197 protein-coding genes, 3 tRNA genes and 1 riboswitch (2 of these 201 running past the window's edge) are annotated in these 230,686 nt (G+C 65.1%); of the genes, 74 read left to right on the top strand and 126 right to left on the bottom strand.

The features are described from left to right. Nucleotides 1-639 carry the final stretch of a glycosyltransferase family 39 protein gene (locus FBY36_RS01310; protein WP_142116983.1) on the top strand. The gene continues 894 nt to the left of window position 1, outside the view, so 639 of the gene's 1,533 nt are visible here — the last part of the coding sequence; its start codon lies beyond the left edge, outside the window; its stop codon occupies nucleotides 637-639. A gap of 750 nt (nucleotides 640-1,389) precedes the next feature. Then, nucleotides 1,390-3,891, top strand: a complete 2,502-nt coding sequence (locus tag FBY36_RS01315; RefSeq protein WP_142116984.1) for a GH25 family lysozyme — start codon at nucleotides 1,390-1,392, stop codon at nucleotides 3,889-3,891. A gap of 120 nt (nucleotides 3,892-4,011) precedes the next feature. Here the strand turns inward: FBY36_RS01315 and rfbA are convergent, their stop codons facing one another. Continuing rightward, the gene (gene rfbA, locus FBY36_RS01320; protein WP_142116985.1) at nucleotides 4,012-4,878 is read right to left on the bottom strand and encodes a glucose-1-phosphate thymidylyltransferase RfbA; all 867 of its coding nucleotides are present in this window, start codon (nucleotides 4,876-4,878) and stop codon (nucleotides 4,012-4,014) included. A 56-nt stretch (nucleotides 4,879-4,934) separates the two neighbouring features. Between rfbA and rfbB the strand changes: the two genes are divergently transcribed. From rfbB to FBY36_RS01340, 4 genes are read left to right on the top strand one after another with little or no spacing between them, the layout of a single operon-like run. Beyond that, nucleotides 4,935-5,933: a dTDP-glucose 4,6-dehydratase gene (rfbB, locus tag FBY36_RS01325; RefSeq protein WP_142116986.1), complete on the top strand. Its 999-nt coding sequence runs from the start codon at nucleotides 4,935-4,937 to the stop codon at nucleotides 5,931-5,933. Between the two features lie 3 nt (nucleotides 5,934-5,936). Next, nucleotides 5,937-7,361: a sugar nucleotide-binding protein gene (locus FBY36_RS01330; protein ID WP_142116987.1), complete on the top strand. Its 1,425-nt coding sequence runs from the start codon at nucleotides 5,937-5,939 to the stop codon at nucleotides 7,359-7,361. Beyond that, the gene (locus FBY36_RS01335; protein ID WP_142116988.1) at nucleotides 7,358-8,089 is read left to right on the top strand and encodes a glycosyltransferase family 2 protein; all 732 of its coding nucleotides are present in this window, start codon (nucleotides 7,358-7,360) and stop codon (nucleotides 8,087-8,089) included. The genes FBY36_RS01330 and FBY36_RS01335 overlap by 4 nt, the downstream gene beginning before the upstream one ends. Before the next feature lie 8 nt (nucleotides 8,090-8,097). Next, complete coding sequence (locus FBY36_RS01340; protein ID WP_142116989.1) at nucleotides 8,098-8,508, top strand: DUF2304 domain-containing protein; 411 nt, start codon at nucleotides 8,098-8,100, stop codon at nucleotides 8,506-8,508. A 55-nt stretch (nucleotides 8,509-8,563) separates the two neighbouring features. On the opposite strand, the gene FBY36_RS01345 is transcribed toward FBY36_RS01340, so the two are convergent. Both FBY36_RS01345 and FBY36_RS01350 read right to left on the bottom strand, forming a co-directional pair. Continuing rightward, complete coding sequence (locus FBY36_RS01345; protein WP_142116990.1) at nucleotides 8,564-9,445, bottom strand: glycosyltransferase family 2 protein; 882 nt, start codon at nucleotides 9,443-9,445, stop codon at nucleotides 8,564-8,566. 88 nt (nucleotides 9,446-9,533) lie between these two features. Then, entirely contained in the window at nucleotides 9,534-9,968 is a 435-nt protein-coding gene (locus FBY36_RS01350) for a GtrA family protein (protein ID WP_235008667.1), read from the bottom strand. A 491-nt stretch (nucleotides 9,969-10,459) separates the two neighbouring features. On the opposite strand from FBY36_RS01350, the gene FBY36_RS01355 reads away from it, so the two are divergent. Continuing rightward, nucleotides 10,460-12,415: a DUF7657 domain-containing protein gene (locus FBY36_RS01355; RefSeq protein ID WP_142116991.1), complete on the top strand. Its 1,956-nt coding sequence runs from the start codon at nucleotides 10,460-10,462 to the stop codon at nucleotides 12,413-12,415. 181 nt (nucleotides 12,416-12,596) lie between these two features. Here FBY36_RS01355 and FBY36_RS01360 read toward each other — a convergent pair whose 3' ends face one another. Then, a complete protein-coding gene (locus FBY36_RS01360) occupies nucleotides 12,597-13,532 on the bottom strand; it encodes a glycosyltransferase family 2 protein (RefSeq protein ID WP_142116992.1) in 936 nt (311 codons plus the stop codon). 334 nt (nucleotides 13,533-13,866) lie between these two features. On the opposite strand from FBY36_RS01360, the gene FBY36_RS01365 reads away from it, so the two are divergent. Then, entirely contained in the window at nucleotides 13,867-14,625 is a 759-nt protein-coding gene (locus FBY36_RS01365) for a glycosyltransferase (RefSeq protein WP_142116993.1), read from the top strand. A 46-nt stretch (nucleotides 14,626-14,671) separates the two neighbouring features. Beyond that, on the top strand, nucleotides 14,672-15,598 hold the full coding sequence (locus FBY36_RS01370; protein ID WP_142116994.1) for a glycosyltransferase: 927 nt from the start codon (nucleotides 14,672-14,674) through the stop codon (nucleotides 15,596-15,598). A gap of 41 nt (nucleotides 15,599-15,639) precedes the next feature. Here the strand turns inward: FBY36_RS01370 and FBY36_RS01375 are convergent, their stop codons facing one another. Next, complete coding sequence (locus tag FBY36_RS01375) at nucleotides 15,640-16,623, bottom strand: glycosyltransferase (RefSeq protein ID WP_142116995.1); 984 nt, start codon at nucleotides 16,621-16,623, stop codon at nucleotides 15,640-15,642. A 41-nt stretch (nucleotides 16,624-16,664) separates the two neighbouring features. Then, on the bottom strand, nucleotides 16,665-17,570 hold the full coding sequence (locus tag FBY36_RS01380; protein WP_142116996.1) for a glycosyltransferase: 906 nt from the start codon (nucleotides 17,568-17,570) through the stop codon (nucleotides 16,665-16,667). 688 nt (nucleotides 17,571-18,258) lie between these two features. Between FBY36_RS01380 and FBY36_RS01385 the strand changes: the two genes are divergently transcribed. Next, nucleotides 18,259-19,482: a lipopolysaccharide biosynthesis protein gene (locus FBY36_RS01385; protein WP_142116997.1), complete on the top strand. Its 1,224-nt coding sequence runs from the start codon at nucleotides 18,259-18,261 to the stop codon at nucleotides 19,480-19,482. A gap of 214 nt (nucleotides 19,483-19,696) precedes the next feature. Here FBY36_RS01385 and FBY36_RS01390 read toward each other — a convergent pair whose 3' ends face one another. The 5 genes from FBY36_RS01390 to glf all read right to left on the bottom strand — a co-directional run bounded on the left by FBY36_RS01390 (nucleotide 19,697) and on the right by glf (nucleotide 26,635). Further along, complete coding sequence (locus tag FBY36_RS01390; RefSeq protein ID WP_142116998.1) at nucleotides 19,697-21,712, bottom strand: DUF6541 family protein; 2,016 nt, start codon at nucleotides 21,710-21,712, stop codon at nucleotides 19,697-19,699. Between the two features lie 110 nt (nucleotides 21,713-21,822). Next, a complete protein-coding gene (locus FBY36_RS01395; protein ID WP_142116999.1) occupies nucleotides 21,823-22,548 on the bottom strand; it encodes an ABC transporter ATP-binding protein in 726 nt (241 codons plus the stop codon). Then, nucleotides 22,549-23,430: an ABC transporter permease gene (locus FBY36_RS01400; RefSeq protein ID WP_142117000.1), complete on the bottom strand. Its 882-nt coding sequence runs from the start codon at nucleotides 23,428-23,430 to the stop codon at nucleotides 22,549-22,551. Further along, nucleotides 23,427-25,415, bottom strand: a complete 1,989-nt coding sequence (locus FBY36_RS01405; protein ID WP_442858227.1) for a glycosyltransferase — start codon at nucleotides 25,413-25,415, stop codon at nucleotides 23,427-23,429. The genes FBY36_RS01400 and FBY36_RS01405 overlap by 4 nt, the downstream gene beginning before the upstream one ends. A 32-nt stretch (nucleotides 25,416-25,447) precedes the next feature. Then, on the bottom strand, nucleotides 25,448-26,635 hold the full coding sequence (glf, locus tag FBY36_RS01410) for a UDP-galactopyranose mutase (RefSeq protein WP_142117002.1): 1,188 nt from the start codon (nucleotides 26,633-26,635) through the stop codon (nucleotides 25,448-25,450). A 254-nt stretch (nucleotides 26,636-26,889) separates the two neighbouring features. On the opposite strand from glf, the gene FBY36_RS01415 reads away from it, so the two are divergent. After that, a complete protein-coding gene (locus FBY36_RS01415) occupies nucleotides 26,890-30,978 on the top strand; it encodes an FtsK/SpoIIIE domain-containing protein (protein WP_142117003.1) in 4,089 nt (1,362 codons plus the stop codon). 59 nt (nucleotides 30,979-31,037) lie between these two features. Here the strand turns inward: FBY36_RS01415 and FBY36_RS01420 are convergent, their stop codons facing one another. Beyond that, the gene (locus FBY36_RS01420) at nucleotides 31,038-31,529 is read right to left on the bottom strand and encodes a hypothetical protein (protein ID WP_442858228.1); all 492 of its coding nucleotides are present in this window, start codon (nucleotides 31,527-31,529) and stop codon (nucleotides 31,038-31,040) included. 229 nt (nucleotides 31,530-31,758) lie between these two features. On the opposite strand from FBY36_RS01420, the gene FBY36_RS01425 reads away from it, so the two are divergent. Further along, nucleotides 31,759-32,007, top strand: coding sequence for a WhiB family transcriptional regulator (locus tag FBY36_RS01425; protein ID WP_003804966.1), 249 nt, complete (start codon nucleotides 31,759-31,761; stop codon nucleotides 32,005-32,007). Between the two features lie 135 nt (nucleotides 32,008-32,142). Here FBY36_RS01425 and FBY36_RS01430 read toward each other — a convergent pair whose 3' ends face one another. Genes FBY36_RS01430 through FBY36_RS01445 form a run of 4 tightly spaced genes read right to left on the bottom strand, consistent with a single transcriptional unit; the run spans nucleotide 32,143 to nucleotide 40,488 of the window. Next, nucleotides 32,143-33,609 carry a sensor histidine kinase gene (locus FBY36_RS01430; RefSeq protein WP_142117004.1) on the bottom strand — a complete coding sequence of 489 codons (1,467 nt, stop codon included), beginning with the start codon at nucleotides 33,607-33,609 and terminating at the stop codon, nucleotides 32,143-32,145. A 27-nt stretch (nucleotides 33,610-33,636) separates the two neighbouring features. Further along, nucleotides 33,637-38,490: an NAD-glutamate dehydrogenase gene (locus FBY36_RS01435; protein ID WP_142117005.1), complete on the bottom strand. Its 4,854-nt coding sequence runs from the start codon at nucleotides 38,488-38,490 to the stop codon at nucleotides 33,637-33,639. A gap of 55 nt (nucleotides 38,491-38,545) precedes the next feature. Further along, nucleotides 38,546-39,850, bottom strand: a complete 1,305-nt coding sequence (locus FBY36_RS01440) for an AAA family ATPase (protein WP_142117006.1) — start codon at nucleotides 39,848-39,850, stop codon at nucleotides 38,546-38,548. Then, complete coding sequence (locus FBY36_RS01445; RefSeq protein WP_142117007.1) at nucleotides 39,847-40,488, bottom strand: hypothetical protein; 642 nt, start codon at nucleotides 40,486-40,488, stop codon at nucleotides 39,847-39,849. The genes FBY36_RS01440 and FBY36_RS01445 overlap by 4 nt, the downstream gene beginning before the upstream one ends. A 153-nt stretch (nucleotides 40,489-40,641) precedes the next feature. Here FBY36_RS01445 and FBY36_RS01450 point away from each other — a divergent pair, with 153 nt between their 5' ends. Continuing rightward, complete coding sequence (locus FBY36_RS01450; RefSeq protein ID WP_142117008.1) at nucleotides 40,642-40,857, top strand: helix-turn-helix domain-containing protein; 216 nt, start codon at nucleotides 40,642-40,644, stop codon at nucleotides 40,855-40,857. 5 nt (nucleotides 40,858-40,862) lie between these two features. Here the strand turns inward: FBY36_RS01450 and FBY36_RS01455 are convergent, their stop codons facing one another. Then, nucleotides 40,863-41,432 (bottom strand): hypothetical protein, encoded by a 570-nt coding sequence (locus FBY36_RS01455; RefSeq protein WP_142117009.1) that lies wholly within the window; start codon nucleotides 41,430-41,432, stop codon nucleotides 40,863-40,865. A 139-nt stretch (nucleotides 41,433-41,571) separates the two neighbouring features. Here FBY36_RS01455 and FBY36_RS01460 point away from each other — a divergent pair, with 139 nt between their 5' ends. Together FBY36_RS01460 and FBY36_RS20640 are read left to right on the top strand one after the other, a co-directional pair. Continuing rightward, nucleotides 41,572-42,480, top strand: coding sequence for a LysM peptidoglycan-binding domain-containing protein (locus tag FBY36_RS01460; RefSeq protein WP_142117010.1), 909 nt, complete (start codon nucleotides 41,572-41,574; stop codon nucleotides 42,478-42,480). 143 nt (nucleotides 42,481-42,623) lie between these two features. Beyond that, the gene (locus FBY36_RS20640) at nucleotides 42,624-43,127 is read left to right on the top strand and encodes an Rv3235 family protein (RefSeq protein ID WP_200830413.1); all 504 of its coding nucleotides are present in this window, start codon (nucleotides 42,624-42,626) and stop codon (nucleotides 43,125-43,127) included. 154 nt (nucleotides 43,128-43,281) lie between these two features. On the opposite strand, the gene secA is transcribed toward FBY36_RS20640, so the two are convergent. The 7 genes from secA to mtrA all read right to left on the bottom strand — a co-directional run bounded on the left by secA (nucleotide 43,282) and on the right by mtrA (nucleotide 53,603). Further along, entirely contained in the window at nucleotides 43,282-46,023 is a 2,742-nt protein-coding gene (gene secA, locus FBY36_RS01470) for a preprotein translocase subunit SecA (protein ID WP_142117011.1), read from the bottom strand. A 99-nt stretch (nucleotides 46,024-46,122) separates the two neighbouring features. Further along, a complete protein-coding gene (locus FBY36_RS01475) occupies nucleotides 46,123-47,334 on the bottom strand; it encodes a winged helix-turn-helix domain-containing protein (protein ID WP_142117012.1) in 1,212 nt (403 codons plus the stop codon). 32 nt (nucleotides 47,335-47,366) lie between these two features. Continuing rightward, nucleotides 47,367-48,092 (bottom strand): ribosome hibernation-promoting factor, HPF/YfiA family, encoded by a 726-nt coding sequence (gene hpf, locus FBY36_RS01480; RefSeq protein WP_142117013.1) that lies wholly within the window; start codon nucleotides 48,090-48,092, stop codon nucleotides 47,367-47,369. A gap of 266 nt (nucleotides 48,093-48,358) precedes the next feature. Then, nucleotides 48,359-49,201: a ComF family protein gene (locus FBY36_RS01485; RefSeq protein ID WP_327436684.1), complete on the bottom strand. Its 843-nt coding sequence runs from the start codon at nucleotides 49,199-49,201 to the stop codon at nucleotides 48,359-48,361. A 115-nt stretch (nucleotides 49,202-49,316) separates the two neighbouring features. Then, nucleotides 49,317-51,032, bottom strand: coding sequence for an LpqB family beta-propeller domain-containing protein (locus FBY36_RS01490; RefSeq protein WP_142117014.1), 1,716 nt, complete (start codon nucleotides 51,030-51,032; stop codon nucleotides 49,317-49,319). After that, the gene (gene mtrB, locus FBY36_RS01495) at nucleotides 51,029-52,954 is read right to left on the bottom strand and encodes an MtrAB system histidine kinase MtrB (RefSeq protein WP_442858256.1); all 1,926 of its coding nucleotides are present in this window, start codon (nucleotides 52,952-52,954) and stop codon (nucleotides 51,029-51,031) included. The genes FBY36_RS01490 and mtrB overlap by 4 nt, the downstream gene beginning before the upstream one ends. After that, nucleotides 52,929-53,603: an MtrAB system response regulator MtrA gene (gene mtrA / locus FBY36_RS01500; RefSeq protein ID WP_056334824.1), complete on the bottom strand. Its 675-nt coding sequence runs from the start codon at nucleotides 53,601-53,603 to the stop codon at nucleotides 52,929-52,931. The genes mtrB and mtrA overlap by 26 nt, the downstream gene beginning before the upstream one ends. Before the next feature lie 685 nt (nucleotides 53,604-54,288). Here mtrA and FBY36_RS01505 point away from each other — a divergent pair. From FBY36_RS01505 to FBY36_RS01530, 6 genes are read left to right on the top strand one after another with little or no spacing between them, the layout of a single operon-like run. Further along, nucleotides 54,289-55,296: a DUF7847 domain-containing protein gene (locus FBY36_RS01505; RefSeq protein ID WP_235008669.1), complete on the top strand. Its 1,008-nt coding sequence runs from the start codon at nucleotides 54,289-54,291 to the stop codon at nucleotides 55,294-55,296. Further along, nucleotides 55,286-55,915 (top strand): DUF4129 domain-containing protein, encoded by a 630-nt coding sequence (locus FBY36_RS01510; RefSeq protein WP_142117017.1) that lies wholly within the window; start codon nucleotides 55,286-55,288, stop codon nucleotides 55,913-55,915. Before FBY36_RS01505 ends, FBY36_RS01510 begins: the two co-directional genes overlap by 11 nt. Beyond that, nucleotides 55,912-57,138 carry a DUF4350 domain-containing protein gene (locus tag FBY36_RS01515; RefSeq protein ID WP_142117018.1) on the top strand — a complete coding sequence of 409 codons (1,227 nt, stop codon included), beginning with the start codon at nucleotides 55,912-55,914 and terminating at the stop codon, nucleotides 57,136-57,138. The genes FBY36_RS01510 and FBY36_RS01515 overlap by 4 nt, the downstream gene beginning before the upstream one ends. Beyond that, nucleotides 57,135-58,130, top strand: a complete 996-nt coding sequence (locus FBY36_RS01520; RefSeq protein WP_142117019.1) for an AAA family ATPase — start codon at nucleotides 57,135-57,137, stop codon at nucleotides 58,128-58,130. Before FBY36_RS01515 ends, FBY36_RS01520 begins: the two co-directional genes overlap by 4 nt. Next, the gene (locus FBY36_RS01525; protein WP_142117020.1) at nucleotides 58,130-59,404 is read left to right on the top strand and encodes a DUF58 domain-containing protein; all 1,275 of its coding nucleotides are present in this window, start codon (nucleotides 58,130-58,132) and stop codon (nucleotides 59,402-59,404) included. The genes FBY36_RS01520 and FBY36_RS01525 overlap by 1 nt, the downstream gene beginning before the upstream one ends. Nucleotides 59,405-59,447: 43 nt before the next feature. Beyond that, the gene (locus tag FBY36_RS01530) at nucleotides 59,448-60,161 is read left to right on the top strand and encodes a DUF4166 domain-containing protein (RefSeq protein WP_142117021.1); all 714 of its coding nucleotides are present in this window, start codon (nucleotides 59,448-59,450) and stop codon (nucleotides 60,159-60,161) included. A 2-nt stretch (nucleotides 60,162-60,163) separates the two neighbouring features. Here FBY36_RS01530 and FBY36_RS01535 read toward each other — a convergent pair whose 3' ends face one another. From FBY36_RS01535 to FBY36_RS01575, 9 genes are all read right to left on the bottom strand, one after another. Further along, nucleotides 60,164-61,204 carry a hypothetical protein gene (locus tag FBY36_RS01535; RefSeq protein ID WP_235008671.1) on the bottom strand — a complete coding sequence of 347 codons (1,041 nt, stop codon included), beginning with the start codon at nucleotides 61,202-61,204 and terminating at the stop codon, nucleotides 60,164-60,166. A gap of 41 nt (nucleotides 61,205-61,245) precedes the next feature. After that, nucleotides 61,246-61,653, bottom strand: coding sequence for a chorismate mutase (locus FBY36_RS01540; RefSeq protein WP_142117022.1), 408 nt, complete (start codon nucleotides 61,651-61,653; stop codon nucleotides 61,246-61,248). Between the two features lie 103 nt (nucleotides 61,654-61,756). Further along, the gene (locus FBY36_RS01545) at nucleotides 61,757-63,472 is read right to left on the bottom strand and encodes an ABC transporter ATP-binding protein (protein WP_142117023.1); all 1,716 of its coding nucleotides are present in this window, start codon (nucleotides 63,470-63,472) and stop codon (nucleotides 61,757-61,759) included. Then, nucleotides 63,469-64,485 carry an ABC transporter permease gene (locus FBY36_RS01550; protein ID WP_142117024.1) on the bottom strand — a complete coding sequence of 339 codons (1,017 nt, stop codon included), beginning with the start codon at nucleotides 64,483-64,485 and terminating at the stop codon, nucleotides 63,469-63,471. Before FBY36_RS01550 ends, FBY36_RS01545 begins: the two co-directional genes overlap by 4 nt. A gap of 1 nt (nucleotide 64,486) precedes the next feature. Continuing rightward, on the bottom strand, nucleotides 64,487-65,578 hold the full coding sequence (locus FBY36_RS01555) for an ABC transporter permease (RefSeq protein WP_142117025.1): 1,092 nt from the start codon (nucleotides 65,576-65,578) through the stop codon (nucleotides 64,487-64,489). A gap of 127 nt (nucleotides 65,579-65,705) precedes the next feature. After that, nucleotides 65,706-67,349, bottom strand: coding sequence for an ABC transporter substrate-binding protein (locus tag FBY36_RS01560; protein ID WP_142117026.1), 1,644 nt, complete (start codon nucleotides 67,347-67,349; stop codon nucleotides 65,706-65,708). A gap of 267 nt (nucleotides 67,350-67,616) precedes the next feature. Next, a complete protein-coding gene (mnmA, locus tag FBY36_RS01565; RefSeq protein ID WP_142117027.1) occupies nucleotides 67,617-68,750 on the bottom strand; it encodes a tRNA 2-thiouridine(34) synthase MnmA in 1,134 nt (377 codons plus the stop codon). Nucleotides 68,751-68,900: 150 nt separating this feature from the next. Continuing rightward, entirely contained in the window at nucleotides 68,901-70,130 is a 1,230-nt protein-coding gene (locus FBY36_RS01570) for a cysteine desulfurase family protein (RefSeq protein WP_142117028.1), read from the bottom strand. A gap of 45 nt (nucleotides 70,131-70,175) precedes the next feature. Next, nucleotides 70,176-70,841, bottom strand: a complete 666-nt coding sequence (locus FBY36_RS01575; RefSeq protein WP_142117029.1) for a helix-turn-helix transcriptional regulator — start codon at nucleotides 70,839-70,841, stop codon at nucleotides 70,176-70,178. A gap of 94 nt (nucleotides 70,842-70,935) precedes the next feature. Here FBY36_RS01575 and FBY36_RS01580 point away from each other — a divergent pair, with 94 nt between their 5' ends. Continuing rightward, entirely contained in the window at nucleotides 70,936-71,358 is a 423-nt protein-coding gene (locus tag FBY36_RS01580) for a hypothetical protein (protein WP_142117030.1), read from the top strand. Between the two features lie 112 nt (nucleotides 71,359-71,470). Here the strand turns inward: FBY36_RS01580 and FBY36_RS01585 are convergent, their stop codons facing one another. Then, a complete protein-coding gene (locus tag FBY36_RS01585; protein WP_327436685.1) occupies nucleotides 71,471-72,172 on the bottom strand; it encodes a hypothetical protein in 702 nt (233 codons plus the stop codon). 200 nt (nucleotides 72,173-72,372) lie between these two features. Here FBY36_RS01585 and FBY36_RS01590 point away from each other — a divergent pair, with 200 nt between their 5' ends. The 4 genes from FBY36_RS01590 (at nucleotide 72,373) to FBY36_RS01605 (ending at nucleotide 75,503) form a co-directional block, all read left to right on the top strand. Beyond that, entirely contained in the window at nucleotides 72,373-73,320 is a 948-nt protein-coding gene (locus FBY36_RS01590; protein ID WP_142117031.1) for a J domain-containing protein, read from the top strand. A gap of 23 nt (nucleotides 73,321-73,343) precedes the next feature. Further along, nucleotides 73,344-73,811 carry a tRNA (cytidine(34)-2'-O)-methyltransferase gene (locus tag FBY36_RS01595; RefSeq protein ID WP_142117032.1) on the top strand — a complete coding sequence of 156 codons (468 nt, stop codon included), beginning with the start codon at nucleotides 73,344-73,346 and terminating at the stop codon, nucleotides 73,809-73,811. Nucleotides 73,812-74,005: 194 nt separating this feature from the next. Continuing rightward, nucleotides 74,006-74,614 (top strand): sigma-70 family RNA polymerase sigma factor, encoded by a 609-nt coding sequence (locus tag FBY36_RS01600; protein WP_142117033.1) that lies wholly within the window; start codon nucleotides 74,006-74,008, stop codon nucleotides 74,612-74,614. A gap of 10 nt (nucleotides 74,615-74,624) precedes the next feature. Continuing rightward, on the top strand, nucleotides 74,625-75,503 hold the full coding sequence (locus FBY36_RS01605) for an anti-sigma factor (RefSeq protein ID WP_142122433.1): 879 nt from the start codon (nucleotides 74,625-74,627) through the stop codon (nucleotides 75,501-75,503). A gap of 92 nt (nucleotides 75,504-75,595) precedes the next feature. Here FBY36_RS01605 and FBY36_RS01610 read toward each other — a convergent pair whose 3' ends face one another. From FBY36_RS01610 to FBY36_RS01625, 4 genes are all read right to left on the bottom strand, one after another. Continuing rightward, nucleotides 75,596-76,375: a PIG-L deacetylase family protein gene (locus tag FBY36_RS01610; protein ID WP_142117034.1), complete on the bottom strand. Its 780-nt coding sequence runs from the start codon at nucleotides 76,373-76,375 to the stop codon at nucleotides 75,596-75,598. 4 nt (nucleotides 76,376-76,379) lie between these two features. Then, the gene (locus tag FBY36_RS01615) at nucleotides 76,380-77,327 is read right to left on the bottom strand and encodes an electron transfer flavoprotein subunit alpha/FixB family protein (RefSeq protein ID WP_142117035.1); all 948 of its coding nucleotides are present in this window, start codon (nucleotides 77,325-77,327) and stop codon (nucleotides 76,380-76,382) included. Between the two features lie 13 nt (nucleotides 77,328-77,340). Continuing rightward, entirely contained in the window at nucleotides 77,341-78,132 is a 792-nt protein-coding gene (locus tag FBY36_RS01620) for an electron transfer flavoprotein subunit beta/FixA family protein (RefSeq protein WP_142117036.1), read from the bottom strand. A 236-nt stretch (nucleotides 78,133-78,368) separates the two neighbouring features. Beyond that, complete coding sequence (locus FBY36_RS01625; protein WP_142117037.1) at nucleotides 78,369-79,967, bottom strand: trypsin-like peptidase domain-containing protein; 1,599 nt, start codon at nucleotides 79,965-79,967, stop codon at nucleotides 78,369-78,371. Between the two features lie 281 nt (nucleotides 79,968-80,248). Between FBY36_RS01625 and FBY36_RS01630 the strand changes: the two genes are divergently transcribed. The 3 genes from FBY36_RS01630 (at nucleotide 80,249) to FBY36_RS01640 (ending at nucleotide 84,706) form a co-directional block, all read left to right on the top strand. Further along, the gene (locus FBY36_RS01630) at nucleotides 80,249-82,297 is read left to right on the top strand and encodes a TPM domain-containing protein (protein WP_142117038.1); all 2,049 of its coding nucleotides are present in this window, start codon (nucleotides 80,249-80,251) and stop codon (nucleotides 82,295-82,297) included. A 108-nt stretch (nucleotides 82,298-82,405) separates the two neighbouring features. After that, nucleotides 82,406-83,194: a PspA/IM30 family protein gene (locus FBY36_RS01635; RefSeq protein WP_142117039.1), complete on the top strand. Its 789-nt coding sequence runs from the start codon at nucleotides 82,406-82,408 to the stop codon at nucleotides 83,192-83,194. Nucleotides 83,195-83,281: 87 nt separating this feature from the next. Beyond that, nucleotides 83,282-84,706 (top strand): cryptochrome/photolyase family protein, encoded by a 1,425-nt coding sequence (locus tag FBY36_RS01640; RefSeq protein WP_142117040.1) that lies wholly within the window; start codon nucleotides 83,282-83,284, stop codon nucleotides 84,704-84,706. Nucleotides 84,707-84,760: 54 nt separating this feature from the next. Here FBY36_RS01640 and FBY36_RS01645 read toward each other — a convergent pair whose 3' ends face one another. The 5 genes from FBY36_RS01645 to FBY36_RS01665 all read right to left on the bottom strand — a co-directional run bounded on the left by FBY36_RS01645 (nucleotide 84,761) and on the right by FBY36_RS01665 (nucleotide 90,609). Beyond that, nucleotides 84,761-85,693: a cytochrome b/b6 domain-containing protein gene (locus FBY36_RS01645; RefSeq protein ID WP_142117041.1), complete on the bottom strand. Its 933-nt coding sequence runs from the start codon at nucleotides 85,691-85,693 to the stop codon at nucleotides 84,761-84,763. A 137-nt stretch (nucleotides 85,694-85,830) separates the two neighbouring features. Continuing rightward, nucleotides 85,831-85,904, bottom strand: a tRNA-Met gene (locus FBY36_RS01650). Between the two features lie 155 nt (nucleotides 85,905-86,059). Continuing rightward, nucleotides 86,060-86,133, bottom strand: a tRNA-Met gene (locus FBY36_RS01655). A gap of 120 nt (nucleotides 86,134-86,253) precedes the next feature. Further along, on the bottom strand, nucleotides 86,254-89,232 hold the full coding sequence (locus tag FBY36_RS01660; protein WP_200830550.1) for a UPF0182 family membrane protein: 2,979 nt from the start codon (nucleotides 89,230-89,232) through the stop codon (nucleotides 86,254-86,256). Between the two features lie 162 nt (nucleotides 89,233-89,394). Beyond that, a complete protein-coding gene (locus tag FBY36_RS01665; protein WP_235008673.1) occupies nucleotides 89,395-90,609 on the bottom strand; it encodes a YlbL family protein in 1,215 nt (404 codons plus the stop codon). Nucleotides 90,610-90,745: 136 nt separating this feature from the next. Here FBY36_RS01665 and FBY36_RS01670 point away from each other — a divergent pair, with 136 nt between their 5' ends. After that, nucleotides 90,746-92,209, top strand: coding sequence for a zinc-dependent metalloprotease (locus tag FBY36_RS01670; protein WP_142117042.1), 1,464 nt, complete (start codon nucleotides 90,746-90,748; stop codon nucleotides 92,207-92,209). A gap of 103 nt (nucleotides 92,210-92,312) precedes the next feature. On the opposite strand, the gene FBY36_RS01675 is transcribed toward FBY36_RS01670, so the two are convergent. Genes FBY36_RS01675 through nudC form a run of 3 tightly spaced genes read right to left on the bottom strand, consistent with a single transcriptional unit; the run spans nucleotide 92,313 to nucleotide 96,116 of the window. Further along, nucleotides 92,313-92,906 (bottom strand): M48 family metallopeptidase, encoded by a 594-nt coding sequence (locus FBY36_RS01675; RefSeq protein WP_142117043.1) that lies wholly within the window; start codon nucleotides 92,904-92,906, stop codon nucleotides 92,313-92,315. Further along, entirely contained in the window at nucleotides 92,903-95,038 is a 2,136-nt protein-coding gene (locus FBY36_RS01680) for an ATP-dependent helicase (RefSeq protein ID WP_142117044.1), read from the bottom strand. The genes FBY36_RS01675 and FBY36_RS01680 overlap by 4 nt, the downstream gene beginning before the upstream one ends. A 55-nt stretch (nucleotides 95,039-95,093) precedes the next feature. After that, on the bottom strand, nucleotides 95,094-96,116 hold the full coding sequence (gene nudC / locus FBY36_RS01685; RefSeq protein ID WP_142117045.1) for an NAD(+) diphosphatase: 1,023 nt from the start codon (nucleotides 96,114-96,116) through the stop codon (nucleotides 95,094-95,096). Between the two features lie 143 nt (nucleotides 96,117-96,259). Between nudC and FBY36_RS01690 the strand changes: the two genes are divergently transcribed. After that, entirely contained in the window at nucleotides 96,260-97,597 is a 1,338-nt protein-coding gene (locus tag FBY36_RS01690) for a macrolide 2'-phosphotransferase (protein WP_142117046.1), read from the top strand. An 81-nt stretch (nucleotides 97,598-97,678) separates the two neighbouring features. Here the strand turns inward: FBY36_RS01690 and FBY36_RS01695 are convergent, their stop codons facing one another. The 3 genes from FBY36_RS01695 to FBY36_RS01705 all read right to left on the bottom strand — a co-directional run bounded on the left by FBY36_RS01695 (nucleotide 97,679) and on the right by FBY36_RS01705 (nucleotide 104,930). Then, a complete protein-coding gene (locus FBY36_RS01695; protein ID WP_142117047.1) occupies nucleotides 97,679-101,155 on the bottom strand; it encodes a UvrD-helicase domain-containing protein in 3,477 nt (1,158 codons plus the stop codon). Next, nucleotides 101,152-104,400: an ATP-dependent helicase gene (locus FBY36_RS01700; protein ID WP_142122436.1), complete on the bottom strand. Its 3,249-nt coding sequence runs from the start codon at nucleotides 104,398-104,400 to the stop codon at nucleotides 101,152-101,154. Before FBY36_RS01700 ends, FBY36_RS01695 begins: the two co-directional genes overlap by 4 nt. A 113-nt stretch (nucleotides 104,401-104,513) precedes the next feature. Further along, nucleotides 104,514-104,930, bottom strand: a complete 417-nt coding sequence (locus FBY36_RS01705) for an MGMT family protein (protein WP_142117048.1) — start codon at nucleotides 104,928-104,930, stop codon at nucleotides 104,514-104,516. A gap of 63 nt (nucleotides 104,931-104,993) precedes the next feature. Between FBY36_RS01705 and FBY36_RS01710 the strand changes: the two genes are divergently transcribed. The 4 genes from FBY36_RS01710 (at nucleotide 104,994) to FBY36_RS01725 (ending at nucleotide 108,517) form a co-directional block, all read left to right on the top strand. Next, entirely contained in the window at nucleotides 104,994-105,704 is a 711-nt protein-coding gene (locus FBY36_RS01710; RefSeq protein WP_142117049.1) for a 3'-5' exonuclease, read from the top strand. A gap of 348 nt (nucleotides 105,705-106,052) precedes the next feature. Continuing rightward, complete coding sequence (locus FBY36_RS01715; RefSeq protein WP_056334719.1) at nucleotides 106,053-107,006, top strand: ABC transporter substrate-binding protein; 954 nt, start codon at nucleotides 106,053-106,055, stop codon at nucleotides 107,004-107,006. A 12-nt stretch (nucleotides 107,007-107,018) separates the two neighbouring features. Next, complete coding sequence (locus FBY36_RS01720; RefSeq protein WP_056334717.1) at nucleotides 107,019-107,783, top strand: amino acid ABC transporter permease; 765 nt, start codon at nucleotides 107,019-107,021, stop codon at nucleotides 107,781-107,783. Beyond that, nucleotides 107,780-108,517, top strand: a complete 738-nt coding sequence (locus tag FBY36_RS01725) for an amino acid ABC transporter ATP-binding protein (protein WP_142117050.1) — start codon at nucleotides 107,780-107,782, stop codon at nucleotides 108,515-108,517. The genes FBY36_RS01720 and FBY36_RS01725 overlap by 4 nt, the downstream gene beginning before the upstream one ends. 133 nt (nucleotides 108,518-108,650) lie before the next feature. Here FBY36_RS01725 and hemL read toward each other — a convergent pair whose 3' ends face one another. The 10 genes from hemL to hemE form a co-directional block, all read right to left on the bottom strand. Then, nucleotides 108,651-109,982: a glutamate-1-semialdehyde 2,1-aminomutase gene (gene hemL, locus FBY36_RS01730; protein WP_142117051.1), complete on the bottom strand. Its 1,332-nt coding sequence runs from the start codon at nucleotides 109,980-109,982 to the stop codon at nucleotides 108,651-108,653. Nucleotides 109,983-110,031: 49 nt separating this feature from the next. Then, nucleotides 110,032-111,108, bottom strand: a complete 1,077-nt coding sequence (locus FBY36_RS01735) for an LLM class flavin-dependent oxidoreductase (RefSeq protein ID WP_142117052.1) — start codon at nucleotides 111,106-111,108, stop codon at nucleotides 110,032-110,034. Continuing rightward, on the bottom strand, nucleotides 111,105-112,088 hold the full coding sequence (gene hemB, locus FBY36_RS01740) for a porphobilinogen synthase (RefSeq protein WP_142117053.1): 984 nt from the start codon (nucleotides 112,086-112,088) through the stop codon (nucleotides 111,105-111,107). Before hemB ends, FBY36_RS01735 begins: the two co-directional genes overlap by 4 nt. 59 nt (nucleotides 112,089-112,147) lie before the next feature. Then, entirely contained in the window at nucleotides 112,148-113,029 is an 882-nt protein-coding gene (locus tag FBY36_RS01745) for a uroporphyrinogen-III synthase (RefSeq protein WP_142122437.1), read from the bottom strand. Between the two features lie 7 nt (nucleotides 113,030-113,036). Then, nucleotides 113,037-114,035, bottom strand: a complete 999-nt coding sequence (gene hemC / locus FBY36_RS01750) for a hydroxymethylbilane synthase (RefSeq protein ID WP_142117054.1) — start codon at nucleotides 114,033-114,035, stop codon at nucleotides 113,037-113,039. Beyond that, nucleotides 114,032-115,282, bottom strand: a complete 1,251-nt coding sequence (locus tag FBY36_RS01755) for a ferrochelatase (RefSeq protein ID WP_142117055.1) — start codon at nucleotides 115,280-115,282, stop codon at nucleotides 114,032-114,034. Before FBY36_RS01755 ends, hemC begins: the two co-directional genes overlap by 4 nt. Beyond that, nucleotides 115,279-115,980 (bottom strand): hydrogen peroxide-dependent heme synthase, encoded by a 702-nt coding sequence (hemQ, locus tag FBY36_RS01760; RefSeq protein WP_142117056.1) that lies wholly within the window; start codon nucleotides 115,978-115,980, stop codon nucleotides 115,279-115,281. Before hemQ ends, FBY36_RS01755 begins: the two co-directional genes overlap by 4 nt. Nucleotides 115,981-116,089: 109 nt before the next feature. After that, nucleotides 116,090-117,040, bottom strand: a complete 951-nt coding sequence (locus tag FBY36_RS01765) for a hypothetical protein (protein ID WP_142117057.1) — start codon at nucleotides 117,038-117,040, stop codon at nucleotides 116,090-116,092. A 105-nt stretch (nucleotides 117,041-117,145) separates the two neighbouring features. Next, on the bottom strand, nucleotides 117,146-118,633 hold the full coding sequence (hemG, locus tag FBY36_RS01770; RefSeq protein ID WP_142117058.1) for a protoporphyrinogen oxidase: 1,488 nt from the start codon (nucleotides 118,631-118,633) through the stop codon (nucleotides 117,146-117,148). Nucleotides 118,634-118,636: 3 nt separating this feature from the next. Continuing rightward, nucleotides 118,637-119,731 carry a uroporphyrinogen decarboxylase gene (gene hemE / locus FBY36_RS01775; RefSeq protein WP_142117059.1) on the bottom strand — a complete coding sequence of 365 codons (1,095 nt, stop codon included), beginning with the start codon at nucleotides 119,729-119,731 and terminating at the stop codon, nucleotides 118,637-118,639. Between the two features lie 158 nt (nucleotides 119,732-119,889). On the opposite strand from hemE, the gene FBY36_RS01780 reads away from it, so the two are divergent. Next, complete coding sequence (locus FBY36_RS01780) at nucleotides 119,890-121,215, top strand: glutamyl-tRNA reductase (RefSeq protein ID WP_142117060.1); 1,326 nt, start codon at nucleotides 119,890-119,892, stop codon at nucleotides 121,213-121,215. Nucleotides 121,216-121,293: 78 nt separating this feature from the next. Here FBY36_RS01780 and moeB read toward each other — a convergent pair whose 3' ends face one another. Continuing rightward, nucleotides 121,294-122,493: a molybdopterin-synthase adenylyltransferase MoeB gene (moeB, locus tag FBY36_RS01785; protein ID WP_142117061.1), complete on the bottom strand. Its 1,200-nt coding sequence runs from the start codon at nucleotides 122,491-122,493 to the stop codon at nucleotides 121,294-121,296. 85 nt (nucleotides 122,494-122,578) lie between these two features. Between moeB and FBY36_RS01790 the strand changes: the two genes are divergently transcribed. The 3 genes from FBY36_RS01790 (at nucleotide 122,579) to FBY36_RS01800 (ending at nucleotide 123,855) form a co-directional block, all read left to right on the top strand. Continuing rightward, entirely contained in the window at nucleotides 122,579-123,244 is a 666-nt protein-coding gene (locus tag FBY36_RS01790) for a TetR/AcrR family transcriptional regulator (RefSeq protein WP_056334683.1), read from the top strand. A gap of 62 nt (nucleotides 123,245-123,306) precedes the next feature. Then, nucleotides 123,307-123,531 (top strand): DUF3107 domain-containing protein, encoded by a 225-nt coding sequence (locus FBY36_RS01795; RefSeq protein ID WP_056334681.1) that lies wholly within the window; start codon nucleotides 123,307-123,309, stop codon nucleotides 123,529-123,531. Nucleotides 123,532-123,552: 21 nt separating this feature from the next. After that, nucleotides 123,553-123,855 (top strand): hypothetical protein, encoded by a 303-nt coding sequence (locus FBY36_RS01800; RefSeq protein ID WP_142117062.1) that lies wholly within the window; start codon nucleotides 123,553-123,555, stop codon nucleotides 123,853-123,855. Nucleotides 123,856-123,942: 87 nt separating this feature from the next. Here FBY36_RS01800 and FBY36_RS01805 read toward each other — a convergent pair whose 3' ends face one another. The 3 genes from FBY36_RS01805 to thiO all read right to left on the bottom strand — a co-directional run bounded on the left by FBY36_RS01805 (nucleotide 123,943) and on the right by thiO (nucleotide 126,294). Continuing rightward, complete coding sequence (locus tag FBY36_RS01805; protein ID WP_142117063.1) at nucleotides 123,943-124,758, bottom strand: thiazole synthase; 816 nt, start codon at nucleotides 124,756-124,758, stop codon at nucleotides 123,943-123,945. A gap of 4 nt (nucleotides 124,759-124,762) precedes the next feature. Continuing rightward, the gene (gene thiS / locus FBY36_RS01810) at nucleotides 124,763-124,999 is read right to left on the bottom strand and encodes a sulfur carrier protein ThiS (RefSeq protein WP_142117064.1); all 237 of its coding nucleotides are present in this window, start codon (nucleotides 124,997-124,999) and stop codon (nucleotides 124,763-124,765) included. Then, nucleotides 124,996-126,294 carry a glycine oxidase ThiO gene (gene thiO / locus FBY36_RS01815; protein ID WP_142117065.1) on the bottom strand — a complete coding sequence of 433 codons (1,299 nt, stop codon included), beginning with the start codon at nucleotides 126,292-126,294 and terminating at the stop codon, nucleotides 124,996-124,998. The genes thiS and thiO overlap by 4 nt, the downstream gene beginning before the upstream one ends. After that, nucleotides 126,288-126,406: riboswitch (TPP riboswitch) on the bottom strand. (Overlaps the previous gene by 7 nt.) 27 nt (nucleotides 126,407-126,433) lie before the next feature. Between thiO and thiE the strand changes: the two genes are divergently transcribed. The 4 genes from thiE to FBY36_RS01835 all read left to right on the top strand — a co-directional run bounded on the left by thiE (nucleotide 126,434) and on the right by FBY36_RS01835 (nucleotide 131,564). Next, on the top strand, nucleotides 126,434-127,168 hold the full coding sequence (thiE, locus tag FBY36_RS01820; protein ID WP_142117066.1) for a thiamine phosphate synthase: 735 nt from the start codon (nucleotides 126,434-126,436) through the stop codon (nucleotides 127,166-127,168). Between the two features lie 36 nt (nucleotides 127,169-127,204). Then, nucleotides 127,205-128,698, top strand: coding sequence for an RNB domain-containing ribonuclease (locus FBY36_RS01825; RefSeq protein ID WP_142117067.1), 1,494 nt, complete (start codon nucleotides 127,205-127,207; stop codon nucleotides 128,696-128,698). Nucleotides 128,699-128,988: 290 nt separating this feature from the next. Continuing rightward, nucleotides 128,989-130,683 (top strand): DEAD/DEAH box helicase, encoded by a 1,695-nt coding sequence (locus FBY36_RS01830; RefSeq protein WP_142117068.1) that lies wholly within the window; start codon nucleotides 128,989-128,991, stop codon nucleotides 130,681-130,683. An 8-nt stretch (nucleotides 130,684-130,691) separates the two neighbouring features. After that, on the top strand, nucleotides 130,692-131,564 hold the full coding sequence (locus FBY36_RS01835; protein WP_142117069.1) for a DNA-methyltransferase: 873 nt from the start codon (nucleotides 130,692-130,694) through the stop codon (nucleotides 131,562-131,564). On the opposite strand, the gene FBY36_RS01840 is transcribed toward FBY36_RS01835, so the two are convergent. Next, nucleotides 131,561-132,409: a PHP domain-containing protein gene (locus tag FBY36_RS01840; RefSeq protein ID WP_142117070.1), complete on the bottom strand. Its 849-nt coding sequence runs from the start codon at nucleotides 132,407-132,409 to the stop codon at nucleotides 131,561-131,563. The two genes, FBY36_RS01835 and FBY36_RS01840, sit on opposite strands and share 4 nt — an antisense overlap. An 81-nt stretch (nucleotides 132,410-132,490) precedes the next feature. On the opposite strand from FBY36_RS01840, the gene FBY36_RS01845 reads away from it, so the two are divergent. Further along, nucleotides 132,491-134,065 (top strand): aminopeptidase P family protein, encoded by a 1,575-nt coding sequence (locus FBY36_RS01845; RefSeq protein ID WP_142117071.1) that lies wholly within the window; start codon nucleotides 132,491-132,493, stop codon nucleotides 134,063-134,065. Between the two features lie 142 nt (nucleotides 134,066-134,207). Here FBY36_RS01845 and FBY36_RS01850 read toward each other — a convergent pair whose 3' ends face one another. Then, complete coding sequence (locus FBY36_RS01850; RefSeq protein WP_142117072.1) at nucleotides 134,208-135,245, bottom strand: general stress protein; 1,038 nt, start codon at nucleotides 135,243-135,245, stop codon at nucleotides 134,208-134,210. A 77-nt stretch (nucleotides 135,246-135,322) separates the two neighbouring features. Between FBY36_RS01850 and FBY36_RS01855 the strand changes: the two genes are divergently transcribed. From FBY36_RS01855 to FBY36_RS01865, 3 genes are read left to right on the top strand one after another with little or no spacing between them, the layout of a single operon-like run. Continuing rightward, nucleotides 135,323-136,606 (top strand): magnesium transporter MgtE N-terminal domain-containing protein, encoded by a 1,284-nt coding sequence (locus FBY36_RS01855; RefSeq protein WP_142117073.1) that lies wholly within the window; start codon nucleotides 135,323-135,325, stop codon nucleotides 136,604-136,606. Continuing rightward, on the top strand, nucleotides 136,590-137,288 hold the full coding sequence (locus FBY36_RS01860) for a DUF1003 domain-containing protein (RefSeq protein ID WP_142117074.1): 699 nt from the start codon (nucleotides 136,590-136,592) through the stop codon (nucleotides 137,286-137,288). The genes FBY36_RS01855 and FBY36_RS01860 overlap by 17 nt, the downstream gene beginning before the upstream one ends. Further along, nucleotides 137,288-138,430: an Mrp/NBP35 family ATP-binding protein gene (locus FBY36_RS01865; protein ID WP_142117075.1), complete on the top strand. Its 1,143-nt coding sequence runs from the start codon at nucleotides 137,288-137,290 to the stop codon at nucleotides 138,428-138,430. The genes FBY36_RS01860 and FBY36_RS01865 overlap by 1 nt, the downstream gene beginning before the upstream one ends. A 28-nt stretch (nucleotides 138,431-138,458) precedes the next feature. Here FBY36_RS01865 and FBY36_RS01870 read toward each other — a convergent pair whose 3' ends face one another. From FBY36_RS01870 to sigE, 3 genes are all read right to left on the bottom strand, one after another. Further along, nucleotides 138,459-138,863 carry a Sec-independent protein translocase TatB gene (locus tag FBY36_RS01870; protein ID WP_142117076.1) on the bottom strand — a complete coding sequence of 135 codons (405 nt, stop codon included), beginning with the start codon at nucleotides 138,861-138,863 and terminating at the stop codon, nucleotides 138,459-138,461. 69 nt (nucleotides 138,864-138,932) lie between these two features. Further along, nucleotides 138,933-139,787, bottom strand: a complete 855-nt coding sequence (locus FBY36_RS01875; RefSeq protein WP_142117077.1) for an anti-sigma factor — start codon at nucleotides 139,785-139,787, stop codon at nucleotides 138,933-138,935. Nucleotides 139,788-139,794: 7 nt separating this feature from the next. Further along, a complete protein-coding gene (gene sigE, locus FBY36_RS01880; protein WP_142117078.1) occupies nucleotides 139,795-140,409 on the bottom strand; it encodes an RNA polymerase sigma factor SigE in 615 nt (204 codons plus the stop codon). Between the two features lie 229 nt (nucleotides 140,410-140,638). Here sigE and FBY36_RS01885 point away from each other — a divergent pair, with 229 nt between their 5' ends. Then, a complete protein-coding gene (locus FBY36_RS01885) occupies nucleotides 140,639-141,271 on the top strand; it encodes an O-methyltransferase (RefSeq protein WP_142117079.1) in 633 nt (210 codons plus the stop codon). A 57-nt stretch (nucleotides 141,272-141,328) separates the two neighbouring features. Here FBY36_RS01885 and FBY36_RS01890 read toward each other — a convergent pair whose 3' ends face one another. From FBY36_RS01890 to FBY36_RS01905, 4 genes are all read right to left on the bottom strand, one after another. Next, entirely contained in the window at nucleotides 141,329-141,496 is a 168-nt protein-coding gene (locus FBY36_RS01890) for a DUF3117 domain-containing protein (protein ID WP_009357720.1), read from the bottom strand. A 233-nt stretch (nucleotides 141,497-141,729) separates the two neighbouring features. Further along, a complete protein-coding gene (locus FBY36_RS01895) occupies nucleotides 141,730-142,986 on the bottom strand; it encodes a hypothetical protein (RefSeq protein ID WP_142117080.1) in 1,257 nt (418 codons plus the stop codon). Then, nucleotides 142,983-143,483 (bottom strand): DivIVA domain-containing protein, encoded by a 501-nt coding sequence (locus tag FBY36_RS01900; RefSeq protein WP_142117081.1) that lies wholly within the window; start codon nucleotides 143,481-143,483, stop codon nucleotides 142,983-142,985. The genes FBY36_RS01895 and FBY36_RS01900 overlap by 4 nt, the downstream gene beginning before the upstream one ends. 43 nt (nucleotides 143,484-143,526) lie before the next feature. Further along, nucleotides 143,527-144,309, bottom strand: coding sequence for a TIGR00730 family Rossman fold protein (locus FBY36_RS01905; RefSeq protein ID WP_056334622.1), 783 nt, complete (start codon nucleotides 144,307-144,309; stop codon nucleotides 143,527-143,529). A 104-nt stretch (nucleotides 144,310-144,413) separates the two neighbouring features. Here FBY36_RS01905 and FBY36_RS01910 point away from each other — a divergent pair, with 104 nt between their 5' ends. The 4 genes from FBY36_RS01910 (at nucleotide 144,414) to FBY36_RS01925 (ending at nucleotide 147,700) form a co-directional block, all read left to right on the top strand. Then, nucleotides 144,414-145,169: an amino acid ABC transporter ATP-binding protein gene (locus FBY36_RS01910; protein ID WP_142117082.1), complete on the top strand. Its 756-nt coding sequence runs from the start codon at nucleotides 144,414-144,416 to the stop codon at nucleotides 145,167-145,169. 72 nt (nucleotides 145,170-145,241) lie between these two features. Then, a complete protein-coding gene (locus tag FBY36_RS01915; RefSeq protein WP_142117083.1) occupies nucleotides 145,242-146,129 on the top strand; it encodes a glutamate ABC transporter substrate-binding protein in 888 nt (295 codons plus the stop codon). A gap of 84 nt (nucleotides 146,130-146,213) precedes the next feature. Then, a complete protein-coding gene (locus tag FBY36_RS01920) occupies nucleotides 146,214-146,864 on the top strand; it encodes an amino acid ABC transporter permease (RefSeq protein WP_142117084.1) in 651 nt (216 codons plus the stop codon). Next, nucleotides 146,861-147,700, top strand: a complete 840-nt coding sequence (locus FBY36_RS01925) for an amino acid ABC transporter permease (RefSeq protein ID WP_142117085.1) — start codon at nucleotides 146,861-146,863, stop codon at nucleotides 147,698-147,700. The genes FBY36_RS01920 and FBY36_RS01925 overlap by 4 nt, the downstream gene beginning before the upstream one ends. A gap of 85 nt (nucleotides 147,701-147,785) precedes the next feature. On the opposite strand, the gene dapE is transcribed toward FBY36_RS01925, so the two are convergent. Continuing rightward, nucleotides 147,786-148,922: a succinyl-diaminopimelate desuccinylase gene (gene dapE / locus FBY36_RS01930; protein ID WP_142117086.1), complete on the bottom strand. Its 1,137-nt coding sequence runs from the start codon at nucleotides 148,920-148,922 to the stop codon at nucleotides 147,786-147,788. Nucleotides 148,923-148,973: 51 nt separating this feature from the next. On the opposite strand from dapE, the gene dapD reads away from it, so the two are divergent. Together dapD and FBY36_RS01940 are read left to right on the top strand one after the other, a co-directional pair. Continuing rightward, a complete protein-coding gene (gene dapD, locus FBY36_RS01935; RefSeq protein WP_142117087.1) occupies nucleotides 148,974-149,996 on the top strand; it encodes a 2,3,4,5-tetrahydropyridine-2,6-dicarboxylate N-succinyltransferase in 1,023 nt (340 codons plus the stop codon). Between the two features lie 7 nt (nucleotides 149,997-150,003). Then, nucleotides 150,004-150,861 (top strand): hypothetical protein, encoded by an 858-nt coding sequence (locus FBY36_RS01940; RefSeq protein WP_142117088.1) that lies wholly within the window; start codon nucleotides 150,004-150,006, stop codon nucleotides 150,859-150,861. 47 nt (nucleotides 150,862-150,908) lie between these two features. On the opposite strand, the gene FBY36_RS01945 is transcribed toward FBY36_RS01940, so the two are convergent. Further along, complete coding sequence (locus FBY36_RS01945) at nucleotides 150,909-151,520, bottom strand: hypothetical protein (protein WP_142117089.1); 612 nt, start codon at nucleotides 151,518-151,520, stop codon at nucleotides 150,909-150,911. A 122-nt stretch (nucleotides 151,521-151,642) separates the two neighbouring features. After that, nucleotides 151,643-152,251 (bottom strand): TetR/AcrR family transcriptional regulator, encoded by a 609-nt coding sequence (locus FBY36_RS01950; RefSeq protein ID WP_200830551.1) that lies wholly within the window; start codon nucleotides 152,249-152,251, stop codon nucleotides 151,643-151,645. 111 nt (nucleotides 152,252-152,362) lie between these two features. Between FBY36_RS01950 and galE the strand changes: the two genes are divergently transcribed. After that, complete coding sequence (galE, locus tag FBY36_RS01955; RefSeq protein WP_142117091.1) at nucleotides 152,363-153,376, top strand: UDP-glucose 4-epimerase GalE; 1,014 nt, start codon at nucleotides 152,363-152,365, stop codon at nucleotides 153,374-153,376. 129 nt (nucleotides 153,377-153,505) lie between these two features. Here galE and FBY36_RS01960 read toward each other — a convergent pair whose 3' ends face one another. From FBY36_RS01960 to fdxA, 3 genes are all read right to left on the bottom strand, one after another. Next, nucleotides 153,506-154,792, bottom strand: coding sequence for a citrate synthase (locus FBY36_RS01960; protein WP_056334606.1), 1,287 nt, complete (start codon nucleotides 154,790-154,792; stop codon nucleotides 153,506-153,508). 237 nt (nucleotides 154,793-155,029) lie between these two features. Beyond that, entirely contained in the window at nucleotides 155,030-156,181 is a 1,152-nt protein-coding gene (gene dapC / locus FBY36_RS01965; protein WP_142117092.1) for a succinyldiaminopimelate transaminase, read from the bottom strand. Nucleotides 156,182-156,195: 14 nt separating this feature from the next. Continuing rightward, nucleotides 156,196-156,522 carry a ferredoxin gene (gene fdxA, locus FBY36_RS01970; RefSeq protein ID WP_013601705.1) on the bottom strand — a complete coding sequence of 109 codons (327 nt, stop codon included), beginning with the start codon at nucleotides 156,520-156,522 and terminating at the stop codon, nucleotides 156,196-156,198. Nucleotides 156,523-156,659: 137 nt separating this feature from the next. Here fdxA and FBY36_RS01975 point away from each other — a divergent pair, with 137 nt between their 5' ends. Beyond that, on the top strand, nucleotides 156,660-156,899 hold the full coding sequence (locus tag FBY36_RS01975; protein WP_142117093.1) for a putative acetyltransferase: 240 nt from the start codon (nucleotides 156,660-156,662) through the stop codon (nucleotides 156,897-156,899). Nucleotides 156,900-156,948: 49 nt separating this feature from the next. Here the strand turns inward: FBY36_RS01975 and FBY36_RS01980 are convergent, their stop codons facing one another. The 3 genes from FBY36_RS01980 to typA all read right to left on the bottom strand — a co-directional run bounded on the left by FBY36_RS01980 (nucleotide 156,949) and on the right by typA (nucleotide 159,903). Beyond that, a complete protein-coding gene (locus FBY36_RS01980) occupies nucleotides 156,949-157,461 on the bottom strand; it encodes a hypothetical protein (RefSeq protein WP_142117094.1) in 513 nt (170 codons plus the stop codon). Next, nucleotides 157,434-157,757, bottom strand: coding sequence for a type IV toxin-antitoxin system AbiEi family antitoxin domain-containing protein (locus FBY36_RS20510; RefSeq protein WP_160141864.1), 324 nt, complete (start codon nucleotides 157,755-157,757; stop codon nucleotides 157,434-157,436). Before FBY36_RS20510 ends, FBY36_RS01980 begins: the two co-directional genes overlap by 28 nt. Nucleotides 157,758-157,974: 217 nt before the next feature. Further along, nucleotides 157,975-159,903: a translational GTPase TypA gene (typA, locus tag FBY36_RS01985; RefSeq protein ID WP_142117095.1), complete on the bottom strand. Its 1,929-nt coding sequence runs from the start codon at nucleotides 159,901-159,903 to the stop codon at nucleotides 157,975-157,977. 271 nt (nucleotides 159,904-160,174) lie between these two features. Here typA and FBY36_RS01990 point away from each other — a divergent pair, with 271 nt between their 5' ends. Next, a complete protein-coding gene (locus FBY36_RS01990) occupies nucleotides 160,175-161,008 on the top strand; it encodes an SGNH/GDSL hydrolase family protein (RefSeq protein ID WP_142122438.1) in 834 nt (277 codons plus the stop codon). A gap of 76 nt (nucleotides 161,009-161,084) precedes the next feature. Here the strand turns inward: FBY36_RS01990 and FBY36_RS01995 are convergent, their stop codons facing one another. The 6 genes from FBY36_RS01995 to ychF form a co-directional block, all read right to left on the bottom strand. Then, on the bottom strand, nucleotides 161,085-162,791 hold the full coding sequence (locus FBY36_RS01995; protein WP_142117096.1) for a dipeptide ABC transporter ATP-binding protein: 1,707 nt from the start codon (nucleotides 162,789-162,791) through the stop codon (nucleotides 161,085-161,087). 11 nt (nucleotides 162,792-162,802) lie between these two features. Next, on the bottom strand, nucleotides 162,803-163,747 hold the full coding sequence (locus FBY36_RS02000) for an ABC transporter permease (RefSeq protein WP_142117097.1): 945 nt from the start codon (nucleotides 163,745-163,747) through the stop codon (nucleotides 162,803-162,805). Further along, complete coding sequence (locus FBY36_RS02005; RefSeq protein ID WP_142117098.1) at nucleotides 163,737-164,666, bottom strand: ABC transporter permease; 930 nt, start codon at nucleotides 164,664-164,666, stop codon at nucleotides 163,737-163,739. The genes FBY36_RS02000 and FBY36_RS02005 overlap by 11 nt, the downstream gene beginning before the upstream one ends. A 124-nt stretch (nucleotides 164,667-164,790) precedes the next feature. Next, on the bottom strand, nucleotides 164,791-166,479 hold the full coding sequence (locus FBY36_RS02010; protein WP_142117099.1) for a peptide ABC transporter substrate-binding protein: 1,689 nt from the start codon (nucleotides 166,477-166,479) through the stop codon (nucleotides 164,791-164,793). A 287-nt stretch (nucleotides 166,480-166,766) separates the two neighbouring features. Further along, nucleotides 166,767-168,527: an ABC transporter family substrate-binding protein gene (locus tag FBY36_RS02015; protein ID WP_142117100.1), complete on the bottom strand. Its 1,761-nt coding sequence runs from the start codon at nucleotides 168,525-168,527 to the stop codon at nucleotides 166,767-166,769. An 85-nt stretch (nucleotides 168,528-168,612) separates the two neighbouring features. After that, entirely contained in the window at nucleotides 168,613-169,698 is a 1,086-nt protein-coding gene (ychF, locus tag FBY36_RS02020; protein WP_142117101.1) for a redox-regulated ATPase YchF, read from the bottom strand. A gap of 90 nt (nucleotides 169,699-169,788) precedes the next feature. Between ychF and FBY36_RS02025 the strand changes: the two genes are divergently transcribed. Beyond that, complete coding sequence (locus tag FBY36_RS02025) at nucleotides 169,789-171,018, top strand: DNA recombination protein RmuC (RefSeq protein WP_142117102.1); 1,230 nt, start codon at nucleotides 169,789-169,791, stop codon at nucleotides 171,016-171,018. 101 nt (nucleotides 171,019-171,119) lie between these two features. Here the strand turns inward: FBY36_RS02025 and FBY36_RS02030 are convergent, their stop codons facing one another. Further along, nucleotides 171,120-172,199, bottom strand: a complete 1,080-nt coding sequence (locus FBY36_RS02030; protein WP_142117103.1) for a 4-hydroxy-3-methylbut-2-enyl diphosphate reductase — start codon at nucleotides 172,197-172,199, stop codon at nucleotides 171,120-171,122. Nucleotides 172,200-172,208: 9 nt separating this feature from the next. Continuing rightward, nucleotides 172,209-173,057 (bottom strand): hypothetical protein, encoded by an 849-nt coding sequence (locus FBY36_RS02035; protein WP_142117104.1) that lies wholly within the window; start codon nucleotides 173,055-173,057, stop codon nucleotides 172,209-172,211. A 160-nt stretch (nucleotides 173,058-173,217) separates the two neighbouring features. On the opposite strand from FBY36_RS02035, the gene xseA reads away from it, so the two are divergent. Then, complete coding sequence (gene xseA / locus FBY36_RS02040) at nucleotides 173,218-174,564, top strand: exodeoxyribonuclease VII large subunit (RefSeq protein WP_142117105.1); 1,347 nt, start codon at nucleotides 173,218-173,220, stop codon at nucleotides 174,562-174,564. Then, nucleotides 174,561-174,779: an exodeoxyribonuclease VII small subunit gene (locus FBY36_RS02045; protein ID WP_142117106.1), complete on the top strand. Its 219-nt coding sequence runs from the start codon at nucleotides 174,561-174,563 to the stop codon at nucleotides 174,777-174,779. The genes xseA and FBY36_RS02045 overlap by 4 nt, the downstream gene beginning before the upstream one ends. Nucleotides 174,780-174,823: 44 nt before the next feature. Here the strand turns inward: FBY36_RS02045 and FBY36_RS02050 are convergent, their stop codons facing one another. From FBY36_RS02050 to FBY36_RS02075, 6 genes are all read right to left on the bottom strand, one after another. Next, nucleotides 174,824-175,678, bottom strand: coding sequence for a polyphosphate kinase 2 family protein (locus tag FBY36_RS02050; protein WP_142117107.1), 855 nt, complete (start codon nucleotides 175,676-175,678; stop codon nucleotides 174,824-174,826). Between the two features lie 50 nt (nucleotides 175,679-175,728). Beyond that, a complete protein-coding gene (locus FBY36_RS02055) occupies nucleotides 175,729-176,949 on the bottom strand; it encodes a pyridoxal phosphate-dependent aminotransferase (RefSeq protein WP_142117108.1) in 1,221 nt (406 codons plus the stop codon). 141 nt (nucleotides 176,950-177,090) lie between these two features. Beyond that, nucleotides 177,091-178,053 carry an ABC transporter substrate-binding protein gene (locus FBY36_RS02060; protein ID WP_142117109.1) on the bottom strand — a complete coding sequence of 321 codons (963 nt, stop codon included), beginning with the start codon at nucleotides 178,051-178,053 and terminating at the stop codon, nucleotides 177,091-177,093. Next, entirely contained in the window at nucleotides 178,050-178,796 is a 747-nt protein-coding gene (locus FBY36_RS02065) for an ABC transporter permease (RefSeq protein WP_142117110.1), read from the bottom strand. The genes FBY36_RS02060 and FBY36_RS02065 overlap by 4 nt, the downstream gene beginning before the upstream one ends. Beyond that, nucleotides 178,793-179,509 carry an ABC transporter permease gene (locus FBY36_RS02070; RefSeq protein ID WP_142117111.1) on the bottom strand — a complete coding sequence of 239 codons (717 nt, stop codon included), beginning with the start codon at nucleotides 179,507-179,509 and terminating at the stop codon, nucleotides 178,793-178,795. The genes FBY36_RS02065 and FBY36_RS02070 overlap by 4 nt, the downstream gene beginning before the upstream one ends. After that, nucleotides 179,509-180,609 carry an ABC transporter ATP-binding protein gene (locus FBY36_RS02075; RefSeq protein ID WP_142117112.1) on the bottom strand — a complete coding sequence of 367 codons (1,101 nt, stop codon included), beginning with the start codon at nucleotides 180,607-180,609 and terminating at the stop codon, nucleotides 179,509-179,511. Before FBY36_RS02075 ends, FBY36_RS02070 begins: the two co-directional genes overlap by 1 nt. Nucleotides 180,610-180,813: 204 nt before the next feature. On the opposite strand from FBY36_RS02075, the gene FBY36_RS02080 reads away from it, so the two are divergent. Further along, a complete protein-coding gene (locus FBY36_RS02080) occupies nucleotides 180,814-181,833 on the top strand; it encodes a pirin family protein (protein WP_142117113.1) in 1,020 nt (339 codons plus the stop codon). Between the two features lie 69 nt (nucleotides 181,834-181,902). Here the strand turns inward: FBY36_RS02080 and FBY36_RS02085 are convergent, their stop codons facing one another. Both FBY36_RS02085 and FBY36_RS02090 read right to left on the bottom strand, forming a co-directional pair. Continuing rightward, complete coding sequence (locus FBY36_RS02085; protein ID WP_200830415.1) at nucleotides 181,903-182,853, bottom strand: BadF/BadG/BcrA/BcrD ATPase family protein; 951 nt, start codon at nucleotides 182,851-182,853, stop codon at nucleotides 181,903-181,905. Between the two features lie 93 nt (nucleotides 182,854-182,946). Beyond that, nucleotides 182,947-183,921, bottom strand: a complete 975-nt coding sequence (locus FBY36_RS02090; RefSeq protein WP_142117114.1) for a LysR family transcriptional regulator — start codon at nucleotides 183,919-183,921, stop codon at nucleotides 182,947-182,949. 121 nt (nucleotides 183,922-184,042) lie between these two features. Between FBY36_RS02090 and FBY36_RS02095 the strand changes: the two genes are divergently transcribed. Then, a complete protein-coding gene (locus tag FBY36_RS02095; RefSeq protein WP_142117115.1) occupies nucleotides 184,043-185,278 on the top strand; it encodes an MFS transporter in 1,236 nt (411 codons plus the stop codon). 136 nt (nucleotides 185,279-185,414) lie between these two features. Beyond that, nucleotides 185,415-185,918: an Lrp/AsnC family transcriptional regulator gene (locus FBY36_RS02100; RefSeq protein WP_026265760.1), complete on the top strand. Its 504-nt coding sequence runs from the start codon at nucleotides 185,415-185,417 to the stop codon at nucleotides 185,916-185,918. Between the two features lie 25 nt (nucleotides 185,919-185,943). Here FBY36_RS02100 and FBY36_RS02105 read toward each other — a convergent pair whose 3' ends face one another. After that, complete coding sequence (locus tag FBY36_RS02105) at nucleotides 185,944-187,200, bottom strand: MFS transporter (protein ID WP_142117116.1); 1,257 nt, start codon at nucleotides 187,198-187,200, stop codon at nucleotides 185,944-185,946. A gap of 168 nt (nucleotides 187,201-187,368) precedes the next feature. On the opposite strand from FBY36_RS02105, the gene FBY36_RS02110 reads away from it, so the two are divergent. Both FBY36_RS02110 and corA read left to right on the top strand, forming a co-directional pair. Next, complete coding sequence (locus FBY36_RS02110; protein ID WP_200830553.1) at nucleotides 187,369-187,863, top strand: Lrp/AsnC family transcriptional regulator; 495 nt, start codon at nucleotides 187,369-187,371, stop codon at nucleotides 187,861-187,863. After that, nucleotides 187,864-188,859, top strand: coding sequence for a magnesium/cobalt transporter CorA (corA, locus tag FBY36_RS02115; RefSeq protein ID WP_142117119.1), 996 nt, complete (start codon nucleotides 187,864-187,866; stop codon nucleotides 188,857-188,859). Here the strand turns inward: corA and FBY36_RS02120 are convergent. The 4 genes from FBY36_RS02120 to FBY36_RS02135 all read right to left on the bottom strand — a co-directional run bounded on the left by FBY36_RS02120 (nucleotide 188,837) and on the right by FBY36_RS02135 (nucleotide 192,790). Beyond that, complete coding sequence (locus FBY36_RS02120; RefSeq protein WP_235008675.1) at nucleotides 188,837-189,496, bottom strand: Pr6Pr family membrane protein; 660 nt, start codon at nucleotides 189,494-189,496, stop codon at nucleotides 188,837-188,839. The genes corA and FBY36_RS02120 overlap by 23 nt on opposite strands. 199 nt (nucleotides 189,497-189,695) lie before the next feature. Next, the gene (locus FBY36_RS02125; RefSeq protein WP_110541234.1) at nucleotides 189,696-189,848 is read right to left on the bottom strand and encodes an LPXTG cell wall anchor domain-containing protein; all 153 of its coding nucleotides are present in this window, start codon (nucleotides 189,846-189,848) and stop codon (nucleotides 189,696-189,698) included. A gap of 262 nt (nucleotides 189,849-190,110) precedes the next feature. Continuing rightward, entirely contained in the window at nucleotides 190,111-190,323 is a 213-nt protein-coding gene (locus tag FBY36_RS02130) for a hypothetical protein (protein WP_142117121.1), read from the bottom strand. A 256-nt stretch (nucleotides 190,324-190,579) separates the two neighbouring features. Then, nucleotides 190,580-192,790: a S8 family serine peptidase gene (locus FBY36_RS02135; protein WP_160141865.1), complete on the bottom strand. Its 2,211-nt coding sequence runs from the start codon at nucleotides 192,788-192,790 to the stop codon at nucleotides 190,580-190,582. 312 nt (nucleotides 192,791-193,102) lie between these two features. On the opposite strand from FBY36_RS02135, the gene FBY36_RS02140 reads away from it, so the two are divergent. Next, nucleotides 193,103-193,519, top strand: coding sequence for a CBS domain-containing protein (locus FBY36_RS02140; RefSeq protein ID WP_142117123.1), 417 nt, complete (start codon nucleotides 193,103-193,105; stop codon nucleotides 193,517-193,519). A gap of 51 nt (nucleotides 193,520-193,570) precedes the next feature. On the opposite strand, the gene FBY36_RS02145 is transcribed toward FBY36_RS02140, so the two are convergent. The 4 genes from FBY36_RS02145 to galU all read right to left on the bottom strand — a co-directional run bounded on the left by FBY36_RS02145 (nucleotide 193,571) and on the right by galU (nucleotide 196,332). Then, a tRNA-Ala gene (locus tag FBY36_RS02145) sits at nucleotides 193,571-193,643 on the bottom strand. A gap of 129 nt (nucleotides 193,644-193,772) precedes the next feature. Next, a complete protein-coding gene (locus FBY36_RS02150; RefSeq protein WP_142122440.1) occupies nucleotides 193,773-194,696 on the bottom strand; it encodes a hypothetical protein in 924 nt (307 codons plus the stop codon). A gap of 105 nt (nucleotides 194,697-194,801) precedes the next feature. Beyond that, nucleotides 194,802-195,422 carry a GNAT family N-acetyltransferase gene (locus FBY36_RS02155; protein ID WP_142117124.1) on the bottom strand — a complete coding sequence of 207 codons (621 nt, stop codon included), beginning with the start codon at nucleotides 195,420-195,422 and terminating at the stop codon, nucleotides 194,802-194,804. A 4-nt stretch (nucleotides 195,423-195,426) separates the two neighbouring features. Beyond that, entirely contained in the window at nucleotides 195,427-196,332 is a 906-nt protein-coding gene (gene galU, locus FBY36_RS02160; protein WP_142117126.1) for a UTP--glucose-1-phosphate uridylyltransferase GalU, read from the bottom strand. A 107-nt stretch (nucleotides 196,333-196,439) separates the two neighbouring features. Here galU and FBY36_RS02165 point away from each other — a divergent pair, with 107 nt between their 5' ends. From FBY36_RS02165 to cpaB, 3 genes are all read left to right on the top strand, one after another. Continuing rightward, nucleotides 196,440-197,060 (top strand): 5-formyltetrahydrofolate cyclo-ligase, encoded by a 621-nt coding sequence (locus tag FBY36_RS02165; protein ID WP_142117127.1) that lies wholly within the window; start codon nucleotides 196,440-196,442, stop codon nucleotides 197,058-197,060. 110 nt (nucleotides 197,061-197,170) lie between these two features. Further along, complete coding sequence (locus tag FBY36_RS02170) at nucleotides 197,171-197,446, top strand: FmdB family zinc ribbon protein (RefSeq protein WP_142117128.1); 276 nt, start codon at nucleotides 197,171-197,173, stop codon at nucleotides 197,444-197,446. 141 nt (nucleotides 197,447-197,587) lie between these two features. Further along, the gene (gene cpaB, locus FBY36_RS02175) at nucleotides 197,588-198,334 is read left to right on the top strand and encodes a Flp pilus assembly protein CpaB (protein ID WP_200830416.1); all 747 of its coding nucleotides are present in this window, start codon (nucleotides 197,588-197,590) and stop codon (nucleotides 198,332-198,334) included. Nucleotides 198,335-198,360: 26 nt separating this feature from the next. Here cpaB and FBY36_RS02180 read toward each other — a convergent pair whose 3' ends face one another. The 7 genes from FBY36_RS02180 to FBY36_RS02210 all read right to left on the bottom strand — a co-directional run bounded on the left by FBY36_RS02180 (nucleotide 198,361) and on the right by FBY36_RS02210 (nucleotide 209,485). After that, nucleotides 198,361-202,644, bottom strand: coding sequence for a DUF4011 domain-containing protein (locus tag FBY36_RS02180; protein WP_142117129.1), 4,284 nt, complete (start codon nucleotides 202,642-202,644; stop codon nucleotides 198,361-198,363). Between the two features lie 130 nt (nucleotides 202,645-202,774). Next, nucleotides 202,775-204,364, bottom strand: coding sequence for a glutamine-hydrolyzing GMP synthase (guaA, locus tag FBY36_RS02185; RefSeq protein WP_142117130.1), 1,590 nt, complete (start codon nucleotides 204,362-204,364; stop codon nucleotides 202,775-202,777). Between the two features lie 126 nt (nucleotides 204,365-204,490). Next, nucleotides 204,491-204,997, bottom strand: coding sequence for a DUF3817 domain-containing protein (locus tag FBY36_RS02190; RefSeq protein ID WP_142031888.1), 507 nt, complete (start codon nucleotides 204,995-204,997; stop codon nucleotides 204,491-204,493). After that, complete coding sequence (locus FBY36_RS02195; protein WP_142117132.1) at nucleotides 204,994-205,884, bottom strand: SURF1 family protein; 891 nt, start codon at nucleotides 205,882-205,884, stop codon at nucleotides 204,994-204,996. The genes FBY36_RS02190 and FBY36_RS02195 overlap by 4 nt, the downstream gene beginning before the upstream one ends. 96 nt (nucleotides 205,885-205,980) lie before the next feature. Next, on the bottom strand, nucleotides 205,981-206,469 hold the full coding sequence (locus FBY36_RS02200; protein WP_142117134.1) for a PTS sugar transporter subunit IIA: 489 nt from the start codon (nucleotides 206,467-206,469) through the stop codon (nucleotides 205,981-205,983). A 41-nt stretch (nucleotides 206,470-206,510) separates the two neighbouring features. Continuing rightward, complete coding sequence (locus FBY36_RS02205) at nucleotides 206,511-208,250, bottom strand: glycerol-3-phosphate dehydrogenase/oxidase (RefSeq protein ID WP_142117135.1); 1,740 nt, start codon at nucleotides 208,248-208,250, stop codon at nucleotides 206,511-206,513. Between the two features lie 98 nt (nucleotides 208,251-208,348). Beyond that, nucleotides 208,349-209,485: a GuaB3 family IMP dehydrogenase-related protein gene (locus FBY36_RS02210; protein ID WP_142031892.1), complete on the bottom strand. Its 1,137-nt coding sequence runs from the start codon at nucleotides 209,483-209,485 to the stop codon at nucleotides 208,349-208,351. 56 nt (nucleotides 209,486-209,541) lie between these two features. Between FBY36_RS02210 and FBY36_RS02215 the strand changes: the two genes are divergently transcribed. Next, the gene (locus FBY36_RS02215; protein ID WP_142117137.1) at nucleotides 209,542-210,147 is read left to right on the top strand and encodes a hypothetical protein; all 606 of its coding nucleotides are present in this window, start codon (nucleotides 209,542-209,544) and stop codon (nucleotides 210,145-210,147) included. Here the strand turns inward: FBY36_RS02215 and FBY36_RS02220 are convergent. From FBY36_RS02220 to FBY36_RS02235, 4 genes are all read right to left on the bottom strand, one after another. Further along, entirely contained in the window at nucleotides 210,144-212,003 is a 1,860-nt protein-coding gene (locus tag FBY36_RS02220) for an ABC transporter ATP-binding protein (protein WP_142117139.1), read from the bottom strand. The two genes, FBY36_RS02215 and FBY36_RS02220, sit on opposite strands and share 4 nt — an antisense overlap. Before the next feature lie 72 nt (nucleotides 212,004-212,075). Next, a complete protein-coding gene (locus FBY36_RS02225; protein WP_142117140.1) occupies nucleotides 212,076-213,689 on the bottom strand; it encodes an HNH endonuclease signature motif containing protein in 1,614 nt (537 codons plus the stop codon). Nucleotides 213,690-213,818: 129 nt separating this feature from the next. After that, nucleotides 213,819-215,330 (bottom strand): IMP dehydrogenase, encoded by a 1,512-nt coding sequence (gene guaB, locus FBY36_RS02230; RefSeq protein WP_142117142.1) that lies wholly within the window; start codon nucleotides 215,328-215,330, stop codon nucleotides 213,819-213,821. A 216-nt stretch (nucleotides 215,331-215,546) separates the two neighbouring features. Then, the gene (locus tag FBY36_RS02235; RefSeq protein ID WP_142122442.1) at nucleotides 215,547-217,619 is read right to left on the bottom strand and encodes an acyltransferase family protein; all 2,073 of its coding nucleotides are present in this window, start codon (nucleotides 217,617-217,619) and stop codon (nucleotides 215,547-215,549) included. Between the two features lie 123 nt (nucleotides 217,620-217,742). Between FBY36_RS02235 and FBY36_RS02240 the strand changes: the two genes are divergently transcribed. Continuing rightward, complete coding sequence (locus tag FBY36_RS02240; RefSeq protein ID WP_142117143.1) at nucleotides 217,743-218,711, top strand: DUF389 domain-containing protein; 969 nt, start codon at nucleotides 217,743-217,745, stop codon at nucleotides 218,709-218,711. A gap of 23 nt (nucleotides 218,712-218,734) precedes the next feature. Here FBY36_RS02240 and FBY36_RS02245 read toward each other — a convergent pair whose 3' ends face one another. Then, nucleotides 218,735-220,258 carry an ATP-dependent DNA ligase gene (locus FBY36_RS02245; protein WP_142117145.1) on the bottom strand — a complete coding sequence of 508 codons (1,524 nt, stop codon included), beginning with the start codon at nucleotides 220,256-220,258 and terminating at the stop codon, nucleotides 218,735-218,737. Nucleotides 220,259-220,314: 56 nt separating this feature from the next. Here FBY36_RS02245 and FBY36_RS02250 point away from each other — a divergent pair, with 56 nt between their 5' ends. Beyond that, a complete protein-coding gene (locus FBY36_RS02250; protein WP_142117147.1) occupies nucleotides 220,315-220,917 on the top strand; it encodes a dihydrofolate reductase family protein in 603 nt (200 codons plus the stop codon). A 94-nt stretch (nucleotides 220,918-221,011) separates the two neighbouring features. On the opposite strand, the gene groL is transcribed toward FBY36_RS02250, so the two are convergent. The 3 genes from groL to FBY36_RS02265 all read right to left on the bottom strand — a co-directional run bounded on the left by groL (nucleotide 221,012) and on the right by FBY36_RS02265 (nucleotide 223,627). Next, nucleotides 221,012-222,622, bottom strand: a complete 1,611-nt coding sequence (gene groL, locus FBY36_RS02255) for a chaperonin GroEL (protein ID WP_142031913.1) — start codon at nucleotides 222,620-222,622, stop codon at nucleotides 221,012-221,014. A gap of 78 nt (nucleotides 222,623-222,700) precedes the next feature. Beyond that, nucleotides 222,701-222,994 (bottom strand): co-chaperone GroES, encoded by a 294-nt coding sequence (gene groES, locus FBY36_RS02260; RefSeq protein WP_043454746.1) that lies wholly within the window; start codon nucleotides 222,992-222,994, stop codon nucleotides 222,701-222,703. 252 nt (nucleotides 222,995-223,246) lie between these two features. Beyond that, nucleotides 223,247-223,627 carry a hypothetical protein gene (locus FBY36_RS02265; protein ID WP_142117148.1) on the bottom strand — a complete coding sequence of 127 codons (381 nt, stop codon included), beginning with the start codon at nucleotides 223,625-223,627 and terminating at the stop codon, nucleotides 223,247-223,249. Between the two features lie 54 nt (nucleotides 223,628-223,681). Between FBY36_RS02265 and FBY36_RS02270 the strand changes: the two genes are divergently transcribed. Further along, nucleotides 223,682-224,908, top strand: coding sequence for a class I SAM-dependent methyltransferase (locus FBY36_RS02270; RefSeq protein ID WP_142117150.1), 1,227 nt, complete (start codon nucleotides 223,682-223,684; stop codon nucleotides 224,906-224,908). Between the two features lie 4 nt (nucleotides 224,909-224,912). On the opposite strand, the gene FBY36_RS02275 is transcribed toward FBY36_RS02270, so the two are convergent. Both FBY36_RS02275 and FBY36_RS02280 read right to left on the bottom strand, forming a co-directional pair. Continuing rightward, the gene (locus tag FBY36_RS02275; RefSeq protein ID WP_268815546.1) at nucleotides 224,913-225,731 is read right to left on the bottom strand and encodes a shikimate 5-dehydrogenase; all 819 of its coding nucleotides are present in this window, start codon (nucleotides 225,729-225,731) and stop codon (nucleotides 224,913-224,915) included. A gap of 25 nt (nucleotides 225,732-225,756) precedes the next feature. Next, entirely contained in the window at nucleotides 225,757-227,205 is a 1,449-nt protein-coding gene (locus FBY36_RS02280) for a glycoside hydrolase family 3 protein (protein WP_142117151.1), read from the bottom strand. A gap of 388 nt (nucleotides 227,206-227,593) precedes the next feature. On the opposite strand from FBY36_RS02280, the gene FBY36_RS02290 reads away from it, so the two are divergent. Next, nucleotides 227,594-228,745 (top strand): glutamate--cysteine ligase, encoded by a 1,152-nt coding sequence (locus FBY36_RS02290; protein ID WP_142031924.1) that lies wholly within the window; start codon nucleotides 227,594-227,596, stop codon nucleotides 228,743-228,745. A 77-nt stretch (nucleotides 228,746-228,822) separates the two neighbouring features. Here FBY36_RS02290 and tsaD read toward each other — a convergent pair whose 3' ends face one another. The 3 genes in view from tsaD to tsaB are tightly spaced (at most 20 nt apart) and all read right to left on the bottom strand, a layout consistent with a single transcriptional unit that may run on beyond the window. Then, nucleotides 228,823-229,914 (bottom strand): tRNA (adenosine(37)-N6)-threonylcarbamoyltransferase complex transferase subunit TsaD, encoded by a 1,092-nt coding sequence (tsaD, locus tag FBY36_RS02295; protein WP_142031926.1) that lies wholly within the window; start codon nucleotides 229,912-229,914, stop codon nucleotides 228,823-228,825. Next, complete coding sequence (gene rimI / locus FBY36_RS02300) at nucleotides 229,911-230,405, bottom strand: ribosomal protein S18-alanine N-acetyltransferase (RefSeq protein ID WP_442858257.1); 495 nt, start codon at nucleotides 230,403-230,405, stop codon at nucleotides 229,911-229,913. Before rimI ends, tsaD begins: the two co-directional genes overlap by 4 nt. A gap of 20 nt (nucleotides 230,406-230,425) precedes the next feature. Further along, nucleotides 230,426-230,686, bottom strand: the 3' portion of a protein-coding gene (tsaB, locus tag FBY36_RS02305) for a tRNA (adenosine(37)-N6)-threonylcarbamoyltransferase complex dimerization subunit type 1 TsaB (RefSeq protein ID WP_142117154.1). 411 nt of this gene lie beyond the right edge of the window; 261 of the gene's 672 nt are visible here — the last part of the coding sequence; the start codon falls outside the window, past its right edge; the stop codon is at nucleotides 230,426-230,428.

A 230,686-nucleotide genomic window follows, 5' to 3' on the forward strand; every position in this document is an offset into this window, starting at 1 on the left:
CTCGCAGGTCAACGACCATTACCCAGGGCACGCCTCGCCTTGGCTGCCGTACCACCCTTGCTCGCCGTAGGAGTTCTCTGGGCTGATTCAATTGTGGCTGAGCCAGTAGTGTTGGGCCGCTACTTCACATCGTCTACCCCGTTCTTTGCAATGCTCCTTGCCGAGTGCATCATGCTCCTGCCGGTTTACCTCAAGCAGTTGATCGCGTTGCTACTGGCTGTCGGGTGCCTGGTCTTGATCGTCTCGCAACGCGAGCCGTACGCCAAAATGCCCGCGAATGACTATTCATTCATAGCCTCAAGCCTGCGTGATCAGGCGAAGCGCGGGGATGGGCTGCTCATCGAGCCAAGTCCCGGCGGGACTAATACCGCCCGAAGCGCAATGGACCTGTACCCTTCCGACTTTGGTGACCTCGTAGACATCGCGCAACCGCATCCGGCTCCGCTCGACTACCCGATTTCTGTTGACGTGCCGATTGTCGGCTTCTCAACAGGCACTCCCCTGCCGTCGCACATCTGGTTGGTGACGGAAGTTGGCCAAGACAGCAAGTGGGCTGCTCAGCTGACCAACGTTGGCTTCAAACCCACTTCGGCGTCGAGTGGCCCAGCGCATACGGTCACTTTGTGGACTCGAACATAGGCACACCTTTGTAGAAGTGGCGAAGAACTCCCGCTGCCGGCTGCGTCGGCGAGCTCGAGCAGCGAATTGAAGATCGGCTGCGGGAGGTTCCCCTCCGTCTCGACACCAACGTGCTTTGAACGTCACCTGTGGGGATTGAGGAACCTCAAGATTTTCCTCAGTAAAGCTCAAGATTCCACTTGCATGACCACAGGATTCACACTGGTAACACTAGAATCACTGGTTCCCCTAGTAACACAGGTGCTATGGTGAGCGCGTTATTTATCGAAATAGCACTATCAGGTGCCTTCCTGGGGGAAATCACCTGAGCAGTATCCAAAGAGGCGCTCCGGGGAGCGCCCCATTGTCTCCGGAGCACATATGAAGCGGAACCCGTCTCAGTCCGTCGTGAAGTCCCTCGGGACGGCCCTGTTGGCCCTATCGTTGCTGAGTGGGCCTGGTCAAGCCGGAGCGGCCATCGCTGTGGAGCCCAGTCCCACACCCCTTCCGCCACAATCCACGTCGACGTCGTCTGAGCCAACGCCGTCCGCGACGGAATTGACTGCAGCACCGACGCCAACTACCACTGCGTCGCCGCAACCTTCCATCGAAGCCAGTTCGCCGGCGTCGGCCCCTACTGAGTCAATGGCCCAGGCCATTGGGCCGGGTGGAGCGGAAATGGGGCAAAGGTCTAAGCGCGTAACCTCTTCTTCGACGTCGGCATCCGTCCAAAAACTCAGTGCGGAGTCACTCGCAACAGAAGGCACGTGGATGCCCTCGTTTGGCGTCCAAGGGCTTGACGTGAGCGGACACCAGACCAGTGTCGACTGGCAGCAACAGTGGAATATGGGAGCCAGATTCGCCTACGTCAAGGCTTCCGAAGGAAATTACTTCACAAACGACCTCTTTAGCTCCCAGTACCAGGGAGCCCGGAACGTGGGCATGATCCGGGGCGCGTATCACTTTGCTATCCCGAACTGGTCTTCCGGAGCAGACCAGGCACGCTATTTCGTTCAGAACGGTGGCGGCTGGTCTGGGGACGGTTACACCATGCCGCCCGTTCTCGACTTCGAGTTCAACCCCTATGAGGGCCGGACAATTAATGGCTTCTACTTTGGCAACACCTGCTACGGCATGTCCCAGGCGCAACTGACAAGCTGGGTCCAGGACTTCGGCAACACCATGAGGTCGTTGACGGGGAGGCTGCCTGTAATTTACACGAACACCAACTGGTGGAATCAGTGCCTTGGCAATCCCGCTGGTTTTGGTGACTATCCCTTGTGGGTTGCGGCCTACCCATACTCTGCCACTAACGATGCTGGCGCCATTCCCACTGGGAGTTGGGGAACTTACAGCATTTGGCAATACAGCAGCACTGGGCCTTTCGCGGGTGACTCCAACGTGTGGAACGGGGACTACGCCGGGCTCAAGGCTTTCGCTGGAACCGCCATTCCGCCGGCCGCCAGCCAGGGCATAAGCGACGTCAGAGGTCGCACCCCGGAACTGGGAACCCAGACATCGGCAATAGTTTGCGGTCTGCGCGACGGCGGGTGCTACCAGAGCTACCAAAATGGTGCAGTGGTCTGGTCGCCTGCCAACGGAGCGCAGCCGAGCCCCGCGGGTCCGATCCGGACTGCCTGGCAGGCAGCCGGGTTTGAAAACGGAACACTGGGCTATCCCACGTCTGCTGTCATCTGCGGCCTGAAGAACGGCGGCTGCTTTCAGGACTTCCAGAATGGGGCGATCATTTGGACATCAGGCACCGGTGCGCAAGTCAGCGTCAGGGGACCCATCCGAACGGCGTGGGCCAGCGCTGGGTTTGAAAACGGACCCATGGGTTATCCACTGGAAAGGCAGGTATGTGGTCTATCCAGCCAAGGTTGCTACCAGAACTTCCAGTCGGGCGCGATCTTGTGGTCGCCAGGCACTGGGGCCAAACTCAGCCTCAACGGTCTTATCCGGACAGCTTGGCAAAAGACCGGCTTTGAGGCTGGACCCTTGGGATACCCCACCAGCGACACGATCTGCGGACTTCGGGACGGCGGTTGCTTCCAAAGCTTTCAAACAGGCAGCATCGCGACCTCAACGGCCAACGGAACCCACATCGTTTGGGGCGAGATGGAGTCAGCCTGGCGCGCTTCCGGCCGGGAAGCGGGACCGCTGGGATACCCTGCAGCCGATGAAGTCTGCGGCCTAAAAAACGGGGGATGCTGGCAAATATTCGAAAAGGGGGCCACCGTCTGGTCCCCGGCCACTGGAGCCCAATTGAGCCCCACTGGACCAATCCGCACGTTGTGGCTTCAGCAAGGGGGCGAGAGCGGTCTTATGGGATATCCCACCGGCCCTCAAACGTGCGGCCTGGTGAGCGGCGGATGCTACCAGGAATTCGAAGGCGGGGCGGTTATCTGGTCCGCTGCCACCGGTGCCCGAACCAGCCTGCCAGGACCAATCCGTACGCTCTGGGCCACAACAGGCTACGAGAACGGTTCACTCGGATACCCCACCAGTAACCAGGTCTGTGGCCTGAAAGACGGAGGCTGCTACCAGAACTACCAAAACGGGGCCATCCTCTGGTCCCCCGGCACCGGCGCCCAACCCAGCCTTTCAGGACCAATCCGCACACTCTGGGCCACAACAGGGAACGAGAACGGTCCACTCGGATACCCCACCAGCAACCAAGTCTGCGGCCTGAAAGACGGAGGCTGCTACCAGAACTACCAAAACGGGGCCATCCTCTGGTCCCCCGGCACCGGCGCCCAACCCAGCCTTTCAGGACCAATCCGCACACTCTGGGCCACAACAGGGAACGAGAACGGTCCACTCGGATACCCCACCAGCAACCAAGTCTGCGGCCTGAAAGACGGAGGCTGCTACCAGAACTACCAAAACGGGGCCATCCTCTGGTCCCCCGCCACGGGGGCACAGCTAAGTCCCAACGGACCCATCAGATCCAAGTGGGGCTCCATGGGATATGAACTGAGCGAGTTGGGGTATCCCACAGGCGCCGTAGTATGCGGTCTACGTGACGGTGGCTGCTACCAGAATTTCCAAGGAGGAGCCATGCTGTGGTCGCAATCTACGGGAGCCCAGCCCAGCAGCGGCGCCATTCGTGTACGGTACGGCAGCCTGGGATATGAAAACAGTTTCCTGGGTTACCCCATCGCGGCGACGTCCTGCACGTTGGCAAACGGGGCTTGCTTCCAGAACTATCAGGGCGGATCCATCACCTGGAGCACGACCACCGGGACAAGCGTCAGCACCACGCGCCGGTAACGGCAGTGGTGCCTGCTGGGGAAGCAGCAGGCACCACTGAAACGGCTGGTCCAGGCAACAGGCATAGAAAAAGGTTGAAGCGTCGCTTCAACCTTTTTCTATGTTCATGTCCCGGAAACTCTACTTTTCAGCCAAGAGTTCCAGCAGGTACGCCCCGTAGCCGCTCTTGACCAGGGGTTCGGCCCTTTCGCGAAGCTCGTCATCGGTCAGGAACCCGAGTCGCCATGAAATTTCCTCAGGGGCACCAATCTTTAGGCCCTGCCGGTTCTCAACCGTTCGTATAAAGTTCGAGGCGTCGTTGAGGTCATTGAACGTCCCGGTATCGAGCCACGCCGTCCCACGTGGCAGAATTTCAACCTGCAGCTTTTCGGCCTCAAGGTAGACACGATTAACGTCGGTGATTTCGAGTTCGCCCCGGGCAGAGGGTTTCAGATTCTTGGCGATATCAACGACGTCGTTGTCATAGAAGTACAGCCCAGGAACGGCGTAATGGCTCTTGGGTGCTGCGGGCTTCTCTTCCAAAGAGAGTGCCTTGCCATTGTCATCGAACTCCACCACACCGTAAGCGGACGGGTCTTTGACCCAGTATCCGAAGACTGCTCCCCCGTCGATGGTTTTGAATCGGCGCAGCTGGGTTCCCATTCCCTGGCCGTAGAAGATGTTGTCACCCAGGACCAAAGCGACACTGTCGTCACCGATGTGGTCGGCGCCGAGGACAAACGCCTGGGCCAACCCGTCAGGAGAAGGCTGCTGCTTGTAGGTGATGGAGACGCCAAAGCGTGACCCATCCCCCAGCAACCGTTCAAACTGCTCGGCGTCGTGAGGGGTGGTGATGATAAGGATGTCCCGGATACCTGCCAAGATCAGCGTCGACAGTGGGTAGTAGATCATTGGCTTGTCGTAGACCGGTACCAATTGCTTGCTGACACCCAGCGTGATGGGATGAAGCCTGGAGCCGGTTCCGCCGGCAAGTATTATTCCGCGCATGTCCCCCATCTTTCCCTTCGCTAAGAGCAGCAGCAAATCCGGTAGTCTAGGGAATTATGCAGCGACTTCTCGTGACCGGCGGAGCCGGCTTTATCGGCTCGAACTTTGTCCACTACGTTTTGGAAAACACCGAAGACCACGTCACGGTTCTGGACAAGCTCACCTACGCAGGCAACGTTGAGTCGCTGCGGGGCCTTCCGCAGGAACGGTTCGACTTCGTTCAGGGCGACATTGCGGACGCCGCGGTTGTCGACGGTCTCGTAGCCGCTTCCGACGTCGTTGTTCACTACGCTGCCGAGTCACACAACGACAACTCCCTGCACGACCCGCGCCCGTTCCTGGACACCAACATCATCGGCACCTACACGCTGATTGAAGCAGCGCGAAAGCACAATAAGCGCTTCCACCACATCTCAACCGACGAGGTCTACGGAGATCTGGAGTTGGATGACCCCGAGCGCTTCACCGAACAAACGCCGTACAACCCCTCAAGCCCGTACTCGTCCACCAAGGCCGGTTCTGATCTCCTGGTCCGGGCGTGGGTGCGCTCGTTCGGCCTGCAAGCCACTATCAGCAACTGCTCCAACAACTACGGTCCATACCAGCACGTGGAAAAGTTCATTCCCCGGCAAATCACGAACGTTATCGACGGGATTCGTCCCAAGCTCTATGGCAAGGGCGAGAACGTAAGGGACTGGATCCATGCCAACGACCATTCTTCAGCTGTGCTCGCGATTATCGCAAATGGGAAGATCGGCGAGACCTATCTGATTGGTGCCGACGGGGAAAAGAACAACAAAGAGGTTGTTGAGCTCATCCTCAAGCACATGGGCAACGCCCCGGATGCCTACGACCATGTCGTCGACCGGCCAGGGCACGACCTGCGCTATGCCATCGACTCCACCAAATTGCGGGATGAGCTTGGGTGGGAACCGCAGTTCTCCAACTTCGACGAAGGCATCGAAGCCACCATTGCCTGGTACCGGGACAACGAGGACTGGTGGCGCCCGCAGAAGGCTGCAACCGAGGCGAAGTACAAGGAACAGGGCCAGTAATCCATGTCTTTGGAGTTCTCGAAAAAGCTTGCTGCCCACCAAACCCCCATTCCCGGCGTCGTTCTCTATGACCTTCCGGTCCACGGCGACAACCGGGGATGGTTCAAGGAGAACTGGCAGCGGGAAAAGATGGTTGCTCTCGGACTGCCCGACTTCCGGCCGGTCCAAAACAACATCTCCTACAACGAAAAGGCCGGCACCACCCGCGGGATCCACGCCGAGCCGTGGGACAAGTTCATATCGGTAGCCACGGGCCGCATCTTTGGAGCTTGGGTGGATCTTCGCGAAGGCCCCTCTTTCGGTGCTGTCTTCACGGCCGAACTTGACCCCAGCCAAGCGATATTTATTCCACGTGGAGTGGGCAACGCGTTCCAGACACTTGAGGACAACACGGCCTACACGTACCTGGTCAACGACCACTGGTCTGCTGACGCGCAGGGGCAATACACCTTCCTTAATCTGGCAGATGAGACAGCTGCAATCGAATGGCCCATTCCACTTGCAGACGCCGAACTCTCGGACAAGGACAAGGCGCACCCGCGCATGGGTGACGTCGCTCCGATGCCCGCCAGGAAGATTCTGGTGGTAGGAGCCGACGGGCAACTGGGCAAAGCGCTTCGTGCCCAGTACGACGGCGACACGTCAGTCGAGTTCGCAAGTCGCACTGAGTTTGATCTCACCAGTGAGAACAGCTTCACGAACAGGAACTGGAAGAACTACTCCGCCATCATCAACGCTGCCGCCTATACTGCCGTCGACGCGGCAGAAACGGCAGAAGGACGCGCCTCCTCCTGGGCCATCAACGTAACGTCCGTGGCGCACTTGGCCCGTACCGCCGTCGAGCATAATCTGACCCTTGTCCAGGTCTCCTCGGACTACGTCTTTGACGGAACCAAGGACAGCCATGACGAGACCGAGCCGCTCACTCCCCTCGGCGTCTACGGGCAGACCAAGGCCGCCGGAGACGTGGTGGTCAGCGTTGTTCCCCGTCACTACATTGTCCGGACCAGTTGGGTTATTGGAGAAGGCAACAACTTCGTGCGCACCATGGCCAACCTGGCGCGTAAAGGTGTCAAACCCTCAGTTGTGAATGATCAGACGGGCCGGCTGAGTTTCACTGAAGACATTGCAGCCTTCATTCGGCACCTGCTGAGCAGGAGCGCCCCCTACGGCACGTATAACTTCACTAATGACGGGCCTGTAAAGAGCTGGGCTGATATTGCCGCGGATGTATACGAGCTGTCCGGTGGCTCCCGGAGCGACGTCACGGGTGTAACAACCGCAGATTACTTCAGGGACAAAGAGGCAGCCCCAAGGCCGCTTTCCAGCGCCCTCAGCCTGGCGAAAGCGCGTTCAACAGGCTTCGATCCAGGGGACGCCAACGAGCGGCTGGCCGAATATCTCAAGTCGGAAAACGATAAGGCATGACTTCTGGAGAGCAAGTGCACCGCACTCTTGTGATTATGCCGGCTTGGAACGAATCCGAGGCTATCGGCAACACAGTCCGTGAGGTATTTGAATTCGGTCCGGGTTGTGACGTCCTGGTAGTGGACGACGGATCGCGGGACAACACGGCTCAGGTGGCCCGCGAGGCAGGCGCTCTGGTTGTCCAGCTCCCCTTCAACATGGGTGTCGGTGGCGCCATGAGAACCGGCTTTAAATACGCAAAAATGCACGGCTACAGCCAGGTCATCCAAGTGGATTCGGACGGCCAGCATGATCCCCGTGACATCAAAGCAGTCCTCGATGGGCTTCAGGAGGCGGACATCGTCATCGGGGCCCGCTTTGCCGACAAGGGTAACTATGCTGTCCGTGGACCACGTAAATGGGCCATGAACGTCCTGGCGTGGACAATATCGCAAATCGCAGGAACCCGGCTCACCGACGTAACCTCAGGGTTCCGCGCCGCCAACACAAAAGCTATCCGCCAGTATGTAGACCACTACCCTGCCGAATACCTTGGGGACACTATAGATTCCTTGGTTGTTGCCATCCGGTCCGGTTGTACCGTTCGCCAGGTTGGAGTCTCGATGCGGGAACGCCAGGGCGGGACGCCCAGCCATGATCCGGTGAAGGCCGCGATCTACCTCGGCCGGTCAGCTTTTGCCCTCCTCTTCGCTTTAACGCGCAAGAAGAACGAACCGTCATCCAACTAGGAGTTCACATGGCCACCCTTGTTGGCTTCATCTTTGTGCTGGTCATTCTGCTCATCATCTTCGAGATGCTGCGGCGGCGTCACTTGAGGGAAAAGTACGCTGTCCTTTGGATCATCATCGGTATCGGAATGCTGGTCCTCGTTGCGTTCCCACAGCTGCTTTTCTGGGCCAGTGGTGTGCTCGGCGTGCAGGTACCTTCGAACCTGCTGTTCGCGATGGCACTGCTGTTACTCGTCCTGGTCTGCCTTCATCTGTCCTTCGAGCAGTCCCAGGGCGAAGACGAGATCAGGGTCCTGGCTGAAGAAGTAGGTATTCTTCGGCTCAAGGTACAGGAACTTGAAACACGTCGGACACGCAAGCAATCTACCCCAACCAGTGAAGTACGGAGCCCCGGAAGGCCGCCCGAAACCACTGCTTAAACTATTCAGGTGGCTGCCGGTCAATGCCGACAGCCACCTGAACTATTTAAGTCTGTTACGAAATGACGTGCTTCAACAATCGGGGAAGGGAGTCCGTCTTTCCAACAGCGAGTGAACGCGCAACCAAAGTGGCGGCGTTGAGACGTGACGTCGTATGGAAAGCAGCCGCCCGGGCTGTCCTCTGCCAGCCGAGTTCACGGAACCGGCGCGCTTGCCCCTCGAAGAAGGCCCGTTCCTCATCGAAGCGCCTCCCATCCAGAGCCTTTACCGACGAGTCTGAGGCTGAGTGACGGCGGTACAGGAATGCCAAGGTGGGGTCAACCACCATTGACCCGTTTTCGGCAGCGATATCAAGCAGCAACGCAAGGTCCTGCACGACGTGCAGACCCTCAGTAAAGCCGATGCGGCGAATGACGTCGGTGCGCCAGGCCAAGGAGGGGAAATAGGCCCAGTCTGCCCGCACAAGGCTGGTAGCCATCCGTTCGCCCTGCAGGAGAACCGGCTCCTTAACCGTCGGGGCATAGACCTTCTTGACGATGTCAACCAATGGCGAGCAGGCGCGGCCCTTCTCATCGATGACTTGAACCCCGGGCTGCACCACACTGGCTTGTGGGTAGGCTTCGAAAGCTTTGGAGACTACTGCCAGGTAGTTCGGAAGCATGATGTCATCAGCGCCCATGACGACGACGATGGGAGCTTCAGCCATGTCCAGGGCCTTGCGGTAGTTGCCGTTGGCACCCAGATTCTTTTCGTTCTTCTGGTAGCTCACCCGGGGATCAGAGATGGATTCGAACCAGCGCTGGGGTTCCGGGCTTGGAAACCCGTCATCCACCACGATGAGACGCCAGTCTTCGAACTGCTGGCTCATGACGCTCTGGGCAGCGAGTTTCATCAGGTCGACGTCCCCATAGTAGGGAAGCAATACATCAATGGCCATGTGCCAGGTAGGTCCTTTTCTTGTCTTCGGGCGGATATCCGCCGAGGTTAGTTCGAACGTGAGCCAGGTGGTGTCAGCTGGGCAGCGGCTATTTTGGGCCTTCAGTTGTGACGGTTTCTACCGGCGCGGGATCCTTCCCCGGCTCATGCCTGAAGATCCACACCTTGTATAGCCAGAAATTCCAGGACGTGGTCAGTACGGTTGCGAAAGCTTTACCAATTCCGTAGGAAATTCCCCACGCGTCGAAGGCGTTCACAATGACATCTATCGCCACGATGTTGAAAACCACAAGTGCCAAATACTTGAAGAGACTCACGTGGCTCCGGTTTCGGGCACGGAACGTAAAGGAGCGCTGAAGTGCGAAGTTGAACACCAAACTGGCGATGAAAGCAATGGGAGTGGCAATCCAGAGGTCGACTCCAAATACTTCATGCATGAGGGCCAGCAGCGCAAGATCCACAGCGAAGGAGGCGCCCCCAACCAGGAGGAACTTAATCAAATGGCTGCGCTCGACGATAAGCACGATCCTGGAACCGAGATTCCGTGCTCGATGCCCTAATGGTCGCGCACTCTTTGTTGTCTGCAAGCCACTCCTGGTCGTGTCTGCCCGGGCAAGTTGCAGTCGGGCTCCAGCCATCATACCGGCTCTCTGCCCATGGGCTATTACCGGAGCATGGCTGATGCTACTTGTATGGACATGCCCGTCAGCCTTGCTGGGGCAGGTGCGGGTTCTGTGAGATCATACTTGGGCGCTGCCGCTACGCGTGCGGACGTCTGAGCACGCCACAGTAGTTAAGTCGAGGTCCCTGTAAACAGGCAGTCCTTTTCATTTGCACTTTGCGGCGCTGGACAAGGAAGCCGGCAACTAAAGCAATTGACCGTTTACACAGCGGAAGACTGCGATTTATGAAGGCGCCGGATTTGTTTGCAGTTTATTCAATGGATTGTCTCCTAGTGTCCCGATCGGCTCGAGATCGGTTGGAGGGCAGCCGCTAGGCGAGAAGGAAGAGCAGAGTGTCTAACCTTAAGTTGTCCGGACTTAAAGGCATCAGCGTGCATGGTTGGCACTGGATGTCGGTTTCAGACCGACTGGCTCGCATCGGTGTCATCGCCTTGTACGCATTACTAGTCATCACGGGCGCTACGACTTCCTCTATTGGAGTGGGAGACCTCCGGCAAGATCCTTCGCAGCCGGAGGGTTACCAAGTAGGGTCAAGTTCTGCGATCCGCTCGGACGAATTCAATGCGTTTTCCCCTATCGCCATATCGATCATGGCAACTGGCGCAGCGCCAACGACAAGCTACCTTGCTGCTCCCGCCGACGTGGTTCATAGGTACCCCTCAGGCGGCTTTTTTGAAACTTTCGTCTACTTTGATTCCACGATGCTTCGGACGGCGACAATCCTCCCGGACGAGATGGTCTTCGCTGCCCATTGGTGGCTCCCGGCCCTCGTACTCTTCCTCTTTCTTCCTAAATGGTTTGAACAGGTTGGATCGTCACGCAAAATGGGCTGGCTGGCGGCATTTCTGATAGCGCTCTCTCCGGCAGCATCTTGGTGGACGATGATGCCCATTCAGCTCATTGCCTACACGGTTGCGGGATCAAGTTTGCTCCTTTCCGCCTACTGCGGCTTCATCTCAAAGCGTTCAATTCTGCCCCTTGTGCAGTCCGTTGTCGGCGGAATCCTCCTTGCCGGCATCCCAAGTTTTTACATCCCTTGGTCGCTGGTCCTCGGCCTGCCCGTTCTTGCCGCAAGTGCTCTCTGGATCCTCACCCGGAAGGATAGGTGGCTGCCAAAAGTAAAGGCACTCGGCTTTACCGCTGGTGTTGCACTGATTTTCGGCGTCGGCACGCTATTGGAAAACGCAAAGGGCATCAATGCGCTGCTGAACACCGTCTATCCAGGCTCGAGACGGTCAACCGGCGAAGCCCAACCATTTGGATTTCTTTTTGGCGCACCCTCTCTCAGCGAGCTAAAGGATGCAGTGCCTGTCGGCAGCAACCAAAGCGAGATGTCAACCGCATTCACCGTGACATTCGTCTGGGCTGTGGTGGTATGGCTTGGCATTTCTGCGATAGGCAGGTGGCGCGACAATATCGTGGCAATGGTGCTTGCCGTCTCGGGTGGTCTGTGGCTTTTATGGTGCACTTTCAACTTCGGGCCCCTGGGGGCCCAGATTCCACTGCTCAACTACGTTCAGCCTGCCAGGGCAGCCCAGGTTTGCGGAATCTTAGGGGCATTGTTGGTGGGCGTGCTCTTGTCCCGCCTGCCGGACAGTCGTCGCTGGCGCCTCTCCTCAGCTTCGGCGCTAACAACTGGGCTGGTGACTGCATATGCAGGTTCCCAACTTCAACTTTCCTATCTGCCCACTATGACAAGGAAAGAAGTTCTGCTCGCCGCTGCTGGAGTCGCCGTCGTGGTCTTCATCGTCACCAGCTTCCCCAAGTCGGCCATCTCCGTGGGAATTGCAGCACTCCTGATGGCCGTTCCTGTTTATGGATCAAATCCCCTGATTTTTGGACTGGGTGACCTGCGCGCGTCAGCAACCGCGAGGTATTTCTACTCTGAAGGAAAAGTGAGTCGCCAGACGGGTTCGCTTTGGGCTACCGACCGATCTTCCGTCGACACGTTGTTGCTTGCCAACGGCGTGCCGTCACTTACGGGAGTTCAACGATCTGGCCCGGACATGAGCAGGTGGACCACCCTTGACCCCGAACGGCGGTTTGCCAACGACTGGAACAGGGGCGGCGGCTTTATCCAGTTCTTCTGGACTCCTGGGGCACCACCGACCTTTTCGAACAACGGTACGGACAGAACAATCGTCCACATCGATCCATGCGATCTCAAAAAGTCTTTTCCTACCCTCACTCATATCGCTGCGACACAAGAACTATCCGTGTCCTGCTTAAGCTTTGAAAAAGAGTTGACCTGGTCCGGACAAAAGACCATCGTGTACAACGTTTCGTAGGGCCAGTCAGAAGATCAATTTGAGCAGAACCGGTCCCGGGAAATATTGCGGGAGCGCAGAGTCACCGCAGTACGTACTGCGTACTGTCACTGCCGCGCACAGACGTACATAAGCGGCGAGAAGCGCACATGAACTACGATCCCTCACCACGTCGGGGGCTGCTGGCCCCAAACACTCGATGCTAAACGTTCGTATTCTTTAGCTCGAGGGCTGCCGCCCGCTCCGTTGGGCTCAATTCATCCAACAGAGTTCCAGGAGTTTCTTTACGTGCGGATTTGAAGATGCCTTGATATGCGCCTCGGGCTATGCTCCGAAGCCACAACTTCTTGTCCTCCGCATGCGGCCCCTGAAGCAGGGCGACACCAACATAACCCAGAACCTCAAATGCCTTTCGTTGGAGACTCATTTGAGGATCCGTCCGGATCAGCCAAAGCTTGTTTCGAAGGAAGTAGAACAGGCGCCAGCCCATGTCATTGGACCCCGACTTGCTCAGGGGATGTTTGATCCTGCTTTCCCGCACCATGACAGCCGGGGCTATACGGGACAAGCGGAGGGTGTATTCGGTGTCGTCTACCCAGATAAAGAAGTCCCTTTGCGGCAGGTGGGTTTGGCGGGCAATCTCAAGATTCACTAAGACCCCCACGAAAGTTGCCGCATCGATTGCGATTGCGCCCTTGAGGTTCGCGCTGACCTGACGGCTGATGTCGTTGCTGAATACAGGCGGGTTCCCAGTGTTGATGGTGTTCCCACCCAACGTGACCATGGAGGCCAAAAAGGAGTAGGGCTCAGACGAGGTTCCCGCAAGCTTCATCAGAGGCGCCAACGCGTCCAGCTCCGGTTCGGCGTCATCGTCCATTAGCCAGGCGTACTCATGTCCGTGTGCAATCGCCAACTCAACTCCCCACGCAAAGCCACCTGCTCCACCTATGTTGGAGCCTGTGTTGAACAGCTTCACCTGCGGAAACGATTCCTTCACCAGTTCAGGAGCGCCATCAGTGGAGGAGTTGTCGATCACAATGATTTCGTCGAGGGGTCGCGTCTGACCTTCAAGGGCAACAAGACATTTCTCGAGGAGGTCTTTCCTGTTGTACGAGACGACCACAGCGGCAACGGTCATTGGGATTCCTGTCGAAAGGTGTAGATGAACCCATCAACCATAGCCCATCCGATCCAGTCCACTGCGGACGCGGATTCGCGGACTTCTTACGCTTCTGATGGCGGAATAGGAGCCGAGCAGGCAAGGAGGGCTGCCTTGAAGGTAGCGAAGATGGCCTGGACGAGCAGGAACCGCCAAACGCGCTTCAACATATAGAAGGATGGACCGCAGCCGATTACATCCGGGGTGCTCCGGGCAACGAGCCCTTCAGGAATCCGGGTAAACTCTTAGGAACCTCTCATATTCCTATCGCATGATTCACTGTGTTCTTGAGTTGAAGAAGGGCTTCCGACTAATGCACGACAATGTCCGGGTCAGCGTCTGCATGGCCGCCTACAACGGTTCTGAATTTATCGGGGAGCAGATCCAGTCCATACTGACGGAGCTTGGGCCGAATGACGAACTGCTCATAGTCGACGACGAGTCTTCGGACGATACAGTAGCCCTGGTGAATGCCCTCGATGACCCCCGTATTAACCTTCATCGAAACAAGCGAAATCTTGGCTATGTACGGACTTTCGAAAAAGCGATAACTCTAAGCAGCGGCAGATACATTTTCTTGTCGGATCAGGACGACATTTGGATTCCCGGTAGGCTGGACAAAATGCTAACGGCCTTGGAAGAAGATCTTATGGTCGTTTCCAACTGCAGGCATTTTGGCGGCAAGTCCGGGCGATTCCATGACATCAGGCTCCGCAGCACGGACTCCCGGAAACACCTGCGGAATCTTTTTGGGATCATTATTGGATACAGACTGCACTGGGGCTGCGCCATGGCCTTCAAGTCCGAACTGAAGGAGCTGGCGCTGCCCTTTCCTTCCCATATGTCGGAATCCCACGATCAGTGGTTAGCCATGTGCGGAAATATTGCGGGAAGCATCGCGTACCTTGAGGATGAGACGATACTCCACAGGCTGCACGATGAGAACCTGACCCCCAGAAAAATGCGCGGGATCGGGAAAATTGTCCGCGCCCGCGCCATGTTCCTTGCCAATCTTGTTACGCTGGCGATTCGAAGCATGCGCCGTGCAACGGCCAAAACCGTCAACGGTTGAATTTTGCTGCGAGGTAAGGCCGGCACATATCGCGAAACGGATACCCATGTCTGAAGATGCATTCGAGCCCACAGTCGCCGCCATCGTCACCAGCTTCAATCCCTCCGTCGACTTAATTTCTCATGTCAGCGATTTGAGAAAACTCGTCACGCACATATTAGTCGTTGACGACGGATCCAGTCAGGATGCGTCACCCATTCTTCGCACCCTGGAGGAGGATGGCGTTGACGTTGTCCTTCTGCCCCAGAATTCCGGGATTGCCAATGCATTGAACGAGGGCATAAGGCGGGCGCGCACCCTGTGGGGTCCCGACTGGATCCTCACCATGGACCAGGATTCCGCTCTCGGGAACAACTACGTGCAAAACGCACTTCGAAGTTTCCAAAACGCGACGGAGAAAGGGATGCGCGTCGGACTGGTTTCCCCGGAGTCGCACAACGCCAAGCCCGTGAAAGTCCTCAATGGAAGCCAAGATGTAATCCAGGCCTTCGACCCGATGCAGTCAGGCTGTCTTATTCCAGTAGCGGTCCTGGACGAGGTCGGGCTTTTCGATGAGAGCCTGTTTATAGACTGCGTAGATACTGACTTCAATCTCCGGATCCGGGCTGCAGGTTACTCAACTCCGGTCGGTTCCGGCTGCAATATAGAGCATTCGCTCGGAGAAACCCGACCTATGACGATAATGGGACGCCCAGTGCGGGTTGGCGGCCGGAGTCTGCAGATTATCCATCACTCTCCGGTTCGCGTGTATTACATAACCCGCAACATCTGGATTATAGTTCGGCGCTACTTCTCAAATGACCGGGCGTGGATGGTGCGACGACTTTGGATGGAAGTTGAGAGCAACATTGTGCGATTGGCGTTTGGGCCACATCGCACCAAATTCGTGCGCGCTTGGGTGACTGGCATACGTGATGCCGTCGCCGCGGACTTGGGCCGAATCCGACCACAAGATGCGGCAAGGCTGACATAGAAACTGGGGATGCGCCGCTGGAAACATTCCGGGCTGCATCCCTATCGACGCCGTAACGACGTCAACACGGCGCCTGCAGCAAATGTTGCGGCAGAAGGTAACGAAACGTGCTTGCTTGCTACCGCAGACCATAGGAGCGCCAGTTTTTTAGCCCAATATTTTCCCGGCGCCACTACTTCCAGGAGTGGCTGCAAGGCCGGGCTGAGGTGCGGAGACCTTTCTTGAAGCTCCAGAACCATGCAACGCGACCAGCCATACTTCATGTTCATCATCACCCGCAAAAGCGCGGAAGAATTGGCTCCCCCTTCGTATCTGCGACCCATGTTCCTAAGGTTGTCCATGGAACGACCAAGAATGAATGTTCGGTCGGGTTCACCGAGTACATTTCCCCCGTGCTGCACATAGTCTTGGACTATGTTGTCAACAACGTATGCTCCATCCGCAACTGCCGCACACAGCCCGATCCAATGGTCATGGTTCTCGGAAGGATTGCTCAAGCGTGGAAACGGCAGAATCGTGCTTAGCAAATCCCTCCGGAAGACGGAAAGCCCCCCGGTTATCTGGTTGTCAAGTAAAAGATGCGTCGGAGGTACATTTTGCCGATTAGTGGATTCTGCCAAGACAGTGCCCGTCTCCGTGACAACCCGCGCCTGACCAGTAGCCAAAGAATATTGTTTCAGGTAAGGAAGCAAGGTCTCGAGCTTATCGGGATACCAGTAGTCGTCCTGATCCGATAAGGCAACCCAGTTAGCGTCCGCGGGCACGTGCTCCAGAACCCGTTCGAAATTCCCATAAAATCCCAGCCGCTCGCCAAATCCAATTACTTTGAACCTGGTATCACCCTTTAATGTTTTTTCGACGAAAGCTGTAATCTCATCATGACCACCGTCAGCTGAAATCAAACAGGAGAAATCATGGTGCGACTGGTCCCGGATCGATTGCAGTTGACGACGGAACAGTGTCCAGTCAGGTCTATACGCCGCCAAGGCGATGACACCGAAGCCACTCTGAACGGAATCATTCACTTCTAGTTCCCTTCAACAACAACGAATCCAAACGCGCCGCGCTAGTTCAGTTTCTGCCGGTCAGTGTTTTTGATAATACCACTTCGAAACAGCGAGGCATCCCGAAGACCGATAAATATGGCGCGAGCTACTTTAGTCTTGTTATTAGTTAACAAAATCCTTCGAGCTTGATTGATCAACTCGTAGTAGCCCTTACGGACGACCCAAGCCGGATCGACCAAGAAATAACGGAAGAAAAGTATCAGGTTGTTCCGGGTGATGTAGTAGACACGAACAGGTGAATGGTACGTAAATTCCCTTTTCTTTCCCCAGAAACTAATCGTGCTCTGTTGTCCCAGGGAGTGCGACATATTGCACCCGATGCCACAAAGAACTGCAAGACCAGCTTTCCGCACCCGTAACGTGAAATCTGAGTCCACTGCATCGATAAAGAGCCGCTCGTCCAAGCCCCCGACCAAGTCAAAGGTTGAGTGTGGAATTAACATGCCCGATTGCCAAGGATCAAAGGGTTGTTCAAGCCCTTGTAAAGTTCCGTTGCCGAGGACCGGGATATTGTTGTATGTTGCAGCAGTCACGAACCCGATGGGCACTTTCATCTCACGTGCCAGTCTGATCGTTTTCATCGCGTTGCTGACGTAGTCGGGGTCTGGTATGGAGTCTTGGTCGAGGGTCAGATAATATTCCGGTCCGGCCAATTCTGCGCTTCTGGCGACACCGATATTGAGCGTCTTGGCTATTCCAGAGTTTTCAGGCGAGTGGATCACCTCTGCTCCAAGGGACCGCAAGTTATCAAAGACCGGCATCGACGAATCATCCGATTGGTCATCCACGACGACAACCAGACTTACCTGATTACTAACCGCCGTAAATACATCAATGATTTTTTCATCAGGGTTGAATGCCGCTATGACGGCGGCCACACCCCCGTTCCCCTCTCCCTGGGCCATGCAAAGTTCCTCAATTCATTCTGTAGATGTTGGTCTTGCAGCGCTCCATGCCGGCAGCCGTCAAGATTCGAGAAAGTAGCTAAAATTATTCTAGATTGGGCAGCATAAGTCACCGCATCCATGCCCTATGACGATAGCCTGAGTGCTGCAGCGCCCTCGTCCAAAGGCCCCCACAGTGTTCGGGCAGACTTACCGTTGCGGGCCGATTGAGAGCAGCGGCCACCGGCCGCAGCCGCTTGAGGCCGGCTTTCACGGAGGCTTTTCAGCACAACGCCGGGTCCCGGACTCAACCCGGCCGGTTGTTAGCTGGTTCTAATGAACCAGCACCTGGGGTGCCCCATAATCTGGGCCGTGCGGTGGATTCTGTAGAGCCATTATGGAACGCCACTTGAAGGGTAATGAGGGGTCGGTGTGGGCGTTTCCATTGTCCTAAGCGCAGTGCAGCGCTGCCTTCATGGCCGGACCCGGTCGCTGCCGAACCATTTCGTTGCTGGAGCACGTCTCCTGCGCCTACTTCGGCGGGGGACGCGTGGCTCCCCGTACGGGACGCCCTTGCCGGGTGTGAGGTCAGGTGTTACGGGAAAGCTGCCCAGGCAATCCGGGGGTCTCGTTCGAGGTGAACTAGGATGGAAGACTTGGCCCTGTTCAAACCCGAGGAACGCGAGAACCCTTGTTAGCGAAACCGATCATGGCCTCTTTGGCACGTCTTGCCAGCTTTGCCCTCACCGTCGGTGTCGGAACCATCGTTGGGCTGATTTCGATTCCCGTTATTACCGGGGTCGCTGGAGCACAGCTTTGGGCAGTCCAGGCAATGGCGCAGTCCGTGGCAATCATGTTCGGCATCCTCGTGGCTTTCGGCTGGGGTACCACCGGTCCGTCTATGGTTGCCTCGGCTGATGAGGCCCTCCGGCCCCAGCTCTTCCTTGATTCGCTGGTTAGCCGAGGTTACTTATTTCTGATCGCGGCACCGGCTATGGCCGCCGTCATGATCGTTCTGCAACCCCAACATGTCCTCCTCGTTGTGCTGGCCTCGATCGCGTACCTAGTGCCATTCCTGGGCGGCAATTGGTACTTTATAGGAGAAGCCAAGCCGAAGAGGCTGTTCATTTTCGACGCTCTCCCGCAGCTTACTGGAACACTAATCGGCCTCGCGGTCCTGGCGCTGACCCGCGATATCGTGTGGTTGGTAGCAACGCAGCTGCTCTTCAATATGCTGGCTCTGACTCTGACTTGCCGGGTCATAATTCAATCGTCGGAGACTCATGTTGTGCCGAACTTCAGTTCGCGCCAAGCTTTTGCACGGCTAGCCCATCAGCGGCACGGCGTCGTGACGGCGGCCACCGGAAGTTTATATGTCAACTTACCATTAGTTGCCATCAATCTGTTCTTGCCCGCGCAGCTGGGGATTTATCTGATGGCCGACAGAATTTTTCGCTATGGCGTTTTGGCACTGTCCCCGCTACTTCAGTTCATTCAAGGATGGATTCCAGAAGGAGGCTCGGAAAATCTTAGACATCGGCTGGTGCGTAGTGCCCAGATTGCCCCGATGTTTGGATTTATCGGTGGAATGGGCATTTTTCTACTCGGTCCGGTCGCCAGCGAGATTTTGTCCAACGGATTGGTTATTTTTCCCGGGACGCTGAGCGGCGCTGTGGGTCTGATGTTTTTCGCCGTAGCAGTTTCCCAAATCCTGGGTTTAGCCTGCCTGGTATCCGTGGGACAGGGAAAGATCCTGGTTCAATCGACCGTTCTGGGGGCCGTCTGTGGCGCGCCCGCCATAATTCTCGCGGCCCTGTTCACAGACATCACAGGAGTGGCTTGGGCAGTTGCCGTTTCCGAGATCCTCGTTGCGGCATACCAAGGCAGAGCTTTACGGCGGTATTTTGCCAAGGACCAGGCCTCCCGCACCTGAAAAGCTACGCACTTGGTCCAGGAGCCATGACGGCTCGAATCAGGAGCATTTCGGGCTCGACGTGCCGGCCGTGCTCCTTTTTAAGAGATTGGCCGGTTGTTGCAGCCATGGGCCAGGTGGCAGGGACCCGGGCGGTAGTCATCTATCCTCGAAGGCGGGACGGAGCTCTCCACCGGAGCCCACGCCTTACCGGACGTGAATGCGAGGGGCCAGTTTACTTGGCAGGACACAAGTCAAGCTTGTAGAGCTTCGCTTCACCCTGCGAGTCTTCGAGCTTGGCCATGCCGGCAGCTATCAGGGCGTCCAGTCCTTTATAGCCGCTGTCCCTTCCATGGACCTCACGGTGCCCGAAGTCGAGAATGTAATCAACCTTCAGGCTTTCAACTGTGGGGCATACAGCAGGATCGTCCTTGGCAGGGGGAGGACCGTTGAGAAGAGGACCTACGCCCTGGGGAACAGCACTAAGAATGTGAAGTTGGACGAGCTTCCGGTCAGCAAAGGCATACGCGAGGGAACTTCCGTTCCACGGATTCCCCACCAGCACAGCGTCCTCGGGAACCTCGCCGGGCAGTCGCTCTATCAGTGCCATCTCATCAGTAGATATCAGCGGCGAGTTCTCGGACAACCGGTAAGACCCAGCCATCGACGCTTCGGCTTGGTTGACATTCCCACGCTGGGTGGCCACAGTCAAAGCCAAAACCAGTACGGTGGCCGCGGCAGCAACCAGCATTGCCGGCTGCAGTGTCCGCCCCGGCTTTGCCACCTCAGCATGTTGGAGGAAGCGGCCCCTCACCAAACCCGGCGCCCTTTGCACAATGGTGCACAACTGATTCCACACCGCGACGGCGCCCCTGCAGGCAAGCGGGATGGTCACCATAGGCAGGAGAGCAGCCAGACGGGGAGGATCGTTGTACCAGATTCCGGTGAGAAAAAGCCGGAAGTCGTCGGCCGGGAAAGAACTAACCACGACAAAAAGAAATCCTGCGACCGCAAATGTCCCCAATAGCCATAGTTGCCTTGCCGACCGGATAGTCACGTAAATCCCAAGGAGCGTCAGCAGCATGACGCCCCATGCAACGGGACGGCCGATAGCTGAGCTGGAAATCACCTCACCTATGGCCTGGCCCGTCGACTCTACTGGCGGCCAAAAGGCAGTTTCGGCAGGGGGACGCACCACATCCCATAAAACCCGGATCAATACGATGGCAGCAACGAATGCAATGGAGGACACCGTCGGAACTACGATGCGCGCCCGGCCCTTGCTGTATCTAAGCGTATTCACCAAAGCACGGGCATAAGCGTAGAGGGTTGGGGGCAACATGAGGGCCAGCCAAGCCATGGCTGCGCTGGGGTGTGCAAGGGCCATACCGGGAAAAACAGCAAGCAGGAGAAGCAAGCTCAGAAGCCTGGAGTGGCTGGACGCCGCGGACAGACCAAGCGCGTCCAGGCCCAGGGCAAACACCATGGGCAGGAGAGCAAGCGCAAGAAAATTCGGATAGAGAACCCCGAAGTCCAGCAGGGAAATGGGAAAAGCGCCGAAAGCTGCTGACAGAATTCCAGCCGCCACACTGACCGCTGGACGGCGTCCCCAAATAGCTTGAGAGAGATAAATGCACCCGACAGGCCACACAAGGGCAGCCACCACAATGTTGATGACGTTGACGGAGGAGGTTATCTCCCCTCCCCCAATCTTGACGAGTAAGGAAACCAGATCATGCCAGGCAGCAGGATAGGCACTACCGCCTGTCATATTGCTCACAGTGAGGGATGAACCGGAACCGGTGTCGAGAATGTACCGTATGGCGTTCAAATGGAAGACGTTGTCGAAGGTCTGCGAGAACGATTCCGGAGAGCCGATAGCACGCACCAACCGGCGACCTACCAGCACGGCTGCGATGGCCGTTGCCGCTACAGATGCCACTATCCAGTGGCGCGGCCTCTCGTCCAACTTTGCATCAGCCGTGCCGTCCTTCTTCTTGAGCAAGGTGGAGGCCGCAAAGGCTGTCGCGCACACCCCAATGGTTGCCGCAGCCGCCGGCAGCAGCGACCAAGCTACTCCAACTAAGGGCGCTGCGATGGCAGCCACAGCAATTATCGAGATGCTTACCGCGGGAGCAGCGGCCACGGTTCTGGTTACACCCAACCTTGCCGCCGTGCCAACGGCGGCACCGGGAAGAAATAGCAGAGCCACCGCGAGGACGAACTGCGGTAATGCATCAAACCAAGACAAAAAGTCCTCCGTACGGCTACTGGACCGCGGGTACGTCGTGCGGGCCGCGGCTGCCTGTTGAACATCACGGACGGCCCCAGGCAGGCAGCCGCGACGGTAGGTTAGTTAAGTCAATTACGCAACAGCCCGACAGCCTCGTGTATAGGGCCGTCGTAAATCAGTTCTCCATGCTTGAGAAGGACACCCCTTCGGCAGATCCTCGACACAAGATCCAAGTCGTGGCTTACCACAACCAGGGTCTTGCCGTCCGCTGCCAGTTCCTGGATCTTGTCGATACATTTGCGCTGGAAAGGCTCGTCTCCGACAGCGAGGATCTCATCGATGAGGAACACTTCCGGGTCTGTGTGCACAGCAACTGAGAAGGCGAGCCGCAGATACATGCCGGAGGAGTAAAACTTGACCTCTGTATCTATGAACTGGCCGATCTCCGAAAACTCGACGATGTCGTCAAATCGATCCTTGATCTGCTGTTCGGTCATACCAAGGATGGCACCGTTGAGGAACACGTTGTCCCGCCCCGAGAGGTCGGGGTGGAAGCCGGCCCCAACTTCTATCAGCCCGGCGACCCTGCCCCTCGTCTTTACCGTCCCAGTGTCAGGAAGCATGACGCCGGAGATGTGCTTGAGCAAAGTGGACTTTCCTGAACCGTTGAGGCCCAGGAGCGCGACCGTCTCCCCGGCCTCGACATTAAGGGAGACGTTTTTCAGGGCGTGGAACTTTTCGGAGAGGTCCCCCTTGCGTCCTTTCACGAGCCAAACGACGGCTTCTTTGATCGATCGTGTATGGCGGAGGACAAACTGCTTGCTGATGTCAGAAACTTCAATTGCGTTGTCCACTTAGAGCTCCTGCGCGAATCGGCCCTCAAGGCGCCGAAAGGTAAATTGACCCAGGATGAGGATCGCCAGGGCAACGCCCAACCCCACAAGCAGCCAAAGACTGAAGAGATTTGGGGGCATGGCAACGGACCCGTCCGTCGTCGGAAACCAGAACGCGTAGTGGAACAGTTCCACACCGATCGTGATCGGGTTCGCCTGATAGACGGCAAACCATCCAGCTCCGAGCTTCTGCTGCACCATGGACCATGCATACATCACGGGAGAAGCCCAGGTTGCAACCATCAGGAGCATGTCCACCAGGTTCTCGGAGTCGCGGAAGTAGACGTTGGCAGCTCCGAACAAAAGACCTAGTCCCGTGGCAAGGAGGGCGACGATGGCAAAGCCGGCCACAGCCGCGAGCAGCTGAAAGATGTTGGGATGCCAGCCGGCGAAAAGGCACCCAATGACCAGCACCACCAGTTGTGGGAAGAAATGCACCGCGGACACCCAGACGGAGGCCACGGGAAAGAGCTCGCGCGGAAGATAGATCTTCTTAATGAGGTTTCCGTTGTTGACGATGGACCTGGCCGCATTTCCCAGCGCTTCAGAGAAAAAGTTGATCAGTACGATGCCCGAGAACAGGTAGACAGCGTAGTTGGCCAATCCCTCCGGGTTCCGTGCGCTTCGTTCCAAGCCGAGAAAAACTCCGAGGGCAACGTAAAAGACGATGAACTGCACCCCCGGCTTCACGTACGACCAGAGCAGGCCCAATATGGAACCCCGGTAACGCACCTTGAGTTCTTTCCGAACCAGCAGCTTAAGCAGGAACCCCGACTGCCTGATGTCCCGCAGGCCACCTCCGAGTCCGGGAGTGGTCAACTCGCCTGATGCGATTGCGCTCACTTGATCTCGTTCTGGGTATGTTGCTCGAACGTCTTCCTCCAGGACTCCATAGAGGCGAGGTCCGAGACCGCCGCTTTGTATTTCTTGCTAAGTGCGGGCCACTCCTTAAGCAGGGCAGAGTGAAGCCGGGCGCTCTCGGCCAGCATCTTTCTCAGTTGTCTGGGATCACGCCGGTACCAGGAGGCCCCGGTGCCTTCTGCGTTGGACACCACAGCGCTGTCATACTGCGCCATGCGCCACCACTGGTTGTCCTGATGGGCGATGGTCGTCTGCGGGCGCTCTGCGCTGGTGCCCTTGACCTGGCTGGCAAGTTGCCGAACAACCGTCTTGGCCGCCCAGGGCAGAAGCGTCAGCTTCCCCGGCTTGGAGGGGCCGTGGCCCCGGCGAGGAGGCTTATCCATCTTGGGCGCGGGGAAGTCCTCGGGATCAGGACGGAAAACAGCATCAGAGTGAGCAGACATCATTTCGCGGATCTGCGGCAGCTTCGCTGACAGTAGCCCAGGCAGGACGTCCGGACCCTTCAGCACATCTTCCAAGGCCCATTGCCGGCCCTGCGCAGTGGCGTACTGCATCGAGACCAGATGCTTTACATCAGCGTATTGCGACTCCTTGATGACCCTGCCGCCCAGCTCATAGGGACTGTGAAGAAGGGCAGCCACTACCCTGTTGCGGGCGTGGAAGTAGGCCTGCCACCCGACGAGGTCATCCTTATCGATCCAGGAAACATGCCATACTGCTGAACCGGGCAACGAGACCGTGGGGTAGCCTGCCGCCTTGGCCCGGAGTCCGTACTCGGAATCATCCCACTTGATGAACAGCGGGAGAGAGAGCCCGATGTCGCGGATCACCTGCGTAGGGATGAGACACATCCACCAGCCGTTGTAATCGACATCGCAACGGCGGTGCAGCCAGGGCGTCTGACGAAGATTGGACGACTGGAAGTCATGCCCCAGGATCATGTCCTCGCTGGGGAGCGACGGCTGGAACCTGTAAGGGTTAACAACCTCACCAAAGGTGTGCAGGACTGTCCGGTTGTAAAGGTCGAACATGTGCCCTCCGACGAGGGTCGGAGTCTTGCATCGATCCGCGAACGTCAGCAGGCGGATAATGCTCTCTGGTTCAACAACAACGTCATCGTCCATCAGCAGCGCGTAATCGCTGCCATTCTCGACAGCCTCGAACATGCCCCGGGCGAACCCTCCCGAGCCACCAAGGTTGGACTGGTTAATGATGCGCAGCTTGCCGTTGAGGGATCGCTTCACGTCGTCAAAGCCATCGGCGCCGGCAAGCTTCTGGGTTCCCTGGTCGACAATCAGGATCTCCTGGACGTGGGCAAGAGCTTCTTCGCTGCCGGCAAGAAGCCGCAGGTTGTTCAGGCAGAAATCTGTCTTGTTCAACGTGGTGATCTGAAGCGTGACTGACCCCGGCGTGCTGTCGACTGCCGGCCCCTGCCACTCGGCGTCGAGCATGATCAACGGCTCTGTTCCGGCCAGCAGGTCGAACCAATACCATCCGCCATCGCCGAAAGGCGCCAGGGAGAGTTCAAATGTGCTTTCCTCGGTGCCTTCAACCCGGCGGGTGTCCACCCGCTGCAGGGAGCCACGGGCATTGGACTTGTACACAATGACCGAGCCGGCCCCCTGGGTCCGGACCTGCAGCCGGATTTTGTCCACCGTGGTCCACCGCCGCCAGTAACTGGCTGGAAAAGCGTTGAAGTAAGTGCCAAAGGACACGCGTTCGCCAGAGCGGACGGATGTTGAATGCCGCGAAAGGAAGTCTTCTACGTGCGCTTCCTTGCTGGGGCTGCTGATGGTCCGGGCCTTGGCCGCTTTTCCGTCCCGGTCACCGGCCGTGGGCAGCTGGATGCCGGTGGCGGTGCCCATGTCCATATACAGGGGCACCGTGTCCATCTGGCTGGCGCTCGGCAGGATCACTCGCTGAAGCGTTTGCCAAACTTGCCGGCCCTGCCGGGAATCCGTCTTCATGGAATTCTTGGTCTTGTTGTCGGTAGGGACGCTCATGCGTCGACTCCCCCGCTTTCAAGCTGTACGCCGCTTTCGAAGTGCGGCCGAATCTTGTTATCGAACATGCTCAGCGCGGCGCCGATGGCCATGTGCATGTCCAGGTACTTGTAGGTGCCCAGCCGGCCACCGAACAGAACGTCCTTCTCGGCTGCCGCAAGGTCGCGGTACTTGAGGAGGCGTTCCCTGTCAGCGGAGGTGTTGACAGGGTAGTAAGGCTCATCGCCCTTCTCCGCGAAGCGCGAGAACTCGCGCATGATGACCGTCTTTTCGGTCTGGTAGTCACGCTCCGGGTGGAAGTGGCGGGGCTCGATGATGCGGGTGTAGGGGACTTCGGCGTCGTTGTAGTTCACGACGGACGTGCCCTGGAAGTCGCCCATGTCAAGGACCTCTTCCTCGAAGTCGATGGTGCGCCAGGACAGGTCACCCTCGGCGTAGTCGAAGTACCGGTCAACAGGGCCCGTGTAGACAACGGGAATGTTGCCCACCACCTTGTTCTTGCTGTACTCGTGGGACTCATCGAAGAAGTCGGTGTTGAGCCGCACCTCGATGTTGGGGTGCTCTGCCATCTTTTCGATCCACGCGGTGTAGCCGTTGGTGGGCAGGCCCTCGTACTTGTCGTTGAAGTACCGGTTGTCATAGTTATAGCGCACGGGCAGCCGGGAGATAATGCCCGCCGGCAGGTCCTTGGGATCCGTCTGCCACTGCTTGCCGGTGTAGTGCTTGATGAACGCTTCGTACAGCGGACGGCCAATCAGCTGGATGCCTTTGTCATTCAGGTTTTGCGGGTCAGTTCCCGCCAGTTCCCCTGCCTGCTCCTGGATGAGGTCCCGGGCCTGGCCCGGCGTGAGGTTTGCCCGGAAGAACTGGTTGATGGTGGCCAGGTTGATCGGCAGCGAATAGACCTCACCCTTGTGGACGCCATAGACCTTGTGCACATAGTCCGTAAAGGTGGTGAACCTGTTGACGTACTCCCACACCCGCTCGTTCGAGGTATGGAAAAGGTGGGCGCCGTACCGGTGGATCTCGATCCCGGTCTGCTCTTCCTTTTCGCTGTACGCGTTTCCGCCGATGTGGTGGCGGCGGTCGATGACAACGACCTTCAAGCCGAGCTCAGTGGCGGCCTGTTCTGCGATTGTCAGGCCAAAAAAGCCGGACCCTACGATGACGAGGTCAGCGGTCACAAAATCTCCTGGTTCGAATGCGGGCAGCGCAATGGTGCGCATTGTCTGCTGCTCTAGCGTACCCGAGGGACTACATGGCCCGTCGAATCAGCCGTCCAGCTGTGTCCCAGTACACAGACCAAAAGTCAAGGCAGCCGTCCCCCGCTGCAGACGGCATTGCGCATTCAGCAGCTCCAGTTATCCACATACCGGCCGGCCTCCGTCCCCATCGAGGATGGGCCTCGCTAGCGTGTGGATACATGCACGGAGGACCCATGACACTGCACTGCACCCTGGTGAACGGCCCCGGATCGTCCCGGTACGAAGCTCCCGTGGAACTGTCCATAGATGCTCCTACCGGGACGGCAGGCCACGTTGTCCATGAGCAGTTGATCCATAAGTTCGGTGTAGGCGCTGTCACTGTGGACGGGAAGGATCTCTGCTCCTTGGTCCTGGGCGTGCCGCCGCTCGTGGAGGCGGCGATCCTTGTCGACGGCGGCCCCACCCCTTCGGACCGGCGGCTCCGGCGCCGGCCCAGTGCTGATGCTGCCCCTGCCCTGATCCTCGCCGTCGACAGTGGAGCAGCGGCGGGAACTGTCGTGCCGCTGCGGCGTGGCACGTACACCATCGGCCGAAGCGGCACACGAATCGTCATCCCTGACCCCGAGCTGTCCCGCGAACACGCACGTCTTGTCGTCACCGACACGAGGATCATATTGGTTGACCTGGATAGTGCCAACGGCACGTACGTCGACGGCGAAAGGATACGGAGCACCATAATCTCGACGGACTCAGCCATCAGGTGCGGTCAGTCAAACTTGTCTCTGATATTCGCAGACGTGCAGGGGAAAGTCCTGGCGGATGCCGGAAAGTCGGTGGCTGAACCGATCGTGGTTCCCGGCCGACCTGACACAGGAAGTCGAACGCTGATCCTTCTGACCGCAGTCCTCCCACTGGCCCTGGGGGTGCTGCTGGCCGTTCTCACAGGAATGTGGATGTTCCTTGCTTTCTCCGCAGCTTCCGTACTTTCAGCCCTGGTGCCCGCTGTCAGCGGGCGGCGGCAGAGGCGGGAACTGTCAGCCGCTGTGACGTCGGCTGTTGAGCAAGACAGGGAACGCCGACGGCGGAGTGCCCCTCCGCTGCCCATCGTCACCCTGGCAGCCCCAAAGGCTGAAGGGACGTCCATCCCGGACTCCTCCGGCGACAAAGTATGGTTGCGGCTTGGCCAGGGAGAACAACCGGCCAATATCAGGATTGAACCGGCCGGCCCGGCCCGGACAGTCCCAACGGCGGGAACCGTCCCAGTAGTGCTCGACCCTGGCCGCCCGCTCACCATCCTCGGCGGCCCTGGGTTGGCCATCGATGGCGCCCTTCGGTCCTGTCTGATGCAACTGGCGGGCTACCCGCGTGCGGACAAACTGCAGGTCCTTGTCTATGGCCCGCCGGCAGCCCTCCCCCTCGCAGCCCGGTATCTAAGCAGAGTGACGCTGGCTGCAACACTGGATGCCGCCCTCCATGTCGTGAACAGCTGCGATCAACTGGGCTGCGAGCGCGGAGTCCTGTTGATTCGTGGGGACAGCGCTGCAGCTGCGGCCGAACACGAGGTGCGTGAAGCAGCGGTCCAGCGGGGGTGGCAGGTTCTTCATTTCCTGCCGGAGGACGGGGAATCACCCGCAGCGGATGTCTTCCTGTCCGAGCGCAGATCAAAGCTGGCGCAGAACTACCGGGAGATTGTTTTTGTCCCGGACCTGGTGCCGGCCGAAGTGTTCACCGCTTTCTGCCGACGCCTGGCAGGCTCCCGGCACCAGGGCGAAGAACAGGTAAGGAGCATTCCCGCTTCATGCAGTCTTGACGAAGTCCTGCCCCTGACGCTCCCGGCCACCGCTGACCGATGGAACTCCAGCGTGAAGATTAAGGGGCTGCCCGTACCCGTGGGGGTGAGCACGTCAGGGCCAAAGGTCCTGGACCTACTCGCGGACGGCCCGCATCTGTTAGTGGCGGGCACAACAGGCTCAGGGAAGTCGGAACTGCTCCGGAGCCTGACCCTCGCGCTCGCCCTGACCTATCCGCCGGACCGGGTCAACTTCTACTTCATCGACTTCAAGGGCGGCTCAGGTCTTGGTCCGCTGAGCAGTCTGGTTCATTGCGTCGGACTGCAAACAGATCTTTCCGCCGACGAACTGGATCGAACACTGAGGTCGCTCCGGGCCGAAGTGCAACTCCGGGAGCGGTGCCTCGCCGCGGCCCGCGTCCCTGACCTCTCCACATACCGCTCCACAAGGGCGGCCAAGGATTTTGTTCTCCCCCACCTGGTCATCGTCATTGATGAGTTCAGGATGCTGGTCGATGACGCGCCGGAGGTTCTTCGTGAGCTGCTGCGGATAGCGTCGATCGGACGGTCACTGGGCATCCACTTGATCATGGCCACGCAAAGACCGCAGGGAGCATTAACAGCTGACATCCGCGCAAACGTCACCTCAAGCATCGCCCTTCGCGTGCAGTCGGACATGGAATCTGTGGACATCGTCAACTCCAAGGACGCCGCGGCCATCAGTGTTGATACTCCCGGCCGCGCCTTCCTGGCGCGCGGGACGGAGGCGGCCGGGGAGTTCCAGGCGGCGTCCCTGTCGTCCGCTTCCGGGGGTAAGCAGCCAAGCGACGTTACGGTGCACCGGACAATGGATTATCTTGCCCGCCAGGCAGCCGGGCCAGGCGGCGGTCGAGCCTCCGCAGCCACCCCTGCGCAGGCAGTGGAACCGCTGGCGGCCCTGGTGAGGAGCCTGTGCGCTGCGCAGCAGAAGCCGGTGCCGAGAAGGCCGGTGGCTCCTCCGCTGCCGGACGCACTGGAAGAGCCCTCACGGGACGGGCCAACCATGAATCCAGGAAGCCCGCCGCCCCTGTCCCTGGAATCCGAAGCGCCGGCGGGGCAGGTGCGCCTTGGCCTGATGGACGTGCCCGAGAAACAAAAGCTTGAGCCCCTTGTGTGGAGCCCTGCCAGCCACGGCCACGCAGCGTTCATTGGCAGCCCTGCATCCGGAGCCGGATCGGCCCTGGAAGTGGCCGTCCTTAAACTGATGGCCGGCCCCGACCAGAGCCACTTCTATTTCCTGGACGCCGCTGGGAGTTTTTGCCCGGTGGCAGGTGAAGCCAGGGTGGGGGCGCATGCCGGACTGCACGACCTGAGGCGGGGAGTCCGGATCCTTGAGCGGCTGGCCCGCGAACTGGGGCACCGGCTGAGCCAACAAGCCTCCTATCCTGTGCCTCTCGTCCTTGTCATCTCGGGCTGGGGATCCTGGGTGTCAGCCTTTCGAGCGGGACCGCTGGCATGGGCGGAGGATCTGGTTCATGACCTCGCCAGGGACGGCACCAGGGCAGGTATCACCGTCCTGGTGCATGGGGAGCGCGAGCTTGTCACGGCCAGGTTCTTTGGCGCCATTCCCAACCGATTCTTCTTTCCCGCCAGTACCAGTGAGGAAAGCCGCGCCATGTGGCCTCGGATGCCTGCCATGCCCGCCGTCACCGGCAGGGCGGCAGCCTTCGGCCCTGTCTCCGGCGGCGGTCCGGTTGTTTGCCAGTTCTATCGCAACCCGGCCCCGGACCCAGCGGAAGGTGGGAACGGTGCCCAATATCCGGCCGCCGCATCGCCGCCCTTCCGTGTAGAACCACTCCCCGCGAAAATCACCGTGGGGCAGGTGGCAGCGTCCATGGAAGAGGCCGGACTGCAGCACTGCGGGGTGCCCTACGTTCCCGGCAAGGACCGAGCCGGCTGGGCGCGGAGTTCCGAACCCCCGGAACCGCACCGCCGGCAGAGCGACGTCTTCCTGGGCGTCGCCGGCGACGAGCCCGCTCCAGTGTCCCTGCGGATCCCCAGCCCCGGCGTCACCGCAATTCTTGGCAACCCGGGAAGCGGCAAAACCAACACCCTGCTCGCAGTGGCGGCACTCAACCCGGCGCAACAATGGTGCACTCCTCCCATGCCGGCAGAGGCCGCGGGAGATTTCTGGAAGGACCTGCTGGTGCAGGCGGAGGGCGGCGGACTGCCGCGGAAGACCGTGCTGCTGGTGGACGACGTCGACCAGCTTGCCCCGCCGGCACTGAGGGCTCTGGAGCAGTTGAATGCCTTGGGCCACTCCCTGATGGTCACGGCTGCATACAGCCCGATGCTGTTCCAACGCGTTCCGCTGGTCATGAACGCACGGGCTGCCGGCGTCGGACTTCTGCTGGGCCCACATTCCCCAGGCGACGGCGACCTGTTCGGGGTCAGGTTTGACGTTGAGGCCAATCCCCCGCCAGGACGTGGTGTGCTCATCTCAGGCGGGCGGTCCTGTCCCCTTCAGGTCGCTTGGGCGGGGGCCCCAGCGTGAGCACCTCCGGGACGGCGTCGAACGCAGACCGGGCTGGCAGCAGGGCACCGGCCAGCAGGTCAAAGAGCAGGGGGTGCACCGCCTGTCCGCGAGGCATGGCTGATCACCTTGTTGGAGAACAGGAGAACAATGGCGATAACAGCGGGGACCACCATGGCCAGCCCGGCAAGAACCAGTCCGCTGGTTATGGCAGGTACTCCGACGGTCAGGACGAATAACTGGGCCACCAGCGCCGCCGCCCGGGTCCACCGATAGCCCCGGTAGAGAAAGACGGACACCGCAAACAGCCAGGCGGAAAAAGCCAGCAGGAGGCCCAAGGTGAAGACGGCGCCCCAGAACGACAGCACGGGGCTGCCGCTGAGCAGTTCATAGGCGTACCACCCGGCCGCAACCAGGAGGGCAGTGGCCTCTGCAGCAGCCACAAGCGCCACCACCTTGGCTGCTGCGGGAACGGTCTCCGAACGTCCGGCAAGGGAACGTCGTCCAGCACCGTTGCGGGGCTCGTCAGGGGCAGCTGGGACACCTGCTGGGTTCACCGGGGGTCTTGACACACTGGCACCATACCGGACATAGTCGGACACTGGTGAGGGCGGGAGCCGCCACTGTGATGCATCGCTCAGGTTTCGACGGATATCAAGTGTTATTACCCCTTGTTTACACCGCGTTAACATGACAGGCTTGATGAAGATGACCAAGGGGGCCCAAAGGGCCCTTTTCCTTTGTAGCCACTAGTGAATAATTTCACAAAGGCTTTTCCCTGAAATGGAGCAACTGATCAGCATGGATTGGCGTAACCGCGCAGCGTGCCTCGACAAGGACCCGGAACTGTTCTTCCCCGTCGGGAATACAGGACCGGCCCTCCTGCAGATCGAGGAAGCCAAGAGCGTTTGCCGCCGGTGCCCCGTCGTAGACACCTGCCTGCAGTGGGCCCTTGAGTCCGGCCAGGACGCCGGCGTCTGGGGCGGCATGAGCGAAGACGAGCGCCGCGCACTTAAGCGGCGCGCCGCCCGTGCACGGCGCGCCTCCTAGGTAACCCGGCAGCAACCACAGGTCTTAGCAAACGCAAGACAGAGGCCCCTGGACATTCCCATTGGATTGTCCAGGGGCCTCTGTCTCTTAAACTATGCTTTGCGGCCGGGCGCGTCCCCAACCAGCCTGGTGCCGCTACTTCCCTGCCAGGCTGAGCCGGATCTTAACCTCGGTCCCACCGCCCTCGCGGCGCTCCCAGGTGATGGTCCCGCCCAGCTCGCTGGTGACGAGTGTCCGCACAATCTGAAGTCCTAGGCCCTCAACGTGCGGAGTCTGTGGAAGTCCCACTCCGTCGTCGGCAATCGTCACTGTCAGCTCTTCGCCGTCATCCCCCTCGGACCGGTCGGCAACCAGCCAGACTGTTCCTGCCCGCCCCTCAAGTCCATGCTCCACCGCGTTGGTCACCAGCTCGTTAATGACGAGGGCCAGCGGGGTGGCGAGATCACTGGGAAGCTCACCGAATGTACCGGAGCGTTCCGTCCTGACCTGCTGCGAAGGGGAAGCCACCTCGGCCGAAAGCCGGAACTGGCGCCCTATCAGTTCGTCGAAATCAACACTCTGCGTCAGGCCCTGCGACAAGGTTTCGTGGACCAGCGCAATCGTGGCCACACGCCGCATCGCCTGCTCCAGGCCCTGCTTCGCTTCGTCGCTGACCATACGCCGGGACTGCATCCGCAGGAGCGCAGCCACGGTCTGGAGATTGTTCTTGACCCGGTGGTGGATCTCCCGGATGGTAGCGTCCTTGGTTACCAGCTCCATCTCGCGCCGGCGCAGTTCGGAGACGTCACGGCAGAGGACCAGGGCCCCGAACCGCTGCTGTTCATCCCGCAGCGGGATGGCCCGCAGTGACAGGCTGACCCCGCGCGACTCGATCTCGCTCCGCCATGGCATGCGTCCGGTGACCACCAGGGGCAGGGTCTCATCGACCAAGCGCCGGTCCTTAAGCAGGCCGGCGGTCACCTCGGCCAGGGAGCGGCCTTCCAGGGATTCGCCGTCACCCAGTCGCCGGAAGGCCGAAACCCCGTTGGGACTCGCGTACTGCACCACGCCGTCTGCGTCCAGCCTGATCAGGCCGTCCCCCACACGGGGGGCGCCGCGGCGGGACCCGGTGGGTGAGGCGAAGTCCGGCCACAACCCCAGCGTGCCCATTCGCAGGAGGTCATAGGCGCACTGGCGGTAGGTCAACTCCAGCCGCGACGGCATCCGGGAGCTGGAGAGGTCCATGTGGGTGGTGACCACCGCAAGGGTCCGGCCGTTGCGGACCATGGGAACCGCCTCCACCCTCAGCGCCATCTCGCTGTTCCAGTTCGTTTCACTGGACCGCTCAATGGACCGGGAGTTCCATGCCTTGTCCACGAGCGGCTGCAGGTCGGAGCGGATTCCTTCTCCCACAAAGTCGCTGTGGAACGCCGTGTGCGTAGTAGATGGCCGCACGTGAGCCAGGGCTATGTAGCCAAGCTCCGGGTGGGGGAACCAGAGCGCCAGGTCCGCGAAAGCCAGGTCCGCGACCATCTGCCAGTCCCCCACCAGGAGGTGCAGCCATTCGGCATCGCCCGGCCCGAAATCAGCATGTTCCCTGATGGGGTCCGTAAAGATTGCCACTGCACCTCCATTTGCGACGCCGAATTGCTAGCGTCGGACGATTGACCTCAAGAGCCTCAATGCTACCGACAGTGAGGCCATGTCGTCGGCCTCCAGTGCGTTCACCTCGTCGAACATGCTCTTCGCCCTGCCCAACTGCTCGGCATTCTGCGCTTCCCAGTCCTTGAGCCGCGCGTCGGGTGAGTCGGCGGCGGACGTGGCTTCCAGCACCGCCGTCGTCATGTCCGACACTGTCGAGTACAGATCATCACGCAGGGCTGCCCGGGCCAGCGCCTGCCACCGGTCCTGGCGCGGCAAGCTGCTGATCCGCTCCAGCAGGGAGTCGGCATGGAAACGGTTGAACACGGTGTAGTAGACGGCGGCAATCTGCTCCACCGGGTCCTTCCGGGTCCTGGCGATCTTGGCGATATCCAGCAGCACAAAGCTTTCGAACAGCTCGGCCCAACGCAGGGCAAGGCCTTCGGGAAGTTGCCACTCGCGGCCCTTCGCCAGCCACTCTGCCACGCGTTCCCGGTCGTCGCCGCGCAGGTAGTCCAACAGCCTGGCCCGCATCGGATCCATGAGCGGCTTGAACTCGGCCACCACGTCGGCAATGGGACGTGAAACACTCTCCTGGCTCAGCAGCCAGCGGACCGCCCGGTCCAAGAGCCGGCGGATGTCCAGGTGGACCGTGCTCCAGTGCTCCGTGGGGAACGAGGCAGGCAGGCTGTTCAGTTCGCCCACCATCGCATCCAGTTCGTATACCTCGCGCAGGGCCACGAAAGCCTTGGCGACGGCTACTTCGCTGGCCGATGTCTCCTCCATGACGCGGAAGGCGAAGGTGATTCCGCCGAGGTTGATCATGTCGTTCGCCACTACCGTGGCGATGATCTCGCGGCGCAGCGGGTGGGTGTCCAGCTCCGCGTCAAAGCGTTCGCGCAGCTGGTGGGGGAAGTATGAACGCAGCGTCTGCCGGAACCACGGGTCATCGGCAAGGTCGCTGTCGCGCAGCGCCGTTGCCAGCTCGATCTTGGCATACGCGGCCAGCACCGAAAGCTCCGGTGACGTCAGGCCCTGCCCCTGCTGCAGCCGGTCCCGCAGCATCGCCGTGGTTGGCAACGCCTCCAGGTCCCGGTTCAAATCGGCGCTCTTCTCCAGCCAGTCCATGAGCCGCTCATAGCTCGGGCTCCACTCCGCCACCCGGGTCCGGTCGTTGAGCAGCAGGATGTTCTGGTCGATGTTGTCTTCAAGGACCAGCCGGCCAACCTCATCCGTCATGGAGGCGAGGAAGTCGGCGCGCTCGACGGCAGGCAGCTTGCCCGCAGACACCATCCGGTCAACGAAGATCTTGATGTTCACTTCGTGGTCGGAGCAGTCCACGCCGGCGGAGTTGTCAATGGCGTCCGTGTTGAGAATAACGCCCTGCAGGGCCGCCTCGATGCGGCCGCGCTGGGTCATGCCAAGGTTTCCGCCTTCGCCCACCACCTTGACGCGCAGGTCGCGGCCGTTGACCCGGATCGCGTCGTTGGCCTTGTCACCCACGGACGCGTTGGACTCGGAGCTCGCCTTGACGTAGGTCCCGATTCCGCCGTTGTAGAGCAGGTCCGCAGGTGCCAGCAGGATGGCACGCAGCAGCTCCGGAGGGCTGAGTTCGGTGGTGTCCGCCGGGAGCCCCAGCGCGGCCTGCACCTGGGGGGACACGGGGATGGATTTGGCCTGCCGGACGAAGACTCCGCCGCCTTCGCTGATCAGCGACTTGTCGTAATCGTCCCAGGAGGACCTGGGCAGCTCGAACAGCCTCTGGCGCTCCGCAAACGAGGATTCCTCGTCGGGGTTGGGGTCCAGGAAGATGTGCCGGTGGTCGAATGCCGCGAGCAGCCGGATATGCCGGGACAGGAGCATCCCGTTGCCGAATACGTCGCCGGACATGTCCCCCACGCCCACCACGGTGAACGGCTCAGTCTGCGTATCCAGGTCCAGTTCGCTGAAGTGGCGTTTGACGGATTCCCAGGCGCCGCGTGCGGTGATGCCCATGGCCTTGTGGTCGTAACCAACCGAACCGCCGGAGGCGAATGCGTCGCCAAGCCAGAAGCCATACTCCGCGGAGAGGCTGTTGGCAATGTCGGAAAAAGTAGCCGTTCCCTTGTCCGCCGCGACCACAAGGTAGGAGTCGTCGTCGTCATGCCTGACAACGTTCGACGGCGGCACGAGCCGTTCGCCGTCGCCTTCAGTGAGGAGGTTGTCAGTAAGGTCCAGCAGTCCGCGGATGAACGTCTTGTAGCTTTCGACGCCTTCAGCCATCCAGGCCGCGCGGTCCGTGGAAGGATCGGGAAGCTGCTTGGCGAAGAACCCGCCTTTCGCGCCGGTGGGCACGATGACGGCGTTCTTGACCGTTTGCGCCTTTACCAGGCCCAGGACTTCTGTCCGGAAATCCTCCCGCCGGTCGGACCAGCGCAGCCCGCCACGGGCCACCTTGCCGAACCGGAGGTGCACACCCTCAACACGCGGGGAGTAGACCCAGATTTCGAACATGGGCCGCGGGAACGGCAGGCCTTCGATCTGCGCGGGGTTCAGCTTGAAGCTCAGGTGCGGTTTGTCCTGGTAAAAGTTGGTGCGAAGGGTGGCCTCGATGAGGTTGACGAAAGTGCGCAGCACGCGGTCGGCGTCCAGCGTTGCGACCTTCTCGATGGACGCTGCGAGCTTCTGGCGCACGGTCTCCTGGGCCTCGGACCGGTCTTCATCGCTCAGGGCGGGATCAAAGCGGGCCGCAAAGAGCGCCGTGAGGCCTCTTGTCACGTCGGCGTTTGCAAGGAGCGTGTCAGCCATGAAGCCGAAGGAGCTGCTGTTGCCCATCTGGCGCATGTAGCGGGCGTAGGCGCGCAGGACGGTGATCTGCCGCCAATGCAGGCCCTCCCTCAGCACCAGCCGGTCAAAGCTGTCCGATTCAGCAGCGCCAGTGACAGCCGCACCAAAGGATTCGGCAAGGAGCTCCCCCGTGGAGACCGGGTCCACGCCCACCGGGTACTTCAGCCCGAGGTCGTAAAGGAAGAAGTCGCGGCGGTCTGCTGTTTCGATTTCAAAGGGCCGTTCATCGAGGACCTCGAGTCCGAGGTTATGGAAATACGGCAGGATCTGGCTCAGGCTCTTGGGTTCCAGCATGTAGAGCTTGACCCGGGCATCCTCTTCGAGGGTGGCGCCGGCGCCTTCGGGAAGGTACACGTGCACGCCGGGACGGTCCTGCCGCTCCCCGGACTTCCGCTCGGCGGCGGCCCCGTACTTCTCGAAACGCGCAATGTCCTCAAGCGCGTCCTCTACTTCGTAGTCCACGCGGTAGCTGGCAGGGAACGCTTCGGCCCAGATAGCGGCCAGTTCCTTTGCTTCGGCTGGATCCCGCCCCTCGCGCAGGACTTCGGCAATTCCCTCACTCCACGACCGTGCGGCCCGGACCAGCCGCTTTTCCAGCTCGTCGGCGTTGACATGGCTGACGTCGACGTCCTTGGGCAGCCGGATGCGGAAGAACAGCCGGGCGAGTGCCGATTCCGTCATGCGGGCTTCGTAATCGATCGAGACCGCTTGGAACGTTTCCCGCAGTTCCTGTTCGATCCGCAGCCTGACGTTGGTGGTGTAGCGGTCGCGGGGCAGGTAGACGACGGCAGACATGAACCGGCCGTAGATGTCCGGCCTCAGGAACAGGCGGGTACGCCGCCGTTCCTGCAGCTTCTGGATTCCCAGCGCGGTGGCGGCAAGGTCGGGAATTTCGATCTGGAAGAGCTCATCACGCGGGTAGGTTTCGAGGATTCCAAGGAGATCCTTGCCCGAGTGCGAGTCCGGCGGGAACCCCGCGTTCTGCAGCACGGCGTCCACCTTCTCCCGGACGATCGGGATATCCCGGACAGAGCCGGCGTAGGCGCTGGTGGCAAAGAGTCCAATGAAGCGGCGCTCGCCGTTGACATTGCCCGCGGCGTCGAAGCTTTTGACGCCGATGTAGTCCAGGTACGCCGAGCGGTGCACAGTGGACCGTGAGTTGGCCTTGGTGATGACAAGAGCACGCTTTTCCCGCGCCTTTTTCCTGCCGGTGTCGGTGAGGTGCTGGATGTGGGGGGAGTCGGCAGCGGCGCGCAAAAGCCCGAGGCCACTGTCTTCGCGCAGTTCGAGGACGTCTTCGCCGTCCACGTTGAGCAGGTCGTATTCACGGTACCCCAGGAAGGTGAAGTTCCCGTCGTCGAGCCACCGCAGCAGGTCCTTGGCCTGCCGCAGTTCGGCAATCTGCGCCGGATGGGCCACCTGGTCCAGGCTTTCCGCGATTTCCCGGGCCTTTTGACGCATCTTGGGCCAGTCCTCGACGGCGGCCCGCACGTCTTTCAGGACGCGGGTAAGTCCCTCAAGCAGCGACGCTTTCACGTCGTCCGGGACGCGTTGGATTTCGACGGCGATCCACGACTCCATGTGCGAGGCATTCCCGCCCTGGGCAATGAGGTGGGACAGGTTTGGCATTGCCGCAGTGTCGCCGCTTGAGATGCCCAAGTGCGCGGGGACCCTGTTGACCTTGACCAGTTCGCCGGTTTCCCGGTTCCTGGTGGCCACGAAAAGAGGGTGCACCACAAGCTTGATGGCGGCGTGCTGGCGGACAAGTTCTGCATTCACCGAGTCGACAAGAAACGGCATATCGTCGGTGACGACAAAGATGACGCTGCTGTCCTCTTCGTCCATGATCGAGATTTTTGCCTGCCCTGGCTGCCGTTCGGACGCTGTCCGCCTGTGCTCCCCGGCCCGGGACTCCAATACGTCCCGCGAGTAGCTTCGGGCATCCTCCTCAGCCAGGTGCTGGTAGTAGTCCCCCATGAAACCTTCAAGGCCTTCAATGGAAAGGGGCTGGTCCTCCACACTGGATCCAGACGACATCAACAACGCCTCCATCAGAGATATTCGCCGCACCTTTGCAGCTCTTATGGCGAGCCTAGTCCTTTGCTCTTCGCCTCGGTGTGGAAGAGAATACAGATGATTTCGCTTTTCGCTGGTCGGGTGCACAAACCAACTCTCTGATCGAATGCCGAAGGGCCGAGTCGGGGGACGCTTCGAGCAGCAACGACCCTGCCAGGAGGGCTGCGTCTGCGGCTGCGGGGTCGTAGGGCAGGAACGCCTTGAGTCCGGACGCGGGTCCATACCTATCCCAGGCATCCCGCAGTTGGCGCTCCGGGGCCCTTCCGACGGAGGACGAACGCACCTTGTTCATGATGACGGTGGGCGATGCCTGCGGAAGCGCACCTTCCAGTTCGGCAAGTGCACGGACCAACCGGGGTACGCCCACGGGATCAGCAGCTCCCACGGCATAGACGGTGTCAGCAAGTTCCAGCGGGCGCAGCGTAGCCGCGTTCCGCCGCGGCGCCATGGTGTCAAAGCTCAGCTCCTCATCCGCCTCAAGACAAAAGCCGGTATCCACCACCACAACGTCGGCAATCTGCCGGGCCCGCTCAAGCACCAGGGCCAGGGCAGGCGCACGCAGCTCGGTCCACCGGTCGGCGCGGGTTATGCCGGTCAACACCCGGAACGTCCCGGCTGTGGTGGCAATCGTGGCGGCCACCTTACGCAGCGCGTCCGCGTCCAGCAGCCCCTGGTCGGCAAGCCTGCACGCCTGGGCCAGCCCTGCTGACTCATCCAGCAGGCCCAACACTGCCGCCACACTGGCGCCGTAGCTGTCGGCGTCGACCAGCAGGACTCCCCGCCCGTCAGCTGCCATCTCACCGGCAATGTTCACCGCAACAGTGGTCCGGCCCGGGGATCCGGCCGGACCCCAGACAACGATCAGCTCCCCGGCACCGGACCCCTCCGCGTCCAGTCCAGGCACAACGGGTTCTGTTGCCAGCGCAGCCCCGGTATCGGCCAGTGAACTGAGGCTGGCCGGACGAACCCCGCCCGTCAACTGGGCGACGGCGTCGGCGATCCTGTCTGAAAGCTCAGCGGACTTAATCCCTGTAAGCGCCGAGGCGACACCGATCCTGCGGAGCCGGTCTGCCTCCTCCGCATTATCAGTCAGGGCGATGATAGCCACGCCAACAGCTCCCAGACGGTCCACCAGGGAAGCGCTTAGCCCCTCGGAACCCTCCGCCACCACGGCCGCCCTTGCCAGTCCGCTCTGGCAGGCGGCAAGCAGTTCGGGAAGTTCGGTGCACCGTCGAACCACTGTGACCGGGCCGTGGAGTCTTTCGAGGCCGCCTACCAGGTCCTCACGGCTCTGGCCTACGGTGACAACGGGGATGCTCACCGGGCGCCACCCGGGTTCCACACCACGGAAATTTTCGCCTCGTTTGCCTGAGCGCCAAGCAAAGCAGGCATCTGCCTGTCCTCCACCAGCACCATCAGCACGGTGGTCTTTGACGATCCAAGGGCTGTGGAACCGGTGGTGACCTCCGCAATTTCCGCTCCGGGAAGGATCAACTTGGGCTCACTGAACCCATTCTTGGCATCCGGCTGCGCCACCCAGACATCCACCCGGGCACCGGCAACTGCCTGTGACGGCAAGGTCTGCTCGACGCTGAGGGCGACAGGCTTCCGGTCCAGCCGATCCACTTCCCCGAGGCTTGCCCTGGGGACCAGTTGGTCCTTCGCAATCCTTTGCATGGCGACAACGTCCCGAGGCAGGCCTGCCTCGACGCTGATGTAGTGCTTTTCAGTGTCGCCCAGCCGCACCTTGGCGCGGACCACGTTCTCCGGCGTCAGGCGCTCACCCACGGCTATGCCTTCCCGCGCAGCGTAGACCTCGGTGGTCCGGTCGGCACTGCCGACAAGGAAGATGACTCCGGCAACTGATACCAGGACCAGGAGGACTCCCACCAGCAGCCGGGGGTCCTTCCACGATGGACGCTTTAGCCGTGCTGCAGTGGCACTTGAATCAGGAACCATACCGTTCTCCCCCTGGATACACCGGACCTGCCCGTGCTGGCCGGACTTCCTCATTGTTACTGCAAGCCCCAGGGAACAAAAGTCAATTGTCCAAATGCGGCCAATCTGTGGATAAGAGCCACAAACTGAACCACTTGGTGGCAAAATGGATGCATGCCCAGGTTCCTCACACTCGCGGACGTCGCGGAACAGCTCCAGATCAACTCCCCTGCGGCCTATGCTCTGGTCCGCAGCGGTGAACTGAAGGCCATCCAGGTGGGCGGCCGTGGGCAATGGCGGGTTGAAGAGAAGATGCTGGAGCAGTACATCCAGGAGCGCTATGCCGAGGCCAGCCGCATGATCCAGGAGTCGCGCTCCAAAACTGTCTGACCCCTTTAGGCCGCGTCGGCTTTGTGGGACCTGATCATCGCCAGCGCCGCGAAGGGTATGGCTGAAACCTGGCCCACGCTGCGGCTCCTCCGCGGCTCGCCGGGAACCACCGTGGCCAGGTCGATGTAATCCCTGCCCACCCGGTCGATGACGCCGGCCAGCCGCACGGCCCCTGCCGCCCCGCCAATCGTTACCGAGACTTCTGCCCGGTCCCGCGCCAGGCCCCGCAGGGCGTGCGCGAGGCCTATTGACCGGCGCACCGGGGAGTTCTCCGGCCGCGTCTGCCTGCCCAGACCCAGGAAGCGCATTGCGGCCCCGTAAGGAATGAGCACCTGGGTCTGGTCTTCATCCAGTACCAGTGCATCCGCTCCCGCATGTGTCAGTTCACCATGCACCATGTCGCCGCAGCTGAGTTGGACGCCGATCCTGTAACCCACCGCCGCACGCAGCCTGTCCTCAAGGGGCAGGCCCACCATCTCGACCCGCGTCCGCTCGTTGACCTCGGTGTCGAGCGCCAGCCGGCCTGCCTCCGCAAGCTGGCTTTCCATGTCATTGAAGAGTGCATCCCAGCGCATTCCGTCAGAGTAGGGTTCCCAGTCCCGCCCGTCAACGGCGGGACTTTTTTCTGTCCAGCGTATGGACAAATCGTGTGGAAGCGGTTCAGACTGATGCAGTCAGCATCAAACTGCATCAAACGACATTAAAGAGGCACTAATGGCTCGTTCCGGGAGGATCCGGCGGTGGGATACAGGTATGGCGCTGGCCCTGCTGATGCTTGGCATCCTGCTCTGCGTCCTCGCAGTGGGCCTGTTGTCCCAGTGGCAGCAATCCACCGCACGGCATCAAGGCGAATCGGTGGATATCCTGCTCGGCGGGGCCACGGCAGTTGCCGGCATTGGACTTCTGCTCTGGTGGGCAGTCTCACTCCTGAGTGCCTGTGCGTCCGTTCTGCTGGATCGCCTGGGACGACGCCGGGCCGCGGCGGCCGCGCGAAGGCTTTCGCCTGCTTTCATGCAGCGGGCAGTGGTTGCCGCACTCTCACTGCAACTCGTGACAGGTGTCGCCGCAAACGCGGGGGTGTTAAGTACGGCAGGGCCCGAGTGGACACCAACACAGGAACAGGCGGCGCCGGCCACTGCATCAGACGCGGTCTCCCGCCAACACGTGCCGCAGCCTGGCGCCAGCAACACCCCCCGCGACGATCGGCTCCAAAACCAGCCACTTCCGAATGAAGTACCGTCAGCCGGCCGGGAAGGCCCTTCACCGGCATCGGGATCCAGCACGCAACCAGCCGTCAGCGGGCTCCGCCCGGGATGGCAGCCGGCTTCCCCTGTGGTGGAACCGGGACTGCTGGCCGCACCGGAGGCCAGGACCACTGCCGGACCCGGGCCGGGTCGCAGTGACACCGCAGCCATTGACATGGGCGGCCAGACGATGGCGGTGACCGTACTCGCCGGCGACACGCTGTGGGACATCGTTGCTGCCTACCTGGGACCGGAGGCATCAGACGTGGACGTCGCCCTTGAATGGCCACGGTGGTATGAAGCGAACCGTGCGCTGATAGGCGGGAGCCCGGATGTACTGCTGCCGGGCCAGATACTCCATGCGCCGGCAGTTTCGTAGCCGCTGCCACTCCCCTGCCGGCCGGGCAGACCGCAGCACCTGCCAAACCCATCGAATCAATTTCAGGCAACAGTCAATCAAAGCAAGAGCCAGCCGAAGCTGTGGCCGGCAGAGTTACGCCGAATCCATCCAAGGGGAACACCATGACAGCATTGACACCCATCCGGGCCGCTGAAGGGCTGGCCGCAGAGGCCAGGCAGGCAGGGAGTGACCCCGTCAAGCCCCGGCCAGTGCCAGCGGCAATCCCTGGCGCCCCGTCTTCCGGCGTAAACCCTCCGTCCCTGCAGCCGGTCAGTGAGGCTGCAGAAGTCAGGGCCATTACCCGGGGGACGGTGCAGGCATCCATGGAAGTCCTGGCCGGAATCCGTCCCATCCACCAGTTGGCGCGGCGCCTGGATCCGCGCTGCCTGGCATCGCTGCAGCACCGCGCGGCCCTGATCAGGCGCGAACTGGCCAGGACGGGCAATCCCGCCCTGGCCAGGCTGCACAGGAATTCAACCGTCCGCTCCGTACGCGTCTGTGAGGTAGCTGAGGGAATCTATGAGGCCAGTGCCGTGGTGGTGGATGACGTGCGGGCCCGCGCCGTCGCTGTCCGGCTTGAGCGCAGCAAGCAGGTGTGGCGCATAGTCGAACTTGTCATCGGCTGACTGTCCCCTTGAAAAAGACCGGACGAATTGAAAGTTTGAACAGGCAGTGATTCGGAGCGGACAACATGCCAACAGCGGCGACACGCAAACAGGGCAGGGACGTGTCCGCCCCTGCCCTGTTTGCCGCCGCCGGCGGGTACCTGCTGCGGTTCTGCTAGCGCTTCTTCTTTTTCGCGGGGCGTTTGGCCGCATCCTGGGCAGCTGCCTTGGCAGGGTTGCCGGAGCGTCCGCCTCCTGACCGGGTCTCCACCCGGGTCTGGGTTCCACCGCTTTCACTGGGAGCCGTGTACTGCAGCTGCGCCGGCTTCTCGGGAGCTTCAAGACCTGCGGCGTGGACCTGCGGGTCAACATGCTCGGTGTGCCCGCCGGCAGCATCCTGTACTACGACATCCTGGGCAGGGGTTACTTCCACCTCAAGGTTGTAGAGGAACCCGACGCTTTCCTCGCGGATGGCCTCCATCATGCTTTGGAACATGGCGAAACCCTCGCGCTGGTATTCCACCAGCGGATCACGCTGTGCCATGGCGCGCAGGCCGATGCCTTCCTTCAGGTAATCCATTTCGTAAAGGTGTTCCTGCCATTTGCGGCCAATGACGGAAAGGACCACCCTGCGCTCAAGCTCCCGCATGCTCTCGGAACCGATGACCTCCTCGCGGGCCTGGTACACCAGGCGGGCGTCAGAGAGAATCTCTTCCTTCAGCAGTTCAACCGTGACCCTGGACTTGCCGCCGGCTTCCTCAATGATGTCTTCAGGCGTGACGCTGACCGGGTAGAGCGTCTTGAGGTTCGTCCACAGCTGATGCAAGTCCCAGTCGTCGCCATTGCCTTCCGCGGTTGCGGCGTCGATCAGGGCCACAATGGTGTCTTCGATGAAGAACTGCACCTTCTCATGCAGGTCGTCGCCCTCCAGGATGCGGCGGCGGTCGCTGTAGATCGCTTCGCGCTGGCGGTTGAGGACGTCGTCGTACTTCAGCACGTTCTTGCGCTGCTCGGCGTTCCGGCCTTCCACCTGTCCCTGTGCGGAGGCGATGGCACGGGAGACAAGTTTGGATTCCAGTGCGACGTCATCCGGTACCGAGCTGTTCATGAGCCGTTCCGCTGCTCCGGAGTTGAAGAGCCGCATGAGGTCATCGGTCAGCGAGAGGTAGAACCGGGACTCGCCGGGGTCGCCCTGGCGGCCGGAACGTCCGCGGAGCTGGTTGTCGATACGGCGTGATTCGTGCCGTTCGGTGCCCAGGACGTAGAGTCCTCCGAGGTCCAGGACTTCCTCGTGTTCATCCTTCACGGACTGCTTGGCAGCTTCAAACGCCGCAGGCCAGGCTGCTTCGTATTCTTCCGAGTTCTCCTCCGGGTCCAGCCCGCGCCTGGCGAGCTCGGCGACTGCGGTGAACTCGGCGTTGCCGCCCAGCATGATGTCCGTGCCGCGGCCTGCCATGTTGGTGGCTACGGTGACGGCGCCCTTCCGGCCGGCCTGGGCAACAATCGCAGCTTCCCGGGCGTGGTTCTTGGCGTTCAGGACCTCGTGCCGGATGCCTTCCTTGGCCAGCAGCTTGGACAGGTACTCGCTCTTCTCCACGCTGGTGGTGCCCACCAGCACGGGCTGGCCTTTTTCGTGCCGTTCGGCGATGTCCCGCACCACGGCGTCGAACTTTACAACCTCGTTCTTGAACACAAGGTCCGGCTGGTCGATCCGCTGCATATCCCGGTTGGTGGGGATGGCCACCACGCCCAGCTTGTAGGTGCTCATGAACTCGGCTGCCTCGGTCTCAGCGGTGCCGGTCATGCCGGAAAGCTTGTCGTACATGCGGAAATAGTTCTGCAGGGTGACGGTGGCCAGGGTCTGGTTTTCCGCCTTGATCTCGACGCCTTCCTTGGCCTCGATTGCCTGGTGCATGCCTTCGTTGTAGCGGCGCCCGGCCAGGATGCGGCCGGTGTGCTCGTCAACGATCAGGACTTCGCCGTCCAGGATGACGTAGTCCTTGTCCCGCTTGAACAGCTCCTTGGCCTTGATGGCGTTGTTCAGGAACCCGATCAGCGGGGTGTTTGCGGATTCGTAGAGGTTGGAGATGCCAAGGTAGTCCTCGACCTTTTCGATTCCGCTCTCCAGTACGCCAACGGTGCGCTTCTTTTCGTCGACTTCGTAGTCCTTCTCGGGCTGCAGCCGGAGCACCACCTTGGCGAATTCGCTGTACCAACGGTTGGTGTCCCCCTGGGCAGGGCCGGAGATAATCAACGGCGTACGGGCCTCATCGATCAGGATGGAGTCCACTTCGTCGACGATGGCGAAGTTGTGGCCGCGCTGGACCAGTTCGTTCCGGTCCCATGCCATGTTGTCGCGCAGGTAATCGAACCCGAACTCGTTGTTGGTTCCATAGGTGATGTCGGCTGCGTACTGCTGGCGGCGCACTGCCGGGTCCTGGTTTGCGAGGATGACGCCGCTGGTCAGGCCGAGGAAACGGTACACGCGGCCCATGAGTTCGGACTGGTATTCGGCCAGGTAATCGTTAACGGTGACCACGTGGACGCCCTTGCCCGTGAGGGCGTTCAGGTAGGCGGGAGCGGTCGCCACCAGGGTCTTGCCTTCACCGGTCTTCATTTCGGCGATGTTCCCCAGGTGCAGGGCAGCGCCACCCATCAACTGAACGTCGAAGTGGCGCAATCCCAGTGTCCGCGAGGATGCTTCCCGCACGGCGGCAAATGCTTCCGGAAGCAGGTCGTCGAGCTTTTCGCCATCCTGGTGGCGTTCACGGAGACGGTCCGTCTCCTCTCGCAGCTCGGCGTCGCTAAAGGTCTTGAAGGAGTCTTCGAGGGCGTTGATGGAATCGGCATAATTCCTCAGCTGCCGGAGTGTTTTCTTGTCACCCGTGCGGAGAATTTTTTCGATAAGTGATGCCACGTGAAGATGCTCCCAGTCTGATGCCGCCGAATTCTGGCGTGTTCAGTCTACGGGAGAGACACGCGGCCGGTGCCCCTTTTCCCTGAGAGCGGATACTCCTTACAAGCGTGGCAGTTCCTGTGACAGCCGGGCAGCGAGGTCTCCCGCCGGTCCCACTTCCACATCAGGCAGGCCAAGCCACTGACCCATCAGCTTCAGTTCGACGGCGAGTTCGACGGCGGTGTCCCCCGGTGCGTCCGGCTCGGCGAAGGCGGATCTCACCAGCAGCCGGCCGGCCGCCCGGTCCGCTTTTAGGTCAACCCTGGCCACGATCCTGTCCCGGAGCAGGAAAGGCAGGACGTAGTAGCCAAAACGCCGTTTGGGCTCCGGAGTGTAGATCTCGATCCGGTAATGGAAGCCGAACAGTTCCAGGAGGCGCCGGCGTTCAAAGACCAGGGAATCGAATGGGCTCAGCAGCGCGCGGCCGGTGGCCCGCCGCGGCAGGGCCGCCTCCGCATGCCGGTAGACCTCCCGCCCCCAGCCCGCCACGCTGACAGGCTCCAGCCTGCCTTGCTCCACCAGGTTCGCAACGGCCAGCGCCGTTGCCTTGACGGGAGTCCGGAAGTAGTCGGCGAAGCAGCGAATGCTTCCGATCCCATGTGCCCGGGCAGCCGCTTCGGTCAGCCGCTGCAGCGCAGCTGTTGGATCCGTTTCCCCTGCCGTTGGGGCCGGAAATGGGAGGACTTTGGAGGTCAGCGTGTACCTGCGCTCGAATTGCCCCGTCCTGGAGGCAGCCGATACCAGCCCCTCTTCGAACAGGTGTTCCAGGACCCGTTTCACTGCGTTCCAGTTCCACCCCCAGTTGATGGTCTGTTTTTCCTCGACATGGCCGATATGGGCGGTCAGTTCGGAGGCCGTCATGGGCCGTGACCTGGCCAGGACAGCCAGGATCCTGGCTGCAACGTCATCGCGGAGGCCCGGGTCCAGCCGCGAGGCGCCAACCCAGGACCGCTTCTGCCATGGAAGCAGATCCGGATAATGCTCCGGGCGGATATAGCTCGCCTCGTGTGCCCAGTACTCCAGCATGCGCCGGGGATGTTTGGCGGACATGCGCTGCAGTATGTCCCGGTCGTAATTGCCCAGGCGGGAGTAGAAGGGCAGGAAGTGGCTGCGGATCAGGACATTCACGGAATCGATCTGGACGAGTTGGAGCCGGGCAAAAGTCCGGCCCACCGCCCGTGCTGTCACGGGGCCGGTGGGCCGTCCTTTATGGAGTCCCTGTGCTGCCAGTGCGATCCGCCGTGCCTGGTCAAGGCTCAGCGTTGCCGACAATTCAGTCCTCTCTGATGATGGTTTTGTCCACCCTAAGCGTTGGCTGCGGCGTCGTCGGAGCGGTAAGCGAGGATCTTTTCCTCCACGACGGTGTCTCCCGGCTCGCATTCATGGTCCAGGGTGATGACCCCGTAGGTCCAGCCGCGCCGGCGATACACGACGGAGGGCGTGTTGGTCGCCTTGTCCACGAAAAGGTAGAAGTCGTGGCCGACAAGCTCCATGTTGTCTACGGCGTCGTCGAGGGAGAGGGAAGCAGCGGGAAAGACCTTGCGCCGGATCAGTACCGGCGACTTCCCAGCCGGGATGTCGTTGTCCACATCGTACGGGGATTTGTCTTCGGGGGCTGCCACCGCTTCGTTCCGGTGGTTGGCCTCAAGATACAGCGGTTCGTGGGCGCTGGCGGGCTCGAGTGAGGCGGTGGCCTCACGAACAGCCTTGGGAGTGTGGCGGCCATGGTGGACCTTCTTGCGGTCCTTGGCCCGCCGGAGCCGCTCAAGCAGTTTGTTGTACGCGAGGTCAAAGGCGGCAAACTTGTCTGCGGCGCTCGCTTCGGCGCGGATTACGGGTCCGCGGCCCAGGACTGTCACTTCTACTGTCAGCTGGTCGCCGGTCTGCCGGGCATTGGTCTCCTTGGAGACTTTCGCGTCGACGCGCTGGACCTTGTCACCCAGCGATTCGATTTTCGCGATTTTTTCCCCGGCATATTCGCGGAACCGGTCTGAAACTGTCAGATTTCGTCCGCTGATCATAAACTCCATGGTGCCCTCCAAATGACTTCGGTGACACGACGGCGGCGCTTCCATGGGCCGGGCTGTCTGACAGTCGAGCCCCTCTCCGAGCCGCCATCGAAAGGTACATTCTGTTCTTGGTACCCACCACCGACGTTAGTTCATAGCCACTCGTTATTCATCCTTTCCCGGTTTATTTTTTTCTAAGTCATGGCGGCTTCCGGGCGGGCCGGGGGCCATGGCGTCTGGCTCCGTGGTGTCGGGTGGGCGTGTCGCGGCCAGCACGACGGCGCCCCTCACGTTGGCGCCGGAAGGTGCAGTGCCCGGGCTGCTTCACCGACCGTGGCGCCGGTTGTCAGGACGTCGTCGACGATAATGCAGGGCCGCCCCGCGACCAGTGCGCGGGCTCCGCGCCTGAGGCGCATGGACCCCCGGACGCGCCGCGAGCGGGCTCCCCTCCCCAATCCCTTTTGACCGCCCGCACCCTTCCTGCCGCCCGATCCGTGAGTGCCCAGCAAGGGGCCGGGCGCGGCGGTTTTGGCCAGTACGTCCGCGACGCCGATGCCTGGAAGCTGCCGAACCGCCTCTTTCAGGAGCAGGTGGACCGGACTGAACCCCCGGTTGACGTAGGCCGCTGTGCTGGTGGGGACGGGGACCAGAAGGAAACCATTGCCGCCCGGAACTGCCGCCCTGGCTGCTCCGGCGAGCGCCCGGCCAAGGCTCCTGCCGAGCTGATGCTGGCCGTGCCGCTTGAACGACAGCAGTCCCTGCGCCAGCTCGTCCCGGTACACCCCTGCTGCCACAACGGGAAGCATGATGGTCCCGCCAACATCCATGAGGGCGGGGGCTCCGCTTTCGGCCCGGAACGGCTGCCTGGTCAGCTGGCGGATGCGGCCGGCGCAGGATGGGCACAAGGTGCTGTCTTCGGCCCCGCAGCACACACAGTCCACCGGGACTGCCAAAGCGAGCAGATCCGCCAGGGCGCCGGCCAACCAATCGATGAGGCGCAGGAGACCGGCCTCGTGTTCACCCCGGTGCAGCGCCGCCCACGGCGGGGGTGGTTGAAGGTCCGGGTCCGTTCTCCGGTTGTCCTGATGCCCGGAAGCGGCTGTGCCGATCCTGCGGAATACGCCATACACGGTCCCACTGTGGTCCGATGCCGGTCCCGGGAGGAGGCCCGGGCGTGGCCATGTGGATAAAGCGAGGCCATCAGGATGGCGGAAGCATTGTCCGCCGCAGTCCCCGGCAGAAACGTCAGCCAGGGAACGCCGGGTCGATGGGGCCCTTGATTTGCGGGGACCAGCCGTTGCCCAGGCGCTGGAAGATCCCCTCCCCGGACTGGACGTAGATGTCATCGACGCCATTTCCCGCGCTGATGGCCACGAGCCCCGGCCACGGGGCAAGCTGTTGCGGCTGTCCGGACGTGAGGGACAGCAGTTCAGGCGTGACATTGGAACCCGCAGCACCCTTCATGACGGCAACCGTGGTGCCATTGACCCAGACGCCTTGGTCGGGATCCGTGGCGGTTACCAGGGTTATGGGTGCGGTCAGTTCCCGCGGCGTGCCGTCGGCGGTACGGATGACGCCCGATACCTGCACCTTGGACTTGCCGTTTTGTTCAGATATGACCAGGGCGCGCACGCCGTCGCGCGAGATTCGGAATTCCTTGACGGTCCGGCCGGCAAGCCAGGAAGGTGCCAGCGTTACGGTGGGGACGGCGGCACCCTCTGCTACGCCGGCGGGTCGGAAGGCCACTACTTCGGTGGCTCCAGTGGCGCCGGGTCCAGCCGTCCACACCCAGTCGTTGATGCTGAAGGTGGGCCGGCTGAGGGTACTCCTGGTGGTCAGGGCGCGGGCCGGCTGGCCGGGGCTGATGCTGTAGAGCGTGGTGCGGCCGTCGTTGAGGAAGGCGGCCGTTTGCGACACCGGGGATTCCGCCGGATAGCGGGGGTTGAGCGCGGACACCGGCTGCATGTCGGGCAGCGGCGAGACACGGTTGTTTTCGTACCGCACCAGTTCGTTGCCGCTGATGGCGATCTGTCGTGACGGCACGGTCTTGTCCAGCACCGGTGGAAGAACTGACCCGTTGTCCTCCACACGGACGAGGTCCTGGTTGGCGCGCAGCTCAACGTTGACAACGTCAGGCTGGCTGCGGAATGTCAGGGTCAGCTGCATCTGCATGCGGAGGCGGTCCTCCGCGGATGTTTCGGTCAGTTCCTTTGCGGTCAGGTCCACCTGGGCCGCCCCGGACACCACCGGCACGGATTCGCGGGCCAGCTTGATCCCGGAGGGGAAGGCGCTGGCGACGGCGCCGCGCAGGTATGGGGCGGGCCCGGCCAGCAGCGCGCTGGTCATGGCTTTGACGGTCTTGTTCTTCAGGAACCAGCGGACGTCGGGAATGGCGTAGGTGAAGGTGGGGTCGTAGAAGTAGATGGGGTAGGCACCGTAGATCACCTTGAACGTTTCTTCGGCAATGGCGGTCCCGTCCGGAATCGCCGAGATCCGCCATTCTCCATCGACCTGGGTCACCGTTACCGGAATGCGTTCCACGGTTCCGGCCGGCGACTGGGTGGCTATGCCGTCGGCGTCCACCGTGTAGGAGACATCAAGCTCGTAGTTGAAGACGTTTTCAGTTTCTGTGGGGACAACGCGAGCCTCCCGGTATACCAGCGCGCGTTTGTCCGGTTTCCAGGACACGGCCGACGCCTGGGTCAGGTATTGGCGGGCCACCGCATAGTCGTCCTCGTAACCGCTGCCTGCCCGGTAGAAATAGTCAATGATGGTCTCCGGCGACGCGCCCTGCTGGGGCGCTGCCGGGAGGAACACCGGCGCGCTGACGTTGCCGGCGCTGCTTTCGCTGCTTTTTCCCACCGGCCCGGAGGTGGGGATCCGTGCGCAGCCTGACAGGAGGACGATCAGCAGGGCAAGCAGTGCCGCCGGGTACTTCGCCTGGCGTCCATTGGCCCTCATGGTGTCTCCTCAGGTGCCCGCGAGGGAGCAGGCCGGGCCGCTCCCGTCTGCAGCACCAGCATGTTCTTGTGGTCATGTTCCAGGGGAACGCTCCCCGGCCCACCGGGATTGGTGACGTCCTTTGGTTCCAGCTGCAGTGGCGACTCGGTAATGACTTCGTCCTGCCGCAAGGGAAGGGTCAGGCGGAAGTTGGCGCCGTCGCCCTTCCTTCCCCAGGCCTGCAGCCAGCCGTGGTGCAGCTTGGTGTCCTCCATGGCGATGGACAATCCCAACCCGCTTCCCCCTGTGGTGCGCGCCCGGGCAGGGTCCGCGCGCCAGAACCTGTCGAAGACCCGCGCAGCCTGCGCCGGGTCCATTCCGATGCCGTGGTCCCTTACCGTAACTCCCACGGCAGTTTGGTTCACCGCGACGGTGACGGTCACCGGTTTGCCCTCACCGTGCTCGACTGCGTTCAGGATCAGGTTGCGCAGGATCCTGTCGATCCGCCGGGCGTCCATTTCCACAATCACGGCGTCCCCGGGAGCGGAGTAGATGATCTCCGACCCGTATTCGGCAGCCACCGGAGCAGCGCCTTCAATAACGTGTGCGATGACTTGGAGGAGGTCCTCCGGTTCAGCATCCAGCACGGCCACACCGGCATCGAAGCGGCTGATTTCCAGGAGGTCCGAGAGGAGGGACTGGAAACGCTCCACCTGGTTGTACAGCAGTTCGGCGGACCGCTTGTTGATGGGGTCGAAGTCGTCCCGGGCGTCGTACAGGACCTCTGCCGCCATGCGGACAGTGGTCAGCGGCGTCCGCAGCTCGTGCGAAACATCGGACACAAAACGCTGCTGCATCTGCGAGAGCGTTGCCAGTTGGGTGATCTGCTCCTGCAGGCTGGCGGCCATGTGGTTGAAGGAGGCGCCAAGCCGGGCCACCTCGTCCTCGCCCCTGACCACCATGCGCTCCTGCAGCTGCCCGGCCGCCAGTTTCTCCGACACCATCGCGGCGTGGCTCACCGGGCTTACCACGTTGCGGGTGACGTACCAGGCGACGGCGCCGATCAGGAGGACCAGTACCGCGCCGCCGGCCCAGAGGACGCTTTGGATCTCGTTGAGCGTCTGCTGCGCTGTGTTCAGGTCGTAAATCAGGTAGAGCTCGTAAACGGTGCCGTTGAAGGTCACCTTGTTCCCCACGGCGATCCCCGGCCGGTCCTCGGTGCCCACGGGGATGACCGTGGAGGCCCAGTACTGGTCCTTCCCCGACTGCTGGACGGCCTTGCGCAGCTCCGGCGGAATCACGCTGACCGTCAATTGGTCCGAAGCCCGCGACTCAACCCAACGGTTCCGGGGCTTGGTTTGCTCCGGCATCGCTTCAAAGACATAGCGGCGCTGGATCACGGAGCCCCGGCCCTCCACCGCGTTCAGGGTGTCGTAGACCAGGGTGATGACGCTGGACTGGTCGGTGACCTGGGCGCCGTCGAACGTCTCCTGCACCTGCTTGACGTTGTAACGGGTCTCAGACTCAGCCTGCGTCAGCCGCTCCTGGAACAGGTTGTTGGCGATCTGGTTGGACAGATAGGCACCCACCACGGCGAACGAAAGCACAGCCAGCATCAGTGTGGTGAGGACAGTGCGGAACTGCAGTGACCGGCGCCAGCGCCGCTGCAGGGCCCGCCCAAGGTACCTCAGCCCGGGCAGGAAGCGACGGACTCCCGTCCGGACGAGCCTGGCCACCCGCAGCGCCACGATCAGGGCGCGCCGCTGCCAGATCCTTGCCCGGAAGGCAACATGCCGGAGTCCGGGGGCGGCGGCTTCAGTGGCTTCCGGCGCGCTCTGGCCGCCGCCGTCCTGCTTTACGGCATCCGCGGAGTCCGGGGTTGCGCGCTGATCCGGTTGCCCGTCCTGCGCGGCGGGATCAGACCCCTGCTTTGTAGCCGACACCACGCACCGTCAATACGACTTCCGGGGCTTCCGGGTCCTGCTCGATCTTGGACCGCAGGCGCTGGACATGGACGTTGACCAGGCGGGTGTCGGCGGCGTGGCGGTAGCCCCAGACCTGCTCCAGCAGCAGTTCGCGGGTGAAGACCTGCCAGGGCTTGCGTGCCAGTGCCACCAGGAGGTCGAATTCCAGCGGCGTCAGGGAGATCCGCTCATTGCCCCGGCTGACGGTGTGCCCGGCAACGTCGATGGTGATGTCCGCGATCCGAAGCGTTTCGGGGGCCTTCTGGTCCCCCGGGCGAAGGCGTGCACGCACGCGTGCCACCAGCTCGGCGGGCTTGAAGGGTTTTGGCACGTAGTCATCGGCACCGGATTCCAGTCCGCGGACGACGTCGGAGGTATCGGACTTGGCGGTCAGCATGACGATGGGCACGTCCGACTCGGCACGGATCTGGCGGCAGACCTCGATGCCATCCATACCGGGAAGCATGAGGTCGAGCAGGACCAGGTCCGGGCGCGAGGACCGGAACACGTCCAGGGCCTGGGCGCCGTCAGCGCAAAAGACCGGCTCGAAGCCGTCATTACGGAGGACAATTCCAATCATCTCGGCCAGCGCTTCGTCATCATCTACCACCAGAATGCGTGCCTTCATAGCTATATATTCCCTTATCGGGATGGGTTTGTCCTGTTGAGCGGCTTCCGGCATGGCGGGACACTAGGCCGTCCGACGCCGGAACTATAGTCTTGGGGTCATGCTCCGCGTGGCCGGTGCGCCCCTTTTGGGGCCTGTTGGCAGGGCACGGGCAGGCGGACCGGTATTGGGGGAGGAATCAGTGTCACCACAGGAGTCGGGGCCCGGGGAGCCGATGGAGGATCCGGCAGGCGCTGGACAGGACGACGGCGGGCCGGCAGCTTTAAGCGGCCGTCAGCCGGTGCCGTCCGCCTGGGAGCAGCCGTGGGCACCGCCCGCAGGGCGGCCAGGAATTCCGGGGCAGGAACCAGAGGCCAGGCAGCAACCGCCCGGATGGCAACAATCCGGATGGCAACAATCCGGACAGCACCCAAACCTTAACACTCCCTACCCGGGAAACCCGTACCGCGGCTCCTCCCCCTACGGCAGCCAAGCGGCCGGCGGCCAGTATTACGGTGGCTCCCCCTCCGGTGGGCAGTCCCATAGCGGCCCGGGATACAGCGGCCAGCCCCACAGCGGATCCCCTTATGGCGGGCCGCGCTACGACGGCTCCCCGTATCCAGGCGGTTCCTACGGAGCCTGGCCATCGCAACAGCCCCGGTACACCGCTCCGCCCAAGCCCGGGATCATCCCGTTGCGTCCGTTGATGTTCGGGGAGATCCTGGACGGCTCATTCCAGGCCATCAGGCGCAATGCCAAGGCCATGCTCGGCGCCGGCCTCCTGGCGCAGTCCCTGTCGGCAATCCTCGCGGCGGTGCTTACAGGATTCCTTGCCACGTCATCAGGGTCCATGGAAGCCTGGGCGGAGACCGCGAGCAACGCCGACATCGCGTCCGTGGGGATCGGGCTGATGGCTACCTTTGCCCTGCTGTCCATCCTGTCCGTGTTCATGTCCGTTGTGCTCCAGGGCGCCATGGTGGTCCCGGTGGCCCGGTCCGTCCTGAACCGGCCCACCGGCTTCCGCCGCATGTTGTCGCTGGTGCGTTCACGGATCGCGGCGCTGGTCAGGCTGGCGGCGGTGCTGGTCGCAGCGGCCATAGCCGCGATGGTGCTTTTCTTCGTCGTCATCGTGCTCCTGTTCTCCAATATCCGTGGCGCGGGCGCACTGCTGGTCATCCCGCTGATGATGGCTTTCGGTGCCGTGTTCCTCTGGGTGGCGATCAAGCTCATGGTGGCGCCTGCCGCCGTCGTCATCGAAGAACTGGGCGCATTTGCCGGGCTTCGCCGCTCGTGGCAACTGACCCGCGCCAACTGGTGGCGGATCCTTGGCATCACCCTGGTGGTGGGCATCCTGGTTGCTGTCATCACGCAGGTGATCCTGATCCCCGCAAGCCTGCTGCCCTCGGTCCTGTCGGGGGTCGTCTCGCCACACGGCGGCCCCGGACAGGACTCAACGCTGTCCGTTGCCATCGGCATCATCACCGCGGTGGTGGGTGCCCTGGTGGGAGCGGTGGGCTACGCCTTCCAGACGTCTGTCATGGCATTGCTCTATATGGACCTGCGGATGCGCAAGGACGGTCTGGACATCGCGCTCCTGCGCGAACTGGAAACCGGGTCGGATCCTGGCAGCATCCCGGGCCGGAATGCCCAGGGCGGAAGCACCCCGTACCCCGGATACGGGACGGCGCCGGGAGCATGGCCCTATGGCCGCTGAACCACCCGTGCTTCCCGACGCCGGGGAGGCACGGCGCTGGGCAGCGGAGGAACTGGCCAGACAGGAGTACCGTGACGCCGCCCCGTCCTGGCTGGACAGCCTGTGGCGGAACTTCCTGGATTGGCTGCAGTCCCTCGACGGTTCCCCGGGGGACGCTGCGCCGGTGCCCAGCCCGGTCATCGCCCTGGTCGTTGCCGCCATCATCGCGGCTGCCGTCATCCTGGCCCGTCCCCGGCTGAACGCGCGGGTGCGGCAGGCCAAGGACGTGTTTGAAAGGGAAACCGCCCTGGCCGCCGCGGACTACCGGAAGCGCGCGGAAGCCGCTGCCGCGGGCGGAAAGTGGGGGGACGCCGTCGTCGACCGTTTCCGTGCAGTGGTCCGCAGCGCCGAAGACCGGGCCATCCTTGATCCCCAGCCAGGCAGGACCGCTGATGAAGCCGCCCGGGCTTTGTCCGCACCCTTCCACCCCGAATCAGTGCGCCTGGCCCGGGCGGCGGCCACTTTCGACGGGATCCGCTATGGAAACAGGGCGGCGGGCAGCCGCGACTACCAGGAGATGGTGGAACTTGACACCATCCTGGACGCCATGAAGCCCGCCAGCGCCGGCGCGCTGCCATGACCGGGCTTCCCACCGCCGGCGAAAAGCGCCGGGATACTGATGCTGCCACCGGGTCCACGCCTGGTGCCCGCACAACCCAGGGTTGGCTGCGGCGGCACCGTGGTGTGGGCGCAGCGGTAGTGGTGGTGGCCGCGGCGCTGGCGCTGGTCGTAGGTGCACAACTCGCGCCCAAGGGTGACACCGTTCCCCTCTCGGTCCACAATGCGGGGCCAAACGGTGCCAAGGCCCTGGGGCAGATCCTGGGCCGGCACGGGGTTTCCGTCCACAGCCCGGACCGGTTCGAGTCAGCGCTGCAGGACCTGCGCAACGGTTCCGCCCCTACGCTCCTGCTTTACGACAGGAACGGCATCCTGGATGCGCAGCAGTTGACCCTCCTGAAAGCGGAGGCGGAGCACGTGGTGGTGGTTTCCCCCCGTTTGGAGACCCTGACCGCGCTTGACACCGGCATCCGCCAGGCCGGAGTTGTCCCCGATGCCTTCCAGGTCCTTGGCCCCGGTTGTTCCCACCCTGATGCCCAGGCGGCAGGTGAGGTCACAGGACAGGTCACCGGACAAGTCGCCGGACAGGGAGCATTTGTGTACGACGGCGCCATGTCCTGCTTCCGGGCAGCAGGAACCGCCGGGATGCTCGCCGTCAGCGGCGATGGCCGGCTGGCCGTGTTGGGCAGCACGGCAGTCCTGGGAAACGAAAGACTGGACGAACTGGGAAACGCGGCGCTCGCATTCAGGCTGCTCGGTTCCTCGCCGGACCTGGTCTGGTACCTGCCCTCGATTGCGGATGCGGCAGTCAGCGAAACCGGGGAAACCCTCGATGACCTTGCCCCGGACTGGGCCCGCTTCCTGGGCCCCTGGCTGCTCCTGGTCGCGGCAACTGCCGTCGCGTGGCGGGGGCGCCGCCATGGCCCCCTGGTTTTCGAGCCGTTGCCGGTAGTGGTCAAGGCCGTTGAGACGGCGGAGGGACGCGCCCGGCTTTACCAGGACTCCCGCGCGCTTGACCAGGCCCGCGACAACCTTCGGGCCGGGCTGCTGGTGCGGCTCTCCGGGAAGCTGCGGATGGACCCGGCCGCCACCGCCGAGGAGATAGTCTCCGCAGTGGCCCGGCTCCTGCACCGGGATCCCGCCGAAATCCGAGCACTGATCAATGAACGCCCCACCAGCGAGGCCCGGCTGGTTGCCTGGTCGCAGGCACTGGACAAACTCGAGAAAGAGGTCAAGATCCGATGAGCGAACAGAGCAGTGGCCAGCAGGTCCTTAACCAGATGGACGACGACGGCGCACGGCAGGCGCTGCTTGCTGTCCGGCGGGAGGTGGCCAAGGCAGTGGTGGGACAGGACGCCACCGTCACCGGCCTCCTGATCGCCCTGCTTTCCCAGGGCCATGTGCTGCTGGAAGGCGTCCCCGGGGTTGCGAAGACCCTGCTGGTCCGGGCATTGTCCTCAGCGCTGAGCCTGGACACCAAGCGCGTGCAGTTCACCCCCGACCTCATGCCGGGCGATGTCACCGGCTCGCTGGTCTACGACTCGCACACCTCCGAATTCAGCTTCCGGGAGGGACCGGTCTTCACCAACCTCCTGCTGGCGGACGAGATCAACCGGACCCCTCCGAAGACGCAGGCCTCGCTCCTGGAAGCCATGGAAGAGCGGCAGGTGTCTGTGGACGGCGTGTCCCGGCCGCTGCCGGCGCCCTTCCTGGTGGCGGCCACCCAGAATCCCGTGGAGTACGAGGGGACCTATCCCCTGCCGGAGGCACAGCTGGACCGGTTCCTGCTCAAGCTCACCATGCCGCTGCCCGGACGCGGGGAGGAGATCGAGGTCATCCGCCGCCATGCGGCGGGGTTCGACCCACGGGATCTGGCAGCAGCCGGCGTCCGGGCGGTGGCCGGGGCGGAGGACCTGGAACGGGCACGGGAGGCAGTGGCCCGGGTAGCGGTTGAACCGGAAATTATCGGCTACATCGTTGATCTGGTGCGCGCCACCCGTTCAGCTCCGTCATTCCAGCTTGGCGTCTCACCCCGCGGGGCCACTGCCCTGCTCAACACTTCAAGGGCGTGGGCCTGGCTCTCCGGCCGGCCGTTCGTCACCCCGGACGATGTCAAGGCGCTGGCCCTGCCCTGCCTGCGGCACCGGGTGGCGCTGCAGCCCGAAGCGCAGATGGACGGGGTCAGGGTGGACGACGTCCTGGGCAGCATCCTCGCTTCCGTCCCCGTTCCGCGCTGATGGCCATCTCCGGTCGCTTCGTGGCGGTGGTGCTGCTGGGCCTGGTACCGGTACTGCTGTTCCCGGGATGGCTGACCGCAGTGGCCACGGTCGCCCTGCTCACCGCGTTGTTGAGCGCCGAACTGCTTTTCGCGGGATCCCTTCGGCAGGTCACTGTGACGCGTGCCGAACCGGAGAACGTCACGCTCAACAATGCGGTGGAAGCGGTGTTCACGGTCCGCAACAGCGGCACCAGGCGGCTTCGCGGAACCTTCAGGGACGGGTGGCAACCGTCCGCCGGCGCCCTGAACCCCGTCCAGGACATGGACGTCCCGGCCGGCGAGGGCAGGCGGTTCGCAGTGCAACTCCGGCCGGTCCGCCGGGGTAACCTCGCCGCGCCGCATGTGACGTTTCGTTCATTTGGCCCGCTGGGGCTGGCAGCCCGCCAGCGGACCATCGAATCTCCGGGCTCCGTGCGGGTGCTGCCGCCCTTCCATTCCCGTCGCCACCTGCCGTCGAAGCTGCGGAAGCTGCGCGAGCTCGACGGGAAGGCCGCAGTCCAGATCCGCGGCGCCGGCACCGAGTTCGATTCCCTGCGCGACTACGTCCGCGGCGACGACGTGCGCTCCATCGACTGGCGCGCCACCGCCCGGCGTTCCTCCGTCGTGGTCCGGACCTGGCGCCCGGAACGGGACCGCCGCGTGGTGATGGTATTGGATACATCCCGTACCGCCGAAACCCGCCTGGATACCGGGATCGAGGCTGCGCTTCTTCTGGGGGTCCTGGCCGAACGGGGTGGCGACCGGGTGGACTTTGTGGCATTCGACCGCAGGACCAGGGCGCGGGCCGGCTCTGCCGGGCAGGGCACTATCCTGGGCCGGCTGGTCCAGGCCATGGCACCCCTTGAGGCGGAGCTGATCGAGATGGATTGGCCTGCGGTCCCCGCGGAGGTCCGCGCGGTTTCGGCCCACCGGTCCCTCGTGGTGCTGCTGACGTCGCTGGACAGCGGGGCGCCGGAAGAAGGCCTGCTGCCCGCGGCGGAGCGGCTGGCAAGCCAGCATGCCGTAGTGGTGGCGGCCGTCCGCGATCCCCAGCTGGGCGCCATGCTCCGCGACCGCAACGACGCCACGGCGGTGTTCCGCGCGGCTGCGGCGGAGCGGGCCCTCCTCCAGCGGGCGGCGGTGACGGCCGAGCTGCGCCGCTACGGCGTGGAAGTAGTGGATGCCGAGCCACACGACCTGCCGCCAAGGCTTGCAGACATGTACATCAGGCTCAAGGCTGCCGGTAGATTGTGAAACCACAAGGCAGTCATTCCAGAGCCAACAGGAGGTCCACTTCATGAACGTCCCGATCTACCAGCAGGCCCTGGGCGGGGAATTCTCCCGGCTGCAGCCGGAACTCCAGGAGTACTTCTCGCTGGTCCCGGGATCCGGACAGTACGGCGTCGGGGAAGGAACGTTCGACGTCGTGGGTTGCCGCCAGCAGTGGCTGCGCCCTTTGCTGCGGCTCACCGGAGGTGAAGAGGCCTTTTTCCCTGAGTATGGGGAGAACGTCCCGTTCCGGATCGAGAACCACGCGCACCAGGATCCGTTCGGCCGATCCAGCCTTACCGCCCGCCGCGAGATCCGCTTCCCGGAACGCACGCGGCTTTTCCAGGACACCACCAGCGTCACCAACCGCGGTGGCAGCACCCAGCTGGTGGACTACGTTGGGCGCTACCGGCGCCTGGTGACCGACCTGAATTTGAGCGTCACTGCCGAGGGAAGGCTGCGCGGCGTGTCAGAGGCGTCGCGGCTCTTCCTGGGCCCGCTCCGGGTGCCGCTTCCGGCAGCCCTGGACGCCAAAGCGTACGCCGAACAGTGGTGGGATCCTGCTGAGGGCAGCAACGGGCGGCACCGCATCCAGGTTAAGGTCATCCAGCCCCAGATCGGCCTGGTCCTGGTGTACGCCGGGGCCTTTGATTACCGGCTCCGCACCTATACCGGCGGCAGTTCCGCCCAAAGCTACCTGCCCCGCTACGCACAGCCGGACCGTTGGGAGAACAGGGTGTAGCCCTATCCCAGCGCCTGCTGGTTCAGGCCGTCGGCTACCTGGGTGAGCCTGCCCAGGACGGCCGTGGCCTGCGCCGGTGAATGCTCTGCCAGGCCGGCTGCCGGGGTCACCCGGATGGCGCCGAGCAGCGACGGCGGAAGACCCAGCTGGCGCCACGGACGCCATACCGATTCCACGCAGTCGGCAACCCGGGGCAGCGAACCGCCCGCAGGCACGTCCAGCGCACCCGCCCAGAACTGTTTGCCTGCCTCCACCGCGCCGGCCACGTGCTCCCACTGCCGGTTAGTCAATGCCTTAAGCGGCAGCGCAATGCCGTCCGCACCGGCGGCCAGAACCAGCTCGATCGGTGCTTCGATTTCAGGGCAGGACACGACAACTTCTGCTGCACCGGCAGAGCGCAGGGCGTCCAGGACCAGACGCCAGGACTCGCGTGCTTCTGATGACGGCACAGCGCGGAGGGTGCGGTATCCGCTGGACGTGGGTATGGTTCCGGCCAGCACGGCGGCGATGTCGGGCTCGTCCACCTGCACCACCAGGCGGGCACCCGGGACAGCGGCCGCCACCCGGCGAAGGTAATCCCCTACTCCGGCGGCAAGCGACGCGGCAATGTCCCGGCGGGCCCCATGGTCCAGCAGCGCCCGCTCCCCGTTGTGCAAATGCAGGGCGGCGGCAAGGCTGAGCGGCCCCACCAGCTGCACCTTCAGTGCACCGGCGGACACGTCCTCGGCTCCGGCCACGTCGGCGAGGACGTTCAGGTCGGTGGACAGTGCCGACGCTGCACGCTGCATGTCCTTGCCGGGGCGGTCAACCAGCCGCCATCCGTAGGGCTGGACGTCCACTGCCAGCTCTTCCAGCAGCGAGGCGGTGCGGCCCACGGCGTCGGAACCCACGCCGCGGTGGGGCAGTTCGGCGAGGAATGGCAGGTGCGGACTGCCCAGTTCGCCGCGAATGATGCGGCCGGCTTCGAGCGGGTCATCCCCGGGCCATGGACCCAGGCCGGTGGCCGTCACTTCCTTGGCTGCGGCTTCCTTGGCAGGCGCCACGGCCGGACGCCGGTCAGGCTCCGGTTGGTGCTGTTCCCGCCTCACGCCAGTGCGGAGGTCTGCGGCTGCTGGCCGGACGAGGCCTGGTGGCCTTCGGCGATGGCCTCGTGATGACGGATCACCTCGCCGATGATGAAGTTGAGGAACTTCTCCGCGAATGCCGGGTCGAGGTGGGCGTCCTCGGCGAGGCGGCGCAGTCTCGCGATCTGGGCCGCTTCCCGTCCTGGATCACCGGCCGGCAGGCGGTGCGTTGCCTTCAGGAAGCCCACTTTTTGCGTGGCCTTGAAGCGCTCGGCGAGGAGGTACACCAGGGTGGCATCGATGTTGTCGATGCTGGAACGGATGGACAGCAGTTCAGCCATCACCGAATCGTCCACGTGGCCTGCCAGCGAGCTGGCGGATGGATCAAAATCGTCGGAGCCGGGAGAGGTGGGGTTGTGCTGCGTCATGGTTCCAGTCTATGGGAGCCGATGGAATCGACGCGGGTGTGAAGCGCCGGTGCCGGCCGTTCGCCGGCCCCGGCGCTTCACACTTCACCCATCTCCTCCGGGGTCAGATGCCCAGGAGCGCCCGGTGCTCTTCCCGCCGTTTAGCCTGTTCGCCGGGGTCCGGCACGGGCAGGGAGGCGATCAGCCGGCGCGTGTAGTCATGCTGGGGGTTCCCCATGACCTGGCTGCCGATCCCCTGCTCCACCAGCTTGCCCTTGTACAGGACGCCCACCCAGGAGGACAGGATGTCCACCACTGCCAGGTCGTGGCTGATGAACAGGCAGCCGAACCCAAACTCCTCCTGGATGTCCCGGAACAGCTCCAGGACCTTTGCCTGGACCGAAACGTCCAGGGCCGACGTCGGCTCATCCGCTATCAGCAGCCGGGGGTTCAGGCTCAACGCCCGCGCCAGTGATGCCCGCTGCCGTTGCCCGCCTGACAGTTCGTGCGGGTACCGGCCCGCATACGACGCGGGCAGCTGGACGGATTCCAGCAGCTCACCAACGCGTTTTCGCGCCTGGGCCTCGCTTGGCCGGGTATGGATGAGCATGGGCTCGGCAATGCACTCGCCAATGGTCAGCTGCGGGTTGAATGACGCGGCCGGGTCCTGGAACACGAAGCCAATATCCTTGCGGAACGGCTTGAAGGTGCGCTCCCGCAGGTTGAGCATCTCATAGCCCAGCACCTTGAGGCTGCCGCCGGTGGTCCGGTTGAGCCCGGCAATGGCGCGCCCAATGGTCGTCTTGCCGGAGCCGGATTCACCCACCAGTCCAAACACCTCGCCCCTGGACAGGGTGAAGCTGACCCCGTCCACGGCTTTGAAGGCGGGTGTTCCCAGCCGTCCCGGATACTCGATCTCCAGGTTGTCGGCAGCCACCAGGATTTCCTCGTCCTGGTGGGGCCGTTCGGTGAGGCCCTCCGACGCCGAGTTGCGGCCCAGGTGCGGCACCGCAGCAAGGAGGTTGCGGGTGTAGTCCTGGCGGGGTTCAGCGAACAAGGTCTTCGCCGGGGCCTCCTCCACGATGTCGCCTTGGTACATCACCACCACGCGGTCCGCCAGATCCGCCACCACGCCCATGTTGTGGGTGATCAGCACGATCGATGTTCCATACTTGTCGCGCAGGTCCCGCAGCAGCTCCAGGATCTCGGCCTGGACTGTGACGTCCAGGGCTGTGGTGGGCTCGTCGGCCACAATGAGTCCAGGATTCAGGGCCAGCGCCGCGGCGATCACCACGCGCTGCTTTTGCCCGCCTGAAAACTGGTGCGGGTAGTAGTTGACGCGGTGCTCGGGATCAGGGATCCCCACTTTTCGGAGCGCATCGATGGCCCGTGCTTTCGCATCCTTTTTTGAAACGCGCCTTGGGCCCTCACTGGCCGCATGGGCGCGGATGCCTTCGGCGATTTGCCAGCCCACCGTGAATACCGGGTTCAGTGCCGTGGACGGTTCCTGGAACACCATGGCCACATCCCGGCCGCGGATCTGGCGGAGCTTCGCGGCGCTCACGCTGATGACGTCGGCGCCGTTGATCAGCACCGTGCCGGAGCTGCTCGCGGTTTCGGGCAGCAAGCCCAGGATCGTTTTGGCGGTCACCGTTTTACCGGAGCCGGACTCGCCAACGATGGCCAGGACCTCGCCTTTCCTGACGTCGAGGCTCACGTCCTTGACTGCCGGGACATCACCGACGTCGGTGGCAAAAGTGACCTTGAGGTGGTCGATGTCAAGAACCGGTTGGCCGGCGTCAGTGCCGTGGTTGGGCAAAGGATCGATGTTGATAGTCATGACGTCCTCACTTCTGCGCCGAGTGCCCCAGTGGCCACGGGCGCCGGTGAACTGCCGCCACCGGTCCGCCTGCGGCCGCGGAGGCGCGGATCGTTCAAGTCGTTGATGCTTTCCCCTACCAGAGTCAGCCCCAGGACTGTCCAGACGATGGCGATGCCCGGGAACAGGCCGGTCCACCAGATGCCTGACGTGGTATCGGCGAGCGCCTTGTTCAGGTCAAAGCCCCATTCCGCAGCCGAACTTGGCTCGATGCCGAAGCCGAGGAAACCAAGTCCTGCCAGGGTCAGGATGGCTTCGGACGCGTTGAGGGTGAAGATCAGCGGCAGTGTCCGGGTGGCGTTGCGGTAGATGTGCCTGGTCATGATGCGGATGTTCGACGCACCCACCACCTTGGCCGATTCGACGAAGGGTTCGGCCTTAAGGCGGATGGTCTCAGCACGGATCACCCTGAAGTACTGCGGGATGAAGACCACCGTGATGGAGATGGCGGCGGCCAGGATCCCGCCCAGCAGGCTGGACTGGCCGCCGCTGATGACGATTGCCATGACGATTGCAACCAGCAGTGAGGGGAAGGCGTAAATCGCATCCGCCACCACTACCAGGATCCGGTCCAGCCATCCGCCGATGTAGCCGCTCACCAGGCCCAGGATGACGCCGGCGAAGATGGAGAGAACCACGGCCACGATGATGACCAACAGCGCTGTTTGCGTGCCCCAGATCACGCGCGACAGGACGTCGTACCCGCCCACGGTGGTGCCGAGGAGGTGCTTGCCGCCGGGTGCCTGCTGGGTGGGGAAGCTCCCGTCGGCATCCGACAGTTGCGCGAAGCCATAGGGCGCCAGCAGCGGTGCCGCCAGTGCCGTGAGCAGGAAGATGCCGGTAAGGACGAGCCCCACCACCAGCATGAAACGCTGCAGGCCGACGCTTTTGTTGAAGTGGGAAACCACGGGCAGCCGCCGGAAAAGGGGGGCCCGCGGGTTGGCGACGGGTTCCAGGGGTGTCTCTGCAGTCATGTCAGTACCTCACGCGGGGGTCGATCAGCGCGGCAATGATGTCCACGATGAAGTTGGTGACGGCGACGATGACGGCCAGCAGCACCACGATGCCCTGGACGGCCACGAAGTCGCGCGCCGTGAGGTAGTTGGCCAGCTGGAACCCGAGGCCCTTCCACTCGAAGGTGGTTTCAGTCAGTACTGCGCCGCCGAGCAGCACGGCGACCTGCAGGCCCATCACGGTGATAATCGGGATCAGTGCCGGTTTGTAGGCGTGCTTGGTGACAAGGCGGAACTCGCTGACACCGCGCGAGCGGCCCGCCTCGATGTAATCCTTGCCCAAGGTGCCGATGACGTTGGTCCGGACCAGGCGCAGGAAGACTCCCGCTGTCAGGAAGCCCAACGCCACCGCCGGAAGGACAGCGTGGGACATGACGTCACTGAACGCGGCCATGTTTCCGCTGCGCAGGGCATCCAGCCAGTAGATGCCCGTGGGGGCCTCCAGCGCGGTGAGGGACAATTCGGTCCTGGTGCCCGCGCGGCCGGCGACCGGCAGCCAGCCAAGCCACACGGAGAACACCAGCTTGAGCAGCATGCCCGCGAAGAAGACCGGGGTGGCGTAGAACAGGATGGCCAGGATCCGAAGCACTGCGTCCGGCAGGTGGTCACGCCGGTGCGCGGCGATCATGCCCAGCGGAATCCCCACCAGCAAGGCAACGATGAGCGCGTTGACGGCCAGCTCCAGTGTGGCGGATCCGTAGGTAGTGAGCATCTCGGTGACCTTGCGGTTGTCCGAGAGGGTGGTGCCGAAGTTGCCTGTAACAAGCTGGCCCAGGTATTCGAAGTACTGCACAAGCAAGGGCCGGTCGTAGCCGGCGGCGTGGATCCGTTCCTGCAATTGATCCGGGGGAAGCCTGCCGCCCATGGCGGCGGTGATGGGGTCGCCGGTGATCCGCATAAGGAAGAACACCATGGTGACCAGGATGAGGATGGTGGGGAAGATCAGCAGGAAACGGACCAGGATGTACTGGCCCAGTCCTCCGCCTCCCTGTTTTTTCCTGGGTGGTAGGAGTGCGTCCGCGTCAGTGGGCGGCGCGTCAATCAAAGTTGTCATCGGTACCTGGATTCGTGGTGACCGGGAGCCAGCAGTCCCCTCGGTGCTGGCTGATGACCGGCAAAAGGCGGGACACCGTTGCGGCGTCCCGCCTCCGGCCCGTCAGAGCCCGATGGGGGTGGAGTGCTTACCTGGACAGGACGCCAAGGCGTGTCTTGAAGGAGGGATCAAGGGTCTTCTCGACGCCCTTGATGTCCTTCCCGGCCACCAGCAGCTGGGAGCCCTGGAGGAGCGGCAGGGTGGAAAGGTCCTTCGCCACCGCAGACTGGACGTCGCCAAGCAGTTTCTGGCGTTCGGTCTTGTCAGGCGTGGTGAGCTGCTTCTGCACCAGGTCCGTGACGGTCGGGTTCTCGTAGTGGTTCTTCAGGAAGTTGCCGGGGATGAAGAACGGCGTGAGGTAGTTGTCAGCGTCGGAGTAGTCCGGGAACCAGCCCAGCTGGTAGACCGGGTAAGCGTCTGCGGTCCTGGCCTTGGAGTACGTCACCCATTCCGTGGACTGCAGGTCCACGGTGAACAGGCCTGACTTCTCCAGCTGTTCCTTGACCATGGCGTATTCGTCACCGGAGGACTTGCCGTAGTGGTCCGGGTTGTACTGCAGCTTCAGGTTGACCGGACCGGTGACTCCGGCGTCTGCCAGGACCTTCTTGGCCTTGTCCAGGCTCGGTTTGCCGCTGCCGTCCCCGTACATCTCCTTCATCGGCTGGGTCGCGCCGGGCAGGCCGTCCGGGACCACCGAGTATGCGGGCACGTAGGTCCCTTTGTAGACCTGGTCGGAGATCGCCTGGCGGTCCACGATGTCAGCCATGGCCTGCCGCACTGCAAGGGCCTTGGCGGGGTTGGCTTCGGGCGTCTTGGCGCCGAAGGGCATGGTGTCGAAGTTGAAGACGATGTACCGGAGCTCGCCACCCGGGCCCTTGTAGACCTTGACCTTGGAGTCCTTCTCCAGGTCAGCGGCGTCGGTTGCTGTCAGGCTGCGGCCGGCAACATCGATATTGCCGCCCTGGACGTCCAGCTTCAGGTTATTGGAGTCGGCGTAGTACTTAATGACGGCGCTGTCATTCGATGGCTTGCCCAGCAGCCCGCTGTAGTCCGGATTGCTCTTGAGGCTGACGAGTTCGTTCTTCTTGTAGGAATCGATGGTGTAGGGGCCGGCGAAGGGCTTGCCGGAAACAATGTCCTCATCGCTCATCACTTTGTCGGCGGGGAAGACCTCCTCGTCAATGATCGGCCCCGTGTTGGTGCCCAGGACGCTGGGGAACACCTGGTCGTTGCCTGCCTTAAGGGTGAACACCACCGTGGTGTCATCCTTGGCCTCGACGGACTTGAGGTTGGACAGCAGGGACGACGGTCCGTTGGGGTCGTTGATCTTCACCACACGGTCGTAGGAAAACTTCACGTCCGAGGCAGTCAGTGCGTGGCCGTTGGCAAACTTCAGGTTGGGTTTCAGCTTCACGGTGAACTCTGTGGGCGTGGTGAAGGAGGCCGATTCCGCGATGTCCGGGCTGACCTCGGCCGCACCGGGCTTGGAGTTCATCAGGAAGGGGTACACCTGGTTCATTACCAGGAACGAACCTGCGTCATAGGAGCCGGCGGGGTCGAGGGTTACGACCTTGTCCGTTGTGCCGAATGTGATGGCGCCGCCGCCGGCGCTGCCGCCGGTGGACGTTCCGCCGCCTCCGCCGCCCGATGGCCCGGTGCAGGCTGTCAGGGCCAGGGCGGAGATGCCTGCCAGCGCGATGGCGCGGTGCAGGGCCGTTGTGCTCTTGATCATCTGTGAACTTTCTGTCCGATGAGTACGTGCGTGCCGGGCGCATGGCTTATGTACCCCTGCTCCGGCGCGCAGTGCTGATCCCTAGATTCAATCAGAGAGTCAGCCCTCAGGACGGCCAATTCTGTGAGTTGAAACACAAAATTTATTTCTTTGGTACCCCTGCCCACTAAGCGGACAGCGGGTGCAGGCATCCCGGCCCAACAGAGCCCGCTGCACGCCAAAGCACCGGCCCGGTGATGGCCGGGACGGTGCTTTGGATGGTACGGGTTAGAGCGCGGCGCGCTGGAGCGAGCGGGCGGCGTCGATGGTGGCCTGGCCCAGTACCCGGCTGCCTTGGTAAAGCACCACTGTCTGGCCGGGGGCCACCCCCCGCAGGGGCGTCGCCAGCCGGACCACCAACTGGCGTCCTGCTTCACCCTCGGTGGCGGACTCCACCCAGGCAGTGGCCGGGACCGGATCCCCATGGGCACGGACCTGCGCATGGCACTCGAATTCAGCTCCCGTTTCCACTTCGGCGATGGGAAGCCCTGCCCAGGAAACCTTGATGCCGCGGATCTCGTCGATCGCCAGGAGCGCCTCGGGCCCCACCACCACCTTGTTTTCCTTGGGCCGGATTTCCAGGACGAACCGCGGCTTGCCGTCGGCGGCAGGAGTTCCAAGCTTGAGGCCACGCCGCTGGCCGACGGTGAATGCGTTGGCGCCGGGGTGCTCCCCCACCTTCGCGCCCGTCTCATCCACGATGTCGCCGCTGGTCATGTCGATCTTTTCGGCAAGCCAACCGGCCGTATCGCCGTCGGGAATGAAGCAGATGTCATGGCTGTCCGGTTTGTTGGCCACGGACAGGCCGCGCCGTTCCGCTTCTGCGCGCACCTCCGCCTTGGATGGGGTGTCCGCCAGCGGGAACATGGAGTGCTTGAGCTGTTCATGCGTGAGGACGCCAAGGACATAGCTCTGGTCCTTGGCCCAGTCCGCGGCGCGGTGCAGTTCCCGGTTGCCGTCGGCGTCTTCGATCACCTTGGCGTAGTGGCCGGTGCACACGGCGTCAAAGCCCAGGGCAATGGCCTTCTCGAGCAGGGCGGCGAACTTGATGCGTTCGTTGCAGCGCATGCAGGGGTTGGGCGTCCTGCCGGCTGCGTATTCATCGATGAAGTCCTGGACCACGTCTTCCTTGAAGCGCTCCGAGAAATCCCACACGTAGTAAGGGATGCCCAGCACGTCGCAGGCACGCCAGGCGTCCCGGGAGTCCTCGATGGTGCAGCAGCCGCGGCTGCCCGTGCGCAGGGTGCCGGGCATGCGCGAAAGGGCAAGGTGGACGCCGACGACGTCGTGCCCGGCCTCCACCGCGCGGGCGGCGGCAACAGCGGAGTCCACTCCGCCGCTCATGGCTGCTAGTACTCGCATGCTGGCTTTCTGTTGAGGGATGGTGTCTTCCGCTTCCGGGCCGGACCGCCGGCGGGAAACGATCTTCGCCTATCTATTCTACGGTGGCAGGCAAATCAGTGATCCGCGTACAGCCGAACCACGCATGGGGAACTACCCGGCCATGCCGGTTCACGCGCCGTGCAGCGCCTGCCGCGCCACGGTTCCCGCGGTCTGGATCGAGGACTCGTGTCCGGCCATGCCGGCCTGGCGTGCCCGCGCATAAGCCTCCGGCAGCGCCTTAAGCAGGGCATCGACGTCGGCCTCGGTGGAAGCGTGCCCCAGGCTGAACCGCTGGGCTCCGCGCGCTGTCTCCTCGTCCAGGCCCATGGCCAGCAGCACATGGGATGGCCGCGGCACGCCGGCTGTGCAGGCCGAGCCGGTGGACGATTCGACGCCGGCCAGGTCAAGGAGGAACAGCAGCGAGTCCCCCTCACAGCCCGGGAAGGTGAAATGCGCATTGCCCGGCAGCCGGCCGGCCCCGGGTGCACCGCGAAGGACCGCTTCAGGGACGCATCCGCGGATGCCCTCGATCAGGCGATCACGAAGTGCGGCGACCCGCGCGGCCTCAGTCTGCAATCCGGCCGTAACAGCCTCTGCGGCGGCAGCGAAGGCAGCGATCGAGGCCGTGTCCAGGGTGCCGGAGCGGACGTCACGTTCCTGCCCGCCGCCGTGCTGCACCGGTGTCAGTTTGACCGCCCGGCCCAGCAGGAGTGCGCCCACTCCCACCGGGCCGCCGATCTTGTGCCCGGAGACGGACATGGCGTCCAGGCCCGAATCCTTGAAGTGCACCGGCACCGAGCCGAAAGCCTGGACGGCGTCAGAGTGCACCGGGACGCCGGCAGCGTGGGCCATTTCAACGACGCGGCGGATGGGCTGGATGGTGCCCACCTCGTTGTTGGCCCACATCACGGTCACCAGGGCCACGGCCCCCGGATCCCGGGAAAGCTCGGCCTCGAGGGCGTCGAGGTCCAGGAGACCATCGCTGTCCACCGGCAGCCAGGCCACCTCAGCGCCTTCGTGGCGTTCAAGCCATTCCACGGTGTCCAGCACCGCGTGATGTTCGACGGCTGAGCAGAGGATGCGGCGGCGCTTTGGGTCTTCTGCCACGCGCGACCAGTACATGCCCTTCACTGCGAGGTTGTCCGATTCCGTGCCCCCGGAGGTGAAAATGACCTCCGAGGGATGGGCTCCTGCGGTCGCGGCAATGATCTCGCGCGCATCCTCGACGGCACGGCGGGCCCGGCGTCCCGAGCCATGCAGCGACGACGGATTGCCCGTGCGCGCCAGTTCACGCGTCAGGGCGGCGAGCGCCGCAGCCGAAAGCGGAGTAGTGGCGGCATGGTCGAGGTACGCGGGCATCCCCCAATTCTATCGCGGCCTGCCGCTGCATCCGCGGCGGGAGCGTCAGTCCCCGCCGGTGATCCTTGCGCAGCATTGACCGGGTCCGGCAGCCGGGGCAACACGCTCTTCCGCACTGCCGCAGCCCACCGCGGCCCCGCGCAGGAAAGCGCCGTTCATGTCGCATACCACTGCCGTATGAGAACGCGAGAGCCGGTGGAACGGGCAGTTGGGAAGCAGGTAGCCGCCTTCACCGTCCTGCTCTGGCTGGTAGCCGGCTTCGGCCAGGAATTCCTCCAGGCCGCCGGCAGCTTCTGCCAGCTCCCGGCCTTTCCGGAAGGCGGCCGCACGGAGCGATTCACCGACGGGGGCGCCGCCGGCCAGGGAGGCTTCGATCGCCGCCGCCATGAGTTCCCCGGCGAGGTCATAATTCCGGTCAGGCACTGATGCGCCGACCTCGCTTCCCACCGGCCGGTACATCTTGGCGGGGCGGCCAGACCCCGGCCCTGCCCTCCCGGCCGGCTTGTGGAACTCCACAGCCAGCAAGCCGTCCTGCACCAACCTGTCCAGATGGAAGGAGACGGTACTCCGGGGCATGCCTGCAGCCTCAGCCACTTCGTCCCGCCCCATCGGTCCTGGCGCTGCAGCCACCAGTTCGAAAAGCTGCAGCCTCTTGGCATCCGTCAGCGAGGCCACGGCAGCAATCCTGTCAGCCCACGGAAGTCGGTACATGATGTCCACCAATCAAAATCCAAAGTCAAGATCTATTGATTATAGAACCTTCCCTTTCTAAAATTGGCATACCTACTTTTAGAAGGAGAGCACCATGAAATCAACATCGGCAGTGCAGGCCCGGAACGCAGCAACAGCCATGCCGGCGGCGAGGCAGGCGTTCCTGCTGCTGCGCACTGTCTTTACCATCGCACCGATCCTTTTCGGTTTGGACAAGTTCACCAACATCCTCACTGACTGGACCATGTACCTGGCGCCCCAGGCCACCGCCGTCGTACCACTGGCACCCCAGACCTTCATGTACATCGTGGGCGTTGTGGAGATCATCGCCGGCATCGTCGTGGCTGTGCGGCCGAAATACGGCTCGCTGCTGGTGGCGGCCTGGCTGGCAGGGATCATCATCAACCTGCTGCTGCTCGGGAGTTTCTACGACGTGGCCCTGCGGGACTTCGGTCTGCTGGTTGGCGCGCTGGCCCTTAACCGCCTGTCGAGGGAAAACAGCCGAACCGCTGCGTGAATCAACCTCCGTTTGGCGCTGTCCCTGATAGCGCCAAACGTTAGCTGAACAAAGACCCGCCGGCAGCTGAGCCCTCCAGCCGCCGGCGGTTTTGCGCGCGCCATGCGCAGCCTCAAGCGGACGGCGGCAGCAGCGGCAGGTAGCGAACCACGTCAAGGCGGGCGGAAGCAAGCGTTGCAGGGTCCGGGCAGGACACCGATATATAGGCAGAGGATTGCGCGGCCCCAAAGACCCTTGCCAGCACGGCAGTGGACCGTCCGCCGGGAGCTGACTGTTCAAAGGCCAGCACTTCCACGTTCTTCCCGGGAGCATCGGGGGTACCGCCCCACTGCAACGTTTGTGTCTTCAGGTACGAGGGCTGGATGGTGGGGTCCAGGTACTGGAACAGGGCGAGGGAAGATTCCCGGTCCCCACCACGTACCAGCGGAGCCTGGCCCGTGCTGACCCTCGCGGCAACAAGGCAGCCATCCGTTTTGGCGAACTGGCTGGCGCCCGACACGTTCTCCTTGACCAGCTTCCAGCCAGGCGCGTCTTTCAGCCCGTCCGAAATGCCTACCGGCACCCCTGGCGCCAGGGTGCCGCCGGCAGCAAAGGGCAGGTCCCGTCCCGCCACTGCCGCCGCATCGTATCCCGGGGTGATGGTGGGCCTGGACACAACGGGTGTGCCTGCAGGGGCAGCAGTCACGGAAGGATCCCGCACGTCCACGCTGCAGCCGGCCAGAAGCACCGAACCCAGGGCGGCGGCGGTGAGCAGCACCGCCCGGTTCCCTGCCCTTCCGGCCCGTCCCGCCGTCGTCGGCATATCCTTCTCCACTCCGTCACTCCCCCTCCGGCCGCTGTCCGGCGGCGCAGCACGAGTCTAGACGGCATCCCGCGGGAACCCGGAAGCCCTGGGCGTTCGTTGTTACGGCAGACTGCCATCCGTGCGGGCTGGACTGTGCTGGCTAAACTGGGCGGGCACTTTGCTTCCCCTGCGGAGATTTGAAGAAGCCGCGCATCAAGAAAAGGAACATCTTGACCGAGAGCAGCAGCTCCCACTACCAGGTCCTTCGCGTGGCCGTCACCGCCACCGAAAAGGAAATCAAGGTGGCTTACCGGCGCGCTGCCAGGACGGCCCACCCGGACCACGGGGGCGACGCCGCAACCTTCCGCCGCGTGACCGCTGCCTACGAGACCCTCATCGATCCACAGCGCCGTAAAGCCTACGACCGCACCTATGGCGCCGGTCCGGTCCGCGGCATGCCGTCCGACGACGGCGCCCACTTTGATGCGCCCGCCGCCGGAAGCCGGGCATTTGCCACCGTCCGCAGGCCGGACAACGACAGGAACACCGCGGGAGACCCGCCGGTGTACGTTCCGCCGTACGGGGAAGGCAGCTCCGAAGTCCCCCTTATTCCCCTTGCCCAGGCGCGCCAACAGGTGCACGGCATGCCGCGGAAACGGGGGATCTTTGGGGCCGAAGCCCGCATCCAGCGCGAAATGCGGACCGTGCAGCTGCTGACCCGGCAGGTGCTGCCGAACATCCCGGCCGCCCGGCTCATCAACGGCCTGCAGTCGCCCGCTGACAACAATCACATCGACCACGCGGTCCTGTCCGGCTACCGGCTGGCCCTAGTGAACTCCATGCTCCTGCCCAAGGGCGCCTACGCCTGGGACGGCCGGACCCTCAACCACGGCGGCCGGGCGGTGGCACCGCCGCAGCTCGCCCGGGTGGTGTGGGCCATGCAGGACATCTTTCCTGAACTCAACGTCACTGGCTGGACGGTGGTGCACAGCCCGGACGGCAACCTCCATGAACCCGTAATCGACCACCACCGGCGCCCCGCGGGCGCGCTGGAGACTGTGCAAATCGTCAACGCGGCGGGCATGGTGCGCGGCCTCAAGGAATTTCTCACATCAGGCCCGGCCCCCAACACGGTGAACGTCCCGGTCCTTGCCAGGTTGCTGCGAGGCATGCACTGAGCCTGGATGGCTAGGATGGGGAGGTGTTCCGCATCCTATTCCATGCCCCAGAAATCCCCGGCAATACCGGAAACGCCATCCGCCTTGCCGCAATCACCGGCGCAGAGCTGCACCTCGTGGAACCCCTGGGCTTCGACTTCTCCGATGCAAAACTCCGCCGGGCGGGCCTTGACTACCATGACCTCGCCGTCGTCACGGTGCACAAGTCGATCGACGACGCCTGGCGGCACCTTCAGCCCGAACGCGTCTACGCCTTCACGTCGGACGGCACCACCGGCTACACGGACATCGCCTACCAGCCCGGCGACGTGCTGATGTTTGGCCGCGAATCGGTGGGGCTCCCGGAAGAGCTGAAGAACGATCCCCACGTGACAGCCACCGTGCGCTTGCCCATGCTGCCGGCCCTCCGTTCGCTGAACCTTGCAAACGCCGCCTCGATCGCCGTCTACGAGGCCTGGCGGCAGCAGGGCTTTGCCGGGGCCAGGCTTTAGGAAGCCCCGGCCGAACAAATTCTTCACCCGCTGTCCCATCCACCCCGCCTCCGGCATCGAATGACTCTTGACGACATTCGGAGCGGGGCAAGGAGCGGCAGGTGACTCTACTGGAGGCAGGGTGCCAGCAGACGGGCCGCAGCCGGAACGGCACTGCTGAGGATTCGCCGCCCGGAGACTTATGCTTGGAATTAATGGAAAATCCCAACGCGCCAAATTCCGAGGGCTCCGCCGCGGTGACTGACCCACCTGCAGACCTCAGCCAACGCCTCTCGGTCCTGCTGGCGGGTATTGCCCGCGGGGACCAAGCGGCCTTTGCCGAGTTTTACCAGCTGACCTCCCGCAGGGTCTTCGGCATGGCACGGCGCGTCCTGATCGATCCCGAACTCAGCGAGGACACCACGCAGGAAGTCTTCCTGCAGGTCTGGCAAAACGCGGCGAAGTTCGATCCGCAGGCAGGCAGCCCGCTGTCCTGGCTGATGACCATCTCCCACCGGCGGGCTGTGGACAAGGTGCGGTCGTCACAGTCCTCCACCGACAGGGAAGCCAAGTACGGGGCCAGTACCCAGGACATCGACCACGACAGCGTGTCAGACGAAGTGGGCAGCCGGCTGGAAGCCGAGGCGGTGGTCCGCTGCCTGGGGACGCTGACCGAAACACAGCAGGAATCCGTGCGCCTGGCCTATTACGGCGGCCTCACCTACCGGGAGGTCGCGGAACGGCTGAATGCGGCGGTGCCCACCATCAAGTCCCGCATCCGCGATGGACTGATCCGTTTGAAGACCTGTTTGGGGGTGAGTTGAGATGAGCGGAATGGATGAAGCCCGCAACGGCGGTTCGGGTTCCTTCGGCGACACTGTCGCCATGGACCTGGCCTCAGGCCGCGCCGTGGACCTGGCCGAGCTTTACGCCCTCGATGCTGTCACGGAGCAGGAACGCGGCGCCATTGACCTCTATATCTCCACGGCCCCGGAGGCGGAACGCCAGGCCTTCTTCGAGCGCGTCCGGCAGTCCCGCGAGGCGCTGGCCCGCACCTTCCGGGTGGAGGAGGCGCCGCCGTCGGACCTCTTCGACCGGATCTTGGCGCAGTTGCCTGCCCAGTTCCCCGGGCAGGACAGACTGCCTGGCGGAGGTGCGCCGGCACCAGCCGGAACCAGCGCTCCAATGCCTCTTCGCGTCGCTCCCGGCGGGCCGGACGCACGTGACGAGCTGGCGCATGCCCGCAAGCGGCGGGAGGAACGGCGCGGCCCGTCCGGCGCCCGGCGCTGGCTCATTGGCGTGGCGGCCGCCGCAGCCATCGCGCTGGGCGGCGTGGGTGTGGGCGCCTACATGGCCGACCAGAACGACCCCGTCAACCAGGTGGCCAGGGCCGGGGACCTGCGCGAGGCTTCCGTGAACGTTATAGGCGGCGGCAAGGCCACCCTCCTGATTTCAGCGTCGGAGGACGCAGCCGTGGTGAAAATGAGCGGCGTGCCCGCTCCCCCGGCCGGCAAGGTGTACCAGATGTGGCTGATCCCCAAGGACGGCTCCGCGCCGGTATCCCAGGGGCTGATGGACGAACAAGCCCTCTCCAAACCGGCAGTGGTCCAGGGAATCCACTCGGCTGCCTCATTGGGGATCACCGTTGAGCCGGCCGGCGGGTCCAAGGCGCCTACGCTGCCCACGGTGGCGGCAGCCCCGCTTGGAGCCTGACCCGGCAGCAACACCGGCACCAACGCGCCCATAAAGAGAACGGATCGCCCCCGGCCCCTTCCGATGGAAGGAACCGGGGGCGCTTTCCTGCCCTAGAAACCTGCGATTGTCCCGGGCCCGTTGACTGCCACAACGTGGAAGGCTTCCGCGCTGCGCCCGTCCGGCAGCCCGGCCCGGGCGGCGTTGAGCCGCATCCCTTGCCGGACGGTGGCTTCCATGGCGTCCACGTCAGGATGCTGGCTGACGTGGACGTGGATGGCTGCCAGTTTCGCATCCACCTGGGCGGTGACGTCCACGAAGTGGTTTTCCCGTTCTTCCGGGCCGGCATACAGCCACAGCCATGGCAGCTTGTAGGCCGCCAGGCCGGCTTCGGCCAGCTCCGGGTAGGCGAAGGGGTTTTCGAGCGCCGGATACACGGCGCGGGTTACGGCTTCCCCGACGGCCAGGTGGTCGGGGTGGCTCTTTTGGATCCGCTGCCAGTTCCGTTCAGGATGCATGGCCAGGACGACGTCGGGACGGAGTTCGCGGATCAGCCGCACCACCGCTTTCATCACCTCGTGCGAGGGCTCGAGGTACCCGTCCCGCTGGTGGAGGTAGTGGATGTCGGTAACGCCCACGAGTCCCGCGGCGCGGCGCTGCTCGGCGTCGCGCATGGCGATGATGTCCGCGCGGTGGGCGGGGTTGAAGCCGCCCGCGTCGCCGTCGGTCATGATGCAGTAGCTGACCTCCACGCCTGCCGCCGTCCACGCGGCGATGGTGCCGGCGGCGCCGAAGTCGATGTCGTCAGGGTGGGCTGCAAAACAGAGCACCCGCCCAACCCGGTGCATTTCCGGGTTGAACGGGCTCCCTGCCTGCCCGTGGGAGGCAGTCAACGATTCAGCCTTTTCGCTTCTTGATCTCGGCTGCGGCCTGGGGAAGGACATCGAATACGTCACCGATGATGCCGAAGTCCGCAATTTCGAAGACCGGGGACTCGGCATCCTTGTTGACGGCGACGATGACCTGGGATGTCTGCATGCCGGCTTTCTGCTGGATGGCGCCGGAGATGCCCGCGGAGATGTACAGCTGCGGGGAAACTGTCTTGCCCGTCTGCCCCACCTGGGCGTCGTGGCTGATCCAGCCTGCGTCCGTTGCCGCACGGGAGGCGCCCACGGCGGCACCGAGGGCATCGGCCAGCTCCTCCACGGGACCGAAGTCGCCGTCCATGCCGCGTCCGCCGGCAACCACGATCCGTGCATCCGTCAGGTCGGGCCGGCCGCTGGCCACCTTCTGCTCGCGGGCTGTGATCCGGGCAGCGGCTGCCACTGCGGGAACATCCACGGTGGCCGTTTCGGGGGTTGTAGGCGCAGGGGCAGGTTCCGGGATGACGTTGTTGGCCTTCAGGGTCAGCACGGAAACCGGGGTGGTGGCCTTGCAGGCGGTGCTGTAGGAGCCGGCCAGGACGGACTTGTGCGCGGTGCCGTCACCGTCCACGGCGACGACGTCGGTGATCACCCCTGCGTTCAGCCGAATCCCCACGCGTGCTGCGATCTCCTTGCCTTCCGGCGAGTTGTCCAGCAGCACGATGCCGGCGCCGCTGGCCTCTGCCGCGGCGGCCACGTAGGCGGCCTTGGGTGCAACCAGGAAGTCATCCAGGTCCTGGGCGGACGGGCGCAGGATGTTTCCCACGCCGTACTCGGCGAGGGTGGCAGCGACGCCGTCGGAAAGATCCCCGTTGAGTGCCACGGTGCTTCCGCCCAGAGAGCGCGCCAGGGTCAGCAGCTCAAGGCTGCTCTTCTTGAGCGATGCGCCCGGGTTGTCGATAAATACGAGTACTTTTGCCATGTCGATGTCCCTCTTAGAGCAGCTTCTGGGCGGCCAGGAAGTCAACCAGCTTGATGCCGGCGTCGCCCTCGTCGGTGATGATGGTGCCTGCGGTCCGGGGCGGCCGCTGTTCGGCGCTGGCCACGCTGGTCCAGGAGCCGGCGAAGCCCACCTGAGCGGGGTCGACGCCGATGTCGGCCAGGGACAGAGTGGTGATGCTCTTGCGCTTGGCCGCGATGATTCCCTTGAAGTTGGGGTACCGGGGCTCGTTGATCTGGTCCGTCACGGATACGACGGCAGGCAGCGGCGCCTCGACGGTCTCCGAGGACGTGTCGGCGTCGCGGCGGGCCGTCAGCCGACCGCCGTCGACCTCCAGCGTGGAGGCAAAGGTGACCTGGGGCAGCCCGAGCCGTTCGGCCAGCTGTGCCGGGACCAGGGACGTTTCACCGTCGGTGGAGGCCATGCCGGTGAGGACCAGGTCCACGCCGCCGAGGTGCCGGACCGCTGCGGCGAGTGCCAGCGAGGTGGCTGCGGCGTCCGAACCGGCCAGCGCGTCGTCGGTCACGTGGACGCCCTCGGTGGCGCCCATCTGGAGGGCCTTCTTGACGGCGTTGACAGCTCCGGAGGGGCCCATGCTGAGGGCGATGACCTGGTTGCCCGCCTTGCTTCCGCCCCTCGCCTCGGCCAGCTGCAGCGCTGCCTCGAGGGCGTATTCGTCAAGCTCGGACAGAATGCTTTCGTCGCGGTCCACGGTGTTGCCCGCACCGTTCAGGTGGCGGTCGAACTGGGCGTCCGGTACATGTTTGACCAGGACTACGATCTTCAATGTCTCTTCCACTGTGTTTACAGCAGCCTTCCATGCTTGTGGACAGCCAGCCGGGTGGGTCATGGCCGCGGAATGCCCGGCAGGCGGGTAGCTCCTAGCTAACCATATCGGCGTGCCCCCGCGCCCTCTTCCGTTAACGCCTGTGTCAGGCCGCCGCCGAGAGACAGCATGACGACGGCGGCGCCCCCCTTGGGAACGCCGCCGTCGTTATTGCTGCAGGGTGGTGCTGCCGGACGTCAGCTGGCCGCCGCACCCAGGGTGACGTCGAACGTCTGCTCCTTGCCGCTGCGCTGGACCGTGATCTTCACAGTGGAGCCTGCCGGCTGTTCACGGACCGCGGCCGTCAACTGGTTCGGTTCGCCGATGGTGAGGTCGTTGAACTTGGTGATGACGTCACCAACCTTGATTCCGGCCTTTCCGGCCGCCGAGTTGGGGTCAACGGTGGCGACGTCGGCCCCCACCGAGAATTCGGAGGATGCGCCGGATGTGGTCTTGGCTTTGACGCTGACGCCCAGCTGGCCGTGCGAGGCCTTGCCGGTGTCAATGATTTCCTGGGCCACGCGCTTGGCGTTGTTGATGGGGATGCTGAAGCCGACGCCGATGTTGCCGCTCTGCGAGGAGGACGTCCCGGATCCCGCGGAGGCGATGGCGACATTGACTCCGATGATCTCGCCCTTGTTGTTCACCAGGGCGCCGCCGGAGTTGCCGGGGTTGATGGCCGCGTCAGTCTGGATGACGTTGATGGCGATGGAGCCCTCGCCCGAGCTTTGCTGGCTCTGGCCGCCGCCCGGGGGCGCGAACTGGAAGCCCTGGTCGCCGCCCTGGCTGTTGTCACCGCCCTCCGGTGCTGCAGACGATGCGACGCTGATGGTCCGGTTGAGGGTGGAGACGATGCCGTCCGTAACGGTTCCGGTCAGGCCGAGCGGGGATCCGATGGCGATGGCGGTATCCCCCACGTTGAGCTTGCCGGAATCGCCAAGGGTGGCAGGGGTGAGGCTTGAGGTGTCGTCCACCTTGATGACGGCGAGGTCGGACAGGGGGTCGGTGCCTACCAGCTTTGCCGGCAGGACCTTTCCGTCGCTGGTCCGGATTTCCAGGGTGGCGTTGGCAGTCTGGCCATCGAGGGTCACCACGTGCGTGTTGGTCAGGATGTGGCCCTGGTCGTCGAGGACGATGCCCGAACCGGTGCCCCCTGAACTGCCGCTGCTGGCACTGATGGTGACAACGCTGGGCGAAGCCTTCACAGCCGCTGCGGTGATGGCGTTGACGTCGTCCTTGTTGTTGACGATGACGGTCCCGGGCTGGCTGTTGCCGGTGACGGTTGACGTGCTGGACCCGGTGTTGCCGAACAATTCGCCGGCACCGACCGTGGCCACGCCGCCGCCGACGAGGCCTGCTGCGAGGATGCTGGCCACGAGGGTCCCGACGCCGAAGCTCGCCTTCCGCCGGGGCGCGTCCTTGGGGTTGGGTGCCAGGCCGACGCTCCCGTTGGGTGTGCCGTGGCCTTCACCGTGCAGGGGCTGGCCGTTCTGCTGCTGGCCGTAGTATCCGGACTGGCCGTAGAACGGCTGCCGCTGCGGGTACACCGGGCGCGGGGCCCCCGGCAACTCCTGGGTGTGGTTTTCACGCGGCTGCGGCTGGTCCAGTCGCTCTGTGTGGTTCTGGTAGGCCGCGTGGTTCTGCTGCTCCCCGCTGCTGTTCCCATACTGAGGGGCCGCCTGGCGGTCTCCGGGCTGCTGCTGGTCCTGCCGCTGCGGATCCTGCTGCTGCCACGGGTTCCTGCTGCCCCCGTGGCTGTCCTCCGGGACCGGTCCTGGGGTTTGATTCTCAGTCATGGGACTTCCTTTCATCCTCGTCTGCCATTAACTATGTACCGTTCCGCTGGAACAAGCTCGGATGTTTGCTGGGAGCTTCCTGAACGCAAGGGTGCTGGCCGCCCGGCTGGGCGGCGTTTCGCTGGGGGCATATTCGGCCGCATGGACTGGCTGTGGGGTGCACCATAGAATCAAGATGAATTGCCACAGCGACCTGCGGCTTCACACCAAGCGTGGGGGCGCTGCTGGATTCGACGACTGATTCGTCCCGAATCGGTGTCAGGCGTGCTGAAGGGTTGCACATGCGGTCAAAGTTCAAACGTATCCTCGCCGTGATCGGCCTTGCCGGATTGCTGGCGGTACCCGCCGGCGCCGCGTGGGCCGAAGACCCGGTCAAGATCCCGTCGGGCACCAACATCGTGGATGACGCCAATGTCCTGGGCGGCCGGAAGGGTGAGGTCCAGGACGCCATCCAGAAGCTGTTGAAGGACCACAAGTACAACCTGTACGTGGTCACGGTGAAAACCTTCACCAACCCGACCGACCCAGCCCAATGGACGCAGAAAGTAGCTGAGCTGAAGAGCATGGGCAGGGCCGATGCCGTCCTGGCAATTGCTGTTGATGACGGCAAGTTCAACTTCGCCACGAATTCGAACAGCCCTATCCGGTCCAAGCAGGCCAACATCAGCCAGAACGCAGTCACGGCCAACCTCGCTGGCGGCAAGCGCGATTTCGCGCAGGCCGCCATTGATACTGCCTCCGCCATTGGCGATGCCGCCGGCGGCGGCAGCGGCAACGTGTCATCCGGTGACGGCGCCGGCGCCGGCGTCCTGGTAGGTGCGGGTGTGGTGGTGGCCGGAGGCGGCGCGTACCTCTACTACCGGAACCGCCGGAAAAAGGCTGCCGGCCAGGACGCATCCAGCGGCAGCTATGGGCCCCAGGGCGCCGAGCTGGACCCGCTGGCGTCACTCAGCGTTGAGGAACTCCGCCGGAAGAGCGGTTCCCTGCTGATCGAGGCGGATGACGCCATTAAGACCAGCGAGCAGGAACTAGGCTTCGCCCAGGCGCAGTACGGCGATTCCGCCGTCGGAAATTTCACCAAGGCACTGGCCGAGGCCAAAGCCCACATGACGGAGTCCTTCAAGCTGCAGCAGCAGCTCGACGACCATATTCCGGACACGGAGGAGCAGCAACGGACCTGGCTGGGCGAGATCATCCGCCGCTCCGAGGCCGCCCTGGCATCCCTCCAGGAGCAGAAGGCTGACTTCGATTCCCTGCGTGAGCTGGAGAAGAACGCACCTCAGGCCCTTGCCGCGGTCAACGCCGGAGCCCGCGAAGCGGACGCCAAGATCGCCAGTGCGGAGCAGTCCCTGGCCACTATGCGGTCCAAGTACGCGGACAGTGCGCTGACGCAGGTCTCGGACAACATCGTCCAGGCCAAGGAACGCCTCGCCTTCGTGCAGAACGCGTCCGAAACCGCGCAGCAGAAGCTCGGTGAGGGCGAGAGCAGCCTCGCAGCAGTGGCCGTACGCGCGGCCGAAGAAAGCCTGCACCAGACCAACGTCCTCCTGGACGCCATCGCCAAGGTGGCCACCAACCTCGACGAGGCCCGCAACGGCCTCGAAGCCTCGGTGGTGGACATCTCCCAGGACCTGGCCCAGGCAAAGGCCATGATCCAGTCCGGCGCCCATGCCGAGCTGGCCGGGCCGGTAGCCGCGGTGGAGGCCGCATTGGCCCAGGTTAGGAGCGAAATCCAGGGCGGAAAGATCGACCCCATCGCCACCCTGCAGCGGGTCGAAACCGCCCACCAGTCCCTGGACCAGGCCCTGACCGGGATCCGGGACCAGCAGGAGCAGGCGCGGCGCGCGCAGGCCTCGCTGCAGCAAACCATCATGTCCGCCCAGGCGCAGATCAGTGCCACGTCCGACTACATCACGGCCCGCCGCGGCGGAGTGGGCACCGAGGCACGCACCAGGCTTGCTGAGTCTCAGCGCAACCTCGACTATGCGCTGTCCATTGCCCGCACGGACCCTGTCACCGCGCTCACCTACGCACAGCAGGCGCATGCCCTGGCAGCGCAGGCGGCCCAACTGGCCCAGGCCGACGTCGAACACTTCGACGGCTACGCCAACCAGGGCTACGGCCGCGGCGGCATGTTCGGCGGCGGAGGCGGCGGTGGACTGGGCGGTGCCATTCTGGGCGGCATCCTGATCAACTCCATCCTCAACGGTGGCCACGGCGGCTGGGGCGGCGGCGGTGGCTGGGGCGACGGCGGAGGAGGCGGTGGCTTCGGAGGCGGTGGGGACTTCGGCGGCGGCGATTTCGGCGGCGGAGACTCCGGCAGTTTCTAAGGACTTCCGCCGGAACACGCCGGAGAACCCCGGCGGGCGGACAGAAGCAGTACACCACTGTTCACGGACGTCAGTGGTCAACAAAGAGCAGGACGAAAGGCAAACACCATGGTTAAGCAGTCCATTTTCGGCCGGATCGCACAGCTGGCAAAGGCGAACATCAACTCTTTGCTGGACAACGCCGAGGATCCGCAGAAGATGCTGGACCAGATGGTCCGCGACTACACCAACAACATCGCCGAAGCAGAGTCCGCGGTGGCGCAGACCATCGGCAACCTCCGCATGCTGGAAGACGACTACAACGAGGACGTCAAGAACGCGCGCGACTGGGGAAACAAGGCACTGGCCGCCTCCCGCAAGGCTGACGAGTTCCGCGCGGCCGGCGACGTTGCCGACGCCGAGAAGTTCGACAACCTGGCAAAGGTGGCCCTTCAGCGGCAGATGTCAGCTGAGAACGAAGCCAAGGGTGCGGAGCCGAGCATCGCCTCCCAGCGCGAGGTGGTGGACAAGCTGAAGACCGGCCTGGACCAGATGAAGAACAAGCTCAACCAGCTGACCAGCAAGCGCAACGAACTGGTGGCCCGGTCAAAGACGGCAGCGGCGCAGTCCCAGGTGCACGACGCCATCAAGAGCATCGACATCATGGACCCCACCAGCGAAGTAGGCCGCTTCGAGGAAAAGATCCGCCGCGAAGAGGCCAAGGTCCGCGGACAGGAGGAACTTGCAGCGTCCAGCCTGGACGCGCAGTTCAACCAGCTGGAGGACCTGGGCGAGCAGACCGAGATCGAGGCCCGGCTGGCCGCGTTGAAGTCCGGCGGCGCCAAGCCTGCCCTCGGTGCCGCCGGTGCCGCGCAGTCCGAGTCGACCGTTGAGGAAGCTGACTTCGACAAGCTCTAAAGTCAGCTGCCTTGCACAGGCAAACCAGGCGATGGCCGGGACCGCGGTCCCGGCCATCGCCATGTCCACAGTGTGTAGCGTGGTCCCATGACCTCCCTTGAAGAGACCGCCCTGGTCTGGCTCCGCGACGACCTTCGCCTGGACGACAACCCCGCGCTGAATGCCGCCGCCGCGCTGGACCTGCCGCTGACGGTGGTCTACGTCCTGGATGAAGAATCTGCCGGCATCAGGCCGCTGGGAGGCGCAACCCGATGGTGGCTGCACCACTCGCTGCAGGCCTTGTCCTCCGCTCTCGAGGCCCGCGGCTCGCGCCTGCTCCTTCGCCGTGGGCCGGCCGGGCCGGTGATCAAGGAAGTGGCAGCGCAGACCGGGGCAGCGCACCTCTTCTGGAACCGGCGATATGGCCAGCCCGAACGAAACATCGACGCCGCCCTTAAGTCGTGGGCCGCGGAAAGCGGCCTGGAGGCGTCAAGCTTCCAGGCAAACCTCCTGTTCGAGCCCTGGACGGTCAAGACCGGCTCCGGCGGGCCCTATAAGGTGTTCACGCCCTTCTGGCGGGCATGCCTTGCCGGCCAGGAGGTCCGCGACCCCTTCGCGCCTCCCTCCGTGATCCCGGGACCTCCGCTACCAGGCTGCCTCCAGACAGGTGACGACCTCGACAGCTGGCGGCTCCTCCCCTCCTCCCCTGACTGGAGCGGCGGCCTCGCCGCCACCTGGACCCCCGGGGAGGAAGGCGCACACCACCGGGTGGACGACTTCCTGGACGGACCCGCCGGGGAGTACGGAACCGGGCGGAACCTGCCCGGCACCGAGGGAACCAGCCGCCTGTCACCCCACCTGAGATTCGGCGAGGTCAGTCCGTTCCGGGTGTGGCACGGGATCCGCCGCCGCTATCCGCAAAAGGTGCCTGCCGACGTCGGGATTTTCCGCTCCGAGCTTGGCTGGCGCGAATTCTGCTGGCAGCTGCTGTACAACAACCCGGAACTCGCCACCCGCAACTACCGGCCCGAATTCGACCGGTTCGCCTGGCAGCAGCCGGGCAGGAGTGAGCTCGAGGCGTGGCAGCAGGGCCGTACGGGCTACCCCCTGATCGATGCCGGGATGCGGCAGCTCTGGCAGACCGGCTGGATGCACAACCGCGTGCGGATGGCTGCGGCCTCGTTCCTGGTCAAGAATCTACTGACTGACTGGCGGGTCGGAGAGGAATGGTTCTGGGACACCTTGGTGGACGCCGACGCTGCCAGCAACCCGGCCAACTGGCAGTGGGTGGCCGGCTCGGGCGCGGACGCTTCACCGTACTACCGAATCTTCAATCCGGTCACCCAAAGCAAGAAATTCGACGCCGTCGGCCGGTATCTGCGCGAGTTCGTCCCTGAGCTCGCGGGCCTCGACAACAAATCCATCCACGAGCCCTGGAAGACGGGGGTTCCGGATTATCCCGAACCCCTCGTTGAGCTGCCGGAGTCCCGGGAACGCGCGCTGGCAGCGTACCAGCAGCTCAAGGACGGCTGAGCCGGCCCCCGGCTGTACCGCCCCTCTCCTGCTCTGCGCAAGGCTGAGCAGGCCTTAGCGGCTGACCTTGCCCATGAGGGAGGCGATGGGCCGCAGGAAGATGGGGCGGGCCAGGAACCAGGCGGCCACCATGACGGCCACGGAGGCCAGGAACACCCAGAAGCCGAACCAGCCGTCGTCGTCCCTGACCCCGTACATGTGGTTCAGGTTCCGCAGCGCACCGGTGGCAAGCACCAGGAAGACGTGGACCACAATGAAGGCCACGAAGTAGACCATCACCGGGAAGTGGACGGCCCGCGCCCACTCGATGGGGTAGGCCTTGTTCAGGCCCGCGGCCTTCTTTGGCCAGGCGGAGGACATCCGCAGGCCCGTGATGAACGCCAGCGGCGCAGCGATGAAGACGGTCACGAAGTAGGCCAACAGCTGCAGCGCGTTGTAGTTGATCCAGCCGTCTTCCGTGGGCCAGTCCAGCGAGGCATACTGCAGCGCGGCCGACAAGGCATTCGGGAAGATGTCCCAGCTGGTAGGGACGATGCGCATCCATTGCCCGGTGGCGAACAGCAGCACCGCGAAGACGAGCCCGTTCAGGATCCAGAGGGCATCCAGAGTCAGGTGGAACCACAGTTCGAGGGTGATCTTGGTGGGCGCGTTCCTGGTGCGGATCAGGCCCTTATTGTTCCTGGTCCAATGCCCGCTGGGCCGCGTGGTGGTGCGAACCTGCCACCCTGTGCGGATGATCAGGAGCAGGAAGAAAGCGTTGAGGAAGTGCTGCCACGCCAGCCAGGCGGGAAAACCCACCGGGGCGTTGCCCGGCAGTTGGGACTGGCCTGGGTAATCCGCGAGAAAGGACGCGACGGCGGGCAGTCCCACGAGCAGCCGGGCCACCAGGACCACCAGGACCAACGCCGCGAGGACAGCGGGAACCACCCAGTAAAGCCGGGACCGCTTACCCGTCGCGGCGCCGGGTTTCTTCGTGGGTGTGGCCATCGAACTACATACCTCTCAGGAATGACTGGGCGGCCCGCAGATCGCCGGGCCCTTCGAAAGAGAATACTAGGAACTGTGCGCATCCAAGGAAAAGAAAAGCCCTGACCGGCGTAACTGCCGGTCAGGGCCTTCATAAGTTGCGGGGACAGGATTTGAACCTGTGACCTCTGGGTTATGAGCCCAGCGAGCTACCGAACTGCTCCACCCCGCGTCGCTTGATCAACACTACCCTACTTTCACGGCCGCGCTGACCACGGTCCACCAGGCCCCCTTGGAACCCGAGCACCAGAGAGGTTGGCCACGGCCGTGACGTCGGGGAAAGCAAAAGGCCCGGACATTGTTTCCAATGTCCGGGCCTTTCCTCAGTTGCGGGGACAGGATTTGAACCTGTGACCTCTGGGTTATGAGCCCAGCGAGCTACCGAACTGCTCCACCCCGCGTCGCAAGAACTACTTTACCGGGAGGTGAACCGCAGGCCAAATCCAAGCGGCGTGACGTCCGTTACGCCCGCCCGGCACCCTGACCCCCCTAGGAGCTTCCGGTGCCGGGCCGCCGTCGTACTACTGGCCCGCTGATGCGGACGGCGTTGCCGAAGGTGAGCTGGAAGCTGCGGGGGCCGGGCTGGCCTCCGGAGCGGTCACCGGGATCTTGGCTTCGGCGTCCATGGCCTTCTTCAGCGCTGCCGCGATCTTCTTCTGCGCTTCGCCGTAGGCAGCAAAGTCACCGGCCGCGAGCGCCGTCTGTCCGGACTGGATGGCCGCGTTCGCCTCATCCAGGGCCGCCTTCAGCTGGGCCTTGGCGTCCGCCTCTGCCGGTGTGGCAGGCGCGGCCGGGCCGGCCGGCGTCTGCCCGTTGTTGGCGGAGTCACCCGCGGCTGCACCGGAGTCACCGCCGAAGAGCTGCTTGAGGGCCGCGTCCAGCGTCGGGGCGAAGCCCACCTTGTCGCCAAAGGCCACCAGGACGCGTTGCAGCGTGGGGTATGACGTCTCACCCGTGGACTTGAGGTAGACCGGCTGGACGTAGAGGATGCCGCCGCCGACGGGCAGGGTGAGCAGGTTGCCGTTCAGCACGTCCGACGCACCTTGGCGCAGCAGGTTCAGCGCCTGCGAAACGGTGGGGTCGGAGTTGAACTTGTTCTGCGCCTGCCCCGGACCGGGCACCTGTGTTTCCGGCGGGATCTGCAGCAGCCGCAGCTTGCCGTAGCCTTCCGCCTTCACGCCGGCCTGGTTCCCCGCGTCCGAATCCGCGGCGAGGAAGCCGTACAGGACGTTGCGGGCGTTTCCGTTCACGATCTGCGGGATGTAGGAGGAAGTCAGCTGGAACGCCGGCTTTTCCTGGTCCGGCATCTGCAGCGACATGTAGAACGGCGGCTGCTTGACGTCGGTATCCACCGTCGGATCGGCGGGGACGCTCCACGCGTCGTTGTTCTTGTAGAAGCTGGTGGGATCCGTCACGTGGTACTGCCCCAGGAGCTCACGCTGGACCTTGAACAGGTCCTCCGGGTAGCGGACGTGGCTCATGACTGCCCCGGACATCTCCGAGTAAGGCTTCAGGGATGACGGGAAGACCTTCTGCCAGGCCTTGAGGACCGGGTCCGTGTCGTCCCAGGCATAGAGGGTGACGGAGCCGTCGTAGGCGTCTACCGTGGCCTTGACTGAGTTGCGGATGTAGTTCACCGTGCTGTTGGGCAGGGCCACGGCGCGACCGGAGCTGGTCTGCGAATCCGTGGTGGCATCCGACAGCTGCTTCTGCTGTGAGTACGGGTAGTACTGGCTGGTGGTGTAACCGTCCACGATCCACTTGACCCGGCCGTCCACCACTGCCGGGTACGCCCCGCCGTCAACCGTCAGGTAGGGCGCCACCTTCTGAACCCGCTCGCGGGGGCTGCGGTCGTACAGGATCTGCGACTCCGGGTTCACGCCGTCCGAAAGCAGCAGGTCCGAAGACTGGAACTTGATGGCGTAAAGGATCTTGTTGAAGAAGGAGCCAACATTGGGCCCGGCGTTGCCCTTGAACGTGTACTGGGTTTCGCCCTCCCCTTCCTTTCCGGAAGGACGGTCCTGCTCACGCGGCGCGGCGCCGTCGGGGGCACCCACGATCGAGTATTCCGGCGAAGTCTCACCGAAGTAGATGCGCGGTTCGTAGGTTGTGTCGTTCCCCAGCACGCCGGTGGACGGAATGCCGGACTGCAGGAATTCGGGCTTGCCGTCAACGGTAAACTTGTTGCCCTTGGCAGCCACAACCCCGTAACCGTGGGTGTACACCACGTGCTGGTTCAGCCAGCCCTGCTGGTTGGTTGCAACGTTCGTGGGGTTCAGTTCCCGAACGGCGATCACGGTGTCCTGGATCTTGCCGTCCACCTCATAGCGGTCCACGTTGAGGGCCTTGGGGAACTGGTAGTACGCGCGGTACTGTTCCAGCTGCGCAAAGGCGTCCGAGATCAGGTTCGGGTCCAGGAGCCGGATGTTGGCAGTGGTCTGGGCGTCCGGCGCGAGTGCGCCGGTGTTGGCAGTATTGGTTGCGTCGTACCGGGTCTCCTGGATGCCATTCAGGCCGTAGGCCTTGCGCGTGTTCTCGATGTTGCGCTGGATGTACTTGCTTTCCAGCGTCTGCTCGGACGGGCGGACCTGGAACTGCTGGATCACCCAGGGGTACACGCCACCGGCCAGGATGGAGGTGATGATCAGCATGGCCGTGCCGATCACTGGAAGGCGCCAGCGGCCGATCACGGCGGCCACGACGAACAGGACGGCCACCAGGACGGCAGCCACCGCGAGGATGGCCTTGGTGGGGATGACGGCGTTGACGTCCGTGTAAAGCGCGCCGGCCCAGCGGCCCCCGTTGCTCTGGACGGAAGAGTAGCGGTCCAGCCAGAAGTTGACGCCCAGGAGCACCAGGAAGGCGGCGCCGGTCACGGCGATATGGATTTGCGCTGCGCGGCTGGTGAAGACGCCGCGTTCCATCAGGCGGATGCTGCCGTACAGATAGTGCGTGAGGAGGCCGGCGATGCCCGCAATCACCACCACGCTGATCAGGAACCCGGTCACAAACCCGAGGAACGGCAGGGTCATCAGGTAGAAGCTGATGTCCATGTTGAACTGTGGATCAGCCTCTCCGAAGCCAACCTGGTTGAAGAACAGCAGGACCTTCTGCCACTGGCTCGCGGCCGCGCTGCCCGCAAACAGGCCGAAGAGGACCGGCAGGCCCACCATGACGATCCGCCGGACCGGCTCCAGCTGGGCTTGGTACCGGTTGAGGTTGTCCCGGATCTCGGAATCCGGCGCGTAGACCGGCCTGGCGTTGTAGGCAATCCTGATCGAGAAGAAGACTGCCGAGAACATGATGGCGAAGCCGGCCACGAAGGTGGCGATCTTGGCCAGATTCTCGGTGACGAAGACCTCGATGAACCCCAGCTGCCGGTACCAGAGGACGTCGGTCCAGACGTTGGCGAAGAAGATGAAGCCCACTACCACCAGGGCAACGACGATCAAGGTGGGCGTCAGCACGCCTCGTCGTGAAGGGGGCCTGCCGGTGGACATGGTGCTGGCGGGACGGGACAAACTGGGTACCTCATAGCTGGTCGTCAGATATTCGAAGCGTGCGAGCGACGTACGGTACCGGTCAAACGGCTGGTTTCGTCCGTCAACTTGTGCCACGAGTGGCGGTAAAGCTTAGTTCCTGTGAGTCTAGTTGCGCCCAGTCTATTTGCTGGCGCAGGCCGGGAGCGCGGATGTGTCCTGTCCGCTTCCGGCCACTTCCACGGCATGCCGGGCTTCCGAAAGGTTTTCCACGCGGACCACCTGGAGGCCGTCGGGAACATGGCTCGCAACTTCGTCGCAGTTGCCGGCGGGCGCCAGGAACAGGGTGGCGCCGGATGAGCGCGCACCCCGCATTTTCTGCCCGATGCCGCCGATGGGTCCTACCGCGCCGTCCGGTGAGATGGTGCCGGTGCCTGCGACGTGCTTGCCGCCGGTGAGGTCGCCGGGGGTGACAGTGTCGATGATGCCCAGCGAGAACATCAGCCCCGCGCTGGGGCCGCCCACCTTGTCCAGGGAGATCTGCACCTGGAAGGGAAAACTGAACAGATACTTCAGCATGACGCCAAGGATGAACCGGCCCTGGCCATTGTCCTTAGGGGTGACCTCGACAGTGACGGGCCGGCCGTCGCGTTCCACTGTCACCGATACCGGGGCGCCCTTGCCGGCGGCCAGCTCATCCTGGATCACGCTGAGTGCGCTGATGTCCTTGCCGTTGATGGACTTGAGGATGTCCCCCTGCTGGATCTTGCCGGCGGAAGCGGAATCCTTCGACAGGTCTGCTGCCTGGAGCTGCTGGCCGAAGGGAATCCTGAGTTCGTTCAGGGCGGAGGCCACGGCGTTCTCCTGGGACGTGGCCATGGCCACCGCACTTTGTTCCTGCGCCTCTTCCCTGGTGGTGCCCGTGGGGTAGATCAGTTCCACCGGGTAGACGGCTTTGGAAGGGTCCAGCCATGCGGAGAACGCATTGAGGATGCTGACGGAGCCGGTGGGGCCGCCGTCGACATAAACGGTGGTCAGGTCCAGGCTTCCGGCGGCCGGATACGTTTCACGGCCGCTGACATTGATGACGGGATGCCCCTGGGTCTCCCCCAGCGTGTTGTAGGTGGGACCGGGCGATTCGATGACATACGGCACTGGAAGCGTGCCTACGGCAATTCCCAGCCCCAGCGCCGCCAGCCCGGCAACCATCATGGTGGAAAGCCGCTTCCCCGGGCCTCCGCCGTCGAACGCGTTGATGCTGCCGCCCGCAGCCGCTGTGCCGCCGCTGTTCCCCGGGCCTTCCGGCAGGCCGCCGGCACCAAACGGGCCGGGATTGGAAAAGGGGGGAAGATCGGGAACGTGGTCCTCGGAGGGATGGCCGCCACGGGTTGTAGTCACCCCACCAACAGTACGCGGTGGCAGTGGGCGGGGGTGCTTTGCCTAGAGCGAACGACGGCGGCGGGCGGCAGACAGCCGACCCCCGCCGGGGTACCGTGAAGGTTGATCAACAGTCACACCATCGATCGGCGGGACCATGACCTCCAACCCACTCAATCCGTCCAACGGCGACGACGACACCCCCAAGGATCCGTTGGCCGAAATGCTGCAGAACCTGATGGGCGGCAAGGGGATGGAGAACTTCGATCCCGCCGAGCTCGCCAAGGCTGCCGGCCTGCCGGATGACCCCAACCTGCTGGCCCAGATGTTCTCCCAGGTGCAGGCGATGATGAGCGCCCCGTCCGAGGGCCCCGTCAACTGGACGCTGGCCCACGACAACGCCCGGCGGGTGGCGGCCGGGAGTTCTGATCCGTCGGTCACTGCCCAGCAGTCCCGGGAGGTGGATGAAGCCCTGCGCCTCGCTGAGCTGTGGCTGGACCCGGTCACCGACCTGCCCGGCACCGGTTTGATCGGCAAGGCCTGGTCCCGCGCGGAATGGGTGGAAGCCACCCTGGGCACCTGGAAGCGGCTGACCGAACCCGTGGCCAACAGCATCGCCAATGCCCTTTCCTCCGCCATGACGGAGCAGATGCCCGAGGAAATGAAGTCCATGATGGGCGGCGCCTCCTCGATGCTGCAGAACATGGGCGGGGCCATCTTTGGGATGCAGCTGGGGCAGGCCATCGGCGCCCTGTCCCAGGACGTGGTGAGCTCCACCGACATCGGCGTACCGCTTGCCGACCTTGAAATGGCGCTCCTGCCAACAAATGTTGCTGCCTTCGGTGAAGGCCTGTCCCTGCCGGAGAACGACATCCGGCTGTTCCTCGCCGTGCGCGAAGCGGCTCATGCCCGGCTGTTCGTGCAGGTTCCCTGGCTGCGGGGACACCTGCTGGGAGCCATCGAGGCCTACGCCCGCGGCATCCACATCGACACCTCCCGCATCGAGGAGCTCGCCCGGGACCTCGATCCCAGCAATCCCGAAGGCATCCAGGAAGCATTGTCCCAAGGCGTCTTCATGCCGCAGCGGACACCGGCCCAGGAACAGGCACTGGAAAAGCTGGAGACGGCGCTGGCCCTCGTGGAGGGGTGGGTGGATGAACTGACCGCGGCCGCCACGGAGAAGGTCCTGCCGTCCGCCGGCGCACTTCGCGAAACAGTGCGGCGCCGCCGGGCAACGGGCGGTCCCGCCGAGCACGCCTTTGCTTCCCTGGTGGGACTCGAGCTGCGTCCGCGCAGGCTGCGTGACGCCGCCACCCTGTGGGCCACGCTGAAGGAAGAACGCGGGATCGAGGGCCGTGACGCCATCTGGCACCACCCCGACCTCCTGCCCACGGCCGAAGACCTGGATGATCCGAAGGGCTTCAGCTCCCGCCGCAAGTTGGCCGAAGCCAGCGACAGCGAGGTGGATGACGCCCTGCAGAAACTGCTCAGCGGCGGTTTTGACGGCACCTCCGGCGACGACGGTGCTGCCGGGGACGCCGGCGGCAGGCGGGATGAAGGCGGCGCCGGGGACACCGGCAGCAAGGACGACGACGGCGGAACGGACCAGCCCCGGGGCTGACACTTTTCTGGCGGGCCAGGGGTTCCTGGCCCGCCAGAGTGCTTTTTGGCCGGCATGCTTTCGACCGGCGCTCTTTTTGCCGGCTTAATGTCCTGCGCCGGACCTAGTCGGCGTCTTTGTCCATTCCCCGGGACGTGGCAAATGAAACACCTTCGAGGAACGCCTTGGCCCTCTGCGTTTCGGGGTAGGCCACCAGCAGCTTCCAGAAGGCGGCGTTGTGTGAGGCCACCAGGAGGTGGGCCAGCTCGTGGAGCAGGACGTAGTCGATGACCCATTGCGGCATGGGCCGCAGCTTGTCCGACAGGCGAATGGTCCCCTCGGCCGGGGTGGCGGACCCCCACCGGGAATTCTGGTTGCTGACCCAGCGGACGGAGGTGGGCACTGACCGGCCACCAAGATATTGGGCGGACAATTGGGCCGCATGGGCTGCCAGGGCCTCGTCGGTGGCAGGACGCCGCCGTCCGGCAGCCGCTTGCCGCTCCCCCTGTCTATGCAGTTTGGCCAGCATCTTGTGAACCCACTCGCGCTCCTGCGCGGCCGTGAAGCGGGCCGGAATTGCGACCACCGCTGTTCCGTCTTCCCAGAATGCTGCCACGGTACGGGTCCGCCGGGCAGAACGCCGCACCTCCACCGGAGAACCGTTGGGGGTAGTCAGCGTGGCGGCCTCGCGGGCACCGCCGCCGGTTCCGGGCCTCACAGGACTGAGCTTTCGACAAGGACCCGAAGGACGTCCTCCCCGTACTTTTCGAGCTTGGACGGGCCGACTCCGGCGAGGCCGGCAAGCTCCTCCAATGACGCCGGCCTGGCCTCCGCGATGGCGGTAAGGGTGGCATCGGTGAAGACAACGAATGCCGGGACGTCCGCGGACTGTGCCACCTCGCGGCGCCAGTTGCGGAGGGCGTCAAAGGTCTGTTCCTCGTAGCTGGGGGGACACGCGTTGCAGCGGCCCACCTTCCGTTCGGCCCCGCTGGCCAGCATGCTGCCGCAGACCCGGCAGACAGCCGGGGCCGCAGCTTTGCGGCGTGGCGCGGGCCCCTTGCCCCGGGTACTCGAGCTTGCCACCGAGTCCGGCCGCAGGCCCTCCAGGAACCGGGACGGCTTCCGGTTGGCCCGGCCCCCGGGAGTCCTCGCGGTGCTCCATGAGAGGGAAAGGTGTTCGCGGGCGCGGGTGATGCCCACGTACAGGAGGCGGCGCTCCTCATCCACGGATTCGGGTGAATCGGCAAAGGAGATGGGCATCAGGCCTTCACTGAGTCCCACCAGGAAGACAGCGTCCCATTCCAGGCCCTTGGCCGCGTGCAGCGAGGCGAGCGTAACGCCCTGCACGGTGGGCGCATGCTGGGCGAGGGAACGCTCCTGGAGTTCGTTCACGAAATCAGCCAGGCCGAACTGCGGGCCGCGGGCCTGCACGAGTTCATCGGCGAGTGCCACCAATGCCGCGAGGGACTCCCAGCGTTCGCGCAGTGCACCTCCGCTGTGCGGTGCCGCATCGGTGTAGCCGAGGGAGGAGACGATGTCCCGCACCAGTTGCCCCAGCGGTTCCGGCGCATCTGATTCGGAAACCGCCCGGGTGGCTGCACGCAGCTGCAGGATGGCGTCCCGGACCTCCTTGCGGGCGAAGAACCTCTCCCCGCCGCGCAGTTGGTAGCCGATGCCTGCCGCTGCCAGCGCCTGCTCGTAGGCCTCGGACTGGCCGTTGGTACGGAAAAGGATGGCCACCTCGCTGGCCGGAGTGCCGGCGTCGAGCAGTGCCTTGATCTTCTGCGCAACCGTGGCGGCTTCGGCTTCATCGTCCGTGCACTCGGTGAACTGCGGCGCGGGTCCCGCGGGGCGCTGCGCCACGAGCTGCAGGGGTGAAGCCCATGCGGCGTCGGCGGTGGGGCCGCCGCTGCGGCGGGCGGCCAGCAGGCCGTTGGCCAGTTTCACCACCTGGGGGGTGGAGCGGTAGTCCCTGATGAGCTTGACCACGTTGGCCTGTGGGTAGCGGGTCTTGAAGTCCAGGAGGTGCCTGGGCGAGGCGCCGGTAAAGGAATAGATGGTCTGGCTGGCGTCACCCACCACGCAGAGTTCGTCACGGCCGCCGAGCCAAAGCTCCAGGAGCCGCTGCTGAAGCGGGGAGACGTCCTGGTATTCATCCACCACAAAGTGCCGGTACTGTTCCCGCACCGTGGCAGCAACCTTCTCGTCCTCCTGGAGGATGCCCACCGTGATGAGCAGGACGTCCTCGAAGTCGATCACGTTGCGGTCGGTCTTGACGTCCTCATAGGACTGGAAAACGCGCGCCACGGTGGTGAGGTCGAACCCGCCGGGCGCGCCCCTCCCCTGGGCGTTCTCCAGGTAGTTTGCCGGTGTCAGCATGGATACCTTGGCCCATTCGATTTCCGAGGCAAGGTCGCGGATGGTGGCCCGGTCGGTGCTGAGTCGAAGCCGCCGGGCGGCCTCTGACAGCATTTGGGCCTTGTGGTCCAGCAGGTTGGGCAGTGTTCCGCCCACCGCCTGGGGCCAGAAGAACTGCAGCTGGCGCAGGGCAGCGGCGTGGAAGGTGCGGGCCTGGACGTTGCCGGCGCCGAGGTCCCGCAGGCGGCTGCGCATCTCTGCCGCGGCCCTGGCAGTGAACGTTACGGCGAGCAGGCGCTGCGGAGTGTAGACCCCCGAATGCACGCCGTAGGCGATGCGGTGGGTGATGGCGCGGGTCTTCCCGGTGCCCGCGCCGGCCAGCACGCACAACGGCCCGTTCAAGGTGCTGGCCACCTCACGCTGTTCGGCGTCCAGGCCCCCAAGGATCCGGTCCTCCAGTGAGGCTGCTCCGTCAAAATTCTCTGTAGTCACTTTTGCTGCTTTGTTTCTCGACTACCGCATACTGGAGTCTGGTGGATGGAATAACTTAGGCGCCGGTCAGGTCCTGGATCCGGCCGCCGTACCAGTGCTCAATGAGCGAGCGGGCAATGGAGAGCCTGCTGGAGATGGTGATCTCACCGCTGAGCACCGCTTCCTGGAGTTCCTCTCGGCTGAACCAGCGGGCCCTGGTGACCTCCACGCCGTCGGGCGTTGCCTGGGCGTCCTCGGTGACGGCGGTAAATCCAAGCATAAGCGAGGCGGGGAACGGCCATGACTGGGAGCCGAGGTACTGGCAGGCGGTGACCCGCACGCCAACCTCCTCCTGGATCTCGCGCACCACGGCCTCTTCGAGTGATTCGCCGGGCTCAACGAAGCCGGCCAGGGTGGAGTAGTTCCGGGCGTCCACCGGCCCTCCCCCGCCCAGCAGCAGCCGGCCGTCCGGGCCGACGACCGTGACAATGATGGCGGGGTCGGTGCGCGGAAAGTGTTCGGAGTTGTCCGAGGGGCACCGGCGCACCCAGCCGCCCGATTCCACAACCGTTGGCGTGCCGCAGCGCGGGCAATGCGTATGGGCTGCATGCCAGTTGGCGATGGCGCTGGCTTCAACGAACAAAGCTGTGGAGGTGGCAGTCAAACCTGCGGCGACCTCCCGGAATCCGGCCCACTGCGCGTCCTTCGGGATACCGGCGGTCCCGGGCACGGGAGGCTCAGGAAGGACGAAGAGCAGCAGTTCGGTCCCGGCTGGCAGGTCGGCGGCGGGCAGGGCCGATCCAAGGTACACCACGAGGTCCGGTGTTGATCCTGCTTCTGCCAGCGCTGACAGGAGCTCCCTGGCCCCGGTCAGGACCAGGTTGCTGCCCTGCACCAGCCCCTGGCGTCCCGACAGGACTGCGGCCTGGGCATCCGGCCCGGCAAGCAGGTCATCGATCATGCCGGGCCTGGCGCGGGCGACAGATCCCCGGTCCACCAAGGCGGGCCTTACCGGGAGCAGGGTATCCGCCAAATGGTTCGCCGGCAGCCGTGCCGGCGCAGCCTGGTGGACGGGTGTTACGGACTCCGCGTGGCTCATGCTTCCACCGTACTGACTGCTGCCGACATTTCACATTTCCGCGGCTCCCACCGCCTGCCCCGAACCCCCTCGTTTTGCACCTATCTCAAGACTCGCCGCGGCTGGACCGCCGTGAGGGAGGACGGGCAATCTACCGTGGAACGGTGAGAAGAAAACCGATTGAACTTGCGGCAATTGCAACCGCGGCAGTCCCTGGGCTGACCCCGACGGCCGTTAGCTCTGCCCCGGACGACCCCGCGGACTTCGACTCGGCCCTGCTCCTCGATTCCGAAGGCAAGCGCTGGCGGGTCCGGTCGCCGCGGCATGCCGAAGCCAGCGCGCGCCTGGAAACGGAGTTCCTTGTGCTGCGGGCTTTCGCTCCTGCCGTCCGGGCGGAACTGCCGTTCCTGATGCCGACCGTGGCTGGCAGCGTCCGGCTGGGAACGTTGACCACGTTCGTTTACTCACACCTCTCTGGCACCACCCGCAGCGTGGAGGAACTCACGTCGGGGCCAGCTGGGCTGGCCCGGGAGATTGGCTCCGCCCTGGCCGCCGTCCACGACCTGCCCCGGTCCCTGGTCAGCAACGCCGACCTGCCCAGCTATACCCCCAATGAGTTCCGCCAGCGGCGGCTGAATGAACTGGACCAGGCTGCCACCACGGGCAAGATTCCCGCGGCACTGCTGCGCCGCTGGGAACACGCCATGGAGGATGTATCGCTGTGGAGGTTCAACCCTTGCGTGGTCCACGGCGACCTGCACGAGGACAACCTGCTGGTGGAGGCGGGAAGGGTGACCGCGGTTACGGGGTGGACGGACCTGCGCATCGGAGACCCAGCCGACGACTTTGCCTGGCTGGTTGCTTCGAATGAGCAGGACTTCATCGACTCCGTATTGAAGGCCTACACGTCCAGCCGCCGGGACGTCCCGGACCAGCACCTGCTGCGCCGGGCCGCCCTGTCCGCTGAGTTCGCGCTGGCCCAGTACCTGGTGAAGGGCCTTGCCGCCGGGGACCAGGACATGGTCAGGGAGGCGGAGGACATGCTGGAGAGCCTGGCCAGCGACATTGCCGAGTACGGCGGCCGTCCGATCAGCATCGAGCCCCTTCCGGCCACGGGCAGCCCAGATGAGGCCGGAGCATCGATTCCTGCCTCCGCCACAGGTTCCGGGGCAGCCCCCGTCTCCGGAGGCGGCAGTCCCGCTGTCACTCCCGCCGTTAGGGTCGTCCCGGTCAATCCTGCCGTTACGGTGGTCCCGGTTCCTGCCCAACCCGCTGCTCCGGCACAACCGTCAGTGTCGCCGGTCCAACCGGCCCCGCCTGTGCAACCGGCAGTAGCCGTCCAGCCGGCCGTGCACATCACCCCCATCCCGGTAGAGCAACCCGAGGCAGCAGCTGACCCCGCCGAACCCCGTGGTGCCGAAACCAAGGGTCCGGACGATACATCCACCGCCGCCATTTCAATCGTCAACGCGAATTCAATCGTCAACGCGAAGCAGGGCTAAGCCGGGCCAGTCATCGCCCTCGGGCCGGGCCATTCGAGGCCGACCCGGCTCAAGGACGGCCCAGTCCAAGGACGTCCGGGCTCAGGACCGGCTAAGCGCGGCGGAAACGATTCCTTCCAGTTCGTCGGCAGTCCCCAGGTCGTGCGGCCGGACCACGGCGTTGTCAGCAACATAGAAGAACGCGGCCCGGACGTCCGCCAGGGGAACATCCCGGAGGCGGGCCCATGCCAGCCGGTACACGGCCAGCTGGATTGAACGGGTCTTCAGTTGCTCCGCGGACGGCCGGCGGCCGGTCTTCCAGTCCACCAGGTCCCAGCGGCCGTCGGCGTCGCGGAATACGGCGTCAACCCGGCCGCGCACCACAACCTCCCCCACCCTGGTCTCCACCGGAACCTCGACGAAAGCCGGGGATCTGTCAGCCCAGGGGGAGGCCTTGAAGGTAGCCACCATCTCGTCAAGGTCATAAGCGGCGTCGATGTGGTCGTCTGAACCCGGCGCTTCGCCGAGGTCCAGCATTCCGGCCTTCCCAAAATACTCCTCCACCCAGGCGTGGAAGGCGGTACCCTTCCGGGCCGACATGCCCGGTTCCCGCGGCACCGGCCGGCGGAGGCGGGCCAGCACGGCTTCAGGATCGTCCCCGAGATCAACAAGGGTGGAGGCAGAGATGTGGGTGGGCAGGTGCACATCCTGTCCACTGGACCGTCTTGCCCTGCGCTCCAGCAGCAGGGCCGCTTCGCGCGCCCAGCCTGCCGCTGCTCCCGTCAGGCTGGGCGGATGCGCGGGCCTCTCCGGCGGCACTAACTGTCCTCCGCCGGCCGCCAGGATCCCGCGCACCCGCTGAGCCGCCGCTTCCATGGCCGTCCTGCGCCCCCGGGCCAGGCGGAGCCGCTCACCGGTCCGTGGATCCAGGGGTCCCTCAAGGGGGTCGTAGGGCCACATTGCTTCTTCTGTTTCCAGGGTCAATGGACTCTGCTGCGGCAGCGCGCCTTCCTCCAGGGACAGTGGGTGGACCACGGCATCCGGACGCCGGGCGGAGTCGGTCCGGGTCAACGCTTCCAGCTCCGCAAGGAAGGGCGACATCTCCGCCCTGCCGGCCCGCGAACCCACCCAGGCTGCGCTGGATACCCACAGGACATGCTTGGCCCTGGTATAGGCGACATAGGCCAGCCGTCTCTCCTCCGACTCCCCATGGGCCTGGACGGCGCCCTTGTAGTCCTTCTCGGCATCCAGCCAGCCTTTCTGGTCCGGCTGGTCTAGATCCCATTGCGGCAGATCGGCCCGGTCACCGCGCAGGGGCCAGGGCAGTGCGGCAGAACCGCTGCTCCAGCGGGAGTCCCTGTCGCTGGGGAAGGCTCCCGCATTCATTCCAGGAACGAACACAACATCCCATTCCAGGCCCTTGGAAGCATGGACGGTCAACAGCTGCACGGCTTCCCGGTTCACATCGCTGGCGGGCGCCTCCAATCCGTTTTCTTCCGCCGATGCTGCCTCCAGCCAGGCCAGGAAAGCGAGGATGTCCACTCGCTGGGAGGTGCGGAGGAATCCGGCGGCGGCGTCCTGGAAGGCATCGAGGTTGCGGCGGGCCTGGTGAATGCTGATTCCCGGGCGGGCTGCCACTTCGATGTCCAGCAGCATGGCCCTCTCCACCTCGCCCAGGAGGGTGGTGAGGTCATCGCCGAGATAGCCGCGCAGTTGCCGCAGCTCGGTGGACAACCTGGCCAGCCTGCTGCGGGCCCCCGGGCTCAGGGTGCGTCCGTTCGCCGAGGTCCATTCATCACGCGGCAGGAAGTCCAGGGCCTCCACCAGGCTGGCGCCGTCAGTCAGGTCCCCTTCCAGGACGGGGGCATCTGCTTCATCACTGTCGCTGTCATGGTTGTCGGTGTCGGATCCGAGTGGCGCCCTCCCCCGGCTCCGTGCCAGCTGGCTCGACCAGTCACGCAAGGCCATGAGGTCGGCGGGGCCTATGCGCCACCGGGCGCCGGCGAGCAGCCGCATGAGGGCGTCGGAGCGTCCGGGGTCGGCAAGGACGCGAAGGGTGGCCACCAGGTCAACGATCTCCGGGGTGTCAAGGAGGCCCCCAAGACCCACGATTTCGTAAGGGATCCCTCTGGCCTCGAACTGCCGCCGGACTGTCTCCATCTGGGCGCGCCTGCGGCACAGCACAGCGAGAGCCGGTGGCTCCGCGGTCCCGTCGGATTTCAGCTCAAAGTCGGTCACCCGGTATCTCAGCACGTCCTCAGCCAGGGCTGCAGCTTCCTCGACATCGCTGGCGAAACGGCCCAGCACCACCGTCCCGTCCACGGCATGGGGGCTCGGTTGCAAGGGAGGGACTTCAGCAGCAGCGGCCCTGTCGCCGGCAGGGCCGGTGTGGGCGGCTGCCCGGCCCAGGGACTGGGACATGACGTTGGCTGCGGCCAGGATTGACCGGCCATTCCGCCATGCTGTTGTGAGGTAGGAGGTAGGGGCGGGCGCCCAGTCCGCTCCTTCGTCCAACTCACCGGTCCGGACGGGAAATTCCCGGACGAAGTGGAATAACTGTCCCGCCGAAGCGCCACGGAAACCGTAAATTGACTGATTGGGATCTCCCACAGCTGTCACGGCATGGCCGCCACCGAAGAGACGGGAGAAAAGCACCAGCTGCGCGTACGAGGTGTCCTGGAACTCGTCAAGCAGAACCACTTTGTACCGCTGGCGTTCCATCTGCGCTGCCAGGGGAACTTCCCGGGCAACCTTGGCAGCAAGCGCCACCAGGTCGCCGAAATCGAGTGCGCCGCGGGCGCGTTTGGCTGCGGCATAGCGGCCCACCATGTCAGCGACGCTTGCCCTGGTCCGGAGCATTCCGCCGAGGTCCAGGGCCGCCTTGGACGGGTTCCTCTTCTTGCCGGCCACGTAGGGCAGCGACTCATACTCCGAGAGGCGCGCCATAAGCCAGGCTTCGACGTCCTCGGGTTCCTGCAGGTGCTCCGCGCATTCCCCGGCCAGCTGGATGACGGCTTTCACCAGTGTGGACTTGGCGGCCCGGAAGTGCGCGTATTCACCGTCGTAGGCCTCAACCACCTCGCTGGCCAGCTGCCACGCCTGCGCGCCGCCGAGCAGCACCACATCCCGCTCCACCCCGAGCCGCAGTCCGTAATCGGAGACGATGCCGCTGGCGAACGAATGGTAGGTGGAGACTTTCGGCTCCAGGGTGTCGCTGTTGCGCAGGCCCTCCGGGAAGACCCCCTTGCCGGTGTCCTGGGCGGCAAGACGCTGCAGTGCCAGGAGCTTTGACCGGATCCGGCTGGCAAGTTCGCCGGCGGCCTTCCGGGTGAAGGTCACGCCCAGGATCTCCTCCGGGGTGACCCACCCGTTGGCGACGAGCCAGACCACCCGGTCAGCCATGGTGGCGGTCTTTCCCGATCCGGCTCCAGCGATGACGAGCCGCGGTGCCAGCGGGGAGGAGATGATGGCTGACTGCTCAGGAGTGGGTGTATTTCTTTCACCGAGCAGCACGGACAGTTCTTCCGGGCTGAAGCGCACCGCCGGGGCGGCTTCCGTGGCAGTCAATGCCCCGCTCATTCTGTTACCTGCCTTCCGCGCGCACACAAGGGGCACACCTCGGGGAGCCGGCAACCGTGGCCGCCATGGCTGCCCTTGGCAGGGTCATGCCGTGCCACGAATTCCTTGCCTGCCATCACGGCGGCTGCCTCCTTCACCATGTCCAATGCCCAGTTCTGCTGTGGGTCGAGCGGCTCCTGCTGCTGAACGGCTGGATTAACGGCCCCCGTCCCGAGCTGCGCCAGCACGGCTCCACCGGATCCGCCGCCGTCCCCGTCCACGCCCGCGTCAAAACCGCCGGCGAGCACTGCCGCCTGGTATGCGCCAAGCTGCGGGTGGCGGGAGAGCTCATCCTTGCCCGGCTGCCGCTTGCCGGTCTTGAGGTCCACCACCACCAGCCGGCCGTCGCCGTCGATCTCCAGCCGGTCCACCTGGCCGCGGAGGACTGCTTCCCGCGGCGGAGCTTCGTCCACGGCCACCTGGCCAAGGGCCACTTCAAAATCCTGCTCCACACCCAGCAGGCTGCGGCCTTCACTTCTCATCAGGAGCACGTACTGCGCCAGCTTCCGCACCATAACCTCGGCACGCTGGAAGTCCAGCCTTCCCTCCCAGTTGTCCTTCATGCCCAGGGCAGGCCAGCGCCGCACCAGTTCAGCAACATACTCCGATCCGGAGGCGTCGGGCATGTCCTGGGCAATCGCGTGCACCAGCGTGCCGAGGCTTCGGGCGAAGTCGGTGGCTGGTTCCCCGCCGGCCGCCTGGACGAACCAGTCCAACGGCGACTTTTGGACAGTCTCCACCTTTGAGGGGGATACGGACACCGTTCCGCCCGGTGGGACCACGGCCTCGGCGGAGGACAGCGGGGCAAGTCCCCACCAACTGTCCGGGTTTGCGCCGGAGACGGCAGGCTCCTGCGCTGCGAGATGCGCCAGCACCCTGGCGGCCTCCTCTGCCTGCGTTGTCCCTTCCAGCTGGGCATGTTGCCTGAGTTCGGCGACCAGCGCGCGCAGGGTCATGGGCCGTTCCACCTGCGTAAACGCCCGGCCCTCCTCCCCTGGGCCCAGGGGCGCAACGAAATCCAGGAAGGATGACGGCTGGTGGTCCTCCGACGAGACTGCGGTGCAAACGAGCAGTTCCCGTGCCCTGGATACCGCCGTGGAGAAACTGCGGAGTTCGTCGTACCGGATGTCCCGAAGCCGGCTCAAGGGGTCGCGCTGGAGGGCGTATTCGGGGCCATGTTCCACGGCGTCCGCATACAGCGTGCTGCCCAGCAGTTCACCCCGGAGCCTGGTGTTGGGCCACACTCCCTCCTGCAGCCCCGCAACGATCACGACCGGCCATTCCCGGCCGGCCGCGCTTGCGGGCGTCATCAGTTCCACCGCGTCATCCACCTGCGCCCGGGCGGCCAGGGTGTCCATTGGAAGCTCCTGGTTCAGCAGGTATTCCAGGAACTGTTCGGGGCCGGCACCGGGCATCTGGTCCACGTAACGTTCCGCCGTATGGAAAAGCGCCATCATCGCATCCAGGTCGCGGTCAGCCCGGGCACCATGGGGCCCGCCCGACAAAGCGGTGGCTGTCCAGGCCGACGAAAGCCCCGTGGAGTTCCACAGCGCCCACAGCACCGATTCGGCATTGGCGCCGGGCAGGTGGGCAGCTTCCCGCCCAGCCTGGATCATCCGGGCCGTGCGCCGGGCGGCCCGGCCCTCGATGCCCAGCGCACCCAGCGCACCGGGCTCAAGCAGTGCCTCGACCAGCAGGGCGTCACTGGCGCGGCCTCCTCCACCCAAAAGTTCTTCGCGCCGCAGTGATTGCCGGAGCCTGCGCAGTTCAATCGAGGTGGCACCGCCGATGCGCGACGTAAGAAGTGACACAGCAGCTTCGGGCGTCAACAGCTGCGGATCCAAGGCGATGGCGAAGGCATCCAGCAGGGGCCTGACGGCGACCTCGTCCCGGACCGCGGATTCGGCCACCGGCACCCGCACAGGAATGCCCTGCCCGGACAGATAGCGCTGCAGCTCGCTGACCTGGCCGCCGTTCCGGACGATGACTGCAATGTCCGCAAGCTCGCGGCCGTGGTTGATGTGCTGGTCCAGGATCCGCTGGGCAACATACCGCAGCTCATGCACCGGAGTGGGAACCAGATGGGCCTCGACGTTCCCATGACCGGCGGGTCCGGCGTGCCCAGGGCTTTCAGGCTGTCCATGGTGCAGCGGTTCAAGCCGCCGTGCCAGCTGCCCGCCCGCACGCAGGGAAATACGGCCCGCGACGTTCAACCACGCCTCCGCCACGGCAGGCGCCAGGCCATGGGCATGCCACAGCGGGCGCTCCAGGACAGGCGCTTGGGTTGACAGCAGCCGGGGCAGCTCAGCCACCAGGTCCGGGCGGGCTCCGCGGAATCCCTGCACCACCGTGTCCGGGGACGAGGTCACGTAGCAGTCCTTGCCGGCGGCGATGTCTGCCAGCAACTCGAAGATGGCGGGGTTTGCTTCCTGGATATCGTCCACCAGGACAACCTGCAGCCGGGCGCGTTCGGCGGCGAGGAAGTCGGGTGCATCCTGGAAGATCTGCCGGGCGGCCGTGATGATCCCGGCAGGATCGAAGGCTTCAGGCATCCGCAGGTCAAGGACGTCCCGGTATTCGGCATACAGGGCTGCTGCCGCATGCCAGTCCGGCCGGTTGCAGTCATACGCCAGCTGAACCAGGTCTTCGGCCGTGCGGCCCGACTCGATGATGCGGTCAAAAAGCTGCCGCACTTCCTGGCGGAAGCCGCGGGTTTCCAGTGCCCCGTCAAGATCGGCGGGCCAGGGCAGTTCCAGGCCGGGAATCCTGTGGCCTTCGAGGAGCTCCCTGATGATTAGGTCCTGCTCCGGGCCGGACAACAGGCGCGGCGGCCTGGACAGCGGGATGACACCCTCGGCCTTGGCACGGCGGATCAGGTCGAAGGCGTAGGAGGCCCACGTCCTGGCGGGGGTGGTACTGAGGCTCCTGTCCAGCCGGGCGGTGAAACGGTCACGGAGGAAATCGGCGGCCAGGCGGGTGGGCGCGAGGATCAGCATGCGCTCGGGGTCGACGCCGTCACGGAAGACCCGCTGGACAGCGGCCTCAACCAGCACGGTGGTCTTTCCCGTGCCAGGCGCGCCCGGGACCAGCACGGGCCCCGAGCCCTGGGTCACGTCAACGGCTGCCTGCTGGTCCGGTGTGAGCCGAAGTGCTTCAGCATGCACCCGCCTCGGCGGGAGCAGGCGAAGGGCAGGGGCAGCCTGCAGCTCACTGCTGTTGTCCGGGCCTCCCGGGGAGGGGACATATGCCCGGCCTGTTTCACCTGTCCCCGGTTCTTGCCGGTGCGGGTCCCAGGGGCCGGTCAAAGGAATTGTTACGGTCACAAAATCATTCCATCATCAGCCACCGACAATCTATGGAGGCTGCGCTCCAGCTGCTCGGCAATTGTGTCGATACTGTCAAAATCACTGTCCGTTGGTGCCCAGCGGGCCGTATTCAGGTCCACCCGCCACCGTCCCTCCCCGGTCCGGAGGTACGCACTGAAAGCGCCAAGGAGCGGCGTGCCCTCTTCAAGGTAGAGGAGCAGGGCCTCGGCTTCGTGGCCCTCAGGCGCATGGCCGCTGGCCTTCAGGATCCGCCACCAGGGAACGCCTCCCCCGTGGTGGCTCATGACGTAACCGATCTGGCGCGGGCCGCCCGACCCCAGGAGCTCGGCAACGTCGCCGTAGGAAACTGCGGACCCCGGCGGCACCAGTCTGACGACGGCCAGGACCGCTTGGACGTACTCATTCCGCATTGATCCAATCTAGCCGCAGTGGCGTTCCACGGAATTGTCGGTGGGTCCCTTTAGCGTTGAAGCATGAGTTCCTGGAACACCCTCCCCCGTGCAGCCTTCGACCTGGAGACCACCGGCCGCAATTCGCGGGCGGCAAGGATCGTTACGGCATCCATCACCGTGGTGGACCAGCACGGCGAGGTCATCAAGGAGCACGAATGGCTGGCTGATCCCGGCGTGGAAATCCCCACCGAGGCAAGTGATATCCACGGCATCACCACGGAACAGGCCAGGCGGGACGGGCGGCCGGCCCACGAGGTCACCCGCGAAGTGGCTGCGGTACTCCAGGAGCTCTTCGATTCCGCCACCCCGGTAATCGCCTTCAACGCAAGCTACGATTTCACGGTCCTCGCCGCCGAGTCCGCCCGTTACGGGATTCCCCAGCTCACCCGGTTCCCCGTTCTGGACCCCTACATCATGAACAAGCAGGTTGACCGGTACCGCAAGGGCAAGCGCACCCTCACCGCGTTGTGTGAGGAATACGGCGTGATCCTTGACAACGCCCACACCTCGGCGGCGGACGCCCTGGCCACCCTTCGGGTCCTGGACGCAATGGCGGGAAAGTTCCCTAAGCTGGTGATGCCGGCCAGCCAGCTGCACCAACTGCAGGTGGATTGGGCGGTCAGCCAGGCCGCGGACTTCCAGGGGTACCTCCGGAAGACAAAACCGGCCGCCGTGATCGAGGGAGACTGGCCGGTGCTGCCGCCCCAGGATGCCTCGGCAGGCGGCTTCTAGGCACATCCCACTACTCCTCAAACACCCGCGCTGCTCCGGATTGCGAGGCATGTCACAGTCACCCTGCTTAACATTCCTAGGGGAACACGCAGCCTGATCATTCACCAGAAGAGGGAAAGAACGCGCAAGGCGAACGGAAGCATCGCCGGACACCAGAATTTTATTTGGCTCTGACGCAACAGAGCTCCCTCTTCTTCGGAGAGTTCCTGCTGTCCGCCCTAATGAGACAATAAAGTTTTGCGGTCACCCCTGCCCCGGACGGCTCGATCAGCACCGGGCAGGTGCCAGGCGCCACAGCGCTGCCTTGCGGCCCGGTCGACTTATGACTCATATGAAAGTGACAACCTGATGAAAATCAAAGCGATGAAGTGGCTCACTACCGCTCCCGTTGCACTTGCCCTCGCGGTTTCGCTCGCAGCCTGCGGTGGCGGGTCTTCCCAGCCCAGCGGCACCCCCACCGATGCCCTCGCCGGCAGCGACCAGCAGACGCTGGACAAATACACCACGGCTGACGTCACCCCCGTGGACAAGATCGACAAGACCAAGCTTGGCCTCATCACCGAGGGCACCCTGCGCGTGGGAACCCTCTCGGACGCCCCGCCCAACATCTTCATCGACCCTTCGGGCAAGTTCACCGGCTACGACAACGAACTGCTGCGCGCCATCGGCGACAAGCTCGGCCTCAAGGTTGAGTTTGCCTCCACCGACTTCTCGGCCCTGCTTTCCCAGGTTGCCAACAAGCAGTTCGACGTCGGATCCTCCTCGATCTCCACTACCGACGCACGCCGCAAGACCGTGGGCTTCACCAACGGCTACGACTTCGGCTACATGGCAGTGGTGACCAAGAACGGCTCCAAGGTCAACGGCTTCGCCGACCTCAAGGAAGGCGTCCGGATCGGCGTCGTCCAGGGCACCGTGCAGGATGACTACGTCACCAACACCCTCAAGCTGGAGCCCGTCCGCTTCCCGGACTACAACACCGTTTACGGCAACGTGAAGAACGGCCAGATTGACGCTTGGGTGGCACCGTCCCAGCAGGCTACCGGCCAGGTCAAGGAAGGCGACAACACCAAGATCGCCGAGAAGGTTGTGAACACCCAAAACTTCACCGCCTACGCAGTGAACAAGGACAACCAGCCCCTGATCGACGCGCTGAACTCCGGCCTGGACGCGGTCATCGCGGACGGTACCTGGGCCAAGCTGACGTCCGAGTGGTACAAGGACCGCCCCACCGCCGCTGAACAGACCCCCCAGGGCTGGAAGCCGGGCAGCAAGGCAGTCCAGATCCCGGCCGCCAAGTAACCAGGGCGTTCCATGGATATCCTCAAGCAACTCGCTGACACCTTCCTTGACTGGAAGGCAATGGGCGAAGTCATCCCCAAGATGTTCGCCGTCGGTTTGCCGAACACCCTCGTGCTGGCCATCATTTCCGGCATCATCGGGACAGCCCTCGGGATGCTGCTCGCCCTGATGGGGATCTCCCGGAACGCAGCAGCGCGCTGGATCGCACGGGTTTACACCGACATCCTTCGCGGTCTTCCCCCGGTCCTGACCATCCTGGTCATCGGATTCGGGTTCGGGCCGATCGTTCGTGAATTCACCGGGTCCACGAGCCCCTACCCGATGGCGGTGGCGGCGCTCTCGCTGATGTCCGGCGCCTACATCGGCGAGATCTTCCGCTCCGGCATCCAGAGCGTGGACAAGGGACAACTCGAGGCTTCCCGTGCCCTGGGGTTCGGCTACGGCGCCTCCATGCGCCTCGTAGTGGTGCCCCAGGGTATCCGCCGGGTGCTTCCGGCCCTGGTCAACCAGTTCATTGCGCTGATCAAGGAGTCGTCCCTGGTGTTCCTTCTTGGCCTGCTGGCAAGTGAGCGTGAGATCTTCCAGATCGGCAAGGATGCGGCGGCCACTACCGGCAACCTGTCGCCCTACGTGGCGGCAGCCGTCTTCTACCTTGCGCTCACCATCCCGCTGACCCACTTCGTGAACTGGATCGATGCGCGACTCCGGACCGGACGGCCGGAAAAGAAGGAACCCGACGAGGCTGCAGCAGTCGTTGGAAAGGGAGCCCAGGCATGAGCGAATTCGCATCGGGAACACTGAGCGCAAAGAACATCCACCTTTCCTTCGGCAGCAACCACGTGCTGCGGGGCATCGACCTGCACGTCCCGCAGGGCACCACGGCCTCCGTGATCGGCCCTTCCGGCTCAGGCAAGTCCACGCTGCTGCGCGTGATGAACCGGCTGATCGAACCGGACCAGGGGGACATCCTCCTGGATGGCCGTTCGGTCCTGAAGGACAACCCGGACGAACTCCGGCGCCGGATCGGCATGGTGTTCCAGCAGTTCAACCTGTTCCCGCACAAGACGGTGGAGGAGAACATCTCGCTCGCCCTGCGGAAGCTGCGAAAGCTCTCCAAGGAGGAGGCGCGCAGCCAGGCCCTGGAACAGCTGGATCTGGTAGGGCTGAAGCACAAGGCGGACTCCCGTCCGGCAAACCTGTCCGGCGGCCAGCAGCAGCGCGTGGCCATTGCCCGTGCACTGGCCATGAAGCCGGAGGTCATGTTCTTCGATGAGGCCACGTCCGCCCTGGATCCCGAACTGGTGAAGGGTGTCCTGTCCCTGATGGCGGACCTGGCGAAGGGCGGTATGACCATGGTGGTGGTAACCCACGAGATGGGCTTCTCGCGCAATGTGTCGGACACCGTGACCTTCATGGACGCCGGCGTGGTGGTTGAATCCGGCCCCCCGGAACAGATCTTCACCGAGCCGAAGACTGAGCGGCTCCAAGGCTTCCTCTCGGACGTCCTGTAGGCCCACAGCAGGCACAGACAGAAAATCCCCGCCTCCCGGACTTTTCCCCCTTGCATGCAGGGGGGATCTGTCCGGAAGGCGGGGATTTTTCGTGACGGGGGCAGGTGCCCGACGGCGTGACCCGCCTCAGTGCCTACCCTTGGGCAGCGGCAGCGGCCTTGGCTGCCGCCGGAAGGGCGTCGTAGATCCGGTTCATGGCGTCGTCATCGTGCGCGGCGGAGAGGAACCAGGCCTCGAAGACCGACGGCGGCAGGTACACGCCGGACTCCAGCATGGAGTGGAAGAACGGTGCGTAGCGGAACGCCTCCTGCGCCTGGGCGTCGGCGTAGTTGTGGACGCCGTGGGCCGAGGTGCCGAACGCCACCGAGAACAGGTTGCCGGCGAACTGGATGGAGTGGTCCACCCCTGCGGCATCCAGGGCAGTGGACAGCGCCGAGGACAGTTCCAGGGACCGGACGTCGATGAAGGAGTAGACATCGCGGGTGGCGTGGGTCAGGGTGGCAACGCCTGCCGCCATGGCCACCGGGTTCCCGGACAGCGTTCCGGCCTGGTAGACCGGGCCGGTGGGGGCGAGGTAGTCCATGACGTCGGCACGTCCGCCCAGTGCCGCCGTCGGCATTCCGCCGCCGATGACCTTGCCGAAGGTGAGCAGGTCAGGGGTCCATGGATCCTGGGCGTCCGGCGCACCGCCGGTGAGGCCCCAGTAGCCGGAGTAGCCGGTGCGGAAACCGGTAAGCACCTCATCAACGATGAGCAGCGCGCCGTGCTCGCGGGTGATCCGCGACAGCCCTGCGTTGAACCCTTCGGCGGGGGTGACCACGCCCATGTTGGCCGGCGCGGCCTCGGTGATGACGGCCGCGATGTTGGGCCCGTGCGTGGCAAATGCTTCCTTGACGGCCTGGAGGTCATTGTAGGGAAGCACCAGGGTTTCGGCAGCGGTGGCTTCCGTGACACCGGCGGAACCGGGCAGGGCGAGGGTTGCCACGCCGGATCCTGCGGCCGCCAGGAGTCCGTCGAGGTGGCCGTGGTAGCAGCCGGCGAACTTGATGATGAGGTTGCGGCCGGTGAACCCGCGCGCCAGGCGGACGGCGGTCATGGTGGCTTCGGTGCCGGTGGATACCATCCGGAGCCGTTCGACGGCGGGGACGCGCTCCTTCACGATTTCGGCCAGGTTCGCTTCGTCGGGGGTGGACGCGCCGAAGGAGAGTCCGCGGTCGACGGCGGCATGGACGGCATCGAGCACGGCCGGGTGGGCGTGCCCCAGCAGGGCCGGACCCCACGAGCAGACCAGGTCCACGTATTCCTTGCCGTCGGCATCGGTCAGGTATGGCCCCTTGGCGGAGACCATGAAGCGCGGCGTTCCGCCGACGGACCCGAAGGCCCGGACCGGCGAATTGACTCCGCCCGGCATGAGCTGGCGGGCGCGGTCGAAGAGTGCCTCATTGCGAGGATTGCTGGAAGTCATGGTTTCTATTCTCTCAGTTTGCCGGGAGCTCAGTCAGCGGGAAGTACAGTCAGCCGGCGAGCAGCTCTGCCACGCGGGGCGCCACCTGCGTGCCCATCAGTTCGATCGAGCGCATCATGGCGGCGTGCGGCAGCGGCCCGTTGCTGTATTTGAGGTCGAAGCGGTCGACACCCAGGTTCCGCTTCAGCCGGACGATCTTTTGGGCCACTGTTTCCGGCGATCCCACGTACAGGGCACCTTCCGCCGAACACAGGGCATCAAACTCCCCGCGCCCGGCCGGTCCCCATCCGCGCTCGGCGCCGAGCTTGTTGCGCAGCTTCAGCCAGTGCGGGAACAGCTCCTCGCGGGCCTGTTCATCGGTGTCAGCCACGTGGCCCGGCGAGTGCGTGGCCATCTGCTGCATGGGGTGCCCGTACTTGGCCATCGCTTCCCGGTAGAGGTCGGCGAGGGGACGGAAGCCGCGGGGCTGGCCGCCGATGATGGCGAAGATGATGGGATAGCCGTACTGGGCGCAGCGGAGCACCGATTCAGGTGTTCCACCCACCCCGATCCAGGTGGGCAGCAGGTGGTGCTCCAGGGGCGGGTAGACGGTCAGGCCATGCAGGGCAGGCCTGGTGCGGCCTTCCCAGTGCACGGGCTTCTGCGCCCGGACCTTGTCGAACAGCTCGAGCTTCTCTTCGAACAGGACCTCATAGTCCGCCAGGTCCAGCCCGAACAGCGGGAACGACTCAATGAACGATCCGCGCCCGAGCATCACCTCGGCCCGGCCGTTGGAGATGGCGTCCACGGTGGAAAAGCGCTGGAAGACACGGATGGGATCGTCCGAGCTCAGCACCGTGACGGCGGAGCCCAGCCTGATGCGGGTGGTGCGGGCCGCCGCGGCGGCCAGGAAGACCTCCGGCGCGGACACGGCGTAGTCCTTGCGGTGGTGCTCCCCTACGCCAAAGGCATGGAGTCCGACGGCGTCGGCAAGTTCCGCCTGCTCCAGCAGCTGGCGCAGGACCTGGGCATGCGGCTGCTGGCTGCCGTCCGGGTTCTCGCCAACATCGCCGAAGGTGTTCAGGCCGAGGAGGATGCGGTCCTCCCCCACGGGCGCTGTGGGTTCTGCGGCCTGCCCGGCGGTCACCGGGCTTCCTTCAGCCAGCCGGCCAGTTCGGCGGCCCAGTACGTGAGGACCATGTGGGCGCCGGCCCGCCGGATGCCCAGGACGGATTCGGTGATGGCGGCACGCCGGTCAATCCAGCCGTTGGCTGCGGCAGCCTCGATCATCGCGTACTCGCCTGAGATCTGGTACGCGGACACTGGAACGGGGCTCATCGCGGCAACGTCGGCCACGATGTCCAGGTAGCTCATGGCCGGCTTGACCATGATGATGTCGGCGCCTTCAGCCAGGTCCAGTTCAACCTCGCGAAGTGCTTCGGTGCGGTTGCCGGCGTCCATCTGGTAGGTCCGCCGGTCGCCCTTGAGCTGTGAGTCCACTGCTTCCCGGAACGGGCCGTAGAACGCCGAGGCGTACTTGGCGGCGTAGGCAATGACGGAGGTGTTGGTGTGGCCGGCCTCATCCAGTGCTGAGCGGATGGCGGCGATCTGGCCGTCCATCATGCCGGAGGGGCCCAGCATGTGCGCGCCGGCCTCCGCCTGCGCCACGGCCATCCTCGCGTAGATCTCCACGGTGCGGTCGTTATCCACGTACCCGTCGGCGTCGAGCACTCCGCAGTGGCCGTGGTCGGTGAATTCGTCCAGGCACACATCGCTCATGATCACCAGGTCATCGCCCACTTCGGCACGGACGTCCCGGATGGCCTTGTTCAGCACGCCCTTCGGGTCCAGCGATGCCGAGCCTTCGGCGTCGCGGGTTTCGGGGATGCCGAAGAGCATGATGCCGCCCAGGCCGAGCTCCACAGCCTCCGCCGCGGCCCGCTTGAGCGTGTCCGTGGTGTGCTGGACTACGCCCGGCATGGAGGTGATGGGGTTGGGTTTGGTCAGGCCCTCCCGGATGAAGGCCGGAAGGATGAGTTCCGACGGTGCAAGGCGGGTTTCGGCGGTGAGCCGGCGCATGGCGGGGGTGGTGCGCAGGCGGCGGGGGCGTTGGTTGGGGAAAGTCATGGGTCCTGTCCTTCGCGTTGTTCTTGAAGCTTCTGTGGGGCCGGAGGCGTGCTGGCCGGTCAGGGCGGGTTGAGGGCCTTCGCAACCGCTGCCACCAGCCCGTCCGGTGTAGGCTCGGCCGCCACTGCGGCGACCTCCAGGCCCAAGGCAGCTGCCTGTTCCGCCGTCGAACGGCCAATGGCCACCAGCTTGCAGCCGGCCAGCGGACCAAGGGCGGAAATCCTGCGCACGGCGCTCGGCGAGGCAGCGATCACGGCCGCCATGCGCCCTGCAGCGATGTCCGCGGCGGCGGTTTGGGGCGTCAGGAGGGTGTACGACGGCGGCTGCGGGCCGGCGTCGCCGTCTCCCGGCTGCACGGCCAGCCTGCGCTCCGCTGCCGCCGGATAGTCAACGGTGCGGTAGGCAGTAACGGCGGTGACTGTACCGCCTGCGGCTGCGAGGCCCTCCGCCAGGGTGCCGGCGGCGATGTCTGCCTGCGGCAGCAGGATCCTGCCGCCACCGGGCCAGACCTCGAGGAGGCCGGCGGCCGACTGTTCGCCGGCCGGGGCAAGGGCCACCGCCAATCCCCCGGACTCCAGGAGCCTTTGCGTCGCGGGACCGATCGCGGCAACCCGCGTAGTCGACGGGACCAACCGGGCCAGGCCAAGCCCGCGCTCGGCGGCCTTTTCCATCAGGACGTGCACCGTGGTTGCGCTGCTGACCACCAGCCAGTCGAAGGCCCCCGCGGCCAGGGCGTCGCAGGCAACATCGAGTGCGTGCTGGTCAGCGGCCCGTTCAAAGTCGATGAGCGGCAGCAGCACCGGCGAAGCACCGGCTTCTCCCAGGGCTTCCACCAGGGCACCGGACCGTTCCGGGCTGCGCGTCACCAGGACCCGGGCCCCAGCCAGCAGGGGTTGGCTGGGTGGCGTGTGCGGTCCGGATCTGCGGGAAGGCTGCGTCATCACCAGGTCAGGATGCCTGCAGGTCTGCGATGTCGGCGGCCCCGGCAGCAAGCAGTACTTCGGCCAGTTCGATGCCCAGCAGGGTGGCGCCGACTTCTGTCAGCCCGTCCGTGGCCCGCTTATCCCGGACCGTGGCGGTGCCATCGACGGCGCAGACCACGGCTTCCAGGTGCAGCATGCTGCCTTTCCGGTACGCGTAGGCGCCCACCGGAGCTGCGCACCCTGCCTCAAGCCGTGCCAGCAGGGCACGTTCCGCCGTGACGGCCAGGCGGGTGTCGGGGTCATCCAGCGCGGAAAGGGCCTGGGCCAGGACCTCGCGGGAGCCTTCGGCCGATCCGGGCTTTGGGGGCGCATCGGCGGTACGGCACTCGATGGCCAGCGATCCCTGTCCGGCCGCGGGCAGCATGACGTCGGTTTCGAGGTACTCGCTGACGGCGTCCAGCCGGCCAATGCGCTCCAGGCCGGCGGCTGCAAGCACCACGGCGTCCAGGTCGCATGACTTTCCGGGCACCACCTGGTCGGTCGAGTTGCCGGGCAGGCCGGGGACGCGGCCCAGGCGGGTGTCCACGTTGCCGCGGATGTCCACGATGTCCAGGTCGATGCGGGCGGCACGCAACTGTGCTGCGCGCCGCGGCGATCCGGTGCCAACGCGGGCTCCGGCCGGCAGGTCGGCCAGTTTCAGTCCGTCCCGGGCGCACAGGACATCGCGGACATCCACCCGCCGCGGTGTGGCGGCGAGACTGAGTCCTACCGCCGCCCCGGTGGGCAGGTCCTTCAGCGAATGGACGGCGACATCGCACTCATTGCGCAGCAGCGCATCTCGCAGGGCCGCGACGAAGACGCCCGTTCCGCCCATCTGGGAGAGCGACCCGGTGAGGACATCACCATCCGTGCGGATGTGCACCAGCTCCACCGGGAAACCTCCCACGGCGGCGAGCTGGTCAGCGGTCTGCTGGGTCTGCGTGAGCGCCAGCTTGCTGGCGCGGGTGCCAATCCGTACGGTCACGGCTGGACCGTTTCGGCCGCATCCCCCGACGGATAGGGGTCGTGTCCGGTACCAACCGTGGTGTCGGCCCCTGCAATGGTGGGCTTTTCGCCGCGGAAGTTGGCGCAGCAGCCCGGGCGGCAGACGTCGTACCAGGGGCCAAGATCCGTCAGGGCGGGCCGGTCGCTGATGTTGTTGGCCACCGTCCGCTCGCAGATGAGGTCCACCAGGCCGTTAACGAACTTCCGGTGGGTACCCGGGGTGGGGACACGGGTTGCGGCAAGGCCGAGGTTTGCGCAGGTTTCCATGGCTTCGGTGTCCAGGTCCCAGACAACTTCCATGTGGTCGCTGACAAAGCCGAGGGGGACGATGACGATGCCCTTGACACCCTGCCCGGCCAGTTCCTCGATGGCGTCGTTGATGTCCGGCTCCAGCCACGGCACGTGCGGGGCGCCCGAGCGGGACTGGTACACCAGGGACCAGGGCGGCGCGGTCTGGCCGGATTCATCCTTGACCCGCTCAATGACGGCTGCGGCGTTGGCAAGGTGCTGGGCCACGTAGGCGGACCCTTCCTCAAACGCACGCGGCTCACCCTCGGACCGGCCTGCAGCCTCGGCGTCGCGGGTGGGAATGGAGTGGGTGGCGAACAGGATGTGGATGGGGGCGTCCGGGCTTCCGACGTCGGCCAGCTTGGCGCGCACATCGGCCAGTCCGGCGGCAGTTCCTTCGACGAAGGGCTCAACGAAACCGGGGTGGTCGAAGTACTGGCGGACCTTGTCCACTTCGAGCCGGCCGTCCAGGCCGGTCTCCGTCAATGCCATGCCGATGTCCTCGCGGTACTGGCGGCAGCTGGAGTAGCAGGAGTAGGCACTCGTGGTGAGCATCAGCACCCGGCGGTGGCCGGCGTCGTACGCTTCCTGCAGGGTCTGGGGGATGTACGGCGCCCAGTTCCGGTTGCCCCACAGCACGGGCAGCTCGATGCCGCGGGCAGCCAGTTCGGCTTCCAGCGCTGCCTTCAGCTCGCGGTTCTGCTGGTTGATGGGGCTGATACCGCCGTTGGCGCGGTAGTGGTGCGAGACTTCCTCAAGCCGCTCATCCGGGATCCCCCGGCCGCGGGTGACGTTGCGGAGGAACGGGATGACGTCCTCCTGGCCCTCCGGGCCGCCGAAAGAGGCGAGCAGGACGGCGTCGTAGTTCTTGGGCGCCATGCGTCCGGCTTCGGTGACCGGGTTGACGGCAGTGGCAAGTGTGGGGTCGAGCGGGTTCATGCGAGCACCTCTGCTACTTCTTCGGCGGTGATCCGGCGTCCGGTATAGAACGGGACTTCCTCACGGACGTGATTGCGCGCCTCCGTGGCGCGCAGGTGGCGCATGAGGTCCACAAGGTCAACCAGTTCGGGTGCCTCCAGGCCGAGGATCCATTCCCAGTCCCCCAGCGCGAAGGACGAGACGGTGTTGGAGATGACCTGGGGGAAATCCCTGCCCAGCAGGCCGTGATCGCGCAGCATCTTGCCGCGCTCGGCCTCGGGCAGGATGTACCACTCATAGGAGCGCACGAACGGGTAGACACAGAGCCACTCGGCCGGAGCGACGCCCCGCGAGTAGGCGGGCGTGTGGTTCTTGGCGAACTCTGCCTCGCGGTGGACGCCCATGGCGGACCAGACGATCTCGGTGCCGGCGAAGAGGGTGCTGCGGCGGATGTCGCGGATGGCCAGCTGCAGCGCCTCCGGCTTGGGGCCGTGGAGCCACACCATGACGTCGGCATCGGCGCGCATGGCCGAGACGTCGTAGCTACCCCGGTGGGTGACGCCGGCTGCGGCGAGCCGCTCCAGCAGGGCTTCGAAGTCGGCGGCGGCATTCGCACTGCGGACCACTGGCTCTGACCGCTTGAATACCGTCCAGAGGGTAAAGAACTGCTCGGCTGATTCTTCGGTTTTAGTGACAGATTCGGCAGAAGTGTGGCTCATGGTTACAAGTTTGCCCCTTCGCTGCCCCCAAGGCGAAACCGAAGAGTTCTACAACTCGTAGAAGTGAGTAAAGTCACGTTGCTGGATCCGTGAGTCATCCCCCGCCGCATCAGAAGGGGCGGCGCATGCGCAGGAACACGAGCCCTGCGGCGGTCCCCAGGCCAACCAGACCTGCACCCAGCCACACCAAGGCGTCAGGCATGTCCGGAAGCGGTCCGGTGGAGGAAACGGCCCGGCCGGGGCCTTCGGGTGCAGCGGCAGCCTGCGGCATGCGCGTGGGCTGGGACTGCCGTGCATTGATGGACAACGCGGTGGGCAGGGCGGAAGAAGGCACAGCCCCTCCCCCGCCGGCGGCCGTGCCGGCCTCGCCGCCGGATTCCGCATTGCCGGAGCCGTGAGGAACCAGCGTTCCTGGCATGCCGCCGGATCCTGGCCCGGCAGCCTGCGCGGCGGCCGGGTCAGCGGCTTCACCCGCTCCCGTTCCCAGGAGAGGAGGGACTGCCGGGGACAGACCGGGGACCCCTCCGGCGGGGGCAGCCCCGGCCGAGGTGGCTGATGTGGGTCCCGGTTGCGTGGGGCCCGGTTTCTGCGTGGCACCGGATTGGGGCGCACTGGAGGAGGTGCGCGGCGCTCCCGTGGGAGTGGTGGTTTGTGCTGTGGGAGCGGGGGTCTGGCCACCGGGCGCCAGGGGCGTCCCTGAGACGGTGGGGACGGCTGGAACGGCAAGGCCGGAAACCGAAGCCGCCGCCGTGGCCGTCGCCGTCGTCGATCCTGTGGAGAGCGTGGCCTTCACGGCCGGAAGCAATGCACCCGGCACGTTGGGGATGGTGGGCGCCTTTCCACGCGGGGTCTGTGCGCCGTCGGAACTACCGGACGCCGAGGCTGTCGCCTGCACCAAGGAGTCTTGGGGCGGGGCCGCGTCGTCGGCCAAGGACGCCTGGACGCCGGTGGAAAGAACCAGTACCACTCCGACGGCTGCGGCTGCAGTGCCGCGTCGGAGTCCCCCATGGATACCGGTCCGGGACATGGAAAGCTCGGACCTGTTTGAAACCATAGTCATCGACCCTAGCCAGAACGCTTGCCCGATTGAAAACCGGGAAGCGCCCTGCGGCCCCTGCTCAACGCCGGCGCCAACCAGCCGCGCCGCGCTGACCAGCGGCGATGTTCAGGCGTCCGTCAATTGGCCGATTTGCTCACGCGTGTCGGCAACCACGGCGGCCAGGCCGTTTCCGGCCACCCAGCCGCCCACCACCGCCAGACCACCGGCGGCAGTGCACGCCTGGCGGATCGCCGCTGCCCGCGCTTGGTGCCCCACGGCGGCGAATGGCAGGGATCCGCGCCACCGCACCACGTCCCAGCCCCGTACCTCGTCCCGGGTTATCTGGGCGCCCAGGAGGGCGGAAGCGTCGCGCAGGGCGGCAGCGAAAAGCTCGCCATCGGTTTCCGGCCCGGCCGGTTGCCGGGCGGAAGCGCCGTCTACCCGGCCATAGGACAGCCGCACCACGTGGCGTCCCCGGCCGGCAGCAGCCGCCAGCCAATCCCATTTGCCCGTGGCATGGGTCAGTGCCTTTGCTTCGATGCCGGGCGTTTGCGGGGCCACCAGGATTCCTGTTCCCCGGGGCCGCCGGTCCAGCTCCGGCTTGTCCAGGACCAGCGTGACCAGCTTGACGTCGGGTCCGGACGCAGGCTTCTTGCCCGCGATCTGGGGGACAGCATGTTCCAGCAGTCCGACGGCGGCCGGGCCGTCCACGGCCATGACCAGCAGGGCGGTGCGGAAGATTGTCCCTGCGGCGTCGACCAGCCAGCCATCCGGGGTGCGGGACACCGATGCCGCGGCGGTGCCCGCCAGAAGTGTCACGCCCCGGTCGCGGAGATCCGCCACCAGCGCCTCCACGAGGATGTGCATCCCGCCCTCGAGGCCCGCGACGGCGGAGCCGGCGTTGGCAGGTTTGTCCGCCTGCCCCGCCCGGGCCTGGCTGCCGGCGCCCGCGGTCGGTGCATCGGCCCTGTTTGCTCCACCGCGCCGCTGGGCTGAAACGGCGGCAGCGAGCGAACCGTGCCGACGCATTGCGGCCCGCAGGCCGGGAGCCACCATGTCGACGTCGAGCAGGCCGGGATCCGCGGAATGGACGCCGCCCACCACGGGCGAGACCAGGCGTTCCAGCACCCGCGAACCCATCCGGGCCCGCACCAGGGCGGAGACGCTGGTGACGTCCTTGCCGGCTCCTACGGAAGCGGGCAGCAGCCGGTCCAGGGAAGCCCGCAGTGAACCCAGGGTGCCCAGGGTGCGGCGGACCTCAGGGTCCCAAGGGTTGGCGGGGATGCCCAGTACACCGGTCCTGGGCAATTCGCGGGGGCCGTCCGGAAGCTGCACCCATGCACCACCGGGACGGGGAGGAACAATCTTGCTGCCCAGGCCGAGTTCGGCACAGAGCCGGGCGACGGCGTCTGACCGCGTGGCGAACGACTCAGCACCGCTGTCCAGGGTGAGCCCGGCAACCGTATGGCTGCCTACACAGCCGCCCCACGCCGCGCCCGCCTCCAGGACGGTCACCTCGTGGCCGTTCGCGGCGAGTTCCCGGGCGGAGAGCAGCCCGGAAATCCCGCCGCCCACCACCAGTGCCGTACGGGGCATGGCCGCTGAGCTGCCCACTGGTTACTCCGGCGAGATGGAGTGGATCAGCTCCACCACCCGGGTCAGGACGTCCGGGTTGGTTTCGGGCGGTACACCGTGCCCCAGGTTCAGGACGTGGCCGGGAGCTGCGGAGCCGGCCGCGATGACCTCACGGACGTGGGCCTCAAGGATTTCCCAGGGGGCTGACAGCAGTGCGGGATCGATGTTTCCCTGCAGCGGCACAGTTCCGCCCAGCCGCCGGTTGGCCTCATCGAGCGGCAGCCGGTAGTCCACGCCCACCACGTCCACGCCCACGTCGCGCATGGCAACGAGGAGTTCGGAGGTACCGGTGCCGAAGTGGATCAGCGGAGCCCTGAGGTGGCGCACATGGTCCAAGGCACGGGCCGACGCCGGCGCTACGTACTTGGTGTAATCGGCCAGTCCTAGCGAACCCGCCCAGGAGTCGAAGAGCTGGGCGGCGGAGGCACCGGCCTCCAGCTGCGCCTGGAGGAACATGCCGGAGGCGTCGGCAGCCCAGTTGGCCAGCGCGTTCCAGGTTTCCGGATCGGCGTGCATCATGGTCCGCGGGCCGAGGTGGTCGCGGGAGGGTTTCCCTTCCACCATGTAGGCGGCCAGGGTGAACGGCGCGCCGGCGAAACCGATCAACGGCGTCTTGCCCAGCTCCGCCACGGTCAAGCGGACGGCTTCGCGGATGGGCTCCAGTGCTTCCCAGGTGAGCTGGGGCAGCGCGGCAACGTCTGCCGCGGTCCGCACGGGCCTGTCGAGGACCGGGCCCACGCCGGGAACGATGTCCACTCCCACCCCGGCGAGCTTGAGCGGGATCACGATGTCCGAGAAGAAGATGCCGGCGTCCACGTCGTGGCGGCGGACGGGTTGGAGCGTGATCTCTGAGGCCAGCTCCGGCCGGAGGCAGGAGTCCAGCATGGCGATGCCCTCGCGCACCTTGAGGTATTCCGGCAGCGACCGGCCTGCCTGCCGCATGAACCAGACGGGGCGGCGGGACGGCTTTCCCCCGCGGTAGGCCGTGATCAGCGGTGAATCCGCTGTACGGCCGTCCATCAGCGGATGGTCTGCGGAAAGGACGCCGGCAGCGGAGACGGCAGGGCTAGGAGTCATGCTTTTGATTGTGCCCAAAAAGAGCTGCAAAAGATAACGACAACCTGTCGCTGACAGTACGGGCACAGGAAGGGTGGCGCAGATCACCGGGCACTGTGGCGACTATCCTTTCCGGTGGTTGTTCTACCAGGCAACGAAAAAGCTATGATTGGTCTGCTGTGGTTCTTTTCTCATTGGTGGCTACACACGCCGACATCGATCTTGAAACCGTTGCTCAGTTGAGCAACGGTTCCTCCGGGATTGCCGCATCCGCCCTCACCGAATCGCCCGCCGTCGCAGGGGCAGTGGTCCTGGCCACCTGCAACCGCTACGAAATTTACGGTGAAGCCGCCAACTCCAGCGACGTCGAAGCTGCCCGGTCAGCACTCGTGGCCCGGATCAGCGAGGCCAGCGGGCTGGCCGAACCCCTCGTCTCGCGTTCCTTCAGCACGCGCACCGGCCCCGAGGTGACCCAGCACCTGTTCGCCGTCAGCGCTGGACTTGACTCCGCCGTCGTCGGGGAACGCGAAATTGCCGGGCAGGTGCGGCGTGCGCTGATTACCGCCCAGCACGACGGCACCGCCAGCGCCGGCCTGGTCCGGCTTTTCCAGGCCGCCTCCAAGACCGCCAAGGACGTGGGCGCACAGACAGCCCTCGGTTCCCGCGGCCTCTCCATCGTCTCCGTGGCACTGGACCTGGCCACCGATCTTTCCGAGAACCCCGACTGGGCAGCCAAGAAGGTTGTGCTGTTCGGAACCGGCGCCTACGCCGGGGCCACCATGGCGCTGCTGCGCGAACGCGGCTGCACCGACATTTCCGTGTACTCCTCCTCCGGCCGGGCCGAAGGATTCGTCGCCTCCCGCGGCGGCACCGCCCTGGACGTGGATTCACTGCGGTCGGCCGTGGCAGCTGCCGATGTGATGATCGGCTGCAGCGGATCGGACACCCGGGTTGAAGCCGATGAGCTGGCCGAGGTGCGGACAGGTTCACCGCAGCCCCTGATCGCCATCGACCTTGCCCTCACCCACGACTTCGACCCCGCTGTCGGCGAGCTGGACGGAGTGGAGCTGCTCACCCTGGAGTCAGTGCGCCTTGCCGCGCCGCAGGAACAGGCGGAATCCCTGGCCCAGGCCAGCGGCATCGTAAAGGGTGCTGCCAAGGCGTTCGAGCAGGAGCGGGAAGCCCGGTCCGTCGATTCAGCCATCGTTGCCCTGCGGCGGCACACCATGAATGTCCTGGACGCGGAGATGGAAAAGGTCCGCGCCCGCCACGGCTGTACCGCCGCCGCTGAGGAAGTCGAGTTCGCGCTCCGCCGCATGGTCAAGCAGCTGCTGCACGTTCCCACGGTCCGCGCCCGTGAACTCGCCGCCAACGGCCAGCAGGACGATTACGTTGCCGCGCTGGAGGCCCTTTACGGCATTACCGTCGAACAGCCCGGCACCGCCGCCCCTGCCGCCGTCGAGGCCGAATGCCCGGTGGACCACCAGGGCCGCGAAACCGCCTGACCCACAAACACCCGCTTGCTCTATCAGATATGGCTCCTAAACCACCGGTTTGGGAGCCATATCTGATAGAGCAACCGGTCAGTAGACAGGCTTATCGGGTTCCACGTCGCGCACCCAGGCCAGGATCCCGCCGTCGAGGTGGCTGACCCGCTGGTAGCCCGCCTGCCGTGCTGCCGCCAGCACGTTCGCGGACCGGGTTCCGGCCTTGCAGTGGAACACGATGTCCCGGTCCTGCGGCAGTTCGTCCCACGCCTCGCCGGCGAGGATCCGTCCCTGCGGGATCAGTTTGGCCCCGTCGATTCGGACGATGTCGTACTCCCCGGCCTCGCGGACGTCCACCAGTTCGAAGTCCTTGAGCCCGGCTTTCCGCGACGCCAGCATGGTGGCCAGCTGCGTGGCGGTAACAGTATGTTCCGTATCCGCCTCGGCTGTGGGCGGGATGCCGCAGAAGGCCTCATAGTCGGTGAGCTTCGTGATGGGTTCCGCCGCGGGGTCCTTCGACACACGGATCTCGCGCCAGCTCCCGCCCAGGGCGTCAAACAGTGCCACGCGGCCCAGCAGGGAACGTCCGACGCCGGTGATCAGCTTCACTGCCTCGGTCACCATGAGCGATCCCACGGCAGCGCAAAGCATGCCGAACACCCCGCCCTCGCCGCAGGAAGGCACGGAACCGGCAGGCGGAGCCTCCGGATACAGGTCGCGGTAGGTGGGGCCGTGTTTCTCCCAGAACACGCTGACCTGGCCGTCGAACCGGAAGATGGAACCCCATACGTAAGGCTTGCCCAGGATGGCGGCGGCGTCGTTCACCAGGTACCGGGTGGCAAAGTTGTCGGCCCCGTCAAGAATGAGGTCGTACCCGTTGAACAGCTCCAGGGCGTTGGACGAATCCAGGCGCAGGTTGTGCAGCCGGACATCCACCAGCGGATTCAGCTCCGCGATGGCATCGCGCGCAGACTCGATTTTGGGCCGGCCCACGTCGCTGACGCCGTGGATCACCTGGCGCTGCAGGTTGCTCAGGTCCACCACGTCGTCGTCAACGATTCCAATGGTGCCAACGCCCGCCGCAGCCAGGTACAGCAAGGCCGGCGCGCCCAGGCCGCCGGCACCGATCACCAGCGCCCTGGCGTTCTTGAGACGCCGCTGGCCCAGGGCACCGATCTCGGGAATGATCAAGTGCCGGGAGTAACGCTCCACCTCATCAGCGGTAAGCGCGGCAGCCGGTTCCACCAGCGGATCCAGCGAAAGGGTTGAAGAATTTGCGGTGAAAGACGAAGCCATACTTCAATGTATGCCCCGGAATACCAGCGGGTCATATTACCCCGCAGTAAAGTGAAGGGTAACTGCAATGGAAAGAAGGACAACTGTGGTCCCTGAAGCACGGGCTGACCGCCCGCCCGCCGCCGAACCGCAAACTGCCTCCCGCCCCGCAGGCCATCGGTCCGCCCGGCTGCCCCGGGATGAGCGCCGCGCACAGCTGCTGGCGGCAGCCCAGGAGGTGTTCGTGGCCAACGGCTACCACGGCGCGGCCATGGATGAAATTGCAGAGACCGCGCACGTCAGCAAACCAGTGCTGTACCAGCACTTCCCCTCCAAGCGCGACCTTTACCTCGCACTGCTGGAAAGCCATCTGGCGTCCCTGACCGAGCTGATGCTGGGTGCCCTGAATTCCACCACGGACAACGATGAACGCGTCCAGGCCGTCATGCGCGCCTACTTCCACTTCATCGCCAATGACGACCAGGCCCACCGCCTGGTGTTCGAGTCCGACCTGATCAACGACCCCGATGTCAGTTCCAGGCTGGAAACCTTCAACCGGACCTTCGCCGACGCCATCGCCCGGGTCATTGCCGAGGACACCAAGCTCCCCCACCTCGAAGCCGAACTCCTGGGCCGCGGACTGGCGGGAATGGCGCAGGTCAGCGCCCGGTACTGGCTGGAAACGGACGGCAACCTGGACCTCAACGTGGCCAGTGACCTCATCTACCGTTTAGCTTGGCGCGGAATCTCTCGCTTCCCCAAAGAGTCCTAGACTACAAATAAGACAACACCTCGTAGAGAAACACGAGTACTTTCACAGGCTGGGAGGCCCCCTTGGAAATTAAGATCGGCGTTCAAAACGTTGGCCGCGAGATCGTGCTGGAATCGACCCAGGACGCGGAGACTGTGGCCAAGGTTGTTGGTGAAGCCATCAATGGCGGCAGCGAACTGCGGCTGAAGGATGACAAAGGACGCGTGATCATCGTTCCGGGCAACGCACTGGCGTATGTGGAGATCGGCGCCGAAGAGGTTCGGCGCGTCGGGTTCGGACAGTTCTAGTCCCCGGTTCCAAGGAGATCCATGCTTTCGCTGACCATCGTGGTGCTGGCCACCGTCGCAGCCGGCTTCGTCGTTTGGGCCAATGACAGGCGGCATGCCAAGTACGGTGCTGCACTGCCGGCCGGCGTCGCCGCAGCTGTTGCAGCGCTGGTGTGGATCATCCTGATGGCAGCTGGTTTCGGCTACCTGCCAGGGCTGACCTGGCTTCCCTGGATCCTGCCCATCGTTCTCGGCATTGCAGCCGCCATCGCCGCCGTCGTTTACCTGGGCCGCACGCGTGCGCGCCACGACGCACAGCAGCTCACGGCGATCCTGCGGCGCTGAGCTTCCATCCGCCTGCTCTTGCCGCAAAGCTTAAAGGGCTGTGGCCACCACCCATGCGGTGGTGGCCACAGCCGTTTAACCGGGAGCTTAGAGGAACTCCGCCCGGCCCTCCATTGCCGACGACGCGAGGGCGTGCTCCCGGCGCGGGATGCGCCCGGCCGCCCCGGCCATCCTGCCGGCGATCACCGCATGCTTGAAGGCCTCGCCCATGAGCGCCGGGTTCTGGGCCCGGGTCACGGCCGTGGCCAGCAGCACGGCGTCGCAGCCCAGCTCCATGGCAAGGGCTGCGTCGGACGCCGTGCCGATGCCGGCGTCCAGGACCACAGGAACGGAGGCCCGGGAAACGATGAGTTCGATGTTGTGCGGGTTCAGGATCCCCAGGCCGGTGCCGATCGGGGCGCCCAGCGGCATGACGGCGGTGGCGCCAAGGTTCTCCAGCCGCAGCGCCAGCACGGGATCGTCATTGGTGTAGGCAAAGACCTTGAAGCCGCGGTTCACGAGCTGCTCGGTGGCCTCGACGAGTTCCACGGCGTCCGGCAGGAGGGTTTGTTCGTCCGCGATGACCTCCAGTTTGACCCAGTCGGTCTCCAGCGCCTCCCGGGCCAGTTCCGCGGTGAGGACCGCATCCCTGGCCGTGAAGCAGCCGGCCGTGTTGGGCAGGACCCGGATCCCGTGGTCCACCAGCAGCTGGAAGAGCGAGCCTGTTTCCGCCGTGGAGTAGCGCCGCATGGCTACGGTGGTCAACGCGGTGCCGGAGGCCAGGAGCGCTGCGCCCAGGCCGTCGAGGCTGGGAGCTCCCCCGGTGCCCATGATGAGCCTGGATCCGAGGGCGACGCCGTCGATCACCAGAGCGTCAGCGGTACCGGCACTTCCTGCGGGGTTGATGGTGCTGGTTTCGGTCATGGTGTCAGCCTCCCTGTACTGCTGTGACAAGTTCGATGTCGTCACCCTCGGCGAGCGCGGTGGCGAACCATTGGCTCCGCGGCACCACCTGGGCGTTATGCGCGACGGCGACACCCAGCTTCCCGCCGTCCGTCGCCTGCCCGTTGTCAGCCAGCGGGCGTCCCGTGACCTGGCGGACCAGTGTGGTGATGGAGGCGCCGTCGGCCACCGTGTGCTGGTTTCCATTGAGGGTGATGTTCACGCTGTCTCCTTGATGAAAGGGCTTGTTGCTGTTGTGGCCGGCCTGGAGAACCGGTCCGGGCTGAACGCTGCCCAGCGGGGATCGATTTTTCCGTCCAGCAGGTCCCTGCAGATACCCGCAGCCGCGGGAGTGAGCAGGACGCCGTGCCGGAAGAACCCGGTGGCAACGATGACGCCCGGGACATGCCCGGCCAGTCCGTCCGCGGAGGCCGCAGGCGCCGGTACCCGGCCCAGGAGCGGTGCGTTGTCAGGGGTTCCGGGGCGGGCACGGGCGGTGGCTTCCAGGAGTTCAAGTTCGGCGACGGCGGGCACCAGCGCCTGCGCGTCCCGCAGCAATTGGTACACCCCTCCGGCACTGACGGCGTCGGACAGGGCATCCTCCCGCTGGGTGGCTCCGATCACCACCGTCCCGTCCTGCCGCGGGACGATGTACACCGGCACGCCGTGGACCAGCCCGCGGACCGTTGACGTCACCAGGGGCTGCAGGTGGCAGGGAACGGCAAGGCGGAGGATGTCCCCGTGCACCGGCCGCAGCGGCAGCTCAAGGCCCTCCGGCAGGCCGTCAAGTGCCGCGGACTGCAGCCCGTTGGCCACTACGGTTTCCGTTGCCAGCACGGTGCCGCCGTCGGCCAGGCGGACGCCGGCAACAGCTCCGCCGTCCCACAACAACCCGGCTGCCCGCTGCGGCACGGCATAGCCGTCCGCTGCCCCGGCAACAGCCACTGCCGGCTTTTCCCGTGCCGCGCCGGCCAGGGCCAGCCGCAGGGCTGCCACCAGGCGCCGGGGGTCAACCTGGTGGTCCGCAGGGGTGTCCAGGGCGCAGGCAATGGCCGGGCTGAGCAGTGGTTCGCGCTTCCGGACCTCCCGTACGGTGAGGGGCTCCACCACCAGCCCGTTGGCCTGCTGGACGGTACGCAGATCCATCAGTGCCCGGCGGTCGGCCGCATCGGCACCCACGGCGAGTGTCGCCGTCGTCAGGTATCCCGAATCCGCGCCCGTTGCACTGTCCAGGCCGGCGGCGAACCCCGGCCAGCGCGCTGATGCATCGAGCATCAGTTTCAGGAGGTCTTCCTCCTGGTAGTGCAGTTCGCTGACGGGGGCCAGCATGCCGGCCGCGGCCCAGCTGGCGCCGGTACCCGGTGCGTCGTCGATGAGCACCACGGAGCGTCCGGAACGCTGCGCCTCCCAGGCGATTCCGTGCCCCACCACTCCCCCGCCAATGACCGCAACATCGGCCCGGACGGTGGAGGGGCTGGAGGCGCCGGCGGACCCGGGGTGGTTGAAGGGGGTACGCATATGGGTTCCTTCCCTACGCCGGCATTACCCGGATCAGGTCAAGCGGTCGGCTCTGACGCCCTCTCAGCCCGGCGCTTTATGACAGCTGCCGCGGGCTCCCGCAGTACCAGCCCAGTTTAGAGGAACTAGGCTTGCACGCATGAATGTGTCCACCCCATCCTTCCCCGCCGGCCACCGCGCTCCCGCCACCGAAGTCGTCAATTCACGGGACAGCCACGCCCTCAAGGCCGCCCGCCTGTACCTCTGCACCGATGCGCGCCGGGACCGCGGCGACTTTGCGGACTTCGTTGACGCCGCGTTCGCCGGCGGGGTGGACATCATCCAGCTGCGGGACAAGACCATCGAAGCCGCCGAGGAACTTGACCTTCTGGCGGTGCTCAAGGAGACTGCGGTGCGGCACGGCAGGCTGTGGGCAGTCAATGACCGCGCGGACATCGCCGTCCTCTCCGGGGCACCGGTGTTCCACATCGGCCAGAAGGACCTTCCCTTGGCCGCAGCGCGTACGTTGGTCAACGGAAATGCCGCGATCGGGCTCTCCAGCCACACCACGGAGCAGGTGGACGCCGCCCTGGCAGCAGCTGCCGGGCCGGCCGGCCTGGACTATTTCTGCGTGGGTCCGGTGTGGGCCACCCCCACCAAACCCGGCAGGGCCGCCGTCGGACCCGGCCTGGTGAAGTACGCCGCGGACGCCTCGGGAAGGGCGGCGGATCCGGTGCCCTGGTTCGCCATTGGCGGCATCGACCACGGAAACGTCCGGCAGGTGGCGGAAGCGGGGGCCCGCAGGATCGTGGTGGTCCGCGCCATCACCGAGGCTCCCGATCCCGCGGCCGCTGCTGCTTCGCTCCTCGACGCGCTGGATGCCGCCGGCGCCTGATGCCATATCCATGGACTTGGAGCTACGCTGATTTTTGTGTCACATCATCGGCTGGCCCCCAACGTCCATGACCACAGGAACGCCCTGGAAGAGGCGTTGGGCCTGCTGCGGACCGAACTCGAGCTGCCGGGACCCTACCCCGCTGAAGCCGTGGCGGATGCCCAGGCTGCCGTAGCCGCGCTGAAGCTGCCGTCCTATGACCTGACCGCCGTGGAGTTCGTGACCATCGATCCGGCAACGTCCACGGACCTGGACCAGGCGGTGTTCATCGAACCGGACGGGAACGGCTACCGGGTGCTGTACGCGATCGCCGACGTCCCCGCGTTCGTTGCCCCCGGCGGTCCGCTGGACGCCGAGACCCGGCGCCGCGGCCAGACGTTCTACGCTCCGGACGGCAGGATTCCGCTGCATCCGGAAGTGATCAGCGAGGGGGCAGGAAGCCTGCTGCCTGGGCAGGACTGTTCAGCGTTCGTGTGGGACTTCACGCTCGACGGCGAGGCGACGGTTTTGTCAGTGGGCGTCAGGCGGGCGCGGGTCCGCAGCCGCGACAAGCTCAGCTACAAGGGCGCCCAGGCAGACCTCGACGCCGGGACTGCCTCCCCGGTGCTGCAGCTGCTCCGGGAGGTGGGCCTGAAACGGGTGGCCCTGGAACGGGAACGCGGAGGGGCAAGCCTGAACATGCCCGAGCAGGAAATTGTCCAGCTGCCCGATGGCGGCTACCGCATTGACGCTGTCCCGCAGCTTGCCGTGGAGGACTGGAACGCGCAGATTTCGCTGATGACCGGGATGGCGGCCGCGCAGCTCATGCTGGAGGGCAAAGTGGGAATCCTGCGCACCATGCCCGCCCCGGAAGAACGGTCCCTGCGCCATTTCCGTCTGCAGACCGAGGTGCTGGGCAGGCCCTGGGACGGCGAGGTCAGCTATGGCGAGTACCTGAGGTCACTGGATCCCACCGACCCGCGCCAGCTGGCCATCATGCATTCCGCCGGCATGCTGTTCCGGGGAGCGTCCTATACCGCCTTTGACGGCACAGTCCCCGAGGACGGGGTTCAGTCAGCCATCGGCGCGGCCTATGCCCACACCACCGCGCCGCTGCGCCGCCTGGTGGACCGCTTCGTGCTGGTCATCTGCGAGGCCCTGAGCAACGGCGCCGACGTTCCGGGTTGGGCGCGTGAGGCCCTTCCGCTGCTGCCGGGCATCATGGCCGGCTCAGACCAGCTGGCGTCCAGGATGGAGCGCCTGGCCCTGGACACCGTGGAGGCGGCGCTGCTGCTGAACCACATTGGCCAGGAGTTCGAGGCCATCGTGATTTCCGGGTCCAAACCGCAGAACGGCAACGGCAACGGCAACGGAACGGGGAAAAGCGGCAACGGAAAGAACGGCAACGGCAGTTCGGGCATTATCCAGGTTGCCGAGCCGGCTGTCACCGCGCGGTGTGCGGGCGAGCTGGAGTCCGGAACCAAGGTCCGGGTCCGCCTGGTTTCTTCGGACATCACCACCCGGGAGATCCATTTCGAACTCGTCCCGTGAGGGCCGGCAGGCGCGGCAGGCGGGCCGGAACAGTGTTTCTGCGCCTGTGCGGCTAGACTGAGAGGGTAGAAATGGATGCCCGGTCGTTGATTTCCTTGATTTGAAACCAACAAGCCCGCCCCTACGCGATCTTGAGAATTACCCGCTGGTCACCAGTGCCAGCATTAGATAGCCCGCGATCGGCTTCCACTGGAATCGCTTGCGCGCCTGAGCGTGCTCCGGAGCGGCCAGCCCTGGCCGGCCCGTTGAGCAGGCAGCGCCATTGCCCAAATGAATAAGGAAACTCCCCCGTGAGTGAATTGCATACCCACCAGCTTCTGAGCGATGAGTCCGGCACGGAAACCATCGAGCCGGAAGAAACCATTATCTCGGACGAAACCCCGCATGAGATCGCGGAAAAGTCCTTTGCCGACTACAACGTCCGCGAGGACATCGTGGAGTCCCTGGCCGACGCCGGGATCACCCACCCCTTCCCCATCCAGGCCATGACCCTGCCGGTGGCCCTTGGCGGCCATGACATCATCGGCCAGGCCAAGACCGGCACCGGCAAGACCCTGGGCTTCGGCATTCCCGCACTCCAGCGCGTCATCGGGCAGGACGACCCCGGCTACGCCAAGCTGGCCGTGCCGGGAGCCCCGCAGGCCCTGGTCATCGTCCCCACCCGCGAACTGGCCGTGCAGGTGGCCGGGGACCTGGTGACGGCATCGCGGAAGCGCAATGCGAGGATCGCCACCATCTACGGCGGCCGCGCCTACGAGCCCCAGGTGGAGGCGCTGAAGCAGGGCGTGGAGGTTGTGGTGGGTACCCCGGGCCGCCTCATCGACCTTTACAAGCAGAAGCACCTGAGCCTGAAGAACGTCAAGATCGTGGTCCTGGACGAGGCCGACGAGATGCTGGACCTGGGCTTCCTCCCGGACGTGGAGACCCTTATCGCCGCGACGCCTGCCGTCCGTCAGACACTCCTGTTCTCCGCCACCATGCCCGGCCCTGTCATCGCCATGGCCCGCCGCTACATGACCCAGCCCACCCACATCCGGGCCGCGGACCCCGAGGATGAGGGCCTGACCAAGCGCGACATCCGCCAGCTGATCTACCGCGCCCACAGCATGGACAAGATCGAGGTGGTGGCCCGCATCCTCCAGGCCAGGGGCCGCGGGCGCACCATCATCTTCACCAAGACCAAGCGCACCGCCGCCAAGGTTGCCGAGGAACTGGTGGACCGCGGGTTCGCGGCTGCCGCCATCCATGGCGACCTGGGCCAGGGCGCCCGTGAACAGGCGCTGCGGGCGTTCCGCAACAACAAGGTGGACGTCCTGGTGGCCACCGATGTCGCGGCGCGCGGCATCGACGTCGAGGACGTCACCCACGTCATCAACTACCAGTGCGTGGAAGACGAGAAGATCTACCTGCACCGCGTGGGCCGCACCGGCCGCGCCGGCAACAAGGGCACCGCAGTCACCTTCGTGGACTGGGACGACATGCCGCGCTGGGGCCTGATCAACAAGGCCCTGGGCCTGAGCGTTCCCGAACCCATTGAGACGTACTCCTCCTCACCGCACCTCTACGCGGACCTCGACATCCCCGAGGGCACAAAGGGACGGCTGCCGCGTGACAAGCGCACCCTGGCCGGCGTTGACGCCGAGGTGCTTGAGGACCTGGGCGAAACCGGCAAGAAGAACAGCCGCAGCGGCGGCCGTGACGGCGGCCGGTCCCGGGACAGGGACAGGGACGGCCGCGGACGCGAAAGCCGCAGCGGCAACCGCGAAGGTGGCCGCAGCGGGGGCGACACCAAGCGCAGCGGTGAGCGCCGGCGTCGTACCTCCGACTCTTCCGCCGCTCCCGCAGGTGAGGCTGCTGCTGCTCCCGCAACCGAGGGTGAACAGCCCTCGCGTGCCCGCCGGACCAGGACCCGCACCCGCCGCCGCAACGGCGAAGTGGTGGCCGGCGCCGACACGGGCACGCAGCCTGGCAACTCCGAGGGCTAACTGCCCCAATGACTGACACTGTTTGGGCGCCGGACGGCGGCAGCCTGGTGGTGCACGCGGACAACGCGGAGTACCTCCCCACGCTGCCGGACGGCGCCTTCACACTGATTTATGTGGACCCGCCCTTCAACACAGGCAGGCCGCAGCAGCGCCAGGAAACCCGGATGGTGGTCAACGCCGGTGGCAGCGGCGACCGGGTGGGCTTCAAGGGCCGCTCCTACGACACCATCAAGGGTGCCCTGCACCGCTACGATGACGCGTTCAGCGATTACTGGTCGTTCCTGGAACCCCGGCTGGTGGAGGCATGGCGGTTGCTGGCCGATGACGGAACCCTGTACCTGCACCTGGACTACCGCGAGGTGCACTACGCCAAGGTGATGCTGGACGCCATCTTTGGCAGGGCGTGCTTCCTGAACGAGATCATCTGGGCCTACGATTACGGCGCCCGGGCCAAAAACCGGTGGCCCACCAAGCACGACAACATCCTGGTGTACGTCAAGAACCCGGCGAAATACCACTTCGACAGCGCCGAGGTGGACCGCGAGCCGTACATGGCCCCGGGCCTGGTGACGCCTGCCAAGCGCGAATTGGGTAAGCTGCCCACCGACGTCTGGTGGCACACCATCGTTTCGCCCACCGGCAAGGAAAAGACCGGCTACCCCACGCAGAAGCCCGAGGGCCTGGTCCGCCGCGTGGTTGCCGCGTCGAGCAGGCCGGGTGACTGGTGCCTGGACTTCTTCGCCGGTTCCGGCACGCTGGGGGCAGTTGCCGCCAAGCTTGGCCGGAAGTTCGTGTGCGTGGACCAGAACCAGCCCGCCATCGACATCATGGCCAAGCGGCTGGGTGCCCACGCCACCCTGACCTCCTTCCAGCCCAACTAGGGACGGACGACGGCGGCTCCCGTGCCCAGTGCCTCGATCCGGGCGAGCATGTCCGGCGACGTCAGGTTTTCGCCGAGCAGGTTGGGCTTGCCGGTGCCGTGGTAATCGGAGGAACCGGTGACCAACAGGTCGTGTTCGGCCGCCAGCCTGCGCAGGAAGTCCCGGCCCTCTTCCGGGTTGTCCCGGTGGTCGATCTCCAGGCCTGCCAGGCCCGCGTCGATCATGTCACGGTACGTCCGCTCCCCCACGATCCGTCCCCGGCCCGACGCCACGGGATGGGCAAACACGGGCACACCGCCGGCCGCACGGACGAGTTCGACGGCGGTGGCCGGGTCCGGGGCGTAATGCGGGATGAAGTACCTGGACCGGGACGTGAGGATGGAGGCGAAGGCCTCTGAACGGTCCTCCACCACGCCCGCGGCGACGAGGGCGTCGGCGATGTGCGGCCGCCCAAGGGTGGCGCCGGGTGCCACGTGGTGGATCACGTCGTCCCAAGTCAGCGGGTAGTCCTCCGCGAGGATGGTGACCATCCGTTCTGCCCTGCTGAGGCGGGAATCCTTGGCCTTGGTGATTTCCTCCAGGAGTCCCGGATGGTTGGGGTCGTGCAGGTAGCTCAGCAGGTGAACGCTGATGCCCTCCTCCGTCCGGCACGAGACCTCCATGCCCGGCACCAGTGCCACACCGCAGGTTGCGGCGGCCTCGGCTGCCTCCGCCCAGCCTGCCGTCGAATCGTGATCGGTCAGGGCAACCACGTCAAGGCCGGCGCGCGCAGCGGATGCCATGACATCGGCGGGCGTTTCGGTGCCGTCGGAAACATTGGAGTGGGCATGCAGGTCAATCCTCACTGGTCCAGCGTAGTGGACTGTCGGACAGGGAACCCGGCCGGCACGTTCGCTTAGCCGGGATGCTGGTGAGACGATGGTGCCGTGAACGATGCCGAAAACACCCAAAACTCTGCTTCCCAGCCACTGGAGGAGCGCGTCAACAACCGCTCCCAGCGGCCCAGTTCCAACGCCTTCAAGGCCTTCATGGCCAGCAACTGGGCACCGTCCAGCCAGGAACTTCCGGAGCGGGACGCCGTCGCCGGCTACGCCGCATCCCGGCGCAAGGCGATCTCTGCCCTCTTCAGCGGGGAACGCCTGGTCATCCCGGCGGGGCCGCTTAAAGTCCGTTCGAACGACTGCGACTACCGCTTCCGCCCGCATTCCGGCTTCGCCCACCTGACCGGGCTGGGCCTGGACCACGAACCGGATGCCGTCCTGATCCTGGAACCTGTTGAAGAAGGAAAGGGCGACGACGGCGGGAACCACCGGGCGACGCTGTACTTCCGTCCGCTGGCCGGCAGGGACACGGAACAGTTCTACGCGGACTCCCGCTCGGGTGAATTCTGGATTGGCGCCCGCCCCACCCTGGAGGAATTCGAGGCCCGGCTGGGACTGGCCACCGCTCACATCGACCAACTGGAAACGGCCATCACCAAGGACGTGGGCGCACCGGAAATCGGCGGCATCTCCATCCGGCTGGTCCGCAAGGTGGACGAGAACATTGATGCGCTGGTGGACACGGCCCGGTACAACACTGCCAGGGACCCCGAGAACCTGGACCTTGCCGTCCTGGATGCCCTGGACGAAAAGCTTTCTGAGGCTCTCTCCGAACTGCGCCTGCTCAAGGATGAGTGGGAAATCGAGCAGATGAAGACCGCAGTTTCCGCCACGGTGGAAGGGTTTGAAGAAGTGGTCAAGGCGTTGCCGCGGGCACTTACTCATGCCCGCGGCGAGCGGGTGGTTGAAGGAGCATTCTTTGCCCGCGCCCGCGAGGTGGGCAACGAGCTGGGTTACGACACCATCGCAGCGTCCGGCAACAATGCAACCGTGCTGCACTGGACCCGGAACACGGGGCGCATCCACGCCGGCGAGCTCCTGCTCCTGGACGCCGGCGTCGAGGCCGACTCGCTCTACACGGCAGACATCACCAGGACACTTCCGGCCAGTGGCGCCTTCAGCGACATCCAGCGCAAGGTCTACCAGGCGGTCCTCGATGCTGCCGATGCCGGGTTCGCCGCGGCCCAGCCGGGAACCAAGTTCCGGGACATCCACACCGCCGCCACCACGGTCCTGGCCGAGCGCCTGGCCGAATGGGGCATCCTGCCTGTCAGCGTGGAGGAGGCAATCAGTCCCGAGGGCCAGCAGCACCGCCGCTGGATGCCGCACGGCACCAGCCACCACCTGGGCCTGGACGTCCACGACTGCGCCCAGGCCAAGCGCGAACTGTACCTCGACGGCATCCTTACTGAAGGCATGGTCTTCACCATCGAGCCGGGCCTCTACTTCAAGAAGGAGGACCTGGCGATCCCCGAGGAATACCGGGGCATCGGCGTCAGGATCGAGGACGACATCCTCATGACCGCTGACGGCCCCGTCAACCTCAGCGCCGCCCTGCCGCGCAATCCGGAGGACGTGGAGGACTGGATGGCCGGCATCTACCGGACCGAAGAGGCCTGACCCAGGCAGAAGCACTCCTGACCAGGGCCAAACAGCAAAGAGCGGGGCCGCCGGAATGAATCCGGCGGCCCCGCTCTTTGGTTCCGACGCCGGCAGGCCGGGCAGTGTCAGGCCGTCACTCCCAGGCTGCCTGCAATAGCTCCTAGTGCCGGTGCCCGCCCTGGTGCTGGTCCCCGTCAGGACCGTACTGGCCCTCGGCGGGGTTTTCGGCACCATGTTCTGCGTCCTGTCCCGGTCCGGGCTCCGCTGTTCCCTGCTGGCCGGGACCTCCGGCCGGACCCTGCGGCAGGCGGACGCCGTACTGCGGACGCCCGTCCGGCAGGTCCGGGTATCGGACCGCCCGGACCGGGCCCGCCGGCTGTGCCGGCTGCTGGTGCTGGCCGCCGTCGTACTGCTGGCCGCTGTATTGCTGACCGCTGTGCTGCGGGGCACTGTGCTGCTTGCCGCCGTCGTCGGGGTAGCCGTGTCCATCCTGGCCGCGCCCATCCTGGCCGGGAACGTCCTGACCCGCTCCGTCCTGGACGGATGAGCCGGAGGACCGCTGGCCGTAGGGGTCATTCCAGCCGGCGGGACGGGCCGGACCCTGCTGCTGCCCCGGCTGCTGCTGGTGCTGGTACGGCTGGTTGTAGTAGTCGTGCTGGGTGTACTGACCCTGGCCGGATGCGGCATCCGAACGGGTCATGGGCAGCTGCTGCAGCAGGCGCCGCGCCTCATGGGCGGCCTCGGGCGCAACAATGACGTCGTAGCTGGTGGCCACCACCTGGCTGGTGGACGTGAAGTCGCGCTTGCCGCGCTGCATGGCGTAAGTGACGATGCCGAACAGCATGAAAAAGGCCGCACCCATCAGCACGGACGTCATGATGGAGAAGTACCCGGGTGACGGTGCGAAGAAGGACAGCATGACGCCCACGAACAGGCCGAACCACATGCCGCTCAGCGCCCCCGAAAGGGCCACCCTGGGGTAGCTCAGGCGCCCCGTAACCCGCTCCACCATCTTCAGTTCGTTACCCACGATGGACACCATCTGGACGGGAAACTGCTGGTCCGCGAGGTAGTCCACCGCCTTCTGGGCATCGAGGTAGGAGTTGTAGGAGCCTACGGTGTCACCGGTGGGTACGGCACGGGCGTCATCCGTACCGTTGGGGCCACCGGCCCTGGGAGCACCAAAAATGTTAGACATAACCCCATTCTTGCCCATCAAGGTGGGTGCTGCCTGTAAATTCAGCTAAAAGAGAGCAGACTCGGTAGCCTGTAGAGGTGAGTACAACACCTACCCGCGTCTTCGTGGCGCGCCTCCTGGGCCTCGATGTTTTCGACCCGCTGGGCGACCGGCTGGGCCGGTTGCGCGATGTTGTTGTGCTGTCCCGCGGAACCCAGGGAGCCCCGCACGTGGTGGGCATCGTGGTGGAAGTCCCGGGAAAGAAGCGGGTCTTCGTGCCCATGACGCGCATTACCTCGATCGACCAGACCCAGATCATCTGCACGGGCCTGGTCAACCTGCGCCGGTTTGAACAGCGCGGAGCCGAAACGCTGGTGGTGGCCGAAATGTTCGACCGGCGGGTAACCCTCCGCGACGGCAGTGGCGACGCCACCATCGAGGACATCGCCATCGACCAGCACCGGTCCCGCGACTGGTTCGTCAGCAAGCTTTTTGTCCGCCGCGGCCATTCGCTGTCCCCCCTGAGCCGGCTGCGCCGCAACGAGACCCTGATCATCGACTGGGCGGACGCCCAGCAGGGGCCGCGCACCGAACCGCAGGCCGCCACCCAGTTCGTGGCCAACCACGAGGACCTCAAACCCGCCGACTTCGCCGAGGCACTGCAGGAAATGAGCGACAAGCGCCGATTCGAAGTGGCCAGCGAACTGCAGGACGAGCGGCTGGCAGATGTCCTCCAGGAACTGCCGGAAGACGACCAGGTTGAAATCCTCTCCGCGCTGGATGTCCAGCGCGCCGCGGACGTCCTGGAGGAGATGGATCCCGATGACGCCGCCGACCTCCTCGGTGAGCTCCCCTCTGCCCAGGCGGAGGAACTGCTCCAGCTGATGGAGCCTGAGGGCGCGGAGGACGTCCGCCGCCTGCTGGAATACGACGAGGACACCGCCGGCGGCCTCATGACCCCGGTGCCGGTCATCCTGCCGCCGGAAGCCACGGTCGCCGAAGCCCTGGCCCACGTCCGGCGGGAGGAGCTCTCCCCCGCCCTGGCATCGTCGATCTTCATTGCCCGGCCGCCGCTGGAAACCCCGACCGGCCGGTTCCTGGGCGTGGTCCACATCCAGCAGCTGCTGCGTTTCCCGCCGTTCGAGGCACTGGGAAACCTGGTGGACAAGAACCTCGAGCCATTGTCGGACCAGGCCCACATCAGCGAAGTGGCACGGACCCTGGCCACCTACAACCTGAACTCCCTCCCGGTGGTCAATGACGCCGGCCGGCTTGTGGGGGCGGTGACTGTTGATGACGTATTGGATCACTTGTTGCCGGACGACTGGCGCGCCAATGATGGCGAAGCCCCGATAAGAAAGCTCGGTGGCCGCATTGGCTGATAACAGTGCTCCGAAGAACCCCAACCAGCGGAACCTGGCCAATACGGAATCAAAAGGCAGCCTCGACACGCCCCTGAGCGCCCGCCAGCGGATCCTGCCCAAGTTCTCACCGGATCCGGACGCGTTCGGGCACGCCACCGAAGGCTTCGCCCGGTTCATGGGCACCCCGCAGTTCCTGGTCTACATGACCGTGTTCTGCATCTTCTGGCTGGGCTGGAACACGTGGGCGCCCACGGAGTGGCAGTTCGACTCGAGGGACCTTGGCTTCACCCTGCTGACCCTGATGCTCTCGCTGCAGGCCTCCTACGCGGCGCCCCTGCTGCTGCTGGCGCAGAACCGGCAGGATGACCGCGACCGCGTTTCGGTGCAGCAGGACCGCCAGCGCGCCGAACGCAACCTCTCCGACACCGAGTACCTGACCCGGGAGCTCGCCTCCCTGCGGATCGCGCTGCGCGAGGTGGCCACCCGCGACTACGTCCGGGCCGAACTGCGCTCACTCCTTGAGGACCTGCTGGAAGCCCAGGAGGAGCTGCGGACCCACGACGACACCGGAGCCGGTTCGCACGAATCCCCACGCGACAAAGTGAAAGACAAGTTGCGCGAACAGCGGGACCGGCAACGGAGCCCGCGCACCCAGCAAATCCCCCGGGTAAAACCCGGCCATTCAACACAGGACCGCTAATGACCCAACCCATCGCCGGCACTCCGTTGGCTGAGGCAGTCAACGCTGCCCTGGCCACTGTGATCGACCCAGAGCTCCGGCGTCCCATCACCGAGCTGGGCATGGTGGACTCGGTCCAGGTTTCCGAGGACGGCAAGGTCACCGTGGCGGTCCTGCTCACCATCGCCGGCTGCCCGCTGCGGGACACCATCACCGCCGATTCTCAGAAGGCCCTGTTCGCCGTCCCCGGCGTCACCGCCGTCGACATCGAACTCAAAGTGATGGACCAGGCGCAGCGGGATGCCCTCAAGGAGAAGCTGCGCGGCGCCGGCGGCCAGCGCAGGATCCCGTTCAACGAACCGGATTCCCTCACCAGGGTCTATGCCGTGGCCAGCGGCAAGGGCGGAGTGGGCAAGTCCTCGGTGACGGTCAACCTGGCCACGGCCCTGGCTGCCCAGGGCCTGCGCGTGGGCATCGTCGATGCGGACGTTTACGGCTTCTCCGTACCTGCGCTCATGGGCATCACCCAGGCACCAACCCAGGTGGACGACATGATCCTTCCCCCGGTTGCCTACGGGGTGAAGGTCATCTCCATTGGCATGTTCGTGACCGGCAACCAGCCTGTTGCCTGGCGCGGACCCATGCTGCACCGGGCCCTGGAACAGTTCCTTACCGACGTCTACTTCGGCGACCTGGATGCCCTGTTCCTGGACCTTCCCCCCGGTACGGGTGACATCGCCATCTCTGTGGCCCAATTGCTGCCCAAGGCAGAAATCCTGGTGGTCACCACACCGCAGGCGGCGGCCGCCGATGTTGCAGAACGCGCTGGCGCCATCGCCACCCAGACAGGGCAGAAGATCGCGGGCGTCATCGAGAACATGTCCTACCTGGAGATGCCCGACGGCGGCAGGATGGAACTTTTCGGAAGCGGCGGCGGGGCGGTGCTCACCGAGCGCCTCAGCGCCACGGTGGGGACGGACGTGCCGCTGCTGGGCCAGATTCCCCTGGACATCCAGCTGCGTGAAGGCGGGGACTCGGGGGTTCCGATCGTCCTGGGCCAGCCCGGTTCGGCGGGGGCTGTCGCGCTGGCAGGCATAGCAGGCCAATTGGCTGCCAAACCACGCGGTCTCGCCGGGATGAAGCTGGGGCTGCAGCCGCGCTGACTGGACCCGGTACTGCCGGCGCTGAACCCTAGGTGGCTTCGGTGTCGAACGGGGCGGTATCGCCCGGGGCCAGTCTCTGCACCACCCGTTCAGGACGCTGGGGAGCCGTATCTGCGGCAGCTGCGGCGCCGGAAACCGCGGCCACGGCGGCAGGGGCTCCTGAACTGACGGGCTTGGTGTCGTCGTCGAGCAGTGCTTCCTTGATGATACGGCGGGGATCGTACTGGCGCGGATCGTATTTCTTCCAGTCGACATCGTCGATGTCGATGCCCACTTCTTCCTTGATCTGTTCGCGCGCGCCGGACGCCATGCGGCGGAGTTCCTTGACCAGGTTTGCCAGCTTCTGCGTGTATTCAGGCAGCCGCTGGGGGCCGATCACCAGCACGCCAATGATCAGCAGAAGGATGAACTCCGGGCCGTTGATTCCAAACACTTTAGGAAGATTACCCTCTCCGGGCTGCGAGTGACGATTCCCGTCCGGCAGACGGGGGAACAGTCCGTGTCACTGGGTGAACAGGGCCGCGATCTTGCTGATACCGCGCTCCAGCCGTGCCTCCAGGGACTCCGGGGCAGGACGCCCCGGCGTTTCCGGAACGGCCGCGTCAACCCCTTCCGTCGCGGTATCGGCAAGCTGCTCAAGGATGGGCAGCGCGTCATCGGCCTGCTCAGGGGGCAGGTCGGAGCGGTAGGTAATGGTGAGGCCGGCGGCCCGGTAGGTGGCAGACCAGGGAGGGGTACCCGAAACCTGCAGCGGTGCACCCTCCTGGCCTGCGGCCTGGTGACCAACCGGGTGTTGTTCCGTGATGGTGGCGTGATGCGTACCGTCGGTGAGCCGCAGCTCCACCGCAGGCTGCCCGTCAACCACCAGCGCCCTGGCGGCTTCAAGGTGGAAGCCCATGGCCTCCAGCTCCGGGCAGGCCCACCCCTCCGACCGCAACGTGGCCAGCTGCGTGGCGGTCAGGTTCCGGCCGTCCGCGGGAGTCTGGGACGAGACGTGCGAAAAGGCCGCTTCGGTTCCCGCCTGTCCGCCCGCGGCGGGATCACCCGCTGCCGTGAAGGCGCCCACGGCCAATACACCGGCCGCCGCCATGGTCCCGCCCGCGGCGAGCCCCAGCGCATGGGCGGCCATGCGGGAGGTCCCTCCCTGCTGCACAGGCGTTGGGGGCTGGGCAGCCAGTTCATGGGTACGTGCCAGGAGCCGTGCCGTCAGGTCCTGGCTGGCGGGCGGGATGGGAGCATCGCGCAGACGCTCAAGGTACTGCCGTTCCCGGCGCACGGCTGAAGCACACTCCTGGCAAACCTCCAGGTGGCTGCCGGTGCGCTGATGCCTGCCGCCGAAAGGAAATTGGGACCTCATGTGCCGTTCAGAGGATGCCGGCGATGCGCGGCAGCGCGAGCTTGCGGCGGGACTGCTGCGGGCGGGGGTCGCGGTGGGCCAGCTTTTCCCGGAGCATCGTCCGGCCGCGGTGGATGCGCGAGCGGACGGTGCCCAGCTTCACGCCCAGGGCCTCGGCGACTTCGTCATAGGACAGTCCCTCGAGGTCGCACAAAACAACCGCGGCTCGGAAGTCCGGCGGAAGTTCCTCCAGGGCGGCCTGTACGTCCAAATCCAGGTTGTTCAGCTCGAAGCTCTGCTCAGGCCCCGGCTCGCGGCCGGGCAGCCGGGACTCGGCATCCTCGGCCAGGGCGTCGAAGCGGATGCGCGTCTTCCGCCGGGCCTGGTCAAGGAACAGGTTGGTGGTGATGCGGTGGAGCCAGCCATCCAGCGTTCCGGGCTTGAAGTTCTCCAACGACCGAAAGACGCGGACGAAGACCTCCTGGGTGAGGTCCTCGGCGTCGTACTTGTTGCCCGTCAGGCGGTACGCCAGCCGGTAAACCTTTGCCGAGTGGTTGGTGACCACTTCTTCCCAGGTGGGACGGACCCACCCATCGTCGGGATTGTTTACTGCAGGGACAGGTGCCACAACTGAAGATGACATCGTCCACTCCCCTCGTGGAATGCTAACGCCCGGATACTGTTGACATCTCTGATTCGGCGCCGGTCACCTTTTGGATGAGCGGATATCAATCATGTCAAACTTGGCTGGGAATTTCCTGACCGCCGGCAAACTTCAGCCTTGGGCGCAACGGCGTCTTTCCCGGCCAGCCCGGCGGGACACAGTAGGCTTGAAGAGACATTCCCCCTTTACGCCCAGAAAGCGATAATTCATGAGCGCCGACAAATCCAGCAGCTGGTCCTATGCAGAAGATCTGCCCGCTGAGGACGAGGTTATGCTCCGGGCCCGGGAACGTTCTTTTGAATTGGGAGTAAGCGCCATCAGCCCCGGGGTGGGCGCCGTCCTCACGGTACTGGCTGCTGCCTCCAAAGCCCAGACCGCCGTCGAGATCGGCACCGGCGCCGGGGTCTCCGGCGTCTGCCTGCTGCGGGGACTGGGCCCGCACGCCGTCCTGACCACCATCGACGTGGACGTCGAACACCTGAGGGCCGCGCGCGAAGCGTTTTCCGAGGCCGGCAGCCCCGCCAACCGGACCCGCACCATTTCCGGCCGCGCGGGAGACGTCCTGCCCCGGCTGACGGACGGCGCCTACGACCTGGTCTTCATCGATGCGGACAAGCCGGGCCTGCCCGGCTACGTGGAGCAGGCCGTCCGGCTGCTGAAGCCCGCAGGCCTGCTGGTCATCAATGACGCACTGGACAAGGACAAGGTAGCCAATCCCGCGGGCCGGGAGGCAACCACGGTGGTCCTGCGCCAAGTGGGCAGGGCAATCCGCGACGACGACAGGCTGGCTTCGGCAATGCTGCCCACCGGGGACGGCCTGCTGGTGGCAGTCAAGAAGTAGGCAATGCCAAAAGGACAGGGTGCGCAGCCCGCGGGCTGCGCACCCTGTCCGGCACGACTATTCGGTAACGCCTACCAGGCATTCCTTAAGGTTGGCTGCTTCGGCCGCGTTAAGTTCGACCACCAGGCGCCCGCCGCCTTCGAGCGGGACGCGCATGATCAGGCTGCGGCCCTCCTTGGTGACTTCCATTGGGCCGTCGCCGGTGCGTGGTTTCATAGCCGCCATGAGGAATTCCCCTCCATTTTGTCCCAGGACTAATCAGCCCGGGCGGGCTGTGTCCGCATGTCGATCAGGCCGCTATGGCAGGGTGGTGTTTCCACCGCCAAGGCTGCGCACTTTCTGAATGCTTTTGTCCTTGCTTACCTATCATTATCGCGTAATTACACGTGCGTAGCTAATCGATGGACATTTTCCGGCAGCCGCTATTCCCGGGCTGACCTGCGCTGAAGCAGTATTTGTCAGGGCGGGTAATCCCCGCCGCCGGGCAGCTGCGCCCAGGCCCAAAGCCAGACGATCCACACGATCTGGAGCAGCAGGAACATGGCCACCACGGTCCCCCGGTAAGCCCTGGAGCGGGACAGGAATGCCGCCCCCAGGGCCAGCGGAAACAGCGGCAGCAGCATCCGGAACGTGCTGGTTTGCGGGTGGAGGAACATCAGCAGGTATCCCATGTAGCAGGCGAACCAGAGCCGAAGTTCCGTGCCGAGCCGCACCACGGGCGGAAGGAACAGCACCGCAACGAACAGTGCCACGAAAACCACGGGGGCAAGTTGGCCCAAGACAGGGCCGAAGAGTTCGACGCCGGTATCGAACCACGGCTTGAAGGGGACCAGGTCCCGGCCCCGCCACACAGTTTCGGTTTTGGTATACGCCTCCGGGTCGCCCGTCGCTGCCCACGCCGCAGCGGGCCAGGCGAGCGCCGAAACGCCCGCGACGGCGGTGAGGCCGGCCAGTGCCGCCAGGTCCCCCAGGGAATGGGCTGCTTCGTCCCCGCCGCGCTCCCGCCCCTTCCTGATGTGCGCGATGCCGCGGGACACCAGCATTAGCCCCGCCATGGCGGCGAAGGGAACGCCGACAGGCCGCGACAGGGACAGCAGGAACACCACAGGCATGGCCCACAGGTATTGCCGGCGGACTACCAGCAGCAGGGCCGCGGCGAGCAGCAGGAGGGACAGCGGCTCGGCGTAGGGGACCTGAAGCACGGCGGAGACGGGGAACGTCGAAAAGAACGCCACCCCCCACATGGCCGGAGCGTGCGGCGCTTTCTGCCGGAAGAGCGCGTACACCACCAGGGCGGCAGCCCAGCCGGCCAGCATGGCGATCAGCGTGAGCGAGGCGGCAGGATTGAGCCCGGTCAGCCGGCTGAGTCCGCCGGCCAGTGCGGGAAAGAGCGGGTAGAAGGCCCAGGTGTTTTCCTGGACGTTGCCGCCGGCGTCGGTGGGAAGGACGGACGGGTAGCCGTTGGCGATGACCTGGGCATACCAGCGGGCATCCCAGATGTTGATGAAATTCCAGTAATCCGGCTTGGGCGGGAACCAGGGGTTGGCGCCCTGGTGGAGCGCCGCGGCCATGAAGATGCAGGCGGAGACCAGGCGAGCGCCCACGTAGAGGGCACTGACCTGGAGCCACCACGGCCAACTCCGGACGGCGGAAGCTGTTCGGTGGGCCAGATTACCTGCGGAGGCCAGGGGATTGCGGCGGGCCACCGTGCTCACAGGCCGCCCTTCCCTTGGGCGGCAACCTCATCGGACGCCCGGCTCCCACCGTCCCCTGCACCGGTTTCGGTGCCAGTTTCCGTGCCTGTTTCCGTGCCCTGCTGTTTGGTCGGTGCGACGCCTGCCGCGGGTCCGCCGTCGGAATCCTTCTCACCGTCCTGTCCTGCGGCCTGCTCCATGGCAGCCAACCGGCTGCGAAGCCCGGCCAGTTCCGCATCCCTCGCAGCCAACTGGTCCCGCAACTCGTCCAGGACCTGGTCCACCTGGTCCATCCGGTAGCCGCGAAGGCCCAGCGAAAAGCGCACCTGCTCGATGTCTCCCGGAGCGGCGTGCTCCGGCAGCAGCACGGGTGGAAGGTTGGCGGGCGGTTCTTCGAATCCCCCGTCCAGCAGGGCGGGCAGCGCCGCACCGCCCCTCTTGCGGGAGCGCCGGCCCAGGCCGGCCCAAAGGACGGCCGCCACCAGCACGATGGCCAGGAAAACGAGGAAGAAGCTCACGGTTCCATCGTGCCAGACCGGCGGCCCGGACTTTGGCCGGCGGCTACTCCGGCCGCTGCTCCCCGTTAAGGGACGGAGTCACTCCGGCCTGCAGGACCCGGTCAACGGCTTCGGCGGGATCGTCCACGAGCTGGATGAGATCCAGGTCCTTCTCCGACACCATGCCCTCTGCCACCAGCGTGCCCCTGATCCAGTCGATCATCGGCCCCCAGAATTCGACGCCGAGGAGCACGATGGGAAAAGACGTCACCTTGCGCGTCTGGACCAGGACCATGGCTTCGAACAGCTCATCGAGGGTGCCCAGTCCGCCGGGCAGCACAATGAAGCCCTGCGCGTATTTGACGAACATGGTCTTGCGGGCGAAGAAGTACCGGAAGTTGATCCCCAGGTCCACCCACTGGTTCAGGCCCTGCTCGAACGGCAGTTCAATCCCCAGGCCGACGGACACGCCGTTGCCTTCCACCGTGCCCCGGTTGGCCGCTTCCATGGAGCCCGGACCGCCGCCGGTGATCACTGCCACCCCGGCTTCGGCGAGCTTGCGGCCCACCTCCACGCCCATCTCGTAATACTGGCTGCCGGGCTTGGTCCGTGCCGAACCGAAGACGCTGACCGCTTTTCCAATGTCCGCGAGGGCGCCGAAGCCTTCGACGAATTCGCTCTGGATGCGCAGGACCCGCCACGGGTCGGTGTGGACGAACTGGCCCGGCCCCTTGGTATCAAGCAGGTGCTGGTCCGACATTTCCACGGCCGCCTGCTTGCGGCGCAGCTCAAGGGGCCCCTTACGGCGTGGCTGGGAATTCTTGGCCGGATCTGCGTTGATGCTCATTCCCCTAGGCTAACCTCCCAGTCCAGGTATCTCTTGAATCACGATCAGCAGGAACTTGGGGTGATTGGCGTCATAACGCAGTGTTGTTCGCTAGATTCGTTCCTATGACTACTCATGTGCCCGGCGATGCCCTCGTCTCCCTGAACGCCGTTAATAAGCATTACGGCCAGCTGCACGTTTTGAAGGACATCAACCTGCAGGTCCGCAAGGGCGAGGTTGTTGTGGTCATCGGACCCTCGGGCTCCGGTAAGTCCACCCTCTGCCGGGCGATCAACCGCCTGGAAACCATTGAGGGTGGAACCATCAGCATCGACGGGAAAGTCCTCCCCGAGGAAGGCAAGGAACTCGCCCAGCTCCGCGCCGACGTCGGAATGGTTTTCCAGTCCTTCAACCTCTTCGCCCACAAAACGATCCTGGAGAACGTGACCCTGGGACCCATCAAGGTCAAGGGCGCCTCCAAGGCAACCGCCGAAAAGGACGCCATGGCCCTCCTCGAACGCGTGGGCGTGGGACACCAGGCCCCCAAGCTGCCGGCCCAGCTTTCCGGCGGCCAGCAGCAGCGCGTTGCGATCGCCCGTGCCTTGGCAATGAAGCCGAAGGTCATGCTGTTCGACGAGCCCACATCCGCACTGGACCCCGAAATGATCAACGAGGTCCTGGATGTCATGGTCCAGCTGGCCAAGGAAGGCATGACCATGATCGTGGTCACGCACGAAATGGGCTTCGCCCGCAAGGCCGCGGACCGCGTGGTCTTCATGGCGGACGGCCAGATCGTGGAGGATGCCACCCCGGAGGAGTTCTTCACCAACCCGAAGAGCGACCGCGCCAAGGACTTCCTGTCGAAGCTGCTCACCCACTGAATTACCGAACCAACCACACGTCAGTTCGCATCCAGGCCGCAAAAACCCACGGCCATCAATGAAAGGAATGTCATGAAGGCATTTATGTCCAGGCGGAAATCCTTCGTCGTGGCGGCTACAGCTGCCCTCGCCCTGTCCCTGAGCGCCTGCGGCGGAGGGGACTCCGGTGGCTCCAGCAACCCCAGCCCGGTCGAGAAGCCGTCATTCGCTGCCGGAACCACCATGGCAAAGCTGTCCTCCGCCGGCACCATCAAGATCGGCACCAAATTCGACCAGCCGCTGTTCGGCCAGGTTGGCCTTGACGGCAAGCCCGTCGGTTTCGACGTTGAAATCGGCAAGCTGATCGCCGCCAAGCTGGGCATCCCCGCAGACAAGATCGAATGGTCCGAGACCGTTTCGGCCAACCGCGAGCCCTTCATCGAGCAGGGCAAGGTGGATCTGGTCATCGCCACGTACACCATCAGCGACAAGCGCAAGCAGGTTGTCGACTTCGCCGGCCCGTACTACGAAGCCGGCCAGGCCCTCATGGTGAACAAGGACAACGACTCCATCAAGAAGCCCGAGGACGTCAAGGGCAAGAAGGTCTGCTCCGTGACGGGCTCCACCCCCGCCGCCACCATCGTTGACAAGTACGGCGCTGAACTGGTTCCGGCGGCCACCTACTCCGCCTGCCTGGAGCCGCTGCGCAACAAGCAGGTTGAAGCTGTGACCACCGACAACGTGATCCTCGCCGGCTTCGTCGACAAGGAACCGGATGCCTTCAAGCTTGCGTCCGAGGAAACCTTCACCAAGGAGCCTTACGGCATCGGCCTGAAGAAGGGCGACACCGAATTCCGCAGCTGGATCAACGACCAGCTGGAATCCTTCGAGAAGGACGGCTCCTACAAGAAGGCCTGGGAAGCCACCGCCGGTTCGGTCATCAAGACTGCGCCCAAGCTCCCGGCCATCAACCGTTACTAAGTAGCGTCCGCCAGCTGCCGGGGCCACCCAACGGCCCCGGCAGTACAGCCTTCAATCCGTCCACGCTTACAGCCGAAGGATCTTATGGACGTCATCTTTGAAAACCTGCCCCTGTACTGGGAGGGTTTTCTCCGCACTCTTTTCCTGTCCGTCGTCTCCGGTATCTTCGCGTTGATCCTTGGCACCTTGCTTGCCGCGGCACGCGTCTCCCCGGTCGCGGCGCTCCGCGGTTTCAGCACCGTCTACGTGGAAGTCCTCCGCAACACCCCGCTGACCATCGCCTTCTTCTTCGCAGCAGTCGTGCTCCCCCGCATCGGGGTCAAGTTCGAGCAGTTCGAGATCGCCGCCATCATCGCCCTCAGCACCTACACCGCCGCGTTCATCGCCGAAGCTGTCCGCTCAGGTGTCAACAGCGTGCCCGTCGGCCAGGCGGAGGCAGCACGCAGCATCGGCATGAAGTTCAGCCAGGTGCTCTCGCTCATCATCCTCCCCCAGGCACTGCGGACGGTGATCCCGCCGCTGATCAACATCCTGATCGCGCTCGTCAAGAACTCTTCGGTGGCCGGCGCCTTCTTCGTCCTGGAGCTGTTCGGCTACGGCCGGCAGCTGGCAAACGCCAACGGCGACGCCGTCATCACCGTCCTGCTGGGTACGGCGTTCTTCTATCTGCTCCTCACCGTTCCGCTGGGAATCCTCGCCAACACGGTGGAACGAAAGGTGGCGATTGCCCGATGAGCTCCGTTCTCTACGACGTCCCCGGTCCCAAGGCACGCCGGGTCTCCCTCATTGCGTCCATCATCGGCGGCCTGCTGATTCTCGGCCTGCTGGCCTGGGTGGTCCTGATTCTCGCCCAACAGGGCATCTTCGAGGCCCGCCGCTGGCAGATCTTCACCCGCGCCGACGTCTGGCGGCTGCTCGGCAACGGCCTGGGGTCCACGCTCTCCGCGGCGGCACTCGCCGCTGTCATCGCGTTCCCCCTGGGCCTGATGCTCTGCCTGCTGCGCATTTCGGACGCCGCCTTCATCCGGGTGCCCATGCGGGTCATCCTGGAATTCCTGCGCGGCATGCCCGTAGTCCTGATGATGCTCTTCATCCTGCTGGGCTTCGGCACTTCCGCGTTCATCGCCGTCGTAACCGGCCTGGTGCTCTACAACGCCGCAGTCTTTGCCGAGATCATCCGCGCCGGCATCCAGTCCCTGCCCAAGGGGCAGCGTGAAGCCGGCCTGGCCATCGGCCTCACCAGCTACAAGTCGCGCATGTTGATCGAGCTGCCGCAGGCGATCCGGCGTATGATGCCTTCGCTCGTGGCGCAGATGGTGGTGCTGCTGAAGGACACCTCCCTGGGCTACATCGTGGCGTACGGCGAGCTGCTGCGTGCGGTCCAGGTCATGGCGGACTTCCTGGGCACGCAGTACCTGTTCCCGATCTTCTTCGTGGCGGCGGCAATCTACATCGCCATCAACATCTCGGTGTCACGGATTGCCGTGTGGATCGAGCGCCGCGGTTCCAAGAAGGCCGCGGGCGGTGTGGCGAAGGCCGAACCTGAAAAAGCCAACGCCCCGGTTCCCTAACCCCCTGCAGGCTGTTTCATGAAGCGGATGGCCCGGACCTTCTGGTCCGGGCCATCCTGCTTTAAGAAATGGGGCGCCCTTAAGTTCAGGCTGCGAGCCAGCTCTCCAGCGCGGCAAGGCACTTGCGGATGGCGTCGGCGTGGACATGCTCGTTGTCCTTGTGCGCCAGCAAGGCGTCCCCCGGGCCAAAATTCACCGCCGGGATGCCCAGCTCACTGAAGCGGGCGACGTCGGTCCAGCCGTATTTGGGCTTCGGCTCGGCTCCCACGGCGGCAACGAAGGAGGCGGCAGCCGGGTGCTGCAGTCCCGGCCGTGCACCGGCGGCGGCATCGGTGCGGACCACGTCGAAGCCCGCCAGCAGCTCCCGGACGTGGGCCTCAGCCTGGTCCGGCGTCTTGTCCGGGGCAAACCGGTAGTTGATTTCCACCACGCAGCGGTCCGGGATGACATTGCCGGCCGTGCCGCCGTTGATCTTCACCGCGTTGAGGCTTTCCCGGTAGTCGAGTCCGTCAACATTGATGGTCCGGGGTTCGTAGGCCGCCAGGCGGGCCAGGATCGGCGCTGCCGCGTGGATGGCATTGCTGCCCATCCAGGCGCGGGCCGAGTGCGCGGCTTCCCCCACAGTGCTTGCTTCGAACCGGCTGGTGCCGTTGCAGCCGCCCTCCACCGTGCCGTCCGTCGGTTCAAGCAGGATGGCGAAGTCCCCCTGCAGCAGGCCGCCATGGTTCCGGACCAGGCGCCCCAGGCCGCTCTTCACGGCTTCCACTTCCTCGTGGTCGTAGAACACAAAGGTGACGTCCCGCTTGGGCTGCGTACCGCCGTCGAACAATCCTGCCGCCAGCGCCAGCTGGACCGCCACCCCGCCCTTCATGTCCGTGGCGCCGCGGCCATACAGGACGCCCTCCCCCGGGACGCCGGATTCCCAGCTTGAGGGAACAGTGCCCCGGGAGCCTTCGGTGAGCGGAAGGGGCACCGTGTCCAGGTGGCCGGCAAGGATCACACGCTCAGCCAGGCCGAGTTCGGTCCGGGCGATGATGGCGTCGCCGTCACGCACCACCATCAGCTGCGGGATCTCCAGCAAAGCGGCTTCCACAGCGTCGGCGAGCTGCTTCTCGTTGCCGGACACACTGTTGATGTCCATCAGCGCCGCGGTCAGCAGCGCAACGTCCTGGCGCAGGTCGAGGGTGGACACGGAAGAGTCAGGGGCGGTTTCGGCAGTCACGAAGCCAGTCTAGTTCGAACCCCATGCCCCGCCGTCGATAGACTGGGGCACATGACTGAGACCGCTTCCTCTGCCGTGCCCGAAACCCTGACCTCCAACGCTGATGACCGTTCCGCCTTTGGCTTTGGCGTTGCCACGATAGCCACCGCTGACGCCACTGTCCTGGACGTCTGGTTCCCCGCGCCGGCCCTGGGTGTTGCAGCGGAGAACCTCCGCTCGGTGGACAACGCTGACGAGGTCCTGACCCGGATCGCCGAGGACGGCGCCGATGAGGACCGCGGCACTGAGCAGAAGGTGGTCTTTGTCCAGATCAACCTCGATGAAGCGCCGGCGGACACCGCGGACGCCTATCTCCGCCTGCACCTGCTCTCGCACCGCCTGGTCCAGCCCAACACCATCAACCTGGACGGCATCTTCGGCAAACTCCCCAACGTGGTGTGGACCAACTTCGGCCCCGCCGCCGTCGAGGGCTTCGAACTGACGCGCGCCCGCCTGCGCCGCCGGGGTGCCGTCACGGTCTACGGCATCGACAAGTTCCCGCGCATGGTGGACTACGTGGTGCCCACCGGTGTGAGGATTGCCGACGCCGACCGCGTCCGCCTGGGTGCCCACCTCGCCGCCGGCACCACCGTCATGCACGAAGGCTTCGTGAACTTCAACGCCGGCACCCTGGGCACCTCCATGGTTGAGGGCCGCATTTCCGCCGGCGTTGTCACCGGCGACGGCAGCGACGTGGGCGGCGGCGCCTCCATCATGGGCACGCTGTCAGGCGGCGGCAAGGAGAAGATCACCATCGGTGAGCGCGTCCTCCTTGGTGCCAACTCCGGCGTGGGCATCAGCATCGGTGACGATTCCGTGGTGGAAGCCGGTCTTTACGTCACGGCGGGCACCCGCGTCCGCGTTCCGGGCCCCAAGGACGAGGTTGGTGAGGACACCACCCGGATCGTCAAGGCTGCCGAGCTCTCCGGCGTGCCCAACCTGCTGTTCCGCCGCAACTCCACCACCGGCGCGGTGGAGGCCCTTCCCCGCAAGGGCCAGACAGTGGAACTGAACGACGCCCTGCACGCCAACTGATCCCTTCGTGGCACGCAGACGCGGCCTGCGCCGCCTGGCGGTGCTGCTGCTCACCCTCGCGCTGGCAGCGGGCGGCATCTACACCGCCGTGTTCTTTGTGCAGCGTTCGGAAACCCTTGTTTCAGAACGCTGCACCGCCACGGCCGGGAACAGGAGCGGTGAGCTGGCACCGGACCAGGCGGCCAACGCAGCACTGATCACCGCGGCGGCTGTCCGGCGGGGACTGCCGCCCCGGGCCGCCACGATCGCCCTGGCCACCGCCATGCAGGAGTCCAAGCTGCGCAACATCGGGCACGGCGACCAGGCCGGGCCCGACTCGCGGGGGCTCTTCCAGCAGCGCCCCTCCCAGGGCTGGGGCACCGAGGCCCAGATCATGGACCCCTACTACGCCGTCAACGCCTTCTACGACGCACTGGTGAAGATCCCGGAATACGAGGCGCTGGACATCACTGAGGCAGCACAGCAGGTCCAGAAGTCCGCATACCCCAAGGCCTACGCGCAGCACGAGGACATGGGACGCGCCTTTGCCTCCGTGCTGACCGGGCAGACGCCGGCGGGAGTCCTGTGCACCCTGCGCTCCCCCGTAGCCGGCGGCGATACCGCATCCGTAGCCACAGAGCTGGAGCAGGCCTACGGAGGTGTGGATTCACAGGTGGACGGGGCCACCCTGGTGGTGGACGCCGACGGGCCGTTGGCGTGGTCGATTGCCCAGTGGGCGGTCGCCAGCGCCAAGGACCTGGCCGTCACCCGGGTGGACGTGGACGGCCGCACCTGGAACCGTCCCAACGGGGACGGGTGGCAGGTGTCAGGGGTCCCGGACGGGCAGGTGCGCATCACCGTACGGGCGGACGACGGCGGCAGCTGAGCGCCGCCGTCGTCCTGCCCTGCTGAGGGCTGGCCCCGCGCGAAGGCTTAGACCAGAATCTCCAGCACGGGCTGGACGTAGCTGCGGAACAGATCGGGCTGCCCCATCAGATGCCGGCTCATGATGATCTTGTCCGGCTCCAGGTACCAGGCCCGCTGCTCGTCCAAGGGAAGTTCGATGATGGTGAGCTTGAAGTCCCGCGAGTCCCGTCCCACTTCCATCAGCCTGTCGTCCACCATGTCCTCGAGCAACTGGTCCGTTCCCGAGGCCACGCGTTCGGCCTCGAGCTCGGCATATTCGCTCCTGCGCTCCCTGGCCCAGGTGAGGGCGGAGCCAAAGTGTGCCTGCAGGACCCGCTGGAGCGCCGGGGAGTTGCCGAACGCTTCGAAGCTGGGCGGGGAGAGCTCCGGAGCGGTGTGCGGGTGGGCCTTCAGCAGCTGCTCCCACCAGGCTTCCCACTCGGTCTTCAGTGCGCCGAGCCCGCCCACGTCCACCGTCAGGTGGGTGTGGTCTGCGGGGCGCACTTTGGGTGTCGTATGGGACAGCATGGGATGCCCCACGCCGTTCAGGCCGGCCGCGTCCCGGACGTAGAGCGCGATCATCATCGGCCCGGACGTGTCGGTGGTGATCTGCCACCCTGAACCGCTTGCGTGATGCATCCCAAGTCCTTCCCTGGCCTGCCCCTGCCGGACGGCGTGAGCCGGTGCGCTGTACCCGGCTATCAGTCTATTCCCGCAGCCAGTTCACGGTAGTGCAGGACAGGCTGCCGGCGGCCGGATGCTTACCCCGCCAACCCGTCCAGGTGCCGCTCAAGCACGTCACGGCACATCTGCGCGGTCATCCAGCCGGGCTGCAGCAGGGCATGCATGCACAGCCCGTCCAGCGTGGCCAGCAGCCGTTCCGCCTCCACTACCAGGTTCTCCTGCGCCTCATCCTCAGGGAGCAGGGAGGCAACCACGGCCCCAACGATCACGGCGACATCGCGGTGGCTCCGGTCGGCTTCCGCGGCAAGGAACGGCCTGATCCGCGCCGCGTTCTTGAAGGCCAGCCACGCGCAGGCCTCCACGGCTGTTTCCTCATCCAGGGGAAGCATGGCGCCCAGGAGTGTTAAAACGGCCTGCCGCTGTTCCAGACTGGCCTGGGCAGCGCCCCGTACCGCCGGCAGCAGGGCCTCGAGCCGGCCCACCACCCGGTCCACCACAGTGCCGAACGAGAACGCCAGGAGTTCCTCGCTGCCCTCGAAGTAGTGCCGGACGGAACCAACCGCGAGCCCGGCCTCGTCCGCCACTTCCCGCAGCGAGGCGCGCTCCAGCCCGTCGACAGCGATGATACGGAGAACAGCTTGGACTACATCCTGGCGCCGGGCATCAGCGTCTACTATTTTGGGCACCATTCTTATTAGCACACTCGTGCTTCCACTGCCGCTTCCGCCGCCCTGGCTGCGTGCCCGCCATCCGGAACGCCGGGGCGGGCACCGCTCCCCGTGGGATAGCGTTGAGGCATGAAAATCTTGGTCACAGGGGGCACCGGCTACATCGGTTCCCACACTGTTCTTTCCCTGCAGGAAGCCGGCCACGACGTGGTCGTCATCGACAACCTGGTCAACTCCAGCGAAGAATCGCTGCGAAGGGTGGCCGAACTCAGCGGCAAGGCCGCGGAGTTTCACCACGTTGACCTGGTGGACGAGGCCGCCGTCGAAAAGGTCTTTGCCGGCAGCGGCATTGAAGCCGTCATCCACTTCGCCGGGCTCAAGGCCGTGGGGGAATCGGTGCAGGAGCCGTTGAAGTACTACTACAACAACCTGGTGGGCACCCTGAACCTGATCCGCGTGATGGACCGGCACGATGTCCGCTCCATTGTGTTCAGCTCCTCAGCAACCGTCTACGGCGAGCACAACCCCATCCCCTACGTGGAAAAGATGGAGATCGGCGCCAACAACCCCTACGGGCGCACCAAGGAACAGATCGAGGACATCCTCTCCGACCTCGGGGCGGCCGACTCCCGCTGGCACATAGCACTGCTGCGCTACTTCAACCCGGTGGGCGCACACCCCTCGGGCCGGATCGGCGAGGACCCCCAGGGCATCCCCAACAACCTGGTTCCGTTCATCGCCCAGGTGGCAGTGGGCCGCCGCGAGAAGCTCATGGTCTTCGGCGGCGACTACGACACCCCGGACGGCACCTGCCTGCGCGACTACATCCACGTGGTGGACCTGGCCGGAGGGCACGTTGCGGCGCTGGACCACGTTGCCGGGCGCACAGGCGTTTTCCGCTGGAACCTCGGCTCCGGCAAGGGCTCCTCCGTCCTGGAGGTCCTGCGCTCCTTTGAGAAGGCAGTGGGCAAGCCGATCCCCTACGAGATCACCGGCCGCCGCGCAGGGGACCTTCCCGCGTTCTGGGCCGATGCCACCTCGGCTCTGGCGGACCTGAGCTGGTCCACCACCAAGACCGTGGACCAGATGTGCGAAGACCACTGGCGCTGGCAGAAGAACAACCCCCAGGGCTACGCCTCCTGACCCCGTCGATTGCTCCGTACTTGTCGTTATCACGTCCCGAAACGACAAGTACGGAGCAATCGATGGTGATTAACGCAAAAGCGGCCGCCCACCTTTGGAAGGTGGGCGGCCGCCGTCGTTGCTTGCCTTTTAGCGGGCCGGGTAGTCCCGCTCAGGCTCGCCGATGTAGAGCTGGCGCGGGCGGCCGATCTTGGTGTTGGGGTCGCTGATCATTTCGCGCCACTGCGCAATCCAGCCGGGGAGGCGGCCGATGGCGAACAGGACGGTGAACATCTTCTCGGGGAAACCCATCGCCTTGTAGATGAGGCCGGTGTAGAAGTCAACGTTGGGGTAGAGCTTGCGCTGGATGAAGTAGTCATCGCTGAGCGCCTTCTCTTCCAGCCGCATGGCGATGTCCAGCAGTTCGTCGTTGCCGCCGAGCTTGCTGAGGATCTCGTGCGCCGTGGCCTTGACGATCTTGGCGCGCGGATCGTAGTTCTTGTACACGCGGTGCCCGAAGCCCATGAGCCGGACGCCGTCTTCCTTGTTCTTGACCTTTTCCATGTAGTCCTCGGGCTTGAGGCCCTCGGCCTGGATCTGGCGCAGCATCTTCAGGACGGCTTCGTTGGCACCGCCGTGGGCGGGGCCGAAGAGCGCGTTGATGCCCGCGGAAACAGAGGCGAAGAGGTTGGCGTTGGAGGAGCCCACCAGGCGCACCGTGGAGGTGGAGCAATTCTGCTCGTGGTCGGCGTGCAGGATGAGGAGCAGGTCCAGGGCCTTGACGATGACCGGGTCCAGCTCGTACTGCTCGGCGGGCAGGCCGAAGCTGAGGCGCAGGAAGTTCTCCACCAGGTTCATGGAGTTGTCCGGGTACAGCATGGGCTGGCCGATGGACTTCTTGTGCGCGTAGGCGGCGATGACCGGCAGCTTGGCCATGAGGCGGATGGTGGAGACCTCCACCTGTTCGGCGTTGAACGGGTCCAGCGAGTCCTGGTAGAACGTGGACAGCGCAGACACGGCCGAGGACAGCACCGGCATGGGGTGTGCGTCCCGGGGGAAGCCGCCGAAGAAGCCCTTGAGCTCCTCGTGCAGCAGCGTGTGGCGCCGGATCTTCTGGTCAAACTCGTCCAGCTCGGTGGGCGTGGGCAGGTTGCCGTAGATCAGCAGGTAGGACACCTCAAGGAAGCTGGAGTGCTGCGCCAGCTGCTCGATGGGGTATCCGCGGTAGCGCAGGATGCCCGCATCGCCATCGATGTAGGTGATTGCCGAGGTGGTTGCTGCGGTGTTCATGAAGCCGGGGTCAAAGGTTACGGCGCCGGTCTGCTTCAGCAGCTTGGAGACGTCGTAACCTTCGTTCCCTTCGACAACCTGGATGCGCGGGAGCTTCAGCTCGCCACCTGCGTGGAGCAGGGTCGCAGCATTGTTGGTCTCAGTCATGGAGTCCCCTTCATGAGGCTTCTGGGCCTCTGTCGAAAGCTTGATCCAACATCAGGTGAGCCGCGCACGAAGCCTGCGAGGACAGGTTCCAACACCCGGGCTGCCTTCTTGTAGAAAGCCACCATTGATAGTCACTTAAAAAGTACCGCTCCTTGGCGGGTGTCACTAATCCGCAGCCTTCAAATCCAGCCTAAATGGCGCTGGATGTGGGGCGAGTCACATGATTATTACGTCCCCTTAGGAACCGGATCCGGCCATGCGTGCCACTGCAGCGTCAATCCGTTCGTCGGATCCGGTGAGGGCAACCCGGACGTACCCGTTGCCCGCGTCGCCATAGAAGACGCCCGGTCCCACCACAATGCCGAGGTCGGCCAGACGTGCCACCGTGTCCCACGTGCCCTCCCCCGCCGTCGACCAAAGGTACAGGCCGGCGTCGGAATCCTTGATCTGCAGGCCGAAGTCCAGCAGGGCCGGCACCAGCCGCTCCCGCCGGCCACGGTACAGGTCCTTCTGGGCCTCGACGTGAGAGTCGTCGCCCAGAGCCACGCGCATGGCCTCCTGGACCGGATAGGGGACGATCATCCCCGCGTGCTTGCGGCTGTTGACCAGGTTGGGCATCAGGTCAGGATCACCGGCAACGAACGCCGCCCGGTAGCCGGCCAGGTTGGACTGCTTGCTCAGCGAGTACACGGCCAGCAGGCCCTGGTGCGAGCCGCCCGCCACCTGCGGGTCCAGGATGCTGGGGACCCGCCGGCCGCCGCGCTGGACGTCCCAGTCCCCCCATCCGAGTTCTGCGTAGCATTCGTCGGAGGCCACCACGGCGCCCAGTTCACGGGCCTGCTCCACGAGCGCTTTCAGGGATTCGACGTTCCGGACGCTGCCGGTGGGATTTCCGGGGGAATTGACCCAGATGAGACGGACACGGGAGCGGGTGGCGTCGTCGAGTTCGTCCAGGTTGTCCGTTGCCACTGAGGTGACGCCTGCAAGGGTGGCGCCGATATCGTACGTCGGGTAGGCCACCTTGGGGCGTACGACGACGTCCCCCGGCTTGAGGCCCAGCAGTAGCGGGAGCCACGCGACGAGTTCCTTGGACCCCACCGTGGGCATGATGTTCCGGGGGTCAAGCCCGGCCACGCCCCGGCGCCGCTCAAACCAGCCGGCGATGGCTTCGCGGAGTGCCGGGGTGCCGTGGACTGTGGGATATCCCGGGGCGTTCGCGGCAGCTTTCAGTGCATCCTGCACGAGCTGGGGCGTGGGATCCACGGGCGTCCCGATGGACAGGTTCACGGCTCCGCCGGGATGCTCCGACGCCTTGGCCAGGTACGGGGCCATGGCCTCCCACGGGTAGTCAGGCAGGTCCAGGCCAAACGAATTCACTGCTGCGGTCACGGCGTGCGTCCGCGTCAGTGGTCTTGGTTCTGCGGCGGCAGGGCGGCGATCATGGGGTGGTCCTTGCCGGTGTTGCCGATCTTGGCCGCGCCGCCGGGGGAACCAAGATCATCGAAGAACTCAACGTTGGCCTTGTAGTAGTCGGCCCATTCCTCCGGGGTGTCATCCTCGTAGTAAATGGCTTCCACCGGGCACACCGGTTCGCAGGCGCCGCAGTCCACGCATTCGTCCGGATGGATGTACAGCGAACGCTCGCCCTCATAGATGCAGTCGACCGGGCATTCCTCAATACATGCCTTGTCCTTGACATCCACACACGGCTGCGCGATTACGTACGTCACGTCCCTGGCCTCTCCACGTTGGGTTCCGGCTTCCCGCCGGCTCTTGCATCCGGCAGCGTGGCCGGACTATTGACATCTGAGCCTATTATCTCCCAGCCCGTTCCCGCGAACCTAGCCGGCGCCCCTAGTATGAACTGGTGAGTCAGCCATTACCTGCGCCCGCCCGCTTCCTTGCCTCGGCTGAGCCCGGGATCCGCGTGGTGGTGCGCTACCGGATCGAGGGTGGCCTCACGGACGCCCTGGGCAACCTGCTGGCCTGTGACTCCGGTTCCTGCACGGTCAGAACCCGGCAGGCCGACGTTGTCATTCCCCTTGCACAGGTGGTGGCCGCCAAGGAGGTCCCGCCCGCTCCCCCGCGCCGTCCAGCTGCTCGCTGACGACGGCTCTCATTGCGCAGGGACAGCCCGTGCGCCTCCAACCTTGCCGTCACTGCGCAGTGCGGTAGGTGGCCAGAGCCTGCTGCACCATCCGCACGAACTCGTTTGGCTCGCTCAGCAGCATCTCAAACGTCACCCGGAGGGTTGGAACACCCCTGACAACGGTGATGTTCCACCGCCGCCGGTCCTCCCGGTAGGCTTCCCGGCTGCTGTGGTGCGCGTAACCGTCCGTCTCAATCCCCAGAAGGCCGTCAACGAGGAGGTCAAGATGGCCCATTCCGGGAATCTTGACCTGCAACTCGACGGTCAACCCCACTTCTTCCAGCAAGTACCGCGCCGTTGTTTCGATAATGGATCCGGATTGCGGCCGGATCCTGGCAACCAGTGCACGTAATGCCTTCTCCCGCGCGGCCGGAAACTTCTCCCTGAGCTCCGGAAGCTGGACCAGTCCGGTCTTGACCGCAGATTCGGCGATGGCCAGGCCTTCGAGCGGCGGCAGGCAGCGGAGCGATTGGCAGACCATATCCAGATGCGTCAGGGGAATGCCGCTGCGATGCGCCACACAGCCAGTGATGGACCGACCATGCCGGGCGGCAAGATGCGGTTTTTCCGGACGCCGGACCACCCACAGCCCCGCTGCCAGAGCGCTGTGACGCAACCGGGAACCGCGTGATGACGGCCGGCGTGGAGGAGCAACGGATCCGCATCCGGCAGGGCATAGACACCCCGCGCCACCCTTTGCACGGTTCCAGCGAACACACCGGCTTCGATGGAACGGCGGGAGACTCCGGCCAGCCGCAAGGAGTTGGTGGTACCAACTCCGCCCATGACGGCCAGCGCATCAATAACACTTTGCATGAGTGCATGCTGCCCGTACAGCGGCCCGAGGGCACCGGGTTTGCGCGGCTATGTGGACAACGGGCTGGCGCCGTGACGGAGCGGTTCAGTGCGCAGGGACAGTCCCCGCCCACCCAGCGCTGGGGTCAATGCGCAGGGACGCTCACGACAGGACTAAGACTTAAAGCAGAATGCCACCGGCCTGGAGCCGGTGGCATTCTGTTAGGTCAGGGCGTTGTTATGCCTTGGCGCGGGCGCGGTTGGCCTTGGCGCGCTCGTTGGTGTCCAGGATTACCTTGCGGATGCGAATGGCTTCCGGGGTCACCTCGACGCACTCGTCTTCGCGGGCGAATTCCAGTGACTCTTCGAGGGTGAGCTCGCGCGGCGGGGTCAGGTTCTCGAAGGTGTCGGAGGAAGCGGCACGCATGTTGGTGAGCTTCTTTTCCTTGGTGATGTTGACGTCCATGTCGTCGGCGCGGGAGTTCTCGCCCACGATCATGCCCTCGTACACCTCGGAGGTGGGCTTCACGAAGAAGGAGCCGCGTTCCTGCAGGTTGATCATGGCGAACGGGGTGACAACACCGGCGCGGTCGGCGACCATGGAGCCGTTGGTGCGGTACTCAATGGGGCCGGCCCACGGCTCGTAGCCTTCGGAAATGGAGGCTGCGATGCCGGCGCCGCGGGTATCGGTCAGGAACCGGGTGCGGAAGCCGATGAGGCCACGGGCGGGAACGATGAATTCCATGCGGCACCAACCGGTGCCGTGGTTGGCCATGTTGGTCATGCGGCCCTTGCGGGCAGCCATGAGCTGCGTGACGGCGCCCAGGTATTCCTCGGGCACGTCGATGGTCATGTGCTCCATCGGCTCGTGGATCTTGCCGTCGACGGTCTTAGTGACAACCTGCGGCTTGCCGACGGTCAGTTCGAAGCCTTCGCGGCGCATCTGCTCAACCAGGATGGCCAGCGCCAGCTCGCCACGGCCCTGGACTTCCCAGGCATCCGGACGCTCGGTGGGGAGCACCTTGATGGACACGTTACCGATCAGTTCCTTGTCCAGGCGGTCCTTCACCTGGCGCGCGGTGACCTTTGCACCCTTGACCTTGCCGGCCAGCGGCGAGGTGTTGATACCGATGGTCATGGAGATCGCGGGATCGTCAACGGTGATCAGCGGCAGCGGCTGCGGGTTCTCGGCGTCGGTCAGGGTCTCACCAATGGTAATTTCCTCGATGCCGGCGACGGCGACGATCTCGCCCGGGCCGGCGGACTCAGCCGGGACGCGCTCCAGGGCCTTGGTGGCAAGCAATTCTGTGATCTTGACGTTCTTGAGCTCACCGTTGGCCCGCGCCCAAGCAACGGTCTGGCCCTTGCGCAGGGTGCCGTTGTAGATACGAAGCAAGGCGAGGCGGCCGAGGAACGGGGAGGCGTCCAGGTTGGTGACGTGCGCCTGCAGGACACCCTCCGGGTTGTAAGTGGGAGCGGGGATGTGCTCGATGATGGTCTGGAACAGGGGCTCCAGGTCTTCGTTCTCCGGGGCGGCGCCGTTCGCGGGCTGCTCAAGGGAGGCGCGGCCAACCTTGGCTGCGGCGTATACGACGGGGACGTTGAGGATCTTGTCCAGGTCGAGGTCCGGAACTTCGTCGGCGAGGTCGGATGCGAGGCCCAGGAGCAGGTCCATGGACTCGTGCACCACTTCGTCGATCCGCGCGTCGGGGCGGTCGGTCTTGTTGACCAACAGGATCACCGGCAGGTGCGCGGCGAGGGCCTTACGCAGCACGAAGCGGGTCTGGGGCAGCGGGCCTTCAGAAGCATCAACGAGGAGGACGACGCCGTCGACCATGGACAGGCCGCGCTCCACTTCGCCGCCGAAGTCGGCGTGGCCGGGGGTGTCGATGACGTTGATCGTGATGGTCTCACCCTTGGAGGACGGACCGTTGTAGGCCACGGTGGTGTTCTTGGCCAGGATGGTGATGCCCTTTTCGCGTTCCAGGTCTCCGGAGTCCATGACGCGGTCTTCGAGGTGGTTGTGCTCGGCAAAGGAGTGGGTCTGCTTGAGCATGGCGTCGACCAGGGTGGTCTTGCCGTGGTCAACGTGGGCCACGATCGCGACGTTGCGCAGGTCACTGCGCGATGCAGTGGCTACCGCGGTGTTGGTGGTGGTTTCAGACATGCGTTATTGCTCGATTCAGTGGTGAAGTCAGCTGTTGTATCGCGACATTTCCAACTGGAACGCACGACGGACAAGGCCCTTGGCACAGGACGCCTACCCCTATTCTAGCCGGTGAGCCATTTGTTGGCCTAAATTCCGGCAAGGTTGGCCGCCACCGGGAATGCCACCATCAGGCACTCCCACGGCGCAGTGTGACTAAGTTCACTACCACTTCCGCCTGCGTGGCATGATTGCTGTGACACAGCCCACCCTTGAGCGCGCGGAGACAACGATGCCCCCTGCTAAGGCAAGCACCCCCCGTGGTGCCGCCCGGGCCACCACGGCCGCTGTGTCCGGCCTCCTGGCGGTATCGGCGGCCCTGGGACTGGCCACCTTTGGGCTTTCCGGCGACTCTGCTGCGGGCGGGTTGGCACGGGCGGCAGCCGGGCAAACCGTCAGCACAGGAGGGAATCCCGCTGTGGCGGCGACGTCCCGGATCATGAATCCCGGGAATGCGAGGCTTGAAGCAGTGGTTCCGGACATCAGCAGGACTGTCCTGCTGATCGGGGACTCACAGTCGGAACCGATGGATGGCTGGCCGCGCCTGGGGCTCGCCGCTGCCGGCTACAACGTGTACTTCTGCGGCCGCGGCGGCACAGGCTTTGTGGCGTCCAACGGTGCCACAGGTAACTACATTGATGCCCTTCAGCGCGGGGACTGGCTGCTTCCCTCCGGCACCCCGCCACTGATCGTCATCGAGGGCGGCGGAAATGACGCCGCCAAAGGCGCAAGCGACACACAGATCGCAGGAAACGCCCAGCGGCTGATTGCCGAACTGCAGACCCGCTATCCCGGTACGCGGATTGCCCTGATCGGCACCCTGGCGCGGGGAGCAAACGACGGCGGCGGCCGCCGGAGCGAGGTGGACGTCCTGCTGGGTTCCGTGGCGGCCGCCAACGGGCTTCCCTTTGTTTCCGTGGGCGACTGGCTCACCAGGTATGGACTGGCAAAGGACCTTGCGGACGCCGTCCACATGAACACCGAAGGCCGCGCAGCGCTCGGCGGGATCCTTGAGCGCAGGCTGCGTGACCTGGGGCTGGACCGAAAGCCTGCGGTGGAGCAGTAAAACCGGGTAGTGCTGTTAAACAGCTGGAGCCGGGACCCGAAGGTCCCGGCTCCAGCCGTTCAGGGCAAGCCTCCTGCTACGCCACCTCAGGCGGAAGCATCAGCTTCGCGCCGGGGATGGCGTTCAGCAGCGCCTTGGTGTAGTCCTGCTTGGGCGATTCGAAGACATCATCCGTGGAACCGGTCTCCACCAGCCGGCCCTTTTCCATCACGCACACGTGGTCAGCGATCTGCCGCACCACGGCAAGGTCGTGCGTGATGAACAGGTACGTCAGCCCAAGGTTGGCCTGGAGGTCGGCGAGCAGGTTGAGCACCTGCGCCTGCACCAGTACGTCCAGCGCGGAGACCGCCTCATCACAGATGATGACTTCGGGGTCCAGGGCCAGCGCCCGGGCAATGGCAACACGCTGCCGCTGCCCGCCCGACAGCTCGTTCGGGTAGCGCTGCATGGCGGACTGGGGCAGCGCCACCTGGTCCAGCAGCGTCCGGACTTTCTTCTCCCGGCTGGCCTGGTCCCCGATCTTGTGGACGCGCAGGGGTTCCTCGATGGTGCGGTAGATGTTGTACATCGGATCGAGGGAGCCGTACGGGTCCTGGAAGATCGGCTGGACCCGCCTGCGGAACTTGAACAGTTCGGCGGGCTTCAGGGCGGAGGTATCGACCCCGTCGAACAGGATCCTGCCGTCCGTCGGCTTTTCCAGCTGGAGCACCATCTTGGCCACTGTGGACTTGCCGGACCCCGACTCCCCCACGATCGCCGTCGTGGTTCCGCGCCGCACGTCGAAGCTCACGCCGTCGACCGCCGCGAAGTCCGTTGCCTTGCCAAGCCCCTGGCGCAGCTTGTACACCTTCCGCAGGTCCTGGATCTGCAGGAAGGTATCGGACTTCACCGTCTCGGCGGCGGGTGCCAGGATGTCCGTCGTCTCCACTCCCTGCTCCTTGGCCGCCTGAATGCGGCGGCTGGCCAGGGACGGAGCGGACTCAACGAGCCGCTTGGTGTAGGGGTGCTGCGGGTTGCGGAGCAATTCCAGCGAGGGCCCAGCTTCAACGACGCGGCCCTGGTACATGACCACCACTTTGTCAGCACGCTCTGCGGCCAGGCCCAGGTCATGGGTGATCAGCAGCACCGAGGTACCCAGCTCGTTGGTCATGGTCTCCAGGTGGTCCAGGATCTGCCGCTGGACGGTGACGTCGAGGGCCGACGTCGGCTCGTCCGCGATCAGCAGGCGCGGCTGGCAGGAGAGGCCAATGGCGATCAACGCGCGCTGGCGCATGCCGCCCGAGAACTCGTGCGGGTACTGGTTGGCCCGCCGCTTGGCATCCGGCAGCCCTGCCTGGGACAGCACCTTGGCAATGTCGTCCGGACCGCTGGGACGGCCGTTCGCCTTCAGCGTCTCCCTGACCTGGTAGCCGATCTTCCACACGGGGTTCAGGTTGGACATGGGGTCCTGCGGGACCATGCCGATGGTGTTGCCCCGCAGTTCGATCATGCGGTGCTCGCTGGCGTGGGCGATGTCCTCGCCGTCGAGCAGGATCTGCCCGCCGGACACCCTGCCGTTGTTGGGCAGGAGCCCGATGGCTGCCAGGGCCGTGGTGGACTTTCCGGAGCCGGACTCCCCCACGATGGCGACCGTTTCGCCAGGCATGATGGTCAGGTGGGCGTCCCGGACAGCCTGGACTTCACCGCCGCCGGTCTTGAAGGTGATGGCCAGGTCACGGATTTCCAGCAGCGGCCTGACGCCGGTGGTGCCGGCCTCATCGATGCGGACTTCTGGAGTTATCATCTCTTTTTCTCTCATCGCTGACGGCTCTTCGGGTCAAGGGCGTCACGCACGGCGTCGCCCAGCATGATGAAGCTCAACACCGTAAGGGAGAGCGCGGCGGCCGGGTAAAGCATGATCTGGGGATGCGTCCGGATGGAAGTCTGTGCTGCGGAGATATCGTGCCCCCACGACATGACCCCCTCGGGCAACCCAATCCCCAGGAACGAAAGGGTGGCTTCCGCCACGATGAATACGCCGAGTTCCAAGGTGGCAAGGACAATCACGGGTGCCAGAGCGTTCGGAAGTACGTGCTTCACCAGCGTTCCGAACTTCGAGACACCCAGCGCACGGGCTGCTGTCACGAAGTCGGCGTTACGCACCTCGATGACAGCGCCACGGGTGATACGGGCCATTTGCGGCCAAGCAAGCAGCGAGATGACAAAGACCACGGTCCAAACGCTCTTGTTTTCCCTGAACATGGGCAACTGTGTGATGACAAGCGCCCCGAGGATCAATGGCAATGCGAAAAAGATATCACCAAGGCGCGCGAGGAGGGTGTCCAGCCAACCGCCATAAAAGCCGGCGAGGGCACCGAACGTCACCCCGATGATGAGGACGCAGAGGACGGAAAGGATACCTACCGAAAGTGAAGCCTGCGTGCCGTGGATGACCCGGGAGTAGATGTCGCAACCCTGGAACGTGAAGCCGAATGGATGCCCTGGCGCAGGTCCGCCTTCCGAGTTTGCGAGCTCGCAGCCCTCGTTCGGCGGCACCAACGAGAACAAGCCAGGGAACAGCGCTACGACGATCAGCACCAGGATAAGAAAAGCCGAGATGATGAACAGCGGACGACGGCGGAGCTTGCGCCAGGCGTCTGCCCAGAGGCTGAGCGGGGCCTGGTCAGTCTTGACGGCGTCCGTCGCCTGCAGCGGTGTCTCGTCGATGGGGGCCACAAAGTGGCTGTTGTTACTGGTCATAGCGGATCCTCGGGTCAAGCCAGGCGTACAGGAGATCGACAAGCAGGTTGGCCACCACGAACACCAGCACCAGCACGCTGACGATGGAGACGATCGTTGGGCCCTCAGTGCGAAGGACAGCCTGGTAAAGCTTGTTGCCTACGCCGGGAACGTTGAAGATGCCCTCTGTAACAATGGCGCCGCCCATCAGGCCGCCAAGGTTGGCGCCCAGGTAGGTCACCACCGGGATCAGCGAGTTGCGCAGGATGTGCGCGAGGACCACCCGGGGCCGGGAAAGGCCCTTGGCGGTGGCTGTCCGGACGAAGTCAGCATTCATGCCCTCGCTGACCGACGCACGGGTCAGGCGGAGGACATAGGCGAACGAGACGAGTCCCAGGACGACTGCCGGTAACAGCAGATTTCCCCAGTCAGCATTGGCGCCCACTGTGGGTTTGGCCCAGCCGAGCTGGACGCCGAAGACGAGCTGGAAAACGAAGCCCAAAACAAACGTGGGGACCGCGATGACAACAAGGGAAGCCACCAGGACCGTGGAGTCGAACCAGCCGCCGCGGCGGAGCCCGGCGAAGACACCGAACGCCACCCCGAAGACGGCCTGAATAATCAGCGCCTCGACCGCGAGCATGGCCGTCACGGGGAAGACCCTGGCCAACGTAGCCGCGATTGGCTGTCCCGTGAAGTCATTACCCAGGTTGAAGGTGAAAAGGTTCTTGAGGAAAAGGCCGTACTGGACCCAGAACGGCTGGTCCAGGTTGTACTGGCTGCGCAGGGTGTCGATGACTGACTGCGGGGGCTGACGATCACCGAAGAGCGCCGCGATGGGGTCGCCTGGCAGGGCGAACACCATGTAATAGACGAGCAGCGTGGTGCCGAGGAATACAGGGATCACCTGCAGGAGTCGGCGAAGAATAAACCGGACCACAGGATTACCTGCCTTCCGGTAAGGGGGAGAACGAGTTCATTGGTGCCTTCCTGCCGTTGCAAGCGAATGGGGGCCCGGCAGTAACCGGACCCCCAGTGCGCCTCACAGCAAGTTAGATCTGGGACTACTTTGCCGTGATGTTGTAGTAGAGAATTTCGCCGTTCCAGCCGGTCTCAGCCTTCACGACGTTGTTGCTCCACACAATCGCCTTGGCATAGTCCCAAAGCGGCAGACCCGGAAGATCCTGGAACAGGATCTCCTGTGCCTGGTTGAACTTGGCGTTTGCCTCGTCCGTGCCCTTGGCGGCCAGGCCCTCCTTGAGCAGCTTGTCGAACTCGGGGTTCGTATACTTCTCGTAGTTGGAGGAAGCGCCCGTGGCCCAGACCGGTCCCAGGAAGTTGTACAGCGACGGGTAGTCGCCCTGCCAGCCCGCCCGGGTCAGGCCGGGCAGCTGCTGGGATTTGCGGAGGTTCAGGACTTCAGCGAACTTGGCGAAGGGCTGGATTTCAGCCTGAATGCCGAGGTTGTTCTTGAAGCCGTTGGCCACGGCGTCGATCCATTCCTTATGGCCACCGTCGGTGTTGGAGGCGATCTGGAGCGGCTTGGAGTTGTCGTACGGCTGGATCTTCTCAGCCTGTGTCCACAGGTCCTTGGCCTTGGCGGCGTCGAACTTCAGGACTTCGCTGCCCTTAAGACCTTCCTTGAAGCCATCGATAACCGGCGGAACAAAGGCCTTGGCCGGTGTACGGGTGCCGCTGAAGACCACTTTCGTGATTTCTTCACGGTTAATGGCATAGGACAGGGCCTGACGGCGGAGCTTTCCGGCTTCACCCTGGAAGTTCGGGTTGTAGCCCGGAATGTTCAGAGTAGCGTTGGTCGCAACGGGCTTGGTGGCGTTGCGGTCCGGGAAGTCATTGACGTAGGTCTTTGTGGCGTTGGACGGCAGAACATCGGTGATATCAAGGTTATCGGCCTGCAGATCCGTGTACGCGGGGCCCGGGTCGGTATAGAACTTGAAGGTGATGCCACCGTTTTTGGCCTCACGGGGGCCCTTGTAGTCAGCGTTCTTGACCAGGGCGATGGACTGGTCATGGACCCAGGCTCCCTGCTTTTCGAACTTGTAGGGTCCGTTGCCCACAGGGTTTTCGCCGAAGGCCTTGGGGTCAGCCAGCGCGGCGGACGGAAGCGGGTAGAAGGCGGAGTAACCGAGGCGCAGGGACCAGTCGGCTTCAGGCTGGGTGAGCTTGACCGTGATGGTGGAATCATCGGTTGCTGCCAGTCCGGACATGGTGTCAGCCTTGGGAGCGGGCGTGGTGGTGGTCTTACCGTCCGCGGACTTCTCGGTGGTTACGGCTGAGACATCCTCATAGCCGGCTATGGACTCGAAGAAGAAGCTGTTGTTCTGCAGGTTCTTGGAGTTGGCCGCAAAGTTCCAGGAGTCGACGAAGGTCTTGGCCGTGATGGCTTCACCATTAGTGAACTTCTGGCCCTGCTTGACCTTGATGGTCCAGTTCTGGGCGTCGGAGGAGTCTATGGACTCGGCCAGCGAGTTCACTGCTTTGCCGTCGGCATCATACGTGCGGAGGCCTTCGAAAAGCAGGTTGATGACACGGCCGCCATTGGTTTCATTTGTGTTCGCCGGCAGCAACGGGTTTTGCGGTTCGCTGTTGTAGGCGGTGATGACCTTGTTCGGGTCGCCAGCAGCGTTGCTGGACCCGTTGGTGCTGCCGCCGCCGCCGGCGCCGCACCCTGTCAGGGCAAGCGCGGTGATGGCCACGATGCCCAGTGCTTTGGAAGTGCGCGTAAAACGCATTCCGCCTCCTATGAGTTGTGGGAGAGAGATATAGGGGAATCTTGTGCTTCCCCGCAGGCCGGACGCAGCTCACCGCTGTGACGAAACCTACATAATACGAGTTAGCCTAACTGCACGAAGTCCAGATACTGGTACTCCGTTGCCAAAACGTGACCGGCGCAGTGAAATGCCCCAAGCCACAGCAATTAGTTAGGCACGTCACATGCTACTCGCCGGTAGGCCGGACGGCGAATCGGCAGGCTCAAGGGTCCGCAAGGGCCGGAAGACCCTGCCGGAAGCCGGCTCGATCAGGCCAGCCGCCAGTCCCCTACGTTCCACCAGACGCCGAGGGGGCCGGGACTGGTCTTGATGCCGGCCAGGCGTGAATTGAAGGCGGTTGCGCCCAGGGTCTGGTACAGCGGCAGGCCGTACGCGTCCTCCCACACATGCTTGTCGATGTCGGCCAGGAGCTCATCCTGCTTGCCCAGGTCCGTTGTCGCGGCCAGTTGCTCCATGACCTTGTCCGCGTCGCCGTCGGAATATCCCGTGAAATTGCTGCCTGCCCCGGTCCGGAAGATCTGCGGCACCCGGCTGACGCCGGCCTCCGTGCCGATCCATCCTGACAAGGCGGCGTCGTAGCCGCCGCGGCTGAGCGCGGCCGCCCAGTCGGCACTTCCCTGCCCGCCGTCGGACACGCGGAAGCCGGCCAGGGCAGCAGAGTCACGGATCAGGGCAAACGCCTTGGCGCGGTTGGGATTGTCCCGGTTGTAAAGGATCCGGATGGTGGGGGTTGCACCCTTCAGGAGCCTCTTTGCGGCGTCTACGTCCACCTTGGCGTAGTTCGACGAGCCGTTGTTCTTCACCGTTTCGTCGTATTTCGGCTGTCCCGGCAGGAAGACGTGGGAGTCCAGCGGCTTGCTGTCCGGGACCTGGCTTCCCACCACTGCGTCCACAATTGCCTGCCGTGGAACCGTCTTGAGGAACGCTTCCCGGACGTCCTTGTTGGCGAAGGGCCCGGCGAAGTTGAGGTCCAGGTGGTCGTAGCCGGACTGCTTGTACCGTTCCACGGTGATGCCCTGCCCGGACAGTCCCGTGAGCAGGTCGTCCGTGGCGGCTGACGGCTGGGGCGAGATGATGTCCGCCTGGCCATTGCGCAGGGCATCGACGGCGGCGGGCACTGCCCCGGTGAACCTGACATTAATCTCGTCCAGCCAGGGTTCCGTACCCCAGACATAGTCCCGGTTCCGGACAAGCTTCATGGAAACTTCCGGCACGATGTCGCGGACAATGTAGGGGCCGCTGGACAGATAGATCGCCGGATCGTCGGGAATGGATTTTGCATCGAACCCGGTGTTCCAGAAGTCGCTGACTTTCTTGAGTTCAGGGTTTGATGCAGGCTTTTCCGGGTTGCCGCGAGGGGTGTCCCTAAGGAGTTGGACCAGGTCTTCCTCATCGTTCAGGCCGCTCTTGGCGGCAACGACGTGGGCCGGGAGTCCGACGTCGAATGCCACTTCCCAGTCTGCGTACGGTGCGGCGTACTCAATGGTGATGGACCGGCCGTCGGACCCGATTTCGGGAAACAGGGTGCCCGCCAGCCCGGTGGTGTCAGAGGCTACCGAGAAGTACTTGGTTCCCGTGCCTGCGGCTTGATCAAGGTCGTCGAAATAGCCCGACCCCGCGGCCCAGCTCAACAGGAGGTCGGCCGCGCCGATCTGTGCACCATCCGACCACTTGACGCCCTCGTTGGCCGTGTACCTCACCTTGAGCGGCTCGTCTGAGACCTTCTCGAAGTGCCCGAACTTGTCGTTACGCACCACCTTGGAGCTGTCATCGAGGTAGAAGAAGCCCGAATGGGTGATGGCACCGATTTTCGAATTGATGTCGGTGTTGCCGTTGGCGCTGTAAGGGTTGAACGAGGAAAAGGCGTTGACCTCTGCCACTGTCACGCTGCCGCCGCGCTTTGCCTCCCCCACCACAACGGACGGGGCACTGGTCCCCGAGCACCCCGACAGGACCAGGGCAGCCACCACCGCGGCGATGAGCAATTGCATCAGACGCCGGACCGGCATGCCGCCTCCTTGTGTTTTCCCTCCCAGGAGGGGACTGGGTCGCCACAATCACGCCCTACGGATTCAGGATAAGCCGTCCGGGCGGTCAGACGTTGAAGCGGAACTCCACCACGTCGCCGTCGGCCATGACGTATTCCTTGCCTTCGATGCGGACCTTGCCGCGGGACTTTGCCTCAGCCATGGAGCCGGCGTCCACGAGGTCCTCGAAGGAGACAACCTCGGCCTTGATGAAACCGCGCTGGAAGTCGGAGTGGATGACGCCGGCGGCCTGCGGTGCCGTGTCCCCCTGCCGGATGGTCCAGGCACGTGCTTCCTTGGGTCCGGCGGTGAGGTAGGTCTGAAGCCCCAGGGTGTGGAAGCCCACGCGGGCCAGCTGGTCCAGGCCGGATTCGTCCTGGCCGTTCATTTCCAGCATCTCACGCGCTTCTTCCTCGTCCAGTTCAACGAGGTCCGCTTCGAGCTTTGCGTCCAGGAAGATGCAGTCCGCCGGCGCAACCATGGCGCGCAGTTCCTCCTGCTTTTCCGGGCTGCCCAGGATGCCTTCGTCGGCATTGAAGACGTAGATGAAGGGCTTGGCCGTCAACAGGCCCAGTTCCTTGAGGTGCTCCATCTCCAGCTTGTCGCTCTTGATCGAGGAGTAAATGGTGTCACCGCGTTCCAGCACTGCCTGCGCGGCCTTGACGGCGGCAAGCTCGGCAGCCTCCCGCTTCTTGATCTTCACTTCCTTTTCGATCCGCGGAATGGCCTTTTCGATGGTCTGCAGGTCGGCGAGGATCAGCTCGGTGTTGATGGTTTCCATGTCCGAGCTGGGATCCACCTTGCCGTCGACGTGCACCACGTCGGGGTCGTCGAAGACCCGGACAACCTGGGCAATGGCCTCTGCCTCGCGGATGTTGGCCAGGAACTGGTTGCCCAGTCCCTCCCCCTCGGACGCGCCTTTGACGATGCCTGCGATGTCGACGAAGGACACGGCGGCAGGCAGGACGCGCTGCGAGCCGAAGATCCCGGCGAGCTTCTGGAGCCTGGGGTCCGGGAGGTTCACGACTCCGACGTTGGGTTCAATGGTGGCGAACGGGTAGTTCGCGGCCAGGACCTGGTTGCGGGTAAGCGCGTTGAAGAGGGTTGATTTGCCGACGTTGGGCAGTCCGACGATGCCAATAGTAAGAGCCACGAGCATTGATTCTACCCGCCGGGCCCCGGGAGGCAGTACCGGCGGATGTCATTGCCTGTGATTGTCAGAGGCCCGTGCAACAGTGAAGCCATGGATGCTTTTGCCTTGATTCTGGCCCTTCTCATGCTGCTGCTCGGTGCGCTTGCCGGTGCCGCGGCCATTTATTTCTCCCTGCGCCGGAATTCGCATGCCTTGGAGGCCGACTTTGACCAGGTGTCGTCCCGTCTTTCGGAGGTCACGGCGCAGCTGGCAGCGGCCGACGCCGAGCGGCGGCTTTTGGCGGTACAGAACCGTGAACTGGGCGAGGCCAGGACGCAGGACGGGAACGTCCTTCGTGCCTTGGCTCCGGTGGCGGAGAAGCTGTCCGCGGTGCAGCAGCAGGTGGCCCTGCTGGAGCGGGACCGGGTGGAACAGTACGGCCAGCTGGCACAGCAGCTGCAGGAGGCAAGGCTGTCCGATGAACAGCTCATCCGGTCCACGCACGCCCTGGAATCGGCCCTGCGTTCCAACAGCGCCAGGGGGCAGTGGGGCGAGGTGCAGCTGCGGCGTGTAGTGGAGGCGGCGGGCATGCTTCGGCATGTGGACTTTGTGGAGCAGGTGCACAGCGCCGGCCACGAGTCGGCTGTCCGCCCCGACCTTGTGGTGCAGTTGCCGGGCGACAAGCAGCTGGTGGTGGACGCCAAAGTCCCGTTGTCCTCCTACCTTGAGGCGCAGGAACTGGGGGCGGTGGATTCGCGCCCGGGCCAGTCGTCCGGGCTGCAGTCGGCCAACGACGGGCGGAACCGGCAGGCCCTGCTGGCAGCGCACGCCAAGGCCCTGAGGGCGCACGTCGATGCACTCGGCACCAAGAAGTATTGGGACATCCCGGGGAACTCCCCGGAACTCGTGGTTTGCTTCATCCCGGCCGAGTCCATCCTGGCGGCGGCCCTGACGGCTGACGCCGGGCTGCTGGACCACGCGTTGTCCCGAAACGTTGTCCTCGCGTCCCCCAGCACCTTGCTGGCCGTGCTGAAGTCCGTGGCGTTCACGTGGCGCCAGGACGTCCTGACGGACAGTGCACGCGAGCTGTTCGAGCTCGCGCGGCAGCTGTACGACCGGATGGGCACCCTGGGCGAAAACGTGAGCAAACTGGGCTCATCCCTGAAGTCGTCGGTGGACCGCTACAACGCGATGGTGGGCACCCTGGAAGCCCGGGTCCTCCCCACGGCGCGGAAGCTCAACTCCCTCGAGGAGACCGGTTTGGTGACACCTCCGGTGGTGGAGGTGACCCCCCGCGCGCTGGTGGCGCCCGAACTTCAGGGCGACGAGGAAGCGGCCTGACAAGGGCCCGCGGATCCAGGACGGGCCGGGCAGTTGTTTAACTGCCCGGCCCGTCCTTTTACTTCCGATGATGCCGGCTGCCGCCTGCAGCCGGCGTTTTGTCAGCTGCGGGGCCTGCGCCCGCCCAGCGCGCGGCTGACGTCGCCGGCCTGCTTCAGGGTGGCGCGGAGTTCCTTGGGCAGCGAGAACAGGAGGTCCTCTTCTGCGGTGACCACTTCCTCCACCGCCCCGTAGCCGTAGTCGGCCAGAAGCCTCAGGACGTCCTGCACCAGTACCTCCGGAACGGAAGCCCCGGACGTGACGCCCACAGTGGCGACGCCCTCGAACCAGGCTTCGTCAACCTCGTTGGCGAAGTCCACCCGGTAGGATGCCTTGGCACCGTACTCGAGTGCCACCTCCACCAGCCGGACGGAGTTCGATGAGTTGGCCGAGCCGACCACGATCACCAGGTCCGCCTTGGGCGCAATCTTCTTGATGGCCACCTGGCGGTTGGTGGTGGCGTAGCAGATGTCGTCGCTGGGCGGGTCCTGCAGGGTGGGGAACCGCTCCTTGAGCAGCCGGACGGTCTCCATGGTCTCGTCCACGCTCAGCGTGGTCTGGGACAGCCAGATGACCTTCTCGGGGTCGCGGACAATCACCTTATCCACTTCATGGGGTCCGTTGATGATCTGGATGTGCTCCGGCGCTTCACCGGAGGTACCTTCCACTTCCTCGTGCCCGTCATGGCCGATCAGGAGGATGTCGAAGTCGTCTTTGGCGAAGCGGACGGCTTCCTTGTGCACCTTGGTAACCAGCGGGCAGGTTGCATCGATGGTGCGCAGGCCGCGGTTTTCGGCAGATTCGACCACTGCCGGGGACACTCCGTGGGCAGAGAAGATCACCAGTGCACCTTCGGGCACTTCGTCCGTCTCGTCGACGAAGATGGCGCCCTTTTCCTCCAGGGAGCTGACCACGTGGACGTTGTGGACGATCTGCTTGCGCACATAAACGGGCGGCCCGTAGTGTTCGAGCGCCTTTTCGACGGCGATCACTGCCCGGTCAACGCCTGCGCAGTAGCCGCGGGGAGCAGCCAGCAGCACCTTCTTGGCGCCGTTCACGGGGGCCGCTGCTGCTACGTCCTCAGGCGAGCGGCGCCTGCGTGGAATGGTTGGCATCGAGAGGGATACAGCCGAGGTGGTCATCCCTCCATGCTACCGGCTGGTCCGCGCCCGTTTCCGGGATGCGAACAAGGTCACAACGGCTGCTGCCACCAGGACGCCGCCTGTTACCGCGGCCGTAGTGATCCACGTTTGGAAATCGGTGCCTGCCGCGGCCAGGAACTCGTCACGGAACATGTTGGCCACACCGTTGCCGGTGTCTGTGGCCTGGGCGCGGGAGGTGCCCAGCTGTGAGCCCAGCCCCCACAGCCCGGCGAGGGCCAGGCCCCCAAGTCCGGCGGCCAGCAGCACTGTCCAGCGGCGGCGGGCCGCCACCAGGGCCAGCAGGAACGCCACGGCTGAACCGATGGCCAAAATGTAGCCCATGGGCGCATATGTCGCCAGCCGCTCGGTCCACTCCTTTTGTGCCGGCTGGCCCACGTTGATCAGCGTTTGCTCCGGCGGATCCAGCGGGAGCCGGGTGGTGCGCGAAATCTCCTCCGACCCCAGGGCAACCAACGGGGCGACGTCGAGGGTCAGCGAGGATGCCGAGGCGCCATCCTGTGTACCGGCAGGGTCAGCGAAGCTGAGGCGGTGGCTCTTGCGGAGTGTCTCCTCCCAGGCCGCCGGATACCCGGGCAGCCCGGTCAGCGACTCCGCTGCCTTCTCGAGCATCGGCTGGACCAGCCCGGATAGGAAACCGGGAACAGATCCGGTATCGATCGTTCCCACCGCCGCGGCGGCCAGCTTCCGCTGGAACTCTGAGTCCTTGCCGAGCGGTGCTGCAAGACGGACAAAACCATCTTCCTGGACCACGTTCCGGTCCACCCAGATGGCGGGAACGGCAACGGCGGCCAGGAGAATGCCCAGCACGGTGGCGATGGCAGAAACAAAAGTGCGCACAGCAGGTCCTTCGGGGTTGGGGGCCTTACCCATCCTAGGCAGGGTCGAAGGGCCATCCATGTCAGTCCCCGGTGCTAGACCTTTTGGATAAGGTTGATTGACCGCCAACAACAGATGAAGGACCGCATGCCCGCAGCACCAGCCTCCCAACGGCGTCCGCATGTCTGACCAGGCCTCCCTTCCGGGTGCAGCACCTACTACCCTGCCGGCCACTGCAGCGGAGACAAGCCCGGATAACCCCTGGCCGCTGCAGCTGCTGTCGCAGAAGCTTAAGGCCCATATCGACCGCACCCCGTCCGCATGGGTCGAAGGCCAGGTCATCGAGCTGAACCGCCGCGGCACCAACGCCTACCTCACGCTTCGCGACGTGGATGCGGAGGTCTCCCTTCCGGCGTCCGTCTGGACCAAGGTGCTGGAACGGCAAAACCTTCCGCTGGAGCGCGGGTTGCGGGTGGTGGCCCTGCTGAAACCTGAATTCTGGCTGAAGACGGGCCGGCTCAACATGCTGGTGCGGGACATCCGGCCTGTGGGCCTGGGCGACCTGCTGGCCAGGATTGAGCGGCTGCGCCAGGCACTGGCTGCTGAGGGCCTGTTTGCCGAGTCCAGGAAGAAACCCCTTCCCCTGCTGCCGCACCGGATCGGCCTCATCACGGGCCGCGACTCGGACGCAAAGAAGGACATCCTGCGGAACGCGGCCCTGCGCTGGCCTGCGGTGGAATTCGAGATCCGCGAGGTTGCCGTCCAGGGGAATACCGCGGTGGCCCAGGTGGTCCGCGCCCTGCGTGAACTGGATGCCCGGCCCGAGGTGGACGTCATTGTCATCGCCCGCGGCGGCGGGGCGCTGGAAGACCTGCTGCCCTTCAACAGCGAGGACTTGATCCGGGCCGTGGCTGCTGCCGCCACCCCGGTGGTGAGTGCCATCGGGCATGAGGCAGACCGCCCGCTGCTGGATGACGTTGCCGACCTTCGGGCCTCCACCCCCACTGATGCCGCCAAGCGGATCGTTCCCGAAGTCTCCGAAGAACTTGCGGGTGTGCGCCAGGCGCGGGAGCAGTTGCGGCGGTGCATGGAGCGGCTGGTGGACCGGGAGTCGGACCGGCTGGCGGCACTGCACTCCCGCCCGGTCATGGCCGCGCCGGAGGGCATGGTCTCAGTCCGGGCAGAGGAGATCGAGCGGCTGCTGCGGCGCTCCTCCGCTGCAGTGAGTTCCACGGTGGTGCGGGCGGCCGACCAGCTTGAGCACCTGAAGGCCCAGGTCCGGGCCCTCTCACCGCAGAAGACCCTCGACCGGGGATACGCCGTCGTCGAACTGGCAGGCGACCAGGCCGCCCGGATTGCCCAGGCGGGCCACGCTGTTGTCCGCCGTCCCGCCGAAGCGCCATCTGGCGCGGCCCTGTCCATCCGTGTGGCGGAGGGCCGCTTCGGCGCAACATCAACCGGCGCAACATCCACCGGGGCGCACCCAGGAAACCCAGACCACCAGCAGGAATTGGAAGAGAAGGCATGAGCGAACAGAAACCAGAGCCGGATGTCGCAGCGCTGAGCTATGAGGAGGCGCGGGAGCAGCTCATCGCTGTGGTGGGCAGGCTGGAGGCAGGAGGGGCAAGCCTGGAGGAGTCCCTGGCCCTGTGGGAACGCGGCGAGGCGCTGGCCGCACGCTGCGAGGAGTGGCTGGAAGGCGCGCGCAAGCGGCTGGCAGCGGCCCGGGATCAGCCACTCTAACCACCGGAAAGAACTGGAACCGGCAGCACCCAGGCCAGGGGCTGTCAGGAACGTGCCACCAGCTCCCGCTCGGCGGCGACGTCGAACTCGGCTTTGGGCCACTCCAGCAACATGTCTGACAAGGCACCGAGCAGTAACTGCTGGACGGCAATCCGGGCAAACCACTTCTTGTTCGCCGGAACAACGTGCCACGGCGCATTCGGCGTACTCGTTTCGTCGATGGCCGCCTGGTACGCGGCCATATAGTCCTCCCAGTGGGCCCGCTCGTCCAGATCACCCCGGCTGTACTTCCAGTGCTTGGAGGGATCATCCAGCCGGGCCAGCAGCCTTTCCTTCTGCTCCGCACCACTGATGTGGAGCATTACCTTAATGACCTTCGTCCCCGAGTCCGACAGCCGGGCCTCGAACTCATTGATGGCCACATAGCGTCGCTTGATCTCGTCCGGGCTGGCCCAGCCGTGGACGCGGTGGATCAGGACGTCCTCATAGTGGGAGCGGTCGAACACGCCCACCATTCCGGCGGCCGGTACTTCCTTTTCGATCCGCCACAGGAAGTCGTAGGACTTTTCCTCGTCGGTGGGGGCCTTGAACGCCTTGAACTGGACGCCCTGGGGGTTCATGGCGGCCATGACGTGGTTGACGATGCCGCCCTTGCCGGCGGTGTCCATTGCCTGCAGGATCAGCAGGATCCGTTTGGTGCCGCCAAACCGTGATTCGGCGAAGAGCTTTTCCTGCAGTTGGGACAGTTCGTCGTCCATCTCCGTCAGCAGCAGCCGGCCGTCGGCCTTATTGCCGCTGTACCCGGGTGTTGAGGCGGGGTCCACCGCGGCAAGGGAGAACCCCTTCCCTACCCGAAGGGTTTCGGCAGGATGCTGGTCAAAGCCGACGATGCGGGCCATGGAAGTCCTTTCCGCAGGTTGCAACGGACCGGCGGGCCCGTGAGCACAGGCTAGTTCCCCTGGTACCTGCTTAGGAAGTCCCCCATTCGGCCGATGGCCTCTTCAATGTCCTTGACGTTGGGCAGCGTTACCATGCGGAAGTGGTCCGGACGCACCCAGTTGAAGGCACGGCCGTGCGAGACCAGGATCTTCTGTTCCCTGAGGAGGTCGAGGACAAATTTTTCGTCGTCCCGGATGTGGTAGACCTCCGGGTCAAGCCTGGGAAAGAGGTACAGGGCTCCCCTGGCCTGCTGGGTGCTGACGCCGGGAATGGCGTTCAGCATGTCGTACGCCTTGTTGCGCTGCTCAAGGAGCCGGCCGCCGGGGAGGATCAGGTCGTTGATGCTCTGGTAACCACCCAGCGCCGTCTGGATGGCGTGCTGGGCCGGGACATTGGCGCACAGGCGCATGTTGGCGAGAAGGTTGATGCCCTCCAGGTAGTCCGCAGCGTCCTTCTTGGGCCCGGAAATGGCCATCCATCCTGCCCGGTAACCGCAGACGCGGTACGCCTTGGACAGCCCGCTGAAGGTCAGGCACAGGACATCGTCGCCGGTCAGCTTGGCGAGATTCACAAGTACGGCGTCCTCGTACAGGATTTTTTCGTAGATTTCGTCGGCGAAGATCACCAGGCCGTGCTTTTCGGCCAAGGCAACAATGCGTTTCAGCGTCTCTTCAGGGTAGACGGCGCCTGTGGGGTTGTTCGGGTTGATGACCACGATGCCCTTGGTGCGGGGCGTGATCTTTGCTTCCAGGTCATCGAGGTCGGGCTGCCAGCCGGATTCCTCGTCGCAGAGGTAATGCACCGGCTTGCCGCTGGCCAGCGCCACCGACGCCGTCCACAACGGGTAGTCCGGGGTGGGGATGAGGACTTCGTCGCCGTCGTCCAGAAGGGCCATGAGGGACATGGTGATGAGCTCGCTGACGCCGTTGCCCAGGTAGATGTCATCGACGTGGATGTTCTGGATGCCGCGGGTCTGGTAGTACTGCGAGACGGCGGTGCGCGCGGAGAAGATGCCGCGGGAATCGCTGTAGCCCTGGGCGTGCGGCAGGTGCCGGATCATGTCCACCAGGATGGCGTCCGGCGCTTCGAAGCCAAACGGGGCGGGGTTTCCGATGTTCAGTTTGAGGATCCGGTGGCCCTCCGCCTCCATCTGCTGGGCGGCCTGCAGGATGGGTCCACGGATGTCATAGAGGACGTTGTTGAGCTTCGTGGACTGCCTGAATTCTGCCATCCCTCAAATATGCCACAGGAAGGATGGACGGCAGTTGAGACGTCTGCCACATGGACGACGGCGGCTGCCGGGCCTTTGCAGGTCCGGCAGCCGCCGTCGTCATCACCAATGTGTTCCCTGCCCGCGCGGGCAGGGAACGTCCTACTTGACGATGCCCTTGTCCTTCAGCCAAGCGGTTGCCGCCGCCTTGGCGTCCTGCTTCTGGCTGCCGCTGACAGCTCGGTTGAGGTTGATCAGGTCGTCGGTGGTCAGCGTGCTGGACACGGAGTTCAGCGCCTGCTTGGCCTTGTCCGTCATCTTCGCCTTGTTGTACAGCGGGAGGACCTGCTGGGCGATGAAGTTGTTCTTCGGGTCCTCCAGCACCACGAGGTCGTTGTCAGCGATGGACGGTGTGGTGGTGTAGATATCGGCCACCTGCACCTGGTCCTCCAGCAGCGCCTTGAGCGTCACCGGGCCGCCACCGTCACTGAAGGGCTCCAGCTTCTTGGGGACGCAGTTGTAGTTCTTCTTCAGTCCGGGCAGGCCGTAGGCACGCTCGGCGAACGTGGCCGGGGCCCCCACCACGATCTCGCTGCAGACCTTGGCGAGGTCCTCGATGGACTTCAACTGGTACTTCTCGGCGGTTGCCTTGGTGACCACCATTGCGTCCTTGTCCTCGGCCTTGGACACGTCCAGAACGCCCAGGCTGTCCGGCAGTTTGCCGGGCAGCGCCTTGGCGATATCGCCGGCGGAAACTTCCTTGGCTTCCTTGTCTACATAAAGGAGCAGGTTGCCGCTGTAATCCGGCACCACGTCAACGGACCCGTCCTGGACCGCCTTGAAGTAAACCTCACGGGAGCCGATGTTCGGTTTGGTGGTGGCGGTGATGCCATTGGCGTTCAAGGCACCGGCGTACAGCTCGGCGATGATCTGGCTCTCCGGGAAGTCGGCGGAACCCACCACCAGCGAAGTTGCTCCGCCCGATGCGCCGCCAGTTGCAGCGGGCGAGTTGCTCAGCGGGTCGGACGAACCACCGCAGGCGGACAGGGTGATTGCCAGGCCAAGCCCGGCGGCCAGGCCGCTGAACGCCCGCCTGCCAAGGCGCTGGGGACGGCTATCTTTCATGACTTACCTCCTTGTACAACAGTCTCCGCAACAACGGGGTCTGTGAGATCAACCGCAGCCTCCTGGCTGCGGTAGGACAACTTCAAGGCGCCCTGGGTCAGGAACAGCCTCTGGAACAGGGACAGGACGAGGTCGACGGCGATGGCCAGCACCGCGATGAGGAGGGAACCTCCCAGCATTTGGGGGAAGTCGCTCAGGACAAGGCCGTCGAAGAGATAGCGGCCCAGGCCACCGAGATTGATGTAGGCGACGACGGAGACGGTGGCGATCACCTGCAGCACGCCGGTCCGGAACCCACCGAACATGACGGTGAGTGCGTTGGGCAGCTCGGCCCGGAACAGGACCTGCAGTTCAGTCATCCCCATGGCCCGGGCCGCGTCCACCACGTTCCGGTCCACACTGGAGATGCCGGCGTACGTTCCGGCCAGCAGCGGGGGCACGGTTAGGATCACCAGCGCCCAGATCGGCGGCATCAGCCCGATGCCGGCCAGCAGCACGAACAGGATGAGCAGGCCAAGGGTGGGCAGGGCGCGCAGGGCTCCCGCCAGCGCGACTACGGCCACCCGGCCCCTGCCGGTATGTCCCACAAACAGCCCCACCGGGACGGCGACGGCAGTGGCGATCAGCATCACGAGTCCGGTGTACTGCAGATGCTCCCCAAGCCGCGCGGGGATGCCCATGCTGCCGGACCAGTGCAGCGGGTCGGCCAGCCAGGACAAGGTGTCGGAGAAGACGTTGCTCACGCTGTTTCTCCTGCCATGGTCGTCGCCCGATTCGCAGCGGCCGGCCCGCCGGTGTCCCCATGCCCGCGGTCCCGCCGCGTTCCTGCCCGCTCCCACGGGGTGAGGATGCGTTCCAGCAGCACGAGGACAGCATCCATCACCAGCGCGAGGACCAGGATGGCGACGATCCCCACCACCACCTCGGTGACGAAGTCACGCTGGAGTCCATCGGTGAAGAGCATGCCCAGGTTGCCGACACCCAGCAGGGCCGCAACGCTGACCAGCGAGATGTTGCTGACGGACACCACGCGCAGTCCAGCGAACATGACCGGCAGGGACAGTGGCAGGTCAACCTGAAGGAACCGGGCAAGAGGCTTGAACCCCATGGCCTGGGCGGCCTGGCTGACGTCCGCGTCGACGGAATCGAAGGCATCCAGGGCGGCCCGGACCAGCAGTGCCACCGCGTATATGGTCAGCGCCACCACCACGTTGAGGGGATCCAGGATCCGCGTGCCCAGGATAGTGGGCAGGATGATGAACAGGGCCAGGGAGGGAATGGTGTAGAGGAGTGAGGAGGCCGTCAGCACCAGGGAGCGGAGGGCCCTGTTCTTCCGTGCCAACTGCGCCAGCGGGATGGAAATCAGCAGGCCAAGGACCATGGGAATGAGCGCCAGCACCAGGTGCTGGCCGCCGCGTTCCAGGATCATGCCGGTGTTGGCCAGGAACCATTCCATCAGAGGGCAGCCTGCCGCACCTGGCGCGCTTCTTCGATCAGCGCCAGGACCTCACCGCCGCGGACCACGCCCAGCACCCTGCCGTCGGAATCCACGGCAACACCAAGGCCCGACGGCGAGGACAGGGCCGCGTCCAAGGCCCGCCGCAGGCTCTCCCCGGGACGGAACAGCGACCCGCCCGGAACGAGTTCGGTCTCGGTGCCCGGCGCGGACCATCCCAGGGGGTGCTTGTCAGCGTCCACCACCAGCTGCCAGTCACCTGCAGCGCCGGAATCCGATTCATAACCTGATGGCGAGCGGACAATGGTGGGCACGGAATGAATGGCCACGCCGTCGGAAGGGGTGAAGCCCAGGTGGCGGAAGCCACGGTCCCGTCCTACGAAGGACGCAACAAAATTGTTGGCCGGTGCCCGCAGGATTTCCTCCGGGGTGGCATATTGGGCGAGCTTGCCGCCAGTGGCGAAGACAGCCACTTTGTCACCGAGGATGGTGGCCTCGTCGATGTCGTGGGTCACGAACACAATGGTCTTGGCCAGGTCCTTCTGCAGGCGCAGCAGTTCCTGCTGGAGTTCGTCGCGGACAACGGGGTCCACCGCGCTGAACGGCTCATCCATGAGCAGGACGGGCGGGTCGGCGGCGAGCGCGCGGGCCACGCCAACGCGCTGCTGCTGGCCGCCGGAGAGCTGGGACGGGTACCGCCTGCCCAGGGAATGCGCCAGGCCCACCACGTCCAGGAGCTCTTCCGCCCTCCTGCGGGCGTCGGCTTTGGAGACGCCGTTCAGCCGGGGAACAGTGGCGATGTTGTCCAGGACGGAGCGGTGCGGCAGCAGTCCCGCCGACTGCATCACGTAGCCCATGGACCGGCGCAGTTCCGCCGCCGGAACCGTGGTGACGTCCCGGCCGTCCACGGTGATGGTCCCGGAGGTGGGTTCCACCATGCGGTTGATCATCCGAAGGGACGTTGTTTTACCGCAGCCGGAGGGGCCCACGAAGACGGTGACGGCGCCTTTTGCGATGGACATGGTCAGGCCGTCCACCGCGGGCTGGCCGCCCGGGTACTGCTTGGTGACGCTCTGGAACTCGATCATCGCCTGGTCCATGGTGCGGACTTACCTGTTCTCTTGGACGGGCTGTTGACAGCACCGTGACCTTGCCATCAGCACGCTGATAGTTACGCTAGCCCAAACGGGGGCAGGCTTCAGCAGGTGAAGCCCTAATCCACGCAAAGGAATCCCTACTGTGACCATTCGGTACCCACGTGCGTGCGGTGGGTACCCAACGCCGGGCAGGCCTAAAGTGGAGGCGTGACCAACTTGGAAGTTTCACCGCAGCAGGAAGTTTGTCCGCCCGCCCCTGCCGCCGGGACGTCGGGTCCCTGCCTCCAGCTGTGGCCTGAGCGCGAGGTGCCGCTGGGCGGGGTCCGCGCCATGAACGTCAAGCGCACCCTGCCCCAGCGCGGACTGCCCACCATCGGCGCGTGGTGCTTCCTGGACAGTTTTGGACCGGACCGCACGGCCATGTCCGTCCTCCCCCATCCCCATATCGGGCTGCAGACGGTGACTTGGCCGCTGGCGGGGCACATCCGCCACCGGGACAGCGTAGGCAGCGACGTGCTCGTGCGTCCCGGGGAGCTGAACATCATGACAGCAGGCCACGGGGTATCGCACTCCGAGTTCGCTGTGCTGCCTGCCGACGGCGGGGAGTTGCCGGTGCAGCGGGGCCTGCAGCTTTGGGTGGCCCTTCCCGGCGAGGACCGGCACCGGGAGCCGGCGTTCGAACAGCACCGGGAGCTGCCGCGCGCCGCCGGCCACGGCTTCACGGCCACCGTCATGGTGGGGGAACTTGCAGGCGTGGTGTCCCCCGCAACAATGTATTCGCCTATTGTTGGCGCGGACGTTTCCTGTGAAGGGGATGCAGTGCTGCCGCTGAACCCCGGCTTTGAGCATGGCATCCTGGTGCTCGACGGCGGCCTGGCGGTGGACGGGCAGGACCTGCCGGCGGGTCCACTGGGCTACTTGGGCACCGGCCGCAGCGAACTCCGGATGGAGGCCCGCCCCGGCACGCGGTTCCTGCTGATTGGCGGTGAGCCGTTCGGTGAGGAACTGCTCATGTGGTGGAACTTCGTGGGCCGCACCCATGACGAAGTGGAACAGGCCCGGGAGGATTGGGAAGCGCAGGCCGGGCTGCCGGATGCCGAAACGACCGCCGCCCGTTACGGCCTGGTGCCCGGCCACGGTCCGGATGCCGGGGCGGAGGCCGGCCGTATTCCCGCTCCCCCGCTCCCCGGCGTCCGGTTGACCGCGCGGAAGCGCGCCATCGATTAACTAACCTGCCGGCTGACCAGTACGTCTGCCAACCTGCCACCGGAAGCCGTGGCCAATCGCCTGCTGCCGTCAGCCCGGCTCTGCCAGCAGCTGCAGGACACCGAACACGGGTTCCTGGTCCAGGACCCGTACGTCCCTGATGCCGTCTGCTTCGAGGTTCCGGCGGAAGGACGCCTGCAGCGGTGCCACGTTCATGCCCAGCCCGCCGCCCAGGATCACGGGGCCCTGGATCTTCAGTTGGCCCAGCACCTGCCCGGCCAGTGCAGCAAGGTCCCGGCCGGCCTGGTCCAGCAGGTCCGTACTGTCCCGGTGACCGGCAGAGGCCGCCTCCACAACGTGCCGGGCCTGCTGCGCCCAGAAGCGCCGTCCCGTGTCCGGGGAGTGGAACAGCGCAATGAGTTTGTTGGGGTGATCAAGCCCGCAGGATGCCAGGAGGGAAGCAGTGAGCTGGTCAATCGGCAGGCCCTGGTTCATCCTCCGCAGGCTGTGCCGTACCGCTTCCCTGCCCAGCCAATATCCGCTGCCTTCATCCCCCAGAAGGTATCCCCATCCGCCTGCCCTGGCCTCGCCGCCGTCGGCGTTGCGTCCCCAGGCGGCCGAGCCGGTACCTGCAATTACCGCCACTCCCGTGTTGGCACGTCCCGCGGCCAGCAGCAGGCGGGAGTCGTGGACAACGGTGATGCCGGCCTCCGGGGCCAGCGGCTGGATCAGGGCAGCCAGGGCGGCGGCGTCGTCGTCCGTGTCGATGCCGCCGGAGCCCGCATAGACCCGGTCCACGCGCCCGCCGCCGATCCTGCCGAAAAGCTCCGCCAGGTTGCGTGCTGCCTGGTCGCGGCTGACGTTCTGGACGTTGGAGCTCCCAGCAGAATCGTCAGCGACGGGGATTCCGTTCTCAAAGCGGACGCCGTGCGTCTTGGTGCCGCCGATGTCCAGCCCGATCGTGGTGCCGTGCAGTGGAGTGCCCGGCGCGCCCGCGACGTGCTGAACAGGAGGGGTTGAGGGGTTCTGGGTGTTCGTCACGTCACAAGGGTACTTGCGGCGTGGCTTGGGGGCGCGCCGCATACCCTGCGTGACAGCCGCACCATTGCCGGCCGTCGCGGGGTGATGGTCCGTTCAGCGGCCTGCCCTGGTCACCAGCCCGGCCAGCAACCCGGGCCCTTCGGCCACCACCAGTTCGCGGAAGAGCCTGGCCGGAACGGGTTCGGTATCGGGTCTGCGGCGCCGCCAGCTGACTCCGACTTCCCGGAAGGCGAGCGCGGAGTCCAGCGGTACTTCCACCCAGCCCAGGTCTCCTGTCTCCGGGCGCAGCGTCCTGCCGGGGGCATCCCCGCCAGGCGGCAGGATGCTCACGCCGAGGCCGGCAGAGACCAGCCCGCGGACGGTGTGCGAGTCCTGGCTTTCGAACGCGATCCGTGGCCGGTAGCCTGCTTCCCGGAACAGCGCATCGGTCAGCGAACGCAATCCGTATCCGGGGCCCAGCGCGACGAACGGTTCAGTCCTGATATCGGCCAGCCGCGCACTGCGCTGCCGGGCCAGGGTGTGCGCGTGATGCACCACCAGCCGGAGCGGCTCCCGGTACAGCGGCGCGGAATCGAGGTTTTTGCCTGCCTGCGCCACGGGAGCGGTGAGGGCCAGGTCCGCTTCCCCCGACGACAGCTCGTCAAGGCACGCGCTCCGGGCACCCTGGTTGAGCCGGAACCCGGCCCCGGGGTGCCGGGCACGGAAGGCGCTGATCAGCAGCGGCAGGGTTGCTTCGCCGAAGGTGTGCTGGAAAGACACAGACACAGTGCCCCTGACCACCTGTGACTCATTCCGAACCAGGTCCAGGCCGGCCTGGAACTCCGCGAGCGCCTGCTCGATGTAGGGCAACAGCGTGCGGGCTGCGGGCGTCAGGCGGACGCCGCGGCCGTCCCGGACCAGGAGTTCGGTGCCGACGGCGGCGCTGGCCCTGGCCACTGCCCTGCTAACGGTTGATTGGGGTACTCCGAGGAGTTCCGCGGTCTCCGTCACGTGTTCAGTCCGGCCCAGTTCGGCGAGTACGGGCATGAGGGGCAGCAGCTGCACCAACTGCTTGCGGTCCGGTTCCATGTCCTCTCCCCTGCCTCACCACCGGACGCCTCCGCCACCGGAAGACCGTTCCGTTATTGCTATCAGTGTTGCACGAAACATGCATTGGAGGCATCCATTGCAAGAGGGCTACGCTGGCTTGATGCCACAGAACGCGAGCTCCGGCACCCAGGCTTCCCCCGCCTGGAACGGCCACCCCAAAGGGTCCCGGGCTTATGGGCGGATCCTGGCTGGCCTGTCCTGTGCCGGCGTGGCCACGTTTGCGCAGCTCTACTCCACGCAGGCGGTCCTGCCCCTCCTGGCGGCCGATCTCCAGGTCACCGCCGCCGAGGCTGCCCTTACCATCTCCCTGGCCACGGTCGGGCTGGCAGCCACCGTCATTCCTTGGTCCTTCCTGGCGGACAGGATCGGGCGGGTGAAGGCGATGATGTGGGGCATCTCGGCAGCCACGGTCCTGGGACTGCTGGTGCCGCTGTCCGCCAACTTCGGCATGCTGCTGGTGCTGCGCTTGCTGGAGGGCATGGCACTGGGCGGCATCCCCGCCATCGCCATTGCCTACCTCAACGAGGAAGTCAGCAAAGCCCACGCCGCGCTTGCAGCGGGAAGCTATGTCGCCGGCACCACGTTGGGAGGACTGTCCGGACGGCTCGTGGCCGGCCCCGCCGGCGAGCTCTGGGGCTGGCGGTCGGCAGCCCTGGCCGTTTCCCTGCTGGCCACCCTTGCCGCCGTCGCCTTCCTGGTCCTCGTGCCGAGGGCCCGGGGATTCGTCCCGGCCCGCGCCGGCTTCCGCGGCGCCATCCGGACGCTCGGAGAACACCTCCGGAACATCCGGCTGCTGGCCCTGTACACCCAGGCCTTCCTGATGATGGGCGGATTCGTGGCCGTCTACAACTATCTGGGCTTCCGGCTCTCCGGTGCCCCGTTCGGGCTGCCCGCTACCGTGATCAGCCTGATCTTCCTGGCCTATCTGTCCGGCACCTTCTCCTCCCGCTGGGCAGCGGGGATGACTTCCAAGTACGGGCGCCGGAACGTCCTGCTGGGTGGGCTGGCCCTCGCCGCCGGCGGACTCGCCCTGACCCTCACTCCCTCCCTGGTGCTGATCCTCACCGGCCTGGTGGTGTTCACCGGCGGCTTCTTCGCCGCCCACAGCATCGGGTCCGGCTGGACGGGAGCCATTGCCAGCACCGGCCGTGCCCAGGCGGCATCGCTGTACAACCTGGCCTACTACCTGGGCTCCAGCCTCCTGGGCTGGGCAGGCGGCCTGGTCTTCCAGGCCTGGAGCTGGAACGCCCTCGCCGGGGCCGTGATTGTCCTGGCATGCGTCACGGCCGCAACTGTCGCCGTCGTGCATCCCCGTCCGGAAACTGCCGCTGCCTGATGCCCTGCACCCCGAATTAAGCGGTTTCAGCTGCAGCTGGCATGGTGTGGATGTTCGGCAGGACGCGGGCCTGTGGTGCCGTTGGCGGAGATACCCCGGTCTAGGATGAACGAAGGACCGTGTGGAAGGAACCGCAGTGAGTACGAATGCCAGGAACACCAGGCCCGGAGCGCACCTGGAGCCGCTGGACGCCATTGACGAGCGCCTCCTGGCGGCCCTCGTGGCGGACGCCCGGATCTCCAACAAGCAGCTCGCCGAAATGGTGGGGATTGCGCCGTCCACCGCTTTGATGCGCACCCGGGCCCTGTCCGAGCGCGGCATTGTTCAGGGCTATGAGGCAAAGCTGAGCTTGTCTGCCATCGGCAGGTCGGTGCAGGCCCTGGTGGCCGTACGGCTCCGTGCCCATGACCGGGACCAGATCGACCGCTTCACTGCCCGCGTGCCGCACCTGCCCGCCGTGCTGTCCACCTTCCACACCTCAGGTTCCGTGGACTACCTGCTGCACATTGCCGTCGGAAGCACCGAAGACCTGCGGGACTGGGTCCTGGACAATCTGGCTACCGACCCCGTGGTGGGGCACACGGAAACCACACTGGTTTTTGAACACATCCAGGGCAACCACGGTCCGCTTCCGGACTAACCCCGCCGCGGGACGGGCGCCTGCATCAGGCCCCGGCCGGCTCCTTTGCCTGCCGGGTGAACGTGGCGGCAAGGGTTGCGGCGGACAGGGCGAGTGCCGCCGTCCCGCACAGGAGAACGAAGCCCTGCACGGCCGCTGCCATGCCGAACACGGCGCTGGCCCAGCCCAGGCCCAGGACCGGCACCGCGCTGCCCAGGTAGGTAATGACGTAGACGGTGCTGATGATCTGTGCGTGGCGGGCAGGCTCCACCCTGGCCGCCACATCGTTGAAGACGGTCCGGAACGCTATGCCCTGCCCCAGGCCGGCGGCCACGGCAGCCGCAACCAGCAGTGCTGGGCTGTGCCAGGCGCCGGCAGCACCCAGCAGCATGACGGAGACGCCCAGGACAGCCAGCCCGGCGGGAACGGCCAGGCGGCCGCGCAGGGTCACGAGCTGGCTCAGTGCCGACGCCCCCAGCGGCAGGCCCGCCAGCACCCCAATCAGCGGCCGCGAATCGGTGCCCAGGACCTGCGCGAAGTAGCCCGGAGCCAGCGACAGGGAGAAACCAAACACGGCAAAGCTCAGGAAGCCGACGCCGGACGCCAGCCAGAAAGCACCTCTCGCCTGGCGGGATACGGAAGGGCGGCGCGGAGCCAGGGCGTGCAGCGGCCGGGACACTGCCGGCACCATGATGGCCGGGCGTGCGCGGATCAGGTAGAGCGGGACCAGGAGTGCGGCTAGGAGAAGCGAGTGGACGACGTACGGGGCGGTGGTGGCACCGGGAAGCAGCGAGAGCAGCCCGCCGATGACCGGGCCGGCCGCCACACCCCCGGAGGACGCCAGCAGCGTAAAGCGTGATGCCCACTCCGGCCGGGACGGGAGCAGTTCGCGCAGGGCCGCCGCGCTGGCTCCCGTGGCAAGCGCAACCGCGGTTCCCTGCAGCGCCCGTCCGGCACACAGGGCAACCAGCGTGCCGGCTTCGGCGAAGATCCAGCCACCCGCCAGTCCGGCGAGGACAGCCACCAGGAGGGCGGCGCGCCGGCCGATATGGTCCGACCAGTGCCCGGCCAGCAGCAGCGTCCCCACCAGCGCCAGGACATAGCTGGCGAACGCCGCCGTCACCTCGAGGCTGGACAGCCCCAGGTTGGCCTGCAGCAGGGGGTACAGCGGCGTGGCAAGGTTGGCCCCTACCAGGAGCATGAAGATGACCGCCCCCGAAATCACCAGCCTGGCCGTTGTGGTGGCATCCCACCCGGCAGTGGCCGTTGCCGGGCGCATGCGCAGTTCGCTGAAGACCGTCATTGTGCCGCCTTAGGGTCGCCGCGGCAGGTGGTCCTTGTGGGAGCCCGGCGCGGATACAACTGTGATGGTTCAACAGTGCGGCACGGCTGCTACTTTTCGCCGGGTTCGAAGGGATAATTGAGCAAAATCATCAAGTTATGGATACCAGAGTGATGGAGAGTGACGATCTTGAACAAGTTGGACCCCACGGACCTGAAGATCCTCCTGGCCCTGATCCAGGATCCGCGGATCCAAATCGGCGAGCTCAGCGAACACCTTGGCATTGCCCGCAATACGGCCCAGTCGCGGGTTCGCCGCCTGCTGCGCACCGGGGTGCTGCGTCCGGGCGGACGCGAGGTTGATCTGGATGCCGTGGGCTACGACGTGGTGGCTTTCGTGACCATTGAGGTCTCGCACCGGGAACTCGACGGCGTCGTGGCAGCGCTGCGGCTCATCCCGCAGGTCCTTGAAGTCCATGAAATCTCCGGCCGCGGCGATGTCTGGTGCCGGGTGGTGGCCACGGACACCCACAATCTCCAGTCGTCCCTGCGGCAGGTCCTGAGGATCAAGGGCGTCATCCGCACCGAGACCGTTCTGGCCCTGCACACCCACATCCCGTACCGCACCGAGCCGCTGATCAGCGGCCTCAGCAGCGCGGCAGCTCCGGCGGCTAGGATTTCCTGAATGACCATCATCGATAACGCCGTCTACGTCAACGGCGTCCGTCACGCGGAGCCTGACAGTCTTGAGCAGACCTTTGAGACCCTGTCCCGGCACGGCGGTATGGCGTGGATTGGTCTTTACCGGCCCACCAAGGAGGAAATGGCGGCGGTGGCGAGCGAATTCGGGCTCCATGCCCTTGCCGTGGAGGATGCCGTTTCGGCCCACCAAAGGCCCAAACTGGAGCGTTACGACGACAACCTGTTCACCGTCCTGCGGCCGGCCCGGTACGTGGATGCAAATGAAACCGTGGAGTTCGGCGAACTCCATGTCTTCACCGGAAAGAACTTTGTGGTGACTGTGCGCCATGCCGAAACCGCAGGTGTTGCACGCGTGCGGCAACGGCTGGAAGGAAGGCCGGACCTCCTCAAGCACGGACCCGAAGCTGTGCTCTATGCCCTGCTGGACCGGGTGGTGGACGACTACGCGCCGGTGGTGGCGGGGCTGGAAAACGATATCGACGAGATTGAGGACCAGCTGTTCAGCGGCGATTCCTCGGTGTCCCGGCGAATTTACGAACTGGCGCGGGAAGTCATCCAGTTCCAGCGGGCCATCCATCCCCTGCCGGAGATGCTGGACCAGTTGAAGCGCGGCTTTGAAAAGTACCAGGTGGAGAGCGAACTGCGGCACAGCCTGCGTGATGTGGAAGACCACGTTGAGCGGGTGATCTCCCGGGCGGACTCCTTCCGGGATTTGCTGCAGAACGCCCTGACCCTGGACGGGACACTGACCGCCAACCGGCAAAACGAGGCCAGCGCTGAGCAGAACGAACAGGTCAAGAAGATTTCATCCTGGGCGGCTATCCTGTTTGCGCCCTCATTTGTGGCCGGGATCTACGGGATGAACTTCGACAACATGCCCGAACTCCACTGGTCCTTCGGTTATCCCCTGGCGCTGGTCCTCATGGTGGCGGCAGGGGGCCTGATGTACGGCATCTTCAAGAAGAAGGGCTGGCTCTAGGGATTTCGGCCCGGGCAGTCTTTCCGGTTGCCAGCGCCACACGCGCGTTGCCTGCCGCGTGCACCAGGAGGGAAACCACCAGGAAGGCGATGAGCACCTGTCCGGTGGCCCCCAGCACCCTCAGCCAGCCGCCGTCGAGCGTTGGGTCGAGGAAGTCGTAGACGTACCACCCATCCAGCCCGCCGCGGATCCACGAGAAGGCAAGGAACGCCACAGGGTAGCCCAGCCAGGCAAGCGGCCGCCACCAGGGACCGCGGACTGTCCGGGTGACAAGAATCCAGTCAAGGGCGGCCACCAGCGGGGCCAGGCGGTGGTGGACCATTTGCGGCCAGTACAAATCCCAGGTCCACCATGGCTCTTCCGGCGGAGCCACAAGCACGATGTAGATGACCCCGTCATGACCAGGTACAGGACCAGCGCGCCGAACATCTGGTCCCACCACAGCGGCAGCCGGGCACGCCGCCGCGCTCCTGAAATGATCAGGACAAGCCCAAAGGCGAGATTCCCCTGCACGGTGAATTCGGAATACAGCTGCGGAATGTCCACGTCGTTGCCGGGCAGGGTGGCGTCGACGGTCTTCTGGACGATGGCGGCGAGCACGACGAACCCCACGAGGATCCGCATTGCACGGACCCATGGGCGGTCGGGGTGCAGGGCACCGTTGAAAGCGAAGTTCCGCCGCACCGGCGGAGCCAGTACTGGCAGGCGGCCATCCTTCTCAGTGAGGCTCATGGAGCAAGCGTCATGCCGGATGTGGGAAAAAGACAGGGTCCTTCGGCAGTTAGCGGTCACCGCCTGCCGGGCCAGTGACAACCGGTTCGGCAGGCGGTTGTTGGTCAGGCGTTGGTTCTGCGCTTCAGCCAGCCCCATACGCCGGTTGCGACGAAGAGGACCAGGCCGATAATGGCGAGCCAGATAAGGCCCTTCACCACGAACCCGACGATGGACAGGATGAGCCAGATGACAAGAAGTCCGATGATGATTCCCATGGGCCCACTCTAAGCGGGTCTGGCTGGAATGGATTGGGCATCAACCAGCGTTTCGCGGACCCGTCTGCAGTTCGGGAGACACAAACTCATGTGGCTTCTAGTGGCTGGCCGGCAGTACAGTGCCGGCCCGCTCGCCGACCTTGCCCTCGGCGGTGCGCCGGTCCTGCATTCTGTGCGCACCCGGCAACCAACATCAGTGATGCCCTGCCATGGTCCATCCCGTTGTCCTGCCCGATACCATGCCCCCCAATGATCGCTGCCGTCAGGGGTGTGCGTTGACCATCTTCGAACGGATAAAATCCTGGTCCTCGCGGGAAACCAAGGCCTGGCCGTGCTGCCCGGTCGCAAGGTCCTCTCCGCACTCCTTGGAGATTACCGAGGTGATAGTCCGTGGGAGCACCTGGCATCCAGGATTATCGAGCAGCCACTTCTGCGTGGCGTGGTCAAGGTTGTCCCAGCGATCTTTGAGGTTCATAAGCTGATGCAGTCTCCGTGATTGAGGCCGAGTGGCGCGGGCCCCTTTGCCCGCACCAATGACCTAGTCAACTGGAACCCTGTCCCGGCCGACAGGGACTAAAGTCCCGGCTCCTGATTTGGTGCCGCTGCGATTTCCTTGTGTTCCTGCCTAGGCTGTGGACGACCTCGAGGAACTGGTGGGAGACCTCAAGGCTCCATCTGCCGGCTGGCGGAACTTCGGCACGATTGTCAGGAGCCTATGTGACCCACTGCTGTCAGGAGATGTAGGAGCCGCTGGGGCTCCAGTGGATGACGCCGCCTTGGTAGTTCTGGGCAACACTCCCGTCATTTCCCGTGGCATACTCGTCGCTTGTCGGGTAGCCCAGGCGTCCCGATTCGAACCCTGTGGAGGCCCAGATGGAGCGGATGCCGCCGACGGACATGTGAGCTCCTGAGGCAGGCGACCAGATGATGGCGCCGCCCTGGTAGTTCTGGTAGACGCCGCCGTCACGGAGCCCTCCGACTTCGTCGCTGACCGGGTATCCCAGTCGGCCGCTCTCAAACCCGGAGGCCGCCCATTCGCCGCGAATAGCTCCTGTTGAGATGTGTGCTCCCGTGGTTGGCGACCAGATGATGGCTCCGCCCTGATAGTTCTGGTAGACGCCGCCACCACGGAGGCCACCGACCTCGTTCGTTACGGGGTAGCCCAGGCGGCCGTTCTCGAAACCCGTGGCTGCCCAGAGGCCGCGGATGGACCCCACCGAGACATGCGCTCCGGTGGCCGGTGACCAGATGATGGCTCCGCCCTGATAGTTCTGATACACGCCCCCGTCCCGCAGCCCAGCGACTTCATCGGTCACCGGGTACCCGAGGCCACCGTTCTCAAATCCGGTCTCTGCCCAGACGCCGCGGATCGCGCCGGTTGAGACATGCGCCCCGGACGCCGGCGAGTAGAGGATGCATCCGTGCTCGAAGCACTGGTACCCGCCGTTGTCCCTGAGCCCGTAGACCTCTCCGGTGGCAGCCGCCCCAAGGGCGCCATTCAGGGACGCTGCCTTCACGGCAATCGGCGTCTGCGGGGCCGGAAAGACGACGGCGGCCGAGGCATCGATCAGGCCGGCGCCGCAGCCTCCTGAGCAGGGTCCTGGAAGGGGCCTGGCCGTTGCCTTGAGCTTCGCTTCGATCCTGGCTGGTGTCAGGGAGGCATCAGCTGCCTTCATCAGGGCGCCAACCGAAGCCGCCATCGGCGAGGCCATGGACGTACCCATCAGGTAGCCGTAGGCCTCTGCGCCGGGGATGGTTGTTCCGGCGTTGTAGGTGGAGAGGATTCCGGCTCCTGTGTCACCTCCCGGGGCCATGACGTCGACCGCGGTGCCGAAATTTGAGTACGAGGCCCTGGCCCCGGTCTGGCTGGTGGCGCCGACCGTGATGACGTTGTTGCAGTTGGCCGGTGCGTTGTTTGCGGCGGGCTGGTTCTCGTTTCCGGCAGCCACGAAGACAGAGGAGCCGCGGCCGATGGCCCCGTCGATGGCAGCCTGCAGGGTGGACGGGCAGGCGGACGTTCCGCCGACGCTCAGGTTGATGGTTTTCGCGGGGTTGGCGTTGGCGGGAACGCCGCTGACGGTTCCTCCGGAAGCCCATGTGATGCCATCGGACACGTCCGACAGGTAGCCCCCGCAGTCACCAAGTGCACGTATCGGCTCGATCTTCACGCCGGGAGCCGCGCCGCTGACTCCCTCAGCGTTATTGGCGATGGCGGCGATAATCCCTGCGACGTGGGTTCCGTGCCAGGAAGAGTTAATGGATGAGGTTGAACCGCAGGCACCTGGGGCCTGGTAGTCGCCCGGGTCTGAGGCGTCTGCGTCCCTGCCGTCGCCGTCACCCGAAGACGTCGCGTCGGCGATCATGTCGTAGCCCGCAATGACGTTCGCGTTAAGATCGCTGTGCGCCGTGATGCCGGTGTCGATCACCGCCACGATTTGCGCGGCCCCCGTGGTTTTATCCCAGACCGACGGGACCCGGATCCCCACGTTGGGATCGGACAGAGCCCACTGTTTGGAGTAGTAGGTGTCGTTGGGTGTGAACGACGGATGCATGAGGACGTCGGGCTCCACAGATGCAACCGTGTCATCCGCGGCGATGCTGTCCAGCACGCGCCGGGACTCCTCCACGGAGAGCTTTCGGCCTGCTTTGACCACCTTGGCATCACTGGCTGTTACTTTGATCTCCCTGACGCGGATGGAGGCAGCGCTGGAAACCTTCGCGTAGGTCTTCTCCCGTTCTGCGGTGCTGCCGGCAACGGAGGGCTTGAACTTCACGATGAACTGGTCGGTGGACAGCTGGGCGTCCGACGATTTCGCTGCTGTCGAGGGGCCGGGCAGGACCGGCTTGCCTGCTGCCTCGGCGGCCGGGGCAATGGCAGAGCCGGCAACCATGGCGGCCAGGACCAGCCCTACGGCCCTGTTGTACGTGCGTCCTTTGGTCATGCCAGTCCTCATGCGCAGATTCACTTCCGTTGGCCTCCCAGATCCACCAGCGAGCTTACTAAGGCTTGTACCCGATTTCAGGACCACATAAGCAACAGGCGCCCGGGGGCGCAGGATTAGGTTCTGCTGCGCCTTTCGTTCTGGGTCAACTCCGGCCAGCTATTCCCACGTAGCAACTTCCGATTCGATCTGGACACTAACGCTCAGCCTACTTACCTTTAATCCGTGACCGTGATGCGCCTGTTGGCCCTCCTGGGACCCGGGGGCGAGGGGGCATACCAGAGGAACGGAAATCAACATAAGGAGAGCATCATGCCCAAAGTACGTGACATCATGACCGGCGGTGTTGAATGCATCGGGGAAAACGAAACGCTGGAGGCCGCCGCCCGGAAGATGAAGGAGCTGGACGTTGGAGCCCTGCCAATCTGCGGTGAGGACAACCGCCTCAAGGGCATGGTCACTGACCGCGACATCGTCATCAAGTGCTTCGCCGAGGGTGGTGACCCGCGCACGGCAAAGGCCGGCGACTTTGGTCAAGGCAAGCCTGTGACCGTGGGAGCGGATGACTCAATCGAGGAAGCCATCAGGACCATGCAGGATCACCAGGTGCGCCGGCTGCCGGTTATCGACGGTCATGATCTGGTCGGCATCCTCACCCAGGCAGATGTCGCCAGGAACTACCCGGAGGACCGGGTTGGGGAACTCGTCGAACTCATCTCGTTCTACTAAGCCCCGCGGAGCGCAGCTGCAACCACGCAAACTGCCGCAGCCCGCAAACCGTGGAGCTAAGGAGATTCGAACTCCTGACCTCTTCGATGCGAACGAAGCGCTCTACCAACTGAGCTATAGCCCCGGAAGCGGCTGAACCCTGCATTGTGAGCCAGGGTGCCTAACCGGTGTCCCTAGGCTACAAATTTTCCCGGCCCAATGCCAATTGACACACTGATCAGCCGCGCGGAAGCTGCGGGCCGCCGTCGGGCCTCTATGCGCGGCGGCGCTGAAGAACGTCGTCGAGGTTGCTCAGCGCGCTCTGCCCCTTGGCCAGCTGCTGGTCACCCAGCTGCTCTGCTTCCGCGGCCTCTGCTGCCTGGACCCCGGCAGCCCCCTTCTTCAGGGACGGCTTGCCAACCGCCTTGGGCGCGTCAGGAAGTTCCAGCGGCTGGGGCTCAGGGCGCTTCGCCTTGGCGGCCTCCACGTAAACGGGCTTGGGGACTTCCACGGGCTCCCAGGGGGTTCCCGCCGGAGTGGCCGGAGCCGCCTGTGCAGCACTGGTGTCACCGGCAGCCACAGCGACGGCGAGGGCCGCTTCACGGAGCTCAACAGCCGTCAGCCGCTTGATTTTGGCCTCGCCTGCCTCGGCGTCGAAAAGCGGGCTCTCCGGCCTGGCCGGCGCAGCCTCAGGCTTCGGCGGAATCGCTTCACGCATCTCCGGACGGCGCGCAGGTGCACTCATGGCGGAGCGGAACGCCGCATCGACTTTTGCTTTACGGTCCCGGACGGCGAGGAAACGCAGCAACGCTACAGAACCAACGGTCAGCACCGTACATAGGAGCGGAAGGGCGGCCGTACCAATGCCGAACGCTGCCAGGACACCCGAGATGAACGCAGTCACCAGGGAGAGCAGCCCCACAAGGGCCAACGCGGTCCGCCCATAGCGGATGCGGAACTGGGCCGGAGGCGGGGTGCTGGCGGTGCCGGCACCGGATGCCGGGCTCTTCCTGGTTTCCATGGCTTTCTCCTGCTGGGCGGCGACGTTCAAGACCAGGCCGGTGGGCGGTTCCGGCCCCTCATCGGCGGGGGCGTCTGCCCGGAATTCGCCGGCGGGCTGGAACTGGTGCCTGCGGTTCCGGAGGACGTAAGGGGCAACCCAAACAATCCAGAGCGCGACGGCAACCACAAGGATCACTGAGCTGCTAAGGGGGAAGTCCACACTCAAAACCGTATGAGCATCATGCCTGCTCAGGCCGCATTACGGGCGGTGTGTCGTCCCGCCACCGGCAAACCGTCTGATTTATGACCGGCGCGAGGCCAGCCAGGGACCCAGCAGGCCCTCCGGGACTTCTTCGGCGGTGAGGGCGAACGATCGGTGGTCCGCCCATTGGCCATTTATGTGCAGGAAGCGGGGCCGGTACCCCTCGTCCCGGAAACCCAGCTTCTCCACCACCCGCAGGCTGGGCCCGTTTTCAGGCCGGATGTTGATTTCCATCCGGTGCAGGCCAAGGGCACGGAAGCAGTGGTCGGTCACCAGCGCCACGGAGGTGGGGGCTATCCCCCGCCCTGCCCGCGCCTGGTCCACCCAGTATCCAAGGGTCGCCATCATGGCCGAACCCCAGACAATCGAGGACACGGTCAGCTGGCCCACAATGGCGGGGCTCCTGAGCCCCGGCCGCCACTCGGTAATGAGGAAGGGCAGTGCCGTGGCCTGGGCGGCCTGCGCTTTGAGCGACCGGACCATGTGCCGGTAATCCGGCAGCCCCCCGGATGGATCGGGGTTGGAGGCCTCCCAAGGCTGCAGCCACTCGCTGTTCCGAGAGCGCACCTCCATCCATTCCTGTTTGTCGCGGTACCGGATTGGCCGCAGGACCAGATCGCCGCACTCGAGCGTGACCGGCCAGATGGGACCACTGCGCATGGCGCTACCGGGAAAGGTCCGCGGTGAAACCCGGCAGCCATTCGCGCAGGCCCGGGCCCAGGTCGTCGCTGTCGATGGCGAGCTGTATGCAGGCCTTGAGGTAGCTGAGTTTGTCGCCCGTGTCGTAGCGCCGACCCCGGAAGACGACGCCGTACACCCCATGCCCCGCACCGTCACCGGACGCAAGTTCCTGGAGGGCATCCGTCAACTGGATCTCCCCGCCCCGCCCCGGCTCTGTGTGTTCAAGGACCCCGAACACGGCTGGGTGCAGGACGTAGCGCCCAATCAGGGCCAGGTTGGACGGCGCTTCCTCCGGGGAAGGCTTCTCCACCAGGCGGTTGACGCGGACGTAGTCTTCCCCGTCGATCTCCTGGATGTCGGCGCATCCGTAGGCACTGATCTGCGAGGGTTCCACTTCGATGAGGGCGACGACGGACCCTCCCGTTTTCGCCTGCACGTCGATCATGGTGCTGAGCAGTTCGTCGCGGGCGTCAATCAGGTCATCGCCCAGCAGGACGGCGAACGCTTCGTCGCCCACGTGCTGTTTTGCGCGGAGCACCGCATGGCCCAGGCCGTGGGGGTCGCCTTGCCGGACATAGTGGATGTCGCCAAGCTGGCTGGCTGCCTGGATGGACGCAAGCTTCTCCGTGTCCCCTTTGTCCTGGAGGGTGGACTCAAGGGACGGAACACGGTCAAAGTGGTCTTCCAGGGCCCGCTTGTTCCGGCCCGTAATCATCAGTACGTCGTGGAGGCCCACGTGGACAGCTTCCTCCACCACGTACTGGATGGCAGGCTTGTCAACGACGGGAAGCATTTCCTTGGGCATGGCTTTGGTGGCAGGCAGGAACCTGGTGCCCAGGCCCGCGGCGGGAATGACGGCTTTGCGGACTCTGGGGTTACTGGTGTTCACCGGACTAATCTAACGTCAGTCAAGCATTTCAGTAACCACCGGCGCGGCAGGCCCGCATGCGGGGCTTGAAAAGTCCCCGGAACACCGGCCAATGCAGGAAGGACACCATGCTGCAGGAGACCGACGCGGTCAAGGACGACATCAGGGCGGCGCACCGGCGTCGACGGGCAGCCCTTACGCCGGCGCAGCTGGAAGCGGCGGGGGCGGCGCTGGCTGCCCATGGGAAAGAATGGGCAAGGACGGTCACCGGGGATCGCCCTGGTATTGCCTGCGTGTACCTGGGCGTGGGACATGAACCGCCCACCCTGCCCCTGATTAACGCCCTGCATCACAGCGGGCACCAAGTGCTGCTTCCCGTGTGCGAGCCCGGCCGGGAATTGAGCTGGGTGTTTTGGACACCGGACACCGGCTTCGAACGCAGCAAATATGCACCAATACTGGAACCCGCTGGGCAGCGGCACGGTCCGGACACAGCCGGCGGTGCAGCAATGCTTTTCATTCCGGCCACCGCGGTGGACCTCGCCGGCAACAGGATCGGCCAAGGCGGCGGGTACTACGACAAGTTCTTGGGGCACCTCGCCACGGCAGGGAAGGAAATTCCACTGGCCGCTGTTATCTACGACGATGAACTGCTGCCCGCCGGCCGGATTCCGGCCGAGGAGTTCGACCGGCCGGTCCCGGCCGTCCTGGCTCCGTCCGGCTACCGGCCCTTGGCGGGCAGCGCCTAAGCCCGGACCGTCCGGACGCAGTGATAGAATTAGCACTCAGGCCCTGCGACTGCTAATGGTTTACCCACGGCAGCACGGGACCTCTCGTTTGCCCAAGAGGAGGAGCACCAGTGCCAACATATGCTTACGCCTGCAAGGATTGCGGCCACGCCTTCGACATTGTCCAGTCGTTCTCGGACAGCAGCCTGACGTCCTGCCCTGAATGCCAGGGCACGCTGCGCAAAAAGTTCAACAGCGTCGGTGTCGTCTTCAAGGGCTCGGGCTTTTACCGCACCGACTCGCGCGATTCCAAGGGCAGCTCCGTCTCTCCCGCACCGGCCGCGGCTCCGGCCACGCCTGCCGCCGCCCCCGCCGCTTCGGCGCCGGCCGCTGCTGCCGCCAGCTAAGCAACCAAGTCTTTACGACGACGGTCTTTACGACCGCGGCCGGGCGCTTCCCACGCAGGTTCAAGCAGCGTCCGGCCGCCTTTGTCCACATAGCAGCCGTCCTGGCTCCCCTGCCGTGGCGGCAGCAATTAGCGTGGGCGCATGCCCATACTCCCCCGCCGCCGCCGTGACAGCCTCCGGTTTCCCGGGAACACCCACAGTGCCGCCAGCGCGCATCAGCTCGGGCGCCGGCCCGGAAACCGCCCACTGCATTCCCGGTTTGCCGGCTGGCTAAGCCGCAACCGGCGCCTCGCGGCGGCACTGCTTTTATGCGCAGCTGCAGCAATCGCCGTCCAGCAGCTCACTCCTGCCCCGCTCTCCACTGTGACTGCGCTGGCCGCCGCCCGGGACCTGCCCGCCGGAACCGCTGTAACAGCGGCCGATCTGGACCGCGTCCAGGTGCCTCCCGGAATGGTAGCCGACGGCTTCCTCCGGGACGGCGCCGCAGCCACGGGCAAGCAGCTTGCGGCTCCGCTCCGGAAGGGCCAGCTCCTCACCGATGCCCAGCTGCTGGGCCCCGGGCTCCTGGCAGGGACGCCGCCCGGTTCGGCGGCGGTTCCCCTGCGCATGGCAGATGCCTCGTCCATCCAGCTGGTCTCCCCCGGCCAGCTGGTCAACGTGGTGCTGACATCCGCCAATGGGTTCGACCAGCAGGGTCCCTCCGAAGTGTTGGCGTCGGCCGTCCCCGTGCTGTGGACCTCGAACAAGGGCGGCCAGACCGGACAATGGCTGGGCACCACAGAGACGGATGGGCTGATCGTCGTGGCAGCCACAGCGGAACAGTCATCACGCCTAGCCGGGGCCTCAACCCAAGGCAGGCTGTTCTTCGTTCTGGTGGGGCAGCCATGATCCGCGGCGCCGCTGGAATGCGGTGGTCAGCCCCAGTGCGGCGGCTTCTGTTCCTTCAGCCAGGTGTCGTGGTCGTCCTCGCGGTCACCCCAGCTGCGTGCGTCGTCCTCTGCCGCCTTACTGGGGAGAATCTCCCCAGTACCGCCCGACCCTGCCTTGGCGGCGGTGGGATCAGCGGGAACGGCAGCTGCTGCTCCGGTCCCGGGCTTGTCCTGGCTGTCGGTCCCGGCCTGGTTGTCGTTCCCGGTCTGGTTGTCGTTCCCGGTCTGGTCGTTTTCGTTCTGGTCGTTTTCGTTCTGGCGCATATCTTCCTCGGGCCTCTCGTTCCCAGGCCTGTCTTCTGTTGTCATCGCATCTGTTTCCCCCGGATGCTGGACCCGCCTGCCTTGGCTGCCCTCTTCCTGCCGGCGGCTTCCATCACTGTTTCGGCTTACACCAGCCTCGGATGGCAGGTAGGAGACACCGGGAGAGGGCGTCCCGTCGATTCCATGAAGCGCGTGGTTGAAGTCGTCGTCCAGGAACCCGGTGGAGGACGGACTCCGTCCCGGGAGCACCATTTTCTCAAGGCCAAGATACCCCGCAATGCGGTCGGCGCAGGAGGATGGGTCTGTGAAAACCTCAATGGTCCACAACGGCATGTACCGCCATCCCAGGCGTTCAAGCAGTTGCGGCCGCAGCCTGCTGCGCTCACGCACGCTCATGGTGCGGTACTGCGCGGTGCCATCGGACTCGATGGCTACGGGCCGCGGGAGGTCGATGTCGTCCTGGCCCATGGTGTTCAGGGGGTCCGCCGCGGCAACCACGTCGATGGCGCCGTCGTACTGGTGCCAGACCCTGGCGCCACGGGCCCGCAGCCTGTCCCCCAGATCGGCCACCAGCGGATCCGCTCCCAGCGCCTGTTCACTGGCCGCGGCACGGGATGCGGGCGTGCCCAGATCTGTGTTGCCGGAAATTTCCCGGTCCAGCAGCGTGTAGAGGTCAACCGCCCCGTGCGTGAGCCGGGTCTGGTCCAGGTCCTCCGGCCGGAAGCAGGTGAGGACGTGCATGGAACGCCGCGCCCGGGTCATCGCCAGGGCAAATTTCTCCCGGCCGCCCTCGGCGGACAGCGGTCCGAAGTTGTGGAGTGCCCGGCCGTGCGGGGTCCGCCCGAAACCCGGCGAGAAAATGACGTGATCGCGGACCAGTCCCTGCGCTCGTTCCAGGTCCACCACCCGGAAGGACTCCGGGCCGGCGCCAAAGAAACCGGCCAGGCCCGGCTGGTTGGACAGCTGGAGCCTGATGGATTCACCAATCCTGGCAGCGTGCCGGAGGCTGGCGGTAACCACGGCCAGCGAGGTCCGGGGACGGAGGCGGGCGTGTTCGAAGACCAGTTCCACCACCCGGTTGACTTCGGCAACCACGGACTCGACACCCTCATGGTCGGCACTGGGAAGGCCGGTGCCGTCGGGCAGGTACTCCACCAGCAGTGACCGGTCCAGCCCCGTGGCTGACTGGCCTTCGGGCAGCCGGCGCAGGCCGCCGTCGTAAAAGTTCTTGCTCAGCTGAAGGACCAGGTCCTCATCCACTGCCCGGTACACCACGTTGAGCCGCCATACCGGAAGCACGGCGGAGAGCGCGGTGAAGGCACTCTCCACCCGCTGGTGGGCGGACTCTCCCGGCGCCAGCCGCTCCACCCCAACGGTGAAGGTCCGCGGCGTGGCAATGCGCGAATCGCCGAAGGCGATGATCTGCCGGGCACGCGCGATCGACGGCAGGACGGCCTGCAGGGACGTCGCTTCCGCATCGAGGATCACGACGGCGTCGAAATGCTGTTCAGCCGGAAGCAGGCCCGTCATCAGGTACGGGCTCACGGACCATACCGGAACCAGTGTGCCGATCAGGTCCGGAGCCTGCGCGGTCAGGGCCGGCAGGGACACCCGTCCGTCCTTGAGCAGGCTGCGCAGCAGATCGGCCTGGCGCGGCTGGGCGGCGATGGCGGTCCGCCACCGCTCGGCCAGGTCCCACCGCAGGCGGGCGGCGCCGCTGGCGATGTGCGCGTTGTCCGCCAGCCGGTACTCCGCTTCAAGCTGCCGCAGTGCATCGCCGTCCGACATGGCCAGGTAGTCGTCACCGCTGATCATTGCCTCAAGGGCCGACTGCCACCAGGCGAGCTCCAGTTCTGCGGCTACGGACCCTTCGGGGACTTCCCGTTCGGCGAGATCGGCAAGGAGTTCGCCCAGGCCGTGTTCGCGCATGTTCTCGATGAGGAGTGTGCGTTCGGGCAGGGTCTTGAGCGTATCGCTGTCTGCCACCAAGCGCTCCAGGCGTTCCATCAGCCGCGCGTAGGGAACGGTGGACAGCGACCCGCCGCCCTCCGTATGCTGCAGCGCCTCGCCCAACTGTGCCAGCTCCTGGTCCAGGGACCGGTACATGGCGTTCATTTCGGCCAGGCCGGAGGGAACGGCGGGGTGCCGCTGGGTGGTGGCGTACCCCGCCCACAGGGCACGCTGTTCCTGGACCAGCACCAGGGATGAGTGCAGGTCTGCGATGTGGACACCCGGGCGGACGTATTCCTTGGCTACCCGGCGCAGCCTGGAGCGCTGCATGGCCGTCAGCTCGATACCGCGCTCACGCCGCCAGGAAGAAGGGGCAGTGGCGGAAATAAGGTCCGTCACCGGCCGGTCGAAGATGTCCGGGGTGAACTTGTCCAGGCTTCCACGGACGGCGACCAGCAGTTCCAGCTGCTCGCCCCACTCGGCGAATGACTCGCCCAGGCGGATTTCGGCGTGCTCCGCAACGGCGTCCATGCGGTCCCTCAGGAGGGGAAGGCTCTTGGCGACGGAGCGGACCAGGTCCTGGGCTTCCTCGGTTTCCTTGCGCGTCAACAGCCGGGCCCCGTGCCAGGGGCTGGTGGTGGCCGCTTTGCTGAAGCTGCCCAGTTCCGCGGCGCGCTTGAGCCTGCCGGCCAGTTCCTCGCGGTCCCGGATGCTGTCCAGCACGCTGCGCTTGAGCCTGACGGTGGTGGCCGGCGCAGGATGGATGGAGGTGAGCTCGGCCAGTGACTGCATGGCCTGGTAGGGCGAGCAGCCCCAACGCTCGCGGACGTTGTGGAGCGACGCCACGTGGTCCATGAGCGCGTGCCGGTGCTCGACCAGGGTGTTGTGGAGGTTCCCGAGCTGCGGTTCCAGTGACTTTTCGTTCCGCACAATGGCCCGGACCAGCTGGCCTTTCAGCTGCTGCGCGGTGACGTTTCCGGTGAGCTGGAACAGGATGGACTCCAGCCCCAGCGACTCGAGGTGCCCGGAGACCTCGTTGAGGCTGGCGCGGCGGTCGCCCACCACCAGTACTGTCTTGCCGGCGTCCACCAGGGCACCGATGGTGTTGATGGCCGTCTGGGTCTGGCCGGTGCCGGGCGGGCTGCTGACAACCAGGGAGTCCCCGGCCCGGGCCGCGTCGATGACGTACTGCTGGTCAGTGTCCGCATCCAGCAGCAGCAGTTCGTCCTTGGGATCCCTGTTGTCCAGGTGGGGGAAGCGGGACGGGTCGGGCTGGTCGACGTCCACCATTTCGCCGCCGGCGGCAGTGGCCAGCGCGGACACCACGGGATGGGAGTCGTTGATCCAGGGGTCGTCGAGGTTGCCGGAGAGGTCGGCGAAGGTGGAAACGAGCAGGTTGTGCTGGGTTTCCGCTCCGTGGATGGGCCGGATCAGTGTAGCCAGCCGGTCCAGGACAGGCTGGGGGTCGAACCGGGCGGTGCTGTAGGCGAGGCGGGTGACGGCGTTGACGTCGAAGACGATTCCGTGGATGTTCTTCAGGTGCCGCACCAGGGCGGGGTTGATGTGCGCCTGCTCCGTGAGCTGCAGTTCGAAGTCGTCCTCCCCCGGCCGCACGGTGAGGGAAATGGCGGTCAGCATGACCGGGGCGGACACCCGCTGGGGTTTGCCGCCGACGGCGGAGGTCCACACCACGGTGCCCGCGGACAGGTATCCGGCATCGATGCCGCGGTCGTTGGCGAGCTCGAAGATTTTGGACCGGATGTTGCGAGAAGCACGGGCGGCCACCACATACTGCTGCCTGTCACGGATCAGCGTGGACAGGCGTGTGCGGCGCCCGGCCATGAGCTGGGCGAGCCCGGAGGGGTGCGCCGATGTCAGGTCGATGGAGCCTTCGGGCGTCTTGGTGAAGCGCAGCATCGTGTCCGCGCCGGTGACGGGTTTAAGCCCTGACAGCCATTTACGAAGCTCTTCCGAGCCTTCCGGGTGGCCTTGACCAACTGACACTTCTGCCTTCTTTTCTGCGTTTGCACGTGACGTCCTGGACCATACCGGCATAGATTCGAGAGTAGCCGGTCCGGCGCCGGACTTGAGAGACCGCAACACTGGAGCACGGGAAATTGCCGAAGGATTCGTCCGGGAAAAGCAGTGGCCGGCCCCCGCTGGCGGAGGCCGGCCACTTAGGATGCTATTCCCATTCGATGGTTCCCGGCGGCTTGCTGGTGACGTCCAGCACCACACGGTTGACGCCGTCCACCTCGTTGGTGATCCGGCTGGAGATCCGGGCCAGGAGGTCGTAGGGCAGCCGTGACCAGTCCGCTGTCATGGCGTCCTCGGAGGAGACGGGGCGAAGCACGATGGGGTGCCCGTATGTGCGGCCGTCACCCATGACGCCCACACTGCGGACGTCTGCGAGCAGGACCACGGGCATCTGCCACACTTCGTTGTCCAGGCCGGCTGCCGTGAGCTCGGCGCGTGCGATGGCGTCTGCCTTGCGCAGCAGGTCCAGCCGCTCCTTGGTCACCTCGCCGACAATCCGGATGCCCAGGCCCGGGCCGGGGAACGGCTGGCGGCCAACGATCTCCTGCGGGAGGCCCAGCTGGGCGCCCACGGCGCGGACCTCGTCCTTGAACAGGGCGCGCAGCGGTTCAACGAGTTCGAACTGCAGGTCCTCGGGGAGGCCGCCCACGTTGTGGTGGCTCTTGATGTTCGCGGCACCTTCGCCGCCGCCGGACTCGACGACGTCGGGGTACAGGGTGCCCTGGACCAGGAACTTGATCTTTTCGCCGTGGGCAGCTGCCTCGGCGATGATGGCAAGTTCGGCTTCTTCGAAGGCGCGGATGAACTCGCGGCCGATGATCTTGCGCTTGGTTTCCGGATCGCTGACGCCGGCCAGGGCCGAGAGGAAGCGCTCCTGTTCGTTGGCCACGTACAGCTTCACGCCGGTGGCGGCCACGAAGTCGCGCTCCACCTGTTCGGCTTCGCCCTCACGCAGCAGACCGTGGTCAACGAACACACAGGTGAGCTGGTCACCCACGGCCCGCTGGACCAGGGCTGCGGCCACTGCGGAGTCAACGCCGCCGGAGAGGCCGCAGATGACCCGTGCGTCCCCCACCTGCTGGCGGATGCGCTCCACCTGCTCTTCCAAGATGTTGCCGGTGGTCCAGTTGGGCTCGAGCTTGGCGCCCTTGAAGAGGAAGTTCTCCAGCACCTGCTGGCCGTAGTCCGAGTGCTTGACCTCCGGGTGCCACTGAACCCCGTACAGGCACTTTTCCTCGTTGGCGAACGCTGCTACCTCGGCGCCGGCCGTGGTGGCCAGGACGTCGAACCCGGCAGGCGCCTCGTGGACGGAGTCGCCGTGGCTCATCCAGGTCTTCTGGTGCTGGGGCATGCCTTCCAGCACAGAGCGGCCATCACCCAGGATGGTGGTTTCGGTGGAGCCGTACTCCCGCAGTCCGGTCTTGTCCACCTTGCCGCCCAGGGCGTTGGCCATGGCCTGGAACCCATAGCAGATGCCAAAGACGGGGACGCCGGCTTCAAAGAGGTCGGCACCCACGCTCGGGGCGCCGTCGGCATAAACGCTCGAGGGCCCCCCGGAAAGGATGATGGCGGCGGGGTTCTTGGCCAGGAGCTGTTCGGTGGTGTACGTATGCGGAACCACTTCCGAATACACATTCGCTTCCCGGACGCGGCGGGCAATCAGCTGCGCGTACTGGGCACCGTAATCAACAACCAGCACCGGCTTCTGGGAAGTCTGGGATGCAGTGGGAGTAGTCACCGTAATAGCCTACTTGGCGCTATTGCACCGGCGCACCTTGAGACGCCGCGCTGTGATGGAGCAGACGTACGACGGCGGATGGCCACCAGGCAGGGCCCGGCACCTCAGCGGCCGGAACGGCAGTGGCTAGTAGCGCTGCGGCGCCTGCGGGTTGGCGGCCAGTTCGGCCTCCACCTCGGCGTGGAACTTCTTTTCGACAATGAAGGACAGGAACGGGACAACACCGCCAAGGGCCAGCAGGACCAGCTTCAGGAACGGCCAGCGCATCAGGGACCACAACCGGAAGTTGGAGATCAGGTACACCACGTACATCCAGCCGTGCACGATCAGGACCGTCACGGAGATGTTCACGCCGTTGAGCACCCCCGGCGGCTCCGCGTCGGCGAACCCGAAGCCGAACGGCTGCCCGGTCACCGCGTTGGTGCCGCCGGCGAACAGGTACTGCCCGAAGCCGTACCGGGCCACAAGTTCAGCGCACAGCAGGAGCAGCATGGTGCCGGTGAGGTAGGCCATGACCTTGTAGAACTTCAGGGCAGACCGGATCTGGGCCTCGGTACCGCCGAAGCGGCGCTTCTTCCCGGCCTTGCCGCCGGGGGCCTGTGCTGACGGGGTTGCCGGTTTCGGATCAATCATGGCTGTACCTTCTGCTGGTGCTGGTCAGGCTGCTGGTGCTGGTCAGGCTGCTGGTGTGGTCGCTGGTGGGGTTCGTGCCGCCCGTCGCCGTCGGTATTTTCGGCATCATCGAGGGCTTCTTCGAGGTCCCGGTGGTAGTCATCCTTGACCAGCCGCCACCAGATGAAGAGGGCAAAGCCGGCGAAGACCACCCACTCGATGGAGTAGAAGAGGTTGAGCCAGTTGATGCGCTGTGCCGGCGGCTGGGGGCCGATGTCCAGCGGCAGGAGGCTCCCCGGTACGGCGGCGGCACTGACGTCCTGGCCGCCCACCACCTCTGCGGTGGCCGACACGAAGCCCGGATAGCTGCTCACGTCCCAGTAGTTGATGAGCTCGGCCACGGACACAGCCGAGGCCTCCCCCGGCTTCGGTGCTTTCCCGGCCACGGGCGCCTCGGACGGCAGCAGCCTACCGGTCAGTTCAACAAGGCCCGACGGCGGTGCTGCCGCGTCCTGGGGTTCCGCCACCCACCCGCGTGCCACGGGGATCCAGGTCTGGGGTGTTGCAGCGACTCCGGTCAGTGTGGGGGCACCGTTGACGGCGAAGGCCGAGACCACCCAGTAGCCGCTCTTTCCGTCGTGGAGCCGGCCGGGAACCAGGACCTGTTTGTCCGCGCTGTATGTTCCCTGCGCGGTGACCATCTGGTCCGCGGCGCTGCCGTGGAAGAACTCACCGGGCTGCAGCGTGCTTGTCAGCTGCTGGACCTGCTCGGTAGCCGGGTTAACGGGCACTTCGGGTTGGGTGGAGCGGCCGAACTGCCACTGGCTGAGCAGCACGAAGACCCCGGAGAGCGCGATCGCGAAGATAAAGCCTGCGATCCATCGGGGCTTGAGGGCTGTTTTCCACACGTCTTAACCGTACTTCGTACTCTTGTAGAACAACTAAACGCCGGGACGCCCGGACCTGGAAAGGGCGGACATGCGGGCCTGGTGGTCCGGCCGGGCCTAGTGGTCGAAGAACACCAGGCTGGAGTTGATGAGTTCGGCGATCACTTCGGCGTCGTACGCCCGCCGGAGCGACTCCCGGAAGGATTCCTTGGACAGCGACCGTGCCAGGGTGGCCAGCACTTCGAGGTGGTCGGAGAAGGAACTGGCGGGGGTGGCGATCAGCAGGATGACCGTGGCGGGCCCGTCCGTGGCGCCGAAGTCCAGGGCATGGCCGTACTTGGCGATGCCCACCGCGATGGAGGTTTGGGAGACGAATTCGCTGCGCGCGTGCGGGAGCCCGATGCCGCCCGGGAGCCCTGTGGCCAGCTGGTGCTCGCGGGCATTGACGTTTTTCAGGAATCCGTCAAGATCCGAGATCCGCCCGGCAGCGTGCAGACGTTCCGCCAACTGGTTGGTGGCGTCGGTCTTGTCCTTCGCTTCCATTTCCAGGATCACCATGTCGGCAGTGGTGAGGTGGGCGTCATACGGGTCCAGTGGTTCCGCCAAGGCGTATCCCTTCAGTCAGCGGTGCAGGGCTAGCGGGCCCCTCAGCGCAAGGGCACGATGTCTTCCGCGCCCAGGCGGGCGGCGTCTGCGGATTCGTCGTCCGGCTGTTGCTGGCTGAGGCGTTCGGCTTCCACGCGGGCAATGTAGTGGCGGATCTCGTTTTCACGCTGCGCGTCACTCCAGCCAAGGACGTCACCCATCAGTTTAGCGACAACAGGGGCAGCGGACACGCCGCGGTCCCAGGCTTCGATGGAAATACGCGTCCGCCGGGTCAGGACGTCCTGGACGTGGCGGGCACCCTCATGGCTTGCGGCGTAGACGGCCTCGGCCTGCAGGTAGTCGTCGGCTCCCGGGAGGGGCTCGGCCAGTTCCGGGTTCTGCTCGATGATGGCCAGCACCTCGGGCGTCATCGATCCGTACCTGTTGAGCAGATGCTCGATCCGGGCCACGTGGACCCCGGATTCCTCAGCGGTGCGGTTCCGGCGGTTCCACGCGGCCCGGAAGCCACTGGCGCCCAGCAGCGGGATGGTTTCCGTGCAGCTCGGCGGGACCCGTTCGTCCATGGTTCGCGTTGCCTCGTCCACCGCGTCCTTGGCCATTACCCGGTAGGTGGTCCACTTGCCGCCGGCCACCACCACCAGGCCGGGGACCGGGTGCGCCACCACGTGCTCGCGGGACAGCTTGGCCGTGGAGTCGTTTTCGCCGGCCAGCAGCGGCCGGAGCCCGGCATACACGCCTTCCACGTCCTCCCTGGTCAGCGGCCGCTTCAACACCTGGTTGACGTGCTCCAGGACGTAGTCGATGTCCTTGCTTGACGCAGCCGGGTGGGCCTTGTCCAGGTGCCAGTCGGTGTCAGTGGTGCCGATGATCCAGTGGCGTCCCCACGGAATGACGAAGAGCACCGACTTTTCCGTGCGCAGGATCAGGCCCACGGTGGACTGGAAACGGTCGCGCGGAACCACCAGGTGGATGCCCTTGGAGGCCCGGACCTTCAACTGGCCCCGGTCGGTCACCATGGCCTGGGTTTCATCGGTCCAGACTCCCGTGGCGTTGATGACCTGCTTGGCGCGGATACCGAACTGCGTTCCGTCCTCGCGGTTTTCGACCTTGGCTCCGACCACCCGCTCGCCCTCGCGGAGGAAGTCCACCACGGCCACCTGGTTCACGGCATGGGCCCCGTAATAGGCGGCGGTTCGGACCAGGTTTGCGACGTATTTCGCGTCATCCACCTGGCCGTCGTAGTACCGGATGGAGCCCACGAAAGCGTCATTTTTCAGGCTGGGGGCGGCGCGCAGGGTACCGCGCTTGCTCAGGTGTTTGTGGAAAGGGACCCCGCGGCTGTGTCCGCTGGAGACGGACAGGACGTCATACAGTGCGATGCCCGCCCCGACGTAGGGGCGCTCGATGAACGGTTTGGTCAGTGGATACAGGAAGGGCACCGGCCGGGCAAGGTGGGGGGCAATTTCGGAGAGCAGCAGCCCGCGTTCCTGCAGGGCCTCCTTGACCAGGGCGAAGTCGAGCATCTCCAGGTAGCGCAGGCCGCCGTGGATGAGTTTCGAAGAACGCGACGACGTGCCGGCAGCCCAGTCGCTTGCCTCGACGATGCCCACGCTCAAGCCCCGGGTCACCGCGTCCAATGCGGCTCCCGCGCCCACGATGCCGCCGCCGACAATCAGGATGTCCAGTTCCTGGCCGGGTTCGGTGGTGGCGCGCAACCGCTGGATGGATGCTTCCCTGGCTTCGGGGCCAAGGACCCCGCCGTTTGCAGGAACACTCTTCATTGAACGCCTCCAGTGCCGCTAGTGCCGGTAGTAAACCCACACTACTTGCTGGCGGCGTGCTTTGGGCAGGGCGGGAGGTGCCCGCCCTGCCCTGCGCGTCAGTTGCCTGCGTAAGGCGATACGACGACGTCGACCCGCTGGAATTCCTTCAGGTCCGAATAGCCGGTGGTCGCCATGGAGCGCCGCAGCGCGCCAATAAGGTTGGACGTGCCGTTGGTGTGGTGGCCAGGTCCGAAGAGGACCTCCTCCAGCGGACCCACGGTGCCGACGTTGGCGCGGTCGCCGCGCGGCAGTTCCAGGTGGTGCGCCTCCTGGCCCCAGTGCCAGCCCTTGCCCGGCGCCTCTTCGGCGCGGGCCAGCGCGCTGCCCAGCATGACGGCGTCGGCGCCCATGGCAATTGCCTTGACGATGTCACCCGAGGTGCCCATGCCGCCGTCGGCAATGACGTGCACGTAGCGGCCGCCGGACTCGTCCATGTAATCGCGGCGGGCGGCAGCGACGTCGGAGATGGCGGACGCCATGGGCGAGTGGATGCCCAGGGCGCGGCGCGTGGTGGTGGTTGCGCCGCCGCCGAAGCCCACCAGCACGCCTGCCGCGCCGGTGCGCATGAGGTGCAGCGCCGGGGTGTAGCCCGCCGCGCCGCCGACGATGACGGGGACGTCGAGTTCGTAGATGAACTGCTTGAGGTTCAGCGGTTCGTGGTCCTTGGAGACGTGCTCGGCGGACACGGTGGTGCCGCGGATGACGAAGATGTCGACGCCGGCAGCCACCACGGTCTTGTAGTGCTCCTGGGTGCGCTGCGGGGTCAGCGAACCGGCGACGGTGACACCGGCCTCCCGGATCTCGGCCAGGCGGGACGTGATGAGTTCGGGCTGGATGGGGGCCTTGTACAGTTCCTGCATCCGGCCGGTGACGGCGGGGCTGTTGGTCTCGTCCTGGAGCGCCGCGATCTCGTCGAGGATGGCCTGCGGGTCCTCGTAGCGGGTCCAGAGGCCTTCGAGGTCGAGGACGCCCAGGCCGCCGAGCTTGCCCAGGGTGATGGCGGTCGCCGGGGACATGGCGGAGTCCATCGGGGCCGCGATGACCGGCATGTCGAACTGGTACGCGTCGATCTGCCAGGAGACGGAAACGTCCTTGGGGTCGCGGGTGCGACGGTTGGGGACGATTGCAATGTCATCCAGGGAGTAGGCACGACGCCCACGCTTGCCACGGCCGATCTCGATCTCATAAGTCACTGCTCTAGGTTATCCCAGCGGCCCCGCAGGTCCCGGACGGTGGCTACAGTGGCTTGATGGGCAGACGCTGGGTCTTCGACGGGCACATCGCCGGCATTGGCACGGCCTCCGGGCTGCGCGCGGTGGTTGGCATGTGGCAGGAGTCCCCTTTCGGGGCCTTCTCTGACGTCATGCTGCAGCAGCCCTCCGGACACCGGCTGTTGCTGGCGCCGTCCCCCGAGGTGGCGGAATTCATCGCGGCAACCTACAGCTTCGATGAGGTGCAGGTTATGGACGTCCGGGCGTCGCTGACGGAGGGAACCTTGGCGGTCGACGCCGGCCCGCTGGCGATCCGGGCAGTCACCGGAGCGAGGACGAACCTTGGTTCGGCGCTGCGGGCAGTGCCCCGGCGCCTTGCAGTCCATCCGCGTTGGTTGTCAGCGGTCAGTCCAATGGCCGCCCTCGTAGCTCCCGGCGCCCGCACCTACGGCACGGCGGGCAGCGGCAGGGCCGAGTATTACGGGGTGACGGACCTGCATCACGTGGCCTCCGCCGTCGTGTCGTGGGAAGGCGCCGGCGCCGGGGCACTGGCCTCCATAAGCCCCGCGGTGACCTTCGGCTTCAGCAGCGTCCCGCCGCGGCCCAGTGTGGCGCGGGTGCGCACCACCGTTGTGGAGGCTTAGAGCCCTGTCGGCTCTTCCACCGTGAGCTGGGATTCGAACATCCGGAAGTAGCGTCCGCGCAAAGCCACCAGTTCCTTATGGGTGCCCTGCTCCACGATCTGCCCGTCCTCCAGCATGTACACGATGTCGGCCTTCTCGATGGTGGCCAGCCGGTGGCTGATGGCAATGATGGTGCTACTGCGGTCTGCGAAGAGGCGGGTAAAGATCCTGTGCTCGGCCAGCGCATCAATGGCCGAGGTGGGCTCGTCCATCACCATGAAGGACGCGTCGCGGTAAAAGTTCCGGGCCATGGCCAACCGCTGCCACTGGCCTCCGCTCAGGCCGCTGCCCTTCCGGCCGCGCGGGTCCTCCATCCAGTTGCTGACGTGGTTGTCCAGGCCGTTGGGCAGTTTGTTGATGAACTCCAGGGCCTCGGCATCGGCGGCGGCGCGCCGGATCCGCCCGTCGTCGCGCGGGCTGTCCACATCACCGAAGTAGATGTTTTCCGCGGCGGTAGCGAACTCGTACTTGAGGAACTCCTGACTCAGCACCGCCAGATGGCGGTGCCAGGAGGTGACGTCGACGGCGGCGAGATCCACGCCGTCGAGCAGCACCTGGCCGGAGTCTGGACGGTAAAGGCCGGCAAGGATGCGGATCAGCGTGGATTTGCCGGCGCCGTTCTCCCCCACGATGGCAATGTGCTGGCCTTGGCGGATGGTCAGGCCGATTCCCCGGATCACTTCAATATCGCTGCCCGTGTACGTGAAGCGGATGTCCTTCAGCTCTACTTCCCTGGGCGCTTCCGGCAGCGGCGGGGCGTGTTCGGAGTGCACGGGCATCGCCATGAACAGCTCGTAGTCCTTCAGGTTGGCCAAGTCCTCGTCGATGGAGCTCAGGGAGGACACCAGGTTGTTCGCGGTGGACAAAGCGCGGCTGACGATCTGCTGCACGTACAGGAACTGGCCGACAGGCTGGGCGCGCGCGATGATCTGCCCCACCACCCAGATCAGGGAGACCACCTCCGCGCCGTACTGGAGCGCATCCGCGGCCAGTTGTTTGGGGATGTAGCGCCGCTGGTAGTCGAGCCGGCGCCGCTCATCCGCGTCCCGGAGCCGGGCACGGAGGTCCATGAGGAAGCCGACAATGCCGTAGAGCCGCATTTCAGCAATATGCTGCGGGCGGAGCAGGTTCTGCTCGATCATGCGGCGCTGCCGGCGTGAATCAACCTGAGTGTTCCAGTGGGCGATCTGTTCGCGGGACAGCTTGAACTGCAGGTACACGCTGGGCACGATTGCCACGAGGACAATGACGGCGATCCACCAGCTGACCAGCAACAGGGCGCCGATGGCAAGGATGACCGAGACCAGCTGCGTGAAAATGGCAGCGATTCGGTCCAGCACCCGGGCGTAGGAATCTGAAAACCTCTTGGCGCGGTCATAGAGGTCAACGGTTTCCTTGTCGTCGTAGCGCCAAAACTCCAGGGCCAGGAAGCGCTCGTACATTTGGTCACCCACGATGGCGCCCACCTTGAAGCTCATCAGCTGCTGGATATAGCGGTCCACACTGTTGAAGGCACCCCAGAACAGGCCGAGCGCGGCGGTGATGATGACGTAGACAATTGCCCGCTGCCCTGCACCGGCGTCACCGGCGTACGCCGCGGCCAGGGCCGTGGTGGTGAGCGATGCGAAGAATGTGGTGACCAACGGCAGCACGGCCGAGATCAGCGAGCCGAGCACCTTCATGACAACAGCGCCGGGTGAGGCGCGGAAACTGACCCGCAGCACCTGGGCTACGGCCTGGACATAGGGACGAAGGGCCAGCCGCTTTTGCGGATCACGTTTGGGCGTCAGTTCCGCCGGATGGCGCGGTTGGGACATGGAATCAGCCTAGTGCTGGGCCAGAGCTAAAAGGGCAGCGCCGAACGATCCGCCAAGGACGGGAGTCACGGGTCAGACCGGCAGCACGAACGGCTTCGCGAAGAAATCCGCCCAAACGGGGTCCTCCGGTGACAGGTCATCAGGATCGATGAGGGTGTCGTCGTCCGGTTCCCACGGTGGGAGATCCTCGGGGAGGGCGTCGACGCAGGCGGTCGCGGCGAAGGCTGACAACATCCCCGGTGGCCAGTGGGTTGGTTCGTGGTCGTGGTGTTCGGGTTTATAGTGCCGGCCTGTTGGGGAAGTCCAGCCCGGCGGTCCGTTGTGCGTTGCGGCATCCGGGATCCAGGGCCGGGCGTGCTTGAGCCGGTGATGTTTTGGGCAGAGTTGTGCCAGGTTGCTGGTGCCGGTGGTGCCGCCGTGTTTCCAGGCGGTGAGGTGGTCGGTGTCGTTGTCCGGGGTGCGGTTGTTGCAGCCGGGGAAGGTGCATTTTCCGTCCCGCATGCGAATCCATTGTTTGATGGTTTCCGTGAGCCGGTAGCGGGTGCGGCCGATCTCCACGGGTGCCCCGTCGCGGGGGTCGACCAGGACCCGGTAGAACGAGTCCGCCCCGTCCGCGACGAGTTTGCGTGCCATGGAGGCCGGGATGGGGCCGTGGCCGTCCAGTTCTGCGGGTTCGTCCGTGACACTGAGCAGGGAGAACACTGGCACCATGACCAGGACGTCTGCCCGCGGAGTGGGGACCTGGGCTATCCCGGTGGTGCCTGCCGTGGGGGAACTGCTGTCTGTACCCGGCCCGCTTCCGGAGAAGGTGGCGGTGTCAGCGGTGGCGGTGTTTTCTGGACCGGGAAGCAGGCCTGTCCCGAGGAGCAGTGATGCTGCGATGTCTGGGCGGAGCTGGGTGAGGGTGCGGGGTTCGTCGGGACCTTGGAGGCCGCGGGCGGTGGCGGTGGTGCGATTCCAGATCGCCGAAGCGGTGTCGCCGGGAAGACAGAGCGTAATCCTGGCCATGCCGTCGCGGTCCGGGGTGTATTCCATCCGCCGGTCCGCGACGCCCTTCGCGTGCCGCTTTTGCAATGTTTCGGGGTGGTGGCGTTCGCGCCAGGTGCGGACTTTGACCCGGAATCGCGATGGCACGAGTTCACCGGGGGCGGCCCCGCGGGCCGGCTTGGGGGCGTCGGGGTCGAAGAAGTGCGCCACCAGGGCGGCGGCGCCGACGGGGGTGAGGCCTTCGGTTTCGTCGGCAACAATCCTGGCGTGCTGCCAGGACAGGTCCCCGGCGGCCAAAGCGTCCATCACCGGCGGCAGGGCACAGACCCGCCGGGACTGGTCCACGAACGCCCCGGCAGCGCCGGAGCTGATGGTCAGGACCCCCGCGATCTCCTCCACCGCTGACATCTCCGCAAACGTCCGCTCATGTACCGGGGCGTCCGGGACAAGCATCGCGTGCTGGAACCCGACGCACTCCACCGCATCACGGGCCTTGACCACAGCGAGCTGCGCCTCCAGCCGCTTCACCACCTCCAGCCGGGTCAGCCGGAGCTCATACCGCCGCTGCAACACATCAACATCAGTACCCGCATGAGCGTCGCAAGCCAAAGCAGCATCCTCAAGGGCCAGCGCATCCAAGGCAGCAACAGAGGCATGAACACCCCTCAAAGCCACTCCACCACTGCCGCTGATCGTCATGCAAACATCATCCAACGAGGCACTGACATTCAAAGACAGGGATGCAGCGCGGAGGGAAAACAAAGGAGGCAAGGCCGAAACCTTGCCTCCTCGTGTTCACGCTCTAGTCAGCGAAACGCGACGCCCAGCCTAGCGGGAACCGTAGTTCGGTGCTTCGACCGTCATCTGGATGTCGTGCGGGTGCGATTCCTTCAGCCCGGCAGAAGTAATCCGGACAAACTTGCCGCGGGCCTTCAGCTCGGGGATCGTCGGCGCACCGGTGTAGAACATGGTCTGGCGCAGGCCGCCCACCAGCTGGTAGGCCACGGAGGAAAGTGGTCCGCGGTAAGCCACTCGGCCTTCGATGCCTTCGGGGATCAACTTGTCGTCGCCGGACACGTCGGCCTGGAAGTAGCGGTCCTTCGAGTAGGACGTGTTCTTGCCGCGGGACTGCATGGCGCCCAGGGAGCCCATGCCGCGGTAGGACTTGAACTGCTTGCCGTTGACGAAGATCAGCTCACCCGGGGACTCGTCGCAGCCGGCCAGGAGCGAGCCCAGCATGACGGTATCGGCTCCGGCCACCAGCGCCTTGCCGATGTCGCCCGAGTACTGCAGGCCGCCGTCGGCGATCAGCGGCACGCCGGCCGGGATGGCAGCCTTGGCGGATTCGTAAATGGCGGTGATCTGCGGGACGCCCACGCCTGCCACCACGCGGGTGGTGCAGATGGATCCGGGACCGACGCCCACCTTGATGCCGTCGGCGCCGGCGTCGATCAGTGCCTGGGCCCCTTCGCGGGTGGCGGCCTGGCCGCCGATGATGTCCACGTGCGCGGCGACGGGGTCCGACTTCAGCCGGCGGATCATGTCCAGCACACCCTGGGAGTGTCCGTTGGCGGTGTCCACGAACAGGGCGTCGACGCCGGCATCGACCAGTGCCATGGCCCGCTCCCAGCCGTCCCCGAAGAAGCCGATGGCGGCGCCCACGCGGAGGCGGCCTTCGTCGTCCTTGGTGGCGAGCGGGTACTGCTCGGCCTTGGTGAAGTCCTTGGTGGTGATCAGGCCCTTGAGCCGGCCCTGGTCGTCCACCAGCGGGAGCTTCTCGATCTTGTTGGTTGCCAGCTTGTGCGAGGCCTCCTCGCGGCTGATCCCTACGTGCCCCGTTACCAGGGGCATCTTGGTCATGACGTCGCTGACAAGCCGCAGCGGGAAGTCCGATTCGGGGACGAAGCGGGTGTCGCGGTTGGTGACGATGCCCAGGAGGCGGTTGTCCTCATCCACCACGGGCAGGCCGGAAACACGGTAGTGGGCGCAGAGATCGTCCAGTTCACGCAGCGTGGCTTCGGGGCGAATGGTCAGCGGGTTGGTGATCATCCCGGATTCGCTCCGCTTGACCCGGTCCACCTGGTCGGCCTGGTCGGCGATGGACAGGTTGCGGTGCACCACGCCCAGACCGCCCTGGCGTGCCATGGCGATGGCCATGCGGGATTCGGTGACGGTATCCATGGCCGCGGAAAGCAGCGGGGTCTGCACGGTGATCCGCTTGGAGATCCGCGAGGAGGTGTCTGCCTCGGACGGGATGACGTTGGTGTGGCCCGGCAGGAGCAGGACGTCGTCGTAGGTCAGGCCGATAAAGCCAAAGGGGTCGTGTTGGGGCTCGGTCATGAGTGCGCCTCTTACCTTGGTTGCTGGGTCACGGGTAGGGGTTGCAGCCGATGACCAGCCCGTTATTACGGAACTGGCCTGTGCAGACGATCCTGCGGGAGCACCATGCAAGGACGGCGTTCCGGGGGCAGAAAGTGTTGAGTAAATATTAGAACCTCGGCGACGATCCCCCTATTCCACGCCGCCAATGTGAGCAACCGCACCCGAAAGACGTATTCAGCTCCAGCCGGTCGCGGCCAGCAGCCGCTGCTCGAACATTGGGATCATGGTCTCCACATAGGTCCTGGTGAGATGGTTGTCGTCCTTGTAGACGTACACGTTTCCCACCACGGCAGGGCAGACGCCCCGGGCACAGATGAAGTCGCTCATGTCCATCAGGTGCAGCCCTGGCAGCTTGCCCCGGTAATTCTCCAACGGCGACGGCTCCACCAGCGATTCGGCCAGCGGCGGGTTGCAGGCAGGCGCGTCCGCACCGTTCCGCTGGGCGCACTGGGGCATGTTGAAGGTGAACCGCGGGTTGTCGCGGATGCCCACGATCTCGATTCCCGCGTCAGCGAACGGCTTCACGCCATCCAGGTATCCCGGCACTTCGGTTTCGAACGGGGCGTCCTCATGGGTCAGCGACGCCACCGTGAACACCGCATCCGGGCGGTGTTCCAGGACGTAGGCGGAGCTGGCCTTGTTGTAGGCGTTGCATTCGGCATTCCTGGCCTCCGATTCGGCGCCGAACCGGCATGCAGGCATCAGCAGGGTCACCAGTTCCCAGCCGCGGGCGGCTGCCACGGGAGCCAGCGCGGCCAGGTACTGCTGGGCATGGGAATCCCCCAGCACCACGATGCGCCTGGTGGACGGTTCCTCCGGAAGTTCCTGCCGGCATCCCTCCAGGATGGGGTCGCTGGTGGCGTTGACGCCGGTGCAGGGCGAGTCGATGCCGGCCCAGTCATTGTCCAGGGCGGTGGGCCCGGGGATGGTTCGAGCCCTGGGCGCGGGCGTGTTTTCGTTCTCCGGGGTGAGCGCACGGGCCCCGGGCGTGAGCTCACGGGGCTGGGCCGCCGTCGCGCTTTCCTCCGCGGTGAGCGACGTCTGCCAGACGGCGACAGGCCCGGCCAGCAGGGCACCGCAGGCAACAATGACGACGGCGGTCCGCCAGGCGCGCAGCTTGGGCCAATGCCAGTCGCGCAGCGGCTTTTCAACAAAGCGGGTGGTGAGGACAGCGAGCACGATGGAGGCGCCGACGATGCCCAGTCCCTGTTTGAGGTTGGGCGCCTCGACGCCGGTGGCCGCGAGCGCCAGCACCAGGACGGGCCAGTGCCAGAGGTACAGGGCGTAGGAGTTGTCACCCAGGGCGACGGCGGGACGGCTGCTGAGGAGCCGGTCCACGCCGAAGCGGCAGCCCGTTTGCCCGGCAATGATGATGGCCGCCGCAGCCAGCGTGGGCCACAGCGCCACGTACCCGGGGAAGGACCTGTCGACGGTCAGTACCAGCCCGCAGGACACCATGGCTGCCAGTCCGGCCCAGCCCAGCGCCACCCTCACTATGCGGCCGGGCTTCAGGTAGGGCAGCGCCAGCGCCAGCAAGGATCCCAGCGCAAACTCCCAGAGCCGGGCGCGGGTATCGAAGTATGCGTACGCCTGGTTGCTGGCGGTCTGGTTAATGGAGTAGGCCAGCGACACCACCAGCACAGCGCCAAAGACCACGGCCAACAACCCTCGATACGTGAGCCCCTGCAGGCGGGGAACCCGGCGCAGCAGGTTGAGCACGGCAGCGGTGGCGGCAAAGATCAGTGGCCACAGGATGAATACCTGGCCCTGGATGGACAGGGACCAGAAGTGCTGCAGCGGGCTGGCTCCCGCATGGTCCTGCGCGTAGTAGTCCACGGCCATGTCTGCCAGGAGCCCATTCTGCCGGTACAGCAGCGACGCCCATGCCTGGTCCAGTACCTGCGGCCAGCGGCCCTGCGGCAGGATCAGCCAGGTGCCCGCCAGGACCCCGAGGATCACCACGACGGCGGCGGGCAGCAGGCGCTTGAAAAGGTGCAGCCAGTGCGCCAGCAGGCGGAAGGGTTGGCCCGATTCTGCCTTGCGGACGAAGGACAGGGTGAGCAGGAAAGCCGAAATCAGCAGGAAGATATCCACGCCGCCCGAAACGCGGCCCAGCCAGACGTGGTATGCCACCACCATCAGGACTGCCAGGGCCCGGAGCCCCTGGACTTCGGGGCGGAAGGTTGGTTTTCGTTTCCTGTTTGCGGCACCAGACTGCGGTTCAGGTGCCTTCGGGGTTTCCGTTATCGACACTAGAACCTCTCAGAATTCCCACCAGCCAAAACAGCAAGCCTAGCCAAGGCGGTCTGCAACGGCCAATTACAGCCCGGCGTCGGACTATGCTGGCCCCAACCATCGAAGGGAGCCGGCGTGGTTGTCCAACTGCGGATTTGCGTGCCCGGGGAGCTGTCCGCCGTGACCCTGAAGACGTGCCGCGAGCAGCGGGGCGCGGCAGAAGTTGCGCTGGTACCGGGCGCGTCCGTGGTGCCGCAGGGCGATGTCATCGAGGTCCTGATCGCCCGGGAGTCGGTGGAGGAACTGCTCGAGAAGCTGGAAATCCTGAAGGTCCAGGACATGGGCTCCATCGCCATGAGCGCACCGGAATTCGTCCTCTCCAGGAATGCCGACCGTGCGGAGCAGGCGGCACCCGGGGACGGCGCGGACGCGGTGATCTGGGATGACGTGACGCGGCAAACGGGCGAGGATTCCCGCTTGACGTGGAACTTCATTGCCTTCCTGGTACTGGCAACCCAGCTCGCCGGGATCGGCATCGTGACGGACTCCCCCATTGCCATTGTGGGGGCCATGGCGGTGGGGCCTGAGTTCGGGCCACTGGCCGCCCTGGCCGTCTCGCTTGCCACCCGCCAGTGGAAGCTTGGCCGGCGCGCGGCTGTTGCGCTGTGCGTGGGCTTTCCGGTTGCCATGCTGTTGGCGGCGCTGACGGCGTGGCTGTCGGTGCCGCTCGGTCTTTTCCCGCGCGATGCGTTGGACAAGGGCTCTGCGGTGGAATTCATCTACCATCCGGGCCCGTATTCAATGATTGTGGCCGTCCTGGCCGGGATCGCCGGAATGCTCTCCATCATCGGCCGGCGCTCCGCGGCACTGATCGGCGTCTTCATCTCGGTAACCACCGTGCCGGCGGCAGGCTACGTTGCGGTGGCCTTGGTCCTTGGTGAATACCAGAAGGCGGCCGGCTCTGCCCTCCAGCTGCTGCTCAACCTCGTGGGCATCGTGGTGGCCGCCCTGGCGGTTTTGCTCTTTTACCGGATGGTTTACAGGCGGGTGCCCCACGGTGTGGCGCGGAGCCTCAGGCGGCAGCGGACACGGAGCCGCCGGTAGGCAGTGCCGGGTGACGCGGTTTTTTATGAACGAAGCAGGCCGCGCAGGGTCTGGATGGTGTCCGCTTCCGCCGGAGCCTTGTCGTCGCGGTAGCGCTTGACCCGGGCAAACCTCAGGGCGATGCCGCCCGGGTAGCGCGGCGACTGCTGCACGCCGTCGATCGCGATTTCGACGACAGTGACCGGCTCAACCCAGACAGTGCCGGCAGTGCGCCGCACCTCAAGCTCCTGGAATCTCTCCGTCTGCCACCGCAGCAATTCATCGGTGAGGCCCTTGAAGGTCTTGCCCACCATCACGTAGCCCCCGGGTTCACCGAACTCCCCCTCAGGGTCAAGGGCGCCCAGGTGCAGGTTGGACAGCGTCCCGGTGCGGCGTCCGGATCCCCACTCGCAGGCGAGCACCACCAGGTCGTACGTCAGCACCGGCTTGACCTTCACCCAGTTGGACCCGCGCCGGCCGGCCGCATAGGTGGAACCAATGGCCTTCACCACGACGCCCTCGTGCCCGGCGGCGAGCGCCTCCTGCGACACCCGCTCCGCGACGACCGGATCAGCCGTAACCTCTCCCGGTATCCGGTGCTCAGGCGCAATGCGCTCGAGCTCACTGATCCGGGCGGACAGCGGCTCGTCGAGCAGGTCCCGCCCGTCGAGATGCAGCACGTCGAAGAACCACGGATGCAGCAGCGTTTCCCGCGCTGCATCCGCACCAAAGCGCGCCATGGTTTCCTGGAACGGCCGCGGGCCGCCTTCCTCGTCCAGGGCCAGGGTTTCGCCGTCGAGGATCACGTCCCGCAGCGGCAGTCCGCGCACTACCTCCACTACCTCGGGGAGCCGGTGGGTGACGTCGGCCAGGTTGCGGGTGAAGATGCTGACGTCGTCGCCGGCCCGGTGCACCTGGATGCGGGCGCCGTCGAGCTTGTATTCCACAGACGCCTCCCCAGTGGCTTCCAGGGCTGCGCTTGGACTGCCCGCGGTGGCCGCGAGCATGGGCTGCACGGGGCGGCCCACTACCAGGCCGACGGCGTCGAGCTCGGCTTCGGTGCCCGTAAGGGCCAGCATGGCGGTTCCGCCCAGGTCCCCGGAAAGCATTGCAGCGCGGCGTACGGCGGCAACGGGCTTCCCGGCGGCCCGGGCAACGGCATCCGTCAGCACGCCCTCCAGGGCTCCGGTGCGCAGCTCGCCAAGGAGGACCCCGGCGATAAATGACTGCTCCGGCGCGGTTGCCGCCGCCATTAGCTTCCGCAGTGTAGCTGCGCGCCCGGCGCCCGATCCGGTACCCGCCGTGGCAAGCAGGCGGTCCAGGGCAGCGTCAAGGTCGGCCACGGTGAGGGTTGGCTCGACGGCGGGTTCCTCCCTGGCCGCAGCCACGGCGCTCCAGCCGACGCCCACGCGTCCCTGGCGGGGCTTGGCAACGAGCCAGCCCACCGCCGTCGGAATTTCCGCAGGCTCAAGCCGGACCAGCAGCTGGGCCAGCGCATCCACTTTCGCCAGCCGGGAACGGGTGGAGGTGACGGCCTCCGCGGTTTTAACGAGCTCAAGGAGCAGCATGGCACCATCCTGCCACGGCACTGGACAGGCCCACGGTCCGGTTCCAGAATGGGCGCATGGGACTCATCGCTGCGAACCTGTTCATCACCCTCGACGGCGTCTACCAGGCGCCCGGCGGCCGCGAAGAAGACCCTGAGGGCAGTTTCGCCTTTGGCGGCTGGCAGGCACCGGTGTCCGACGATGAGTCCGGCGCCGCCATTGCAGCTGGGATCGAGCGGATGGATGCCCTGCTCCTCGGGCGAAAAACCTATGACATCTTTGCCGCTTATTGGCCCCACCAGTCAGGGGACATCTCGGAGACGCTCAACCGGGTTCCCAAATTTGTGGTGTCCGGCTCCCTCACTGATCCGGCATGGGCAGGCACCACCGTGCTGCCGGATGCCATGGCGGCAGGCAGGCTGCGCGACGAGTACCAGCAGGTGCACATGTTCGGCAGCGGGGTCCTCATCCGATCACTGTTGGAGGCAGAGGTGCTGGACCGCCTCCATCTCTGGCTGTATCCGCTCACCCTGGGGCAGGGCAAGCGGCTGTTCGACGCCGGGACCATACCCGCCGCGTTCCGCCTCGCCGAGCCGGCACGCAGCTACCCCAAGGGTGCGGTGTCGCTGGTTTATGAGCGTGCAGGCGGAGTCGAAACGGCGGAGATGGACGCCGGCTGATACCGAGCATCCTTACAGGAATACAGAAAACCGGCCCAGCTGATGCTGGACCGGTTTTCTGTATGGCGCCTGCCGTGGCCCCTTTAAGAAGGGACTAGTGGCTGTGGCCTGCGTGCTCGTCCTCTTCGGCCGGCTTCTCCACGACAAGGGTCTCGGTGGTGAGAACCAGGGCGGCGATGGAGGCCGCGTTGCGGAGGGCAGCACGGGTGACCTTGACGGGGTCGATGACGCCCGCGCCGATCAGGTCCTCGTACTCGCCGGACTTGGCGTTGAAGCCGTTGTTGGTTTCGAGGTCGGCAACCTTGGAGGTGACCACGTAGCCGTCGAAGCCGGCGTTTTGGGCGATCCAGCGCAGCGGCTGCACCAGTGCGCGGCGGACAATGCCGACAGCTGCGGCAGCGTCACCTTCGAGGGCCTTCACAGAAGCATCCTCATCCAGTGCCTTGAGGGCGTGGATCAGGGCGGAGCCACCGCCGGCCACGATGCCTTCTTCGAGGGCAGCGCGGGTGGAGGACACGGCGTCCTCGATGCGGTGCTTCTTTTCCTTCAGCTCAACCTCGGTTGCGGCACCCACCTTGATGACGCCGATGCCGCCGGCCAGCTTGGCCAGCCGCTCCTGGAGCTTTTCGCGGTCCCAGTCGGAGTCGGTGCGGGTAACCTCGGCGCGCAGCTGGGCAACGCGTGCGGCCACATCCTCGGCCGAACCGGCGCCGTCCACGATGGTGGTGTTGTCCTTGGTGACCGTGATACGGCGGGCGGTACCCAGCACCTCCAGGCCAACGGTGTCCAGGCTCAGGCCCAGCTCCGGGGAGACAACCTGCGCACCGGTGAGGGTGGCAATGTCCTGCAGCATGGCCTTGCGGCGGTCACCGAAGCCGGGGGCCTTGACGGCAACAACGTTCAGGGTGCCGCGGATGCGGTTGACGATCAGCGTGGACAGGGCCTCGCCCTCGACGTCCTCGGCGATGATGAACAGCGGCTTGGAGGCCTGGAGCGCCTTTTCCAGCAGCGGCAGGAATTCCTGGATGGAGGAGATCTTGCCCTGGTTGATCAGGATGAGCGCGTCCTCGAGGACTGCTTCCTGGCGTTCCGCGTCCGTGACGAAGTACGGGGACAGGTAGCCCTTGTCGAACTGCATGCCCTCGGTGAGGACCAGTTCGGTCTGGGTGGTGGAGGACTCTTCGATGGTGATGACGCCATCCTTGCCCACCTTGCCGAAGGCCTCGGCCAGGAGCTCGCCGATTTCGTCGCTCTGGGCGGAGATGGCGGCAACGTTTGCCACCTGGGTGCCTTCGACGGGGCGGGCGTTCTCCAGCAGGCGGGCAGCGACGGCTTCAACCGCAACTTCGATGCCACGCTTGATCTGGCCGGGGGCAGCGCCCGCTGCCACGTTGCGCAGGCCTTCCTTGACCAGGGCCTGGGCCAGGACCGTCGCGGTGGTGGTGCCGTCGCCGGCAACGTCGTTGGTCTTGGTGGCTACTTCCTTGGCCAGCTGGGCGCCGAGGTTCTCGTAGGGGTCGTCCAGTTCCACTTCGCGGGCGATGGTGACGCCGTCGTTCGTGATGGTGGGGGCACCCCACTTCTTGTCCAGGACGACGTTGCGGCCGCGGGGGCCGAGCGTCACCTTGACGGTGTTCGCGAGCTTATCGATGCCGGCCTCAAGGGACCGGCGGGCAGCGTCATTAAACGCAAGCTGCTTTGCCATGGTTTTGTCCTTTCAAAGACAGAACCCCGCACTGCCGGCCAGCATGAGCATGGCCGGCGGCACGGGGATCCGAAAGAGTTACTTTACGACGACAGCCAGGACGTCGCGGGCGGACAGCACGAGGTACTCGGTGCCGCCGGTCTTGACTTCGGTTCCGCCGTACTTGGAGTAGATGACGACGTCGCCAACGGCTACGTCAACGGGAACGCGGTTGCCATCTTCGAAGCGGCCGGGGCCTACTGCAACAACTTCGCCTTCCTGCGGCTTCTCCTGCGCGGAGTCCGGGATGACCAGGCCGGAAGCCGTGGTCTGCTCGGCTTCGAGCGGGCGGACAACGATACGATCCTCAAGAGGCTTAATAGAGACCGACACTCGGACCTCTCCTTTTCGTCAGCAAATTCGTGGACTGGAAAGCTTTCCGCCGTAGCTGGCAAACCGTCGTCGCGGTGCCGGCAGCAGCCTGGCTGGCAGCTCTTCATGTGTTAGCACCCTCCTAGGGAGAGTGCTAATGAAGACTCTATGTAAGGGTTAGCACTCGGTCAAGGTGAGTGCCAACGTTTCGTCATGGGCGTACGCCTTTTCCAGGGTCCGACGACGGCGGCCCGGGGCAACGGCCACGCTCCCCTATCGGCCCAGGTCGTCGAAGTCCACGTCTTCGCCGCCGTCGGCATCGCCGCCGCCTGCCTTACGGGCGCGGAAGAGCACCCAGCCGGCCCCGGCTGCGGCGAGCGCCGCAATGACGAGGACGAAGATGCTCCCCATCCGCGCGCCGTCGTACAGCCCCCGGATGTCCCGGGACTCCTGGGTGTTGTCCTGGATGTCGTTGCCGCCCACGGAATAGACGGTGGCGTTGAACGTGTCCAGCAGGAAAATGATCACCAGCAGGGCGATGCAGACCACCGCCACCGCGGCGGCAGCAATCAGGACGGGACGGGCAAACCTTGCCGGGCCGCGGCCCCTGGGTTGGTGTCCGCCGGGCTCCACAGGGGCTGTGCTCTCATCCATGGTTTCAACAGTATCGGCATCCCGGCCGCGCGCTCCTCCACTAGGCTGGAACCCATGGCTCACGCTCCCCAGGACCAGATTGCACCCCTTTTGACCCCCGAAGGCTGGGACTTGCTGGCATCGCTGGGCCCCTACCGGGACGAGGACTCCTTTGAGCTCAATTCCGCGCTCCGGAAGGCCGGGCACCCTGCCGAACTCGTATCCGCCGTCCTGACGCAGTCGCGGCTGCGCACCAGGGCAGAGGCGAAATTCGGCGAGTTTGCCCGCCAGATGTTGTTTACCCAGGCCGGCCTGGAGCAGGCCACGCGCCTGAACGTCGCCGCGCACCACGCGCAGCGGTTCGCTGCTGCCGGGATCAGCCGCGTGGCGGACCTGGGCTGCGGGCTGGGCGCCGATGCCATGGCCCTGGCATCCCTGGACATCAATGTCACCGCCGTGGAAATGGACGAAACCACCGCGGCCTGCGCCACCATGAACCTCATCCCGTTCCCCAATGCCACGGTGGTCCACGCCGACGCGGCATCAGTCCCGCTGGAAGGAATCGACGGCGTCTGGCTGGATCCCGCGCGCCGGGTCACCTCCACCTCCGGAACCAAGCGGATCTGGGACCCCGAGGCGTTCTCCCCGCCGCTGTCCTTCGTGGAGTCACTCGCTGCTGGCGGGAAGGCCGTGGGCGTGAAGATGGGCCCGGGCATGCCGCACGAGTCTGTTCCTGCAGACTGCGAAGCCCAATGGGTGTCCGCGGCCGGTGACGTCACCGAAGTGACCCTCTGGTTCAACGCTGTGCGCAGGCCCGGGGTCCGCCGGGCAGCCCTGGTCCTGGGTTCCCAAGGGCCCGCCGAGCTGACCAGCGCGGACGATTTCGGCGCCGGCCCGGCCGCGCCAGTGGGACCGGTGGAAGGCTACCTGTACGAACCCGACGGCGCCGTGATCCGCGCCGGGCTGGTGGCGGACGTGGCGCTGCAGCTCGGCGGCCACCTGGTGGACGAGCACATCGCCTACATCTGCGCCCCGGAACTCCTGGACACCCCGTTCGCCCGGGCCTACACGGTCCTGGAGGTCATGCCCTACAACGTCAAGGCGCTCAAGGCGTGGGTGAAGCAGGAGGGCATCACCGTGCTGGATATCAAAAAGCGTGGGACCGCGGTCACGCCGGAGGAGCTGCGGAAGCAGCTGCTGCCAGGCGGAAAGAACTCCAAAAAGGGTTCCGCGAGGACCGCCACCCTGGTCCTGACCCGTATTGGGGAGGACCGGGTAGCGATCGTGGTGGAACCGGCATAGGCGCCTACTGCGCGCGCATGAACTCCTCGGCTGCCCGCACCTGCTCCGCGGTGGGACGCACGCCGGTGTAGAGCACGAACTGTTCCAGTGCCTGGATGGTGGCAACCTCGGCCCCCGTGATGACCGGTTTCCCTGCCACACGGGCCGTCTTGATCAGCGGCGTCTCCGCCGGGAGCGCCACCACGTCGAAGACCAGCCGGGCTGCCTGGATGGCCTCCGCGGGAAACGATAGGCTGTCCGCTTCGGCGCCGCCGGCCATGCCGATGGGGGTGACGTTGATGATCAGGTCCGCCGTGCCGCCGTCGAGCGCTGCCCGCCACTGGAAGCCGTACTGGTCGGCGAGCGCACGGCCGGCAGCCTCATTCCGGGCGATGACGGTGACGTTCCTGAAGCCGGCATCGCGGAGGGCGGCAACCGTGGCCTTGGCCATGCCGCCCGCACCCTGGACCAGTACCGAATAGTCAGTGGGGACTGCGTTTGACGCCAGCAGCTGTTCGATCGCCGTGTAGTCGGTGTTGTACGCCTTGAGGTGCCCCTCCGTGTTCACGATGGTGTTCACAGAGTCGATGGCCTTGGCGGAGGGGTCCATCTCGTCCACCAGCGCGATGACGTCCTCCTTGTACGGCATGGAGATGGCACAGCCGCGGATGCCCAGCCCCCGGACGCCGGCGATGGCCTGTTCCAGGTTGGTGGGCGCGAACGCCTTGTAGATCCAGTTCAGGTCCAGCTGCCCGTACAGGTGGTTGTGGAAGCGGGTCCCGTTGTTGCTGGGCCGGGCCGAGAGCGAGATGCAGAGGGTCATGTCTTTATTCAGAATGGGCACCTGACCATTAAAGCGTTCCCGCGGGTCAGGGGCAGCCGGTCCCTGCAGGAAAGGGCCCGACGGCGGCAGGCAGCTTCCCGGGAGCAAGCGCCTTTCCTGCCAGCACGGCGGCCAGCGCGTCGAAGGCGGTGTCGGTGCGGCCATACAGCGCCAGCTTGACCGGGGCTGTGGAGTTCTGGAGCGGCCAGGGGGCGTCGAGGGCCACGGCGATGTCCCCGCCCGCCGCCTTCCCGCCGAGGCCGATCAGGTTCACCAGCGGGCCTGATCCAACCGCCAGGCCGGAGCGGGCAGCGGCTGCTTCGAAGCGCTCCCGGTCCCCCGGTCCCCCGCCGGCCACGCGTACAGCACCGGGAACAAGGGGGCCGCCGCAGGGACCGGAGACAACGGTAAGGGCCGATGCCGAAACCCGTGCCGACAACGCGACGCCGCTGCCGGCCGGAGAACCTGCACCCGCTGTTGCGGCGGCCGCCGTGGTCCGGGCATGCCAGATCATCATGGTGGCCACCCGCTGCACGGCCTCATCGAGCCGGGCGGCGGGAAGGGTCCCGGCGGCTACGGCCTGGAGGATGGCGGCGTGCGCCTGTTCCACGTCCGCGGGCATCAGCAGCAGGTCGGCGCCGGCTCCCAGGGCTTTCACCGCTGCCGCCCCGGCGGGGTACTGGTTGTCCACGGCCCCCATGTTGAGGGCGTCGGTCACGGCCACGCCTTTGAAGCCCAGGTCCCGCATCACGGCGTAGCTTGGTGCGGAGAGCGACGCCGGCACGCCGGGTTCCAGCGCAGGCACGGCGATGTGCCCGGTCATGACAATGGGCAGGCCCGCGGACACGGCTGCCTGGAAGGGTTTCCAGTCCCGGGCCCGGAGTTCGTCAAGGCCGGCCGGCTGCACGGGCAGGCTGAGGTGGGAGTCCGTTGTCACCGAGCCGTGGCCGGGGAAGTGCTTCACGGTGGGGAGCACACCCGCGTCCAGCATGCCTTGGGAAAAGGCCACCCCGTGGGCTGCGGCGGCGGCCGGATCGGCGGACATGGAGCGGGCACCGATGGTGGGGTCGCCGGGCCCGATGGTGACGTCGGTGTCGGGCGCGAAGTCGAGGTCGAAACCCAACGGCACCAGCTCACTGGCCAAACCCTTTCCTGCTTCCCGGGTCAGGGCCTGGTTGCCAGCTGCACCGTAGCTCATGGGCGTGGGCCATTCGGTCAGCGGGCGTCCCAGGCGCGCCACGGCGCCGCCTTCCTGGTCCACGCCGATGATGCCCGGCCAGCCCCGGCCGTCGGCGGAAGCGGCCTGCTGCAGCCGCTGGTTCACGGCACCCATGGCGGCAACGTCCACGTTCCCCTGCGGGTCCCGGGGCACGTTGTCGCCCATGATGATGGACCCGGCCAGGTGCAGGCGCTGGATGAGCGCGGCGTGCGCCTCCACCTGGCTGCCCTTGAAGAACGGGATCAGCACCTGCCCGGCCTTCTGCTCCGGCGACATGGCTTTGACAGCGGCTGCCGCGGCATCCTGGTCGCGCTGCTCCGGGCCCCACCCCAGCGGGCGGGAGCCTGGGTCAGGTGAGGCAGAAGCGGTGGGAGGCGCCGTCGTCGTACTTGCTGATGCGGAAGGGGACGCAGTGGCGGGCGCAGCCGGGGACGACGGCGGGGCCGCGTTTGGCGAGGCGGTGCAGGAGGCCAGGGCCAGGGCCGACAGGGCCAGGAGGAGCGGGAGGGATTTGGCGGGACTGGTTTTGGCGGCGCTGTGACGCAGGGGGAACGGGGCCATCAATACGATGCTACCCCTGCACTAGACTTGAACCACCCGTTCGCCAGCCGGCGCAGCCTGTGAGCGGCATCAGCCAGCGGCAAACCGGACAGTAAGGAAACGTGTGAAGATCGACTTCGCGTCATCGAGGCAGTCAACCCTCGGTGTTGAGTGGGAGCTTGCCCTGGTGGACGGAAAAACGGGCGAGCTCGCTTCCGTGGCCAACCAGGTACTCCGCGGCGTGGCCTCCCGCCACCCGGAACTCAACGAAGACGACGAACATCCGCACATCAAGCAGGAACTGCTGCTGAACACGGTGGAACTGGTCACCGGCATCTGCGAAACAGCCGCCGAGGCCAAAGAGGACCTGAGCCGGTCCGTTGCCGCCGTCCGCGAAATCACCGATCCCATGGGCGTGGAGCTGTTCTGCGCCGGCAGCCACCCGTTCAGCCCGCCGCAGCTGCAGCCCGTGACGGACAAGGCGCGCTACGCCAAACTCATCGACCGCACCCAGTGGTGGGGCCGGCAGATGGTCATTTACGGCGTCCACGTACACGTGGGCCTGGACCGCCGGGACAAGGCACTGCCCGTCCTGGACGGCCTGGTCAACTACTTCCCGCACTTCCAGGCACTCTCCGCGTCCAGCCCGTTCTGGGGCGGCGAGGACACCGGCTACGCCTCCCAGCGCGCCCTGATGTTCCAGCAGCTTCCCACCGCAGGCCTGCCCTTCCAGTTCAAATCCTGGGAGGAATACGAGTCCTACGTGCAGGATATGACCACCACCGGCGTCATCGACACCATCTCCGAGATCCGCTGGGACATCCGGCCCGTGCCTGCGCTCGGGACCATCGAGATGCGCATCTGCGATGGCCTGGCCACGCTGGAGGAAGTGGGCGCCATTGCGGCCCTCACCCAGTGCCTGGTGGACGAGTTCTCCACCACCCTGGACAACGGCGGCACCATCCCCACCATGCCGCCGTGGCACGTGCAGGAAAACAAATGGCGCGCTGCCCGCTACGGCATGGACGCCATCATCATCCTAGACGCCGCAGGCCGTGAGCAGTTGGTCACCGAACACCTGCTGGAGACGCTGAACCGGCTGGAGCCGGTGGCGGCCAAGCTTCGCTGCCTGGACGAGCTTGCCGACGTCGAGAAAATCATCCGCCGCGGCGCCGGGTACCAGCGGCAGCGCCGCGTTGCCGCGGAGAACGGCGGGAACCTCCAGGCCGTGGTCCTGGACCTGGTCAAGCAGATGCGGAACGGCCCCACCGCCTGATTTGCTCTATCAGTTATGGTCCCTAAACCCTGCTTTTAGGAACCATAACTGATGGAGCATCGGCAGATGTTTCCGGGTCAGGCTGGCAGCGACACCGATGTGACCGGCATGGACGAGTCCGGGGCGAAGCCGATGCCGCTGGGTTCAACGCCGGCCATCACCAACTGTGCGCCCAGTGCCGCCACCATGGCCCCGTTGTCCGTGCACAGGTCCAGGGGCGGCACGTGCAGCCGGATTCCGGCGGAGGCGCAGCGCTGCCCCGTCAGTTCGCGCAGGCGGGAGTTGGCTGCCACGCCGCCGCCCAGCAGGACATCCCTGATGCCGTGTTCGCGGCAGGCCAGCACCGCCTTGGACGAAATCACGTCCACCACGGCTTCCTGGAAGGCGGCCGCGATGTCAGCCACAGGGATCTCCTCCCCACGGGCCTCGAACTGCTCCACGCACCGGGCCACCGCCGTCTTGAGCCCGCTGAAGGACCAGTCGTACCGGTGCGGCCCCGGCTCCTCCGCCGTGCCCATGTATTTGGGCTGGGTGAGGCCGCGGGGAAAGCGGATGGCCTTGGGATTGCCGCCGCGGGCCACCTTGTCGATGGCGGGGCCGCCCGGGTAGCCGAGGCCCAGGATACGGGCCACTTTGTCGTAAGCCTCGCCCGCGGCGTCGTCGATGGTGGAACCCAGGAGCTCCACGTCGCTGGTGATGCTGTTGATCCGCAGGATCTCGGTGTGGCCGCCGGAGACCAGCAGGGCGCCCAGGTTCTCCGGCAGCTCCTGCTTCCGGCCGTTGCCGCGGTCATCCAGGAGCCCCACCCCCACGTGCGCCACCAGATGGTTAATCGCATACAGCGGCTTCCCGGTGGCGACGGCGAGCGCCTTGGCAGCGCACACGCCCACCATGAGTGCGCCGGCCAGCCCGGGCCCGGACGTTACGGCGATGGCGTCCACCTCGTCAAGGCTCACACCGGCGTCTGCCAGCGCCTGCTCCAGGGTGGGGACGAACGCGTCCAGGTGCGCACGCGAAGCGATCTCTGGAATGACGCCGCCGAACCGGACGTGCTCGTCCATGGAGGAAGAGACGGTGTTGGTCAGGAGGGTGGTGCCGCGGACGATGCCCACGCCGGTTTCGTCGCAGGATGATTCGATGCCCAGCACCAGGGGCTGTGAGCGGTTCATGGCTTGCCTGCCTCCGTTGCGTGTTGGCCATCAGTTTCGGGTGCGGCGAGCTGGAGCCGCATGATCAGGGCATCCACCCCGTCCCGGTAGTAGCGGGGACGGATGTGGATCTGCTCGAAGCCGAACCGCACGTACAGCTGCTGTGCCCGGGGGTTGTCGGCGCGGACTTCGAGCAGGACATCGGCCGCACCACGGTGCCTGGCCTCCCCAATCAGTTGCGTGAGCAGGGTGCTGCCAATACCGCGCCCCTCATAGTCAGGGACGACGGCGATGGTCTGGATGTCCGCGATGGGCTCGATGCACATCAGCCCGGCATAGCCCACGATGCCGTCGCTGGTCTCCGCCACGAGGTAGCGGCGGGTCTCCGGCTGGGAGAGCTCGTCGATGAACATCTGCACGGGCCAGGCGTCAATCGGGAACAGCTGCTGCTCCAGGGCGCCGACGCCGGGCACATCGTCCAGGGTCATGTCGCGGACGGTCACGCCTGCCATGCGGGATTCCGGGGCGGTGCTCACAGTGCCCGCTTCCGGGGTCCGGGAATCTGCGCGTCCGATTCGCGCAGGTACAGGGGTGTGGTGTCCGGCAGGGCGTCACCGGCAGCCAGCCTGGCCAGGGCGAACTGGCCAAGGTACAGCGCGTCAGGCTGCTCCGCCGCGAACTCCGGATGGGCGTGCAGGACGCCATCGTAGAGCCCGGCACCGGCGCCGAATGCGGGCAGGTCCGGCAGGTCGGCGGCGAATCCGACATCCGGACCGTCCTCCAGCTGCGGCAA

The sequence above is a fragment of the Arthrobacter sp. SLBN-122 genome (assembly GCF_006715165.1).
Classification (GTDB): domain Bacteria; phylum Actinomycetota; class Actinomycetes; order Actinomycetales; family Micrococcaceae; genus Arthrobacter.

Coding starts and splice junctions, on each gene's coding strand:
- FBY36_RS01315 (WP_142116984.1), top strand. CDS start 1,390: ATGCCCTCGTTTGGCGTCCAAGGGCTTGACGTGAGCGGACACCAGACC.
- rfbA (WP_142116985.1), bottom strand. CDS start 4,878: ATGCGCGGAATAATACTTGCCGGCGGAACCGGCTCCAGGCTTCATCCC.
- rfbB (WP_142116986.1), top strand. CDS start 4,935: ATGCAGCGACTTCTCGTGACCGGCGGAGCCGGCTTTATCGGCTCGAAC.
- FBY36_RS01330 (WP_142116987.1), top strand. CDS start 5,937: ATGTCTTTGGAGTTCTCGAAAAAGCTTGCTGCCCACCAAACCCCCATT.
- FBY36_RS01335 (WP_142116988.1), top strand. CDS start 7,358: ATGACTTCTGGAGAGCAAGTGCACCGCACTCTTGTGATTATGCCGGCT.
- FBY36_RS01340 (WP_142116989.1), top strand. CDS start 8,098: ATGGCCACCCTTGTTGGCTTCATCTTTGTGCTGGTCATTCTGCTCATC.
- FBY36_RS01345 (WP_142116990.1), bottom strand. CDS start 9,445: ATGGCCATTGATGTATTGCTTCCCTACTATGGGGACGTCGACCTGATG.
- FBY36_RS01360 (WP_142116992.1), bottom strand. CDS start 13,532: ATGACCGTTGCCGCTGTGGTCGTCTCGTACAACAGGAAAGACCTCCTC.
- FBY36_RS01365 (WP_142116993.1), top strand. CDS start 13,867: ATGCACGACAATGTCCGGGTCAGCGTCTGCATGGCCGCCTACAACGGT.
- FBY36_RS01370 (WP_142116994.1), top strand. CDS start 14,672: ATGTCTGAAGATGCATTCGAGCCCACAGTCGCCGCCATCGTCACCAGC.
- FBY36_RS01380 (WP_142116996.1), bottom strand. CDS start 17,570: ATGGCCCAGGGAGAGGGGAACGGGGGTGTGGCCGCCGTCATAGCGGCA.
- FBY36_RS01385 (WP_142116997.1), top strand. CDS start 18,259: ATGGCCTCTTTGGCACGTCTTGCCAGCTTTGCCCTCACCGTCGGTGTC.
- FBY36_RS01405 (WP_442858227.1), bottom strand. CDS start 25,415: ATGAAGACGGATTCCCGGCAGGGCCGGCAAGTTTGGCAAACGCTTCAG.
- FBY36_RS01415 (WP_142117003.1), top strand. CDS start 26,890: ATGACACTGCACTGCACCCTGGTGAACGGCCCCGGATCGTCCCGGTAC.
- FBY36_RS01425 (WP_003804966.1), top strand. CDS start 31,759: ATGGATTGGCGTAACCGCGCAGCGTGCCTCGACAAGGACCCGGAACTG.
- FBY36_RS01435 (WP_142117005.1), bottom strand. CDS start 38,490: ATGTCGTCTGGATCCAGTGTGGAGGACCAGCCCCTTTCCATTGAAGGC.
- FBY36_RS01445 (WP_142117007.1), bottom strand. CDS start 40,488: ATGGTTCCTGATTCAAGTGCCACTGCAGCACGGCTAAAGCGTCCATCG.
- FBY36_RS01450 (WP_142117008.1), top strand. CDS start 40,642: ATGCCCAGGTTCCTCACACTCGCGGACGTCGCGGAACAGCTCCAGATC.
- FBY36_RS01455 (WP_142117009.1), bottom strand. CDS start 41,432: ATGCGCTGGGATGCACTCTTCAATGACATGGAAAGCCAGCTTGCGGAG.
- FBY36_RS01460 (WP_142117010.1), top strand. CDS start 41,572: ATGGCTCGTTCCGGGAGGATCCGGCGGTGGGATACAGGTATGGCGCTG.
- FBY36_RS20640 (WP_200830413.1), top strand. CDS start 42,624: ATGACAGCATTGACACCCATCCGGGCCGCTGAAGGGCTGGCCGCAGAG.
- hpf (WP_142117013.1), bottom strand. CDS start 48,092: ATGGAGTTTATGATCAGCGGACGAAATCTGACAGTTTCAGACCGGTTC.
- FBY36_RS01490 (WP_142117014.1), bottom strand. CDS start 51,032: ATGAGGGCCAATGGACGCCAGGCGAAGTACCCGGCGGCACTGCTTGCC.
- mtrA (WP_056334824.1), bottom strand. CDS start 53,603: ATGAAGGCACGCATTCTGGTGGTAGATGATGACGAAGCGCTGGCCGAG.
- FBY36_RS01505 (WP_235008669.1), top strand. CDS start 54,289: ATGTTCGGGGAGATCCTGGACGGCTCATTCCAGGCCATCAGGCGCAAT.
- FBY36_RS01510 (WP_142117017.1), top strand. CDS start 55,286: ATGGCCGCTGAACCACCCGTGCTTCCCGACGCCGGGGAGGCACGGCGC.
- FBY36_RS01515 (WP_142117018.1), top strand. CDS start 55,912: ATGACCGGGCTTCCCACCGCCGGCGAAAAGCGCCGGGATACTGATGCT.
- FBY36_RS01520 (WP_142117019.1), top strand. CDS start 57,135: ATGAGCGAACAGAGCAGTGGCCAGCAGGTCCTTAACCAGATGGACGAC.
- FBY36_RS01525 (WP_142117020.1), top strand. CDS start 58,130: ATGGCCATCTCCGGTCGCTTCGTGGCGGTGGTGCTGCTGGGCCTGGTA.
- FBY36_RS01530 (WP_142117021.1), top strand. CDS start 59,448: ATGAACGTCCCGATCTACCAGCAGGCCCTGGGCGGGGAATTCTCCCGG.
- FBY36_RS01540 (WP_142117022.1), bottom strand. CDS start 61,653: ATGACGCAGCACAACCCCACCTCTCCCGGCTCCGACGATTTTGATCCA.
- FBY36_RS01545 (WP_142117023.1), bottom strand. CDS start 63,472: ATGACTATCAACATCGATCCTTTGCCCAACCACGGCACTGACGCCGGC.
- FBY36_RS01550 (WP_142117024.1), bottom strand. CDS start 64,485: ATGACTGCAGAGACACCCCTGGAACCCGTCGCCAACCCGCGGGCCCCC.
- FBY36_RS01555 (WP_142117025.1), bottom strand. CDS start 65,578: ATGACAACTTTGATTGACGCGCCGCCCACTGACGCGGACGCACTCCTA.
- FBY36_RS01560 (WP_142117026.1), bottom strand. CDS start 67,349: ATGATCAAGAGCACAACGGCCCTGCACCGCGCCATCGCGCTGGCAGGC.
- mnmA (WP_142117027.1), bottom strand. CDS start 68,750: ATGCGAGTACTAGCAGCCATGAGCGGCGGAGTGGACTCCGCTGTTGCC.
- FBY36_RS01570 (WP_142117028.1), bottom strand. CDS start 70,130: ATGCCCGCGTACCTCGACCATGCCGCCACTACTCCGCTTTCGGCTGCG.
- FBY36_RS01575 (WP_142117029.1), bottom strand. CDS start 70,841: ATGTACCGACTTCCGTGGGCTGACAGGATTGCTGCCGTGGCCTCGCTG.
- FBY36_RS01580 (WP_142117030.1), top strand. CDS start 70,936: ATGAAATCAACATCGGCAGTGCAGGCCCGGAACGCAGCAACAGCCATG.
- FBY36_RS01600 (WP_142117033.1), top strand. CDS start 74,006: ATGGAAAATCCCAACGCGCCAAATTCCGAGGGCTCCGCCGCGGTGACT.
- FBY36_RS01605 (WP_142122433.1), top strand. CDS start 74,625: ATGGATGAAGCCCGCAACGGCGGTTCGGGTTCCTTCGGCGACACTGTC.
- FBY36_RS01615 (WP_142117035.1), bottom strand. CDS start 77,327: ATGGCAAAAGTACTCGTATTTATCGACAACCCGGGCGCATCGCTCAAG.
- FBY36_RS01625 (WP_142117037.1), bottom strand. CDS start 79,967: ATGACTGAGAATCAAACCCCAGGACCGGTCCCGGAGGACAGCCACGGG.
- FBY36_RS01630 (WP_142117038.1), top strand. CDS start 80,249: ATGCGGTCAAAGTTCAAACGTATCCTCGCCGTGATCGGCCTTGCCGGA.
- FBY36_RS01635 (WP_142117039.1), top strand. CDS start 82,406: ATGGTTAAGCAGTCCATTTTCGGCCGGATCGCACAGCTGGCAAAGGCG.
- FBY36_RS01640 (WP_142117040.1), top strand. CDS start 83,282: ATGACCTCCCTTGAAGAGACCGCCCTGGTCTGGCTCCGCGACGACCTT.
- FBY36_RS01645 (WP_142117041.1), bottom strand. CDS start 85,693: ATGGCCACACCCACGAAGAAACCCGGCGCCGCGACGGGTAAGCGGTCC.
- FBY36_RS01660 (WP_200830550.1), bottom strand. CDS start 89,232: ATGTCCACCGGCAGGCCCCCTTCACGACGAGGCGTGCTGACGCCCACC.
- FBY36_RS01670 (WP_142117042.1), top strand. CDS start 90,746: ATGACCTCCAACCCACTCAATCCGTCCAACGGCGACGACGACACCCCC.
- nudC (WP_142117045.1), bottom strand. CDS start 96,116: ATGAGCCACGCGGAGTCCGTAACACCCGTCCACCAGGCTGCGCCGGCA.
- FBY36_RS01695 (WP_142117047.1), bottom strand. CDS start 101,155: ATGAGCGGGGCATTGACTGCCACGGAAGCCGCCCCGGCGGTGCGCTTC.
- FBY36_RS01705 (WP_142117048.1), bottom strand. CDS start 104,930: ATGCGGAATGAGTACGTCCAAGCGGTCCTGGCCGTCGTCAGACTGGTG.
- FBY36_RS01710 (WP_142117049.1), top strand. CDS start 104,994: ATGAGTTCCTGGAACACCCTCCCCCGTGCAGCCTTCGACCTGGAGACC.
- FBY36_RS01715 (WP_056334719.1), top strand. CDS start 106,053: ATGAAAATCAAAGCGATGAAGTGGCTCACTACCGCTCCCGTTGCACTT.
- FBY36_RS01720 (WP_056334717.1), top strand. CDS start 107,019: ATGGATATCCTCAAGCAACTCGCTGACACCTTCCTTGACTGGAAGGCA.
- FBY36_RS01725 (WP_142117050.1), top strand. CDS start 107,780: ATGAGCGAATTCGCATCGGGAACACTGAGCGCAAAGAACATCCACCTT.
- hemL (WP_142117051.1), bottom strand. CDS start 109,982: ATGACTTCCAGCAATCCTCGCAATGAGGCACTCTTCGACCGCGCCCGC.
- hemB (WP_142117053.1), bottom strand. CDS start 112,088: ATGACTTTCCCCAACCAACGCCCCCGCCGCCTGCGCACCACCCCCGCC.
- FBY36_RS01745 (WP_142122437.1), bottom strand. CDS start 113,029: ATGACGCAGCCTTCCCGCAGATCCGGACCGCACACGCCACCCAGCCAA.
- FBY36_RS01755 (WP_142117055.1), bottom strand. CDS start 115,282: ATGAACCCGCTCGACCCCACACTTGCCACTGCCGTCAACCCGGTCACC.
- hemQ (WP_142117056.1), bottom strand. CDS start 115,980: ATGAGCCACACTTCTGCCGAATCTGTCACTAAAACCGAAGAATCAGCC.
- FBY36_RS01765 (WP_142117057.1), bottom strand. CDS start 117,040: ATGACTATGGTTTCAAACAGGTCCGAGCTTTCCATGTCCCGGACCGGT.
- hemE (WP_142117059.1), bottom strand. CDS start 119,731: ATGACTCCTAGCCCTGCCGTCTCCGCTGCCGGCGTCCTTTCCGCAGAC.
- moeB (WP_142117061.1), bottom strand. CDS start 122,493: ATGGCTTCGTCTTTCACCGCAAATTCTTCAACCCTTTCGCTGGATCCG.
- FBY36_RS01800 (WP_142117062.1), top strand. CDS start 123,553: ATGCTTTCGCTGACCATCGTGGTGCTGGCCACCGTCGCAGCCGGCTTC.
- FBY36_RS01805 (WP_142117063.1), bottom strand. CDS start 124,758: ATGACCGAAACCAGCACCATCAACCCCGCAGGAAGTGCCGGTACCGCT.
- thiO (WP_142117065.1), bottom strand. CDS start 126,294: ATGCGTACCCCCTTCAACCACCCCGGGTCCGCCGGCGCCTCCAGCCCC.
- thiE (WP_142117066.1), top strand. CDS start 126,434: ATGAATGTGTCCACCCCATCCTTCCCCGCCGGCCACCGCGCTCCCGCC.
- FBY36_RS01835 (WP_142117069.1), top strand. CDS start 130,692: ATGACTGACACTGTTTGGGCGCCGGACGGCGGCAGCCTGGTGGTGCAC.
- FBY36_RS01850 (WP_142117072.1), bottom strand. CDS start 135,245: ATGTCTAACATTTTTGGTGCTCCCAGGGCCGGTGGCCCCAACGGTACG.
- FBY36_RS01865 (WP_142117075.1), top strand. CDS start 137,288: ATGACCCAACCCATCGCCGGCACTCCGTTGGCTGAGGCAGTCAACGCT.
- FBY36_RS01875 (WP_142117077.1), bottom strand. CDS start 139,787: ATGAGGTCCCAATTTCCTTTCGGCGGCAGGCATCAGCGCACCGGCAGC.
- sigE (WP_142117078.1), bottom strand. CDS start 140,409: ATGTCATCTTCAGTTGTGGCACCTGTCCCTGCAGTAAACAATCCCGAC.
- FBY36_RS01885 (WP_142117079.1), top strand. CDS start 140,639: ATGAGCGCCGACAAATCCAGCAGCTGGTCCTATGCAGAAGATCTGCCC.
- FBY36_RS01890 (WP_009357720.1), bottom strand. CDS start 141,496: ATGGCGGCTATGAAACCACGCACCGGCGACGGCCCAATGGAAGTCACC.
- FBY36_RS01905 (WP_056334622.1), bottom strand. CDS start 144,309: ATGAGCATCAACGCAGATCCGGCCAAGAATTCCCAGCCACGCCGTAAG.
- FBY36_RS01910 (WP_142117082.1), top strand. CDS start 144,414: ATGACTACTCATGTGCCCGGCGATGCCCTCGTCTCCCTGAACGCCGTT.
- FBY36_RS01915 (WP_142117083.1), top strand. CDS start 145,242: ATGAAGGCATTTATGTCCAGGCGGAAATCCTTCGTCGTGGCGGCTACA.
- FBY36_RS01920 (WP_142117084.1), top strand. CDS start 146,214: ATGGACGTCATCTTTGAAAACCTGCCCCTGTACTGGGAGGGTTTTCTC.
- FBY36_RS01925 (WP_142117085.1), top strand. CDS start 146,861: ATGAGCTCCGTTCTCTACGACGTCCCCGGTCCCAAGGCACGCCGGGTC.
- dapD (WP_142117087.1), top strand. CDS start 148,974: ATGACTGAGACCGCTTCCTCTGCCGTGCCCGAAACCCTGACCTCCAAC.
- FBY36_RS01945 (WP_142117089.1), bottom strand. CDS start 151,520: ATGCATCACGCAAGCGGTTCAGGGTGGCAGATCACCACCGACACGTCC.
- galE (WP_142117091.1), top strand. CDS start 152,363: ATGAAAATCTTGGTCACAGGGGGCACCGGCTACATCGGTTCCCACACT.
- FBY36_RS01960 (WP_056334606.1), bottom strand. CDS start 154,792: ATGACTGAGACCAACAATGCTGCGACCCTGCTCCACGCAGGTGGCGAG.
- FBY36_RS20510 (WP_160141864.1), bottom strand. CDS start 157,757: ATGCAAAGTGTTATTGATGCGCTGGCCGTCATGGGCGGAGTTGGTACC.
- typA (WP_142117095.1), bottom strand. CDS start 159,903: ATGTCTGAAACCACCACCAACACCGCGGTAGCCACTGCATCGCGCAGT.
- FBY36_RS01990 (WP_142122438.1), top strand. CDS start 160,175: ATGCCCCCTGCTAAGGCAAGCACCCCCCGTGGTGCCGCCCGGGCCACC.
- FBY36_RS01995 (WP_142117096.1), bottom strand. CDS start 162,791: ATGATAACTCCAGAAGTCCGCATCGATGAGGCCGGCACCACCGGCGTC.
- FBY36_RS02000 (WP_142117097.1), bottom strand. CDS start 163,747: ATGACCAGTAACAACAGCCACTTTGTGGCCCCCATCGACGAGACACCG.
- FBY36_RS02010 (WP_142117099.1), bottom strand. CDS start 166,479: ATGCGTTTTACGCGCACTTCCAAAGCACTGGGCATCGTGGCCATCACC.
- FBY36_RS02015 (WP_142117100.1), bottom strand. CDS start 168,527: ATGCCGGTCCGGCGTCTGATGCAATTGCTCATCGCCGCGGTGGTGGCT.
- FBY36_RS02025 (WP_142117102.1), top strand. CDS start 169,789: ATGGATGCTTTTGCCTTGATTCTGGCCCTTCTCATGCTGCTGCTCGGT.
- FBY36_RS02030 (WP_142117103.1), bottom strand. CDS start 172,199: ATGACCACCTCGGCTGTATCCCTCTCGATGCCAACCATTCCACGCAGG.
- xseA (WP_142117105.1), top strand. CDS start 173,218: ATGTCTGACCAGGCCTCCCTTCCGGGTGCAGCACCTACTACCCTGCCG.
- FBY36_RS02045 (WP_142117106.1), top strand. CDS start 174,561: ATGAGCGAACAGAAACCAGAGCCGGATGTCGCAGCGCTGAGCTATGAG.
- FBY36_RS02050 (WP_142117107.1), bottom strand. CDS start 175,678: ATGGCCCGCATCGTCGGCTTTGACCAGCATCCTGCCGAAACCCTTCGG.
- FBY36_RS02055 (WP_142117108.1), bottom strand. CDS start 176,949: ATGGCAGAATTCAGGCAGTCCACGAAGCTCAACAACGTCCTCTATGAC.
- FBY36_RS02060 (WP_142117109.1), bottom strand. CDS start 178,053: ATGAAAGATAGCCGTCCCCAGCGCCTTGGCAGGCGGGCGTTCAGCGGC.
- FBY36_RS02070 (WP_142117111.1), bottom strand. CDS start 179,509: ATGGAATGGTTCCTGGCCAACACCGGCATGATCCTGGAACGCGGCGGC.
- FBY36_RS02075 (WP_142117112.1), bottom strand. CDS start 180,609: ATGGACCAGGCGATGATCGAGTTCCAGAGCGTCACCAAGCAGTACCCG.
- FBY36_RS02090 (WP_142117114.1), bottom strand. CDS start 183,921: ATGGAACCGGACCGCAAGCAGTTGGTGCAGCTGCTGCCCCTCATGCCC.
- FBY36_RS02095 (WP_142117115.1), top strand. CDS start 184,043: ATGCCACAGAACGCGAGCTCCGGCACCCAGGCTTCCCCCGCCTGGAAC.
- FBY36_RS02105 (WP_142117116.1), bottom strand. CDS start 187,200: ATGACGGTCTTCAGCGAACTGCGCATGCGCCCGGCAACGGCCACTGCC.
- corA (WP_142117119.1), top strand. CDS start 187,864: ATGACCATCATCGATAACGCCGTCTACGTCAACGGCGTCCGTCACGCG.
- FBY36_RS02120 (WP_235008675.1), bottom strand. CDS start 189,496: ATGGGTCCGTGCAATGCGGATCCTCGTGGGGTTCGTCGTGCTCGCCGC.
- FBY36_RS02125 (WP_110541234.1), bottom strand. CDS start 189,848: ATGGGAATCATCATCGGACTTCTTGTCATCTGGCTCATCCTGTCCATC.
- FBY36_RS02130 (WP_142117121.1), bottom strand. CDS start 190,323: ATGAACCTCAAAGATCGCTGGGACAACCTTGACCACGCCACGCAGAAG.
- FBY36_RS02135 (WP_160141865.1), bottom strand. CDS start 192,790: ATGACCAAAGGACGCACGTACAACAGGGCCGTAGGGCTGGTCCTGGCC.
- FBY36_RS02140 (WP_142117123.1), top strand. CDS start 193,103: ATGCCCAAAGTACGTGACATCATGACCGGCGGTGTTGAATGCATCGGG.
- FBY36_RS02155 (WP_142117124.1), bottom strand. CDS start 195,422: ATGCGCAGTGGTCCCATCTGGCCGGTCACGCTCGAGTGCGGCGATCTG.
- FBY36_RS02165 (WP_142117127.1), top strand. CDS start 196,440: ATGCTGCAGGAGACCGACGCGGTCAAGGACGACATCAGGGCGGCGCAC.
- cpaB (WP_200830416.1), top strand. CDS start 197,588: ATGCCCATACTCCCCCGCCGCCGCCGTGACAGCCTCCGGTTTCCCGGG.
- FBY36_RS02180 (WP_142117129.1), bottom strand. CDS start 202,644: ATGCCGGTATGGTCCAGGACGTCACGTGCAAACGCAGAAAAGAAGGCA.
- FBY36_RS02190 (WP_142031888.1), bottom strand. CDS start 204,997: ATGATTGATCCGAAACCGGCAACCCCGTCAGCACAGGCCCCCGGCGGC.
- FBY36_RS02205 (WP_142117135.1), bottom strand. CDS start 208,250: ATGAAGAGTGTTCCTGCAAACGGCGGGGTCCTTGGCCCCGAAGCCAGG.
- FBY36_RS02215 (WP_142117137.1), top strand. CDS start 209,542: ATGGGCAGACGCTGGGTCTTCGACGGGCACATCGCCGGCATTGGCACG.
- FBY36_RS02220 (WP_142117139.1), bottom strand. CDS start 212,003: ATGTCCCAACCGCGCCATCCGGCGGAACTGACGCCCAAACGTGATCCG.
- FBY36_RS02225 (WP_142117140.1), bottom strand. CDS start 213,689: ATGACGATCAGCGGCAGTGGTGGAGTGGCTTTGAGGGGTGTTCATGCC.
- guaB (WP_142117142.1), bottom strand. CDS start 215,330: ATGACCGAGCCCCAACACGACCCCTTTGGCTTTATCGGCCTGACCTAC.
- FBY36_RS02245 (WP_142117145.1), bottom strand. CDS start 220,258: ATGCTGCTCCTTGAGCTCGTTAAAACCGCGGAGGCCGTCACCTCCACC.
- FBY36_RS02250 (WP_142117147.1), top strand. CDS start 220,315: ATGGGACTCATCGCTGCGAACCTGTTCATCACCCTCGACGGCGTCTAC.
- groL (WP_142031913.1), bottom strand. CDS start 222,622: ATGGCAAAGCAGCTTGCGTTTAATGACGCTGCCCGCCGGTCCCTTGAG.
- FBY36_RS02265 (WP_142117148.1), bottom strand. CDS start 223,627: ATGGATGAGAGCACAGCCCCTGTGGAGCCCGGCGGACACCAACCCAGG.
- FBY36_RS02270 (WP_142117150.1), top strand. CDS start 223,682: ATGGCTCACGCTCCCCAGGACCAGATTGCACCCCTTTTGACCCCCGAA.
- FBY36_RS02280 (WP_142117151.1), bottom strand. CDS start 227,205: ATGTCGCCGGAGCAGAAGGCCGGGCAGGTGCTGATCCCGTTCTTCAAG.
- tsaD (WP_142031926.1), bottom strand. CDS start 229,914: ATGAACCGCTCACAGCCCCTGGTGCTGGGCATCGAATCATCCTGCGAC.
- rimI (WP_442858257.1), bottom strand. CDS start 230,405: ATGGCAGGCGTGACCGTCCGCGACATGACCCTGGACGATGTGCCCGGC.